The organism is Paenibacillus sp. FSL R7-0652, from assembly GCF_038595045.1.
In the GTDB taxonomy this organism is placed as follows: Bacteria; Bacillota; Bacilli; order Paenibacillales; family Paenibacillaceae; genus Paenibacillus.
The window spans coordinates 4,334,943-4,565,628 of the sequence record NZ_CP152001.1 but is presented as its reverse complement, the minus strand read 5'-3'; the positions used below and the strand labels follow the sequence as shown (position 1 = coordinate 4,565,628).

Sequence of the window (230,686 nt, the reverse complement as noted above, 5' to 3'; positions counted from 1 at the left end):
AGAGGATTTGCACCTGCGATGGTGAGGTGTTGACAGAGGGTTGTCTTTCTGTCATAATTCATGAAGACATACGGGCATATTGAGCCAGAACTCTGTGAGGTTCCTCATATGCACGACATGAATAGCACCTTTAAATCAGTCCCGTGAGACTGGCAAGGTAACGTGAATGATACATCGTTTATTCGCTGCGGCAGATAACACGATGCATCCCGAGAGTAAACTTTCTTCAGCGACGTCTGAAGTTCGGAGACTCCTTGCCAATAAACACGGCAAGGAGTCTTTTTTTGTTCTCCTCGTCACGGGGCCATGGTTTCGAAGGAAAATCCTGAGGAGGCTGAACGCATGAGCACAGAAACACATGTCATTATGGATGAAACGGCGATCCGCCGTGCATTGACAAGGATTGCCCACGAAATACTGGAGAAGAACAAAGGAATCGACGATTGTGTTCTGGTCGGAATTCGCACACGCGGAGTATATCTGGCCGAACGAATCGCCGCGAAGATTGAAGAGATTGAAGGCGCCAAAGTTCCCTGGGGAGAGCTGGATGTCACCCCTTATCGTGATGATCGTTTGGATAACAACCAGATCAATCGCAAGGAACTGTTGATTATGACACCTGAATCCCTATCCATTCACAACAAAAAAGTGATTTTGTTCGATGATGTGCTGTACACCGGGCGAACGATTCGGGCTGCGATGGATGCACTGATGGACTGTGGAAGACCACAGAACATTCAGCTGGCTGTACTTGCAGACCGCGGACACCGGGAACTTCCGATCCGGCCTGATTTTATCGGTAAAAATGTACCGACATCCAAATCAGAAGAGATCGAAGTTGCACTCATGGAAGCGGATGGACAGGATGAAGTCAAAATCATACAGAACCGAGGGGAGCAGGCATGATGATTACACAGTCAGCGTTGAGAGACCGAAGCTTGCTTGGATTAAAAGACATCAGCCGTAACGAGATCGAATCCATTCTGAACCGTGCGGCCCACTGGGAAGGACAGAAGGAAAAACTTGTCCCGATTCTAGAATCCCGCTTTGTTGCCAACATGTTTTTCGAGAACAGCACGCGCACCCGCTTCTCCTTCGAAATGGCAGAGAAACGGCTGGGAGCTCAGGTATTGAACTTCACTGCAGCTGCTTCTAGCGTAGAAAAGGGAGAATCGATCTACGATACGGTACGAACACTTGAATCCATGGGCATTGATGCAGGAGTTATTCGCTTAAAACCGGCTGGTGTCCTGCAGCAGCTGGCTCAGAAGGTGAGTGTACCGCTTGTGAATGCGGGAGATGGCAATAATGAACATCCAACGCAGGCGCTCCTTGATCTCTACACGATGCGAAAGGCGTTTGGTGAACTGAAAGGTCTGCGTGTCTCCATCATCGGAGATATTCTGCACAGCCGGGTAGCGCGCTCCAACTTGTGGGCGCTGCAAAAATTCGGTGCGGATGTACGCTTCTGTGCTCCGCCAACGATGCAGGCGCCTGAACTCGCACAGTATGCACCTTATGTAGGTCTTGAAGAAGCGCTGGACGCTGATGTAGTCATGATGCTCCGGGTTCAACTGGAACGTCATCAGCATGGCCTGATCACTTCAGCTGAGGATTATCGCGAACACTACGGATTGACGGAAGAACGGGCGTCACGCCTGAAGCCAAATACGATTATTATGCACCCTGCCCCTGTAAATCGTAACGTTGAAGTGGACGATGCGGTTGTCGAGAGCAAAGCATCACGAATTTTCCCTCAGATGGCCAACGGTGTTCCGATCCGCATGGCGGTGATGGAACGTGCGGTGAAGCTGTAACAGGGTCTAGCATAGAGTCATAGGCTGACTAGGGCAGTGTTCTTATAGAGCAACGAACAGAGTAGACGATAAATCAATCATCCGGTGGATTCCAATCTCTGGACAGAACCGAAGCGGAGGTCAATTATGGTACAGGTGATAAAGAACGCAAACGTCTTGAGTCAACAAGGGGAACTTGAACGGAAAACCATTCTTATAGAAGAAGGTAAAATTAAAACGATCGCTGGCCCGGAAGATGAAATTGTACGGAACGCCGAGAAGTCAGCGCATAGTATAACGGATGCATCAGGCAAACTGGTCATTCCTGGATTAATCGACATGCACGTACATTTGCGCGAGCCTGGATTCGAACATAAAGAAACGATCGAAACAGGGGCTCGTTCTGCGGTACAAGGTGGTTTTACAACGATTGCCTGCATGCCGAATACAAGACCGGTAACCGACACAGCTGAGGTTGTTGAACTGGTATTGAACAAAGCGAAGGAAGCAGATCTGGTTAAAGTGCTGCCGTATGCAGCGATCACCAAAAACGAACTGGGCCGCGAACTGACCGACTTTGCTGCATTAAAGGCAGCGGGAGCGATCGGTTTCACGGATGACGGTGTAGGTGTACAGAACGCGCAGATGATGAAGGACGCTATGAGCCTTGCAGCCAGCATGGATATGCCGGTGATTGCTCACTGTGAGGATGATTCCCTGGTGGTTGGCGGATATGTCACCGAAGGTGAGTTCTCCAAACGTCATGGCATCAAAGGTATTCCGAACGAATCTGAAGCCATTCACGTAGGTCGGGACATTCTGCTGGCAGAAGCAACGGGAGTACACTACCATGTGTGTCACGTCAGCACAGAACAATCCGTTCGCCTGATACGCCTGGCGAAATCGATCGGTATCAAGGTGACTGCAGAGGTATGTCCGCACCACCTGGTGCTGTCCGATGAAGATATTCCGGGCATGGACGCGAATTGGAAAATGAACCCGCCGCTGCGCTCACCACGTGATGTGCAGGCATGTATTGAAGGATTGCTGGACGGAACGCTCGATATGATCGTAACCGACCATGCCCCGCACAGCGAAGAAGAGAAAGCAAAAGGCATGGAACTGGCGCCATTCGGTATCGTTGGGTTCGAAACAGCCTTCCCGCTGCTGTACACGAAGTTTGTTGAAACAGGGTTGTGGACCTTGGACTTCCTGGTCAAACGCATGACGGCTGATCCAGCCCGTGTATTCCGATTGAATACCGGCAGGCTGGAAGCAGGAGCACCTGCCGATCTGACGATGATTGATCTGAACGAGGAAAAAGCTGTTGACCCGGCGAGGTTCGCAACGAAAGGCAGAAACACACCGTTCACAGGCTGGAAGCTGAAAGGCTGGCCGGTACAAACATGGGTGGATGGCAAAAGCGTGTGGAATAACGCGTTACAGCAATAAAACAGCACCATGCTGACGTAATACATCATTAAATATGTACATCAGTACTCATAACATACAATTTTCCTTGAAATATCAGAGTAACAGTAATTTCTTTTCTTTAAACAAACTCAAGGCAAGTCATGCCGAGAGCCCAACATACAAAACAAACATAGTTAAATGTACTTTTTTGAACTTTGAGCACCACCTTAGCTGCGAAGTGGACAGAAAGGACCCGAAGAAGCGAAGCGCTCGCCTTTATCACCGGATTACACCATTTAAAAAATGGAACCAAAGTAATCCGGGGATAACAGCGATCGCAGGGTTTTCTGTCCACGAAGTCCCACGCTAACGTAACTCCACGTTCAACCCAAGGCCATTTAACTTTGATAAACACAGAGGGAGTGAGATGGGATGCAGGGACAGGCAAGATTATTGTTGGAAGACGGCACGCTGTTCACCGGAAAAGCGTTTGGTGCGGAAGGTGAAACGACAGGAGAGGTCGTTTTTAATACGGGAATTACAGGCTATCAAGAGGTGCTTTCAGACCCTTCGTACTGCGGCCAGATCGTTACGATGACGTATCCGCTGATTGGTAACTACGGAATCACACGGGATGACTTTGAGTCGATCCGTCCATACGTGCACGGTTTCGTGGTAAGACGCCATGAGCCAACGCCGAGCAACTGGCGTGCGGAGTACAGCGTGGATAATCTGCTGAAAGAATACGGCATCGTAGGGATCAGCGAGATTGATACACGGATGCTGACGCGCCGGATTCGTCACCATGGCACAATGAAGGGAATTCTCACAACAGGATCGAAACCTGTCGAAGAACTGCTGGAGATGATGGGAGACACTACGATTGAGCAATTGCGCAACCAGGTGCCAATGACGTCTACAGAGCATGTATACAACAGCCCGGGAACAGCAGAACGTATCGTACTGGTCGACTACGGTGCAAAAACAGGAATTTTGCGTGAACTGAGCAAACGTAACTGTGACGTTGTTGTCGTACCTCATGACGTAACGGCTGACGAGATTCGCCGCCTGAACCCGGATGGCATTCAATTGTCCAACGGCCCTGGGGACCCGAAAGACGTACCACATGCGGTGAACATGATCAGTGAACTGCTCGGCGAATACCCGATCTTCGGTATCTGTCTGGGTCATCAATTGTTCGCTCTGGCAGCTGGTGCAGACACGGAAAAACTCAAGTTCGGACACCGCGGTGGTAATCACCCGGTTAAAGAACTGGAGAGCGGACGCTGTTTCATCACATCCCAGAACCACGGTTACACCGTAAATGAAGAATCTGTGAAAAGTACGGATCTTGAAGTTACACATATCAACAATAATGACAAGACCATCGAAGGTCTGAAACATAAAACGTATCCTGCCTTCTCCGTACAGTATCACCCGGAAGCAGCGCCAGGACCTTATGACAACAGCTACCTGTTTGACCGTTTCATTGAGATGATCCGCGAACACAAGATCACTAACCCGCAAAAGCCGCGTCAAGCCGTATTGGCAGCCGCAGTGAAAGGAGCGCAATAACATGCCGATTAACAAAGATCTCAAAAAAATCCTGGTGATTGGTTCCGGTCCAATCGTCATCGGTCAAGCGGCCGAGTTCGACTATGCCGGTACGCAAGCCTGCCAGGCCCTGAAAGAAGAAGGCGTGGAAGTTGTACTCATTAACAGCAACCCTGCGACAATCATGACAGATACAAATATGGCTGATAAAGTTTACATCGAGCCGATTACGCTTGATTTTGTAACGCAAATTATTCGTCAGGAGCGTCCGGACGGCCTGCTGCCAACGTTGGGTGGTCAAACGGGTCTCAACATGGCTGTAGAACTTGCACGGGCGGGCGTGCTTGAGCGTGAAAACGTAAAATTGCTCGGCACACAGCTTACTTCCATCGAAAAAGCGGAAGACCGTGATCTGTTCCGAGATCTGATGCGTGAACTGGAACAGCCGGTACCTGAGAGTGTCATCGTTACAACGCTGGAAGAATCCCTGCAGTTCGCTGGTGAGATCGGTTATCCGATCATCGTTCGTCCTGCCTACACCCTTGGCGGCACAGGCGGCGGTATCTGCGCGAATGAAGAAGAACTGCGTGAAACCGTAGCAGCCGGGCTTCGTTACAGCCCGATCGGTCAATGTCTGGTAGAGAAAAGCATCGCCGGCATGAAAGAAGTCGAGTACGAGGTTATGCGTGACAAAAACGATAACTGTATCGTGGTCTGCAACATGGAGAACTTTGACCCGGTAGGCGTTCATACAGGTGACAGTATCGTTGTGGCGCCAAGCCAAACGCTGTCTGACCGTGAATACCAAATGCTGCGCTCAGCTTCCTTGAAGATCATCCGTGCCCTGAACATCGAAGGTGGATGCAACGTGCAGTTCGCACTTGATCCGCACAGCTTCCAGTATTACGTCATTGAGGTGAACCCTCGGGTAAGCCGTTCATCAGCACTCGCTTCCAAAGCGACAGGTTATCCGATTGCGAAGATGGCTGCCAAAATCGCAATGGGTTACACACTGGATGAGATTGTTAACCCAGTTACAGGCCAAACCTATGCTTGCTTTGAACCTACCCTTGACTATATCGTTAGCAAAATTCCGCGCTGGCCGTTCGACAAGTTTACATCTGCGAACCGTAAGCTGGGTACACAGATGAAAGCAACAGGCGAAGTGATGGCGATCGGACGCACATTTGAAGAATCCATTCATAAAGCGGTTCGTTCCCTGGAGATCGGTGTACACCGTCTCTACCTTAAAGGTGCAGAAACGCTGGATGAAGAGACGCTGAACGAACGTCTCGTGAAAGCGGACGATGAGCGTATGTTCCTGATCGCAGAAGCATTCCGCAGAGGTTATACCCTGCAGCAGCTGCAGGACCTGACCAAGATTGACTGGTGGTTCCTGGACAAAATCGAAGGCATGATTCAGTTTGAGGATCGTATTCGCGAAGAAGCAGAATTGACTTCCGAAACGCTGTATCAGGCGAAACGCCTTGGTTTTACAGATCGTGCTATCGCAGAACTGCGTGCCGAAGGACAGCCTGGAGGTTCCTTGACTGCCGAATCCGAAGTCAGAGCACGCCGTGAAGAGGAGAATCTGCGCCCGGTATACAAAATGGTAGATACCTGTGCGGCGGAATTTGAGGCAACAACGCCTTACTACTACTCGACATATGAAACAGAGAATGAAGTCATCCCTTCCGACAAGAAAAAAGTCGTGGTGCTGGGTTCCGGTCCAATCCGGATCGGTCAAGGAATCGAGTTTGACTATTCCACAGTACACGCAGTATGGGCGCTGCAAAAAGCTGGTTATGAGGCCGTTATTATCAATAACAACCCGGAGACCGTATCGACGGACTTTAACACCTCTGACCGCCTGTACTTCGAACCGCTGTTCTTCGAGGATGTCATGAACGTTATTGAGCAGGAGCAGCCGGTCGGTGTTATCGTGCAGTTTGGTGGTCAAACAGCAATCAACCTGGCAGCACCGCTGCGCAATGCAGGAGTAACCATCCTCGGAACAGACCTGGAAAGCATCGATGAAGCAGAAGACCGCAAAAAGTTCGAGCGTCTGCTCTCCCGTCTGGAGATTGCACAGCCGAAAGGTAAAACAGTCACTTCCGTAGACGATGCTGTGGAAACGGCTCAATCCCTTGGATACCCTGTACTGGTACGTCCCTCGTATGTTCTGGGCGGCCGTGCGATGGAAATTGTATACTCCGATGCGGAACTGCTGACTTATATGGAACAGGCAGTAAAAATCAATCCGGAGCATCCGGTTCTGATCGACCGTTATATGCTGGGTAAAGAGGTTGAGGTAGATGCGATCTGTGACGGTGAGACGGTACTGGTGCCGGGCATCATGGAGCATATCGAACGTGCAGGGGTGCACTCCGGTGACTCGATCGCGGTATATCCACCGCAGCATCTGTCTGCAGACCTGAAAGAGAAAATTGTAGAGATTACAATCAAAATTGCCAAGGAACTCAAAACGATCGGACTGGTGAACATCCAGTTTGTTATCCACGAGGGTCAGGTTTACGTCATCGAGGTGAACCCGCGTTCTTCCCGGACGGTTCCTTTCTTGAGCAAAGTAACCAATATTCCGATGGCAAACCTCGCTACACAAGCAATCCTGGGCGTAAAACTGAAAGACCTGGGTTATGTGGATGGACTTTGGCCTGAAACGGATCATGTGTCGGTAAAAGTACCTGTGTTCTCCTTTGCGAAGCTGCGCCGCGTGGAGCCTACCCTTGGACCTGAGATGAAATCCACAGGTGAGGTTATGGGACGTGATCCGAACTATGCGAAAGCCCTGTTTAAAGGTCTAATTGGAGCGGGAATGAAAATTCCGGCTACCGGGGCAATCGTTGTTACTGTAGCAGATAAAGATAAAGACGAGGCTGTACCTTTGCTTGAAGGTTTCTATAGACTGGGCTACAAAATCATGGCAACCGGCGGAACGGCAGCTGCGCTTCAAGCGGCGAACATTCCGGTAACCGTTGTGAACAAATTGAGCGAAGGCTCACCTAATATTCTCGATATGATCCGCAGCGGTGAAGCGAACTTTGTGTTCAACACCCTGACTAAGGGTAAAACGCCGCAGCGTGACGGATTCCGTATCCGCCGTGAAGCGGTTGAGAATGGTGTGGTATGTATGACTTCCCTGGATACGATTCGGGCGCTGCTGATCATGCTGCAGACGATCAATTTCTCCTCGGAGGCTATGCCGGCCTTTGTATAATGAATAGTCACTTGATGAAGGACATCAGTCAGCCTGCGGGCTGGCGGGATGTCCTTTATATCGGGCAAAAACCTCTAAAATGAGCACGCGGAAGGGGCGCTGGATTATGAATCACCCGAATTTCAATGAAATGGCTGGACGTCTGATGGTTGCACTCGATTATCCGGGAGCAGAGGAGGCACAGAAACTGGTACGAGCGCTTGAGGGCATTCCTTGTTATCTCAAAGTGGGCATGCAGCTTTTCTATGCGGCAGGCCCGGACTTTATTCGGCAGCTGAAGGCGAAAGGATACTCCGTGTTTCTCGACGTGAAGATGCATGACATTCCAAACACGGTGCGCGGCGGAGCCGAAAGCATTACACGTCTTGGGGTGGACATGTTCAATGTGCACGCCGCGGGCGGATCCAGCATGATGCGTGCAGCACGTGAAGGCGCAGAAGCAGCACTTGCTGCCAACCCTTCGCTGGACAGACCCCAGATTATCGCTGTGACGCAGTTGACCAGCACGAGTGTTGAGACGATGAATAACGAGATCGGCATCCCTGGCGGTGTAGAGGAAGCTGTAGTTCGTTATGCCGGACTGGCCAAGGAGGCCGGGCTTGATGGCGTTGTGGCATCTCCACTGGAAGTGCCTGCGATCCGGGCAGCATGTGGTAGTGATTTTCACACGGTCACTCCAGGCATTCGTCCGGCAGGAAGTGGTCTTGGTGATCAGACACGTGTCCTGACACCCGGTGAAGCCATCAGCAGAGGCAGTCATTACATCGTTGTGGGCAGACCCATAACCGGTGCACAAAACCCGCGTGAAGCGGCAGAGACCATTTTGAAGGAGATGTTGAACGTATGATCGAACTCAGCCAAATTCCAAACCATATTGCTTCCCAGCTGCTAAAAATCAAAGCGGTGGCACTTCGTCCACAGCAGCCATTCACATGGACATCCGGCATCAAATCGCCAATCTATTGTGATAATCGGCTGACGATGTCTTATCCTGAGATCCGTAACGATATTGCCGAAGCGTTTGCCGCGATTATTCGTGACCAGTATCCAGATGCTGAAGTCATTGCAGGTACAGCAACCGCGGGTATTCCACACGCTGCATGGGTGGCTCAAAAGCTGAATCTGCCGATGGCTTATATCCGGGATAAAGCGAAAGGCCACGGCAAGGAGAATCTGATTGAAGGATTAATCAGCGAAGGACAAAAAGTAGTTGTGATTGAGGATTTGATTTCAACCGGAGGAAGTTCGATTAAAGCGGCAGAAGCTGTACGTGCAGCAGGGGCGACACCGCTCGCAGTTCTTGCCATTTTCAGCTATCAGCTGGATAAAGGCGTAAAAGCGTTCGAGGAAGCTGGAATCCCGCTGCAGACCCTGTCGAATTATACGGCGCTGATGGATGTTGCATTGGCTCAAGGTACCATTCAAGAGAGTGATTTTGCACTGCTGCAGTCGTGGCGTGAAGATCCTTCTTCATTTGGTAAATAATATCATTCATAGAATAATAGACTGCCGTTCGGTAAACGGTATCAAAATTGTAATGTTTGCCGTAATGACGGCAAAACGATCGAATTTCCAGAGGCATCCCGTATGTTGGGGTGCTTTTTTGTCATGTTCATCAAAATATTAACTTTTTCACACTGACGTTGTAAAAAGCTTGTAACTTTTAGTGGAGAGCAGTCGTTTATAATTCAGTGTAGGATGGAACAGATTTCTAGTTTTAGGGCGCATGAAGGAAATGCGCGGCATAACAAGAGAGGATGAGCGTGATTGCTGGCATGAAAAAGTTATTTTCAAGGAAAAGAACTGCCAAGAGCCAATCGGGTGATGAACGCGAACAGGAGCAACCTAAGCTGGAGAAAAGGGCTGCATTGGAAGAACCTTCGTACATAACGGAGCCCGAGCCTCTAAGCGCGGAAGCACTCACGCCAGATGAGGTATCTGCTATGGAGGAGTCTGCAGCGGCTGCAGCCATAGAGGAAACACCCCAGAAGACCAAAGTAAAGCCGAGAAAGGAACTGCTGCCTCCGTATGATGGACCCGTGTTGGAAGTACGTAATGTTCATCGCAGCTTTCAGACAGGCAGTCGTATCATTCATGTGCTCAAAGGCATTGATATGGAAGTAAAGCCGCAGCAGCTTGTAATGCTGAAAGGACGGTCTGGATCAGGTAAAACAACACTGCTGAACATGCTGGGCGGACTTGACCAGCCTTCCAGCGGAGAGATTTTATTTTCCGGACAACCTCTTCAGGATTGGGGGGATCAGCGGCGAACCGCTTTGCGGCGCAGGGAGATTGGTTTTATTTTTCAGGCGTATGCACTTATGCCCTTATTGTCTGCATGGGAAAATGTAGAGCTTTCGCTCCGCATGGCGGATGTACCGCGATCGGAATGGAAAGAAAGAGTGGGTCATTGTCTGGATTTAGTTGGACTGACCAAACGGGTGAAGCACCGGCCTTTTGAAATGTCCGGGGGGGAGCAGCAGCGGGTGGCTATTGCCAAAGCCATTGCACACAGACCCCGTTTGCTGCTTGCGGATGAGCCAACGGCCGAGCTGGATTCCAAGATGGGCGCACAGGTTATGGCTGTGTTCCGCAATATCATTGAAGTAGAACAAGTAACGATATGTATGACTACACACGATCCTACAATTTTGGAGGTTGCGGACCATGTTTATGAAATGGCGGACGGCAGATTTCTCAAGTAAAGGTGCCGTTCGAAAGAAGGGGAAACGCGCAGCTTTTATTGTACTTGGTGCAGTACTCGCTGCCGCAATGTCAGGCTGTTCATTACTGCCGTCAGAGTCGGAGGAAGAAGTGCTTCCACCAATAACACCGCCAACGATCTCCAAAAAACCGGAATATGAGGTTCGTACAGAGACGCTGGAGAAAAAGGTGAGCGGCAGCGGCAAGATGATGAGTCAGCGTGAAGAAAAGGTTTATTTTACGTTGGATGGTATGCACATTCAGGAGTTGAATGTGAAAACGGGGGATAAAGTGAAGAAAGGACAGGTTCTCGCTGTCCTTGACGTAACAAGTGTGGAGAAGGAGATTCGCGGCAAACGGCTCCAGATTCGCAAATCGGAAGTACAGATGAAGGAAACGCTGCGCAAGAAGGATGAGATGGACCCGGTGGAGTTTGAAGAAGCGACAATCGCATTCGAAGAACTTCGTCAGGAGCTTGCTGATCTGGAAGAAAAGCTGGGACAATCCACGTTGACGGCTCCATTTGGCGGTACCGTTATTGCGGTTCAAGTGGAGAAGGGCGCAGCGGTCAAAGCGTATGATCCGATTGCGACTATTGCGGATACGTCCAACCTGGTCGTGGCAGCCACATTTGCCAAGGAGGATCTGGAGAAATTTACGTCTGGCATGAAGGCTGAGGTTGACATCAACGGTGCTGGCAAAGTAGCCGGTAAGATCAAAGCAATGCCTACCGCTAATGCTTCAAGTAACAATAGCGGCAATGGCTCAGGTCAGGGTGAAGGTGGCTCACCTCCGCCGAAGGAAACGCTGGATCAATATGTCCTTGTTACCTTGGCGAAGATGCCAAAAAATGTAGAACGCGGTACACCTTTAACGGTTTCGATCGTAACTCAGCGCACCGAGAACGCAATTGTCATTCCTGTATCCGCTCTGCGCTCCATCGGTTCCAGAACCTATGTACAGGTCATCGAGAATGATGGAAGCAAGCGTGAAGTGGACGTTGAGGTTGGACAGCAGACATCAACTGATGTCGAGATTCTGAAAGGTCTGACGGTTGGTCAGAAAGTTGTGGGACGCTAATGGGGCTGCGATTGCTTCGACTGCTGTTCCGCAAAATGTGGAACACACGCTGGATGACCTTCAGCACATTAATCGGTTTAATTGTGGCGGTAGCGTTCACCGTCAGTATTCCAATGTATGCCGATGGTGCGTTGAAACGGGTTGTCGCGCAGACGCTGCAGGATAACAGTGAAGGTTTACCAGCAGGATCGCTGTTGATGAGTTATCAGGCACCCGGGGGTGCAAAGACCGATACTAGAGGACTGGATGAGGTGGATCGCTACATTCGTGAGGATGTTCCTCGCGACATTGGATTTCCATTTCACACGTATGTGAATTCGAGATCCATTCGCAGTGCAGAAGTCAATCCTGAAGATCCAACCAAAGTGGATGCAAGCCGCGTGCGGAGTATGACGCTGGGTACGATGAGCGGGCTGGATGCACAGGTGAACTATTCGGCGGGTGTCAAACCCGGGAATCAGGTCAAAGACGACATCATTGAAGCTGTAATGCTGGAAGAAGGGATGTACCGTAATGACCTGCATGTGGGAGATATTCTGGAATACCCGATATACAGCGGTCTGAATATTACGCTGCGTGTCAAAATAACCGGCTCCTTTAAGGCAGATGATCCGAACAGCCCTTATTGGGTTCAAGGCTTTGACGGTATGATGAATGGACTGTATGTGAATGATTCCGTTTTCAATGATGTATTACTCAAGGAAAAGGGCATTCCGCTTCAGAATTCACGCTGGTATTATGCGTTTGACCTGAAAGAGATTCAAACCAGTCAGCTGTCCGGCATAAGCTCTGTACTGGAGCGGCTGGATATTGATTTGTATCAGCGGCTGAAAGATACCAAAGTTGATATTACCTTCGGTGATCTGCTCAAGCAGTTCCGCAGTCAGAGTCTGCAGCTGCAGACAATGCTGTTTACATTGGCGGCACCGATGATAGCAATGGTTTTTTATTTTATCGCGATGAATGCCAGACAATCCCTGCAAAAGCAGGAAAGCGACATTGCTGTGCTTCGCAGCCGCGGAGCCTCGGCTCGTCAGATCTTTTCGCTCTATCTGCTTGAAGGTATTTTCCTGGGAGCCATCGCATTGGTTGTTGGACCGCTGCTGGGATGGTTTATGGCCAAAAGTATCGGCTCGGCAAGTGGATTCTTATCCTTTGTCGATCGAAAATCCATTCCGATAGGGGTCTCCAAAGAAGCGGTTCTGCTTGGCGTGGCGGCGGTACTTGTTGCCATTATTGCATCTTTGATTCCAGCGATTACGTATGCACGAGCGACGATTGTATCTGCTAAACGGCGTCAGGCGCGTACGGACCGTGCGCCGCTGTGGCAGCGCTGGTTCATTGATGTTGCGCTGCTGGGCCTGGCTGGTTACGGCTATTACCTGTTTTATGAACGACAGATGCTGACGTTTCAGACGGGCATGACAACGGATCAGTTACAAGTGCAGCCGTTTCTGTTCTTTGTACCTGCTCTTGCCATTTTTGCGCTTGGACTGTTCTTTCTGCGTTTGTTCCCGTGGATTCTGAAGCTGATCCAGCTGATTGGCCGCAAGCTGCTGCCTGTTCCGCTGTATCTGACGCTGACGCAGCTGTCACGCTCGTCTTCTTCTTACTATCCGCTTATGATTCTGCTGGTACTGACGCTTGGACTTGGCGTGTATAACTCGGCTGCGGCTCGGACCATTGATTTGAATTCAACGGAGCGTACACTTTATCGTTATGGTTCGGATGTCATTATGCAGACGGTATGGGAAGGAACACCTGAGGTCAAGCCGGGAGGTTCCGGACAGGCCGGCGGATCAGGCGGCGGCCAGCAAGGAGGCAATGCAGGAGGTGCCGGTGGTGGTACAGGTGGAGGAAATGGCGGGGGAGGAGCTCCTGGTGGTAGCGGAGGCGGCGGTCAATCGCAGCCATCCAAAATTATTTACTCCGAGCCGCCGTTTGAAGTGTTCCGCCAATTAAATGGTGTGGAGCATGCTGCGCGTGTACTGCAAACAAAGGGCAACATTATTGTATCTGGTAAATCGGGCGGCCAAGGGATGCTGGTCGGCATTGATAATGTGGACTTCGCCAAAGTAGCCTGGTTCCGTAACGATTTATTCCCTGCACATCCGTACAAGTATCTTGATTTGCTCGGCAAATATGAAGGAGCTGTTCTGATCTCTTCGAAATTTGCCGACAAGTTCAAGCTCAAAACGGGAGACATGGTTTCCCTCGGTATACAGGGTCAGGCGATTGAATTTGTAGTGTTTGGCATTATTCCATACTGGCCTTCCCAATATCCGGATCAGATGCCATTTTTCGTGGCTAATCTGGATTACATCTACGATCAGGTACCTCTAATACCCTATGAGGTTTGGCTCAAAATGAAACCGGATGCCAAGGTCGCTCCATTAATGGAGAAACTTGCGGCAGAAGGTATCGAGTTATCCTCTGTCCGTGATGTGCGAACCGAACTGGTCACCCAGGGGAAACATCCTTCAAGGGGCGGAGTATTCGGCATTCTGAGCCTGGGTTTCCTTGTATCCGTGATTATCTCGTTAATCGGTTATGTGCTGTACTGGTTCTTTAACCTCTCGGGACGTGTAGTACAGTTCGGTGTGCTGCGGGCTATGGGGCTGTCGAGAGCACAGCTCAGCGGCATGCTGCTGCTGGAACAGGTATTTACGGCCGGTCTTTCGATCGTGCTCGGGATTGGTATTGGTCAGGTTTCAAGCAGACTCTTCCTGCCGTTCCTGCAAACGACAGACAATGTATCTGCACAGGTTCCACCGTTCCGCATTGTCTTTGAAGAACAGGATATGCTGCAGCTCTACGGCGTAACCGTAGTGATGCTGTTTATCGGAGCGTCCATGCTGCTCTGGCAGATTCGCAGGCTGCGGGTTCATCAGGCGGTCAAAATGGGAGAGGAGAGGTAAACGTGATCCAATGCGAAGGACTTGTCAAAATTTTTAAATCCAGCGATGTGGAAGTCGTTGCCCTTCAAGGTCTCAACCTGACCGTCAATCAAGGCGAGATGATGGCGATCATCGGCAACAGCGGCAGCGGCAAATCAACACTGCTTAACATTCTGGGCGGCCTGGACCGTCCTACCGCTGGCACGGCTGTTGTGGGTGACTGGGATCTGCTCAAAATGACAGATGCACAGCTGGTCGAATATAAACGGCATACCGTCGGGTTCATCTGGCAGAATAACGGTCGAAACCTGCTGCCTTATCTGACCGCGCTGGAGAATGTGGAGACACCAATGATTCTGGGAGGCAAACGTGATCGTGCCTATGCCATACAGCTGCTGGAATGGGTCGGTCTGAAGGATCGGATGCATAACAAACTGCATCAGCTGTCAGGAGGGGAACAGCAGCGCGTCGCCATTGCGATCTCTCTGTCCAATCGGCCAAAGATTTTACTGGCGGATGAACCGACAGGTTCAGTCGATTCGGAGACTTGTGATACGATCATGAACATTTTTCGCAAAATGAATAAAGAGCTTGGTGTAACGATTGTCATCGTTACCCATGACTTGACGCTTGCCGGCAAGGTAGACCGAATCGTTGCGATTCGGGATGGCCTGACCAGCACCGAATTTGTGAAGCGCAATCCAAATCTGGATGATGATCAGGGACTGTCTGAAGCAGGTGCTCCTGACATTCATGAAGCTTTTGTCATTATTGATCGTGCAGGTCGGCTTCAGGTGCCTAAGGAGTATCTGGAAGCCTTGTCGATCGACAGCCGGGCAACATTGGAGTTTGACGGTGAACGCATAGTCATTACACCGCCAAGATAATTAATGAGGGGGAAACAGGAAATGAAGAACAGGTTGTGGGGAAAACGTATGCTGGCCATCATGGCAACAGCGACACTGGCACTGCCGCTTATTGCGGGATGTACAGCCAGCGAGAATAAAGATAATGAGCAGCGTGTGCTGCGGGTAGCTACACCCTGGGGAGGACAGGATGACAGCTACTTCCGTCAGCAGTTCACAGATGCTTTTGAGCTTACGCATGGCAACGTTACGATTGAAATCGTACCCGCTGTAGATCAAGGCAGCATGTATGGTTATGGAAATTCAGAGGAGCAGCAGGAAGTACCGGATACGCTGGAGAGCTTAAAGAAAATTATGACTGGCGACAACCCGGTTGACGTCATTGTAGCGGATACATCCACGATCAAATCGTTAATTCAGGAGAACATGGTTAAACAGCTCGATCCGTTGATGCAGGAAGACAAGTTTGACACGAGCGACATCGTACCAAGTGTACTTGAAGGAATCAAGGATTTGGGAGATCAGAACATTTATGCGCTGACACCAACTTTCTCTTCTTCTGCTTTGTTCTACAACAAGGGGATGTTTGAAAAAGCGGGTGTTGAACCGCCAACGGACAACATGACATGGGACGATATCTTTAATCTGGCAACTCGCCTTACTAAAGGAGAAGGTAAAGATCACGTCTTCGGATTATCATTCAGCACGCATAACGGCGGCTCACCGTATTACTCTATGCAGCAGTACTACAACTCGCTGCAGTTGAAGGTTTTTGATGATAAGGCAGAAAAAATGACCGTGGATTCTCCGCAATGGGAAAAAGTGTGGAGTACGGTCAGCAAACTGGCGATTGATAAGGTCATCCCGAAAGGGGATGAGCCGCAGGATCAGGATCAAAATTCCAACGGACGTTACAATCCGATGCAGGGCGACTTGTTCCTAAGCGGCAAGACGGCGATGGCCATCGGAGATTACTATTACATCAATCAGCTAATTGATGCAAATAAAAACGCAGATAAAATGAAAGATTTTACGAAAGTAGATTGGGATGTAGTTACTCCGCCAGTTCATCCAGAGGCTCCTGAGATTGGGGGCAACATCTATCTGAGCAGTTTGATGGCAATCAACAGTTCAGCTCAGAACCCGGATGATGCATGGGAATTAATCAAGTATATGAACAGCGAGGATTGGGCGAAGATTAAAGCACGCAGCAGCTATGAACTGGTGTCCCGGAAAAGCTATATTAAACCTAAAGACGGTTTGGACTACAACGTTCAGGCATTCTATACATTAAAACCGGTACCGCCAACCAATACAAATCTTGATAAAATGTATCAGAAGATGCCTGGTCTGTGGCAGGTATCTGATAAAGGGATGGAATACTTTAATCAGGTGCTCGAAAATAAAAAGACACCGAAAGAAGCTTTAGGTGAATGGGCAGCCAAAGGGAACGAGATGTTAGCAAAGTTGAAAAAAGACCCTAAGACTACATTCCAACAATAAGTTAAAATTTGATCGGCATCAGCACACTCGTCATCTTCAAATTTGACCTCATCGTTACAGAAGAAATGGCCGCTGGAGATTTTTATGATCTCGGGCGGCTATTTTTACGAAATTGGGGTATTCTACAATTAACAGCAGGATATGAAGCCATTGGAAAGGACGAGCACGATGATGAAATGGGTGTATTTCGGCAAGCTGTATACGACTAAATTTCAGGCAGGATGCCTGGCAAAAAGGCTGGAACAGGATGGCTGGATTTATGGACACAATGAGCCTGAAGAAGTCGAAGTATATCGTTCGCGGAAAGGTCGTTACGGCGTACGATTTATTCCCTGAGATTACCCCTTGACTTATTATGTATTAATAGTGTATATTAATTAAGTCGCTGTTTATTATTTTTAACGACGCGGGGTGGAGCAGCCCGGTAGCTCGTCGGGCTCATAACCCGAAGGCCGCAGGTTCAAATCCTGCCCCCGCAATATAGCTTTACCGGGTGATTACAGCGATCATCTGCACTGTTATATATTATTTGTCTAGGGCCCTTAGCTCAGTTGGTTAGAGCGGTCGGCTCATAACCGATTGGTCACAGGTTCGAGTCCTGTAGGGCCCATATTTTAGAACCCTTGCGATGCAAGGGTTTTTTTCTGTTTTCATAGACAATCAAGGCTGGATTATGGATAGAGTTAGAAGCTTACCTGGCCCAACAATTGCGGACATTTGACTTTTTTTCAACAAGGGTGTGTATGTCCATGCCAGAAGATGAGTCTCGCATATACTATCTCAATCCCATATATAGGAGGTAGATTTCATGACTCAATTAATTGATGCAAGAACCTCGCAAAATGCGAGTTTGGCTAACTCCATAGCCATTCCGATTCTCGTCATCAACACGCCTCAATTGTTTGGACAGATTGGTTTGGTGACAACAGCAGGGATCGGAGCAAACCCGCGGGTTCAATTTAAAGGAACGGTGACTCTGCAGCTTCCTTTGGCGCTTGTCGGTGTAACGATCACCGTTGTACGGGGAACCGCAGCAACAGATCCAGTCATTTACTCTGCAACATCCACATTTAATTTGAGCGTTCTGGCACCACAAGTCATTACATTCTCTGCCGATGATTATAATCCGCCAATTACACCACAATTAACGTATACGGCCTTTATCAGCACGAACTTGCTCGGTACTGTTCGTGTAGGCCCAGAGAACTTTGATGGTGTATTGTACTCTGACTAAAATAATATATGCTCATTGAGATAGAAGGCCAACTCCTCAGCTATGCTGTTGATGAACAGGGCTTCATTTACTCCTGCCTGCTTCGCTGTGAAGCAGGTTTTTTATTATGAATAGTAAAAGAAGCAGCGGATGCAGTCATTTATTTTTGGGAAGTATGATAGACAATAGAGCAGAGATAAAATAAACAGGCATGAAGAAAGAAAAAGAGAAAATGGGCAGTATGATATAATAGTTTGTTACATAGGATAGGATGGATTTGGTCCTGTATTTATAGATAGAAAGTGGGTTTGATGCAAGCAATGACGGACAAAGAAAGCCGGTCGTTCCGGTTCAGCGAAGCGCCGCTCTGGGATTGGCAGAGGGCTTATTACGAACAGATGGGTCCCCAAGCCTGGGGGGATCGCCAGGTGCCTCAGTATATCACGAGCAATCCGGTGATTGCGACAGCGTATGCAGAGATGATTTTTGGCTTTCTGCAGGATTTGTCGGCTAAAGGCGAGCAGCGGGAGCCTGTAACTATTGTTGAACTTGGTGCTGGTGCTGGCAGATTAGCCCATCAGGTGCTCTGCAAGCTGTGTGCGTTGAACGAATTTGCAGGCACGGAGCTGCCGCCTTTTCGTTATGTGATGACAGATTTGGCTGAAGAGAATGTTACGGGATGGAAGGAACATCCATCGATGCAGCCATTTATCGAGCAGGGGATACTGGATTTTGCACGTTTTGACGCGATGAAGGATACGGAATTGAAGCTGGTTTTGACTAAAACGACGATTAAACCAGGAGATTTGCAGCAGCCGATGCTGCTCATTGCCAACTATTTTTTCGACAGCATCCCGCAGGATTTGATTTACATTGGGGAGGGACAGGTGTTTGAATGTGATCTGCTTGTTGAACTTCCGAAGTATGCAGCTGAGCAGAAACCTGCCGAGCTGCTGGAAAGTATGACACTGCAGTATACATATCGCTCTGTACCCGAATACAGTGCCGAGAACTATCCCTACTCTGAACTGATCGCGCTGTATCAAACGAATTTGGAGGATTCACATATTCTGCTCCCAAACGCTGGCTTGGATTGCCTCGAACGGCTGAGCAGGCTATCCCGGTCAGGATATGTACTGATTACTGCGGATAAAGGGGATCACCGACTGGATTACTGGAAATATGCAGAGCCGCCTGAATTTGCACTTCACGGCAGTTTCTCGCTGTCTGCCAATTATCATGCGATAAAATATGTGTTGGAACAGCAGGGGGCAGCTGCACATTTTACAGCACACCACTATAAAGACCTGAACGTTGGCATGATCTTAATGCTGAACAAACCAAAAAGCTATGTGAATACAAGGCTCGCCTATCATCGCTTTGTTGAGCGGTTCGGACCGGATGATTTCTTTAGTCTAAGAGAATGGGTGGACCATAAAGTGGACCAGATGGAGTTGAAGCAGCTGCTGGCTTTCTGGAGGTTGGGCGGGTACGATGCCGAATTTCTAATCCACGCTTCACTTCGATTCAAAAATCTTTTACCTGATGCAGGCGATGAGGAATTGTTTGATCTTCAATCGGGGATCAGACAGATGTGGTGCTCTAATTATATGATGGAATATCGGGAACAGACGGCTTTCGTTTCAGGGCAGCTGTTATTAGAGATGTTTATGTATGAAGAGGCCAAGGCTTTTCTGGAAGAAACACTGACTGCTCATCCGGACACACAGCAGATCGCGGTCCTGTATGATCTTGCTGTGTGCTGTTATGAGCTGGAACAGGAACAGGAAGCCCTTGTTTATGCTCGCCGTGTACTTGAATTGGACCCGATGCACGAGGAAGCTGCAGCGCTTTTGGCAGGGGCGGAGTAGTGTATGTTTAATCACCAGCTTGTTCAATCTATTCCATAAAAATGAAACCTTCTTTAGGACTTTAACGTATAATAAAGGGAATTCAATTCATTCAATTGTGAGGAATGACTAGGGAAAGGAGAGAGTTAAAATGAAAAAAGGTCTTTCGGTTGTGCTTTACCCGCTGTTTTGGATTCTGGGAGCTCTTTCTATACTTGGTGGAAATGGAAACAGTATCGGGAACATGGTCCTGTTCGGTAAAGATATTGCCACAGATCAAAGTTATGATGGACAAGCAATCTATGATCAGATTGAACGTAGAAATGGATGAGTACATAATAAGGCAATGAGCTGCAGGCTGGGCCATCTTTTCTTCTTTCTTTACCTGAGGATTGGGCAGCTGAACTTGCCGATTCGCCCGGTCACTTGCGAAAAACACGCATATGTTATGGCATACCTTGAAATTCAAAGGAGGCCAATCAAATGAGTCAAGTTGGATACGGTTGTGGCAATGTTGGTGGATTTGGCGGAGCGTGGACTTCGACCAGCGCAATCCTTGTTCTCTTCATTCTGCTCGTCATCATCACAAAATCTTTCTGGCTGTAATGTAACGGTTAGACGTGCAGGCATCAGCTCCACCAGAACTTTGGTGGGGTTTTTCTTTGTTCTGATGGGAATATGACATCCATAATATTTGACAAGTGAAAACAATGTGCTTAAAATCACATATGGAGACTACTAACAGAGATTGAAGGGATAGCAATGCCGTTTATACGATTCAAAGGATTCACGGGCCCCGAGCTGGAGGAGGTTGTACCTCAAATTACGGAACAAATGGCCTTGATCACTCATATTCCGCAGGAAAGAATGAAAGCAGAGCGTCATGACGTACAAGCCCTGACACCTTCCCCGGCGTCTATAGAGATTCTGATGTTTCAACGTGACCAAGAGATACATGATCGCATCGCCTCATCCATGCAGTGTATTTTGGAGAAGGCCAAACTGCCGGATGTACACATTTTTTTCAATATATTATCGCCGAACTTGTACTACAAAAAAGGCAAGCCGTTGACGGACTACAGGCTGGATTAAAAATATTTGTGATGTATTAAAAATCAAGCATATCAAGGAAATCAATCAAGATTAAAAGCTGCTTCCAAAGAGAAGCAGCCTGAGACGAGCAAAATATCTATGCGCGTCTTTTTTTTATTTTATGGAAGGGCCGGCTGGTACCCTGTTTGATCGAATAGCTGGAATAGCTGTGTATCAGATGATGAACAGTCAAGATCATAGCCAATGCGGCCAGAGATAGACATGCGGCTGCCCAAAGTGACTGTATGGGTCCAAGATATTGAATCGTGATTCCCGTCATGACCAGGCCGATGGCGGATACGGTATATTTTGAAAAAGAAAGCAGACTGTTTGCTTTCACTAAATCTTCGCGTTCAACCATTTTCGGCCGGAGTTCCTCCAGGAACAGTGATTCCCAGTGCGATGCTGCGGAGAGTGCGACTGCGCCTGCAAACACAAGCACCATATGTAATGTCAGGTGAGGCAGGGAGAGAGCGATCCCGATGAGGAGTAGGGTCTTGATCAAAGGAATCCCAATAATTAGTCTGGACAATGCAGCGCGTTTCATTAGAAACGGGAACGCAAACTTGGCCGCTGCAAATGACCCTGCGTATAAGCAAAGAAACAGCAGTGTACCTGGAATGAATCCAGTTTGTTTGTATACAAGATAGGTCATGGTTGTGATTGAGACCACTTGTATAAGTGAGAGCAGTGTTCTGGCAGCCCAGAATGGATAAAATGCGATGTTCATACCAGATTGTCCTTTCTGAAACGATACGTCTGTATCCTCTATCTTACGGTGCACGCTGCAGTAACACCACAAACAAAGTTATCATTTTCCCGTCAGTACATGCCAAAAAGCCAGCTGAATAGGGCCAGCTGGCTTTTTATTTTTCAGCTTTTATCATTTGATGATTATGCCATGGCAAGAGTAAAAGCTATGAGCAGCATCAACAAACTGGACATTCGAACCATAGTCATGTAAGATTTGCTGGGTTCTGTCTCTCCGTTCACGATCCAGCCATAACGAAGAAACCAGCCAAATTTGGGAAAACACAGATTGATCATACATAACACCATAAATATAAAAAAGAGGGTTTTCATCATCGATCTTCCTTCCTCGTCAACCATTAACGGTCCTGCCTTCAAGGTTTAAGTCTGGAGTAAGTTAGATACTCAGCATTATGACGATGATGATCCAAAGTTTCATACTTTATCTGAATAACAGGCAGGTAATTGTGAATGGATAAGGATTAATATGATTAAGAACTATTACCCAAGAACTACATGGGTTGAATAACTGTGGTACAATAAAACAGATTGTTTTATATCAGCACATACCATCTGGAGTTAAGGATGTGAGATGGAGGAGGCAGACATGAGTCTATATAATCAACTCCCGATGCAATGGGAATTTATCATCTCGAAATTAAAATCCTCCCTTACGGTAGTTGACGCTACCTCGCCTGAGTTTCCGCTCATGTATGTAAACGAACATTTTACCAGGTTGACCGAATATACACATGAAGAGTCGATCGGCCGAAATTGTCGATTCCTACAGGGAGCGGATACAGATCCCGAAACCGTTTCACAAATTCGGGAAGCATTAAGCAAACAACAATCGATTAAGGTTGATATTCTAAACTATACCAAAAGCGGTCGGAAGTTCTGGAACGAACTGAATATCGATCCCATTTTTGATGAATCAGGAGCTTGCTTGTATTTTGTGGGCATTCAGTATGATATCTCTGAACGAAAATTTGCGGAACAGCAGCTGAAGACGGCTGCATCTATGGCTGAGAAAACGAGCAGAGGGCAGCTTGAATTCATTGGCAAGTTAAATCATGAGCTTCGTACACCTCTGAACGGCATTATGGGCATGATTGAACTGGCAGGAATGGGTGATATTACCGAGGAGCAAAAAGAATATCTGGAACTCGCACGTCATTCAGGAGAGGCGCTGCTGAATATCGTAAATAACAGTCTGGATATGGCAAAGCTGGGTCGAGGCAAAATGGGAGTGGAACACATTGAGTTTCAGCCATTAAAGATGATTCAGCAAATTGTAAAAACGCATGAGCCAGCAGCGATGAATAAACAAATTCGTTTATTGTGTCATGCTGATCTAAATATTCCTGAAGTGCTTTGGGGAGACCCGCTCAGACTGCGACAGGTGCTGGATAATTTACTGAGCAATGCGATCAAGTTTACGCAGCGGGGACAAGTGAAGCTTCAAGTGGATGTCAAACAGCATTCACAAGAGCAGACGGTATTGAGCTTTTCGGTACGAGACACCGGTATCGGTATTGCCTCTCATCAGATCGACCAGCTGTTTGATGCCTTTACTCAATCGGATATTTCACATGCGAGAAGGTTTGGCGGAAGTGGACTTGGGTTGACGATCTGTAAAGAGCTGCTGGAGTTAATGGACGGCAGCATTACAGTGGAGAGTGTCGAAGGCAAAGGAACGGAGTTCCATGTAACGGTGCCTTTTCTTAGCGGACATAGCATTTCCAATGCAGGGTAAGAACACAGAGGAAGCAGCCAGAAGGATCTGGCTGCTTTTTTATGTGGGAATTTATTGTTTTGCGAACTGGCGTTCTGTTATAATGCTAGTGTTACATGGGGGAGGTACATCATGAGTAAGAGACGCAGTAGAAGAGGAAGCAGAGGGAATCGACCATTTAAAGGAAAGCTTCTGGCGGTAGTAGGTATGATACTTGCTGCACTTTATGCATGGTCAGGTGGAGAATGGCCGCTGGACATCCCGTCTCCGTTCAAAACAACCGACAGGAATGCAGATCATACGATTACATTTCCGGCAGATCGGTATCCAGAGACAGCTGGTCATATCAGAAAAGCGATCAAAGATGGGCATTCCGATGTCTGTACCATTGATCGAAAAGGCGCTGAAGGGAACAGGGAGCTGTCACTGAGAGGGGTACCTGTCAAAAAGGGTAAGGATCGCGATGAGTGGCCTATGGCCATGTGTGCAGAGGGCGGGAAGGGGGCGGACATCCAGTACATTACGCCTAAAGATAATCGCGGAGCAGGTTCATGGGTAGGCAATCAACTAAGTACATATCCAGATGGTACACGAGTCAGATTTGTCGTGAAGTAGTACTGGTGATGCAGATGGAGAGTGTTTGCTCGAAAAAAAATTTAACGAATAAGAAAAACCAGACGCTGCTGACGTCTGGTTTTTTTGGATATAGTACTTGACGAAAGAAATCAAATTTCTCGCATCAGGTTATTTTAAGAATAGTTGGATTTCTGTTCTTTATTCGTTCAAGAGAGTTCGTCATGATTGTGATCTGAAGTATGAAGTAACTGGTGTATATAAATACCTATACGAGCTTATACGAGCTGCATTGTATCTAGATGGTGCGAGCGAAGAGTTAACAGGCGAGTGACATGTTCGACTTCGTCAAATGGAATCCACACATTTCCCTGTACAGTGCGTAAAGAAAGAATGGAGCTGTCAGCCGAACGCTCCGGGAAGCCGGTTACGGTCTGTCCGCTTGTGTTATGAACTATAATCTGTTGATTACGCTTAATGGCAATTTCTACCTCTTTTTTCATAAGTCATTGCTCCTGATTATAAGATGCTTACCCATATGTCTAAGTTTTCAATGGTTAATTTGTCTTCTTTATTTAGTCTATCAGAACTAGGTATAGATTTCCAGTAGGGAAATAATTAAGCTTCTATAGGTGAATTGACTTAGCGAATGGAATTGCCGTTACTGAACGTTAGCTGCAGGGTTATATTAGGATATGAGGGTATGAGAAAGGGGAGGGAAATAGAATGACGAAACTGTTTGTTGGGCTTGCCCGCACGGAACACGAGGCTATTATCATGTTGAATGCGTTAAAAAAGGAAGGCATTAAAGATAAACATTTGGGGGCTGTAGCCAAAGAACAGCTGGACCTGGATATGATCAGCGAGAAGACCGGGCTGCCCAAGCCGCTGAAAGGTGCTGGAACGGATGGAGCATTTGGTGCACTGAAGGGGATATTGGCCGGACTAGGAAAACGAATGGATCAGACGGCATCCATCGGAAAAGCAGTGCGAAGGCTAGCTGGCAATGAGATTGGCAGTGAGACGGATGATCTGGTCTTAACGTTGACCGAAGCAGGCATTACGGAGCAGGATGCGCGCTGCTATGAGGACTGGCTGCTGCAGGGGCATATTCTGGTCATTGTGGAATGCAGCGAGGAGCAGGCGGAGCGTGTGAAATCGATTTTGCTTTTTTAGTTTAATTTAAGGCTGATTTTAGGTTCCTTTAATGTTGGGGAGGTATTCTTATCTCACACCTCCCTTAATATAGATGGCTTACCGGAAGTCCGGGACCGCAACTCGGACTTTCTAGGCACTGTGAGCTGATGCTTGCAGTGCCTGTTTCATTTTTTAGAAAAAGGGTTGCATTATTGGTTTATCCATGGTAAGATATTTCTTGTCGCCAAGAAAGTTATACATACGCCGGGGTGGCGGAATTGGCAGACGCACAGGACTTAAAATCCTGCGGTAGGTGACTACCGTACCGGTTCGATCCCGGTCCTCGGCATATTGAAGAAAAAGGAAACTCCTTGTTACACAAGGGGTTTCCTTTTTTTTATGTCTGAAAATGAAAAAATGGATTCACAGCAATGGAGTATCTTCTTTATTTTGAGGACGGATTGTGGGGCGAAAAAGCTAACGTTTAACAGGGAGTTCATGTCGCGCGCACGAATGGGTTCTCTCATTCCGATAGGTCTTGATGGGGTCGATTATTCTGATTATAAAATGAGCATGTCAGTTAGGTTGGTGCCTAAAAAATGGAGTTTAAAGGAAAAATATTGAAAGGTACCTTGCAATAAACAGTAGCAGGTGGTAATATTTGTATTAACAGCTACTGTTTATTGCTCAGTACTAAATAAAGCGTGGTGAAAAATAATGAATGTTCAATTCAAGAAGGGTGTGTTGGAGCTTTGTGTTCTTGTTTTAACATCAAAGAAAGACCGTTATGGATATGAGTTAGTAGAACAGATATCGCAAAAATTTGAAATAGCGGAGGGAACTATATATCCCTTATTACGAAGGCTGGCATCGGAAGGATTATTTTCAACCTATTTATCCGAATCAGATGAGGGGCCTCCCCGGAAGTACTATAAGATTACCCATGAGGGAAGGAAAGTCATGAACAAAATGGTCAACGAATGGAATGCATTTGCCGTAGGCGTACAGGAAATGATTGGGGGCGAATCGGATTGAATAAAGAAGCCTATCTCAATGAATTGGCACAGAATCTAAAGACGCTTCCTCCTGAGGAATTGACTGATATTATGGTTGAATTTAGGGAACATTTTGAGTTTGCTCAATTAAGCGGACGGTCTGAAGCAGAGGTGATTTCCAAGCTCGGGAATCCCCGACTGGTTGCTCGTGAAGTGCTTACCCAGTCACACATTGAAAAGGCGGATAAATCCCCTACCCTCATTAGCGTAACTAGAGCGGTTATGGCAACGGTGAGCTTAGGATTGTTCAACTTAATTATCGTGATGCTGCCCTTTGCTGCCTCCTTACTACTCATTGCCGGGATATTCGGCTTTGCCATTTTTCTGATTATTTCGCCGATCTGGTTAATGATTCAGAATCCGTCGCTCATGGCTTTCTTCAATGATATTTTTCTTATGCTTGCCTTGGTTGGTGGAGGACTTTTGATCCTCACTGGAGCGATAAAGTTTACCCGGATTTATTACAATCTGGTTATCAGGTATCTGAAATATAATTTGAAAGTTATAAAAAAGGATGTGACCCACATTGAAAAATAGATTCCGTAACGTAATCAGGCTTGCTCTTCTGCTGATTGTCATCGGCGCGATTGGAAATGTAGTGCTGTATATGCTGGGAAAGTCGCCATTTAATTTAGGTGATCTTTCTACTGAACAAAATGTTAGGATGGACCAGACAACGAACCTGCTTATCCGTACAGAAACGGGGACGGTAGATGTAGTACCAATTAAGGGGAATGAAATCAAGGCCGTTTTGGAGGGAAAGACGACAAAGCAGTCGCTGAAGGATTACCAGCTGCAAATCTCTCAGGATCAGGGACAAACCAGAATTGAAGTTACTCAGGAAAGCAAATTCCGTTTTTTTGATATCTATACGAACCTTAAGCTAACGATAGGAATTCCTGAAACCCAATTAAACCAGCTGCAGGTTGTGACCGACACAGGAAATATTTCAGTAGACTCCGTCATAGCGAGCGAATATCAGATCATAAGCGACACGGGTTCTATAAAGATGGATATAAAAGAAGGGGTAATCAAAGCGGAAACAAATACTGGAGCCATTACTGCTTCGCTTGATCACATCATTCAAGATATTCATGCTAAATCCGATACGGGAGATATTATCATCCAAACAGCCGAAGCTCCCCAAGCACTCCGCACCAAATTTGCTGCAGACTCTGGGACCATTAAGGTGACACTGCCGAATTATCAGGATGGTTATATCGGTGAGGGAGGACCATTGGTAGAACTGATCTCGGACACCGGTGATCTTGAGATTGAACAGTATTCAGCAAAATAAATGAATGAAAAAATAAAGTTAACTTTGGGAGGCGCTCTTAATGATAACAGAGAATCGCAGAAAAGAAACGTTAATCAAAACTGTTGATTTGTGCAAAACCTACTCCTCGGGAAATGAACAGTTTCTCGCAGCTAAAAGTATTAATCTCGAAGTATACAAAGGTGACTTTACAGTTATTATGGGCAGTTCGGGCTCAGGGAAATCAACGTTATTGTACCTCCTGAGCGGTCTAGATGGAATCACTTCCGGAGAGGTGATTTTCAAGGGACAACGAATTGACGAATATTCGGAAAAAGAAATTACGGATTTCAGGTCCAATAAAATTGGCTATGTATATCAATCGATCAATTTGATTCCTGATTTCTCCCTGATTGAGAATGTTGCTTTTCCGGGATATGTGGCTGGTCGCAGCAAAAAGGATGTGAATAAACAAGCATTAGATCTGTTGAACAGGATAGGGATTGGGGCTCAAGCCGAACGTCTGCCATCCCAGGTATCTGGAGGGCAACAGCAGAGAGCAGCCATTGCCAGAGCTTTAATTAATTCTCCCGAAGTAATTTTTGCGGATGAGCCGACGGGGGCATTAAGTCAGGAACAGGGTGCAGTAATTTTGGATCTCTTGACCGAGATGAACCAGAATGCTCAATCGATCGTGATGGTGACGCATGATATAAAAGCTGCCTGCAGGGCAGACCGGTTAGTTTTGGTCAAAGACGGAACCATCGAAGGGATTTTGGAACTTGGTAAATATTCACCGGATGAAATGAAAGCAAGAGAAAACCAAATATTCATGTTTATGACAAAAAAGGAGGGGTAGTGATGTATGCTGCATGGAAACTATGTTGGACCAACCTGAAGCATAAAAAAGTGCAAAACAGCTTCATTGCAATTATCATCATGCTGGCGGCCCTGCTCCTTTCAACGGCCGTGTCGGTTCTTAACAACACAAACCATATGTATGAAAGTATGCATGTTAAGTCCCATGGTGCTCACCAAATATTGCAGATGGAGAACGGCATCCATGATCCGAACCAGGTACACAATTGGTGGGAGGAGCAGAAAGGTGTAGTGGTTTCGGATCTGATGCGGTACCGTTATCTGTCCAGTATGTCTTATGCTGGAAAAGAGATCCCTAATGTTGATTTATTCATGATGGATGCGCCAAGCGGACCGTTTCCCGTCGACCGGCTGCAGTTTGTGGAAGGGCAAGAAAAAGCTTCACCGGAAGCAGGAACCGCCTGGATTCCTACCTCTCTGGCTTATCCCAATGATATTCATGTTGGAGATCCAATTGAATTCAAGACGGATGAAGGGGTCATTCGGTTAAACGTTGCGGCCGTGGTCGTGGATATTTCATACTGTTCGCCATTTGCTACGAGCGGGAGAATTTGGCTGAATCATCAGGATTACAATACAAATATGACCACATTACCGGGCGACGACAAGTATATGACCGGATTGCGGTTTGATGATTACAGCCAGAATAGGGCCTACTGGGAAAGATTTGAACAGTTTCTCGGTACCCCTTATCTGGAATCGGTTAAAGACTTCGAGAGCTTGTCTTCGTATTATATGATTGCGAACCAGGTTATCAGTTTCGTTATGATATTTCTTGCAGTCGTCATGATCTGTGTTGCCCTCTACACCTTAGGGTTCACGATTTCCGATGCGATTCTTTCCAGCTACAGAACGATCGGAATTATCAAATCTGTCGGATTATCCTCCAGCAAAGTAATTATGGCTTATGTAGGACAGTATACGCTCTTGGCGCTCGTCTCGGTCATTCCGGGGATTCTGGTCAGCAATATGCTTTCTGGTACAATTGTTGCCAAATCTATGGCTTATCTCAATACAGGATCATCAAGTATAAATGGGCTGTTTTCAGCAGCGGGGATATGGACTGGTGCGGCAGTCGTAATGGTTATCTTTCTCTCTGCCCTGCTTTTTTCGAATAAGGCACGCCGTGTCGAGCCAGCACAAGCCGTTCGTTATGGTATGTCGGAGAAAGAGTATTCGCAAAAATCAGGGGGAAAGGCAGCTTGGAAACGGAAGCTTCTGCAGATAGGTTCTCTTCCGACTTCCATGATTATCGGGTTAAGAAGCGTCACGAAGAATATTCGGGGTTCGCTGCTGATTGTTCTAATGTCCGCTTTGTCCACCGCTGTACTTGTTTTTGGTTTCCTGTTTGTATACAGCATTTCTTCCATACACGGAACCATTGCCAAATGGGGATATGATTCGGCTGATCTGTCCGTAAGAATTGATAATCCAGCCCAATTAACCTTTGAACAGCTTAAAGAAAAAGTCCTTTCGGATCCGAGGGTTAAGAATTATTCGCGTTATGGAGATGCAAATGCAGTATTACCAGTGCCTCAAAAGCATGGGGCTAATGAACAAGATACAAAGGGGATATTACTGACGGTGGCTGATGGGAACTATGATGAAATAGGCTATCAAAATGTGGAAGGTCATAACCCTGCTTCTGACAATGAAATATCGGTCGGTGTGAACGTTGCGAGAACTTTGGGTATCAAGTCTGGCGACTCACTGGACATCTACATTGAAGGTGAAAAACATACTCTGACAGTCACCGGGATTTACCAGGCCATTGCGAACATGTCCAATACGGGGCGAATTACTGCTGATGTCATCAGAAAAAGCAATCCAGACTATGGAAGTGCGATGAACACTACATTTGTTAATCTGAATGCAGGAACTTCAGTCGATCAATTCGTGAAAGAATTGAATCAGCAATATGGAAGTGTGCTCGGGATCGCAAGTCAGGCTTCGTTGGTTGATGAAGTATTCTCCCAGGCTGTCACGATCATCGTACTGCCAATGTCGGTCATGGCCCTTTTGTTTATCGTCATTACGTTTGTTATCATCTACAGTATATGCCGGATTAACATGAAAAAAGAGAGCCGTACCTACGGGATTTACAAGTCAATCGGTATGACATCCCGTCAAATCCGTCTTTCGGAAACAACGGGTATCCTGGTTGTATCGGGAATCGGTGCTTTGGTCGGCATTCCGTTAGGTCTATTAGGACTTCCCCCGCTGCTTAACTTTATTTTAGCCGATTATGGGATTGTTGAAGTTCCCTTGATTATGAACGGTGGAGGAATAGCCTTGATGATACCTCTAAGTATTGTTGCCGCTGGTTTAGGTTGTTGGGCAGCATCCAAATCTATTCAAACGACATCACCTCGTCTTTTAACCATGGATTAATAGAAAAGGGTGTCACAAAAAGCCTTGAAATGGCTGCTTGTGACACCCTTCGCTGTTAAGGTAAGAGATACATATAACTGAGATAAGATAGCTCCGTCTTCCTCCAACAGCAGAATATCTCCTTATGGACCTCCTCTTTTTTAAGCTAAATACTCACTTGACATGGAAATAAATTGTATTGTATTGTATTTTTATGCTTAAATTACAACTATATCCTAAATTTTTGAGCAATATTTAAAAAACACCCCTTCTTCTATCAACCACAAAACGACAATTTTCTTCAAAACCTCCCAACATAGAATATTTTTCACACTGCTTTAATCGTGTTTAAAACAAAATACTACGAATCGAGGTCTGCTTATGCCAACGACGGCATTTTTGTTTCCGGGTCAGGGATCACAATATGTCGGTATGGGAAGAAAGCTGTACGATGAATTTACTCTAGCAAAGCATTACTTCGAAGAAGCGAACGACACGCTGGGTTTCAATCTTACTGAATTATGTTTTGAAGGCAGCCATTCACAGCTTATGCAGACGATGAATACACAACCGGCCATATTAGCTGTAAGCGTTATTGCCTTTGAAATCGGCAGGAGAGAGCTGGGGTGGGAACCTGATTTTATGGCCGGACACAGCCTTGGCGAATACTCCGCACTCGTATGCAGCGGTGTTTTATCTTTTCGGGACGGGCTTGAGATCGTAAGGAAGCGGGGATTGTTAATGCAAGCTGCACATTCTTCCGACAGTGGAGCAATGGTCGCTGTGACACATGCTGCTTCTGATCAGCTGGAGGAATTTTGTCGACAAGCCAGTAACGAGAGCTCACAAGTTGTGATCGCTTGTTATAACTCCTTGAACCAACATGTACTTGCTGGTCATCGAGCAGCTGTTCAGTTGGTCGTCGAGCGGCTGCAGGTTCAATTTCCGGATGTAAGCATTAAATATTTAAATGTTAGCGCCCCCTTTCATAGTCCGTTGATGCAGTCGGCAGCGGAGAAATTAGCCGTTGAATTACAGAAGCTGGAGACCAGGGACGCAAGATGGCCAATCATCTCGAACGTAATGGCAAGACCGTACGGAAGGCAAGAACTGCTCCCGCTTCTTTATCGCCAAATGATCCAGCCCGTGCGGTGGCTGGAAACGATGCATTATCTGAACAGTCAAGGAATCCGTCGAACAGTGGAAGTCGGGCCGCGCCAAGTATTGACACGCCTAATGAAGGAAACCTATCCTGCTGTTCAGACATGGCAATTCGATCATCCTAAGCAATTGGAGGAGCTGCGGACATATTTTGACGGAAGCGACAATGATCGTGAAGCAATCATCGTCAGCATTCGACAATCCTTAACAGCTGCCATTATTGCGCGAAATCGGAATCATGATGCCATGGCTTACAGTGCCGGCGTAATCCTGCCTATCGAACAAATCAGGGATTTGATCGAAAAGTTAGCTGAAAATAATTCTTTGGATTTTACGCAAACGTTAATTCGGATTAAAGGTCTGCTTCAGTCAGTGCTGTTCACCAAACAATTACCGCTTGAAGAACAGATGATAATTATGGACAAGTTACCAGCAAATTTTTAGAAGGCTGCACGAACAATTTCATCATTTTCTGGGGGGAAGAACGTGTACACAAAGCAATTTGCAAGTCTGGTGGATGTAATGAAAGAAAGAGGAAGCACGGCGGAACGAAGGATCATTTTTATAGAAGGGGATGACCGAGAAAACCAGCTTACATATAAGGGGCTCTATGAAGAAGCTTGCGGATTTTTGGGCTATCTCCAAAAGCAGGGAGTCGAAGCAGGGCAGGAGGTTGTGTTCCAAATCGACAATAATCGTCACTTTATTATCGCTTTTTGGGGCTGCATCCTTGGCGGTATCATTCCTGTCCCGGTCAGTACCGGCAACAATGACGAACATAAGAGCAAAGTATTTCGGATTTGGAATATATTAAATCGTCCTTACCTGCTTGCAAACTCAAAAATTTTGCGAGATTTAGAAAACTTTTCAGTGAAGAGCGGACAGCTAGAATTATTCGATAAGCTTCGCGGCAGGGTATCTATTCTTGATGATCATTCGGTATTCTCAAAGGAATTCTCTCCCCAGATTTACAGTCCACATCCCGGAGATATTGCGTTTATTCAATTTTCATCAGGTTCGACGGGAGATCCGAAAGGGGTTATACTGACCCATCGCAATCTGATCTATAACGTTAACGGTATTTTAAATAGAACAAAAACCACCTCTGAAGATTCCTATTTGCAGTGGATGCCTCTGACTCATGATATGGGACTGATATGCAACCACTTGGCACCTCTGATAGCCAACTCGGATCAATACATTATTCCAACATCTTTATTTATAAGACAGCCGATACTCTGGCTCAAAAAAGCAAGCGAACATCGGGTTACTATCATCTCCTCTCCGAATTTCGGCTATAAATACTTAATGCAGTTTTTCAAACCGGAAAAAGCTGAGAATTGGGATTTGTCGAATATCCGCATGATTTATAACGGAGCAGAGCCAATTTCAACGGAGCTGTGTTATGAATTTCTGGACACTTTCGCTCCTTACGGTCTGAAACGGACTGCGATGTATACTGTTTATGGACTTGCTGAGGCTTCTGTAGGCGTTGCCATACCTTTGATCGAAGATGAATTTGTGACTGTATATGTTGACCGCCGTCATCTTAACGTCGGGGAACAGGTTATTGAAGTTAATCAAGAATTGCCCTATGCGCTTTCCTTTGTTGAAGTTGGTTGTGCGATCGACTACTGCCAGCTGCGGATCTGTAAGGAAGACGGCACAGAATCCATGGACGGTGCGATAGGCCATATACATATCAGGGGGGATAACGTCACAAGAGGATACTATAATAACCCCGAAGCAACCCGTGAATTATTGACTCCGGACGGCTGGGTCAGAACCGGGGATTTGGGATTCCTCCGCAGTGGTCAATTAGTGGTCACTGGGCGGGCCAAGGATATTATTTTTGTGAACGGGCAGAACGTATACCCTCATGATCTGGAGCGGATCGCCGAGGAAGTAGAAGGTGTGGAGCTTGGCCGGATAGCCGCATGTGGGATTTACAATGCAGAGAAGAAAAAGGAAGAAATTATTCTATTTGTCGTTTCCAAAAGAAAATTAGAAAAGTTTCATCCGATTGCGTTAAAGCTTAAACGGCTTTTGAACGAACGGGGAGGCTGGGAAATTGCGGATGTGGTGCCAACCAAGCGCATGCCTAAAACGACCAGCGGAAAGATACAGCGATATGTGCTTGCCCAGCAATATCAGAATGGCGAGTTTACCGAGGTTTTGCAGGAATTAAAGAGTATGCATTCAGCAGAAAAAAAGGAAATGGCGGGCAAGCAGGAAGAATCACTTCGGCCTAGGAGTTCGCAATTGGAAATCGAGCGTGATATCCAGCGTATCTGTCGTGAAGTACTCGGGAAAGACGAGGTGGGTGTTCGGGACAGTTACTTTGATATGGGAGTAAACTCCCTCCATATGGCGCAGATGGCTGAACGGATTGAGACAATGTTTTCAGTTAAGCTGGCCGTTGCAGATTTGTTTGCCTATCCGACGATTCATGACTTGGCTGCTTTCCTGAAGTCAGAACCAACGTTATCCCATCAACAAGAAAGGAATGGAATTGGTTCATCGAAACAGGATAAGGATATTGCCATTATCGGGATGTCACTTCAGCTGCCGGGTGCGGAAGACGTTCAGGAGTACTGGGGAAATTTGATGGAAGGCAGCCATTATATTGGAGAACTGCAGGGTGATCGGCGGGAAGATGCTAAAGATTATTTATCCGTGATGGGGCTGGATGCACAGGAACCCGATTTTAGACCTGGCGGATATCTAGAGGAAATTGATAAATTCGATTATACATTTTTCAAAATCACCCCTAACGAAGCGAAGTTAATGGACCCGAATCAAAGGTTATTTACGCAGCAGGCCTGGAAAACGCTGGAGGATGCTGGATATGCCGGGGACAAGCTGCGCGGCCGGAAGGTGGGCGTGTACGCCGGTTATTCAAAAGTTGGGTATGATTACGAACGTCTAATTTCCAAAGCACAGCCGGATCAAATATCAAATTATATCGTCGGAAACTTGCCTTCCGTCTTGGCCAGCCGCATTGCTTATTTTCTTGATTTTAAAGGCCCGGCGGTAACCGTAGACACGGCATGCTCCTCTTCCTTGGTCGCTGTTCATATGGCATGTCAGGCGATCCGCTCTGGCGAATGCGAGATGGCGCTTGCCGGTGGAGTCAGAACTTCTATACTACCCTTGTCATTAGGGCTGGATATGGAATCCGTGGACGGATATACCCGTGCTTTTGATGCGGCTTCGAATGGAACGGGTGTGAGCGAAGGCGTGGCATCCGTGTTGTTAAAACCTTTGACTCAAGCGCTCCGTGACGGAGACCAGGTATATGCTGTCATTAAGGGCAGTGCAGTGAATCAGGACGGAACGACAGTGGGCATTACAGCGCCTAACCCTGTCTCCCAGAGCGAAGTGATCCGTGCAGCCTGGGAGGATGCGGGCGTGGACCCGGCAGCCCTTACGTTTATTGAAGCTCACGGAACGGGGACAAAACTGGGAGATCCAGTCGAGTTTTCAGCTTTGGAGAAAGCGTTTGCCGGATATACAGATAAAAAGCAGTTTTGTGCACTGGGTTCCGTGAAGGCCAATATTGGACACACGTTTGAAGCATCCGGCATTGCGGGTCTGATTAAATCAGTGCTGATGCTTAAATACAGGAAAAATCCACCACTGCTTCATTTCAGAGAGCCTAACAAAAATATAAATATAGAGAATTCTCCTTTTTATATTAATTCCGAGCCCGCTGCATTTGATGCTTCGGAGCAGCCGCTTCGCTGCGGAGTCAGCTCCTTCGGATTTAGCGGGACGAACTGCCATGTGGTTATGGAAGAATTCGTTGATCCAAGAGCGGAAGGATCAGAAGAAGAGAATGGACAATCCCATTTGTTCACCTTGTCTGCCAAAAACGAAAGCGCTCTTCAAGAGCTGATTCTGAGGTATGTGCAGCACTTGAACTTATATCCGAGCCAGACTTTATCGGATATTTGCGGCACGGCAAGTACGGGGAGGGCTCATCTTGAGAACCGCATCGCATTCGTCTGCCGCTCACGCGAAGAATTAACCCGTAAACTGACAGGCCTTGCTGAGAACAAAGGACATCCGGGAATATTTCGAGGCGTATATCGGATCGTTTCCGAATCAAACCAGAAATTAGGGCGCGGAGAAATCACTGAGGAAGAATTGTCACGCATCAATGAAGAAGCCGCCGGAATGATTTTGGAGCTCGTTTCCGCGACGCCAGAGAGCCGGGGGCGGCAGCTTGAACGGTTATGCGAGCTGTACGTTCAGGGCGCACGTATCGAGTGGGACAAGTTCTATTCCGCGAGAAAGGTTCCTTTACCGCTGTATCCTTTTGACCGTAAGCGATGCTGGATTGAAATCGAACGAAGCGATGGGCTTAAGGAGGATGAAACTGCGATTTCTAAACAAACCGAATTAATGACGGCGACCGCTGGAACTTTTGATTTGTCAGCTGATGTAGAGAAAACAGTGAAGAAAATGATCAGTGATGCCTCAGGGTTGGATGTGACTGAGATAGACAGCTCTGCCCACTTCCTTGAAATGGGACTGGATTCCATTATGCTTGTCCGAATTCGCAAGGAAATTGAAGATGTTTACCTGCTGGATATTGCGATTGAAAGGTTTTTTGATTCGATCACGAATGTTCACACGTTAACCCAATATATTATCGAAAATGCTAATTTGAAATCGGCTGTGGCTTCGGTCAATAAGGAAGTACGGAATCGGGAGCACGAGTCGCATAAGAGAGTGATACTGCAGGAAGCGGAAGATCAGAAGCTTCAGGCAGCAGCGGCTGTTTCTATGGAGATGAAGGACGAGATTTCTCCTCCGGTTACAGGAGGCTCGGCAGTGGAGCGAATTTTAACCCAGCAGATGGAGCTGATGACCCTTCAGCAGCAGCATGTCAATGATATTCTGGGCAAGCAGTTGGAGCTTTTAAGCGGCAGCGGGGTTAAAAGGAGTGGAAGTGAGGGGGGCGGACGGAATTTTGACGTTTTGCCTGGTGGATACAAGCAGGCGGAAAAAGACAAGACAAGACCGGACAGCCAGAGCACGAATCTGTCAAGTTATGGATCCTCCTCTGATTCCTTCGCCGTTCCCGAATCGGCTGCAGTGATCCAGACCCACCCTGTTGTACGTGCTGAACCAACCGGCAGCGGTGCTCAGGAGCCTAAGCCATTTATTCCCTATCAGCCGATGGTGATTGGTGAAGATGGGGACTTTACAGAGCAGCAGCAGGAATATCTGAATACGTTTATCGCAGATTATACAAGACGTACAAAAGGGTCCAAATCCTATGCGCAGCGTACGCGTTATGTCCATGCAAACAACCGTAATGTACCGGGATTCCGCTCCTATTGGAAAGAAGCCATCTATCCGATCGCAGCCGAACGCTCTTCCGGTTCGAGAATGTGGGACGTAGACGGCAACGAATATATCGATTTGACAATGGGCTTTGGAGTTAATCTGCTCGGACATAATCCGGAATTTCTCGTTACAGAGATGAAAGAACAATCTTCTTCTTCGCTGCCACCGTTAGGCCCGATGTCGGATCTCGCGGGTGATGTGGCTGAACGAATTAGCCGAATTACGGGTATGGAACGCGTGGCCTTCTACAATTCAGGAACGGAGGCTGTCATGGTTGCACTGCGTACGGTGAGAGCTGCGACCGGACGCTCGAAGGTTGTCATTTTTTCCGGATCCTATCATGGTACATTCGACGGAGTGTTGGGGGTATCCCATCCGGAAGCCGATGCTTCCGCTTACCCGATGGCACCAGGGATCGAGGCCAACTTTGTGCGCGACGTTATCATGCTGAACTACAATAAACCTGAATCGTTGGAACTCATCCGCAAGTACGGCCATGAGTTGGCGGCGGTGCTCGTCGAGCCCGTGCAGAGCCGCCGTCCGGACCTGCAGCCGCGCAAATTTTTGCAGCAGCTCCGAGAAATCACCTCTGATTCGGGGACTGCGCTTATTTTCGACGAAGTGATCACTGGGTTCCGGATCGGTCTGGAAGGGGCTCAAGCCTGGTTTGGCGTGAAAGCCGATTTGGCAGTGTATGGGAAGGTAGTTGGTGGTGGCCTGCCAATCGGGATTGTGGCTGGAAAAGGCGATTTCATGGACCCAATCGACGGTGGGGAGTGGAATTTTGGAGATGTCTCCTACCCAGCAAAGGCTGATCGTAAAACCTTTGTCGGAGGCACGTTCTGCACTCATCCGCTTACCATGCGCGTGGCTCTAAAAACGATCGACTATTTGGAGTCGCAGGGCCCTGCCTTGTATGAGGAGTTAAATAGTAAAACGGATTATCTTGTGCACGCATTGAACACGTTCTTCAAAGAGCGGAAAGTTCCGATTTATATGGTGAATTTCGGATCTTTATTCCGTTTCGTTTCCTTCGGAGATATCGAGCTGTTCTTCTATCATTTGAACTACAGAGGGCTTTATGTGTGGGAGGGCCGTAATTGCTTCATGTCAACGGCCCATACCTATGAAGATATTGACATGATCATACGCATCGTAAAAGAGACCGTGAGTGATTTACAGCGCGGCGGCTTTCTGCCGGGAGACCCTCCTCCGGACGATGACGGCGGGAGAATAAAGCGGGTCAAGCTGTCCAATGAGCAGAAACAGCTTTGGATTTCTTCCACCGCGGGCGGACCAGCTTCCGCTTCGTTGAATGAGTCCGTACTGCTGCGAATGAAGGGATCTTTGAATATAAATGCGTTACGACAGGCGGTCGATATACTGATCCGCAGGCACGAGGCACTGCGAACGGTCATAGACAGCAGTGGTGAGTACCAAGAGATTTTGCAAGAGGTGCAGGCACCGCTGAAGGTACAGGATATGCGCGGTGATTTGGCTGATAGCAGTAAGGATAATCTGGACCGCTGGCTGGCAGCAGATGCTTCTGAAGCAATCAGTCTGCATACCGGACAGCCGCTATTTCGAATTACCGTGCTGCAGATGGCTGATGAAGAATACATGTTGGCATTGGCCTTCCATCATATCGTCGTTGACGGCTGGTCCATCGCTATATTTGCTGGAGAACTGGAAGAGGCTTATTCGGCGGTCTGCGAAAAGCGTGTGCCGCAGCTGCCGCAGTCGGTCCAATTTGCTGAATATTTACAATGGCAGGAACAAAAACTTCATCAACCTGATGCCAGCGAAGCTGCGGCATTCTGGTCAGCCCAATGCAGCGAGCCAGTTCCAACCTTACAGCTGCCCTCTCCGCATGGATACATTAGAAAAAAGAAGTTTAATGGCGGCAGGCTTACAGCAGTACTGGACAGGGAAGAGACCACGAAGTTAAGAGCGCTCAGCATTCGCAGTAAGAACAGCATGTTCATTACCATGCTGGCTGCTTACGGTTTGTTTTTGTATCGGCTCACCTTGCAAAGAAAAATGGTCGTCAGCATTCCAACGGCTGGACAATCCCACATGGGGGAGACCCACCTGATGGGGAATTGTGTCAATTTGCTTCCTATATATATGGAGCTGAACGGCAGTGAAACCATTGCTGACCACTTAGGTGCCGTAAAGGAAATATTGCAGCGGGTGGACCGACATCAAAGTTATTCGCTCGCCAGTCTGATGGAGCACATGCCTGAAGTGCATATACCGAATTTGAATATGATGTTTAATATGGACCGGCCTGTTCGTCAGCTCAACTTCAGTGGATTGGAAACCGAACTTGTTCCTTACCCTGTTCGTCATTTGCATTATGATTTGTTTCTTAATGTAACGGAAATTAATCAAGAGCTGCGGCTGGATTTCGATTTCAGTACCGATTTATTCGACCTGGAAGTTATGAAGATTTGGGCGGAAGGTTACCGTCATCTATTACTTTCTATGACGCAGGATTCTTCTGTGAGTGTATCGCAGTTGTCGGTTAGTACTGAAGATCATGCTCGTATGCTGACGAAGTTCGGGAACAAGCATGAAGGTAAGTATATTCTTGATTCGCAGCGGAATCCGGTCCCGATGGGGGCCATCGGCGAACTGTATACCTTGGATTTGAAGAACGATGTAATGATGTCCTCAGGGAAGCTGGCGATGATTGTTCCTTCCGGGGCGATGATCATGTGTGGTAACGCTGATCGCTGGGCGGAAATCCGGGGATATCGGATCAACTTGACACAACTTGAATCCGAGCTGATGCAGCTGGAAAGCCTACAGCAGGCTCAAGTGGCTGTTCGGCTAGTATCATGTCATAACGCTTCTCCAAGGCTTGCGGCTTATTTGGCATCTCAGATGCCGATCGATGTTTCGCGTATTCGAGTGGAGATGGCCGAACGGTTGGCCGAGTATGCGATTCCTGCTGATATAGCGGTAATGGAATCGTTCCAGCGATTGGAAGACGGGTCCATTGACGAAAATGCACTATCCAGTCTGGATATATTCTCTCAGGATCAGGAGCCGTTAAATGAAACCGAGTCCAGCATTGCTGCAATCTGGAATGAACTTTTAGGTACGGAGTATGTTGGTCCTAACGATCACTTCTTTAACATTGGCGGCAACTCTTTGAAAGCGACAGTCATGCTTTCGCGAATATATCGGGAGTTCGGTATGCAAATTCCGATCGGCGAGTGGTTCCAGCATCCTACGGTCCGCCAGTTATCCAGTTTATTGAACGGGCATGCGGAGGAATCATACAATCTGATTCCGGTACAGCCGCAGCAGGAGTATTATGGCATTTCCGCATCCCAGAAGCGGATTTATATATTGGAGCAGTTTGAAGCGAACAGTCTTATTCATAACATCCCCGGGCAGATCCATCTTGCAGGTGAGCTGGATCCGGACCGGTTAACTGCTGCTCTTGAGCAAATTGTCGACAGACATCGAGTGTTTCGAACGTCTTTTGAAATTCGGGGTCAGGAAATTGTGCAGAGAATCGGTGATGCGGTTGTACTGCATGTTCCGTACTCGGAACTGTCTTCTGAGGAAACAGCAGATGACCGGTTCAGAAATTTCGTGAAGCCGTTCGATTTGACCCAAGCACCACTTTTTAGGGCAGAGCTTGTCAAACTGTCGAATGACGAATCTTTGCTGTTTGTAGATATGCATCATTTAATTTCGGATGGTTATTCTATGGCCGTATTTATGAGAGAACTGGTGGAATTGTACCAAGGACATGCGCTGCCAGAGCTCAGGGTGCAGTACACGGACTTCGCTGTCTGGCAGCATCAAACGTTTAACGAACAACGCATGAGAGAACAGGAAGCTTACTGGCTGCATGAATTTGCAGGAGAGCTGCCTTCGCTGAATATGCCGTTGGATTATCCTCGGCCTGGACAACGGAGTGTGGAGGGGGAGCGGCTGACGTTTTGCTTGGATGAAGCATTGACGAAGCGGCTTCGCCGGTTGGCTTCGGATACGGGCACTACATTATACATGGTTATGCTTACCGCTTATAAAGTACTGCTTCATAAATATACTTCTCAGGATGATCTTATTGTTGGCACTCCGGTTTCGGGGCGTATTCATCCCGACATTGAGCCGCTGATTGGTGTGTTTATCAACACTGTTGCGATCCGCAGTTATCCGGCCAAAGACAAGACGTTTGCCGAATATTTGGATGAAGTTCGGCACAGCAGCATCGGAGCATTCGAAAACCAAAGTTATCCGTTTGAAATGCTGGTAGAAAAGCTGAATATTCGGAGAGACTCCAGCCGAAATCCGTTGTTTGACGTTATGTTTATATTTCAAAATATGGAACTCGAGGGTGTGTCCGCAGCGGGAGTGACTTTTAAGCCGGAGGAGAAAAATCCCGGTGTGTCCCCCTACGATCTGACCCTTAGCGCTGAGGACTGGAATGAGGAATCGATAACCTTAAATCTGGATTACAGCAAAAAGTTGTTTAAGCATGAAAAGGCAGAGCGGATGCTCATGCATTATGTGAATATTTTGAATGGCGCAGCGGATCAATCTGCATTGACTCTATCGGAGATTGATATTTTATCGGCGGGGGAGCGTCAGCAGCTGCTGGCTGCATTTAATGCAGGTGAGCTTCTTTATGACAAGCAGTTGACCATTGATCAGCTGATCCGGCGGCAGGCGAAACTTACTCCTGATGAGGTTGCAGTGATTTGGGAGGATAAGTCTTACACCTATAGTGAACTGGATGCCAAATCGGACTTGCTGGCAGCTGCGCTTCGGCGTAAAGGAGTACTGCCTGGGACAATTGCTGGAGTAATGGTCACCCGTTCGATTCATTTGATCGCAGCTTTGCTCGGCGTATTGAAAACAGGTGCCGCGTATCTGCCGATTGATCCGGAATATCCGGTACAGCGGATTGAGTATATGCTGGACGACAGTGGTGCACAAATTTTGCTGACCGATCAAGAAATGAACATTCAGGCTGAATCCAATGTCACAGTGATCGATATACAGGATGAAAGCCTGTATAAGGGGATCACACCGGAAGATATTCCTTCTTCACCCGTTCATACAGCCGATCACATGGCTTACGTTATCTATACCTCGGGCTCTACCGGAAATCCCAAGGGAGTCATGATATCGCACCGTGCAGTTCATAACTTTATTGAGGCAGCGACCAAGGAGATCGCATTCTCTCCCGGCAAGAGCATACTGTGCCTGACGACGGTTTCATTCGATATTTTTGTACTCGAAACGTGGGTGCCGTTAACCAAAGGGCTCACTGTCGTCATCGCAGGAGAGTCGGACCAGCGAGACCCTTTAGCGCTTAACCGTTTGATCACGAAACATCATGTGAAGATGCTCCAAATGACGCCGTCCCGTTTGAAAATGCTTCTGGGTGATGATCCTGACATGACATTTCTGAACAGCGTGACCGATATTATGCTCGGCGGAGAACCTCTCCCGATATATTTTTTACACCGACTTCAGGAGATTTCGGGTTTAAACATATTTAATATGTACGGTCCGACAGAGACGACGGTATGGTCCTGTATCAGTGACTTAACTAAGAAGGAAATAGTGGATATCGGTACACCGATTGGCAATACACAGATTTATTTACTGGATGCCAGCGATATGTTGGTCCCGATCGGACTGCCCGGGGAGCTGTGCATCGGTGGAGATGGTCTGGCTGAAGGTTACTGGCAGCGCGACGATTTGACGAATCAGAAGTTTGTCGACAATCCGCAAGTCCCGGGACAAAGAATGTACCGGACTGGGGATTTGGCTAAATGGCGGGAAGATGGATGTCTCGAATATATAGGCAGAATGGACTTTCAGGTTAAAATCCGTGGTTACCGGATCGAGCTTGAAGAAATTGAGGCCGCGATGATTCGTCAGCTCCCGGTAAAGGAATCCGTCGTGGTGGCTAAACAGGACAACCAAGGAAATTCATACCTCTGCGCTTATTATGTTCCGCAAGAGGGAAGCGAACCGGGATCGATCCGGGAAAGCCTGCTAAAGTCGCTTCCTGAATATATGGTACCGTCCTACTTTATACCGCTAGAGCAGATGCCTTTGACACTTAACGGGAAAATCGACAAAACAGCAATGCCTGAGCTGGAAGTGAGTGCACTTCCTATGGAGTCTTATACACCTCCAGAAAATGAAACCGAAGGTCGACTGGTTCGGATATGGGAAGAAGAACTGGGCCTTGAGCAGGTCGGTACTCATGATAATTTCTTTGAACGAGGCGGTCACTCCCTGAAAGCGACCATTATGATTTCCAGAATTAATAAAGAATGGGGTGTAGGAGTATCTGTAGGGGAATTTTTTAATCATCCTACGGTACAAGGATTAGCCAGGTTGATTCAGCAAGGGAACCGTCGTGCATTCGAAGAAATTCCCGTTGCGGAAACTCGCAGTCATTACGCATTGTCGGCGGCACAAAGACGACTTTTCATTCTTGAACAATTGAATGGGGGCAGCACGGCATATAACATGACGGCAGCTTTTGAGATTGAGGGAGATCTGGATATCTGGAAGCTGGAAAACAGTTTCCGTACCATGATGCAGCGACATGAGGCGTTCCGCACCTCCTTCCAGACGGTCAACGGGGAGCCGGTGCAGATCATTCATCCTGAAGTTGAATTTGCCATCGAACTTGTCGAAAGTCTGGAAGATGGTAATTTAGATTGGCTTTCCGAGAGGTTCATTCTGCCTTTTGATCTGAGCAAAGCTCCATTATTCAGGGCATATCTTGCGAAAAGAGATGCAAACGATTATGTGCTGCTGATTGACATGCATCATATCATTTCGGACGGTTCTTCTATTGAAGTATTCATAGAAGAATTCAATACGCTGTACAGCGGCGGTGAGCTTCCAGAGCTTCGAATTCAATATAAAGACTATGCCGCTTGGTATAACGGGCAGCTGCATAAAGGAGTGTTCGAGGAAGACAAGCAATACTGGCTCAAGCAATTTGCCGTAGAGCCGCCAGTATTGAGTATGCCGACCGACTTTCCGCGGCCCCAGTACCAAAGTAATGAGGGAGCAAAACTTGAAACTTCTCTCGGTTCGGAACTGACAGCCGAGCTGCAGCAGTTAGCGCTCGAAACAGGGACAACTCTATATATGATCTTACTTGCCGGGTACAGCATTCTTTTATCCAAGTACGCGGGGCAGGAGGACATCATTGTAGGGTCGGCGTCAGCCGGAAGAGATCATGCTGATCTGCGCAAGGTGATGGGCGTGTTCATCAATACATTGGCGATTCGAACCAGGCCGGCGGGCCGGAAGAGCTTCCGAGAGTATTTAATGGAAGTCAAAGACGTATGCCTGAACGCTTACGAACATCAGCAGTTCCCGTTTGAGAGCTTGGTGGAAGCATTGTCAATTCCGAGAGACTTGAGCCGAAGCCCGTTGTTCGACGTGATGCTGACGATGCAGAATGCAGACGAAGACGATTTTCAAGTGAAAGGTTTGGCGGTCAAGCCGTATGCGCTGCAGCAGCAATCATCCAAGTTTGATATCTCCCTGCTGGTCAAAGTGACCAAGGATAATATTCTTCTGGAATTCGTCTATAGTAAGGCTTTGTTTACTGCGGATACAATGGAACGTTTTGCCCAGTTATTGGTCCATGTGCTTCATACATGTTCGAACAGGCCGGAGCTCGAGCTGTCCAAGCTCTCCCTACTGTCGGGTGAAGAGAAGACAGACAGTTCATATAGGAAGATGCTCCAGGATACAGAAGATACGGCGAAACCTACTTTTGACACGATGATTGAATGGTTCGAGTCGACTGCAAAACGGATGCCGAATCAGACGGCCCTTGTCTGCGGAGAGGATCGATGGAGCTTTTCCGAACTCAATACGAAAGCCAATCGGTTGGCAAAAATGCTGCTGGAGAACGGTTTTGAAGAAGGCAGCCGCATTGCCGGGATTGTGATGGAGAACCGACCGGAAACGATAGCTGCCGTGCTTGCTGTTTTCAAAGCGGGAGGTGCATACCTGCCGATTGATCCAGAGTTCCCTCAGGAACGAATGAAGTTCATGTTGGCGGATTGCGGCGCGCAGTTCCTGCTGACCTATGCTTCCGATCTGTTTGCCGCTGAGACTGCAGATCAGTTATTCCTACTAGATCATCTCAAAACGACTGAGGGTCTGGAGAAAAATCTGTATATTCCGGTGAAAGAAGACGATTTGGCCTATTTGATCTATACCTCCGGGACAACGGGGACACCCAAAGGCGTTATGATTGAGCATCGAAATTTGGTCAATTATGTGCACTGGTTCGCGACGAGTCAGCGAATAGACGAGACAGGCAAAACAATGCTGCTCTCTTCACCTGGTTTTGATTTGTGCTACACCGCGCTGTATCCGGCGTTAGCGTGCGGATGCGAGCTGCACCTGCTCGATCGACACGATTATGTAGATCCGGCTTTTGTGTTGGACTACATGTCAGTGAATGGCATTACATTTATTAAAGCGACACCATCTTTGTTTCACATTTTGGCAAATCATGAGCGATTTGATACGGAAGGGCTGCTGGACTCGCTGGAACTGATCGTTCTTGGAGGCGAGAAAATAAGGATACCGGACGTTAAGCGATATTTCGATCGATATCCTCATACCAGATTCGTGAACCACTACGGCCCTACCGAAGCTGCAATTGGATGTATTGCCCATCCATTCGACCGGCATACGTTCCAGGAATTCAGCAGCCAGCCTGTGATCGGGAAGCCGATCTTTCACACTGAAGCACAAATTATGGATGCTTATGGAAACCTGCTGCCGGATGGGATACCAGGTGAGTTGGTAATCGCCGGGCGTGGGGTAGGACGCGGATATTTGGGACAACCAGAACTTACGAACCAAAAGTTCATTTCCCATCCCCTGCATCCTGAGCACCGTCTGTATAAAACGGGAGACCGGGCTAAGCGATTGCCGAATGGAAGCATCGAGTTCATCGGCAGAGCCGACCATCAAACCAAGATTCGTGGTTACCGGGTAGAGCTTACTGAAATCGAGTTCCAGCTTGCAGCTCATCCGGATGTGCAGGATGCCGTAGTCACTGTGAAGGAGGACGACAACGGCAGCAAATACGTTTGTACTTATCTGGTTGCTGCTCAAATACTGACCGCGCAGGATATGCGGGACTATCTAGGAGCCAGACTGCCGGTATATATGCTGCCTTCTGCTTATGTATTCCTTGACCACGTACCGCTTAACGAGAACGGTAAAGTGAACTTCAGAGCGCTTCCTGATCCGGTTATGGAAGTCAAGCCTTCTGGAGAAGATTCGACTCCAACAAACGAACTTGAGGAAGTGATGGTGCGTGTATGGGAGGAGACGCTTGGCGTACGAGGTATAGGCACGGATCATAACTTCTTTGAATGCGGCGGTGATTCCATCAAGGCACTGCAGGTTTCTTCACGATTAACTGCGTACAGCCTGCGTATGGAAATGAGGGATCTGTTCAAACATCCGACAATTCGGGAGTTGAGCAGATACGTACAGACGATGACCGTCAAAACAAGTCAGGAGCCGGTTACAGGGGAAGTGGGTCTGACTCCGATCCAATATCGGCTGTTCGAGCAAAAATGGGAGCATGTCCATCATTACAATCATTCAGTCATGCTGCACAGGCCGGAAGGCTTCATTCCCGAGTTGGTCAACGAGGCCTTTGACCGTCTGGTGGAGCACCACGACGCACTGCGGATGAGGTTTGGTGTGATGGATCACAGGATCGTCCAGTTCAATCATGGATTGGATGAACAAGCGTATTACAAGCTGAGTGTGATCGATCTCAAAGGGACTGCAGCTGCAGACACGAAAGCCGAGATTGAGCGGCAATCAGCCAAACTGCAGATGGAATTGAACATTGAGCAGGGACCGCTTATCCGACTGGCAATCTACCATACAACTACCGGTGATTATTTGCTGTTCATCATTCATCATCTGATCGTTGACGGGGTGTCCTGGCGTTTCATTCTGGAGGATTTCTCCACTGCCTACATGCAGTTGCTTGAACAGTCGGAGGTGAAGCTCCCGGACAAAACGGATTCGTTCAAAGTATGGTCGGAGAAACTCAGAGAGTATTCCGCAAGCTCATCACTATTGAAAGAAAAAGGTTACTGGAGTGCCGTTGAGCAGGCTGCTGTTACCGAGCTTCCCGTCGATCATTCGATTTCTTTGAATCAGGTAGGAGATCATGCGGTTCAGAAGCTGACATTGGATACCAGTCTTACCCGCAGTCTATTAACTGATGCTCATCATGCCTACAGTACTGATATACAAGACCTTCTTCTTGCGGCGCTAAGCCGCACGCTGAAAGAGTGGACAGGTTCCGGTAACATACTGATCCATCTGGAAGGGCATGGCCGGGAGGATGTGATAAAAGAAGTGAATGTGTCGAGAACGGTAGGATGGTTCACATCTCTGTTTCCGTTCGTGCTCGGAGCTGAAGAGACGGACGATCCTGCCGAATTAATCAAAAGAACCAAAGATAATTTGCGTAGAGTACCCGGTAAGGGACTGGGCTATGAATTGATGAAATATTTGACCTTCCGTGACCCGTCTCACGAGCTTCAATTGAATTACCGGCTCAAACCGGAGCTTGTCTTTAATTATCTTGGGCAGTTTGACCAAGGTACAGCACGGACGGAGGCATTCTACATGTCTGACATTTCAACCGGACCTGAGGTCGGGCCGCAAGTTCAAAAGGGATATAAGCTGGAGCTGAATTCCATGGTTAGCAATGGTCAATTTAGTATGGAAATCAAATATAACAAATATCAATATCTTCAGGAAACGATGCAGCGGCTTGCGAAGCGGTTCGGAGAACATCTTGAACAAGTTGTTCAGCACTGCTGCCGTAAAGAGGTTAAAGAAATGACGCCGACCGACTACCAGTACAACAAACTTTCGCAAAAACAATTGGATGTCATATCTCGTAAGCTGAAGAAGAAGCTGTAGTGCTGCCGTAGGTGGAAGCTGCCGGATTGGTGGCAATCCGGCAGCCAATGTAGATGGGGAGAGTGTGACATTGAGCAATCATGAAATTGATAAAATTTATCCGCTTACGCCGACTCAAGAAGGAATTTTGTTCCATTCCTTATTAGAACCCGATTCTGAAGCGTACTTTGAGCAGGTTTCCTTCACCATTCAAGGGATACTGTCTATTCCAACAATGCAGCGTAGTTTTACAACATTGGTAGAACGTTATGATGTATTAAGAACGGTATTCATATATACGGAAGTGGAGCAGCCTCTGCAGATTGTCTTGAACCAATGCGAGCCGGAAATGAGCTTTGAAGATATTTCGACCTATCCTAAGGAAGAACAGCCGAGACACATTGAGCTGGTGAAAGCACGGGACCTGGAGCGCAAATTCGATTTAGAGACAGGCCCACTCTTCCGAATGACGGTGTTTAAACTGGATCAGGACATCTATCAAGTCGTTTGGAGATTTCATCATATCATTATGGACGGCTGGTGTATGGGAATCCTTGCCCAAGATTTGTTCCAGATTTATGAGGCTTTGGATAGTAATTCTCCGCTGCGGCTGGCCCCGGTTTATCCCTATAGCGACTATATAAGATGGCTCGGGGAGCAGGACCAGCAGGATGCACTCCATTACTGGAGCCAATACCTCGAAGGTTATGAGCTGCGTGCAGTGGTCCCATCTCTGGCGGGAGGGGAAGATCGGAGAGGATTCGATCATCGAAAATTCCATTTTAAATGGGATGAAGATACGACCCTCCGCTTGAAAAAGCTGGCTGTCCAACACCAAGTGACATTAAGTACGGTCTTCCACGCCATCTGGGGTGTGTTACTGCAGCGTTATAACGATAGCGAGGATGTTGTATTTGGTTCTGTCGTATCAGGCAGGCCTCCTGAATTGCCGGGAATCGAGAGCATGGTGGGGCTCTTTATTAATACAGTTCCCTTACGAATCAGAACCGATAAGCACACATCATTTCAAGAGCTGCTTGCCCAAGTGAATGAATCCATGCTGGAAGCGAACCGATATAACTATGTTTCCTTGGCGGATATTCAGTCCAAAACAGTACTTAAAAATCAACTGATCGACCATATTCTCGTATTTGAGAATTATCCGCTGGAAACAACGGGCGGCGATAAAGGCAGCCTGTCCATCATCGACAGTAATATGGTGGAACACACCAATTACAATTTGGACGTGACCGTGTTTCCGGAGAAGGAACTTGAAGTGCTGTTCACCTATAACGGATTTCTCTATGACGAGCGATTCCTGCACAGCCTGGAAGGGCATTTGAAGAGAATTGTGAACATGGTATTGGACAATGATGGGGTATGTTTGCAGGATATCGAGATTATCTCCGAACAGGAAAAAACGGTCATTTTGACCGAATTCAACAACACCGAAAAGGAATTCAGGCTGGATAAGCCTGCGCATGAACTATTTGAAGAGCAGGCAGGGTTTCATCCGGAAAAAACGGCGCTTTGCTATCAGGATGAATGCCTGACTTATGATCAGTTGAACCGAAAAGCGAATCGCCTGGCACGCTTGTTCAGACAGCTCGGACTTGAAAAGGGAGATTTTGCAGCGGTAATGCTGGACCGTTCACCGCTTATGGTGGCGAGCATACTCGCCATTTGGAAACTTGGAGCGGCATATATACCTGTCGATCCTCATTATCCACAGGAGAGGAAGGCCGGAATCATAGCCGATTCGAATGCGAGAATCGTTATTACACTATCCGGATACGTGGAGGATGAGCTGAAAGCACGTTATCCGGGGCGATTCGCGGAGATGGATAACCTTGTCCTTCCTGAGGGTGAAGAGGCCGAAAGCAATATCTGCATCCCGGCAGCAATGACTGACTTGGCTTATACACTCTTTACTTCGGGTTCGACGGGAAAACCGAAAGGCGTCTTGATTGAGCACCTGGGTATGCTGAACCACATTTGGGCTGAGGCGCATGATCTTCATTTATCTGATGAGATTGTGTTCGCACAGACGGCAAACCACTGTTTTGACATTTCGGTATGGCAGTTATTCGGTGCATTGGTGCTGGGCGGGACTACGGTGATCTACCCAGATGATCTGATCCTTGCACCCGAGCGTTTCATCCATCAGGTCATCCGAGATCGGGTAACACTTCTCGAAGTGGTACCTTCGTACTTGAGTGTACTTTTGGATATCGTTCAGGCACGTTCTCTTCGCTTCGAATCTCTAAAGCATCTGATGATTACAGGAGAAGCTGTCACTCCTTCGCTGGCTGCACGCTGGTTTGAACTGTGCCCGGGAATCAAAATGGTCAACGCGTATGGGCCAGCTGAGGCATCCGATGATATTTGCCAATATGTTATGAATGGTGCACCTGAGAACAAGGGATATGTCCCGATCGGCAAACCGTTGTCCAATATTCGAATGTACATTGTTAACAAACAAATGCAGCTGTGTCCGATTGGAATCGTTGGTGAAATTTGCGTGGCTGGAATTGCGGTAGGAAAAGGTTATCTTAATAATCCGGAGCAGACTGCAAAAGGGTTCATGGAGGATCCCTTTACTTCGCGCTCAGGCGTTCGATTATATAAAACTGGCGATCTGGGTAGATGGCTTCCTGATGGTAATGTCGAGTTCATCGGCCGCAAGGATCAACAGATCAAAATCAGGGGATTCCGAATCGAACTTGGAGAGATCGAACACCGGTTAAGCGAGCATGAACAAATTCAGGAAGCAGCAGTGCTTGTCAAGGGTGAAGTCGAGAAATACTTATGTGCGTATTATACCGCTTATATCGATCTGAAGGCTTCTGAATTGAAGGAGTATTTAACTGCCTGTTTGCCGGATTATATGGTTCCTGCAATTTTTGTGCAGCTGGAGGATATGCCGCATAATGCCAACGGGAAAATTAACCGAGGTGGTTTACCCGAACCGATCACCGACCGTAATGAGGGCGAATATGCGCCTGCACGTAACGATACGGAGAGGGCATTGGTTTCCATTTGGACAGAGATTCTGGAAATAAAGAAGGTAAGCATTGAAGATAATTTCTTCAGTTTAGGCGGACATTCACTAAAAGCAACGATCCTTGTTTCCCGTATTCAAGGTGAACTTGGCGTTGACATAACCGTGAGAGACATTTTCGAGTATCCGACTGCTGCTCTTTTGGCGGAGCGAATCCAGGAATTGAACGGCGCTGTGTACGAAGTGGAGTCCATTTCATCGGCACCTGCTGATGACGCCTATCCGGTGAGTCCGGCGCAAAGAAGAATATACGTGTTACATACGCTGGAGGAGTCCGAATCAACGGCATATAACATGCCGTTTGCCTACCAAGTTAAAGGTGATTTTGACGCTGTGCGCTTACAAGATTTGATCAATCGGTTGATTGACCGCCATGAAGTATTTCGAACGTCGTTTCGGTTTGCTGACGGGGACCTGGTTCAGATCATTCATCCCGAAGCAGTCTGTATGCTTGAAGAGGTAGAAATGACCGATGCGGGCAAGGAGCAAATCGATGAACAAATCAAGTCGTTTATACGCCCGTTTTCTATGGAAGAAGCACCGCTATGGCGAGTTCAATGGCTTCGTACCGGACAAGCTGAGGGGGTGCTGCTGATTGATATGCACCACATCATTTCCGATGGTTTGTCGGGAGCCATTCTTCTAAATGAACTGGAGCGGATGTATAACGACAACGACCTGCTTCCGCTTGACATCCAATATAAGGATTATGCCTTCTGGTTGAATGAACGGCTCGGCGGAGAAAAAATGAAACGCCATGAATCATATTGGCTGGAGCAATTCCGTGGAGAACTGCCTCTATTAAACCTGCCGCTGGATTACCGAAGACCAGCCGTGCAGCGTTTTAACGGCAGAACGCTGCATCTAGCGCTGTCTCCGGAGCTTGCCGGGTCCCTGCAGAAGCTGGCTCAGGATACGGGCGTAACTCTGTTTTCCGTGATGTTAGGTGCTTACTGTACCCTGTTATCAAAGTATAGCGGTCAGGAGGAAATTATTGTCGGAACGCCGGCGGCCGGGCGTAATCACCCGGATGTACAGAACATGCTCGGGATGTTTATCAACACAGTGGCGCTTCGGAGTTTTCCGAAAAATCAGAAGACATTTCGCGAGTTAGTCAGAGAAGTAATGGATCACACGTTATCAGCAATCCAACATCAAGACTTCCCTTTCGAGCGTCTAGTCGAGCTCCTTGATCTAAATCGAGACACAAGCCGAAACCCGCTTTTTGACACCATGTTCAATTTGACGGATCGCGAGAAGCCGGAAGTTTCTTTAGGCGATCTGCGACTCACTCCATATGAATTGAAGAACGACATCTCCAAGTTCGACTTGATGCTGGACGTTTACGCAGATCATACGGAGATTTCTCTTGATTTACAGTACAACACCGATTTGTTTTCAGAATTGACTGCACAACAAATGGGTCGTCACTACCTGCAGCTCCTCCACAACCTTGTAACGGCGCCGGATATACAGCTGGCTAACGTCGAGCTGCTCGGTTTGGAAGAGCGCAGGGAAATAATGAGCTGGGGCCAAGGACAAAAGGCAGACTACGATTTCAATCGGAGTGTTTCCCAACGCTTTGAGCGTTTCGCAAATGAACAGCCGGATTCACCAGCAGTGAAATTCGCTGGAAGGGTATGGAGTTATGCTGAACTCAATGCTCAAGCCAACCGGATTGGCCGCTGCCTTGAAAAGCGCTTGGGTGGTCTGCCGGAGGAAGCAATTACTGCTGTAATGCTGGAGCGTTCCCCCGATTTCATCCAAAGTGTGCTTGGAATCTGGAAGGCGGGAGGCGCCTATGTTCCGATCGATCCCGAGTATGGAGTAAAGCGCATAACAGGTATTTTGGAAGATTCCGGTGCAGGAGTTCTTATTACCCGCTCGGAGTATATCCGGGATGGGATGGAAGAGCAGTATGAAGGAGTAATCCTTTGTCTTGATCAGGTGCTGGAGGAAATAGAGACAGAAAGTCCGGTGAATATCGGGAAACTGCAGCGTCCGGACAGTCTGGCATATGTATTGTTTACCTCCGGCTCGACCGGGAAACCCAAAGGCGTAATGATTGAGCATCGGGGGTTATTGAATCACATTCTTGCTGAAGCGGATGCTCTGACGCTGGATCACAGCTTGGTCTTTGCCCAAAACGCCAATATCTGTTTCGATATTTCGGTATGGCAGTGCTTCGGCGCTCTTGCATTGGGCGGGACGACTGCGATATATCCACAAGATGTAGTGCTTGAAACAGAACGGTTCTTGGAGGCAGTTACCTCTGATCAAGTGACACTTTTGGAAGTGGTGCCATCTTATTTGACAGTCATGCTGGATGTGCTGGAACAGAAAGGGATGAAACTGGACTTTCTAAGTCATTTGATGCTTACGGGAGAAACGATAAAACCGGATTTGGCCCGGAGATGGCTGAACCTGTATCCCGGCATTCCAATTGTCAATGCTTACGGCCCTGCGGAAGCTGCTGATGATATCAGCCAGCTTGTGATCTGCGACCTGCCTAAAGATACGGATTTCGTTCCGATCGGTAAACCGCTGGCAAATTTAAATTTGTATGTATTGGATAATCAGATGAACCTTTGTCCGCCTGGGATTTACGGAGAAATTTGCGTATCCGGTGCAGGTGTAGGGCGCGGGTATATCCATGATTCGCAAAGAACGGACCAGTCCTTCGGTAAAGATCCATTTGCTCCATCTATCCCGGAATTGACTGAAGGTCTTAGGATGTATAAGACAGGTGACTTGGGACGCTGGCGGCATGACGGAAATCTGGAGTTTCTCGGACGTAAGGATTTTCAAGTCAAAATAAGAGGTTACCGCATTGAGCTGGAGGAAATCGAAGTTTGCATTATGCAGTCTTCGCATATCAAACAGGCAGTTGTCTTGGCTAGAGAAGACGATGACGGAAGCAAATATTTGTGTGCGTACCTGGTTCTTGAGCCGGTTGTGCAGGGCAGCAAAGAGATGTGTCTCTTGGAGTTAAAAGATGAATTGGCAGCAGCACTGCCCAGCTATATGATCCCGGCGTACTTTATCATACTTGCAGAAATGCCGCTCTTGATCAGCGGCAAAATCGACCGAAATGTACTGCCTGCTCCCGACCGCAGCGCTGCACCGGATGAGAATTATGCGGAGCCCCGTAATGAAGTGGAACAAATGCTGGTGACGATCTGGGAAGAGGTTCTCAGCGTCCGCAAGATCGGGATTGATCATAATTTCTTTGAGATGGGCGGGGACTCGATTCGAGCCATTCAAATTTCCTCAAAGCTGAGCAATCAAGGCTATAAGTTGAAAATGAAGGATCTGTTCCAAAATCCAGAGATTCGGAAGCTGTCCAAATATGTTCAGGCGGATTACCGCGAGATTGATCAGGGGCCAGTCGAGGGTTCGGTGAAGCTTACCCCTATTCAGAAGTGGTTCTTTGAATGTGGATTCTCACCAGCAAATCATTGGAACCAGGCTGTCGTTCTTCATAAGCGGGAAGGATTCAATGAGGACCTGTTAAGAGAGGTCTTCACCGGGTTGATCCGCCATCATGATGCGTTAAGAATGGTTTTTAAATACGATGAAGGATTATGGACGCAGTATAACAGGGGAGACAATCGGGAGGAGCACTCATGGTTCGAACTGGTCATCAAGACAGTGGCCGACGGGCATGATGGCCAGCTGGAGATGTCCCGAATGATTGATGAACTGCATGGCAGTCTGGATTTGGCAAAAGGACCTTTGGTCAAGGCGGGATTGTTCAAGACAAGCCAGGGGGATCATTTGGCAATCATCATTCACCATTTAATCATTGACGGGATTTCCTGGCGGATTTTATTCGAAGATTTGACACTTGCGTATCATCAAGCAGAGCGTGGTAATCCTATTGCGCTTCCATCCAAGACGGATTCCTTCCAAACGTGGGCCGATCGATTAACGGAGTATGCAAACAGTGAGATGCTGCAAAAAGAAAAGTCCTACTGGCAGCAGCTCGAATCGCAGCACATTAAAGCCCTGCCTAAATCCGGTCTTTTTGAAGGAACGCCAAGAGTCTCGGATAATATGGAGTATTCGTTCAAGCTGGCTGCAGCCGAAACCGGACAGCTTCTCGGTAAAGTGCATAAGGCCTACAACACCGAAATCAACGATATTCTTCTTGCTGCATTGGGACGGGCCGTAAGGGAATGGACCAGCGAGGACAATGTTTTGATCTGCCTTGAAGGCCATGGCAGGGAAGACATCATCAAAAATGTGAATATCGGCAGAACAGTCGGATGGTTTACCTCCATCTATCCAGTTGTATTAAATATCCCGGGTTCGGCTGATATATCCTACCATATCAAATCGGTCAAAGAGAACTTACGGCGCATTCCAAACAAGGGTATTGGCTACGGCATCCTGAAATATCTTGGCGCGAAACGGCAGGAGGAAGAGCAGCAGTTCCGACTGGAGCCTGAAATCAAGTTTAACTACCTGGGGCAGTTCGATAACGATGTGAACACAGAGCTGTTTGGTGCTTCTGACGTGCCGTACGGCCAAACGGTCAGCCCCGAAGCCGAAAGAGAAGTCGCTTTAAATATTACGGGTCTTGTGGAAGATGGCTGTCTGACGATGTCCATTGAATATAATCTTGCAGAATATACGGGAGCTGAGATCGGCCTGCTGGGAAGCCGTTTTAAGGCTCATTTGATGGATATAATCAAGCACTGTATGGAAAAAGAGACTCAGGAGCTGACGCCTTCCGATGTGGGGGGAGACGATCTGTCCATTGAAGAGCTGGAAGCCATTATGGATTTTTATAACCAATAAAAATGAATTTAGGGAGAGATGGTCTTGACCGATAAGCTGACTATTGCGGGGGTATACAACTTAACACCGATGCAAGAAGGAATGCTGTTTCATTCCTATTTGAACCCGGCTTCCGGCGCATACTTCGAACAGTTCTCCTGCACCGTCTCGGGAAGGCTCGATGCCTTGATATTGGAAAAAAGTTTTAATGTTCTGATCGACAAATATGATGTACTCAGGCTTAATTTCATCCATGAGAACACGAAAAGTCCAAAGCAGGTTGTATTCAAAAAGCGCTTCATGCCTGTGTTCTATAAGGACTTATCGTCGTTTGACGTAAAAGAGCAGGAGCAGCATATCCGCAGTTACATCCAAGATGACCAGAAGAAGGGGTTCGACTTGGCCAAAGACGTACTGCTTCGTGCGGCCGTGCTGCAGACCGGTGAATTCAGTTATAAGCTGATTTGGAGCTATCATCATATTATTCTGGACGGTTGGTGTTTAAAAACAATCGTTCAGGAATTGTTTGACGTCTACAAATCACTCAGCCAAGGGACGTTCTCATCGGCGGAAGAGGCACCGCCTTTCTCACGGTACATCCAGTGGCTTGACAGGCAGAATCGCGAAGAAGCCCGAAGTTACTGGGCAGGATACTTGGAAGGTTACGAATCCGATATTGAACTGCCGTCCTTTGGTATGAACACCCAGGTGGGCCGAAATGGCCAAGACCGCAGGGAGGCACAGCAAGAAGAGCGGGCTGTTCAAGTGGATCGCACCTACAAAATAAGCCAGGAAACAACACATAGGCTGGAGCAGCTGGCCAAAAGTCATCAAGTGACTTTAAACACGGTGCTTCAGTCGGCCTGGGGCTTGCTAATGGGGCGTTATAACGGAACCGAGGATGTGATTTTCGGTTCCGTCACCTCCGGCCGACCGGCTGAAGTGGAGGAGATCGAGAACATGGTCGGACTGTTCATCAATACGGTTCCGATCCGCATCACCTTCCAAGGCGGGATGCCGTTCTCTGCATTAATCCAGGAGGTCCAACAGGCCTCCTTAGAAACACAAAGTTATGACTTTTATCCGCTGGCTGAGATTCAATCCCTGACTTCCAAGAAGCAGCAGCTGATCTCTCATATCTATGCTTTTCAAAATTACCCGGTGAGTGCAGATCCTCTGGATGAAGAGGAAGCAGCGTTTGTAATTACCGAGCTTGAAGATTTTGAACAGACGCATTATGACTTTAACCTGATTCTTATGCCGAACGACGGGCTCGAAGTCAAATTCAAGTATAACTCGGCCCGGTATGCTCAGGTCGCAATGGACCGTTTGTTCGGACATTTCGAGCAGGTACTCGATCAGATCAGCGGCAATGCGGACATCCTGATTCAGCAAATTTCAGTCATGACAGACGACGAGAAGCAGCAAATCCTGCATCAATTTAACACCGTCGGTGAATATCCAAGGGATCACACGATCGTGCAGCTGTTCGAGCGTCAGGCTGAAAAGAACCCGGGAAATATCGCTATCGTGAATAAGGAACACAAACTAACTTATGCGGAATTGAATGCGCGGGCTGATCATCTGGCATCCCGGCTGAGAAGAAAAGGCATCGTTCCAGACAGCGTCGTGGGCTTGATCGGCGACCGTTCCCTGGAGACGGTTGTGGGGATGCTGGGTATTTTGAAGGCGGGTGGCGCCTATCTGCCTATTGATCCGGAGTACCCGGAAGAACGCATTGCCTTTATGTTAAGGGATAGTGAAACGAGATGGATCGTTACGCCAGAGTGTTATGCGGATAAGTATATGGACGGAGTCGAATCTATTATTCTGGATCGGGAAGGGTATGATTGTTCTCCTGCTCTGATGGATAACCATGCAGCTGACAGGGAGAAGATTATTACGCCCGCAAATCTGGCCTATGTCATGTACACCTCCGGTTCGACGGGGCGTCCTAAAGGGGTGATGATCGAACATCATAATGTGGTACAGCTCGTGCAAAACAACAGCTATGTCCCTTTTGAACCCGGCGATCGCATTCTGCAAACCGGAGCACCTGTTTTTGACGCCTGCACCTTTGAGATTTGGGGGGCTCTTCTGAATGGTCTGGAGCTGTATATCATCGATAAAAACTCCATTCTGGATGCACAGCTGTTAGGAGAAGCGATTCGTGAATACCGCATTACAACGATGTGGCTTACGTCTCCCTTGTTCAATCAGCTGTCTCAAATAGACCCGACTTTATTCCGTCCTCTTCGCTTTCTAATCGTCGGCGGGGATACGCTTTCTCCCAAGCATATTAAGCTGGTATCGGAACAATGCCATCATACAACCATCATTAACGGGTACGGGCCGACTGAAAATACGACGTTTTCCTGCTGCTATACGATCCGTTCGTTCGAGGAAAAAAGAATTCCAATCGGTGGACCGATTGCCCATTCTACGGCTTACATCGTCGATGCATACGGGCATCTGTGCCCTGTCGGTGTTCCGGGAGAACTGTGGGTCGGTGGCGATGGGGTCGGGAGAGGATACATAAACAATCTATCCCTGACTTCGGAGAAGTTTATTGCGAGTCCTTTTATCGAGGGAGAACGAATTTATCGTACGGGGGATCTGGTCACCTGGCTCCCGGACGGAAGCATCGATTTCATAGGTCGGTTGGATAATCAGGTTAAAATACGCGGTTTCCGTATTGAAACCGGGGAAATAGAAAGCCGGATTCAAATGCATGACAGCGTGAAGGAAGCTGTAGTCACAGTAATAGATAAGGGTGACGGTCTGAAATCGTTGTGTGCTTATGTGGTCGGTGCGGAACATCTCGATGCGTCGGGTATGAAACGGTATCTTTTGAATGATCTGCCGGATTATATGGTACCTGTTCATTGGATATTTATGGACCAGCTGCCGCTTACTCCGAATGGCAAAGTCCATCTTCAGGCATTGCCTGAGCCCGAAGAGACAAATGCTCTTGGGGACGAAACGTTTACTGCGCCTCGGAATGAAACGGAACAAAAGCTGGCGGACATTTGGAGCGCTGTTCTCGCCATTCCTTCCATCGGGGTGAATGATCATTTCTTTGAGCTTGGCGGTCATTCACTGACGGCATTAAAGTTAGTCACAGAAATGAAAAAGCAATTTCAGATCCAGCTCCCTTTGAGCGAGATATTCCAGAAGCCGATACTGGCAGAGATGGCGGCGAGGATCAACAGGAACGAAGAGGCGGAATTTGTTGGAATCGAGCCTGCTCCCCAAGCCGAGTTCTATCCGGTGTCCTCCGCGCAAAAGCGCCTGTATGTTTTGAATAGTATGGCAGGAATTACAACAGCGTATAATATGCCGTTTGTCCTGCAAATCGAGGGTAAGCTTGATGCTGAACGTTTGGAACAATCTTTCCAATTGTTGATTTCCCGGCATGAGTCTTTACGTACTTCTTTTGTGTCTCTGCATGGGGAACCCGTTCAGAAGGTGCATGAGAACGTATCCTTTGCCATAGCGGAATTGGAGTCTCATCCTGAAGAGGATATAGAAAAAATCGTTGACCGGTTCGTCGTACCGTTTGATCTCGCGAGTGCTCCCTTACTGCGGGCAGGACGATCCACCATAGGGGAAGAAAGCTGCCTTCTGATCATTGATATCCATCATATCGCTGCCGACGGCGCTTCGATTGGAATCATCGTTCAGGAATTCTGCAAGCTGTACAACAGTCTGGGTAAAAAAGCAGATGCAAAACTTCATGCAGGGCAGCCGGCTCAGCGTGTTCAATATAAAGATTTTGCCGTTTGGCAGCGCAACCAGTCCGGTTCCAAGGAGAAGCAGCAGCAGGAGAATTACTGGCTTGATCAGTTTGCCGAAGAGCCGCCCGTGCTTAACTGGTTGACCGATTATCCACGACCACAGATTCAGAGTTTTGAAGGAGCCTTTTTCTCCGTAAATCTCGATAAAGAGCTGACGCTGAGGCTGAAGCAGCTGGCCAACGAAACGGGAGCCACCTTGTATATGGTTATGATGGCTGCCTACAGCATACTGCTGTCCAAATATGCCTCCCAAGATGATATTGTAATCGGATCTCCGACGATGGGCAGATCTCATGCGGACGTGCTCCAAACGGTGGGTATGTTCGTCAATACGCTTGCTTTGCGTGTGAAACCGGGAGGAACAAAAACATTCGATCAATTCCTGAGTGAAGTAAAACAAACGACGCTTCAGGCTTTCGAGCACCAGGACTATCCATATGAGGAGCTTATCGAGAAGCTCGGACTCAGACGTGATCTAAGCCGCAACCCGCTGTTTGACACGGTATTCACGCTTCAAAACCTCGGTATTGAAGAGTTGGCTTTAGATGGGCTTACCGTACGTTCCCGTTCATGGGATGGACGGATGTCGAAGTTTGATTTGACATTGACGGTAACGGAAAATGAACGAGGAATGTCCATTGAAGCAGAGTATGCTTCCAAATTGTTCAAAGCCGGGACGATCGAGCGACTGATGACGCACTACATTGAGGTTTTGAGATCAGCATCTGCCAGCAGGCATATCAAGCTGGAAGATATTGAACTGCTTCCGCTGAAGGAACGGACCCTCATCCTGGAACAATTCAATGGTCCCCAAAAGGACTTTGCAAGCAGCCGAACTGCTTATGAGTGTTTTGCAGAACAGGCCAAGCGAACGCCGGATCGTACTGCTGTTGTTTTTAAAGATCGGCAGGTGACTTACCGCGAACTGGAGGAACAAACGAGCAGACTTGCTTACGTTCTGGTGGAAAAGGGCGTAAAACCCGGGGACATCACGGCAATCATGGTCGACCATTCGGTCGAAATGATTGCGGCAGTGCTTGCAGTATTACAAACAGGCGCGGCGTATCTCCCCATCGACCACGAGTACCCTGCGGATCGTATTACTTACATTCTGGAGGACAGCAAGGCTGGACTGCTGCTGACAAAAAACGAACTGGTACAATCGAAAGAGTTGAGCGTTCCCTGGATCGATATAGAAGAAGCCCTAGTGTCGAACCGTAAGATTCATATGCAGGAGTCGTTCCCCACACCTAAAGGTTCGCCCACCGACTTGGCCTATGTGATCTATACGTCAGGCTCTACGGGGAAACCCAAAGGGGTGATGATCGAACACCGCTCCCTGCTCAATATGACAGGATGGTATCAATCGTACTACGGGCTGACGCCAGAGGACAAAAATACCAAATATGCCGGATTCGGCTTTGACGCCTCCGTATGGGAGATATTCCCGTCGCTTTTGTCTGGCGGTGAGCTTCATATTATTCCGGAAGAGATTCGATATGATGTGCGGCGATTGGCGGATTACTATAACGAACAGGGCATCACTGTCAGCTTTCTGCCAACGGCCGTCTGTGAGCAGTTCACCCAGTTCAGGAACGATTCACTGCGTGTGCTGCTTACCGGAGGAGATAAGCTCAAGTCTTATCATCCCGGATCTTATGAGCTTGTAAATAATTACGGGCCGACAGAAAACACCATTGTGACGGCAACTTTCAAAGTGGACGGCGAATACGATAACATCCCGATCGGCTCCCCGATTGACAACGTAAGGGTGTATATCCTTGATAAAAAAGACAAGCTTCTGCCGATCGGCATTCCTGGTGAACTATGCATTGCCGGAGACAGTTTGGCACGGGGATATATGAATAGAGACGATTTGACAGCGGAGAAGTTTACCGCTGATCCGTTTCACACCGGGGAAAGAATGTACAGAACCGGTGATCTGGCTAGATGGCTGCCTGACGGAAACCTGGAGTATTTGGGACGGATGGACGAGCAGGTCAAAATTCGCGGTTACCGCATCGAGCTTGGAGAAGTGGAGAATGTTCTGCTCAAACAGGAGGGCATTGCAGAGGCTATCGCAGCTGTGGTTCAAAATCCGAAGCAGGAAACAGAATTGTGCGCTTATATTACGACAACCCAAGAGCTTTCCATCCGCGAGCTTCGTGGACGTCTGGGGCGGGAACTGCCGGAATATATGGTCCCTGTTCACTATGTGGAACTGAACAAAATTCCGCTAACCTCCAACGGAAAGGTGGATCGCCGTGCACTTCCGCAGCCGGACTTTGCATCTGCGGCGGATAATTATGTGCCACCGCGCGGCGCATCGGAACGAAAGCTGGCCGAAATATGGTCGGGAATTCTTGGAACGGCCTCCATCGGAGCCTACAGCCATTTCTTTGAACTGGGCGGGCATTCACTCAAAGCGGCAGCGCTGGCGGCCCACATCAAGGAAGCTTTCCAGATTGACTTTCCGTTAAGCAGTGTTTTTCAACATCCTGTGCTGGAACAGATGGCTGCGGCAGTTGACGCTTTGGAGCAAACAAGTTATTCCCCAATCACAAAGGTGGCGGAGAAGGAACATTATCCGGTGTCGTCGGCACAGAAGCGCTTGTTGATTCTCAACGAGCTTGTAGGGGCGGGAACAGCTTATAATATGCCTTTTGTTTTACAGCTAACGGGGCAGCTGGACCGTGCACGGCTGCAGCAGGCATTCAATACCCTCATTCGCAGGCATGAAGCATTCAGAACCTCGTTTCGATTTGTAGAAGGGGAGCTGATGCAGATGGTGCATCACGACGTATCTTTCTCTGTTCAGGAGCTTGAGGCACCGGAAAATCCAGACCATATGGCGGAAATGATAGAGCGGTTCGTTGAACCCTTCTCCTTACAAAAGGCACCGCTTATGCGTGTAGGTCTGGCTAACATGGGAGAGGACAGGCATATTTTGATCATCGATATCCATCATATCGTTTCGGATGGAGGATCGATCCGCCTTCTTGTTGAGGAACTGAACTTGCTGTATAGCGGTCAGGAGCTGGATGATAGCCCATCACGTATTGAATATAAGGATTACGCGGCATGGCAAACGGAGATGTTTCAATCGGAAAGCTACGCGAAACAGGAACAGTATTGGCTGGAGCGTTTGGCAGGAGAGCTGCCCACTTTGAACCTTCCGGCAGATTATCCACGGCCGCAAATTCAGAGTTTCGAAGGAGACGCTTTGTCTATTGCAATCGATGGTAAATTAAGCTCACGAATTGTTGGGGCTGCTGCCCAGACCGGAACTACGTTATACATGTTCCTGTTGGCCGCATATAACATTCTTTTGTCCAAATACGCAAACCAAGAAGATATTATTGTCGGCACACCGACCTCCGGTCGACTGCAAAAGGAATTGGATGGTGTCATGGGTATGTTTGTCAATACCTTAGCAGTTCGAAATCAGCCGGAAGGAAGTAAACGATTCATTGACTTTTTGGGGGAAGTTAAAGAGCATTCGCTGCAGGCATTCGAGCACCAGATGGTTCAATATGAAGATCTGCTCGAAAGGTTGAATGTACGGCGGGATGCCAGTCGAAACCCGCTGTTTGATACGATGTTTGCTGTGGATAACGTCGGCGTTGGGGAATTACGGCTTGGTGAACTTCTAATAGAGCCGTATGACTTCGATAACGGTACTTCCAAATTCGATCTGATGGTTACGGCAGCAGAAGAGGAGGCACACATTCGCCTTGATGTAGAATATGCTCGTAAGCTCTTCCTTAAAGATACGGTGGAGCGGATGATGGCGCATTACGTTCAGATTCTGGAGAACGTGACCAGAGATGTGGAGATCCGGCTCTCCGAGATCGATATGCTGACGGAAGAAGAACGGCATCAGATCATCACGGATTTTAACAATACGAAAACCGATTACCCCCGGCAAACCATTCACGAACTGTTCGAGGAACAGGCAGCTGAGCATACAGAAAGCATCGCGTTGGCATGTGAGGGTATCGAACTGACCTATGGCCAACTGAATGCCAAAGCAAATCAGCTTGCGGCGCTGCTGCGGGAGAAGGGCGTAGGGCCTGATTCAGTCGCTGCCATTATGGGTGACCGTACGCTGGAAATGATTATCGGGATGCTTGCCATTCTCAAAGCGGGAGGCGCTTATCTTCCCATTGATCCTGACTATCCGCGCGACCGGGTGGAATATTTCTTCCAAAACAGCGGAGCCAAATGGCTGCTTGCTCGAAGCTGTTATGCTGATCGAGCAGCCTGCGGCGCAGAAGTCATCTCGATGGATCATCGTCAGCTCTCTGACGAAAGTGCCCCGAACCTGCTGCATAAGACGGGTACCGACAATCTCGCCTATGTCATGTATACATCGGGATCAACCGGACTTCCTAAAGGTGTTATGGTAGAACATCTGGGTGTCTCCAGATTGGTGAAGAATACTAACTATGTTCGCTTCAGTCCGGAAGACCGGGTCCTGCAAACGGCAGCACCCGTATTCGATGTCAGTGTATTTGATATATGGGGGGCGCTGCTGAACGGAGCAAGGCTGCACCTGGTTGACAAACTTACGCTGCTGGACCCAGTCCTCTTTGAATCTGCACTTCAGCAGCATGACATTACGACTTTATGGTTAACGTCGCCGTTATTTACACAGTTTGCTCAACACAAGCCAAGCATGTTCCGCAGTGTAAACTATTTAATTGTCGGTGGAGATGTTCTCTCCCCGAAACATATTCAGCAGGTAAGAGAGCAATCCGGTCCGTTAACCGTTGTAAACGGGTATGGACCTACAGAGAATACAACCTTCTCCTGCTGCTTTGTTATTGATAAGGCGTACGTAAATAGCGTTCCGATTGGGCCGCCTATCAGCAGCTCTACCGCCTATATTGTCGATAGGTACGGGAATTTGAACCCTGTCGGTGTTCCCGGCGAGCTTTGGGTAGGGGGAGACGGCGTGGCTAGGGGATATATAAACAATGAAGAATTGTCGGCGCAGAAATTTTTCTCCAACCCGTTTGTTCCCGGGGATCGGGTCTACCGGACCGGGGATGCTGCCAAATGGCTTCCAGACGGCTCTATCGAGTTTATCGGCAGAATGGACAACCAGGTGAAAATTCGGGGATTCCGGATCGAAACAGGTGAGGTTGAGAATGTACTGCTCAGTCATCCTTCCGTGAAAGAAGCTGTCATTCTGGTCAAACAGGTAGGAGGATCACAGGATAAAATCCTCTGCGGATATGTTGTGGCAGAGGTTGAATTGACCATACAATCGTTAAAGGAATTTATGGCACAGCACCTTCCTGACTACATGATTCCGACCGTAATTTTATTTATGGCTCAGCTTCCGCTCAACGTGAATGGTAAAGTGGACCGAAAAGCGCTTCCCGAGCCGGATTATGATGTAACCGAGACGGAATATACTCCGCCAAGGAATGAGATGGAAGCTGCAGTTGTGCAGATCTGGTCGGAAGTGCTTGGACTGGAGCGGGTTAGCGTCCACAACAATTTCTTTGAAATCGGAGGACATTCCTTAAAGGCCATGCAGGTTGTTTCAAAGCTGGGTAATCTCGGCTTTGAACTGAGTATAAATCAGGTGTTCGCCCATCAGACTCCTGCCGAGCTGGCGGCATCTATGGTACGTTCCGTAATGGTAGAAACGGAGCACCGTTTGACGGATATTCCTGCGGCGGAGCAGTGGCTCGGGGAACGCCTGGATCGCACCTGCAGCTGGGAAAATTATTCCGTTGATGGTGAAGAATTCATGGTTCTCTACATTTCAGGGATGGATGAGGGACTGAAGCGGAGAGCAGAGAATTTGATTGCTGCACACCTGGACGAGCGGATTCAACCGCACTTCATTGAAGATGCTTCGAGGGCGCTGGCATCGGCATCAGAACGGATCCTAAGCAGGCAGGAACTGAACGACCGTTTGGGTTTGCGGCAAATGAATGGTACAGACTGGATAGAGTCTATCATGGATTCAATCTCACAGAAGCAGAAAGAGTACGCCCAAGGCATTACAAATCAGGCAGTAGTCAAGGAGTATGACATATCGCCTTCGCAGACGTATCATTTCAAACATAAAGATGTGTCTGGTACGATGGTTAAATTCAGAAAAGGGATTCAGCCGGAGTTGTTGGGCCGAGCCCTGCAGCGAGTTGTATCCGCCGAGGAAGTCATGCGCAGTGTACTCCTCGAAGATACTGAAACGGAAACCGTACGTTGGCGATTGCATGAAAGTCCGGAGCAGCTTGATCTACCTATGCTGGATATTTCCAGTTTTGAATCGGAGTCGCAAAAAGATATGCTGCGGGCACTTATGAAAAAATTCTTCATCAGGCCATATACGAACAGCGATCCATTAATGTACAGGGTGCTGCTGGTCAAGCAAAATGTAAAGGAATACGTGCTGCTGCTCCCATTCTCACATACGATTTTCGATTACATGAGTAATGAAATTCTGCGTAATCGAGTAATCCGTGAATATGAATCCCTATGCCAAGGGAACGTTCAGGAAACGAGAAAAAGCCGGACCTTTACGGATTTCGCCGATCAGATTCGCAGAGGACCGGAAGGAATGTCGGCGGCAAGATTTAATGAGCTTTACAATATTTCGTCGTTTGCAGACGCTGCTGGAGAAATTGCTGTCAGTATGTATCAGCGCAGCGAACTGGACCCGGCAAAGATTATGGTGCTGCACCACAGTGTTCCGTTTGAAATGGATTTATCGGAAACGCTGGATGAAGAGCTGAAATGGAAGACTGCTTTGGGGATCTGCGCTGCATTTTTCGGAACGTACTTCGGTAAACCGCGAATTCCGTTATGGATGACACATTTTGGCAGACAGTATCAGGATCAGTCCTACTTCGATATAGTCGGTGAATGCATAGATTATATTCCCCTGTTGTTGGACTGCGAAGAAGGAATGGAGAGGCAAACCGAACAAATCAAAGAGATGCTGAAATCCGCCTCTGAGCATAACATCCATTTTGCGAATCTGTTGTACAACGAGTCGATTGATCCGTCCTTTGCGGATGCGGCGCAGCGGTTGGCCGCAGCCCATCAGGAGATGCCAATCAATTTCAACTATTTGGGTGAACTCGGCACGGAAACGGATTTGGACTATCTGGAAGAAGATGGCGTGAATTGTGATGAACCAAACCGGATCTTGTGCATGGCATGGCATCAAGAGAATCAGATTCACCTGACGCTGGTTATTCCTGCGGAAGAGAATCCCGATACTCTTCGCAGCATGCTTAATGAAGCTGCACGGAAGCATATGAAGGGTGTAAAAATATGAGAGACTCAACCAACATCATCGTTTTTAGTCTAAGCAGATTAATCACCGAACTGGGAACATCCATTTTTCGTTTTGCACTCAGTCTGTATGTTCTGGATCTTACCGGTTCATCAAGTATGTTCGCTTTAGTGTTGAGCTTTACCTATATTCCGGGTATATTCGTCAATATTATCGCTGGTGTGTTTGTAGACCGCAGTCGCAGTAAAAAAAGGATTATGATCGTCTGTGATTTCCTGTGCGGTATTTCAGTTCTCACGCTTATGTTCTTGTTTCAGTCGTTTCACGACAGTATCTGGCTGTTCGTTGTTTACTCGATGATCTTGAGCGCGCTTCAAGCGCTCTTTACTCTGACGGTAAACTCATCCGTTCCCAACATTGTCTCCCCGGAAAGAGTTCCGACGGTCAATTCCAGTACGCAGAGTATCGCCGCCCTAATCGGTATACTGGGACCGGTGATCGGTGCAGCGGCGTACAGCAAATTTGGGCTGGAGCATATCTTTTTGATTGAGGGAGCCGCGTTTATTCTCTCCGGGTTTTTGAATTTGTTATTGAAATTCACCCCGCGCAAAGAGGAGATCGGGGAATCAAAGCCTTATTTTGAAAGTGTAAAAGAGGTTTACAAATACATTCGCGGCCGGGCTGCGATTAAGTATCTGCTGCTGATTTTTGTTTTTATTAACTTTGTGATTGCTCCAGCAGTTTCTCTTATCCTGCCCTTTATCGTGTATCAAGCGCTTGATATGACGCCGCAGCAGTTATCATTTATTGAAGCAGCGCTGGCGGCAGGCGTAATTATAGGGGCCGTTATTGTGTCAATACCGGTCATCAACCGGTTTATTACCAACAAAATCTTCATTCTAATCCAGATTCAGGCGCTGATGATTGTCCTGTGGATGTTCCCACAGTGGCCTATCTTTGAAGCAAGCACCAAGGTTGTACTTATGGTAGGTTTCATGATTGTCTTGATGTTTACCGGGATACTCAACACAATGGGCAATATTCCAATGCTTTCTTATGTTCAGCTCTATATACCCGAGCGGATAAGGGCCAGCGTTTTGGGGGTGGTGAACACTGTAATAACGATCGCTGTACCTATAGGAATGGGAGTATACGGTGCACTTCTGGAAGTCGTAGACTGGTACTATATCACACTGGTTTCCGGTGTGGGTTTACTTGCGGTCGGCATCCTGGCTTATCGTAACCGTGATCTCAGAGAGTTCTTTACTCAAGGCATGGAGCCTGAACCTGAACCTCTAAAAGTGGCCGAAGTACACGAAGCCTGACACATTCTATAGAAACAGCAGCATCGGAACCGTCAAGCCTGAACTGGGGATGCAGTCAAAAGCGAAAGACAAGTTTACTTTTTTGTTTTCAAAGCATGTCTCTCGGTCCCGGGTATTTTATAAAAGAGATCATATCGGACTTGGTTAAACAAGACGGATATGATCTTTTTTATATGTCTTTTGTTTTTTGGCTGCTGCCGGGCACCTCACTTACTCTTCCACATCGCTTAGTTCATAAACACAAATCCTGCATAATACATATCAGAAAGTGGGTTCGCCTGGTCATTTTATGAAGAGAGGCCACAATGGTGTATACTATCGATAGGCATATTTTACCTTCACCTTGCTGACGGATAATTCGAGTGAGATATTACATGAAATGAAGAGAACAGAAAAAAGCCGGAGAAGCGGAACGTTCGCTTTTATCCCAGGATTTCTCCTCCACAAGCAAAAATCAAAAATTGGGGGATAACATGGATCGGAAGCTTGTTCTGTCATCGGAGTGCTGGTGTAATTTTCACATTTGAGCGAGAATCCAGTCACAACCAATACAACAATCTATGGACGGAGGACTCAAGTTTATGTTGAAACAGCTTAAGCCATACAAGGTGTTACAGGAGCGCAGAATCGAGGAATTGAAATCGGATGCGTACCTGCTGGAACACCAAAAATCCGGTGCCCACATCGTACTGCTGTCCAATAGCGATGATAACAAGGTGTTCAGCATTGGTTTCCGCACACCTCCCGAAGATGATACAGGTGTAGCCCATATTCTGGAACATTCCGTGCTCTGCGGGTCCAAAAAGTTCCCGGCCAAAGATTCCTTTGTGGAGCTATTGAAGGGATCTCTGAATACGTTCCTGAATGCGATGACTTATCCTGACAAAACAATCTATCCCATTGCCAGCCGCAATGATCATGATTTCCATAATTTGATGGATGTGTATCTGGATGCGGTATTAAATACGAACATTTATGAGAATGAAAAAATATTTCTGCAGGAGGGCTGGAATTACAATCTGACTTCTGCAGAAGACGAATTGACGTACAATGGCGTTGTGTACAACGAAATGAAAGGGGCTTTTTCCTCGCCAGAACGCATGGTGAGACGCGAAGTGCTGAACTCCCTTTTCCCGGATACGACGTACTCTTGTGAATCTGGCGGGTTCCCGGAAGCGATTCTGGATTTGACCTATGAAGGACTGCTCGATTTCCACAAACGCTACTATCATCCGTCCAACAGCTATATCTACCTCTACGGCGATATGGATATGGAAGAAAAGCTGCAGTGGCTGGATGAGCATTATCTGAGCGGCTATGATCGTATCGAGATTGACTCCGAAATTAAGCTGCAGCCGGCTTTCCCGGAACGTGTAGATGCAGTGAAGTCTTATGCTGCAGGAAGCACAGAATCCGAAGTGGATAACAGCTTTTTGACGTACAACGCGGTTATCGGCACAAGTCTGGACAAGGAACTGAACATCTCGTTTCAGATTTTGTTATATGCTCTGCTTAACGCGCCGGGTGCTGTGCTGAAGCAGGCACTACTGGACAAAGGCATCGCGAAGGATGTTTACGGCTCCTATGACGACAGTCTGTATCAACCCGTGTTCACGGTGGGATTGAAGAAGAGCAATCTGTCCAGCAAAGAGGAGTTCCTCGGAACAATTAAGGAAGTGCTGGAGCGTGTTGTGCAGGAAGGATTTGATCCGAAAGCACTGCTTGCTGGCATTAATTCGTATGAGTTCAATCATCGGGAAGCGGATTTCGGCCGTATGCCGAAAGGGCTGATCTACGGATTCTCCTCCTTGCAAAGCTGGTTGTATGATAAAGAGGCACCGTTCACCCACTTGGAGGCTAATGATGTATTTGCGGCGCTCCGTACCAAAATGAAGGACGGTTATTTTGAGCAGCTGGTGGACAAATATCTCTTACAAAATACGCATACATCATTTGTGGCGCTGACTCCCGACAAAGGGTTGAATGCCCGCAAAGAAGAGGCGCTGAAGGCTCGTCTCAAATCGGTGCAGGTCGGACTTAGTCCAGAAGAGGTACAAGAGATGATTAAACGTACCGAAGCACTGGCCGAGTACCAAAACACCCCTTCGACCAAGGAGCAGCAGCAGGTGATCCCGACGTTATCGATTGAGGATATTGATACAAAAGCATCCAAGCTTCACCAAACGCTGAACAGCGTAGATGGCACAACGATTCTGCATCATAATTTGTATACGAATGGCATTGGTTATCTGAGACTGCTGTTTGATATCAAGGAAGTGCCCCGCCGTCTGCTGCCTTATACAGGATTGTTGAAAAATGTATTGGGATACGTTGATACCCAAAACTACTCGTTTAACGAGTTGTCGAATGAGATTCATATTCACTCGGGGGGGATTAACAGCGGACTTGGCACCTACGTCAATGCACATCAGCATCATGATTTTAAGGCGACGTATGAATTTAATGCCAAAGTGCTGTATGACAAACTTGGATTTGCTTTTGATATGATCAAGGAGATTGTATTTACGTCCCGTTTTGACAATACCAAGCGGCTTTTCGAGATTATTTCTCAGGTCAAAGGCGGTCTGCAGCGCAATTTGATCAACAGCGGTCATTCTGCAGGGATTGCCAGATCGTCCGCGAAACATTCCGCCGCTGCAGATTTCCGGGAGCTGGTTAGCGGGATTGCGTACTATCAGTGGCTTGAGGATTTACAGGCGAACTTTGATTCGAAAAAAGAACAGCTGTCCTCCAGCCTGCAGGAACTGATGGGTTACATTTTCAGACCCGAGAATCTGCTTGTGAGCTATACTGCGGATGATCAAGGTTACGAAGGTCTGGAAGAGCGGGTGTCCGACCTGAAAGCCAAGCTGTTCACACAAGAAGTGGCGAAGGAAGCTTTCGCGTTTACGCCTGCAGCCCATAACGAAGGGTTCCGTTCTCCATCCGAGGTTCAATATGTAGTGCAGACCGGGAACTTTATTGAAAAAGGGTACGCCTTTACGGGCTCCCTGCGTGTATTACAGGGGATTTTGTCCCTGGATTACCTGTGGAACAATATTCGCGCCAAAGGCGGGGCTTACGGCTGTATGTCTGGGTTTAGACGAAACGGGGATAGTTATCTGGCTTCCTATCGGGATCCGAATCTGGATAAAACCTATAAGGTGTACGAGGGGATTCCACAATATTTGAATGATTTCCGTGCTGATGAACGGGAGATGACACGTTATATCATCGGTGCAATTCAGGATCTGGATACACCACGAACCCCATATAGTGAAGGAGCGTTCTCCCTGGAATGTTATCTGTCCCAAGTGACAGAGGCCGATCTGCAAAAGGAACGTGATGAGGTGCTTGGTACGAAGGAGAGCGATATCATCGGTTTTGCCGGGCTTGTGTCTGCGATTCTGGAACAGCAGCATCGGTGTGTTATTGGAAATGAGCATAAGATCGAAGAGCAAAAGCAGCAGTTTGACGAAACACTTGATCTGATTAAACACTAAGTCATGCTGCTGCTGTGGAATGATTCATTGAGAAGGTTCCAGAAGCAAACGATACAATGCTGTAAAAAAGGCAAAGACACCTGCATGGGCTGGTATACAGCCTCGGCAGGTGTCTTTTTTGTACGCGCGATACTTAAAATGAAGTCTGATATTTTAATAGGCGGAAGCTGTTTAAAGTACAGCGGACAGCAAAACATGGCATGGCAAAGTAGAACATATGCTGCCCCGGTTGGGGTTACTGCTCAGGTTACCGCAAGCATGTTATAAATCTTTAATGTGCGCAGATCCTCTTTGGAGATTTTGAGCTCATTAAAAAGCTCCGGCGTTTCCGGCAGGGGTGTGCGGGAGAAGAGCATTTTCAGCGCAATCGGCATGAATGGCCGGAACGAGACACCTGCCATCAACCCCCATTTTTTCTCCGATTCCTGAAAAGATGCCAAAATATTAATATACAGATTCTCCAGCGGCGTGGCCTGATTTTTCAGAATCAGCGTTGTCAGCGTATCGTAATGCTCCGTATGGCCCCAGTACATATTTTCACATTCCTGATAATTTTCAAAATCCTTCACATTCATATACATCACGGTACGATAACGGTTAGCATCCGACTGAGCCATCATGTCAATAACGCAGCGAATGAGACTGTTGTTCCGGCCGTCATAAAAGTATGAATAGAAGCGGGTGGAGTTTTTGAAAAAGCTCGACTGAACGGTATTCATCAGCGGAGACGCATGTCTCGGTTCCTTATAAAGCAGCTGCTCGACCTGGATATTCAGCGCATCCGCAATCTGGTGCAGTGTCACAAGATCCAGGGTGATATCACCGCTCTCATATTTGGAAAGGGTACCTTTGCTTTTGAAAATCTGGTCCGCCAGCTGCTGCACGGTGAGTCCACGCCATTTGCGGAAGTTTCTTATTTTTTTGCCCACTTCCTGATTGATGTTGTTCATTGGGGTGCTCCTTATCGGGTGGAAGTATCCTAAGTGTTTCCTGAGAATAGATGAATAAGCTGAAAGTCATTCTTAAATGCCAAGGCTTATCAGAAATATATCACTTTTTCAACAAAAAGCCTATTCTGAGGAAACATGAACGTTTATTTGTTTCTTCTGAGTAGATTATCTTGTGTTTGATGCAGTTCCGGTGGTATGGAACAATAGGTTCAGAAGCTATGCACTGATGATGCTAAAACGAGAAGACAGAGGAGCTAATCCCCATGACCAAGATAAGCAGGATCAATGCACCGTATGATTTTGATGAACTGATTGACCGTACGGGAACCAATGCGATGAATACGGATGGTTTCCGCCAATATATTTTTAACGCACCGAGTGAGATGAAATTTCCGTTCAAGGATGACGAGTTTATCCGCATGTGGATTGCCGATATGGATTTTGCCACCCCGCCCGAAATTTTAGATGCTGTAAAAGAACGTCTGGATCGTCGGATTATGGGGTACTCCCAAGTTTTTGATCCGGCTTATTACGAAGCGGTGGCCAGCTGGATGGAACGACATTATGACTGGTCTTTTCCCAAGGAGCATCTAGAAACGTCTAATGGCATTATTCCTGCGCTGTATGAACTCGTGGAATATATTTGCGAGAAGAACGATAAGGTGCTGATCCTGACCCCTTCCTATGGATTTTTCAAATCAGCAGCAGATCATAATCAACTTGAACTGGTCTGCTCGGACATGTTAAATGAACAGGGACAATACACGATTGATTTTGACGATTTTGAAGCAAAGGCGAAAGATGAGAAGGTTCGTGTATGCATTTTCTGCAACCCGCATAACCCGTCTGGACGCATCTGGAGTACCGAGGAACTGAAACGGGTAGGCGAAATTTGTCTGAGCAATGATGTCTGGATCATCTCCGATGAGATTCATTGTGATCTGCTGCGCACAGGCAAAAGGCATACCCCTCTAGCCAAACTGTTCCCGGATACCGACCGGATTATTACCTGTATGTCTCCCAGCAAGACGTTTAATATGGCGGGTCTGATGTTCTCCAATGTCATTATTCCGAACAAAGCACTGAGGGACATCTGGCAGGCGCGTCATTACGGCTTCAAAAACCCGCTCAGCATCGCAGCCACCCAAGCGGCTTATGAACATGGTGATGAATGGCTGAAACAGCTGAAGAGTTACCTGGATGACAACTTTATGGTTGTTGACCAATATGTGAAGCAGCATCTGCCTCTTGCGGTGTTTCATATCCCTGACGCTACGTATTTGGCCTGGATTGATATTACGGCTTATGCCCCGAAGGATGTCAGCCTGCCTTTGTTCTTTGCGCAGCAGGCAGGCGTACTGCTGGAGGATGGGAGAATGTTTGTAGCGAACGGTGAAGGATACATTCGTTTGAATCTGGCTTGTCCGCGTTCTGTGCTGGAAGAGGGATTGCGCAGAATCGTCCGCGTGCTGGTGGGGCAGAAGCAGGCAGATGAGATGCCTGTGTTCGTCTAATACCCCCTCCCAATTGATTCTGAATGGCTGGAGAGTATCCTGAGAAAGCTGAGAGGAACATATTCGGAGAGACCTGTGAGAATTCTATATAGAACGATCAGAGAGAAATAACATATACTGGTGATCAGAATGTATCCAAGGGGCGAAGCAGCGTGAAAGCTGTTTCGTCCTTTTTTTGCGTTCTTTTCCGGCATAGCACACTTCTGGTCTGTCGACCGTGGTTATGTTAAAATGATGGATAGTCTATGAGTTGCTGGACATGTGACTCTTGCAGGGAAGAGCCCATCCAAACGGGCTGTACGGATATATTCATCAGGGGAAAGGAGCCATACATGATGTTTGGAAATGATTGGGATGAGGTGTTGAAGGAGGAGACGGAAGCCGAGTATTTTGACAAAATTCGTTACGCACTCGCTGCCGAGTACAAAACACAGACGGTCTATCCGCCCAAGGAAGATTTGTTCTCGGCTCTGAAGCTGACTCCGTATCATCGGGTGAAAGCGGTCATTATTGGTCAAGATCCTTATCACGGGGCAGGACAGGCCCATGGATTAAGCTTCTCGGTCAGACCCGGAGTGCGCGTTCCGCCTTCACTGAAAAATATATACAAGGAACTTCAGGCTGATTTGGGTGTACCTGTTCCCAAACATGGTTCACTTATTCATTGGGCGGAGCAGGGTGTGCTGCTGCTCAATGCGGTTCTCACCGTTCGGGAGGGTCAGCCTAATTCTCATCACGGGTTAGGTTGGCAGACGTTCACGGATGCCGTCATTCGTGAGCTGAATGAACGTACAGAGCCTATGGTGTACATGCTGTGGGGAAGTCATGCTCAGAAGAAGGGGGCTTTTATCAACCGAGACAAACACCTGGTTCTGGAATCGACACATCCGAGCCCTCTGGCTGCCCATCGCGGCTTTCTTGGCAGCCGGCCGTTCTCCAAAGCCAACGAATTTCTCGTCTCCCAAGGTATTAAACCGATCGATTGGACAATACCTGAAAACTAGATAGAGTGGAGGCGAGCACATTGCGACATTGGATTGGACGAAAAGTGGCAGTATACCGGGCAGCAGGAATCCGCGAGCCTCTGAAGGGAACGCTGGTAGAGTGGGACGAAGAAGCGGAATGTGTTCGAATCGGACCGAAACGGATCAAGGTATCGTTTGACAATATAGCAATGATCAAACCTCTTCCTGAAGAAAGTTTGCCTCTGAAGAAGGCGCGTTCTGAAGTACACAAGATCGGATATGTTATGAAAAAGGCAATCCAGTTTGAAAATGCGATCTATTTCAAGTCGCAGATTATGATCTGGCGGCGCGCCAAAATCGTGGCGTTATCTACGACGATTGTAAGACATGATGAAGATCAGGTCGAACTTGAAGATGGACGCCTGCTTCGCAAAGACAAGCATATGTTTGTTGTGCGTTCACGGCGCGGTATACGATAATGCAGCGAAAATTTAATATGTATTTCATACAGCGATCATACAGTATTAATGTTTCGACTTTATAGTAGGTACTAACAACCCCTTCTAATTGATTGTGTATGGATTTGGGAGCCCGGCCGGCTGCAAACGGCCGGGTATTTTTTTGCCTTTTTAGCGGTAGAGACATGAATAAGTATAGACCAGCTGTGAAATATATGATTTTTGAGTTCCTAAAACAATGTGCATACGTTCTGTTAACGTGCTGTAACATACCAATGACATTTGTGATGTATACTAGGGAGATAGATAAGTTGAACTCAAGAAGGAGTGGAACGACTTGAAACGGATATGTGTATTTGCAGGATCTAACCCGGGAAATCATCCCGATTATATTGAGCACGCTGCCCGGCTGGGTCAACAGATTGCAGGCAGCGGTTATGAACTCGTCTATGGCGGCTCTTGCATGGGGTTGATGGGTGCAGTAGCGGATGCGGCTCTTGCAGCAGGCGGAGAAGTCATCGGTGTTATGCCTACGGGCTTATTTCGGGGTGAGGTCGTTCACGGAGGGCTTACCAAACTGATTGAAGTGGGCACGATGCATGAACGAAAAGCCGAAATGGCCCGGTTATCCGATGGATTCGTCGCACTTCCGGGAGGCATGGGCACATTTGAAGAATTGTTCGAGGTGCTGTGCTGGGCCCAGATCGGCATTCATCGCAAGCCTGTAGGACTCTTGAATGTTAACGGGTATTACGAACCGCTCATGAAAATGGTTGAGCATAGTGTACATGAAGGCTTCTCTAACACATCACACCTCAGTTTGTGGAGCCTGGAGTCCGAGCCTGCCGAGCTGCTTGCTCAAATGGCGGCTTATATTCCTAAGGATTTGACTCAGAAATGGTCCGAGTTAAGCGAAAAGTAAAGGCGTATACAACGGTCAACCGTGACGGGGACCGTTTCAAGCGAGATCCTGCGTGAGAAAACTTCTTCATCTGCCCAAGCAAATTATACATGCGGACATAGTCTATAGTGTACTTTGAAGAAGAGGGGAGTGTCACTCATGAGCGAACTCAAAGGAACAGGTTACGGCTACTGCGGAGGTTTCGGCGGCGGAGCGTGGACATCAACAGGCGCAATCCTGGTATTGTTTATCCTGCTCGTTATCATCTCCCGCACTTTCGTACTGTAATTTAAGACCATTCCATGACGGATGCTTGAGCCCCCGGGCAGCGTCCAGAGAAAAATGGCCTTTCCAAAGAGACGCCGGCGGCTGTCGGCGTTTCCGGGGAACGGTTTTTTCTGCTTGTACAAAAAAAGACCTCCATCTCATTGGAGTGAGATAGAGCCGTATAGCGGGAACTATACAATAATTTCTGCAGTATCGCTCGGTAAAATAAGTGTCTGCCAGGCAATGTATAGTCCAATGGCTGCAGCAATCAGTGCAAGAATAGCCGCAACAAGGGCCAGCTGATCAAGTCTTTTCTGATGAGGATCAACGACGGTGGACTGATTACTCGTTCTGTCAGGTATAGAGAGTCCTCGAACAGAAGCTCGCGGAATGGCTTGTCGGGGTCCGGGAGGTTTTGGCGGGCTGAATTTCGGTCCTGGTTCTGATCTGTTTTGTTTCCTTATACGTGATTTCAATGGGCAACCTCCTTACAGCGGAGTGCGATGGTCTACGACTGATATTATATTATGTAAATTCTCAGATTGAGTTCGCAAAATGAGTGAATCCCCAGCCGTTTAAATGCCGCACCAAGCACTCAAATAAAAGCCGCTGCATAATTAAATGTTCTCTTAATACATGTATAACAAACGGCGTATATAGTGAGGTTTATAGAATCCACTTTGAACGCAGGAGGGGCTGTATTGAACAAGGTTGAAATTATCGCTCACCGAGGTGCATCGGCTGTATGCCCAGAGAACACGATGCATGCTTTTGAGCGGGCTCTGGAGCTTGGTGCAACAGGAATAGAGACGGATGTACAGATGTCTGCGGATGGCCGATTAGTGCTGATCCATGATGAGACGTTACAGCGTACGGCGGGAACGACGGGCTGGGTCAAAGACTGCACTTATGATATGCTGCGTACTCTGGATGCAGGCTCGTGGTTTCATCCCGATTTTGCGGGAGAGTCCATTCCATCACTTGAGATGTTATTCAACCTGGTGCAGGGCAGGAGAGTGCTGCTTAATCTCGAATTGAAGAATGGAATCGTGCCGTATAAAGGCATGGAAGAGAAGGTCATTCAGGTGATTCGGGAGTGGGACATGGAGCAGCAGGTCGTACTTTCCAGCTTTAACCATGCATCGCTCGTCAAATGTAAACGTATTGCCCCGGATATTCGTACAGCGCTTTTATATATGGAGAAGCTGTACCGTCCTCATGATTATGCAGCCAAACTGGAGGCTTCAGGTCTTCATCCTTACAAAATGGCCGCTTCAGAGGAGGAAGTAGCCGCTGCACTTGCGCAGGGCATAGTCACATACCCTTTTACTGTAAATGATCCGGACGAGATGAAGAGGATGATCGAAATGGGAGTGCAGGGCATCATCACCGATCTGCCGGATGTACTCGTTTCATTGATGACTGTGCGGACTCGCTAAGCCAAGCATCGGAATTAGATTAGTATTATACACTTATAAAGTGGGGGCCAATCATGAGCATGAAAGCTCTGTATGGCCTTTTTTCATGCATAATAATGTGAAAATATTCATATCTGCAAGAAAGTTGTCCTTTTTGTCCATTGCCAGACGGGGGGGATTCCCTTACAATGTTCTATGGGAATGAGAATCAATATCAATAAGAAGCGGTAATTTTGGAGAGGTGATTGTTATGTACATAAGGTTGACAGGATTCACTCATAACGCGGGTGGACAAGTATGAGCTCGAACAGTTCATCCACGCATTCGAATACGGAGTCACCCACAGCCAAGATCCACACACGCCCGTGGACAGCCACTCTCATTCTGACAGGTGGTATTCTGCTGCTGGCTCTGGGTATGGCGCTGTCCATTTCATTTGGTGCTGCGGACATTCAGCTCGGCGTGGTCTGGCAGGCTGTATTTAACTTTAACCCTGACTTGACGCCCCATCAGATTATATGGGAGATCCGGCTGCCGCGTATCCTTGGTGGAGCCATGGTAGGTGCCTGCTTCGCTGTGGCGGGGGCTATTATGCAGGGCATGACCCGGAATCCGCTGGCTGATTCGGGACTGCTTGGATTGAATGCAGGTGCCGGATTTGCGCTGGCTATCTGTTTCGCCTTTTTCCCGGGTTTGTCGTATATGTACATCATCATGTATTCATTCCTTGGAGCGGGACTTGGCGTGCTGCTTGTGTACGGTTTCGGTGCGGCGTCCAGATCAGGTCTGACACCGCTGCGGCTTGTATTAGCCGGGGCCGCAGTATCGGCAATGCTGTCTGCACTCAGTGAGGGGATCGCGCTGTACTTCAGAATTGGACAAGATCTTGCGTTCTGGACTGCCGGCGGGGTAGCCGGAACGAAGTGGTCTCAACTTGAAGTGATGTTTCCCTGGGTTCTTGCGGCACTCATCGTTGGTTTAATCATCTCGCGCTCGATTACGCTGCTCAGCCTCGGTGAGGACATCGCAGTAGGGCTGGGACAGCGTACAGGTCTGATTAAGCTGATTGGTCTGATCGTAGTACTTATTCTGGCGGGCACCGCTGTATCCGTAGTGGGGGCAGTCGGCTTTGTCGGTCTGATCATTCCCCATCTTACAAGAAAGCTGGTCGGGGTTGATTATCGCTGGATTATCCCGTGTTCTGCTGTCATGGGCAGTCTGCTGCTTGTATTCTCGGATTTGGCTGCACGTATGATTAATCCGCCTTACGAGACGCCAATTGGCGCACTGGTTGCCCTGATCGGAGTGCCATTCTTCCTGTATCTGGCGCGGAAAGAAAGGAGGACGCTATAACATGGGTTCCTCAACAATGGTTAGTACAGAGCGTAAAAAGAAAACAAAAGGCATCGTTGTTCTTAGTGTGCTCGCGCTTTTGATTATCATCGTTTTTATTGTCAGTATGAATACCGGATTTACGAAGCTTTCGCCGCTGGAGGTGCTGCGCACGCTCTTTGGGGGCGGCACAGCGAAGCAGCATTTAATCCTGTTTGAATTCCGTCTGCCCCGCATTGTCATTTCCGTCCTGATCGGAGCGGGATTGGCATTGTCCGGCTGTATTCTGCAGGGGGTATCACGCAATGCGCTTGCCGACCCGGGGATACTTGGTATTAATGCAGGAGCAGGACTTATGGTGATGCTGTTTGTTTCCTTTTTCCCAACGACGACCGCAGCTCCGATTTTTCTGCTTCCGGTTCTTGCTCTGATTGGAGCGGGTTTTGCGGCATTTCTGATCTATGTACTTTCTTACAAAAAGGGTGAAGGCATCCTGCCTACCCGAATGCTGCTCACAGGCATCGGGATTGCGGCCGGGATCAGTTCAGCTATGATCGTATTAACGCTTCGGCTTAGTCCGGAGAAATATCAGTTTGTAGCCACTTGGCTTGCAGGCAGCATCTGGGGCTCCAACTGGAAGTTTGTAAGTGCTCTGCTGCCGTTTATGGTGGTGCTTGTACCACTCGTGCTGATGAAGGCACGTGTACTTAACGTGTTAAACCTCGGTGATCAGACCGCAAGCGGGCTCGGTGCTCCCGTAGAGCGTGAGCGTTTGATTCTGCTTGCCGCCGCCGTAGGTCTTGCGGGATCATGTGTCTCTGTCAGCGGTGGTATTGGTTTTGTTGGATTGATCGGACCTCACCTGGCACGCCGTCTGGTTGGTCCCAAACATCAACTTTTGCTGCCTGCGTCTGCACTGGTCGGGTCTTTACTCGTTCTAATTGCCGATACGCTGGGCCGTGTCATCCTGCAGCCTTCGGAGATTCCGGCCGGGATTCTGGTTGCTGTTCTCGGTGCACCATACTTCCTGTATCTCTTAAGCAGGACGAAATAAAAGGTAATCACCATATTGACGGAGGATTGCCGTAAGGGGGAACTTGGTTCATGCTTCGTCGTTTTTTTGCCTATTACAGGCCTTATAAAAAACTGTTCATTCTGGATTTCACCTGTGCAATTCTGGTCGCGCTGCTTGAACTTGCGTTTCCGCTGGCCGTGAACCGGGTAGTGGATGATCTGCTGCCAGGCGGACGCTGGGACTGGATTTTGTGGGCGTGTCTGGCACTGCTGGGCATTTACCTGCTGAATTCATTCCTGAATTATGTTGTCACCTATTGGGGACATAAGCTCGGGATTAATATCGAGACGGATATGCGTAAAAATCTGTTCAATCATGTGCAGAAGTTATCTTTCCGATATTTTGACAATACAAAGACCGGACATCTGGTATCCCGGATGACAAATGATTTGATGGATATTGGGGAGATTGCCCATCATGGACCGGAGGATGTATTTATTGCGGTGATGACGCTTGTGGGTGCCTTCAGCATCATGATGAGCATCAATGGTAAGCTGGCCATTCTGACGTTTATCATTGTGCCGCTCATTATCTATCTCTCCTTGTATTTCGGAAACAAAATGTCCAAAGCATTCAGCCGAATGTTTGGCGATATTGCAGATTTCAATGCTCGTGTGGAAAATAATATCACAGGTATTCGCGTGGTACAGGCTTTTGCCAATGAAGAGTATGAAAAAGCACAATTCGCCGTAAACAATGGTCGATTCCGTCAAACCAAGCTGGTTGCGTACAAAATTATGGCGTGGAACTCTTCGATCAGTTATGTGCTGATGAAGCTGGTATCTCTATTTGTACTTGTATGCGGCACATGGTTTGTTATTAATGGCAGTATGTCATACGGTCAATTTATCGCGTTTATTATGCTGTCGAATGTGTTCCTGACACCCATTCAGAAGATTAACTCGGTTATTGAAACCTATCCCAAAGGGATTGCAGGTTTCAAACGCTACACAGATCTGCTCGATATGGAGCCGGATGTCAAGGACCGTGCTGATGCTGTATCGGTATCCCATCTGCGCGGGGACATTCGGTATGAGCAGGTGACTTTCGGTTATTCGGACCAGGAGCCTGTGCTTAAAGGTGTCGATCTGAGTGTGCAGGCCGGTGAAACGGTAGCTCTGGTTGGCCCGTCAGGAGCAGGGAAAACGACGCTCTGCAGTCTGCTGCCGCGATTCTATGATGTGCTGGAAGGGCGCATTACCATTGATGGCCAAGACATTCAGCACATGACGCTGGACTCCTTACGCAGCCAGATCGGAATCGTGCAGCAGGACGTATTCCTCTTTGATGGTACGATTCGCGAAAATATTGCGTACGGCCGGCTGGATGCTTCGGAAGAAGAAATATGGATGGCCGCCCGCCGTGCCCAGATGGAATCTTTGATTCTGTCCATGCCAGAAGGATTGGATACCCTTATTGGTGAGCGTGGAGTGAAGCTCTCGGGTGGACAGAAGCAGCGGTTATCCATTGCACGAATGTTCCTGAAAAACCCGCCGATTCTGATTCTGGATGAAGCGACCTCGGCACTTGATACCGAGACGGAAGCTGCGATCCAGCAGTCCCTCGCAGAGCTGTCCGAAGGCCGGACGACGCTTGTTATTGCCCACAGACTGGCTACGATCAAAAATGCAGACCGCATTGTCGTTGTTGCTGAACAGGGTATTACCGAGCAGGGGCGTCATGAGGAACTGCTTGCTTCAGGTGGTGTTTACAGCCGTCTGCATTACGCGCAGTTTGGTGCGTAGGAGAGAGAGCGGCTTGCCAGGCCAAAATCAAGCTGAACTGCTGCGGAGTTTGATGGGTTGGCGTGATAAGGAACGTATTTAATCAGGATCGTTCTTATCGAACATGAGGTATGTGTGTCAGTGCTTAATTATTTACGTATGTATGGCTGTGTATGTATGCATGTATGTAACAAGAGATATGTATGCAGCGAAGTTAAGATGTAACACGTTTGGGAGTGCGAAGCATACTGGAGTAAGAACAGCTGTATTACCATCGCCTATGACTTGGAAGGAGTCGGGGCGGTGGTCTTTTTTTATTTTGGAGGGAGGAGAATGCAGGTTGACGAGGGTGAAATTGCATCAACATTGAAAATGGGTAATAATGGGCAGGGTGTGCTCTGAATTGTATGATAGGTTCATGATGAGCGGCGCTGTGCATATCTTCTGGAGAATGTTTGAAGTTAGGAGGTAGACCATATGTCGGATCTCGTTAAAATTGTACTCACGTGTTTCATTTTTATTTTGATTTTGTGGTTGTTATTTGTGGGGATACGTAAACGCACAGGATATAACCAAAGCCTGGACACCCGAACGTTGATTGGCTGGTTTATGGGACTTTTCATCATCGGCGCTGTGCCGCTTGCTTTTGCGTTGTATACCCATATCACCGATGAACGTCTGGATGCCAATATTGGATTAGGGTTGGCGATGCTGTTTGCCTGGGCGTACTGTGCGATGCTGCTGTGTGGAGTTTTAGGAGTTTGGGGAAGGTATCTGTGGCTCAGGAATAAAGAGAAATGATATGGACAGACAAGGCACGGATAGGTAAGAATGGGCGAAATGATTGTGCCTGTACCAGGGAAGAAGAGGGGCCTAAAGGAGTTTGAGCAGATGATTAATAATAAGTATTCTTTAATTGATGATGAGACCGGCTTAACCATCGGAAGATGCCTGGATCTGAAGGGGCTGACTGGAAGCTGTATTGAGAAAATAGATGGCGAAGATTTTCATAAAATCACGTTCGTAGATTTTGGATATGATGAAGAGTTTGCAGCGTACTGCAAGCATCGTAAAACATATATTAACAACGTATATCTGACTATTCTTAACGATGAAGAAAATCCAATTGGATCTTATTATTTTGTTCTTAAAGAGTCTTATGCTTATGATCCATTTTCGGATTTCGATGAAGTGCTGCAGCAGCTTGAATTCGTTGGAAATTTGGTTGAAGTGGCGGCAGAAGAGAGTCTTTTGGTTTGGGATATGCGCAGAACACCTCTTGCTAAAAAGAATGAGTGGATAGGATTGTCCTGCGAACAACGCCTGGCATGGTTAGAAGCTGCCCGATTATTTTCCAGTACCAAACCAATTACAGAAGATCAACAGCAAGGCCATTATTATATCGATGCAGCCCATGTAACCGATCCTGCTTCTTTTTTCTGTGCACTAGGTGAGGCTGTAAACGGGCCGGGCGGGTACTTTGGTTACAGTTTGGATAGTCTGGAGGACTGTCTTTGCGGTAGATTTGGAGCAAGAGAGCCGTTCGTCATTCATTTATTTAATGTAGATGATAAAATGAAAGCACAGGACAGCTTCTTTTATCAAATAAAAGAAATACTTACTGAGAGGAACGTAACGATTAGCTGTAGTTCATTTGATAAAACGGGTTCATATTAGCGGACTTGGCTTGCTGAATGAGCATTACTTCATAATTGATGGATAGTTTCGAGGTGCAGGCGGAGTAGAGAATTTAGAGAAAATACTTATACATTTTCAAAAATGGGCAGATTCCTTAGGGGAAATAACACATGAATATCATAACGATGTTACCCAAAGATAAACATGACTTTGAAGCTGTAGAGAAGCTTTCCAAATGCAGTAAGGATGAGCTGAGAGATGTCTTACCTGAGCTTATGAAGTGGTTACAGGATGGGAACTGGCCGATTTCTCAGCCGGTGGAAGACATACTGTTGAGGTTTGGAGACGAATTGATTCCGCATGTTCGAGATGTATTCCAAACGAGAGATCCGCAGTGGGAGTATTTCATGCTGACAGGCCTTATCTCCCGATTACCTTTAGAATGTTTATATATGCTAAAGCCTGACTTAGAAAGAATAATTGACCAGCCTACGTATAGCGAGGTGCTTGAGGAGATGGATGAAGCCATCATACTTTTGCTCAACAAGATAAAGTAGTGTGTATGCTCTAACATGCTTATTGGAGCCATGAGTCGACCAATCTCATAACAAAGCCCTCAGATCTTCGCTGCATTGAAGCAGCTGGGAGTGAGGGCTTTACTTCTACTTAAGACAAACTGCATTTTAACAGGAGGAAACCTTTCAAACAAATACTAAACATTAATTCCTTAATCCGCAATATTACCTGCCATTTTCAGACGGCGCGCAATCTCCTTGAAATCCTCGTGTGAGATGCCTGGTGCGAATTCTTCCTCCACCGCCGGAGCTTCTGGAATCGGGAAGCCTTGAGGGATGCCCTGAATCACTTCCAGAGGTTGTCCATCTTCGGGGTGTGTGCCCTTCCAGATCTGGTCAATGGCATTGAAGTCGTTGTCGCTGTAAGTGTACAGTTTGGTGTGAACGCCTTTTTCTTCATATTTATGAGCCTCGTTGAAGGCTTTGTTGTCCAGTGACGGAATCGGAATCAACTTGGTCACATTGACACCTGTCGCAATCTCGATTGCTTTGGCATACGCCACGACGTGCACGCCGCCGCGTACGAGCAGGAAACCGACAACTTCGCGCGCTGCGGGATGGTCCGTCATTTCGTACACTTTCATCTTGTGCGTACGGGCGCCGCATTCGAGGAAGAAATTATGCAGCAGATCCTCCACCAGATTGCCGCTGTTGAAGACATTGGCACCTGTCCATGGATTACCCATAGAGTCAAAAGGCATCGCGCCTTGGGCACCTGCCAGGAAATGATACGACAGCCTTGCATCCTTCACGGAACCCAGCGGCGTCTGATCGGGTTCTTTATATTCGGTTGATCCTCTGAGACAGTGGTTTATACCATGTGACACCAGTTCAACATGTCCTAATTCTTCAGCCGTAATACTCATGACGAGGTCGTAGAAAGGCTTGAGCTTTTCTTTGGAACGAAAATTAAAGGATTGATAGAGGTAGTTGTTCAGGGTGGACATTTCTCCAAATTTACCACCAAGCAGTTCCTGTATGGCTGCCGCTGCATTGGGATCAGGCTTTTCGACGTTGGGGATCTCAATCAGAATTTCATCCAGACGTTTGAACATACAAATATAACCTCCTCGAATATGGGGTGCAAATGAGTTCAGGTAGTGTGCCTACAGCTTGGTCAGTCAAAGCCCATTACACGATATATGGTTTTCCTAAACAGATAAACTAAGAAATGGGTCTAAAGGGTTATGTGCTAATTCGTCAAGAATGCTTGCCGAATGTGGTGAATAATTCACCGTTTGGTATTCCCATTTTCACAATGATTATGTACAATCAGACAAGTTGTGCAAAGTGTCGTACTGATCTTGGTCATGGATTCGAAGCAGAAAGGGAGAAATACATATGAGATTTAGATGGTTACTTACAGCATGTTTATTGATTTTTTTAATGATATTGTTAACTTACACAAACAGTGCACATGTGCTGGCAAGCGGTGTAGGGAATGACGTCCAGGTGGATGAACAGACAAGGGGAATACTTATGGAAAAGTATGGTTTGGAGCCTACTGAAGAATCACAGGCACAGCAGCATTTTCTTTCCGGGGATTGGGGAATGAGCTTTAGTCATACTTCCGAGGTTGGAGCACTGGATAAGCTGATGCTTGCTGTCCCCTTTTCGCTGTGGCCCGCTGTCTGGATTTTTCGAATGTGGGTGTAAAATGCAGACCAAAGGGGCACGATATCAGCAACACATTGGTCCCAAGGAGTGAGATGCATGAGAGCGCTTATGGTTACGATACTAACGCTGATGCTTGGGTTGTCAGGCATTACAGCTGCAGCAGCAGCCTCCACATCCAGCAGCATACCGGATTATGCGAAGTGGGGGATCATAGCGGTGAAAGAAACCCAAACCAAGTACAATGTCGACATTCTAGACTACAAACATATTGGCCGCTCCTCGCTAAGCGCCAATCAGTCGAGAGAGCAGTTCAAGCTGTGGGTTCGTGCCAAAGATGGCAAGCAGTTTGACGTATATGTTAATGTTGATTTTAATCCGAATACGCAGCAGTTAAAAAAAGTGCAATTTGCTGAATCAGATCGTCACTGATCAGATCAGGCTGTACCCCAAACTAAACTCTCCAAATTAAAGCAGAACCAGACTCCTGTTCCTTTAGGACCAAGTCTGGTTTTTTATTTTGAAAAATTCCTTTTTTTGTTATTGAATAAAGAACTTACGTTCGCATATAATAATGAATACAAACAAACGTTCTTACTGGAGGGATGATCATGCTTGGAAAATATGTTGGCCAGATGGTGGAGCTTGTATATATGGATCGTGCAGGACAGATTACGCAGCGGCAGATTCGAGTTAATAGTGTGCGCGGCGGAACGATTCGGGCATCCGATGGCAAAGAAGGGGCACCACGGACGTTTCTGGAGCAAAATATTCTGGCATGGCGTCCTGTCACCGAAGGGAATCGGAAGGGAGTAATCAAGTATGCTGAACGACTTTGAACGCAAAATTTTACGCATCATCGTGAACTATGCAGGGCAGCGGCGGCGAATCCCGCGAATGGATGAGTTGGAGAACAAAACGGGCCGCAGTCGCGTCCAGATTCGGGAATCCCTGCTCGAACTTGAACGGAAAGGTCACATAGCTTGGGATAACCCGTCTGCGATGGAAAGCATACAGATTCTGCAGGCTTGGGAGCAGGAAGCGCAAATGGTTCGAAAACCGCAGCCTGGAGGGAGTGCGGTGAAATATTTTACCGATTATTAATCAGTCATCCGAGAGCCAAGGTTAAGCACAGCACAGTCAGACATAAAACAGAGCAAAAAACGCCAACCCGGTTGGATTGGCGCTGTATGTTCAGTCATTCTTTTAGAAAGTCGGAAGCTGGTCCAGATTGTTGGTGGGGTCCCCGTCGGCATCGCCGCGAATATACATTTCTCCATCCTTACCTTTGAATACATTCACACCCGCAATCGCTCCGGCTTTCACTTCGTTCAGGGCCTGCTGATAATCCAGTACACGTCCGTTGGATGTCTGGAAGGCGGTCAAATCACCGTCACCATTTTTCTGCACTGCTGTGAACGTTTCACGTGTTGTTTGATCCATCATGTCACACTCTCCTTCTATGACCAAATGGGAATGGGTTACCCTGTTAGCCTGTCCGAAATAGAGAGAAGTATTCATCCCATGCAGTGTTTTCCGGAGATTAATTGAACCGCTATTGAACTGGACTCCGAGAATGATTAGAGTGTTTTTCGCATACGAACGTGCAGAATACCCGCATCATAAAAAGGTTCTTCCGAAATCACTTCATAGCCGAGTTTATCATAAAATTTCTGAGCCTGACACTGGGCATCCAGCAGTGAATAGGTTAGCCCCAGCTCGCGAGCAAGCTCCTCCATTGCTAATAGAAGCACACGTCCATAACCAAATGACCGGTAGGATTCGAGTACAGCGATCCGCTGCATTTTGGCCGTGTCTTTGCTGTAATAGATCAGACGCCCTGTGGCAGCAGCCTGGCCATCCGTATGAAGCAGCACATGATGTACATCGGGGCTGATCACGTCATATTGATCAATCTCAAGTTCAGCAGGTACCTGCTGCTCCACTACAAATACCTGACGGCGAATTTCAAGTGCCTGCTTCAATTCTTCTTCTGTCGTAACATAACTGATTTCAGCTGCCAAATTCAATTCCTTCTTTCTGCTCCATGCGCGGCAAGTTCAGACTGCATTATACAAAAAAATGCTTTTCCTGTATAGTTAAGTTTGGTACATACTGGGACTTTGGAGGAGGAGAGAGTGATGGGAATGGCAGGTATTATGACGATTACACTTCTGATGTCGGCGGGCATGATCGCTTTGTTGTATGTTGTGACCAAAAAAGCTTATTCTCGCAAATGGGATGAAGATGAATGATGTTGCGGACAGCGCCTTATTCTCCTGCTGCATCCAGCTTTCACGGTAAGATCTCGGTATTCCCCTGTGGGGAATAAACATCATGGACAACTGATTTGGAATATACATCCATCCACACGGGCAGCGATTCGCTCTGTTCATTCGGCTGCTGCAGCTGCTGGAACTGCACCGTATGTTCATCCCGCTGTAATGTACAGCCGGTCATCGTAAGGAGAACAAGAGCGCATGTGACCAGCCAATTCATTGTGCGGAAGAGAGAATGTTTACTCTGAAACTGCTCGCGCTGGTAAAGATGATATCGAACGGCGTATTTCACAGGAATTCACCTCGTTTCCCAAAATGGTAATGTTTCCATTATTCTGCTCCAATCCAGCCAATTTATAACCAAATTAATGATTGACAATGAACGCGTTTACTTGGTATAATACTATTACTTCATTGAAGTTTGATGTATAGATGGGGTGACATATTGAATCATTAATCTTAACTGTATTATAATGTAATTAATGAAGGGCGATAGCTCAGCGGGAGAGCATTATCTTGACAGGGTAAGGGTCGTGGGTTCGATCCCCACTCGTCCTATATATAACAATATTACTTAGCTTAGACAGCCCTTCACGGCTGTTTTTTGTTATGTCCGATTAATTGAAGAAGATGACAACTAAACATGGTTTGAACCGGAGGGCTGCCTGCAAAAATATGTGGGTAGTCTTTATTATATCTTATTGATTTAATGCTATAATCTAGATATTAACTAATTGTGAAAGTAGTAGTAGGGAGTTCAGATTTATATAACAGAAAAAAGATATGGTGGTGAAATAATTGGTACAAATTAAACGAGTTGCAGCTCTATATCGAGTATCTACAAAAGGACAATTGGACGGAAATGACATACCCATGCAGCGGCGATCTTGTAGAGCAATGATTGAAAAGCAGCAGGGGTGGAAGTTGGTAAAAGAATATACTGAAAGAGGTGTCTCAGGGTTCAAAGTATCTGCTTTGAACCGAGATGTAATTCAAAGGACTAAAGAGGACGCAGAAAATGGATTGTTCGATGTATTGCTAGTATTTATGTTTGATAGATTAGGCAGAAAAGATGATGAGACTCCCTTCTTAGTTGAGTGGTTTGTAAACAAAGGAATCGAGATGTGGTCTGTAATAGAAGGACAGCAAAAAATTGAAGTACATACAGACAGGATGATCAACTTTCTTAGATTCTGGCAGTCGAGCGGAGAAAGCAGAAAAACTTCGGATCGGGTGAACGAAAAACATAAGCAAATGGTGGAAGAGGGTATATTTCGAGGTGGTGGTATACCATATGGGTATAGAGGTGTTGATTCCGGTAATTTTAATAAAAAGGGTAAGGTGCTGCTTAAATTAGTAAAACACGAAGAAGAGTCTTTGGTGGTACAGAGAATGTTCCGACTGGTACTAGAAGAAGGATACGGACAATTAAGGATAGCTAAATTGTTGAACGAAGAGAACATACCCACAAGAAAGGCTAAACAGTGGGGGGCGGCTACTGTGAATGTCATACTTAAAAATCCTATATATAAAGGAATTATGAGATACAGGAAAGGATTGGGAGACGATACATTTTCTAAGCCCATTCCTGAATTAATTATAATATCCGAAAAGGATTGGAATTCAGCTCAAGATATTAGAGAAAAAAAGAATCCTAAAAATAAGAAAATGAACGATAATTCTGTTCCCATAAGCACAAAAGGCAGTTTACTTCTAACTGGGATAGCGAGATGCGGGTGTTGTAATTCAAGGCTAACTTCAACAACATTTGTTAATAAATATAAGGCTGCAAATGGAGAAATACTTAGATACAATCAAAATAAAAGTTATCGATGTACCGGAAAATTACAAGGGAAAACCGATTGTATTGGTCAAGCTACTTTCTCGTCTAAGAAAGTTGAGCAGCAAGTAATGAAGCAAGTAAATAGTTACTTGAATCAACTCGAAACTATAGATTTCAGTTCAAAAATAGATCTAATCAAAGAGAAAATATCAAATGAGGAAGAGACAAAAATTAAGAACCTGCAGTCTATACTTGAAGAAAATTATAATGAGCTATCGGTTCTAAACGCCGAAGTCACTAAATCAATTATGGGCAAAAGTGCCTTCAAACCAAAGATTCTTAATGATCTCATTGAGAAGACAGAATTGGAGATTATGCAAAATACCAATGAAATGAATGAAACTGAAGGAATACTTTCTTCTAAAAAGATTGAACTGTCTGAAATGGAAACATTAAAAGAGTATATTCCGGTTTGGCATGATGTTTTTGATGAAGCCTCAATGGAAAAAAAGAAAATGATGTTAAGTACATTGATTGATGTTGTTTACGTTAGTAAAGAGAAAATCTCAGTAGAGATCAAAGCTAGGCTTAAAGAGTTCTTAGGACTTTTATCTAGTGAAAGTAAATATGCTGAGAGTTAACAGAGTAGTGTGGTTCGTGCCCACTGCAGATCAATACGAGAAGTCCTGCGCAGCAGGGCTTCTTTTCTTTTTTTAACAAAATTTAAACTTCACCTACACTTCAACGTAAGGTTAAGCCTCTATTGTTATATGTGAAGAACATACAGCAGAAGGAGAGAGACAACATGCACCTTTCAAAAATCAAATCCACGAACTTTATTCAAAAAGCGATGCTGAGCACACTGGTGATGACACTTGCGGCATCCCCACTAATCTATGCTGCGCATGCGGAGGCGTCACAAGGGTCCATGGCGGCCGCTGGTGCGGAGCAGGTACAAGCAAATTACGGCACGCAGCAGGCTGTATCTCAATATCAATCACCGATCCAGTATCTGATTCAGGCGCGTCTGGATGAGAAAGAGATGAATATACAGGCAAGCCAGACCGTGACTTATCGGAATACAAGCAAAGATACGCTTAAGGAGTTAGTGATGCATACCTATGCGGATGCCAATCGATCTAAAGCGACCCAGACACAAATGTATATCGGTCAGAATGAGCATATAGCCAAAGAAAATCCGGATAAAAAAGCATCAGACTTTCTGGGCGGGATAGATATTTTGGAAGTGAAGCAGCAGGAAAATCAAAAACCAGCGGATAAGCTTCTTTTTAGCAACCGAAATCAGGCATTAAGCGTGCAGTTAAAAACGCCTCTGCAGCCGGGTGAATCGATCACCCTGCAGGTGGACTTTCTGCTCGATATTCCGTATGGGATGCAGCGGCTCTCTTACTATAAGGATCAGATTAATGCGGCACACTGGTTTCCGGTCATGTCTGTATATGACGAAAACAGCCATCAGTGGAACAAGACAACGTACAGCACTTCCTTTGAGAGTGATTACTATACCTCGTCTGATTTCGATGTTGAGCTGAATGTGCCCGATTCATATAAGGTCGTCATGCCGGGAGAGATCACTTCCAAAGACAGTGCCGAACGCGGACGGAAAGTGGTCACAGCGCGCGCCGCGAACACCAGAGAATTTGCTTTTTTTGCTGGTCCGAATTTAAAGTCAGCACGTGAGACGCGAGATGGGTTAACTGTAGAATATTTTTATTCCGGCGATGACCCTGTCAAGAAAGCTGCAGTGGACAAGTACGTCGATTATGCATTTAAAGTCATCGCGTTTTATAGTGAGAAATATGGTAAATATCCTTATCCCGATTTTCGGATTATCGAAACGTATGTGGATGGTTTTGGCGTTGAATATTCAAGATTAATACAGATGCCGCAGCGTCCTGCAGAAGTACTGCCTGAAGATGATACGACGTTTGTGCATGAAATTGCACATCAGTGGTTCCATGCTTTAATTGGGAACAATTCAGAAACGGAATCCTTTCTGGATGAAGGTTTTGCCGATTTCTCCACGGTGTATTTTTTAGAAAAGCAGGGCAATAAGCTGGGAGGTTTCAGATCGATTCAGCTCGATCCGTCACCTATTGATATACCCATTGCTTCAACAAATGAGCAGGCAGGAGAAATGGCTGATTATATTTTCTACCAAAAGGGACGTCAGGCGATCTACCAATTATACCGCTCCGTTGGTGAACAGCAGTTTGATGCGTTTATGAAAGAGTACTTTAACCGTTTTATCTACCAAAACGCTTCGATTAATGGATTGCTTGATACCATAGGGGATGTGCTGGGTAAAGAACAGCGTCGGGAAATGGAAAAAGCGTTGATTCAACCTGGATTTGAACTCAAGCAGGAATATCAAATGTCCAAAGATGAGATGGCAGCCTATATGCACGACGCATATCAGCCGCAATACGAGTCTCTTATGAATAATATTCCAAACATGCCTTATGAAGTGATGGTTCGTCTAATGGACAAGTCTTTCCGAGGGGAACCGTTAACCATTGTACTTGGTGATCAGGTGAGCAAAGCAGCTGCAAAACAGCAGGAACAAGCAACCAGCCAATTAACTCAGATTTTTGATGTATTTGGCATAAAATATGATATCGTTCGTGACCGCAAGCAGTTGAAGCAGAAGCTAAAACGTGAGATTGGCGACAGCAACCTGATTCTTATTGGTAATGCGAAGTCTAATGGCATTGTGCAGGCTCTGAAACAAAGCATGAATGACCGGGCAGGTAAAATTGGTTTGGACTGGAAAAACGCCATGAACGCATCTGGCCATTCGGGAGCCTATGTCATTAAACATCCATATAATCAGAATCGGCTCCTGATTCATTATTATTGGAATGACGACCACCTCGGGGATAAGGCTGCAGCATCTTTTATGGAAAAAAATCAGGAATCCCTTACAATTTCCCAAAATCTTTACCAATATTACGAGCTGGATCGTAACGGTAAGTTGAAAACTAGCAAAAAAGTCGAATGATGCATTTTACAATAAATTAGAAGCATAAAAAAAGATATGTTTATGGAGAGCCGCTATAAGAGGCGGCTCTTTTTGCCTGTTCAGTTCCATTTAAGGTTTCTCCCTTAAACTTCTCCGTAGCAGAATTAAAAAAGAGATGTAAGGTGGGAAAACGGATGATGAACAACAAATGGAGAAACGTCATGGCAGGAACGGTGATTGTCTCGATACTGTTATCAGCTTGCAGCAGCGAAGCGGAGACAACGACGATAACACAACAAACGGCTGTAAATACAGAAAAACAAACGAGTGAAAGTAATGCCCAAACTACGTCTTATGCACAGAACTTTGATAAAACGGAAGTGATGTCTTTTTCCATTGATGTGGATGAGGATGCCTGGCAAAAAATGCTGGACACAGCGGCAGAGGAGAATTATATCAAAGCCAATGTAACGATTAACGGAACAACGATTCAAAATGTAGGCATTCGAGCCAAAGGAAACTCGAGTTTGAGACAAGTGGCAGGAGACGATACAACGGATCGGTATAGTTTCAAAATCAAGTTTGACGAATACGTCAAAGGTCAGACCTGGAATGGACTCGACAAAATGGTTGTAAATAATATGATCTCGGATGCCAGTTACATGAAAGAATATCTTAGCTACGACATCATGAGTTATATTGGCGTTGACGCACCGCTGTTTGCTTTTGCCAATATCAACGTAAACGGAAAGACATGGGGCTTATACCTTGCTGTTGAAGATATAGATAGCGGGTATCTGGACCGTGCGAAGAATGGTGAAGGCGAAATCTATAAACCCAATAACGATGGCAATATGGGAGCGGGCGGAATGGGGAATCCAATGGGTAACCCGCCAGCAGAAGGTGACGCTGCAGGGATGGGAGATTTTCTGCCCCTTGAAGGCATGGAACCACCAAGTGATGCAGGTGCAGCAATTGGCAAGGACACTACCGATTCACAGCCCGCAAGAGGTCGTGGAGAAGGTAATCGCGGACCGGGTGGAGGCGGCAGAATGAAGGGTGACACGAACGGCGTATCCTTAGTTTATACGGATGATAAAGTTTCCAGTTATTCTGGCATTTTTGATAATGCAAAGACCAAAACAACGGAAGAAGATGAACAACGTGTCATTGAGGCACTTAAAAACTTGAATGCAGGCTCTAATCTTGAGAAAGTTGTGGATGTGGATGCTGTGCTGAAATATTTTGCAGCGCATATCGTGGTTGTGAATATGGATAGCTATACTTCCAATATGGGTCATAACTATTATTTGTATGAGAATAATGGACAGCTCAGTATGCTGCCATGGGACTATAATATGGCTTTTGGTGGATTCATGGCAGGTTCAGCATCCGATGTAGTTAATCTTGCTATAGATACACCACTGTCCGGTGTGACGATGGAAGAACGTCCTATATTAAGTAAACTGCTGGAGGTACCTGAGTACAAAGCGAAGTACCATAAATATTTGCAGGAAATTATAGACGGTTATTTCGCAGACGGGCAATTTGAGCAAAAGGTACAGACGCTGAACCATCTGATTACCGATTATGTTAAAAATGATCCTACGGCATTTGTTACGTACGATAAGTATAAAGCGGCTGTGGCCGAATTGACCAAATTAGGCACGCTGCGTGCGGAAAGTATACAGGGACAACTTGACGGAACGATTCCTGCTGCTGCGGAGGAACAAAAATCGAGTCCGAATACCCTTATCGATGCTTCTTCTGTCGACCTAACAAAGCTGGGAGATGATCTTAATAAAGGAAAAGGGATGAATGGCGGTGGCCCATGGCAGGGCTTCGAGCCCAATTCAGGCAACCAAGAAACTAAAAAAGCGGAGCAATCGGATACAACCCAATAGGTTCTGCGATCTCTGCTATGTAATGTGAAAGCTTGTTCATTAGATGATACCAAGAGACGCGTTTCAAAGGCGTCTCTTTTTTATATTATAAAAAAACTATTTACAACTCAAATTAAATTGTGTACAATCAATTTGTGAACAAGTTAAATGAAATGATGTTTAGCCAATATAACAAATATGAAATCGAAAGAGGAGAGATTGAATATGAAAACTTTATATGAAACAACAGTCATTAATACAGGTGGACGTCAAGGGATCGTACAATCGCCGGATAATGTATTTATGATGGATGTTGCTGCACCGCCTGAGCTTGGTGGACAAGTAACTACGGCTACGAACCCGGAGCAGCTGTTTGCGGCAGGATACAGCGCATGTTTTAACTCTGCATTGGAGTTCCAATTGAAGAAACATAACGTAACCATTGAACGCAGTACGGTATCTGCAACTGTAGCACTGGTAGCAGACCCGGCAGATGGTGGTGTGAAGCTGGATGTTGAGCTTGAAGTGAAAATTTTGGGTCTGGATGAGGAAACTGCAGAGAAATTTGTGAAGCTTGCTCATGATTACTGCCCTTACTCCAAAGCGATCAAAGGAAATGTTAACGTTAAAGTAGAACGTGCGTAAGTAAATCAGGACTCGAGCTTACTATTCTCAATAATGGAATATGATTAGACTAAACCTCCGAGTAATCGGAGGTTTTTCCTTTATGAATGAAGTTGGGAAAAATATAATTCGGCTCCGAAATATATTGAATGTACGGTGAAAATTTAATAAATGTAAAAATGTTGAAACTTTAGCAAATGGGTCTGCGTATATGGATATAAGAAAGTTCACAATTAACGAAGCTAACCCATTATCGCAGTCGCTGAAAGAGAGGTGCAGCATGGATTTTAGAGAATTTGACAGGCCGACGGATGGATCGGAATCATATACACATCAGCAGCGTCATGAAGAACGTTCACAGCAGCTGATCTCTGGCGTAGGGAAAAGCATTTGGTGGGAGATTAGCAACTGGCTAATTCTCGGAGGTATGCTGCTGTTAATCTTTTTATTATTTAAATACGTTTTTTAGAATTGAACATGCAAATATGATTAGTTCAGCGTATCCAAAATAGGCACACAATTGGGCGTTCCCCCATATGATGCAGTATTCAGTAAGCATTAAGGGAAATGGGGAATCCGGGATGGCAAAGGCAAAGGGAAAGAAGGCTCCCGCGTTAAAAAGTGATAAGTTGCGTGTATCCATAAAGCTGGTTACATCCGATGTATGTGAACGCTGTAAGACTCCCTGCTCACGAGGCACGGAATATGCCTCACGAATGAGAGAAGGCGGGGCAGTCGGCAAAGGGGTTCCCTGTATTCTAACCCGTCATGTATCCTCTTGAGACTTCGTCTAATAGCGTATATATAATAAGTGGCATACTAGGGTATCCTGACAGCGGGATAGCCTTTTTTTACGTTTCCCAAAGCGTGGTAAATATTTTGGATAAAAAATGAAAAATGATGAAAAACAGCGCAACTTTGTAGCCGCGTTCGCAGTATAAATGTACAAACAAGCAAACAGCAGGGGAGGGAATATTGACGGAATGAAATGGAAAAGAGTACTGCTGTGTGTCATGGTATTCTCCTTGCTGGGCGGGTCTTTGTTATTTGCGGACGCTGTGAACGAGAAGATTCGCGTGCTCATTAACGGCAAGGAAGCATCTGACGGAGGTTATTTGATTAATGGAACGACATATGTACCTGTTCGGGAGGCAGGAGGGCTTGCTCGGTGGGATAACAGCAGCAAGCGGGTAACGGTAATTAAGCCTAATGTACATATTTTTCTCTTTAAAGGAGACACTGTGTTTGGGAATGTTAATGTGGGCAAATTGAAATTCAATGTGTTCTCACAAGTAGACAGCCTGACTGCAGATGTGGCCGCCGTGAAAGTCACGATCACGGACCCGAGCGGTCAGGTGAAAGATATTCAGGCTCAGGATCTGACGACACAGAAGGATAACTTCTGGTTCCGCACGTATGATTTCACATATGATTTTAGTCGTGCAGGCAAGTACCAGATCGGTTTTCATATTAAAGAAAATGCAAACAGCAGCTATGTTCTGGTGGCCGAAAAAATCATTACAGCCCTGAACAATTAATGGCGCAGTAACGCTGTGCGTTAAATTGACCTGGCTCTGCGAACATGTTACGATATGCAGGGTTACACATTTTCTATTGATGAAGCGAGGTATTACAATGAGCGATCACAAACACGAGCATGGAGATAACTGCGGATGCGGTCAAGACCATGATCACGATCATGAGCATGAAGAGATCCTTCTCACGCTGACCGACGAGAACGGTCAAGACGTGGAAATGGTTTTGGTAGAGACGTTTGACGTGCAGGATCATGTTTATGCACTCCTGCTGGAACGCAACAATCCTGAAGCTGACGGCATCATCCTGCGTATGGAAGAAGAAGACGAGGAAATGGTGCTCTACAATATTGAAGACGAATCAGAGTGGAACCGTGTTGAAGCGGCTTACAACGAACTGGTTGCTTCTCAAGAATAGTCGATCTTTTGCAGTATAACATGAAGGCTCCTTGATTTCAGGGGGTCTTTTGTTTTTTATTCATCCCGTATAACAGGATTACAATGCAATCAAACAAAAGGACCAGGAGCTTCATCCAGCCCGGTCCTTTTGCGAATCATTTGTTTTTCGTTTTTCTAGAAAATGGCGTCAGCTTCCACAATAACTTTAACGTTAGTTACGCTGCGGTCCTCCGGCCCTTTAACCGGCAATCCAACCTCAACATGGTCAATAATATAGTCGATGTTTTCCTGTGTAATAACTTCGCCCGGAAGCAGGATCGGAATACCTGGCGGGTACACATAGATGAATTCCGATATAATACGTCCAGCGGATTCCTTAAACGGAATGACCTCGGTATCTCCATAAAAGGCATCACGTGGTGTCAGCATAAGCTGAGGAATATCTGGAACCTTAACAACCAGTTCATGTGCCGGATTGACCTGATAATACGTACGGGAAAGATCCTGCAGTGCATTCAGCAAGATATTCACGCTGTCATCAGTATCACCTGGCGTGATGAGGCACAGAATATTGTACATGTCGCTAAGTTCAACTTCGATCTTATAATGCTCACGCAGCCAGTTTTCGGTCTCATAACCTGTGATTCCGAGATGACGCACATGAACTGTAACTTTGGTCGGGTCGTAATTAAAGGTTGCTTCTGTACCCAACAGTTCTTTACCGAAGCAGTACAATCCATCGATGTCATTAATCGTACGGCGTGCAAACTCCGCAAGCTCAATGGCCTTTTGTGCAATTTCGTGACCATGGAGGGCGAGATTGCGTCTCGACGTATCCAGCGATGCAAGCAGTACGTATGAGGTAGATGTTGATGTAAGCAGACTCAAAATGGTCTGTACACGTTGTGGATTGACAAAGCCGTTTTTGGTGTTCAGATTCAGAACGGAGCTCTGAGTCATTGAACCGCCAAGTTTATGCACACTCGTAGCCGCCATATCGGCTCCAGCAGCCATAGCTGACAGCGGCAGATCCTCATGGAAATGGATAAGCACACCGTGTGCCTCGTCCACCAGTACAGGCACCTGGTAGCTGTGAGCCAAGTCTACGATGGCTTTAAGGTCTGTACATACACCATAATAGGTTGGATTAATGACAAGCAGAGCTTTTGCATCCGGGTGGCGTTCAAGCGCACGGCGAATGGACTGAATGGTTACACCATGATCTATGCCGAGATTGGCATCTTGTGCAGGAGAGACGAATACGGGCTTGGCTCCTGAGAAAATGATAGCAGACAAAACGGACTTATGCACGTTGCGCGGCACAATGATTTTGTCCCCAGGACTGCATACCGATAGAATCATCGTCATGATCGCACTGCTTGTACCCTGTACACTGAAGTAGGTATAATCGGCTCCAAAGGCATCCGCGGCCAGCATCTGTGCTTCCTGAATGACACCTGTGGGTTGATGCAGGTCATCGAGTGGTGCGATATTGATCAAATCTATGGAGAAGGCGTTATCGCCAATAAATTCACGGAATTCGGTATCCGCTCCCAATCCTTTTTTATGTCCCGGAATATGAAACTGTACCGGATTGAGTGCCGCATGATTTTTCAAAGCGGTAAACAGCGGCGTACGGTGGTGATTCATCAGTGCTGTCACAACCCTTCCTAAGTAAAATGGTAAACAAAGATGAGTATAGCAAAATAAGAACCGAATGCAAGCAGTAGAAACGACATTTTTTTGAATTGGTGAGATTTGGTCGTCATCCCCCCGGTTACACTAAGTGTAGAGGACGAGCAAATGAACCTTGAAAGGGGAAAAAGAATGCAAACCGACATCAAACCAGCCAAAATCCTGAGATCGCCTTTTTTTATTGCGATGTGGCTGACACTTTTTCTGGTGGAGATTATCAAAGGGGCGCTGCTGGTCGCTGTTCTCCCCGTATATATGGATAATATTCTGGGGCTGTCCGCAGGCGTCATCGGTGTGGCTTTTGCCCTGCAGTATCTGGGAGATAATCTGTTCAGAGCACCTTCAGGCTGGGCGGCAGAACGCATCGGCTTTCGCGCTACGATGGTAACGGCTCTGATCTGTACGTTAATTGCCGTTATTATGATTCTTTTTCTCAAAAGTGCCCTCGGGCTGTCCATGGCATGTCTGATTCTTGGCATTGGTACATCACCGCTGTGGCCCTGTGCGATGACGGGAGTCACAGCAATGTCAGGCCCGCAAAATAAAAATGGTACAGCGATGGGTGCCCTGGAGATGGCGGCTTTGGGAGGAACAGGGCTTGGTCCTGTCGGTATGAATTGGCTGCTGGAACGTACCGGTCATGATTACCGTACGATCTTTCTTATCCTGATGGGCTGTGCTGTTTTGGTCATTCTTGTCGCCATGATACTGCCAGGACGTGTCGTTGTTCAGGGAGGCCAGACAGGAGAAGCGGGAGATGCTGCAGAAGGTCGAACGTCCGCGAAACAGAAGTATCCAGCCAAACCGAATCTGCTCACCCCCTTTATACGCCTGCAGCAGAGCGTGAAGCGAACCTTACACCGGGTGCGAAGCACGCTTAATGTGAATCCGCTTGTGTATCCGGCGCTCTTCATGCAGTCATTCGTGATCGGCTTGCTTAGTCCTGTTATTACGCTGTACACTCGAACAGATCTAGGTATCTCACCGAACCTGTACAGCCTGCTGCTCATTGCAGGGGGAGGTATTACTGTCATTGCACTGCTTCCTGTAGGTAAAATGGTGGACCGATTTGGTACGAAACCGTTTTTGAACATCGGATTTTTGATGGCGGCTGCGAGTCTGTTTGCCTTCTCGGCATTAACATCCGTTCCGGTTGTTTTTGGCATCGTCATGCTTGTCGGTATCAGTTATGCCATGATACTTCCAGCCTGGAACGCGTTTGTTGCGACACTGATTCCTGAAGGGGAACGCGGGGCAATCTGGGGCTTTTTTCTAACGCTGCAGGGATCAGGTATGGTTGTTGGCCCCATCGTATCAGGACTTTTATGGGACCATATCAGTCATCCTGCGCCGTTTGCTGCCAGCGCTGTTGTGATGGCAGGACTTTTCGTGGTGCACTTTGTCTTGGCACGAAAGCCGTTCCGTACCGCCCCCACAGGGTAAGCGTGCTTCACATCGAATAAGGGAGGGTCTTAAACCGGATCATCTGATCATGGACTTAAGGACCTCCCTTTTTGGTTTGCATGGATGTCTGTGAACTGTCATTTAGTGCAAATCATATTTTATTTATATTGCCATACAGTAATGATCATAATTTCGACACGTTTGTCATTTGAGAAAATGACATTTTATACAGCAGCAGCGTTTGAAAGGTGGAACGAACAGCAGAAAAAGAAATTCCCACAATCCGATGAATATCCAGGGGCCTGCCCCTGTGCACCTGCGGAAAGCTGCAATTTGGATTCGCATTCCGTGAAAAATAGTCAAATAACCAAGTACCCTTACATAAAATGAAGTATAAAATAGGGTAAGCCGATGTAACAAAAGCGCTTGAAACATGAGGCCGGAGCAAATCCGGTACAGATGGAGGGAGTGCCGTGAACAAAAGTTATGAAGTTGAATATTGCAATCTGGAGCTGCGGTTCAACCGTCGGCATATCCAAAATCTAATTAAAGACCTAATTCGTGAGGGGTATTCACTATATTGGAGCGAGGACGAATCCTTCTTTATCCTGTCAGTCCGCACCGGACGCAAGCTGGTAAAGCTCCGTTTTCAACAGACGCGCAGCGGGAATTACAAAATGACAGGAGATTACCTGATCAAGGACGCCAAGCTCGCGGAGTGGCTGGAGAAGCTGATTGGCGATACACGCGGGCATGCTGTGGTAAAAAGATTCAAGGATCAGCAGATGACGGTGGAGAATATTTTATTTGGTGAAGTCATTCGTCTGGTGGAAGTGTCGGGATTCAAGCAGCGGGTCATATTTCAAAAGGAACCAGCGCCAACGGCGGAAGAGATGGAGGAAATGTTCCTCTCGCGCGAAGGAGAAGAGCGGCTTATGCTGCTGCGCATGGAAGTGGACGATGAACTGGAACGCCTGCATCATGCCATACAATTGAATAATGTAGAGAAAGCCGATACCTGCCGTGAAGCACTGCGGCGATTGTCCGGTCATCTGTTGATGCTGGAAGGGTGAGGCAGAAGGTGTTTGACCCTTATCATTCAAAAGGGCTGTTCCCAAAAGTCTTAAACGGCTAGGGGCAGCCCTTTGATATGTAGAGAAAGGGTGGTTTGAACATTGCAATCGTCAGAGCGTTTAGCCTTCCGTTCGTCTAAGGACGCCGAGGATCGATAATGGAATCGTCGGAACCCTCCACATAAGCATCGAATTCTTCAATCCCTTGTTCCAGAATGAGATCGGCTTCATGTGCAGTGATTGGAATGACCCACAACAGGGGAACCGTCTCATGGCCCGTGTATATCTGTTCAAGAGCTTCGTTTTCTCCCCTCAATTCATCGATTAAGAGGGCATCTGCATTCCATTCTACAGGTGCTAATGCACTTGATTTCATCACACGGGGGGTGACGGAATTCGGTACATTTTCGATATGATGTGTGATCAAATCTGCAAGGTAGCTGTTGACCCGATCTGCCGTTACACCGCCTAGATCCGATTGCAGCGCAAGCATCCACTCTGCAGCGACTGATTCCCCTGAAGGCCGGATGGCTTGAGACAAGCCTACAGTAACAAAGCGAGAGATACCGGACTGCATCGCTTCAGGAAAAAAGTAAATTTCCACATGAATGTTTCGATCTGCTTTGGAAAGTACCATTCTGCTCTCAGGCATGCCCCATTCATTCATATAGGTTCCGAGAAGAAATGTTCTTCGGATATCCAGTGATAACCGTTTTTCGTTTGAAAGCTGTTCATAGGTCATTTGCAAGCCCCTCCTGATCATGATTTGCTCCTCTTCCTAATAATAACGTATTTTATGAAAATACGATGAACACATTTGCAGAACGAGGCGTTTTCTCGCTGCAGGAAGGGTATGCGGGGTTCACTTTCATACATAAAACCGTTAAAATGAGTGTATTGTTGAGATTTTTTTTCAATAAAATTAATTGGAGCAAAGGATGGAGGACCAGATGACAAAACAACAAATCGGCGTAATCGGCCTGGCAGTCATGGGTAAAAATTTGGCCTTTAATATTGAAAGCAGAGGATTTTCAGTATCGGTATTTAACCGTTCGCCTGAGAAAACACATGACCTGCTGAAAGAAGCCGAAGGCAGAAACCTGACAGGTACATTCTCCATTGAAGAATTCGTAGCCTCCCTGGAATCCCCGCGCAAGATTCTGATCATGGTGCAGGCAGGTAAAGCCACAGATGCAACGATCGAGCAGCTTCTGCCTCACCTGGATGAAGGCGACATCATCATCGACGGCGGAAATGCATACTTCCCTGATACGGTTCGCCGCAGCAAAGAGCTGGAGGACAAAGGCATTCGCTTTATCGGTACAGGCGTATCCGGCGGCGAAGAAGGCGCACTGAAAGGCCCTTCCATTATGCCTGGCGGACAAGAAAGTGCTTATAAACTGGTAGAACCGATTCTCACGGCGATTTCGGCCAAAGTCGGTGACGACCCATGCTGTACATATATCGGACCAGACGGTGCCGGACACTACGTGAAAATGGTACATAACGGCATTGAATACGGTGACATGCAGTTAATCGGAGAAGCGTATCATTTGCTGAAATCGGTACTGAACGTATCGGTAGAGGAGCTGCATGAAATCTTCACAGAGTGGAACCAGGGAGAACTTGACAGCTATCTGATCGAAATTACAGCGGATATCTTCTCCAAATACGATCCGGAAACAGGCAAACCGATGGTGGATGTCATTCTGGATGCAGCTGGACAAAAAGGAACAGGCAAATGGACAAGCCAAAGCGCGCTGGATCTCGGCGTACCTTTGTCCATGATTACGGAATCCGTATTCTCCCGTTTCTTGTCTGCGATGAAAGACGAGCGGATCGCTGCAAGCAAAATCCTGAACGGACCTAAAGCAGAAACATTCTCCGGTGACAAAAAAGCATTTATCGAGAGCGTGCGCAAAGCGCTGTTCGCAAGTAAAATCGTATCTTATGCGCAGGGTTTCGCACAGATGCGTGCTGCATCTGACGAATACGGCTGGGATCTGAAATACGGTAACATCGCCATGATCTTCCGCGGTGGCTGTATCATCCGTTCGCAGTTCCTGCAAAACATCAAGGAAGCTTACGACAAAGACGCAGCTCTGAAAAACCTGCTGCTTGATCCATACTTCCAAAACATTGTGGAATCCTATCAGGATGCATGGCGTGAAGTGGTGGCCGCTGCGGTAAAACAAGGCATTCCGGTGCCTGGCTTCTCCAGCGCATTGTCCTACTACGACAGCTACCGCACAGAGCGTTTGCCAGCAAACCTGCTGCAGGCGCAGCGTGACTACTTCGGTGCACACACGTTCAAACGTGTGGACAAAGAAGGAAGCTTCCACCACAACTGGATGGAGTAAACTTCTACGAATGAACAGAGGGACTTGGCAGTGCCGGGAGGATGCGGCACTTCAAGTCCCTCTTTCATTTTGAGATAACAACCGCCCAATGAGCCCGCATATGCAGGATAGATGCTTCGATGGAAAGCTCGCTGCAGACATGGCCTTCCCCCGTTCGCAGGGCTGTGTTATGATAGGACAAAAGTGCTCATGAAATGCTTGAATTAAAGGAGTGTACACCCTTGAGCAAGTCTAAAAATATTATTCTCATCGGCATGATGGGGACTGGGAAGTCAACCGTCGCTGACATGCTGTCACGCGAACTGGGATACACGTTAATTGACGTAGATGCCGCGGTTGAACAGGAGGAAGGTTGTACGATTCCGGAATTATTTTCCAGTAAAGGCGAGACATATTTCCGTGATGCGGAGAGCCGGATGCTGTGTTCGATGCTGGAGAATGATTCACAGGTCATTGCAACTGGAGGCGGCGTTGTGCTTCGCATGGAGAATTGTGAAGCGATGGCAGCGAATGGCTGGGTTGTTGCGCTAACGGCAGATCCCGAGGTTATTGTGGAACGGGTGAGCGGCTGTGATAACCGACCCCTGCTTGCAGGCAATGCGGAGGAACGGATTCGGACAATTATGGAAGAACGCAAAGATGCATATCGGTTTGCACATTACACAGTGGATACAACCGCGCTGTCTGCGGCTGAAGTGACTCATTTAATTTTAGCGCATTACCGCGTCTAAGCTTGTGATTAGCGAAGTTAAATAGATGAAGGCAGGAAGTGAAAACATATCAAAAACGGGCCAGATGGCCCGCTTTGAAATGTAAGGGTGTTAGGGTGATCATGTAAAGTGTAACGCTTTGAAAGGATCGCCGCCTTTTACATTAACCCTGTTTTCAGTTTTCCTGCTGCCACTGCAGCATACCGCCGACCATATTCGTACAGCCGTCGTATCCAAGCTGCTGCAGATATTCACAAGCTCGTTCACTGCGGTAACCGCTGCGGCAAATCAGAATGATTTCGCCTGATTTGTCAATCTCGGATAAACGATCTGGAATCTGTCCCAGCGGAATGTGTTTGGCACCATCGATCATGCCCTGCGCGACTTCTTCGTCTTCGCGGACGTCTATCATCTGCAGCTTCTCCCCTGCCTGTAAACGGCGGCGAAGCTCGGATGTTTGAATTTCAGCTATTTGTGTCATATTCAGGTCCTCTTTTCTATATGGACTTAACGCCTATAATGATACCCAAGCGATACAGGGGATGTCAATTTGGCCTTAACAACCTCACTAATACGATCAACGAAGGAGAGTATCATTCATGGACGTTATTGTTAACCCTACCCCTAATCTGAGCGGAGAAATTGGAGCTTTGTCTTCCAAAAACTATACGACTCGTTACCTGCTTGCTGCTGCGCTGGCGGAGGGAACCAGTACCATTCATTTTCCGGCTCACAGTGAGGACAGTGATGCGATGCGCAGATGCATTCGTGATCTGGGCGCTGTGCTGGAGGAGGATGACAGCAAAATTGTAATCCAAGGTTTTGGCAGCCGTCCTCGGGATGTGCGCGAATTAAACGTTGGCAATGCTGGCGCCGTACTTCGATTCCTGATGGGCGTTACTGCGCTTTGCCCGGATGTTACGTTCGTGAATACGTACCCCGATTCTCTCGGTAAACGACCGCATGACGATCTGATTGATGCACTTGGCCAAATGGGCGTACAGGTAGAGCATCAGCAGGGGCGCCTGCCGATCACGATTAAGGGCGGCCAAGCCAAAGGCGGGCATATCCGTGTGTCGGGCTCGGTAAGCTCTCAATATTTGAGCGCACTGCTGTTTGTGACCCCTATGCTTGCTGAAGACAGCACAATCGAGGTGCTCAACGATCTGAAATCAAAAGTAGTCATCGGACAGACTCTTGAGGTGCTTGAACAAGCGGGTATTGTCATTCACGCAAGTGACGACTACATGTCATTCCGTGTACCTGGCGGACAAGCTTACAAACCCACAACGTACACCGTTCAAGGGGATTACCCAGGTTCGGCTGCTGTACTTGCTGCCGCAGCGGTCACACAGTCTGATGTGAAAATTCTCCGATTGATGGAGCAGAGCAAACAGGGGGAGCGTGCCATCGTTGACGTACTTCGTATGATGGAAGTGCCGCTCACTCATGAGAATGATGTTGTTCACGTCCGGGGAAACGGCAGATTAAAGGCAGTTGAATTCGACGGAGATGCGGCTACTGACGCTGTATTGGCCATGGTAGCAGCGGCTGTATTTGCGGAAGGCACGTCACGGTTTTATAATGTAGAGAACCTGCGCTACAAGGAATGTGACCGGATAACGGATTATTTGAATGAACTGCGGAAGGCAGGAGCGAACGTCGAGGAACGTCAGGCCGAGATTATCGTACACGGGCGTCCGGAAGGTGTTGAGGGCGGCGTTGAGATTAATGCTCACTATGACCATCGTGTCATTATGGCGCTTACTGTCGTGGGTCTGCGTGCCAAACAACCGCTTCGTATCCGGGATGCACACCATGTAGCGAAGTCATATCCGCAATATTTTGATCATTTGCAGGCGCTTGGCGCCTCGGTTCAGTGGGTAAAAGAGTAAATTAACACGTTAAGCAGAAAAGGATGGTGCTTGAACATGGAATTTAACAACCCTACTCGCGAAGAAATTGGACACATTTTGCGCAATGCAGGCAGCATTGCTGTTGTTGGCTTATCAGACAAATCAGATCGTACCTCGTATATGGTTGCTGAGGCGATGCAGAGCAGGGGCTACCGCATTATCCCTGTTAATCCGCAGGCACAGGGGGAGATTCTTGGCGAGAAGGTGTATGCCTCACTCGCAGATATCCCGGAGCCGGTTGACATTGTTAATGTGTTTCGGCGTGAAGAGTTCTGTGCCGAAGTTGCTCGTGAAGCTGCAGCGATCAAGGCGAATGTGCTATGGCTCCAGCTGGGCATTCACAACGATGAGGCTGTTCAGATTGCCGCTGAGAACGGTATGACGGCGGTAACCAATCGCTGTATCAAAGTAGAAGATTCCATCGTTCTACGCGGCGCTGGGCGCGGCTAAAAGGCCGTGCTGTCGTCATGAATTTGTTTATGGCATCGCATATTCAACTTAGGATTAATGAGCATCCCGTGACTTTTCAAAATCACGGGATTTTTCATGTTCAGCGTAGTAAAATGAGGTTGAAAATATAAGGAGGATGGAATACAGATGAGAAGGTGTTTTAAAAAAGCAGTCATGCTGCTGCTTGTTGTTGTATGTGCAGCAGCTTTACGACTAGAGGCCCCCGTTTATGCAGCGAATGAAGCGATTCATGCAACGGATGTGTGGACAAGTCAATCACTTTTCGCTGCACCTGCCAAGAAGCCAGAAGTGAAATGGGGATTGGATTTTAAAAATTATGTACGACACTTGGTTGTGGATTCTAAAGGCACGCTCTATGTGATTTCACATCATTTTGGTCATCCGTTATTGACGGCCGTCACACCACAAGGCAAAGTGAAGTGGGCTAAACGATTAGAACATATTAATAGCATATCAGACATGTATTTGTACAATGACAGTTCTCTGGTTATTCTTGGTAATGATATTCCCGAACGAGGTAGGAGTTCAGAGGATTTTGGAACGACGAGTATATCGAACTACACATTAAACGGAGAACAGATCTGGGAGAAAAGATACAAGGATTACACAGCTAATTATAACGTGGATGTTAGTAAGGATGGAGTTATTATTTTTACGGCTTCTTATGTACAAGTTATACATAACAATAAGCCTATAAGTCAGGGAGAAGATATTAAAGAAGAGAAAAGATTGATCGGCGTTAATATGGACGGCAGTGAGAAGTTTAACAGTCTTCTTGGAACAGAGATCAATTTAAGTCCTTTTTTTGTTGTCTCTGACCCAATCTTTGTTAAGGATCGGATTTTTTTGACCTTGTCCTCCTTAAGCAGTATCAGAGAGAAAGGCAGAGTGAAATCAGGTGAATTGATTCAATACAACCTAGAGGGTAAAAAAATATCAGGTACCCGGTATACAGGGGAGAATCTTCAGAGTCCGATTTATGATAATCATCAGATTTATGTGGTGGGAAACGATGACCTTCATATTTTTGATGCTCAGGGTAAGCTGAAGAAAACCGTTAAGGGAGGTTTCCAAAGTACAAGTAACTCACTTGCCCCTTCAATCAGCAAGCAAGGTGACGTCATATTTGGAACAAATATTTATCATGCCCTGAGCAAGAAAGTAACCAGTTTTAACAAAGAGAATCAAACCTATTTTACCAGTGAACCCATTATTGATCGTAACGGCAATCTAATCTATCATTACAAAAACTATGCTAAAAATATAAACGTTCTGGTTTCCATGAAACTAGCCACATCCAAAATCAATTGGAAAATAAATATTAATCATAATTTAGGCGACCAGTGGCTAATTTCAAGGGATGGAACAATATATGTAACTGGAACTAAACTGCTGGCTATCCGATAAAAATGTAACCTTGTATTCAAAGTGGAAAGGGGATTTTCTTCCCCTTTTTTACTTTACAAAACGCGGTGTAAAGCTTACCATCTAGGATAGAAAGGAGAGGTCGCCATGAATTGGCTCGGATCCTTGCAGCAGCTCGGAAGAGCAGTTATGCTGCCTACAATGGTCCTTCCCGCTGCAGCTATTTTGCTCAGTGTGGGCAGTCTGCCCTGGAACGCTTGGGGATTGGATATCGTTGGTGAAGTGTCTACCGTGGCCGGACACGGTATTTTTTATTTTTTGCCGTATTTGTTCGCAGTCGGCGTGGCGCTCGGACTCTCCAACCAGGCCGGGCAAGCAGGACTTGCAGCACTGGCTGGTATTGTCATCTATGATCAGGTTACCCGGAATTTCGGAGATGGTACGGTGCAGCCTGCTTCACTGATTGGAATTATACTCGGTGCATTAGCCGGTTTAACGCATAATCGGTTTAAAAGCATTAAACTGCCTGAAATCCTTCAGTTTTTCGGGGGCTCAAGGTTTGTTTTGTTAATTGTCGGGCTCTGTTCTGCCCTTTTTTCCTGTTTTATGTTATGGATAGCTCCCATGCTGCAGCTGGGACTGAACGCGATTGCGACATGGGAATACAGCCTAGGCGGTTTCGGGTTGTTTATCTATGGCGTGTTATACCGGGTACTGGTTGCCTTCGGACTTCACCATCTGCTCAATAATGTTTTCTGGTTCCAGTTGGGAACCTACGAAACGCCTGGCGGCAGCATCGTGCAGGGTGATTTGCCGCGATTTTTTGCAGGCGATCCGACTGCCGGATTTTTTATGGCTGGACTGTTCCCCATTATGATGTTTGCTATCCCTGCCATTGCCTTTGCGATTATTCAGGAGGCCAGGGAAGACCTGAAACCAAAGATCAGGAAAACGTTCCTGACCTCTGCGCTTGTCTGCTTCTTAACTGGCGTGTCCGAGCAGATTGAGTTTGCTTTTCTCTTCGCGGCGCCATATCTGTTTATTGTACATGCAGTGATGTCCGGGGTGGCCATGTGGCTCAGTTACTGGCTGGATATAAGGCACGGCTTTTCCTACTCGGCTGGCGTCATAGATTACATACTCAATTTTCATCTGTCTGAGAATGCTTGGAAGCTGATTCCGATTGGCATACTATATGGGCTGGTCTATTATTTCCTGTTCCGCTGGGCGATTCGCACGTTCAAGATACCAACACCGGGACGGGAAGAAGGATCGATGCTGGAAGATTGGGTTGGCAATATCCCGTACCAGGCTCCATTGGTGTTGGAAGCATTGGGCGGGAAAAGCAACATTGTGCAGGTTGAGGCATGTATTACACGCCTGCGCCTGACGGTTCACGATGATCGGCTGATTGATACAGGCGCAATGAAAAACCTGGGATCAGCCGGGTTGATCAAACTTGGCGGCGGAAACGTACAGGTGGTATTCGGTACTTATTCCGAGCTCATTCGGGAAGAAATTGCGAAACTGCTTGAACGTGATCTGCAGCAAGTGCTGTTTGCCGCACCCGTGCAGGGTAAGATGCTGCCGATTGAAGAGGTGCCGGATCAGATTTTTGCGGCCAAACTGGTTGGAGACGGCGTTGCTTTTGTACCGGAGCGGGGAGAACTGGTGTCGCCTGTCTTTGGAACGATTATGCATCTGTATCCAACCATGCACGCCCTGGGTATTTCCACACGGGAGGGGCTGGAGGTCCTGCTGCATATCGGGATCGACACTTCACAGCTGAAGGGACATTTTGAAGCATTTGTGCAGGAAGGGGACACGGTAGAACCTGGACAACTGCTCATCAAATTTGATCTGGCTGTACTGCGTGAACAGGCGGCATCACTCACGACTCCAATGGTTATTACGAACCCGGATCGTGTGAAATCATGGAGTTTTGCTCCATTCAAGCAAGTGAAGAAAGGTCAGGCATCCGTCATGTCCGTGGTGCTCTATGACAGGAACGTTGGAGGGGTAGAATGAAGATACAAGGCATCAATGGAGCTGCAGGCATCGCCATCGGCAAAGCATTTGTCCTGCCCAGCTGGGAATGGGACCTGCCCGATCAGAAGATGGATTCGGTGGATCTCGCCCAGGAATTCGAACGGCTGTACGAGGGGATACGGACATCGAAGGATGAGATTGAATATATCAAAAACGAGTTCAAGGAAGTTGTGGGTCCAGAGGAATCCAGCATCTTTGATGCTCATCTGGCCATCCTCGAAGATCCGGTTTTCATGAACGAAATTCGCGGTATTATCGAACGTCAGTACAAAGCGGCAGAGGTTGCGGTAAAAGAAGCGATAGACCATTTTGTCACCATGTTTGACCTGCTGGAGGACGAATATATGAAGGAACGGGCGATCGATATCAAGGATGTCGGCAACCGCCTGCTTAAACATCTGCTGGGTGCCCCGGAGATTACGCTGCCTTCAGATACGCAGCCTTATATTCTCGTTGCCAAAGAACTTTCGCCATCGCAGCTGGCCCATCTCAATCCAAGCTATGTTCTGGGGATTGTAACCCTGATTGGCGGTAAGACGTCTCACTCGGCTATTATGGCGCGTGCACTCGGCATTCCTCTCGTTTCTGGACTTGAAGCGAGTCTTGGCATGCCGGTAGAGACGGGAGACATGCTGGTAGTGGATGGCGATAACGGTCTGGTATTTACGGAGCCGGACCGCAAAACCATTGAACGATACACTATGCTGCGCAGTAAGGAGCTGAAGAAAAAAGAACAGCTGCAGGTCCTTGCCACCGTGGATGCAGTGACCAAAGATGGGGCAGTGCTGCAGCTCGCTTCCAACATCAGTTCCGTGAAGGAACTGGATTTGGCGTTGAAGCACGGAGCCAAAGGAGTAGGCTTGTTCCGAACCGAATTCCTCTATATGGACCGTGCTGCATTCCCCGGAGAACAGGAGCAGTATGAGGTATACCGGCTGGTGGCAGAGAAAACAGCAGGGCAGTCCGTTGTCATTCGTACTCTTGATATTGGGGGCGACAAACAGCTTGATTATTTCGAATTGCCTGAGGAAGACAATCCGTTTCTGGGGTATCGTGCCATTCGAATCAGTCTAGACCGCAAAGATCTGTTCAAAACACAGCTGACTGCCATCCTGCGCGCAAGCGCGGCAGGTAATGTGAAAATTATGTATCCGATGATTTCATCGGTCGAAGAGCTTCAGCAGGCTAATGAGGTCCTTCGGGAAGCGATGGCTGATCTCGATGAGCGCGGCTTGGCCTATGATCGCAATATTCAGGTAGGCATCATGATTGAGGTTCCTGCAGCTGTTATGATTGCAGACCTGCTTGCGGAAGAAGCTGACTTTTTCAGTATCGGGACGAATGATCTGGTCCAATATGTACTGGCTGTAGACCGTATGAATGAACAGATTGCCCATATGTATCATCCGTATCATCCGGCGGTGCTGCGGATGCTGCGGACGACTGTAGACGCTGCACATACGGCAGGCATTGACGTCAGTGTCTGTGGCGAGATGGCGGGGGACGAGCGTTCCATCCCATTATGGCTTGAACTGGGAATTCGTCACCTAAGCATGTCGCCCCAATCACTGCTGCGTGTGAAGCATCGGGTCTTGAATACAACTGCTGCGGAAGCTAAAGAGGAGGCACGTAAATGCTTTGCTCTGAGAACGAGCAGCGATATCGAGGAGCGTTTGCAAATATTCAACGATGCAAGCGGTAGTCCTGACGATCACAGCGGCTCCAATGCATCTTGAATGATATGAAGTTTTAACAGACGTATAATCCCTTTAAATTAATATATTCACTTTTGTACCACTTTTTACAAAAGATATCAAAAACCGCCATGCATTGGATTGCATGGCGGTTCTTTTTATTGATCTTGAGTTTTCGATCTTTGTATTCATGGCGTGCAGTTTTTATTTGGAAGCTCTCACAGCAAGTGCATCACAGAATGCTTTGCCGTAAGGGGGAAGGTCCGGTGGACGACGAGCGGAGATGATATGTCCGTCAACAACGACAGGTTCATCTTTCCATACTGCGCCTGCATTTTCCATGTCATCCCGAATACCAGGCGTAGAAGTTACGGTAACCCCGTCCAGGATTTTGGCAGAGATGAGCACCCACCCTGCATGGCAGATTTGTCCGATCGGTTTGCGGTCGGCATGCATTTCTTTGACCAGTTCGAGTACCTTGGGGTAACGCCGTAATTTGTCAGGAGCCCAGCCGCCAGGGACCAGGATTCCATCATAGTCGGAGCTGTTCAGCTCTTCAAAACTGTATTCGGCTGCAGCGGGAACACCATATTTGCCGATGTAGGTTTTACCTTTTTGCTCACCGGCAAGATGCACTTCGGCACCCTCTTCACGAACACGGTGTACCGGATACCACAGCTCCAGATCCTCAAATTCTTCATCGACCAATGCAATGATTTTTTGCCCAGTTAATCTCATAATTCAGATCTCCTCCTGCAGTGATTTGTCATCTTGTGTCTTATATTGTAACAGATTCGCTGTGCTGCTTCATACAAGCGCATTTGCCAACTGAATGGAACGTTTTCAAACCAATCGTAACCAGCATTCGACAGCCTTGATCTGGGGACAGTGGTAATTTGTGCAACCTTTAGTTTACAGCAGGATTTAAGCCGAAATAGGTCGAATGGTACATACATAGAGAAGAGATCGAATGAGGTGATGGTTGTGCGCAAGTCGTGCAGATGTGGACATGTAATGGAATTGGAATTAAGAACGGTGGTTTACGCCAAAAAAGTAGAAATACGAAACGTACCCGTCTTTGCGTGTGCGGACTGTATATCCTACGAAGTGCTGCAGCCGGTCAAAACGGATTTGACGGAATGTATCAGCAAACTTGGAGATCAGCCTGTGAAGCAGGACGTTTCTTTTGGAGAGCAGAATGAGCTGGCCGATTTGTTTCATGAGCAGCTGCTTGCCTGGCCGGATGCATCGGATCAGGAGATGGAGTATCGAATGAAAGAGGCCGTGGAAGAGCGGATTAATCTGCTGCTGGACATTATGGGCTGTGCACACAAAACAGGTGACAAGGCGTGGGCTGAAGATACGGAGCGCAGACTTGGCCAGTTATCCGGTTTTGTATGGCATGCGCATTTCTCAAATGCCGTCTAGTTTTGACGTGCGAAATGCTTGTTTTCATGAAAATTGGATTTTTCGCTCACTTTTTGTTAAGATATCGAAGAGTGAAAACGCTCAACACGGCGTTATGGCTGATTAAAGGGGGATGTATAACGAATGGCTGACATGACTAAAATGACAAGTATTGAACAGCTAAACTCCGCAGTGCAGGCGACGGAGGATCAACCCTTACTTCTATTCAAGCACAGCACCCGCTGTCCAATCAGTGCGCATGCTTATCAGGAGATGAATGATTATCTGCATAACTCTCCTAATGAAAGCGTGAAATACGGTATTATCTATGTGGTGGAAGATCGCCCGGTATCTAACGAAGCCGCCGAGAGGCTGGGTGTTAAGCATGAATCTCCCCAAGTCATATTAATCAAAAATGGCACACCGGTATGGCATACTTCTCATTCGGAGATTACCAGCAGGAGGCTTGCTGACACTTTAAGTGAGGCTTAGAGCCTATTTTAATTGATTAATGCTATAATTTGTCGTAATATAAATCTTAATGAAAATGGAATGAAAATTTACTGGTAATGGAGCGAAGTACTGTGACGGTAACCATTTATGATGTGGCACGTGAAGCCGGAGTGTCTATGGCAACGGTATCACGGGTAGTCAATAACAACCCTAATGTCAAACCGCAGACGCGGAAAAAAGTATACGAAGCAATTGAACGGCTCGGATATCGTCCTAATGCGGTAGCCCGGGGTCTGGCGAGCAAAAAAACAACGACGGTCGGAGTCGTTATACCGGACATTTCGAACTCGACCTTTGCGGAGATTGCCCGCGGAATCGAAGATATCGCGAATATGTATCATTACAATATTATTTTGTGTAATGCCGACAAGAAGAAGGAAAAAGAAATTCGCGTAATCAACACACTGCTCGAGAAACAAGTCGACGGATTGCTCTTCATGGGCGGAACCGTAACGGATGAACATATTCAGGCGTTCCAGTCTGCAGCAGTGCCAATCGTATTGTGTGCTACGAGTGATGAGAAAGGCACGTTCCCTTCCGTTGATATTGATCATGAAGCGGCCGCATTTGATGCAGTCAATACGCTGATCCGTCACGGTCACAAGGAAATTGCAATGATTAGTGGTACGCTGCAGGACCCAGCTAACGGTTTTGCCCGTTTCCAAGGTTACAAGAAGGCTCTGGAAGCAGCGGGGATCGAGTACCAGGAGGATCTGGTACGCATCGGTAACTACCGTTATGAGTCTGGTGTAGAAGCTATGAAATATTTCCTTGGATTGAAGAAAAAGCCGACGGCTATCTTTGCTGCAACGGATGAAATGGCAATTGGTGCGATTCACAGCATTCAGGATGACGGCCTGAAAGTACCGGATGATTTCTCTATCATTAGTGTGGATAACATCCGTATGGCTTCCATGGTACGTCCGCAGTTAACGACGGTTGCTCAGCCAATGTACGATCTTGGCGCGGTTGCGATGCGTTTGCTGACCAAATTGATGAAGAAAGAAAATGTGGAGAATCCGAGAGTGATTCTGCCTCATGAAACGATTCTTCGTCTGTCTGTAAGTCACGCCGGTTAAGCTGCGGCATTAAGCAGTAGAAAGGGAGAAGGAATTCTCTCTACATAACGTTTAGTTGTGCAGAAGCTCCGGAAACGGAGCTTTTGTGCTGAAAACTGCTTTTGGGCAGGATATGACTTGTTCTCATATCAAGAGGATCGGAAACAGGGAGGATACAGCAATGCGTGAAACGATAGGTATTATAGGCGCTATGGATGAAGAAGTAGAGCTTTTGCTCCAGGGCATGAAGCAGCAGGAGACGGTGAAACAGACCGGCATTACCTATGCTGCTGGTGAATGGCTTGGCAAGCAGATCGTTGTATGCAAGTCAGGCGTAGGGAAAGTAAATGCGGCGGTAACTACCCAGATTCTGATTGATCGCTTTCAAGTGGATCATGTCATCTTCACAGGTGTTGCCGGAGCCGTTCATCCAGAGCTGAACATTGGGGATATGGTGATTTCTTCGGTATGCGTGCAGCATGACATGGACGTCACGCCGCTGGGATTCGCACGTGGAGTGATTCCGTATCAGGAGACCTCGGCATTTCCGGCTGAGCCTTCGCTAATTAAGCTGGCCGAAGAGGCGTGTAAAGCCCAGGGAGCGCATTACCGGATAGGCAAGGTGCTGTCAGGAGATCAGTTTATTGCCAGCAAAGAGACCGTAAATATGCTCTTTACAGAGATGGATGGAGCTTGTGCCGAGATGGAGGGGGCAGCCGTTGCTCAGGTATGTTATATGAACCGTGTACCTTTCGTTGTGCTGCGCAGCATGTCTGACAAAGCTGATGGTTCCGCACATGTAAACTTTGCCGAGTTTACAGTACAGTCCTCTCAGCGTTCCCACCGCATTGTTGCGCATATGCTCGAACATATGTGATCTTCGACACCTAGACAAAGCTGTAAGGCCATATAAGCCTCATAGGCCAAAACACAAACAAACCGCCTTACAGATCGCTTTCCATTACGCTGGAGAACGGTCTGCAGGACGGTTTTTGTATGTATTCGTTCCACATCATTCTTTTAATACATAAATCGATGGCGGAAGCGCACGCGGTCAAACTGTTCTTCCGAGGTCATAGGAACCTTACTTCCAATGCGAACCATTAGGCAGTTTGCAGGGTGAGAGCAGATCTCGGGATCATCTGTAGCATACCAGGTCATATCAATGTTTTGCATCAGCCGCTCCATCATTTTTCGGTAATCCCATACCGTCAGTCCGCTTCCCTTCAGGTCCCAGTGCCAGTAATATTCTGTCGTGAAAATAATATAGTTTTCCATATATTTGTCTTCCATGGCCGTAAGCAGCATTTCACGTCCAACCCCGAGGGAGCGATAGTCATCTGCGACTTCAATGGCTCCAAGCTCAATAAGGTCCGTCATATTGCCTTCAGACCAGCGTTCGCATTCATCAGCATAATGAAAAGTAACATATCCGATGATTATTTCATTTTCATGTGCAATGATAATTCGCCCCTCTGGTAATCCGGCAATCTCGGCAAGGGCTTCCTGCTGATCGGCCGGGCGCCGAAAGGCATCCAGATCTGAATGGAAAGCCATGCTCGTAATCTGTTCTGCAGGCACAGGACCCTCAACGGTAATTCGGCGGCCGGACTTGAGAATGGAACGTATATGATGCTCCTTGATATGCTCCATGGTTCATACCCCTCTCTCCCCCTACTTATAACAAAAAACCAAAAAAATGAAAAGCCATAGACGATGTTTGATTAAATTTGATATAATTGCGTTGACAAAAATTGTTCACAATTCAATGCCATTTTACGTGCATCGGTTGGTAAAGGCAGTACATGATGAGAATTTCTCTCTCTACTAATGTAAGCGCTAACTGGAAGTTCAGTCAACACAAAGGCAATACGAATGAACCCTGAAGGGAATCGAATGTCGAGTTGAAGGAGGCTGGCAAGCATGAGTCAAGCACATAATGAGATGCTGCAAACGGTGGTGTCTGAATCGAATCTGGGCGATTACACGGAAGCCAGAAGCCGGTTCGATTGGGAAACGGTAGAAAGGCACTTTACGTGGCACGCCAGCGGAAAAGTGAATATGGCACATGAGGCGATTGATCGCCATGTTCTGGAAGGAAGAGGCGGGAAGACGGCACTGCTGTACAGCGATGCTTCCCGAGAGGAAGCTTATACCTTCGCTGATCTGAGCGAGCAGTCCAGTCGTTTCGGGAATGTACTGCGTAAGTACGGCATAGCCAAAGGAGATCGTGTCTTCATTTTTATGCCGCGGAGTCCGGAGCTCTATTTCAGTCTGCTCGGTATTTTGAAGGTGGGCGCTGTAGCGGGGCCTTTATTCGAGGCTTTCATGGAAACGGCAGTGAAGGATCGGCTGGAGGACAGCGGTGCTGCTGCACTTGTGACCACGCCGGAGCTGCTCGGACGGATCAAACGTGCCGAACTGCCTGAGTTGAAACATATCTTTGTCGTTGGTGGCGGCCCACAGACAGAAGCAGGACTGATTGATTTTGATGCGGAGATGGCTGCGGCTTCGGATGATATAGAGGTAGAATGGCTGACGCGTGAAGACGGATTGCTGATTCATTACACTTCAGGTTCTACTGGGAAACCAAAGGGAGTATATCACGTTCAGAACGCGATGATTCAGCATTATTATACAGGTAAGGTTGTACTAGACCTGCGCGAAAACGATGTGTACTGGTGCACCGCCGATCCAGGCTGGGTAACAGGTACCTCCTATGGTATTTTCGCTCCTTGGTTGAACGGCGTAACGAATGTGATCCGTGGGGGGCGTTTCAGTCCACAGGATTGGTACAGTACCATTGAGAAAAACAAGGTAAGTGTATGGTACAGTGCTCCCACGGCATTCCGTATGCTGATGGGGGCAGGAGACGAGACGATTGCCCAGCATGATTTGAGCAGTTTGCGCCATGTCATGTCGGTAGGGGAACCGCTGAATCCGGAGGTCGTACGTTGGGGTTGGAAGGCGTACGGGCAGCGAATTCATGATACGTGGTGGATGACCGAGACGGGAGCACAATTGATCTGCAACTACCCAGGCATGCCGATTAAGCCGGGTTCGATGGGGCGCCCCCTGCCGGGGATCGAAGCGGCAATTATCGATGATCGTGGACAGGAGCTGCCGCCATACAGCATGGGCAATCTGGCCATTCGTACACCTTGGCCATCAATGATGGCCAAGATCTGGAACAATCCAGCCAAATATGAAGAATATTTCAGACTTACAGGCTGGTATGTATCCGGGGATTCGGCGTACATGGATGAGGACGGATACTTCTGGTTCCAGGGACGCATTGATGATGTCATTAACTCCTCTGGCGAGCGGATTGGTCCGTTTGAAGTGGAGAGCAAACTGGTAGAGCATCCAGCGGTTGCTGAGGCTGGTGTCATCGGCAAACCGGATGTAACACGTGGCGAGATCATTAAGGCGTTTGTCGCACTCCGTGAGGGGTATGAGGCCACACCTGAATTGAAGGAAGAGATCTATCGATTTGTAAAAGAAGGCTTGTCGGCTCACGCGGCACCGCGTGAGATTGAATTTAAGGAGAAGCTGCCAAAGACACGTTCAGGCAAGATCATGCGCCGTGTATTGAAGGCATGGGAGCTTGATCTGCCGACGGGTGACTTGTCTACAATTGAGGACTAATCAAGCAAGATAGTACTGATTGGGGAATTCCAAGATTCATTTTAAAGACCAGCCACCGGATATACACACACCAAAACACAAGAAAAGCCGCATGCCAGTGTAATCACTGAACATGCGGCTTTTGATCATGTTATGATATGCGTTTGCCATGGAATTATGGCTGATAGTTTATGGCTGCTGAAGCCTCGGATTCCCCAACACTATTGCTGGCAGATACTTTAAACCATCCGCTGGTGGAAGAGGGAACACCGTAATCCATACTTGTGCCTGACGTGGTTCCAATCTTGGTAAACGGTCCTGAACTTGTCTCGCTGAAGAAGACAGCATAACTCTGTACCTTATCTGCTTCCGGATTCGATGCCCACTGAATCCGAAGCCCTTGGGAGAGAGCAGAGACATTGACTTGACCTGGTGTTCCAGGAGCTGCCGTTGGTGCATTGTCAATCGCTGCTTCTCCTGGAGTAACGACTGTACCAGGAACTTCAATCGGCTCTTCCTCTTCCGTTTTAGGTGGGTTAACACCTGCGCTGCTTACGATTGCACTTGGTGCAGATTCTTTGCCGGCAACGTCCACGGCAGTGACATAAAAGGCAAAGTTACCGCTTGTTGTTGCATAGGCTGAGAATGATCTGGACTCACCCGTAAGCACAACCTGGCCCTGATTCTGGAATCCGGCACCGCCTACGGAACGATAGAGACGATACCCGACGACATCATTTTCAGGTGTACCATTAAATGTGATCACCGCGCGCTCTCCTGAAATAGAGATACGAACATTGCTAGGGGCATCAGGCGCTTTGCCATTATCCCTACGAGGATCAATTTCAGTCGGCAGGTCAGCACCGGCGTCTTCCGGCAGGTAATAAGCAAGTGATTCGTGACGACTCATCCGTTTGAATGCATTTTGCAATTCTTTAATGAGATCAGAGATCGGCTTTTTACGCTTAACGACCGTTTTTTCTTTCAGCATATCCCCAGGTGTTTCATCCCGCGGAATGTAGTTTACACCATTGTACGTAATATATTTTGTTTTAGCGACGGCATCATCACGTTCCTTCGGAATAAATTTGCTGTTGAAAATATCGGTGACAAATTTATCGGTCAGAGATGTTGGCAGCTTGCCGCTGTATGCAGATACTGTCCGGGTTTCGATCCCGGAAGGTTTTTTGAATGAGTTTGTGACAAACAAATCTTTTTGTGTTTCCACCACTTCATTCATAATTTTGGCCCAAAGCTGCTGGGCGCGTTTACGCTGTGATTTGTTATCCAGTGTATTAATAGGCTGCTTATAACCAACCCACACACCGAGTGTAACGTCCGGCGTATATCCTTCAAACCAGACATCGGCGTAGTTTTGGGTCGAACCTGTTTTACCAACAATCGGAACACTGGATCGGTATTTGTAGTTGTCTCGAACTTTATCGGCTGTACCTTCAGTTATTACGGTACGCAGCATGTCGGTCATAAGATAGGCCGTCTGCTCCGAGAAAGCCTGCACAGGCTCCGTGTCGTGTTTATATACAATATTGCCTTTGGAGTCAACTATTTTGCTGATCATGTAGGAGTCATTATATACGCCTTTATTGGCGATTGCACCGTAGGCGCTTGTCAGTTCTTCGACGGTTACACCATATTGGAGTCCGCCGAGTACACCGGTCTGTGCCTGATAATCCTGCTTCTGGATCGTTGTAATTCCGAGCTTTTTAGCAAAAGTCCAAGCTTTTTCAATGCCAACTTCTTCATTGAAAAGTTTCAATGCCGGTATATTCAGGGAATAATTCAATGCCCGGCGAGCCGTTACCAAGCCCTGGTAGCGGTTGTTCGCATTTTTGGCGATATGATATCCACTGGGTCCGTTTTTCAGGATAATTGGTGCATCGTCTATGATGGAGGCTGGTTGAATAAGGCCTTCATCCAAAGCTGGCAGATAGGCGGCAATCGGCTTCATCGTTGAGCCTGGTTGACGGACCATCTGGGTTGCGTAGTTCATCTGTTCATCCTGGAAGCTGCGTCCTTCAATCATCCCGAGAATAGCTCCGGTTTTGTGGTTGATCAGCATTGCTGCTGTCTGCTCTTTTCCTTTGACAGGATCATCGGCAGAGAAGTTGCTGTTATCTTCGGCAATTGTACGCATCGTTTTGTAAATGTTTTTGTTAATCGTTGTATAGATGCGATATCCGCCTGTACGCAGCTGTGACTGAGCTTCCTCCAGCAGTGCACTGTTTTCCTTCTGTAACGCTGCTGCGTCTGTACTTTTGCCTTTTTCTTTTGTTTTGTCCTCGCTCAGCTGCTGCATAATAATCTGTGCAGCTTGGCGCTCCGTTTCCATCATAAGGTATGGATAAGTGTTATAAGCTTTAACGGTTTTTGGAGCAAGGGAGCTTTTGATATCAAAGGCCAAAGCTTTGTTGTACTCAGACTGCGTAATCTTGCCAAGTTCAAGCATACGGCGAAGCACGAGATGCTGACGGTTGATGGCGCGATCAAAATTGTCCTCTACAAAGTCGCCTTTACCGTTAAAGGCGGAATAGGAAGAGGGCAGCTGCGGTAAACCAGCCAGATAGGCCGCTTGGGCAGTATTGATTTTTTCAAGATCATTGATATTAAACAGTCCCTTAGCGGCTGCTTTGATTCCATATACGTTATAACCGCTGGAACCATTACCGAAAGGTACCTTGTTCAGATACGCTGTCATGATCTCGTCTTTCGTCAGAAAACGTTCCAGGCGAAGGGACAACAGAATTTCCTTCACTTTACGGTCTTCCGTACGATCCAGATTTAGAAATACACGTCTTGCGAGCTGCTGTGTGAGCGTACTGCCGCCCGTTTGTACCGATTCTTTCAGTACTTTCTGTTTCACGGCGCGCAGTGTCCCGCTCATGTCTACACCTTTATGTTCGTAAAAATGATTGTCTTCAATCGAAACAACGGCATCAATAACCTTTTTTGGAATCTGGTCAAAGGTGACCGGACGCCGATCTTCTTCCGTACGAAGCTGCCCAATCGGACTGCCGTCGGAAAAGTAAGCAAAGCCTGTGATGGAGTTTTCGCTGACTTTTTGTTCAATCAGGGCCCTTGAACGGACAGGTTCGTCTTTTACGATAGAACTGACGTAACCCATCAAAGCGCCGCCGACGAACAATATGCCCATAAATCCAAGCACAACCATCCACTTAACGAAACTGCCCAATTTGCGGACAAAGCTGCGTTTGCGTACAGGCTGTTCTTCAGGCTTTTTCTTAGTAACATCACCCATTCAGTGTCTTCCTCCTTTTAACAGCACTTATTATAGCATAAAAAGACCCGTTTGCATGCCTGAGAAATACAAGTAATGGTCGAAATTTGCCAATCTGGCATGGATTATGCTATATAGCATGTGATATCGGAGGACATTTCATGAGTTCGTCATCAGGTTCTGAACTGCTGGATCAGCTCCAGCAGTTCCTGTGTGAGATGTGCCAGAGAGGCGGAGGCGGCAGTGATCTCCTCCATGGAAGCAAGCTGCTTCTCGGAAGCGGACGCTACCTCGCCTGCATGTAATGCCGTTTCATGTCCAATCGTCTTAAGCTGCTCCAGCGATGAATCGACCTGCTGCGAATCGTCTGATATCTGCTTGGCTATGGCGGAGACCTGCTCGATCTGTCCATTTACATCAGCAATCTGTGAGGAGATGGATATGAAAAGTTCACCACTTTCATTCATCACATCAGCGATGTGAGTGACTTCACTGCTTCCTCTTTCCATATGTTCAACGATCGCGTGGACCTCCTGCTGCACCGATTGGATCAGTGCGGCGATGTCGGAAGCGGATTGTCTGGACTGCTCGGCCAAATTGCGAATTTCGGCTGCTACGACGCCGAATCCGAGGCCGTGTTCACCCGCTCGTGAAGCTTCTATAGAAGCGTTGAGAGCGAGAAGGTTGGTTTGGCGGCTTACTTCGGTAATTATGCCTGTAATACGGCCAATCTCTTCCGAGCGCTGCTGGAAGTGCTCCAGTGCGGTCATGGATGACTGCACTGATGAACTGGCACGCTCCACCATAGCCATGGCTGTCTGTATTTTGTCTGTTCCCGATGAGGTTCGTTCCGTTACGGATCTGGATGCATGGCTCACCTCGGCAGCGGCTTCAGCTATTCTTCCGATCCCTTCGGATATCTCATTCATTGAACGGGAGGAATGCTGCAGCTCCTGAACCTGTTTCTCGGCTTTGTTAGCAACTTCCAGCCCCGTTAGGGCCATCTGTTCTGCCGCTTTACTTGTATCTTCTGCACCGGCGGTTAACTGCTGCGAAGTCGAACCGACCGACAAAGCATGCTCGGATATAACTGAAATCGTATGCCGCAGCGTATTCATCATGTCATTCATATGGACGGCCATGACACCAAATTCGTCTTTGGATTTCACAGGTAATTTCTGTGTCAGATCCCCCTCGGCGAGCTGGCCAACAGCGGCATTAACTCTGTTCAGCTGTTTCACGATAGAGAGGATTGTATAAGTAACCACACCTGCCAGCAGGAGCACGGCCAGGATTGCAATAAGTACGGACCATTTAAGGCTCTCATAGAAAGGCTGCAGAATCACGCTTTTGGGCAGGGCAGAGACCAGATGCCAGCTTGAATCGAGCCCCCGCATTGTCGCGGGTTCAGCGATAAATAAATCCGGCTTACTGCTGTCAACAGCAGCATAGAATCCCGACTCTCCCGTGAGGATTCGCTGAATTAGCCCTTGAGTATCGGCAGAGATCTGAGCGTTTTCCTTCGCTAGTTCGGGCTTGGAGCCGTGAGCCGCAATATGCCCGCCGCTAGTAATCAACATGGCGTAACCTTGATCCGGGTTAAGGGATGCGATATTTTCCTGGAAACGTTCGATCGTAAAATCGGCTCCTACGATGCCGAGGAATGTATTATTTTCATCAAGCAAAGGAAGAACGATAGAGATGAGCAGTGTTTCTTTACCAGCAACCTTATATGTGGTGGGTTCGGACCAATACATGGTTTTGGTTGCTTTTGGCTGTTGATAGTATTTGCTTGTCTCGCTGGTTCCCTCATAAGTGGTGAGTGGTTCGAAATGCAGGCTGCTGCCGTCTCGGATGACATAAGGGACAAAGCGACCGGTAGCATCGTCATACTTCTCTTTATTGACATGTTCGGTGTCCCTGCCATCAAAGGCATCTGGTTCCCATCCAGTATAGAAGCCGAAAACCTTTTCATCCTTTTTCAAGTATTCCTCCAATAGACGCACCACATCCTGACGACTCAGTGATCCGCTCTTCGAAGCATCGAGCAGGGTTGTACTTAAGCTGTCCAACGTGTTTTTTACCTGATTCATGTCTGTCATAAATTCGCTCGCAGCTGCATTTGCAGATCGTCCTGCAACGGTTTCGCCATACTGCAGGCTTTTGTCGTAGATGGCTTTGGTGTTAAAGGTAATTAATGCGCCGATGGAGAAGAGCAGTACCAATCCGAGCAGTAATCCCAGCTTTACGCCAAGCCTGGTGTTTCGTAAAAATTGCATATACACACCCCCTATGATGTCGTTCTAGTTATGTTCAATTGCTTCGTACGTTCGTCTTGCCTCCAAAAGGGGACTAACCATATTATCGTTATGTAGGGGCCGAGAATGAAGATTTTAGGAGGAAAAGTGTAAACCAAAAAAAGCTGCCGGGAAAATCCCGGACAGCTTTTTTTGGTTGTGATCCAACGATTAACGGTTGTAGAACTCGACGATTTGTTTTTCGTCGATGTCTTGGGACAATTCAGCGCGCTCAGGCAAGCGGATGAATTTACCTTCTACAGCAGCTTCATTGTATTCAACGTATGCTGGAAGATGCGAACGGTTTTCCAAAGCTTCCTTAACGGAAGACAGACCGCGGCTTCTTTCACGCAAGCCGATTACATCGCCAGTGCTTACTTGGTAAGAAGCGATGTCGACTTTTTTGCCGTTTACAGTTACGTGACCGTGTGCTACCAATTGACGCGCTCCAGCGCGGGAGTTAGCAAAGCCAAGACGGTAAACGAGGTTGTCAAGGCGGCACTCAAGCAAGAACATGAAGTTCTCACCGGCAATACCTTGCATTTTTTGCGCTTTGGAGAACAATGTGCGGAATTGTTTTTCACCCAAACCGTACATGTGGCGCAATTTTTGTTTTTCTTGCAACTGCATACCGTAGTTGCTCATTTTTCTGCGTTGGTTAGCTCCGTGCTGACCTGGAGGGAAAGGACGTTTCAATTCTTTGCCTGTTCCGCTCAGGGAAATGCCGAGGCGACGGCTTAATTTAAATTTAGGACCAGTGTAACGTGCCATGTTTAAAGTAGCTCCTTTTTAGTTAAAGTTCATATAGGGCTCTGTTTGCGCTCCAATTTGTTGATGCGGGCTTGGCCTCGCATAGAACGATCAGGAAAGTTCAGCCGCTGTCCTGAAAGCAACAAAAAGAATGAGGGTGACACAACCGGTAATGCCCAAATTTAAAGACCGTTTAGTAGTCTTCATCAACAATTTATTCTACATCCCCGGAGACTTAAAGTCAAGTAATACATGAAGTCAGAAAAACGTCTAAATTTGTCGATAGGTCATTGGGCCTAAAATAATGGGACAATTTTCTGAAATATGGATGCAAAAAAGCTTCAAACAGAGTAAAATAGATGGTATCTTAACTTTAAACAATCTTGTCTATCAAGGATTTACTAATGTTTTGCAGATTTGCGATAATCGATGCAGATTAATGCATCCTGCCGGGATGCAAAAACGGTGCAAAGGAGCGCCTGACATGTTGGAACATCTAAGAAGTTTACCTGCCAGCCTGAAATCGCGAAGTGCGGGCGATTCCACATCGTTTACTGTGCTTCCATCTCATGATGACCACGCGTTGTGGATGCAAAAAATGGATATCACACCTTTCGATTTCTCATATTTAAGCAGTTTATTGGAACAAGCGTATAAGGATTGGATAAACCAGAATGATACTGCATCGGACAGGCCGTATGCTGTTTACAGCGTATGGAACACCGAAGGTGAGTGTGTGGGGGGAGACCCAGTTCATGGTATGGATTCAGATATCAATGTACGTTCGATGGTTGTGGAATGTACCGAGAAGGGACACACCTTGTCCCAAAGCGGCAGCAGCAGGCAGGGAAGTTATCTGCTGATTGCCGAGCCTCTTTTTTCAAGAATAAATAAAGACATGTTCGCCGTATTTACTGCATTAGTTTTTGAGGATGGCCGATCCGAAACGTCAGAAGCTGTAGTTCGATCTGAGGCACTGCATTATCGCACCTGCTTTTACCGAAGATTTGAATACATATTTATGACGGACCTGCTGCATGCGCATGAACAAACAGCGAGGGAAGAACACCGGAGATCCATTCTTTTTCAGATTGTACAGCGCATGCATGACAAGATGGATGTCGGAGCCATATTGGATGAGGTATTTGTCAGTATGGATTATCTTTATCCATCCACACACATTATGCTGTATATGTCTCAGGATCAGAGGAACTTTAATCCCCGGATTAAACCGCTCCATGTGCATGAACGTGGAGAAGATATCTGTGTGCGGTCTTTCATGGAAGGAAAGCTGATCGTTTCCCGGTCTGAGGAGCTGGACAGACGCATTATCGAAGTCGGTTTGCCGCTGAAGGGCAAACAGGGGATCTATGGCGTTTTTCATATCGAAATGAATGAGGAATTGATGGAGGATTCCGATCTGCAGCTGATTGCGATGATGGCGGATACCGCGGGGACCGCCTTCGAAAATGCGAAGCTCCATGAACAATCGCATAAGCTGATTCAGGAACTTCGTGTAATCAATGATCTGACACAGCGTCTGAATAAAAGCCTGCAGTTGATGGAAATCTATCAATTTTCCGGGCAGGAGCTTAAGAACATATTTCTTGCAGACTTTTTCTGTATCCTGCAGTTAAATGACACAACAAGCCGGTTTGAGGTGATGTCCACCAATATAAAAAACTTAGGGGATAGAACGTATCCAGTCGACTCCGGGATTGCGGGTTATGTCTATCAGACCGAAGAGCCGTTGATTATATCTGACTATACACAGTTTGATAAAGTGACATCCAGTTTCATGGAACTGACCAGCGCGATGTCTTTAATCGCATCTCCAGTCAGAGTGGATGGACATGTGAAGAGTGTCATTTTGCTTGCCCATGTGCGAGAGCATTTCTTCTCCTATGAGAACTACAGGCTGCTGCAGATGTTGTCCATTCACATTGGCCTTGCGCTGACTAATGCCACCCTGCATGCTGAAGTGCGGCGTTTGGCTAACCTGGATATGCTGACAGGACTATACGTAAGGCATTACCTGGATAACATTATTCATGAACGTCAAGCCCATGATTACTGCGGTTCGTTAGTTGTTGTCGACATTGATCAGTTTAAACAGGTGAATGATACGTTTGGTCACCAGACAGGGGATCAGGTACTCAAGCAGGTGAGCGATATTGTCACAAGTTCGGTTCGGGCCGAGGATATCTGTGCAAGATGGGGCGGGGAAGAGCTTGCGATCTACATGCCCCAGATTGGCATTCAGCAGGCTCTTGTATATGCGGAACGGATTCGAATGCGAGTGGAGGCGGAGACTCGGCCGTCCGTAACGGTATCCAGCGGGATCGCCGAGTGGAACTGGATGGATGAAAAAGTCAGTGTGGAGTCCCTGTTCTACCGTGCAGACATGGCGCTGTACAGTGCAAAGAACGGTGGACGTAATCGAATTGTTATTGAGGAACAGGAAGTTACACGTTAAGAGAGAATCATTCCGGCTGCGGAGTGGCTTCTCTCTTTTTGTTTTGAAGAGCAGCTCTGTACGAAAGCAAGGAAGGTTCTGTCAAGTCGTAAAGTATGAAGTATAAGTGCATATTGTCAGGGCAATCTATGGAGAAAATGACTGAAAGGTGGAATGGATATGCTGAACCGCCAGTCCAAGCTTGTTTTATGGCTGACATTGGGCCTTATCTTGACGGCTGTTCCGGGCTGCGGGATGCTCCAGCAGGACCGTACGCCGGAAGAAGTGTTCTCTCTGGCATTATCGGGCATAGCCGGCAAGGAAACTTTAACGTTCGAAGGACAGGCAGGATTACGACGGGAGAACAGCGGAATGTTTGAAAATCAGTTCAAGTTTGAAGGCAGGCTGGAAGATCATGACCGGCTGACGCTGCAGACCCGATTACCAGGTGCGGTGACCGCAGCGGGTTCTGGAGTACATCTCAATGCGGTCAATAATAACGGGCAGCCCAGCGGCTTCAGTGCCTCTTTTGCGCGGAAAAAAGGACAGTGGACGGCTTTGACGGCGCAGCATGAGCCTTTGCGTGGATCCTTATCCCGGTTTAATCCTATTGCACAATTAGAGAAGATCGACAGTATGAAGAAGACGATTCAATCCGAATATGGCTCGGGTCGTCACACCCGCATCCTGCGCATCGAACTTGCGCCAGAGGCCGCCAAAGCTTGGGCCGCCAGCCAGCTGACCGACGAGATGAACGCCATCCGGGCTGAATATATGCATAAGGCAGATCAAGTAAAAGGTGCAGACAGGAAAAAGCTGGAACAGGAACTGGAGAAGGTGTGGCAGCAGGGAGAGGATACGATGCAGCAGTTGATCCAAAAGGCTGACGTACAGACAGTGTATCATCTGACGGTCGATCGCAAAACCAGTCTGCCAACACGTCTTTCCTCCGAAAGCCAGGTGAAATACACGGATAACGGCAGCAGAAGGAATGTGGAAGCTTTGGTAACCGATGTGAACTTTAAATCATATCAATAAACAAAACCTGTGACTGCCTGCTGACGGGATGCCTGGTGCGTGCTACAATAGTAACGTAATTTACCGTTGTTCAATTCCATTGAATGGCAGATGACAGGAGGATTTATCATAATGAAAGACCCTAGAATTCAGAAGCTTGCTGCGAACCTGGTAGGTTATTCTGTTGATGTACAGCCCGGCGAAAACGTATTGGTTGAGATGATTGGATCAGAGCGTGATTTGATTAATGCCATTATTGAAGAAGTGGGCAAAAAAGGCGGTAACGTTTTTGTACAGCTGACGGATCGAACCGTTCAGCGCGCAATGCTGCGAAATGCTACGGAAGACATGATGAAAACGTGGGCAGAGATTGATTTGAACCGTATGAAACAAATGCATTGTTACATCGGTATTCGTGCTGGAGAGAACGTGAACGATCTGTCCGATGTGCCGGAAGAAAAAATGAAGCTTTACAACTCCCTGTACTCCCACCCGGTACATAGCGAACAGCGTGTCAAACACACGAAATGGGTTGTGCTTCGTTATCCTAACGCAAGTATGGCCCAGCTCGCGAATACAAGCACGGAAGCTTTTGAAGACTTTTACTTTGACGTATGCAACCTGGACTATGCCAAAATGGACAAAGCGCAGGATTCGCTTGCTGACCTGATGAAACGTACCGACAAAGTACGCATCACAGGACCGGGAACCGATCTGAGCTTCTCTATTAAAGATGTCGGTGCAGAGAAGTGTTCCGGGCAGAAAAACATTCCGGACGGTGAAGTATACAGCGCGCCTGTTCGCGATTCCGTGAACGGTACGATCAGCTATAACACACCAACGCTGTATAACGGAATTACGTTTGAGAATATTAAATTCACATTCAAAGACGGCAAAATTGTGGAAGCTTCCAGCAATGACACGAAACGTCTGAACGAAATTCTGGACTCAGACGAAGGTGCACGCCATATTGGTGAGTTCGCGATTGGCTTCAATCCGCACATTCTGCACCCGATGAAAGACATTTTGTTTGATGAAAAAATTGCAGGCAGTCTGCATTTTACGCCAGGTCAGGCATATGAAGAAACCGATAACGGAAATCGTTCATCGATTCACTGGGATCTTGTATTGATTCAGCGTCCGGATTACGGCGGTGGCGAGATTTATTTCGATGATGTGCTCATTCGCAAAGACGGCATCTTTGTCATTCCTGAGCTGGAATGTCTGAATCCCGACCAGTTGATGTAGGCGCTGTATTTTGCAGTTGCTAGGAAAACGGATTCACGGTATCATGTAGTGGTAATTAATAGATGATACCAAAAGTGAAAAGACGGAGGGATTCCTATGTCGAGTAATAACGCGGCTGTAGTGGAAATTGCTCAAACAGCAGGCAAGTTTACTTCTTCAATCGTGCTTCATTCAGAGAACAAGTATATCGATGTAAAAAGTATTCTGGGTTTGTTTACAACGCTGATCAGCACGCACAGTTATGAACTGCATGTTCATGGACCGGATGCGGATGAAGCGAAGGCAGCAATGTCGGAAGTATTTGCAAAGCACGGCCTGAATGTGAACATCGCATCTGAATAACAGCATTTAAGAAACACCTCTGCCGCTGGCAGGGGTGTTTTTAAATAGCAGCAGCGCAGCCCTTTGGGCAAAGGCACTTGGAAATAAAAGAAAAGGCTGTAATAGAGCTCACAGTTCGGATGGATATTTTGGTCAGGTTCTTGTATTAGGTCTTCATTTCGTCTAATATTAGAGGTAGAACGTCTTTACGCGATTTTTGGGACATAGGGGGGAAATGATGCATGACTTCATCTGATCTGCAGGACCAGCTGAACCTGAAAGCAATCAGTCTTCTTCAAGAAGATGCAGATAAAATACAGAAGCTTATTGAAGTACAGATGGAGAATCTGGCTACCCGCTACTGCCCTCTCTATGAGGAAGTATTGGATACACAGATGTATGGGTTCTCCAAAGAAGTTGATTTTGCTGTTCGTGCAGGTCTCCTTCCAGAAGGTACAGGTAAGCAGATGGTTAGCGCGCTTGAGCGGAATTTAGCGATTTTATATGAAGCCTTGAACAAAAAGAATGAGCAATAGCCTGCAATCGCGCGGGTCAGAATAGAAGGCATGCAAATTCGTTGCATGCTTTTTTTGTATGTGAAAATGCTGTGCAGCCGCACGGGTGTAAGTCTAAATCCAAGAGAAAACACTCGGAATAAGCAGGGTCTTTGCTGCGCTGTAACCAAGTAAAGACAGCCGCAGGTAATGGAGTCACCGCGGCTGTCCGATATTCGCTGAAACATGTAAACATAAGCAGCTTGCTGTTATACAAGGAAGAAAGAAACACCCAGAATGATATAAACGACAAGCAGGAGCAGACCTTCATACCAGTTGGTGGAGCCGTCCTGTGTGATCGACTTGGCTATAAATACGGATACGCCGATGGCGACAAGTTCAATCGTGGTAAACACGATATCCATCGTACGGCCAGTAAAATAACTGACAAAGATCAGCACGGGAGCTACAAAAAGTGCAATCTGCAAACTGCTGCCAACGGCGATTTCCACCGCGGCTCCGATTTTATTTTTCATGGCAAGCATGATCGCTGCGCTGTGTTCGGCTGCATTTCCGATGATTGCCACCAGGAATGCACCAACAAACAGCTCGCTTAGTCCGAATTCGGAAGTAAATACTTCGAGTGTGCCGACAAGCCATTCACTGACAAAAGCAACCATGACTGTTGCAATAACGAGATAAAGGATGGACTTTTTCTTCGACCACGCAGGAGCGTGCTCATGAGGAAGTTCCTCGTCTTTATCATCCGTTACGTCAGCAAGGTAGCTCTTATGTGTGACCATCGAGAATAGCAGCCACGCGATATAAGCCAGAATAAGCAGTCCGGCCACGATTAGACTAAGCGTATTGGTGTCCCGCTGCGTAATGGAATGAGTGTTGAGGAATACGGCAGGCACGAACAAGGCAATGATGGCTACAATCATGAGGGAGCCGTTCAGCCCCGCCAGTGAGACGTTATAGTTCTGAATTTTATACTTCAGTCCCCCGGCAAAGATGCTGAGTCCCAGCACGAGCAGCAGGTTCCCGATAATCGAACCGGTCAGGCTGGCTTTAACCATGTCGAACAAACCCTCTTTGACGAGGAAAATGGCGATAATTAATTCGGCCGCGTTGCCGAAGGTGGCATTCAGAAATCCACCCAGCCGCTGACCGGCATAGTGGGCTACATTTTCGGTAGCTTTGCCTAGAAATCCAGCCACAAAAATAACCGAAATGGCAGATATGACGAACTGCAGAATCGAATCCCATTTCAAGTAGTGGGCGATGGCACTGAGCGCAAAAAAAGCAATCAGCAAAAAGGATGAAATCCGGTTTCTCACACAAAAACACCTCGGTTATTCACTTATTTTGTTTTGAAAATCATGTTATGTACCTATGCGATTAATTTCATATATCAATATAACCAAAAGGTGGCAGGTTGTAAACGCATCTTTTACAGTTAAATTTGCTTTTTAGGGTGGAAACGATTTAAAATACGAGTAACGAAGTGAAGGAGGATGTGGCATGGCAGAACAACTTCAAATGGAGAGCGGAAACATCCGGATTGCCGATGACGTGGTTGCGAAAATTGCCGGAATGGCTGCAATGGAAACGCCTGGAATCGCTGCAATGTCTGGAGGTTTGTCAGAAGGCTGGGCGAAGCGTCTCAGTGGTAAAAACGTGCAGAAGGGCGTAGGCGTGGAAGTCGGCCAGCTGGAAGCAGCCATTGATCTGCGCATCATCGTCCTGTACGAAACCCCGATTCATGAAGTCTCTCGGATGCTTCAACAGAATGTAAGAGAAGCGGTAGAGACGATGACCGGATTACGTGTAGTTGAAGTGAATGTAAAGGTCGAAGGTGTGTCTTTCAAAGGCGACGATCTGTAAAATCTTCAGCTTCCGCAAATGGGATTGAGGATGGAACAGAGCGGATCTCTCCTCATACAGAAGAAAGCGAAAAAAGACTATGCATCCGCTTGATGCATAGTCTTTTTTGTAATTTGTATCATTCGCTGAGTGCGAAGCGTGTCATCTGAGCCCAATCGCTGTCCATTCAAAACCGTAAATATTCCGAGCGTAGTCCATATTCTAGCGAACACGCCGGATCGAATCACGGGAACGCAGCGCTGGAGATGTGCGCGTCTGTACCGTCACGGATTTGGTCTTTTCTTCCTTGATGGCTTCCAGGTTGTTGGTACGTGAAATGCTGAGCACAATGCCCATCGCAACCATCATAACAAAGAGCGAAGTCCCCCCATAACTGATAAACGGAAGGGTAACACCCGTTACCGGTATTGTTTGGGTGACACCCCCGATATTGATGAAGGCCTGAATCGCAATAAGTCCCATAATACCTATGCCCACCAGCGTTCCGAATGGATCAGGACAGCGCAGTGACACGATAATCCCCCGCCAGATAAAATACAGATAAACGAGCAGGAACAGTGAACTTCCAATGAAACCGAGTTCTTCTCCAATGACGGAGAAAATAAAGTCATTATAGGCGTTTGGCAAATAATGCAGCTTCATGGTGCCTTGTCCAATACCCGAACCTGTAAAGCCGCCATCACCAATGGCTACAAGAGAGCGGTATAAGTTAAGACTTCCCCCATTGATGTCAGACATCGGATTCAGGAAAGCTTGAATTCGGCCGATTTTGTAGTTCTGCTGCGCTGTTACGGTTGTGGCGGGATCCAGCGCAGGAGGATCTGGTGACATGGAAGAAAAGAGGGCATTCGCTCCAAAGGCAAGTGCACCACCCAGTACAACCAGAAGAACAGAACCCAGGATATGCTTCATGCTGGCTCCGCCAGCATAAATGACAAGACCGCAGGTAGATACCAGAATAAAGCAGGTACCAAAGTCAGGCTGCAGCATGATTAATCCTGCAATAAATCCAACGATAATCAATACGGGAAAATATCCTGTTCTGAAGTCGCGGAACCGTTCGCCTTTTTTGGTGATTAAAGCAGCCAAATAAAGAATGATAGCAATTTTGGCAAATTCTGCGGGCTGCAGACTGAATCCAAACACTCGAATCCAACTTCTTGCACCATTTAACATGGCACCCGTTACCAATACAAGTAAGAGCAGTGCTGTGGTGAACAGGAAAAAGGGTGCATAGAGCTTTTTGTACTTGTTAAAACGGATATTCATGGCAAAAAACATGCCAACCAGACCGATCATCGCCCACATAAGTTGTTTTTTCGTGAAGTAAAGGGCATCGTTGTTAAAACTTTTGCTTGCAATTGCGATGCTGGAACTGGAGCTGAATACCATTACCAGTCCAAAGCCCACCAACAGTAAAGTGAGGATTAGCAGTTGAAAATCCGGCGTGCCTCTCTTCGTTCGCGTCTGGGCCTTTTGTTGTTTCATGATATGGCCCGCCTAAGCTTCGAGCAGTTCTTTAAGCTGCTGCAGTTTTTGGGTGGCCAGCTTCACGACTGGCTGTGGAACGGAAGAGTCATAATCAAGTCCATGCGGGAAGGTGGCCTTGCCAAGATAGACCGCTTCGACGGCCAGAACCGTGTCGGGTTTTTCCAGCTTGCCTTCTACCGCGCGCGTATTAATGCGTACAAAGTATTCTGAGTTAGTTTGTTCATCTTCGATTTTGTAGTCATATGTAGCACGGTAGTATTCCCACTGCCACCGGACAAATCCGACTTTCTCGGCGCTCTCATCCAGGTATGCCAAGTCGCTCTTCAAGCCATCCAAGCCTGTATTCTCAAAAATCATAAGCGTTTGATCCTCCTCATAAGCTTCCGAGTATAATTCTCGTGTATTTCTCTAGTTCATGATAGTATGTTTCCCCTTCCCGTGCAAGCTTTCTAAAGGCCTTTCGTATCGGTTTTCATGCAATTCTGCTACAATATACAGCAATAGGTTTGAAGAGGAAGGTTTGGGACGGTTTTGAAGTCCTGTTGACGAACGAAAGGATGGGGTTACATGACAAATAATATATGGTGGGAAGATCTGCAGATCCACATGGTGGAATGGCGGCGTCACCTTCATCGCAATCCTGAGGTTTCCTTTCATGAGGAGAAAACATCCTCTTTTGTGGCTGATATGCTGGAGAGCTTTGGCATTGAGGTCAAACGACATGTAGGCGGTCACGGGGTGATCGGAATTCTCCGCGGGGACAAGCCTGGACCTGTTGTGATGCTGCGGGCCGATATGGATGCACTGCCGATCCAGGACGAGAAAGATGTTGAATACGCCTCGCAGCAGGCCGGGGCGATGCATGCTTGCGGTCACGATGGGCATATCTCGATGCTGTTGGGAACCGCGCTCTATTTCAGCAGGCATAAACATGAAGTGCGGGGTGAAATCCGCTTTTTGTTCCAGCCGGCGGAAGAACTGCTTCCGGGCGGTGCCGTGCAGGTCATTGCTGACGGCGCACTGGAAGGTGTAGATGTCATCTATGGCATACATCTATGGACGCCGATCCCTGCCGGCTTCGTTGCAAGCACAGCAGGCCCGATGATGGCGGCGGCAGACGATTTTTATATCGATATCAAAGGAAAAGGCGGTCACGGCGGTATGCCGCAAGCTACAATTGATAGTGTCGTTGCCGGCTCCGCACTGGTGATGCAGCTTCAGACAATCGTCAGCCGCTCGGTTGATCCACTGCGCCCGGCTGTACTGACCATTGGTACAATGCAGGCGGGATCTGCACAAAATGTGATTGCCGAACAATGCAAATTGAGCGGTACAGTACGCACATTCGATGAAGAGACGCGAAATGCAATGAAGGAACGAGTACTTGCTATGGTGTCGCAGACCGGTGCCGCATATGGGGCAGAGACTCAGGTGAAGTATATTATGGGATATCCACCTGTTGTTAATGATGAGCATGAGACTGCACGGTTTTTCCGTGAGGCTGGAGCCGCGTTCGGGGCGGATCGGGTTCAGAATTCTCCCATGCTGATGCCTGCAGAAGATTTTGCTTATTACCTGCAGAAGATTCCTGGGTGCTTCATGTTTGTCGGTGCAGGCAATCCGGAGAAAAATGCGGTATATCCGCACCATCACCCGATGTTTGATTTTGACGAAGACGTTATGCAGACGGGCGTAAAACTGTTTGCTGCTATGGCTAAGGGTTACGCAGCCGAATGTTAAATATTGTAGTTGGGCATCCTGATCATACCGAGGTATGGACAGGGTGCTCTTTTTGTTTCTTAAATGAAAAAAGATCAGCAGATGGCGAGGAAGGTGGAAAAATGGACAGATTGAATGAACATGGTGCCTGTATTGTACAGCGGGATTTTACTGTGCTTCTCGAAACGGGGCATTCGGGCTTCGAAGCAGCACGGGCACAGCTCTGCATGTACGCAGAACTTGTGAAGACACCCGCATCGTTTCATACCTATCGTATTACACCTTTATCCTTATGGAATGCGGCGGCATTAGGCTGGAATTCGGAACAGGTGACTGCCAGTCTGGAGCAGATGTCGCGCTGGAAGGTGCCCTCAGCGCTCACGCAGGACGTGCATCGGATAATGCAGCAGTATGGCAAATTAAAACTGCATGCAGAGCCGGATCATGAACGCATGTGTCTGATAAGTGAAGATCAGCAGCTGCTTGATGATTTGAGCAGCATACGTTCCATTGCTGCTTTCCGCATGCAGCGAATCAACCCGGGTGAACTTCTGCTATCAGGCGAACAGCGTGGTTTATTAAAACAGGAACTGACACGGCTGGGTTATCCGGTGTTAGATTATGCAGGTTATCGGAAGGGGACTGAACTTTTATTTGGCTGGAAGTCAGGCCGAGTTCTTCCTGAATCAGCCAATAGACTCGAGGCGAAGGAGCAGGCTGCATTTGCACTGCGCCCTTATCAGCAAAAGGCGGTGGATGCGTTCGCTGGCGGTGAAGGGATCGGCGGAAGCGGTCTGCTGGTGCTCCCCTGCGGAGCAGGCAAGACGATTATTGGCATAGCTGTTTTGGAACAGCTGCAGTGCGAGTGTCTTATTTTAACGTCCAATACTACATCTGTGCGGCAGTGGATACAGGAGATTCAGGATAAAACGACGATAACTGCGGAACAGATCGGAGAGTATTCGGGTCAGAAAAAACAGGTGAAACCGGTGACGGTGGCGACGTATCAAATTTTGACTCACCGGAAAGCGAAAGATGCGGCGTTCACCCATATTCATCTGCTGCAGGAGCGAAAGTGGGGGCTTATCATCTATGATGAAGTACATCTGCTGCCAGCACCGGTATTCCGGGCCACTGCGGATATTCAAGCAACACGACGACTGGGTTTGACCGCTACCCTTATTCGTGAGGATGGCTGTGAACAGGATGTGTTCTCACTGATCGGGCCCAAGTTATATGATATGCCTTGGAAAGAACTGGAGCAGCAAGGCTGGATTGCCGAGGTGAAGTGCCAGGAAGTGAGAATCCCCTTTTCGCCTGAATGGAGATCAACTTATGTGCAGGCTGAGGGCAAACATCAGTTTCGTCTGGCAGCCGAGAATCCGGCAAAATTAGACGTTGTGAAGCGGCTGTTGAAACGTCATCAAAATGTGCCGACGCTTGTCATCGGACAATATCTCGATCAGCTGGAGACGATTGCCCGGGAAATTGACGCGCCGCTGATCTCCGGATCGATGCCGCAGCAGGAGCGAATCAAGTGGTTTTCTGCCTTTAGAAAGGGAGAGATTCGGACCATTGTCGTATCCAAAGTCGCCAATTTTGCTGTAGATTTGCCGGATGCTGCAGTAGCGCTCGAACTGTCCGGCAGCTTTGGTTCAAGACAGGAAGAAGCCCAGCGGCTCGGGAGGATTTTACGCCCGAAAGCAGGTGAAAATAAGGCTTATTTCTATGCACTTGTATCTGAAAACAGCAAAGAACAGGACTTTGCGCTGAATCGGCAGTTGTTTTTGGTAGAGCAGGGGTATGAATATGGCATTGTACAGGAATCGGACATGTTTCATTAACACTACTGCAGAAGGGGAGGAACTTGTGTTGTCTGATCAGGGGTTCGAGATGGAGCAGGAAATACAATCGACAATGGTACGCGAAAAGGAAGCGTGGTCTGCACTTGGCTCAGCAGAGCAGCGGGTACTTGGTGCTCTTTTTCACCAACATGCAGGTCAGACCTTCTCTTCTCTTCTCCCTTCTGAAGCGTGGGCTCGGGAAGGGTTGAGCGGAGCAGAAGCCAAGCTTGCTTTTGCTGTGCTCTGCCGCAAAGGTTGGATCTGCTCTATGCACAAAAGCTGGGGGGAACGTTCGTATTATATTCCAACATGTCACCTGGCCGCGTTAACGCTTGTCTATGCAGACCGTGTGGGTCTGCATATTGCACCGATGACCGGATCGGTTAAAAAGGTTATTAAAGAAGGGAAACCGCATATCGCAGCTGAGCTGCTTCATCTGCTTGCATGGGTTCTAAGAGAAGGATTACCTGTGACAGGAAAAGGCACAATACATAAGAGAAACGTACAAAAGTTAAGCACATTAACCGTATTGTCCTGCGATGATTTTAAACATATAGAGATTTCATATGAACATGATGACCTATATCCGGTACATGTAATGATGATGCTGGATCTGCTGCTTTGTCTCCAACTGGTGCAGAAGACAGGCAAGGGGTTTGAAATTAATGAAGAGCCGTTGCGGCAGTGGTTGAAGCTGCCTTGGTCTGCGATGCATCGTGAAATTTTTCGAATCTGTATGGACCGATATGGAGCGCAAGATGCAGAAGGGCAGCATTTCCGTTATCAATTGGCACTACTTGGGCCTGGTCTGGATGAATGGTGTGTCATATTGAATGAGGAAGAGAATTTCGGGATCAAAGGCTGGGTATATGCTTTGGCTGGCTGGGGATTCGGTGAGATTGGCGAGAGTACAGCCGGGGAACTGGTGTTCCGCTGGCTGATGAATCCAGTGGATCTTTTACATGATACAGTGTGTTGGATGATTGAGCCTGATCGGAAGCAGGAAAAGGACGAGAAACGATCCGGTGGAATTTATGTGCAGCCTGATTTAGAAATTATGGTGCCGCCTGACGTATCTGCCGCGGTCTGTTGGTGGCTGGAATGCTGCAGTGAACGGATTACACGCGACCAGCTGTCCATCTATCGATTGTCTAAAGAACGGATTGTGAAGGCACACGCTGGAGGCTTTACATACGAAGCCATCGCTGATTTTTTACAGAGACATGCGGTGAACGGAGTGCCAAAACATGTACTTGCTGCGTTGAAGGATTGGACACAAGCATGTCAGGAAATAGAGGGCAGCAGCACACACCTGACATTGTCTTTGGAAGGCGTGAGAGGGCAGTCAGAGGATCAGGGCAAAGGCAGTTTAGGGGCTGCGGAGTGCACGGAAAGCCCGGAAGGGTTACTGCGGCTGCACGTTATGCCAGGGGCGATGGTGAATCCGTCTGATGCAGCACTGGATCTGCTTCAGGATGTGAATGGAAAAGCGGCATGGGATAAAAGAAAAGCTGATGTACCCGAGACATGGCACAGAGACTGGAGAAAGTATCACATGTCTACAGCACGTCAAATTGCAGTACAAGCTGTGGAATGGCAGGTGAAGTTGGGAATTCGAGAGGGGGATGAGACGTTGGTTCTGATCCCGCATCAAGTGCAGGGACATGAGCGCTGGACGCTGGAGGCATGGTGTATTGTGAATTCCGACGAAACGGCTGTGCAGACCGAATGGCGAACATTAATTCCTGATCGTTGGGATTCAATGCGCCTTATCCTGCCAGATGATGTCTAAACCTAATCGTATAAATAAAAAAATGATTTAAAACCGAATTTTCAAAGTTTCCCTTTTTGCAATTACAGGAAAAACTCTTCTTAACCATCCGTGGATATGCTATTATGAAGTAGTCTACGTAAGTAGAACTTTATATATAGATAGGATGAATAATTCATGAGCGTAGCGGAAATAAACACGGTCGATATGGCCCAAGTGTTAACGGGCGCATATGAACTGGGCGACATGATTAACCAATCTGCCGAAGTATCGGATTATTTATATTGGAAGCAGCAAGTCGAGACGAGTCCCGAGATTCAGGCAGGGATTCGGAAGTTAAATGCCAAGAAAGAGCTGTTTGAAGAAACGCAGCGCTTTGGTCACTTTCATCCAGACTATCACGCAGCCAAAGATCAGGTAAAAGAACTGGAAAAGGAACTGGAATCCTTTGAAGCGGTGGTTCGGTTCAAACAGGCTGAGAAGACACTCGACGAGATGCTGTTTCAAATGTCAGAAACCATTGCTTTTGCTGTTTCCTCCACCATTAAAGTGCCTAGTAATGACCCAAATCCCAAAGGCGGCTGCGGAAGCGGCGGCAAATGCGGGTGCAGTTAATAGCTGTCAGATGATTGTATTTCAGATTTTGTACAGACCGGGCCTTTCGAGGGCCGGTCTCCATTTATAGAAGGGCGGGGAACGATGGTGTTTGCGGAAAGAACAGGATTCATTATTTGGGTTAGTGATTTGAAAGCGGCCCGCAATCTCGAAAAATACGGTACCGTGCATTATATCTCCCGCCGTATGCATTATGTTGTGATGTATGTTAATGCAGAACGAGCCGACGATACGATGAAAAATGTAAAGCGGCTTTCCTATGTGCGCAAAATTGAGCGCTCCTATCGGAACGAGATTAAAACCGAGTATGCCAGCAAAACGATGGACAAAACAAGTTTCTACGGTATATAACCCGAAATACAGGAGGGGCCCGGCGGGTCGCTCTTTTCTTAAAATGAGGCTGAACGGACTTTTGCGAATAAAGTTAAACTTATGCCTTGAGGTTACGGGACTAATGTTGTAATATATTTGGTAATAAATAGATAGAAAGTCCTATATGGTGGAGAGTGATTCCCATGCGTGATAAGGTGATGCAACGTTGGAGCACCTACGAGCCGTTTTTTGTGGCTCTCGGAGACAAGAAAGTGGCTGACATCGTCATTACCCATCATGCAAAGATGCGGTATGCAGACCGTATTGAGCCTGCACGTAGTGATGATGACCATATTGCGGCCTGGTTATGGGAGTGTCTGAAGCAGGACCGGGTAACACCATATTACCGCAATGAACAGGACGTTTACTTAATTGATGATGATCTGGTTGTGGTTGCCGAGTTTTCCGAGCTTGAAGGAGAATATGATATTACAGGCAATCCGCTGCACAAAATGATTGTAGTAACATTTTTGGGACGTATGTCAGAAACGATTGAACTGAGAGATTTGAAGTCATATTATTCATGGCTCAGGCACTCCAGAAGAATGACACTGGTCAAAAATAGCCGCAAGCATAGATAACAAAGCAGGGTCGAGATTGCAATCATAGATGTTATGAAAGATTTTATTCGAAGATTTATTGTACTTACGCATGCAGACAAGCTGCATGCTTTTTTTTGTTGCCGGTCTGGAAATCGGATACAATATAGAAAGCGTAATTGAAGAGGGGCGAACATATGAATTTTCATCAGCTGCACATTTTTTATACGGTTGCGGAGAAGGGGAGTTTTTCCGCAGCTGCACTGGCATTACATATGACTCAACCGGCTGTGACGATGCAGATTCAATCATTGGAGGATTATTTTGGAACCAAGCTGCTGCATCGTTCCACTAAAAAAATAGAGCTGTCAGAGGCGGGGCGGACGCTGCTCCCCCATGCCAAACGAAGTGTAGAGCTGGTTAGACAGACAGATGAGGCGATGTCTGCCTTCACACAGAAGCTGCAGGGGAGACTGCAGCTTGGCGCAAGTCTAACCATTGGGGAATATGTGCTGCCTCGTATGCTGGGGCCTTTTGCACGGCAGTATCCGGATATTTCAATTGTAATGAAAGTCATGAATACCACACAGATCATGGATGAAATTCTGAAGCATCAGTTGAACTTTGGGTTAATTGAAGCGCCTGTAAACCACCCGGATATGATCGTTGAACCAGTGATGCAGGATGAATTAAAGCTGATTGTGCCAGCGGGACATGATCTGGCCGGGCGCGGCAAAGTGAATCTGGAAGAGGTAATGAATTACCCGTTTGTGCTGCGGGAGGAAGGATCGGGCACCCGCCAGGTGATGGAAGGACAGCTGAAGAAGAAAAAAATTGATCCAAGTGATATGAATGTGGTTATGGAGCTTGGAAGTACAGGTGCAGTCAAGTCGGCTGTAGAGGCTGGCGTGGGCATTACGATGCTGTCTCCTTCTTCAGTACAGCATGAACTGGCTCTCGGACTGGTTCACATTGTGGACATTCGCGGGCTTGAATTCAAACGGCAGTTTTATGCGATCCACCTGAAGTCGTCTCTGCTGCCGTTATCAGCTGTTGCCTTTTTGGGATATTTGCGTCAACAGGAACATGAGCCCGGCGAACAGGTTTAAGTATATTACGAGCTTTGGATACATGAATACAAGTAGGGATTATAAAATCAGAAGTGCCCGATCTAAAAAGTCGGTATTTCATTTGGAAAGGAACGATTACCGATGAATCAGCATCAAGGACGATGTGATCTTCATACGCACAGTCAGGCTTCAGATGGCATGCAGTCGCCAGCGGATAATGTGAAGCTTGCCAAGCGGAAAGGGCTATCTGCGGTTGCCCTGACAGACCATGATACCGTAGCCGGTGCAGCCGAAGCACAGCGGGCGGGGGAAGCATTCGATATTACAGTTGTAGCAGGGGTTGAGATCAGTACTCGGGCAGGTGATAAAGATATTCATGTGCTGGGTTATTACATCAATACTGAGGATGAACTGTTTCTGCAGCGGCTGCGCGGATTAAGAGAAGCGCGAGAAGACCGTAATCATCTGATCATTGGCAGGCTGCAGGAGCTTGGGCTCGATATAAGCTGGCAGGATGTGCTGGATGAGCTGGGGCGGCCGCTGGAGCCGGATGAGAGTATTGGAAGACCCCATATGGCTGATGTGTTGGTGAAGAAGGGATACGCTGTCGATATGCGGGATGCATTTGATCGTTATCTTGCTGAAGGCAGGCCTGGTTTTGTATCTGTGCCCCGAGTCACACCGAAAGATGCCTGTGAGTGGATTAGAGCAGCGGGCGGTGCTGCTGTGATTGCGCATCCAGGCCTCTATCAAGATGATGAATTGGTACGTGCAATCATTGCAGACTGTCTTCCGGATGGGATTGAAGTATTTCATTCAGACCATGGCCCGCAGGAGGAACGCAGGTATAGCGAGATGGCGAGAGAATATGATCTTATTGAGACAGGCGGCTCAGATTATCATGGAGAACGGCAGGGCGTTGTTTTCCATGGAGATCTCGGGAGCAGGACAGTATCGGTGGATGTGCTTGACCAACTGCAGGCGGCAGTACAGAGCAGGCGGTAGAACGCAGATTGTAAAACGATCCGGCGTGTTTAATGTCAGTCTATGCTTGAATCGAATATCCATTTTTTAACCCAAAAAATCCCCTCAGCATTTGATGGCAGGGGATTTTTTGGGTTAATGCTGCATCTCGCCCTAATGAGATAGGCTGCTTATCCATTTTTAATCGTGGATGGCAGGCTCTTGATCAATTCATCATTGGGTGTAACAAACAGCGTTTTTTGATGATCGTAGATGACAAAGCCGGGCTTCGCACCGCTTGGTTTGCGTACGTGACGAATGTAGGTGTAGTCAACAGGTACGCTGCTTGATTCTTTTGCCTGACTGAAATAAGCTGCCAGCTGTGCGGCTTCTTCCAGCGTAGCTTCACCAAAATCCGTGCTGCGAATGACAACATGAGAGCCCGGAATGTCTTTGGTATGCAGCCATGTATCGTTAGCAGAGGCGAGACGGTTAGTGACATACTCGTTCTGCAGATTGTTTTTGCCGACCAGAATGTCAATGCCTTCCGAAGAAGTGAATTGATGCACGGTTGGACGATCATTTTTCTTTTTCTTCTTGCCTTTTTTGTTCCGGTCACGCAGGTAACCCTGCTGTACAAGTTCGTCCCGAATTTCCTCGATATCATTCATAGATGCGATGGACAGCTGCTGCAGCAGGTTGTCGAGGTAGGCAATTTCATCCTTCGTTTTACCAAGCTGCTCGTGAATGACAGCGAGACTGTTTTTGTATTTGTTATATCGTTTGAAATACCGCTGTGCATTATCGGATGGCGTGAGCAGTGGATCAAGCTGGATGGTAATGCTTGCCTGATCTTCATCGTAGAAGTTAACCAGTTCCACACTTTTGTCACCCTTGTTCACCAAGTGCAGGGAAGCGAATAACAGCTCACCCCATAGTCTGTACTTGTCCGCGTCGTCCGCTTCCAGCAGGTCTTTATTGAGGTTGTCGAGCTTTTTAATGTTCTTACTGCGTTCATTCTGCAGAAAACGAAGCAGATCGCTGACTCTTTGTTTGACCGTATCCCGCTCAGCTTTGTCTCCGTAATAATCCTCCATACATTTGCTCATCGTATCGTACATTTTTTCCTGATCCTGAATACTCTGCAGACGGATGGCAGAAAAGATCATTTTACCTTTGACGTTCAGTCCCGTCACAGGGGCGTACTGATGCTCTTTTACAGGCCTAACCACTGACTCAAAAGCAGTCCACAGCTCTTGCGTATCGAACCGTTCTGAGTCAGAAGCTGTTCGCGCTGCGATCTCTCCTGCAATCAGCGGACTTATCCCGCTAAATGCATTGACAAGCCACCGTGAGGCATCTGCTCTTGTCTCTGGAGCTGTTGCTGCTGCTGCATCTGTTTCAGGTCTGTTTTCTTCTGTATCCACAGCGCCTGAATACAGCTGTTCAAACTCATCTTTGGTCACTTCCAGCGGATTGCTCTTATGCTGCTCAGGAGGTGAAGTATATGAGAAACCCGGCATGATTACGCGGTAGCTGCTGATGGATGGTGTGACATGATGGATTCCGTCCAGAATGGTGTCCGTCGCAGGATCAAGCAAAATGATATTACTGTGACGTCCCATAAGCTCAATGATGATGCGTTTAGCCGAAACGTCGCCAAGCTCGTCCCGCTGACGTACATCGATATGAATGATTCGCTCCATACCGATCTGACGGATACTCTCAATGATAGCTCCTTCGCAGTGCTTGCGCATCAGCATGCAAAACATCGGTGCCTCTGTCGGATTCAAAAATGTCTTCTCCGTAAAATGTACACGCGGATACGTTGGGCTTGCCGAGACAAGCAGTTTGCTGTTGCCGCGCTGGGCACGAAGAGTAAGCACCACATCATGACCATTGGGCTGATGGATCTTGCTGATACGACCGCCGGTGCAGCCCTGCAATTCATGTACGATGGCTCGGGTAACGATGCCGTCAAGTGCCATATTATCCACTTCCTCTCTATCGAGCATCTGCTTTACTATGCAGCATGCTTCATCTATAACGGTTTTCAGGCAGCCGCAGCATATGTAACAGCAATCTAATAAACAAGTGGCTGTCTGCAGTTTTAATGGCATGCTGTCTGCCAGGCGAAGAACGTTTATTCATACCGTGACTGAAGAACGTTTATCCATACCGCGACTAACGCGGCGTTTTACAGCAGGCAGATTCATCAATCGACATGCGAAGCTGCGCTGTCATCTTCGCAGACTTTTATTTTAGCTTATTCTGCCCATCAGGGAAAGGATTCACCTTCCGGGTGCTATTCATTGACCTGTCCGAATACATATAGAGCAGGTAGTTTGTCCGGCACAGTGTACAGCCTGCCCTACAGCATGCCGGGGAGTGATGAGAGCTTGCATTGCAGATGAAATAAGACTGGGAGGGAATTTTGGAGCATGGAACATACCAAGTGGCACCAACTAAGCGACGAAGAGCTTCGTGAAACTCTTGGCGTGAACCCGCTGGAAGGGTTGACGGACGAAGCTGCAGTTGAGAAACGTAAAGTCAGTGGTTCGAATGAACTGAGTGAGGGAAAGCGGATCTCGCCGATCACACTGCTGCTGAATCAGTTTAAGGACTTCATGGTGCTGGTCCTCATGGGAGCAACGCTTGTATCCGGTCTGCTTGGAGAGTATCTGGATGCGGTAACGATCGTGGCCATAATTGTGCTGAACGCCATTCTGGGATTTGTACAGGAGTTCCGGGCAGAACGCTCTCTCCGTGCACTTAAACAGCTGTCAGCTCCTGCCGCGAAAGTGCTCAGATCCGGGCAGGAGGTACATCTTGCGGCCAAGCAATTAGTACCCGGAGATATCATCATGGTAGAAAGTGGTGACCGCATACCTGCCGATGTACGCTGGCTGGAAACAAACAGCCTCGATGTAGAGGAGTCGGCACTCACGGGGGAATCTGTGCCTGTCAGCAAACACTGCAGACCCATCGCCAGTGAAGATGTGCCGCTGGGGGATCAGAAAAACATCGGTTTTATGGGAACGATGGTCACGAGGGGTACAGCCAAGGGGATTGTCATCCGGACAGGTATGGATACAGAGATGGGGAAAATCGCTGACCTCATCCAGAATACAGAGGAGCAGGAGACTCCGCTGCAGCACAGACTGGAGCAGTTAGGCAAAATTCTGATCTTTGTTGCACTCGGACTAACGGTGATGGTGGTCGTCGCAGGAATCCTGCATGGACAACCCGCAGTAGGTATGTTCCTGGCAGGTGTCAGTCTGGCTGTGGCAGCCATCCCGGAGGGCTTACCGGCTATCGTTACGATTGCACTGGCGCTGGGTGTACAGCGAATGATCAAACGTAAAGCCATTGTGCGCAAGCTGCCATCGGTGGAAACACTGGGCTGCGCCTCGGTGATCTGTTCTGATAAAACAGGCACATTGACGCAGAACAAGATGACAGTGACTCATGTGTGGCTTGAAGGACGAAGCATCAAAGTGACCGGAGACGGTTACGCACCAGAAGGTCATATGCTGGAAAATGATCAAATCATTGAATTGAAGAGCGACCAGTCACTCCGAAGAATGCTGCAGATCAGTGCGCTGTGTAACAATGCCAGTATTGTGGAGACGGTCCTCCATGATCAAGGCGAAAAGAAAAAGGGTAAGGAGCCCAAAAAGGACAGCAAAAAAGGACGGAAAAAAGGTCAGCAGGAGGAAGATCAGGTTAGTGCCAGTCAGGTGATGTGGGAATTAAAAGGTGATCCCACAGAGGGGGCTCTGGTGGCGATGTCTGCCAAAATGGGACTTACTCCGACCGGACTCAAGGAATTATACGATCGGGAGCAGGAATTTCCGTTTGATTCGGAACGTAAACGTATGTCGGTTATGGTTAAACATCAGGGCGGCCGTATGATCTACACAAAAGGTGCACCGGATGTACTGATCGAACACTGCAGCTATATTTTATGGGAAGGCAAAGTGGTTCCGTTTACCGGCACACTGCGTCAGAGAGTGATGGCTGCTAATGAAAGCATGGCAGGTAACGCTCTGCGTGTGCTCGGTATGGCCTATCGTGAAGTCAAGCCCAAAGAACATGTCGCAGACGAACATGCTGCAGAGAGCCAGCTTGTATTTGTTGGACTTGCAGGAATGATTGATCCCCCTCGCCGTGAAGTACGTGACGCCATTGCCACTTGCCGCAAGGCGGGGATACGTACGGTCATGATCACGGGGGATCATGGAACGACAGCAGAAGCAATCGCTCACCAGCTTGGGATTTTACCACGCGGAGGGGCCTCGTTAAGCGGACAGCAGCTGGCGGGGATGACGGACGAACAACTGGATAAACAGGTGAACGACATTTATGTATTTTCCAGGGTATCGCCTGAGCACAAGCTTCGTATCGTCAAATCACTGCAGCGCAAAGGGCATGTTGTGGCTATGACAGGTGACGGGGTAAACGATGCGCCTGCTATCAAGGCTGCAGATATCGGAATCGCGATGGGCATCACGGGAACGGATGTGACCAAGGAGGCTTCCTCCCTTATTTTGAGTGATGATAACTTCTCGACTATTGTCGCGGCCATTGAAGAGGGGCGCAACATTTATGAGAACATTCGCAAGTTTATCCGGTATTTGCTGGCCTCCAATGTAGGCGAGATTCTGACCATGTTTTTCGCGATGATGATGGGTCTGCCGCTTCCGCTCGTGCCGATTCAGATTCTGTGGGTCAACCTCGTAACGGATGGTTTGCCAGCGATGGCGCTCGGGGTAGATCAGCCGGAAAAAGATCTGATGGAGCACAAGCCGCGCGGCGCGAAAGAAAACATTTTTGCCCGCAGACTGGGTTGGAAAATTATCAGCCGCGGTGTGTTAATCGGATTGTGTACGCTTGGTGCTTTCTGGCTCACACTTCAGGCTGCACCGGATCATCCGGGGCAGTTGATCAAAGCGCAGTCCGTTGCTTTTGCAACTTTGGTTCTTGCCCAGTTGATTCACGTATTTGACTGCCGCAGTTCGCGTTCCATCTTCCACCGAAATCCGCTGCAGAATAAATATTTGGTTCTTGCCGTCATCTCATCGGTTGTGCTGATGCTGGTGGTGATGTATGTGGAGCCGCTGCAGCCTATCTTCAAAACGGTGCCTCTCGGTCTGCGAGAGTGGGCAATCTGTATCGTAGCTGCAGGCATTCCAACGTTCCTGATGGGGGCGGGAAGTGTCTGGGGCGGACGCCGCAACCGCCGCCGTATGGGCGGTCCTGGACGCTTCGTACCGAAAAGTACAAAGTTTTCAGCATAAAATCAATAGCATTTAATGACCTGTTTCGGTATGCTATCCTCAAAATGGTTCAAAGCGCGAGCTTGGATCTTTTGCAGGATAGCTTTTTTATATGCTTGGTATGCATGATATGAAGATTAGCTATAAATAAACTATAAAGCTTTGGCAGCAGTCTGCCAAAAGGAGTGGGCACGGTTATGGAATTTACGAAAATGCATGGACTTGGCAACGATTTTATTATTGTATTTGGGGAAAAGGTGCTTCCGGCAGACGCGGCTGATCTTGCGGTCAAATGGTGCAATCGATTCTTCGGCATCGGAGCGGACGGCCTGGTATATATACTGCCTTCGGAGAAGGCGGACTTTCAGATGCGCATCATGAATTCAGACGGTTCGGAAGCGGAGCAGTGCGGTAATGCCATTCGCTGCGTGTCCAAGTACGTATACGACCATGGGCATGTTGACCGCGAGCAGATTACGATTGAAACGATCGGAGCAGGTGTTCAGCCTGTAACTCTCAATATTCGGGATGGCAAAGTGGAGACGGTTCGGGTAGATATGGGCGAGCCGATTCTGGACGGGCTTCAGGTGCCTACGACAGTGGATGCGAATCCGGTAATCGATCATAACATTGAAGCAAACGGGCATGGCTTCAAATTCACGGCCGTATCCATGGGTAACCCCCACGCGGTCATCTACGTAGATGATGCGGTGAACTTTGATCTGACCACTTGGGGACCGCTGCTTGAGGTGCATCCCATGTTCCCCAAAAAAATCAATGTTGAATTCGCAACGGTACGTGACCGCGGATATGTCGATATGCGTGTATGGGAACGCGGGGCAGGGCCGACACTGGCCTGCGGAACAGGGGCTTGTGCAACTTTGGTGTCCTCCGTACTGAATGGTCACACGGATCGTACAGCAGTGATCAGTCTTAAAGGCGGTGATCTTCACATTGAGTGGAGCGAGGCGGATAATCACGTATATATGACGGGACCCGCAGAAGTTGTTTTCAAAGGAAAGACTGCATAAATACGAGTAGACGGTATACCGAAGAGGCCTGCGGGCCTCTTTTTTTTATCAGATGTGGACTAGCTGTCCAGCTATAAAGGACGAATTTACGGTTTGGATGGCAAAAATGTCTACTGGAGCCGGACATACAGCAAATACCTGTGTTTTTCTTCGTTTTTTAACGTTTTTTGTGTTACATTAGTATGAAATGATCATAGTCAAGCGGGGGGAAATGGGATGAAGGCAGATTTACGCACCGTGATGAAGCAGCGTGTCCTTGTTGGTGATGGGGCTATGGGGACATTTCTATATCAGATGGGGTTTCCCGTCGGGATCTCCTATGAAGAGTTGAACTTGATTTCACCTGAAGTTGTGGCTGACGTACATCGCCGTTATCGTGATGCAGGGACAGATATATTCGAGACCAATACGTACTCGGCGAATTTTGACAAGCTGTCCAAGTTCGGACTGGAATCCAAAGTGGAGGACGTGAACCGCGCAGGTGTCCGTATCGCCAAAGAAGTAGCAGGTGCAGAAGGGTATGTACTTGGTGCTGTGGGTTCTATACGCGGCGGCAAGCGCACGAACGTATCTACCAGTGAATTGAAACGGTTCTATCAACAGCAGATATATGCCCTGCTGGATGAAGGCGTGGACGGTATACTGCTCGAAACCTTCTATGACATCGAAGAGATGGATATTGCTCTTCTGCAGGCCCGCAAACTGAGTGACCTGCCTGTGATTGGGCAGTTCGCTGTTGAGGATGTGGGCCATACGCTGGATGGTTACACGATGCCTGAAGCATTCCGTATTATGCGCGAACAGGGGGCAGACGTTATCGGTTTTAACTGCCGATCCGGTCCGAACGGTATTATGCGTGCAATGGAGACGGTATCCGGACGCATCGGAGTTCCGATGTCTGTATTTCCGAATGCGGGTGCGGCGGATTACGTAGATGGCCAGTTCCGTTATGGAGCGACACCTGAATATTTCGGTCAAACGGCAGTACAGTTTGCAGATCTTGGAGCGCGCATCATTGGCGGCTGCTGCGGAACAACGCCTGATCATATCACTGCAATCAAACAAGCGCTCGAAGCATACGTGCCGTCGCTGATTGCAGAACCCGATCCGGCAGAGACCCTGCCGCGCATCGTGCTTCATGAGAATGTGGATGAACGCGCAGGGCGCGGAGGCCAGCCAACCATTGTTGATCTGGTCAAACAGCGTCACACCGTTATCGTCGAACTTGATCCCCCGCGTGATCTGGACGTTGCCAAATTTATGAAGGGTGCCGAAACATTGAAAGCTGCAGGAGCTGATGCTCTTACGCTTGCAGACAACTCTCTTGCTGTAACACGCATGAGCAATATGGCACTTGGACATCTGGTACAGGATCGGACAGGTCTTCGTGCACTTGTGCATATCGCCTGCCGTGACCGTAATCTGATTGGAACCCAATCCCACATGATGGGCTTTGATGCACTTGGGATCAACCATGTGCTTGCTGTAACAGGCGACCCTGCAAGGTTCGGGGACCTGCCTGGTTCCAGCTCGGTGTACGACCTGACATCATTTGAAATTATACGGATGATCAAACAGCTGAATGACGGTGTTGCTTTTTCAGGTAAACCGTTAAAACAGAAGGCCGGGTTCGTTATAGGAGCTGCTTTCAACCCCAATGTAAAACATCTGGACAAAGCGGTACAGCGGCTTGAGAAGAAAATAGCCTCCGGGGCAGACTATATTATGACGCAGCCGATCTATGATCCGGAATTAATCGTTGCGATGCGTGAGGCAACCAAGCATCTGGACATTCCTATTTTTGTCGGTATTATGCCGCTAGCAAGCGGCCGAAACGCAGAATACCTGCATAACGAGGTTCCAGGTATTCAGCTCTCGGATGAAGTACGCTCCCGGATGGCAGGATTGGAAGGCGAAGAAGGCCGCGCCATGGGGGTAACCATTGCGAAAGAGCTGCTTGATGTGGCCGCAAAGCACTTTAAGGGCATCTATCTGATGACTCCGTTTATGTTCTATGGCATGACTGCCGAACTGACCCGATATGTCTGGGAGAAATCGGAGCATCAATGTCCTACTTGTTTCAACCCTAATAATCAATTACAATAGTAAAACGGATGTGATGCCGATGTCATTCAGTATGACCGGATACGGTCAATCCGCCTTTCAATATGGCGGCTACAAGGTACAATTGGAGATCAAATCAGTCAATCATCGTTATTGCGAGGTCATGATGCGCCTGCCGAGAGAATGGACGTATTATGAGGATGGTTTGAGAAAAATCGTACAGGGCCGCTTGAAGCGTGGGCGGATTGATGTTTATGTAATGAAAGAAAAAGAGGAAGACCAGGCTCTCCCCGCTGTTCTGAATGAACAGGCGGTCAGGGCCTATCTGCAGGCTGCAGAGCAGCTCGAGACTCAATTCGGAATGCAGGGCAAGCCGAGTATTGTGGATATGCTGGGGCTGCCGGATGTCATGGTTCAGCCGGATGGGACAAGTTCTGTTCCGGAAGAACAAAAGGACGAATGGGAGCAGGTGCTGCAGGCCGGATTGAATGAGGCTTTGTCCAGTCTGGAGCAGATGCGCGCTCGCGAGGGTCTTCATCTGGCCAGTGATCTGGAACGGCGGATTACCCGCTTGGAGTCACTGCACACCGAGATGCTTGAACTTGCACCAAGTGTGGTGAGCGATTACCGCAATAAGCTGAGACAGCGTCTTACGGAACTGCAGGAAGATGGCTCTTTCCCTTTTGATGAGCATAAATTGGGTATGGAAATCGCAGTCTTTGCCGATCGTTCCAACATTGAAGAGGAGCTTACGCGTTTACTCAGTCACTTTGGACAATGCAGAGAATTGCTGAAGAGTGAGGACCCTGTAGGCCGTAAGTTGGATTTCCTGATTCAGGAGATGAATCGGGAGGTTAATACGATTGGATCAAAAGCCAACCACTTGGCTCTGGTGAACCGTGTTGTCGAGATGAAGGCGGAACTGGAGAAGATTCGTGAGCAAGCAGCGAACATCGAATGAACGGCCAAATTTCGGCAGAAGAGTCGCATGTATAGGGGGAAGAACCTGATTATGGCAATCAAACTCATTAACATTGGATTCGGTAACATCGTATCGGCGAACCGGATTATATCCATCGTGAGTCCGGAATCGGCGCCGATCAAGAGAATTATACAAGAGGCCAGAGATCGTCACATGCTGATCGATGCAACCTATGGACGACGTACACGTGCCGTAATTATTACGGATAGTGATCACGTTATCCTGTCTGCTGTTCAGCCTGAAACGGTCGCCCATCGTCTTTCTTCGAAAGATGATGATAACGACGAATAAAATGGAGTGTAATATGTCTAAGGGATTACTGATAGTGTTGTCCGGCCCGTCCGGGGTCGGGAAGGGTACAGTATGCAGCGCACTGCGCAAACGGGTGCCGAATTTAACGTATTCGGTATCAGCAACCACTCGTCAGCCGCGTCTAGGTGAAGAGCATGGGGTGAACTATTTCTTCCACTCGCATGATGAGTTTCTGAAGATGATTGCCGAAGATCAGCTGCTGGAACATGCAGAATATGTTGGCAATTATTACGGTACTCCGCGTGATTTTGTGGAGAAAACCATTAATGAAGGCCGCGATATTATTCTCGAGATTGAGGTTCAGGGTGCACTTAAAGTGAAGGAGAAATTCCCTGAAGGAATTTTTGTTTTCCTGCTCCCGCCTTCTTTGGACGAGCTGAAAGATCGCATTCAAGGTCGCGGCACGGAAAGCCAGGCCACGATTGATCACCGTATGTCCGTTGCAGTCGATGAGATTAATCTGCTGGAGCAGTATGATTATGCTGTGGTGAATGATGAAATTGATTTGGCCTGCAAGCGAATAGAAAGTATCATTATCGCCGAACATTGTAAGATCAATAAATAATCCTTTTTGCCGCCGCGTACAGCGATATTCATGGGGCTGTTGTCATATCATGTTAAGGTTAAGGCTCAGCCTGGACTTTCTGGAACATGGAGGACACGCAGTATCAGGGTCCTGTCCGGCGGCAGCTTGTGATTATACTAAAGCAAAGAGGTGTTTTGTTAATATGCTGTATCCTTCAATTGATGAAATGATGAACAAAGTTGACAGCAAGTATTCCCTGGTTGTTGCTGCATCCCGCCGGGCTAGACAGCTTCGCGAAGGTGAGAAATCCGAGCTGCGAAACGCGAAATCCCATAAACAGGTTGGCGTTGCACTGGAAGAAATCTACGGAGATCATCTGGTAGTAATCAAAGGACAGGACGAAGAAGAAGAGTAAGCCCCTCGGGCTGCTCTTCAACTGCATAGGCGGAAGCCCGAATTATTTTGACAACCGCGAGGTTGTTATTTTTTTACGAATAAGCCTTAATCAGATTCTATCATTACTACGTGTACAGACGTCTTAACATTATCGGGGGATATAAATATGTTGAACGGTAAAAAAATCGTGCTTGGCGTAACAGGGGGCATAGCGGCTTACAAAGCAGCGACATTATGCAGCAAGCTGGTGCAAAAGGGAGCGGATGTACATGTTATTATGACCGCTTCGGCAGCACAGTTTATTACCGAATTAACGCTGCAGACCTTGACCCGAAATGCAGTATATACGGACACATTTGATGAACGTGAGCCGGCTGTAGTTTCTCATATCCATCTCGCCGATCTAGCTGATCTGGTGCTGGTCGCTCCGGCGACAGCAAATGTGATTGCCAAGATGGCACACGGAATGGCAGACGATATGCTTACAACCACACTGCTTGCAACCACTGCGCCAGTGATGATTGCGCCTGCGATGAATGTGCATATGTACGATCATCCAGCGGTGCAGCACAATATGAATCTGCTGGCCGAACGGGGCACATTAATGATTGAACCGGGCGAAGGACTTCTGGCCTGCGGGTATGTAGGCAAGGGACGACTGGAAGAACCGGAGACGATTGTAGATGTAGTGGAGCGTTTCTTTGCGCAGGGTGAGCTGGAGGGGCAAGTGCAGGATCAGGTGCAGCGTCAGCGGCATAACCAAGTGCAGGTAGAAGAAGCTCAGGCATCACTGCTAAAAGGCAAAAAGGTCGTCGTTACCGCTGGTGGTACGGTGGAACGCATTGATCCGGTTCGTTATATTACAAATGATTCTTCCGGAAAAATGGGGTTTGCGATTGCTGCCGCTGCGCGTGAACTGGGAGCAGATGTGAAGCTTGTTCTGGGTAATACACAGGCACAGCCGCCAACGGATGTAGAGATGATTCCGATTCAGTCTGCACAGGATATGTACGAAGCGGTAGCCAGAGAATGGGACACTGCGGATATCGTCATTAAAGCAGCCGCCGTGGCTGATTATCGCCCGAAGGAAGTTTATACGGAGAAAATCAAGAAAAAAGGCGACACCCTTTCGCTCGAACTTGTGAAAAATATAGATATTTTGGAGACGCTGGGGAAAAGGAAGACCCATCAGTATTTGATCGGTTTTGCTGCCGAGACCCAGTCGCTCGAAATGTATGCACGTGAGAAACTGGAACGGAAAAATTGTGATCTGATCGTAGCCAATGATGTTACCCGTTCGGGGGCAGGATTTGGAACAGATACCAACGCGGTGCACATCTATGACCGTGAAGGGTTGGTAGAGGAGCTTGAACTGATGTCCAAGAAAGAGGTGGCACATCGTTTACTCCGAATTGCGGCGGAGCGCATTGCCGGGAGGAATTAGAAGATGGAGATTGCCAAGGTCATTGTCGATGTGCCTGTGAAGCAGACCGACCGGCCTTTTGATTATCTGGTTCCCGACTCCATGAAAGAATGGATTGAGGTGGGGAGCAGGGTAGGTGTACCTTTTGGACATCGGACCGTGCAGGGATTTGTTGTTGATCTGGTTCCCCGTACAGGAGAAGAATCATTTAAACTGAAGCCTATTCAGGAGCTGCTCGACATTGTGCCGCCGCTCTCCAAGGACTTGGTGGAGCTGGCAGCATGGATGAGTGATCGATATGCGAGCAACCGGATTCTGTCTCTGCAGGTGATGGTGCCGACGGCATTAAAAGGAAAAGCCGAGCGGTATATTTCGCTGGGAGAAGCGCTGGATGGACAGACTGCCGGAGGTTCTTCCAATGAGGAAGTTCTGTTTGTATGGGGAGAAGAATCCACAACGGAGAAGGTACAGCAGGATATTATCCGTTTTGTCAAAAGCCGGGGACAGGTGCCCCTGCAGCAGTTAAGCCGCAAATATCCGAATCATGCAGCCTTGATCAAAAAGCTGCTGCTGAGCGGTGTGCTTCTGGAAAGTCAGGCAATTAAGGACAAGCTGAATAAAAAAACGATGAAATCCGTGAATCTGGCTGTGGATATTCATGCTGCGGAAGAAGCGCTTGCCTCATTCCCGGCCAAGGCGCAGCGTCAGAAAGAGATTCTTTCTTTTTTGCTGGAGATGAAGGATTTGCTGCCCATGCCTTTGAAGGAAGTTTTGTCTACTCTGCAAGTTTCGGCCGCAGCCATTAAGGGGCTTGAGGAAAAAGGGTTGGTTATGACAGAGGACGTGGAAGTTTTCCGTGATCCGTATCAAGGCAGACGTTTTAAACCGACAGAGCCGCTGGAATTGACTGAGGAGCAAAAAGGAGTTTACAGCAGCATTAATGGGCGTTTGCAGGAACAGCGTCATGGTGTTTTTTTACTGCACGGTGTCACCGGAAGCGGCAAAACAGAAGTCTATCTGCAGACGATTCAGCAGTGCATTAACCAGGATAGACAAGCAATCGTGCTTGTGCCAGAGATTGCCCTAACCCCTCAGATGGTGGAGCGTTTCAAAGGACGCTTTGGCGATCAGGTCGCAGTCATGCACAGTCGTCTGTCTGGCGGTGAACGTTATGACGAATGGCGTAAAATCCGGGAGGGACAGGTGAAGGTAGCGATTGGCGCCCGTTCTGCCGTATTTGCTCCATTCAGTCGGCTGGGGCTGATTATTATGGACGAGGAGCATGAGACTTCATATAAACAGGAAGAGACACCTAAATACCATGCGCGTGACGTAGCTGTCAAAAGAGCGCAGCAGCATCAGGCTGTAGTAGTTTTGGGTTCGGCTACCCCTTCGCTGGAAAGTTATTATGCTGCGCGCTCGCAGAGCAGTGATGATTTTGCCCCTCTTTTGCTGGAAATGCCTACAAGGGCGCTTGGCAACAATCTGCCGACGGTACGTATAGTCGATATGCGTGAAGAATTGAAAGATGGCAATCGTTCCATGTTCAGCAGAGCGCTGCACAAAGGGATCGAGGAACGGATCGAGCGGGGGGAACAGACGGTACTGCTGCTTAATCGCCGCGGGTATTCAACCTTTGTGATGTGCCGCAGCTGCGGATATGTAGCGGGTTGTCCTGAGTGCGACATCTCTTTAACGTATCACCAGCGCTCCAACAATTTACGCTGTCATTATTGTGGATATGCGGAAGCGGCTCCCGAAACCTGCCCGGATTGCGGCAGTGAACATATTCGGTATTTTGGGACAGGAACCCAGCGGGTTGAGGAAGAACTGGCCAAGCTTTTTCCGGGCATTCGGGTGATTCGGATGGATGTGGATACGACGACGGAAAAAGGCTCTCATGAAAAGCTGCTAAAACAGTTTCGGGAGAAAAAAGCAGATGTACTGCTGGGGACCCAGATGGTTGCCAAAGGACTGGATTTTCCTGACGTGACTCTGGTAGGGGTCATCACTGCGGATTCAGCATTAAATCTGCCGGATTTCCGTGCCGCGGAGAAGACGTTCCAACTGCTCACACAAGTGGCAGGGCGGGCGGGACGGCATCAATTGCCGGGTGAGGTCTTTGTACAATCGTATACGCCGGAGCACTACTCGATTGGACATGCAAGCCAGCATGACTACGTATCCTTCGTACGGGAGGAGCTGCTTCACCGCAGAAATCTGCAGTATCCGCCATACTGCCGCCTGATTCTGGTGACATTCTCCCATGAACAGCTTCCTGTACTGATTCGATTAGCTGAGAACTATACCCGGCTGCTGAAAGAGAAAGCGAACGCTGCCGGATGGCTGGGCAGTCTGGATCGTTTCAGTAATGAAGCCTTTGATGTGCTTGGCCCCGTAGCTTCGCCTATTCCACGGATCAAGAATAGATACCGATTCCAATGTATGATAAAATGGCGTGGGGATGTGGACGCCATCGGTCTGGCTCTGGCAGTGGCCCGGCACATGGACGATGATGTTCAGGCCCAGAAGCTGCTTATTAGTCTTGATGTAGACCCGCAGATGTTAATGTAGACATTTCACAGTTCTTTTCATAATAACGTGGATGTGAACAAGCGGTATAAACATAGATTAAAACCAACATACGAAATTAAAGATGATTCGTGAAACTATGATAAGGATTAGGAAGGTGCTTACAACATGTCGATTCGTATTATCGTTAAAGAACCAGATGAGGTGCTTCACAAAAGAGCCAAAGAAGTAACCAAGGTTACACCCAATGTACAGAAACTGCTTGATGATATGGCAGACACGATGTATGACGCCGAAGGCGTAGGTCTGGCCGCTCCGCAAGTGGGCATCCTGAAGCGTTTGATTGTCATTGATGCCGGGGATGAGCAGGGGCTGATCAAAATGATCAATCCGGAGATTATCTCCAGTGAAGGAGAGCAGTTTGGCCCCGAAGGATGCCTGAGTATCCCTGGAATTAACGGTGATGTTCGCCGCTTTGAGACGGTTACGGTTAAAGGCCTGGACCGGGAAGGCAAAGAGCTTATTATTACTGGCAGCGGCCTGCTGTCCCGTGCGTTCCAACACGAAATTGACCATTTAGACGGTGTACTCTTTACAGATATCGCCGAAAAAGTATATGAAATTGCGCCTGAGCAGACTGGACCGCGTCGAAATTAAGGAGTGATTGATTTGAACATTGTTTTTATGGGAACACCTGAATTTGCCGTTCCTTCGCTGGATATGCTGATGGCAGAGGGATATCATGTGGTGGGTGTAGTGACCCAGCCTGATAAACCGCAGGGACGTAAAAAAGTGCTTACACCTACACCGGTCAAGGCCGCAGCTGAACGCCACGGTCTGCCGGTGTTTCAGCCTGTCAAGCTTCGTGATCCGGAAGCGACAGCTCGCCTTGCGGAATGGAAGCCTGATCTGATTGTGACTGCAGCCTTTGGACAGATTCTTCCGAAGGCAGTGCTGGATATGCCGATTCGTGGATGCGTGAATGTACACGGATCTCTTCTGCCCAAATATCGCGGAGGCGCACCGATCCAGCGTTCCATTATCAATGGAGAATCGGTGACAGGCGTTACATTAATGTATATGGCTGAAGGATTGGATACCGGAGATATGATCTCACGAGTGGAAGTGCCGATTACAGATGAAGATACCTCGGGAACGATGTTTGCCAAACTGAGCGAAGCCGGTTCCAAGCTGCTTCAAGCGGAGATGCCCCGTCTGATTGCAGGAGAAACGAAAGCCGTTCCTCAGAATGAAGCGGAGGCTACCTATGCTCGTAATCTGACTCGTGAAGACGAGAAGATCGACTGGAATCGTACATCCCGTGAATTGTTTAACCAGATTCGCGGGTTGGTGCCTTTCTCAGGCGCATTTACGATGTGGGATGAACAGGTGTTTAAAGTTTGGGCGGCGGCTAATCCCGATCAGACTGCAGATGAAGCCTCTTCTGCTTCGAATGCTGGACAAGCCGAGCCGGGGACCGTGCTGCAGCTGAATAAATCAGGCATAGAAGTAAAGACAGGTGATGGCTCTCTATGGCTGACCGAAGTGCAGCCTGCTGGCAAAAAAGTGATGCAGGCCGCTGACTTTGCACGTGGTGGAACCTTGAAGCCTGGAATGGTGCTGCGATGAGTACTCCAAAATCAGGACATTCTTCAGGTAAAGAATATCAAGCAGCGGCCAGCCGAGCAGGCGGTAACCATGCGAATCGTCGTCATTCCAGTAAGGGTTCTTCTGACAATCAAGGGGGGCGTGCAGGAAACAGGCCTGCATCGACTTCTTCTGCGAAGGGGAGCCAGGCTCACACTCGTGTGCAGAAACCAAAAACTTCAGCCCGGGCACTTGCTGTCAAGGTACTTAGTGCGGTTGAGCAGGATGGAGCGTACAGTAATCTGGAATTAAACCGTCGTCTCAAAGAGGCAGAGCTGAGTTCTGCGGATGCCGGACTGGCTACAGAACTGGTATACGGAACGATTGCAAGACGGAATACGCTGGACTATTATTTGGAGCGTTTTGTTGCAAAGGGAATGGCAAAATTACAGTCATGGGTGCGAAGCCTGCTTCGGATCAGCGCGTATCAGCTGATCTACCTGGATCGAATTCCGGAACATGCCGTCGTCAGCGAAGCCGTGAACCTGGCGAAGAAGCTTGGTCATCAGGGAATCTCCGGTATGGTTAACGGCGTGCTGCGGAATATGATTCGCAATAAAGAACAGCTGCATATTCCCTCGGATCTACCAGCTCCAGAACGGATCTCGCTGGAGCATTCCCATCCGCTCTGGATGGTGGAGCGGTGGATCGCTCAATATGGAGAAGAGACGACAGAAGCCATTTGCCGGGCGAATAACGAACCCCCGGCAGTGAGTGTGCGTGTGAACACCACGATGACTACACGTGACAAGCTGATGGAGGAGATGGCAGATGCCGGGGCTGTTGTGGACGTTTCCCGTCTCAGCCCGGATGGTATTCTGGTACGAAGCGGCGGTAACATGGCTCTCACGTCCTGGTATCGGGACGGCCTGTTCTCTGTACAGGACGAAAGTTCTATGTTGGTTGCCGAAGCTGTAGCGCCTGAAGAGGGACACCACGTACTGGACTGCTGCGCGGCTCCAGGCGGCAAGACGGCTCACATGGCAGAAAAAATGCGAGACCGCGGTCATATCACGGCTAATGATGTCCATGCACATAAACGGGAACTTATTCTGGAACAGGCTGAACGTCTTGGACTCAGCTGCATTGATGCGGTAACCGGGGATGCGCTTGATTTGAACAAGCGATATGCCGAGTCTTCTTTTGACCGGATTTTGCTGGATGCACCGTGTTCGGGACTAGGCGTAATTCGCCGCAAGCCGGATGTGAAATGGACCAAGTCCGCTTCGGATATTGAAGAGATTTCCAGCCTGCAGCGTGAGCTTTTGGACCGTGCTGCACCGCTGCTCAAACCCGGGGGTATTCTCGTATACAGCACATGTACCATTGAAGCGTCGGAGAACGAAGAGATGGTTGCGGACTTTTTGAACCGTCATCCGGAATATCGGGCCATCGGAACGCCTTTCTGGTCGCAGCCCGAAGCCGCGAACTGGAAACCCGTGAATGGCGGTGTTCAGATCCTGCCGCAGTACGCGCACAGTGACGGTTTTTACATCGCAAGGTTGACAAGAGTGGCTGATTAACCGTTTAATACAGCACTGAAGGAAGGCCGCCGAGGGAAACCCCGGCGGATTTCTTTGTGAGAGGACATTCGCTAATTTCTAGTCGGCAAATGGATGTCAAGGTGCGATGGCAGCAGCGAGGTGTTATAATGCATGAAGAACGGGTTTGAAGGGTATACATGGATGTAAAGTGGCGTTTGTGATAGAATAGGACGAATGCAGTAAAACGATGGAAAGCCATTGAAAAACAAATGAAAAGAATAAAGGAATAGGTGTTGACAACAAAATGAAACCTTTTATATACGATTTTTCCCTCGAGCAGCTGCAGCAGTGGGCTGTAGAGAACGGGGAACCCGCGTTTCGCGGCGGCCAGATTTTTGACTGGATTTATGTGAAACGTGTGAATGATTTTAGTGAAATGACCAATCTTTCCAAAGCTTTACGCGAGAAGCTGGCAGACCAGTTCGAATTCGTAACGCTGAAGGAAATTACCAAGTTTGAATCGAAGGATGGAACGGTGAAATTCCTCTTTGGTCTGCATGACGATCATGCGATTGAGACGGTTATTATGAAGCATAACTACGGAAACAGCATCTGTGTAACAACACAGGTTGGCTGCCGGATCGGCTGCACGTTCTGTGCGTCCACGCTGGGCGGTCTCAAACGCAACCTGACAGCCGGAGAAATCGTTGCCCAGGTCGTACAGGCTCAGAAAATTCTGGATGAACGCGGTGAGCGGGTCAGCAGCATCGTGATCATGGGTTCGGGTGAACCATTTGAAAACTATGAAGCAACGATGACGTTCCTGCGGATTATGATCCATGAAAAAGGACTGAACATCGGGCAGCGTCATATCACCGTGTCCACGAGTGGAATTGTGCCCAACATCTATAAGTTTGCAGATGAAGACACGCAGATTAATCTTGCCATTTCGATCCACGCGCCTAATGACGCTCTTCGTTCGAAATTGATGCCTGTAAACCGCCGCTTCCCGTTTGATGATGTGATGGAATCTCTTCGCTATTACCTGGCGAAGACAGGCCGGAGAATTACGTTTGAATACGCATTGATTGGCGGCGTTAACGACCAGCCTGAGCATGCAGCGGAACTGGCAGGTGTGCTTAAAAACATGTTGTGCCATGTCAACCTGATCCCGGTTAACCATGTGCCTGAACGCAAATATGTGAGAACATCAAGAAGTGACATTTTTAATTTCCAGAGAATTCTCTCGGAAGAGGGAGTGAATGTTACGATTCGCCGTGAACAGGGACATGACATTGCTGCCGCTTGCGGCCAGCTTCGTGCAAAGCATATGGAGTTGAGGTGAGAGCGTTTTGATCAAAACAGTTCATGTGAGCCATATCGGACGAGTACGTTCGGTAAATGAAGATTCAGCCTGGATTCGTAATCTCGATACAGGATATATTCTGGGAATCGTCGCGGATGGCATGGGCGGACACCTTGCTGGTGATACAGCAAGCCGCCTTGCGGTGGAGACGCTGGTTCAGGATCTGGCGACACTTGAGCCAGGTTTGTCCCATGCTTCTCTGTCCGCAGCTCTGAGCGATGCGATTCTTCATGCGAATGAAGTCATATTCCGCACGGCGTCCACGGACGACAAGTATCATAACATGGGAACGACCGTAGTCGCAGCCTTGTTGAATGATGCGGAAGGTGTGATTGGACATATCGGGGACAGCCGTGCCTACAAAATTGCGGGCAGGGAAGTATTCCAGCTGACCGAGGACCATACACTGGTGAACGAATTGTATAAAAATGGTCAGATCAGCAAAGAGGATGTTACTCATCATCCACGCCGCAACGTGCTTACCCGTGCGCTTGGCACGGATGCCGAGGTGAAGGTTGATATGGATACAGTGAAATTGGAAGAAGGCGAAGTGCTGCTTCTCTGCAGTGACGGACTTAGCAACCTGGTCAGCAATGAGCAGATTATTCAGGTCGCGGGCAACCTTGAACTTGCACTGGAAGACCGTGCTGACCGATTGCTGCAGCTGGCACTGCTTGCTGGAGGAGACGATAACATAACGGTGGCTTTATTTGAGCCCCAGCAGCAGGATACCGTACAAACGGAAACGGGGTGTGAGTCATGATCGGGCACCAGCTAGGCGGACGCTATGAAGTCATTGAGCGTGTCGGTGGCGGCGGCATGGCTCTAGTGTACAAAGCCCAGGATCTGCTCTTGAACCGCAATGTAGCGATTAAAGTACTCAGACAGCAGTTTGTGCATGATGAAGAGTTTATTCGCCGCTTCCGCAGAGAGGCACAATCGGCGGCATCGCTCTCTCATCCCAACGTAGTCAGCATTTACGATGTGGGTCAGGAAGATGACGTTCATTATATTGTCATGGAGTACGTTGAAGGCAAGAATCTAAATGAAATTATTAAAGAACGTGCGCCTTTGCAGGTCGACGAAGCGGTACACATTGCTTCCCAGATCGCGGATGCTCTGGATCACGCGCATCATAATCAGATTATTCACCGGGATATTAAACCGCATAACATATTAATTGGACGGAATGGACGCGTAAAAGTAACAGATTTCGGGATTGCGCGGGCAGTTACCTCTACAACGATTACGCAGACAGGCTCGGTTGTAGGCTCAGTGCATTATTTCTCGCCAGAGCATGCTAAAGGTATTGTGACTGGGGAGAAGTCGGACTTATATTCTCTTGGAATTGTACTTTATCAAATGCTCACCGGGCAGCTTCCTTTTTTAGGGGAGAGTCCGATTAGTGTAGCTCTGAAACATCTGCAGGAAGAGTTTGATGAACCGCGCAAATTCAACCCGCTCATTCCGCAAAGTGTTGAAAATGTCATTCTGAAATCCATGCGCAAAAATCCGCAGGAGCGCTATCAATCGGCCAAAGAGATGCAGCATGATCTGGAAACCTGCCTCATGCCGGAGCGCCGCAATGAGTCCAAGGTTGATTTTCCGGATGAGGATGATATTGATCAGACACGGGTCATGCCGGCCATCAAACCGGAGCCGCGTGGAATGACATCCACCGGAACGGTGCCTGTGATGGAGATAGATAAAGAAGTGAACTCGGGTAAACCGAAGAATAAAAACTGGAAGAAACCGGTGCTGATCATTTCATTGACTGTTCTTATTCTGATCGCTATGGTTGCGGTGGTGTGGTATGTAAAAGATATGCTCGTCGTGCCTGAGGTAAAGGTCCCTAATGTGATCAGCCAGACGGAAGAAAAAGCCCGTCAAATGTTGGAGGAGCAGGGTTTGGTTGTGAGCGGCGAGGTCATCCGGGAATACAAGGAAAACGTTGAACCCGGCATCGTCTTTGATCAAAGCAGAGATGAAGGCGATGTGGTCAAAAAAGGCACTGAAGTGCAGCTCAGCGTTGGTGCGAAAAAAGAATTGAAGAAGATGATTGACGTTAAAAGTGACTCATATACCGAAGCTGTCAAAAAACTGACTGCACTCGGTCTTAAGGAAGACCAGATCAAACGCAAGGATGATTTCTCCAATGAAGTGCCTTCAGGTTCAGTCATTTCCCAGACGCCTGGTGTGAACGAAGAGTTTGATCCGGAAGCTGTTGAAATTGAGTTAACCGTCAGCAAGGGTACTGAAACGGTCAAAATGCCTGATTTGAAAAATCATACGCGCAGTGAAGCAGAACAAATGCTGAAAGAAAAAGGTCTTGTGCTCGGACAGGTGCAGGAAGAATCCAGTTATACGGTGGACCAAGGTAAAGTCACCCAGCAGTGGCCTGTGGAAGCAGGAGCGGACGTGAACCCTGGCGACAAAATTACGATCTTTATCAGCACAGGATATCCACCTGAAGCACTCCAGTATCCTTTTAACATCAATGTATCACCGAAAGAAGCAGGCAAAAACAGCAAAATCCGTATCACCTTTGAAGATGCACGCGGTAAGAATCAGGAGTGGGGTACACGAACCATCAATTCCGCTCAAGTCCTGACCATCCCGCTTGTGCTTGCTCCAAATGAAAATGGTGCGGTATCCGTCTACCGGGATGGCAAATTCCTGGATACGTACGTCGTATCTTACAGTGAAGCGAAGAACGGTACGGTCAATGTTCCTTCTATTGATCCTGAACAAAACACGCAAGCACCACCAGAGAATAATCCTGATCCCGGGAATAGTGACAATGGCAGTGTGGACAATGGCAATGAAAATGGCGGAGAAGACCAGCCTGAGTCCACTCCGGCTGACGGCGAAGGGGACAATCAGGAAGGTGACACTTCGGCAATGAAGACAGATAAAGGACCGGGCAAGCATAAAGAGGATAAGAAAAAAGGAGTTGTCAACGCATCAGGCCGTCCATAAGGACGGCTTATGCTGACGTAGGGAATGAATGTAACTGATCTGAAGGAGGGCGACGGAGCTGTGCCAGAAGGTATCATCGTTAAAGCATTAAGTGGTTACTACTATGTCATGCCGGTGGAAGACAACGGGGTTCCTTCGGTTGAAGGTTCCGCCGTTCAATGCAGGGCCAGAGGCATATTTCGCAAAAGAGGCACTTCTCCGCTTGTTGGTGACCGTGTAAGTTATATGCTGACGGAGAACGGAGAAGGAACAGTAGACGAGATTCACAAGCGTGATACAGAGTTGATTCGTCCTCCAGTGGCCAATGTAAGCCTGGCTGTTTTGCTGTTCTCGGTGAAAGAGCCGGACATGAATCTGAACTTGCTGGACAAGTTTCTCGTGCATATTGAGCAGGCCGGACTCGATGCACTTATCGTGCTGACAAAACAGGATCTTATTGATCCTGAAGCCGAAGATCGGAACGTTGTCGCCGAAGTTAAGGCAATGTACGAGCAGATCGGCTATGAGGTCATCTCGACCAGCTCACTTACCGGAGAAGGCAGCGAGCTGCTTAGAGAACGTCTCGCTGGCAAAATCAGTGTATTTTCGGGCCAGTCTGGCGTCGGAAAGTCATCGATGCTGAATGCACTGATGCCAGGGCTCACGCTGGAAACCAGTGCCATCAGCATGCGTCTTGGGCGCGGTAAACATACAACCAGACATGTGGAGCTCATTCCGCTGGATAATGGTGGATTTGTGGCAGATACACCGGGGTTCAGCCAGCTCGACTTCCTGGAGATTGGTGTGGAGGAATTGTCGACTTGTTTCCGGGAGTTTGCCCAGTTTGCTGACCAGTGCAAGTTCCGCGGCTGTACGCATACGCATGAACCAGGCTGCCGGGTGCTCGCGGCAAAGGAGGAAGGACTGATCTCCGAAAGCCGATATCAGCACTATGAGCAGTTTCTGACTGAAATGAAAGAGAAGAAGCGGAGGTATTAATATGATTAAAATTGCCCCATCCATATTATCAGCAGACTTTGCCAAATTGGGGGCAGAAGTTGCCGAAGCGCAAGCAGCGGGCGGAGACTGGATTCATGTTGACGTCATGGACGGTCACTTCGTTCCTAATATTACGCTCGGCCCTGCGATTGTAAAGGCTATTGCGCCTCACACAACGCTGCCGCTGGATGTTCATCTGATGATCGAAAATCCGGAGCGGTACGTAGAAGAGTTCGCCAAAGCAGGCGCAGCAGTGATTACAGTTCATGCCGAGGCTTGCGTGCATCTGCATCGTGTCATTCATCTGATTAAAGAGCAGGGAATCATGGCAGGAGTAGCGCTCAATCCGGGAACGCCGGCAAGTGCGATTCAGGAAGTGCTGGATGATGTAGACATGGTTCTGGTCATGACGGTGAATCCAGGTTTCGGTGGACAAGCGTTTATCTCCGGCACGATGAACAAAATCAAACAAATTCGTACATGGCTTAATGAGAGAGGACGTCATGACGTACATATCGAGGTAGACGGCGGAATTGCTGCCGATACGGCGCCATTAGTGGTGGAAGCAGGGGCTGACGTGTTGGTGGCTGGCAGTGCCGTATTCGGACGGGAAGACCGATCTGCCGCGATTGCCGAGATTCGCAGCAGTTACGAGGGTTAATTCATGACTCTCAGAGAGACGCTGTGGACGATGGCGGGGAGTCTTGTCACAGGCCTGGTACTAGCATTATTTGCAGTTCTCCAGGCTCCATTCAATGCACTCACGTCATTAATCGGGGTTGGGGTCGTTATTATGTACTTCCGCAAGTTCGACCGAAAGGGACTTCGGATTACTTTTGTCATTTTCAGCATACTGTATTATCTCATGAGTGTTTTCATGATTGCGGTCTATCAGTATCTTCCCCAAACGCAAATAGGCTGATCTTCGGGCTTGTCATTGTGGAATAGGGACAGCAGGTTCCGCATAAATATGGTTACATGAGCAGGTTTCTCATGTAGCCTTTTTTGTCGTGTTTGGGTGAAAAAGGCCTGAAGCATAGGATACGGCGGACGCATGAGCATGATGGGGAGGGTGAAGTATGAAATTTTACACATTCAAACTGCCGAAGTTTTTGGGAGGGTTTGTAAAGGCGATCCTGAATACGTTTCAAAAGAACTGATTTGATCAGCAGCACCGTTAAACGAATACCGCCGCTTTGGCTCAAAGCTCATCTGGAGAACCGGATCTGCATGACGTGCCATGCGGCGGCCATTCCTGTGTACGGTAGACGTAATGTACTTGGAAAGTTGGAAAGGATATCAAACGGTTCGTTTATTGGAACAAGCTGATTATAACAGATCCTGATTGATCATAACTGATCTGAGCGTAGAGGAAGGCTGTGCTTTTTTGAATACCAAAAAAGCACCTGCAAGGAACAAGGTGCTTTTTGCTTACCCGATTTATAGCAGCTTTGCGTGATTATACGCGAGTCACTTTACCGGCTTTCAGTGCACGGGTGCTTACGTATACACGTTTTGGTTTGCCGTTAACGAGAATACGAACCTTCTGAACGTTTACGCCCCAAGAACGACGGTTACGGTTGTTAGCGTGGGATACGTGGTTACCGGTGCCCGGTTTCTTACCTGTCACATAACATTTGCGAGACATAGATTACACCTCCTATCCTAAAATAACCAGTGCCTTCGGAGAGACGAACGTCATTCCATCAGGACTTAATTGTTCTTTCCTGATCCTAAAGATCAGGCTTCAGTAGCTAATGGTGTTGTTCAAGCCGGCTTGGCCGGATCATTTCCATTACTTAACCTGCATAAAACAATACTTAAATATAATATCATAATCAAAAAAGCTTCGTCAACTGATCCAAAAACTTTATTTATTTCTCTTGTCTAATATAGTACAATGTTGAATAGTCCATAGTACAGCCATGAACAGGCTGTTGCCGCGGGAGCCGGAGAAAAAACCGTACGTAGAGGTTGGAGGTTTGCTTTTTTGGCAGCGCTGTGAGATGCGGCATTCCATCATTGGCACCAGTCTCCATGCGGCATTCATGTCGGCTTCTGATACCGGTGCATATCCCTATGCCCGCATAACGGGCTGCAGAGAATGGCAGGATATTGGTAGCCCGGCCGCCCAGACCGTTCATCCGGCTGACATGCTGTATTGTGTGCCTGGGCCGGACAAGGTATGGACGAAGAATAACGCAGCCGCGTTAGCGCATGAACGACCAAAATGATTCTTGGTGCAAGGTGTTCGTGTATCAAGCTAGGAAGGGGAATTCTCACTTGAGTATACGTTCTTTAAATGGAACAGATTTCACCGCGATGGTTATTGCCGGAGCGGAACAACTAGGGCAGCACGCAGAACATGTCAATTCCCTGAATGTTTTCCCTGTGCCGGATGGCGATACGGGAACAAACATGAATTTGACGATGACTGCAGGTGTTGCAGAGATTAAAAGAAAGAGCTCGGCATCCATTGGAGAAGCTGCCGGAATATTATCCAAAGGTCTGCTTATGGGCGCGCGCGGAAACTCTGGGGTTATTTTATCCCAACTGTTCCGTGGGTTCAGTCGTTCAGCAGCTCCTTTTGAAGAATTGAATACGATTCAATTCGCAGCCGCCCTGCAAAATGGAGTTGACGCAGCTTACAAAGCGGTTGTGAAACCCGTGGAGGGAACCATTCTTACCGTAGCCAAAGAAGCGGCCAAACATGCCAGCTACTATGCAAGACGAACGAATGATATAACTGAATTAATGAACGAAGTTTTGTTAAAAGCAAAAGAAGCCCTGGCGATGACTCCAGAGATGCTGCCTGTACTGAAACAGGTTGGTGTTGTGGACTCGGGTGGTCAGGGACTTGTATATATTTATGAAGGTTTTATGGAAGTGCTGCTGAAAACGGAGGGTGGTTCACGACCTTCACTGCAGAAAGAAACGGTTTCGTCACCAGCGGTACCGTTGAAAACGCCTGCATCTGAACCGGCTGCAGCGAAGACGGCACAGGTCATTGCTCCTGAAATGCCTCTGTCAGCTCAAGCCAGATTGGAAACCGAAGATATTGAATTCCTGTACGATATGGAGTTCTTCATCAACCGTGAGCTTGGAGAGAATGCTGGAACCGCATTTGACGATGAGATGTTCCGAAAAGCGCTGTCGGTAAATGGTGACTCCATCATTATTATTGCTGATGATGAAGTGATCAAAGTGCACGTGCATTCCAAGACACCTGGTGATGTATTAAATCTGGCATTGAAGTACGGTGAGATCACACAGATTCATATTTTGAATATGCGTGAACAGCATCGTGATTTGTTAACCGCGGGCATGGATATCGCTGCATCACCCGAGCTCTTTGCTGAGATTCCGCAGGAGAAAACAAGCACGCTTGAAGAAGCAGTGCTCCCCGCAGACGAGATGGCACCTTATGGCTTTATCGCGGTTTCTTCCGGCGATGGTATTGCGGAAATTTTCAGAAGTCTGGGTGTAGATGTAGTGATGTCGGGTGGACAGACAATGAACCCGAGTACAGAGGACTTTGTGAAAGCCGTCCATTCGATCACGGCGGAGCAGATATTTATTTTGCCGAATAACTCCAACATTGTGCTGGCTGCTGAACAGGCTCGGGAATTGCTGGAGGATGAGCGTCGTATTACGGTGATCCCAAGCAAAACGATTCCACAAGGTATGGCCGCGGCGTTTGCTTTCCAAGAGGACGAGTCCCTAGAAACGAATCGTGATCAGATGTTAGAGGCGATCAGCCGTGTGCAGTCTGGTCAGGTGACTCATGCCGTTCGGGACACCCAGTATGATGAACTGGATATCAAGGCGGGCCATTATATCGGTATCCATAACTCCAAGATTGTAGCAGCGGATGAAAGTATGCTTCATGCCTGCGAAGGTCTGCTCGGACAGATGATGAAGAGCGGGGATGAAGTGGTTACTATCCTAGAAGGAGAAGAGGCTGACGCTGAGATTACGGCAGCTCTTGCAGCATGGGTAGAAGAGCAATATCCTGATGCGGAAGTTGAGGTACATCAGGGAGGACAACCGGTTTATTATTATCTGTTCTCTGTAGAGTCCTAATAGAGGTAGTTCTAAAAGTCTCGGACTTTCCCTATACTGTCTCAATGACTTTTTGAACATGCACTAATAGTACTTTATCGAAGAGGAGGAGAGCCCGTGAGCCACAAGGTTGCGATTGTAACGGACAGTACAGCCGATATTCCTGAGGAATTGATTAAAATGTACGGTATACATGTCGTTCCCCTGCGTCTGTTATTCGGGGAAGAAACGTATGCTGACGGGATTGAACTGACTTCGGAGCAGTTCTATGACAAGTTAAGGCAGAGTTCTGTGCTGCCTACGACTTCACAGCCTTCACCTACCGATTTCATGAACGTGTACCAGACACTGCTGGATGAGAATCCGGACAGGCCTATTGTATCCATACACCTGTCTTCCGGCATGAGTGGTACATATCAGTCGGCTGTGCTTGGCAAGTCACTTTTGGAACGTGATTCAGATCTTACCGTGATTGATTCAAAGTCGGCTTCATACGGGTATGGGTTAATGGTGGTACACGCTGCCGAGCTTGCCGAACAAGGCAAGTCCCCAGCTGAGATTGCAGCTGCTGTTGAGGCAATGCAGCAATCGCGCAAGCTGTTTTTTCTGGTGGATACCCTGGAGTATTTGCAGAAAGGTGGACGGATTGGCAGAGCCTCGGCTATTTTGGGAACGCTGCTTAACATCAAGCCGATCCTGTCTATTGATGAAGAAGGCGTAATCTACGCTGTAGAGAAAGTCAGAGGTCATAAAAAGGCAATGGCCCGTATTATTGAGCTGTTCCAGAAGGATCTGGCCGGAAAGCGAGTCAATCTGGCGGTAGGCCATACAGCAGATCCTGCGTCAGCGGCAGCTTGTGCAGAGCAGTTAAAGGGTCATTTCACACTGAACGAAGTGATCTACACCAATATCGGAGCCGTCATCGGAAGTCATGTGGGACCCGGTGTCATTGCAATCTTTATGTGGCCTGTTCCGGAATGAGGGATTAGACATGAATTTGGAAGAAATATCAGTGAAGCAAATTAACGGCGTGAGTGCTCTCAAAGAGGGAGAGCTTCACGCCTTTGGCATCTCTAGTGTAAAAGATTTGTTAGAGTATTATCCGTTTCGTTATGAAGATTATCGTCTGCGTTCGCTCAGTGAGGTTAAGGACGGAGACAAGATTACGGTACAGGGACAGGTAATGGGTGTTCCGGTACTGCAGCGCTATGGCAAAAAGTCACGTCTGACCTGCAAAATCATGACCGAAGAGTGGATGATCACGGCAACGTGGTTTAACCGTCATTTTCTCAAAGACCAGCTTACACCCAATCGGCAAATTGTACTGACTGGCAAATGGGAACAAAAGCGCATGCAGCTTACGGTGTCGGATTCGGAATTCCCTGATAAAGGAGATGGACGTTCAGGTACATTACAACCTGTCTATTCCGTCACGGGTAAGATCACGCAGCAGTGGATGCGCAAAACGATTAACCAGGGATTGATTCAATACGGTGAGATGATCCCCGAAATCTTACCGCAAGCGCTGATTAAAAAATATAATCTGGTGCCGCGCAAGCAGGCTATCGCCGGTATACATCGTCCTCAGGACAATCAGGAGGGTCAGCGGGCCAGACAGCGGATGGTCTATGAGGAGTTGTTTTTATTCCAGCTCAAAATGCAGGCATTCCGTGCGTTGAACCGGAATCGCATGGACGGCATGGTACATACCACCGACAATACGACGATTCGAGAATTCGTGCGCAGTCTGCCGTTTGAGTTGACCGATGCGCAGAAGAAGGTTGAGCTTGAAATTCTGCATGATATGCGTTCCCCGTATGCGATGAATCGACTGCTGCAGGGGGACGTAGGTTCAGGTAAAACGGTGATTGCAGCGATTGCACTGTATACATCCGTTCGCTCCGGTTTTCAGGGGGCACTGATGGTGCCGACCGAAATTCTGGCAGAGCAGCATATGCGCTCGCTTCAGAAGCTGTTTGAACCATTTGGCGTGACGGTAGGACTGTTGACCGGTAGTGTGAACGGGCGCAAACGCAAGGATTTGATCGCCTCATTGCAGATGGGCATGATCGATATTGTTGTGGGTACACACGCCCTGATCCAGGAGGATGTTTTTTTCCGGGAGCTGGGCCTTGTGGTTACGGACGAGCAGCATCGCTTCGGGGTAAATCAGCGCAGCGTTTTGAGACGCAAAGGGTATAATCCTGACGTGTTAACGATGACCGCTACGCCGATTCCTCGAACACTTGCGATTACGGCTTTTGGTGATATTGAGGTGTCGACGATATCGGAGCGGCCGAAGGGACGAATTCCGATCTCCACGTATTGGGTGAAGCATGACATGATGGAGCGGGTACTTGGTTTTATCTCCAGAGAGGTAGACCAAGGCCGCCAGGCTTATCTGATCTGTCCGCTCATCGAAGAATCAGAGAAGCTTGATGTGCAGAATGCCATAGACCTGCATGTGCAGATGCAGCAGAATTTCCCGAAATATGAAGTGGGGCTGCTCCATGGACGCATGTCGGCGGCGGAAAAAGAAGAAATGATGCGTGAATTCTACAACAATGACATTCAGCTGTTGGTATCCACGACGGTCGTGGAAGTTGGTGTGGATGTGCCTAATGCTACATTAATGGTTATAATGGACGCGGATCGTTTTGGCTTGTCCCAGCTGCATCAACTTCGCGGTCGGGTCGGTCGTGGTGCGCATGCATCCTATTGTGTGCTGATCGCTGATCCCAAAACGGAAGTTGGTCAGGAACGAATGAAGGTCATGACTGAAACCGAGGATGGATTCGAGGTGTCTCGCCGTGATCTGGATCTGCGGGGTCCGGGCGATTTCTTTGGCACCAAGCAGAGCGGACTGCCTGAGTTCCGTCTTGCCGATATGGTAGCGGATTTCGCCGTACTGGAACAAGCCAGGGATGATGTGTCCGCGCTGATTGCGAATGCTGCGTTCTGGACATCTGTTGATTATGTGCCGCTGCGTGAATATCTCCAGCAGGAGCAGGTGTTCAAGGGCGATCTGATTGATTAAGAAAGCTTAATTTTGAATGTGCTGCGTTTGTGTAAAGGCATGTTTTGTAAAAAGTGACAAGTGAACAAGCCCTCCCGACATATGAATAAGAAGTGAGTTCATTTTTTTGGGAGGTGCTGTACGTTTTGGGTTACCAACAATATGGAATCAGTCCGCAGCTGGTGGAGCGGATCAAACTAAAGATGAAAAATCCTGCAGTCAAAGAGCGCATTAAAAAGCTGATTGACGGTGTGACCAAGGCTGATTTACAGGATAAGGCGAAGGTGCGCAGGTTGATCAAGTCGTCAGCAGTCATTATGAATGAAAATTTCTCACCTGCACAGGAAGAGCAGTTTGTTGCTTTTGTCATCGCACAAAAGATTGATCCAAACAATACGTTCCATTTAATTAAGCTGTGGGGCATGTTTAGGTAAAGTTAAATGTAATGATTCATGTAAAGAAAGATGGGTGTTTACATGTGGGTACTCCGAGAATAGAATACCCTTCTGATCGCTGTTATCCCTGGATCTTTTGTGAATTACCCTCTTATAAGGGTAAAATCCGGTGATAAAGGCGAAGCGTATGCTTCCGATGCAGCTTTCTTTCAGAAAGCTTTTAGCTCCGCTTCTTCAGATTGTTTCTGCTCTCTCCGTTATAGTGTAAACTGAATTTTTTGAAAGGCCGCATTACATTCAAGTGGAATGGTCATGTAAAGAATAATGTAAAGAAGGGTGTTTCATCAGTCATGTATGACTTGATGAGATGCCTTTTTTTGATTTTTACAGCATACCCTTTGTTAATCTCCAAGGGAGAAGGGAGAAATTAACTAGGTCACCAATACAGAGAGGCTGAGTCCCAGGGCTTGTTTTCCTAACGATCTCCAGAGACGCTATTTTGGTGATATCACACATTTTTATTTTCTAACGATCTCAGGGAAACCTATTTTAGAAATTAGATGTGAAAATGGGCATTTTTCTTCTGCTTCCAGTGAAATAAGCTCTCTGGAGATCGTTATAATTCAAGACAGCACTATATCGCTCAGATAAGCTCATCTGAGATCGTTAGATTTTTTTCAGAGCTATGCGTTTATTGGATATTTCGTAAGATGGCTTGCCTATGTGACGTCGTTTTTTGATTTTCACAGGATATTCTTTGCTTTCCTTCGAGGGGAGGGGTAAACTGTTGCATACGAGTAGTGTAGGTATATTGCCGCAGTGCGGAAATCAGCATATGCGGTTACCTGGCTCTGTTACTTTTTCAGATAGATGTGGAGGAAGTTCGATTGGAAATGTTTACGATGCTGCTGGGGCTGTTTGAGCGAGCGGCGCTGCTGATTATATTTTTATTTTTTCTGTCGCGGGTGCCGCGGTTTAGGCAGATTTTGCAAAAGGGTAAATTAAGATGGCAGGAGTATGCGGCCTTGACCCTGCTGTTTTGTGCGTTTGCCATTTTTGGTACATATACCGGTATTAACGTCGAAGGTTCACTGGTCAATGTACGGATTATTGCGATTTTGTCAGGCGGAATCCTGTTCGGATCACCTGTAGGTATTATTACCGGCTTCGTGTCCGGGGTGCACCGTTATTTGATTGATATGGACGGCATTACGGCCATTCCGTGCCTCATTACAAGTATTCTTGCGGGCCTCGTGTCGGGGTACATTCACAAATACACTCCTAAATCCAAGCGCTGGATTATTGGCATTGGTGCAGGCATGATCATCGAAGCGCTCACGATGCTGCTGATTCTGCTCTATTCTTATCCCGACCCGCTTGGAGCGGACATTGTCTCCAAGATTGCACTGCCGATGATTCTGGGTGAGATGAATATTGGTCTGATTGTGCTTTTGGTGCAGAGCGTGGAGGGGGAAAAGGAGCTGATTGCGGGTCGTCAGGCCAAGCTGGCTTTGGAGATTGCGAATAAAACACTGCCTTACTTCCGCTCGATTGATGAGGATTCCCTGCGTAAAGTATGTAAAATCATTCAAGAAGATATTCAGGCGGATGCGGTAGCGATTACCGATACCCGTAATGTACTGGCTTATGTTGGCTTCGGGGAGGAACGGTATCATATTGGCAATGAAATAATTAGTGAAATGACCAAGAGGACGATATCCAGCGGAGAAATTATGATTAGTAATGATGTGACGGATGAGAAAACCCCGGATATTCACTCACTGTTGATTATTCCGCTTAAGGAGCGGGGCGATGTGACGGGTGCACTCAAGATCTATTACCGCAAAGCTTACAAAATTACGTATCCGCTGCAGACAATGGCGGTAGGACTCTCTCAGATTATTTCCACTCAGATGGAGGTATCCCGGGTAGAGGAAATTAAGGCTGCGGCGAACAAAGCGGAGCTGCGCGCACTGCAGACAACCATTCATCCTCATTTTCTGTTTAATGCGCTAAACGCTATCGCTTCGTCTATTCGAACCAAGCCGGATCGCGCACGCGAATTGATCGTTAACCTTTCCGGTTATATGCGCTACAATCTCGAACTGTCGGACGAATTAATTGATATTCATAAAGAGCTGGAGCAGGTCCGCAACTATGTCGAGATTGAGAAAGCTCGCTTTGGCAGCAGACTCACCGTCATATATGAGATTGATGAAGTGGCAGTGCATATTCCCAGCCTGGTCATCCAGCCGCTTGTGGAAAATGCGATTATACATGGCATTCTGAAAGTGAAAGGTCCCGGGATCGTCCGGATTCGGGTGCAGGATCATCCTGATGTTGTGCGTATCAGCGTGAGTGACACGGGTGCAGGTATAAGCGCCGATATTATCGAGAATGTCTACCACGACCGCATGCCTGGAAACCAGATTGGACTGTACAACGTGCATCGGCGCGTGAAACTGATATACGGGAAAGGTTTAACGATTACAAGACTGGAGCAAGGAACGGATATTTTATTTGATGTACCCAAAGGAGATGTCATAACAAGGTGATGATGAAGCGATGAGAGCGTTAATTGTAGAAGATGAAATTCCGGCAAGTGAAGAACTGAGTTATCTGATCCAGGAGCACAGCCAGATTGAGGTTGTAGATTGTCTGGAAGATGGCCTGGATGTACTTAAATTTTTGCAGGAGCAGGAAGTGGATGTGCTTTTTCTCGATATTAACATTCCTTCGCTGGACGGTATGATGCTCGCGCATCATATCGGCAAGTTTGCGCGCAAGCCCTACATTGTATTTACAACCGCTTATAAGGAGCACGCGGCTGAGGCTTTTGAGCTGGAAGCATTTGATTATATTCTGAAGCCCTATGACGAGAAACGAATCGCGGCCATGCTGCACAAGCTGGAGCTGACCTTCAAGAGGGACCGTGAGCAAAGTGAGAACATTTATGGCGAAATACGGGAGGAGGACCAGATATACCGGCGTGCAGAGAGGCATGAATCAGGGAATGGGCTTGGAGTTGAACCCGGATATGCACCAAACCAAGCTCAGGCTCGTTCCGGCACACTGCAGGCACAGGATGGACTGGATCAGCGAGCGGTATCCGTCCATTCTCCAGCCCAGGCGGACAACCTGATGGGCACACGAATCAATCTGCTGCGTAATGACAACATTATTGTTACCGATACGGCAGACATCTACTATGCAGAGGCTCAGGAGAAGGTGACCAAGGTGTATACCAAAAATGGAGAATTCACGATGCCTGTCAGCATATCGGATTTCCACAGCCGTCTGCCGCAGGATGCTTTCTTCCGGTGCCATCGTTCCTATCTCGTTAATCTCTCCCAAATTCGTGAAATTGTACCCTGGTTTAACAATACGTATCTCCTTCGTCTGCGTGATCTGGAAGCCGAAGTGCCCGTCAGTCGCGGCAAAGTCAAAGAGTTCAGGCAGCTCATGCGCATATAACGGCATTTCATTCCGCATTTGATGCAACTCATGCTCAAAACAGCTCTATGAATCCCCTTTCATGTATGATGGTCTTGTGAACGTACAAGAGAATGTTCAACAGGTTATAGACATCGACAAAGGGGAGATTACGATGAAAGCAGCTGTTTTATCCGCTTCATCAGCATCTAATTCAACAACGACATCATCTATAAAAGTGAACCGCTGGCTTATTGTACTCGGTACGATTATTGTACAAATGGGGCTTGGCACAATCTACACCTGGAGTTTATTCAATCAACCGCTGTCTGATCGTTTCGGATGGGACGTCAGCTCGGTCGCAATAACTTTTTCGATTACGAGTTTTGCTTTGGCGATTGCCACTTTGTTTGCAGGACGATTGCAGGAACGCTGGGGTCTCCGACGTTTAATTCGTGTGGCTGGGGTTGTGCTCGGTCTGGGACTGATGTTGAGTTCCCAAGTCAGTTCGTTAACGCTGCTGTATCTGCTTGCCGGTTTTGTGGTCGGGTTTGCGGACGGCACAGCGTATATTACATCTCTGTCCAACTTGATCAAATGGTTCCCTGAACGTAAGGGACTGATCTCGGGGATTTCAGTGGGAGCCTTCGGTACAGGGAGCTTGTTGTTCAAATATGTGAACTCCGCCCTGATTGGTGCGGTTGGTCCAGCGCAGGCCTTTATGTACTGGGGGATGATCGTTCTTGTCCTGGTTACTGCAGGATCATTCCTGATCCGTGAAGCAGTGGTTCGTGAACAGTCTCCGGCAAAAGTCAAAGACGGTTCCGGTGAGAAACCAGCAGAAGTCCGTCATGAATATACAGTTAAAGAAATGCTTCGTACGAAAGAAGCGTATATGCTCTTCGTTATTTTCTTCACGGCTTGCATGAGCGGTCTGTATCTGATCGGTATTGTCAAAGACATTGGTGTGCAGCTTGCAGGTCTTAACGTGACCACGGCGGCTAATGCGGTTGCGATGGTGGCTATTTTCAACACGGCGGGCCGTATTATTCTGGGTGCTTTGTCGGATAAAGTAGGCCGAATGAAAGTCATCGCCGGAGCCCTGCTCGTTACAGCTGTAGCGGTCATGACACTCAGTCTGGTGCCGCTGAACTTTGGAATCTTCTTCGCTTGTGTGGCAGCGATTGCCTTCTGCTTTGGTGGTAACATCACCGTGTTCCCAGCCATTGTGGCCGATTATTTCGGTTTGAAAAATCAAAGCAAAAACTATGGTGTAATCTACCAGGGATTTGGATTGGGTGCTCTCGCCGGATCATTCATCAGCGCGCTGCTGGGCGGATTCCATCTCACCTTTATCGTGATTGCGGTCCTCTGTGCGGTATCGCTCCTGATGGCACTGATGATCACTCCTCCGGGTGCAGGTCGCCGGGCTGGCTCTTCTCAGACCAAACCAATGCATCTGAATCCGTCTTCACGGGCGAGCTGAACAGCGGTTTTTATCGTAAATGCTGCCATGTGCTCCTCCACGATGCTTACACTTGGAGAGAGAAAGAAACCCTGGCATGAGTGTATAACTGAATCATTTTTCTTCATACTATAAAATAGTTGACAGGCAAGCGGTCTCCAGGCGAGACCGTTTTTGCTTTTTTTTGTGTACCAGCTTAGAGCAGCACTTCAATCTCTTCTTCTGTGTGAATGGCCCTACTCAGTCCTACTCAGTCCTACTCAGGCATATGCGGCTGCAAATACTTATGTAAAGGCGCTGATGTGCATTGTATGTTCAGCTTCTGTTATACTCTAGGTGAATCGGAGACGATGCTGTACTCTGACGACAGCTGTATTGGATGGATGAATGATCTGCGTCACGACCACATACCATTGATGTATTCCAAGGAGGCCTATTCATGAACTTTGTAAAATACACCGAACCAGACTTTGAGCACTATTATGCACTTGTTTCGAATGCGGAAGTCATGAAGCAGATTACAGAGCGCGCGATCCCTGAAGAAGAAGCCAAAACACAGTTTGATGCCATGCTGGATTTCAACCTTCGTTCCCTGTGCGGACATTATCGGGTCACTTCGCAAGAAGGTGCGGGTACAGCTTATGCCAAACTGATTCCAGATGAAGATAATCCGGGCCGGGCTGAGATTGGTTATATGATCCTGCCAGAATATTGGGGCAAAGGTCAGGGGACATCCATTGCTTCCCGACTGATTATCCAGGCTCAGGCCGCCGGCATTGAGGTCCTTTATGCTGTTATTGATCCATCTAATGCGGCCTCCCGGCAGATTTTGCTTAGACAGAACTTCGAATCCACGTGGACGGGAGACTATGATGGGCTGCCCGGTGAGATTCTGGAGCTGAATTTGCGTGTGAAGCGCTAAAAGCTGTGGAAACTGTGGAAGGAACGAATCGAATGGCAGCATGACTTTACGGATCAATGTGTAACTTTCCGGATGAGAGGGTAATGCACAAGAAAGGTATCAAACATCCTGTATGAGATACGAACGCTGTTTTTTCGCTGCAGCGCTGGTTCCTCGTGCAGGATGCTTCTATAGATCTAAGTAGAGGAGATGACATATGAGTGAATCAACGATGGATCGATTGAATGCTCTGCTGCCGGAATGGCTGGAGACCAGCCGCCTGCATACAGGACAGGGCAAGGTCGCTTCTTATATTCCGGAGCTGGTCAAAGCATCGCAGGATGAACTAGGTATACATATTATGGATGCAGAAGGAAACTATGTGTCCGCCGGCGATTGCGGTGTTCCTTTTACGATGCAGAGTATCTCCAAAGTGTTCACACTGATTCTGGCCCTGATGGATCATGGGGAAGAAGCCGTCTTCTTTAATGTAGGAAAAGAACCCACAGGCGATGATTATGACTCCATGATCAAGCTTGAACTGGTTGAACCGGGTATCCCGTTTAACCCCCTCATTAATGCGGGAGCAATAACCGTATCCTCCCTCGTTGGCGGTGACTGTAAGGAAGAGAAGTCTCGCCGTATTCTCGAATTTTTCCGCAAGCTGTCTCACAATGAACAGCTGGGCTACAACGAAGAGGTTTTTCGCTCCGAATCCGAAAGCGGTCACCTGAACCGCTCACTCGCTTATTTTCTCAAACATAACGGTGTAATCAAGGATGAAGTGGAAGATGTACTTGCAGTTTATTTTCGCCACTGCTCTATTGAAGTGACCTGTGCGGACTTGGCCCGCATGGCACTTGTTCTCGCTTACGACGGGACCGACCCGATTACGGGGAACGAACTTATTCCCCGCCGCTATGTGCAGATTGCCAAAACCTTTATGACCACTTGCGGGATGTACAATGCTTCTGGTGAATTTGCCATCGAGGTGGGACTTCCTGCCAAAAGCGGTGTTTCCGGCGGCATTTTGACGTTAGTCCCGGGACAATTTGGTATTGGCGTGGTCGGACCGGCACTCAATCGCAAAGGCAACAGCATTGCAGGTGTGCATCTGCTGGAGCGTCTATCCAAAGAGTTTGACTGGAGTTTCTTCTGATTTGAGGACCGGCGATCCCCAGATTTGTTGGATTTCTTTCTTCTAATGAAAATAAATAAGCGAACCAAACAATTACCCTTACACGCAGTGGACGAATCAGATTACGGGCATTTTGCTTCTTTCGAACGAAGCAGGGCACGAAAATCGCTTTGTCCGCTGCTTTTTTGTTTCCATATAGATTGTAGGGATTCAGTCCTGCACAGCTTGAACCCGCTGCGTCTATCATGGAGTTTTCGCAATATCTGTATGTGAAGAAATGCTCATTTTGCTGCATGACTCACGCATTTATTCACTTCATTCATCCATCCATTCACCTGCTGGTGCTGCACCCGTGATCAGATTCATCGGAAGATCCCGAACTCCGTCTGCTGTCAGCAGCCTGAGTGTACGGGAAGGCAGGTCCAGTCTGAGCACACGTCCGGTATAAGCAGTGTCGTCATGTTCGTGGAACAGCGTGATGGTAACTCGGTCACCGAGCACCATGGAGCTGCTCAGCAAACGGGATATTTCTTCCGCAGCCTGAGCATCGAGAGATGGACGGGCGCGGGGAGCGAGCTGCTCCTGATGAAGAATATAAGCTTCCCGATGTTCGGGGAGCATCATACGTGAGGACTCGAAGAGTCCGTTTTGCTGCAATTTTTTACTCATTTATAGTGACCTCCAATTTTGTGAGAACGGTCTTGAGCCTGCGCGGATGAACATAACGAGGATGCACGCATGATGGCCGTGTCTCCGAACTTGCGTTTGATATCATCCGTAGCTCGTTCCAATTCTCTTTTACGTTCGCGGTCGTCAAACCAGGACAGCTGTACTTCCGAATCGGGTACAAGTCCGCTCAATGACACATGGATGCGGCGAATGGGTAATCCGTCCCAATGGCGCAGAAACAGAGCCGCTGCCGCATCATACACTTCATCCGTAATGTTGGTGGGTTCATTCACCTTCATCTGACGGGAGAAACCGGTCGGCCTATCGTAATCCTGCCCGCGGCACCCCACGGAGACGACATGCCCCATGAGTGATTTGTCACGGGAACGCCGGCTGACCAGCTCCGCCAGCTCCAGGAGTATCTATAGAACTATGAGCATAATGTAATATGAGCATTAATAAATAGATTTATAAGGATCACATATAACGATTATCTTCTTATAGCAACAATAACGGCTTAACATAATAGAGAGAATATGGTAATCTACAATAGGTATAATAGTAATTTGTGAGAAAAATTAGGAATTCTGAATCAGAAGGAGTTCAAATGAATCATAAAAATTCAATTGTGCCCTATTTAAGAAAGATTGATGATTTGCGTTTTGCTGTAGAAAGTGTAGGAATTGAGTTATGGAAAAGACATCGAGATATTAAACCAGTCATAAATAAACATGCTGTAATCGTTTTGAAAAATAAAAATAATGGGAGACTAAGTGTCCATCCATTTACAGAGTTTATTTTTCATTATTGGAAATATAGAGCTTACAATTCTCAAAGGCTTCATGCAAATTACCTGTGTTCCTTTTTAAATTACATCCTTATTGATTGTCGAAAAAAATATAGACTTTCTTCTTTAGAAGAACTTCGTTTTTCTCATGGTACTGCTTTCTTAAACGAATTAACGAGAAAAGAGAAGTCTAGAATGACGCTTAGAAAAGCGGAAAGAACCTTGACTTTATTTTATGAGTTCTTAGCGAAGAAAAAACTGTTATTACATATTGATGATAATGTATTTGTAAAGAAAGCTTTATATGGGAAACCAAATCAAAATTATACGGTTTCACCGTTTAAGGGGGTAATTTTACCAAGGTTCAAACGAGACCATTTATCACACGATTTACCGGAACAGTACGTATTACCTTTTATCGAACTTGCTGTGAAAATTGCTAATCCAATTGCTTTAGGAGTTTACATGCAGTGTTTTGGAGGGATTAGACAAGGAGAGCTTGTAAACATCAAAAAATCCGATGTAACTTCTATAGGATCTTATGGCGAATTTGGATTAATAGTTGACCTTCAACAAAATTACATGAGAACAGACATTAAAGATAATGCTGGGTCAAGTGGTGTCAAGAAACCAAGAAGCCAAAGTCTTTATCCAATTCAAGATTGGCTGAAGCAATTGTATCAATTTCATATTGGAAATTATAAAGCTGTAGATGGATCTGATGCGTTGTTTGTAAACCGGGATGGTAAGGCCATGTCAGGACAAAGTTATAGGGCTTACTTCACTAAATTGAAAAAAGAATTTTTGAAGCAACTTAGAGAATCATCAAACCCAGATGACATGATTTATGGAGTCAAACTGGAGGAATATAAATGGTCAACTCATATAGGTAGAGGCATATTCACAAACCTTCTAGCGGAAGTTGCTGAAAATCCATATGATATCGCATTGCCAAGAGGAGATTCCAATCTTGCATCATCACTTGTTTATTTAGGAAACACAGAACGAATGAAAAAAAAATTGGAGAGCCGAATGGAGAACCTGTACAAAGATTATTTACCAAATTTAAAGAAAAATTAAGAAATTTGGAGAGGGAAAATGACTTATTTAAATCTTAGTGAGGTCATGGAGATTATAGGGAAGAGCTATAAGACTGTAAATACCTTAGTTAAAAACAATGCTTTTCCTGGGGCAATAAAACGTGGTCGTTCGTGGCAAATTCCTTTGTTATCTGTAGAAAATTACAAGTTGTCTTTAAATAAAATTCCAGATGGTTATTTAACGCTTGAAGAAATTGCTGAACGACTTGAACTTACAAGATTATGGGTTAGTAGACTTGCAGTAAGAGGAATTTTCAATGGTGCAAAAAAACATAGGGGTACTTGGATAGTTCCCTCCGATTCATTAGTCCAATATGTAAACAGACTCGCTTCACCCGAAGGTTTTCTTTCTATTCCAGAAGCAGCTGATTATTTATCTGTAAGCTATTCATGGATTGTAAAGTTGATATTAAAAAATGTTTTATCTGAAATCGAAGTCATAAATGGCGTTCGTTATATTAGAAAGGAATGCGCTGAAAATTATCTGAAATCAATTTTACCACCTGAGGGATATATGACCATTTCTCAAGCTGCAGAGTATCTTTCCGTAAGTAAAGAGGTTGCTACAGCATTGGCACAAAACGGGGGTTTCTTAGGTGCCAAAAAACAGAAGATTGCTTATCATCAAGCGGGTTGGATTATTCCTATCGAGGCGTTAATTCAATTTAATGAGTTGAAACGTAATCATGTATATGCCTCTGATATCGCTAAAGAACTGGGGGTTTCAGTAAAGTGGATTTCTAAACAAATTCGAGAAGGAGTGATACCAAAAGGAAAAAAAAATCGTACAGATTGGATAGTTCCTATAGAGGAATCCATTAAATTTATTAATAGTAAACGTAAAATAATACAAGAAATGAAAGAACTATCTTCACCGATCAAACTTTTTGAGTATAAGGTGTCTAAAATGGAATTGCCCGATAAGCTACGGGAAACTGTGAATCTCTATCGTGAGTTTGTAATATTAAAAATAAATAGTAGCCAAGCAAGCAAAAAAACAATCCATAATAGGGCTTTAGAATATGCCAAAACATTAGAGCGACTACTTAAGCTACTGGAAACCGAAGTGTTCTTATTAGATGTAGATCAGTTAGAAGATATTCTGCAAAATCCTGCGATGAAGATTTATGATTTAAGTACTCTTATTTACTTTTTGGAGTATTGTACAGGTAAAGGGCTCTGTTCATTTTCAAAAAAATATGCAGTGACTGCTCTGTCTGGAGAGCAAACAGAAGTGTATAGTCCAGAACAGTTTTTAGGTTATTATAATTATGTTAAAAATATTGATCTCCATGTACATCAAGCTATTCAGAGTAGGGATTATGCTGTGACATGGTTATATGTATTAATGCATGTAATTGATGCCTGGAGACCATCAGATATTGTTAAACTTCCAAATGTTACATTGGAGCTTTGTAGTATCACTACCTTCGATCAAATCAAGGTAAAGATGTCTATGGGTCAGGCACAGAAAATCATTAACCATCTTTATAAACGAATGGAGAGAATGTATATTAGCAAAACCGGCGCTCTTGGACATTTTTTAGTGAATCAGGACATGGTTATTCCGACAGCTACTGTTCTAGTAATCTCCGAAATCCATCGCAGAAATGCGAAAGATCAGCAGTTAATGAGGATTGGTCAAAGAAGGTTTATTCAATTTGAAAAGCACCCTCATTTTAGTTCATTTTTCAGTGAGCGTATGGATCTTTTAGATTTTAAAAGTAGAAAAATGAATAGAACGCTCCTAACATACTTCTTCTACAGCGTCGTTGAAAAAAATGAAAGTGCAAATATCGCTTATGAATTGGCTCAAAAACTTAGGGGGCATGTGGATTTAGATGTAACTGCAACCTACATTCAATCAATGAACAAAGATGGTTCTATACAACAAGTCAGTCTAAACTTGTTTAATCGGGGGCACTTTGGTTGGTTATATCAACATCTCATTACCCTTTCAATGCCAGAAGGAACTGTGCTAGATCTAGAGCAAGGCACCACATTAATTGAACAAATACGTAGTGAATTTAGTCCATTTCAAATGGAACAAATGGGTCATTTCTTAGCACAACAGCAGAATCATAAAAACTCTTTGGCTCTACGATTATCAAATCTAACGGAAAAAGAACTAAGCACTTTATTGCTGAAAATATATAAAGGAGAGATGCCTGCTAAGCTCCAACATGTGCAATGCGTAACCTATCCTAAATGTCAAAATCCAACGGCTACGACGTGCTTACATTGTGAAAACTCTATTCCGAAAGTTTACATTCTTATCTCTATTAATCATGAGCTTGAGCGATTAATCTCCTCTATTCAAAGTAGTAACTATCCAGCCATTCGTATTCGAGATAGTAAATTCTTGTTTCAAATTCTTGATCTCTTAAGTCAGGCGGTTCAACAATTTGGTAAGACATATGTTCAATCTTTTATTGATCTTGATAAGGTGAAGCAAAAAATACGTGTTATTCAAAATCAAATCAGTGAGGAATCCTATGAATAAAATATATACTCCATTACAGAGAAGGAAAATTATAGAGGAGTTAACGGAAAAACATATTTTAGAATCTATTGAATATATTAACTTTAATTTCAAGGAAATATATATTTACAAAGAAATGTTTCAAGAAATGAAGCACAATGGGATAGTGTCAGCAGGTGAGTTTGAGGAATATTTATGGAAATTTGAAGGAGAAGAACACGATTATTATTTAAAGTTTGATTGCGAAATTTATGGTGAAATTAATATGGTTCTAAAATGCTTCTCTTTACAAAAATTATTTAATGGTATTTTGATTGCAACGGTTCAGAAGAATGTGAGAACAATAAAAGAGGCTATGCGAATTACTAAAGGATTTCGAAAGAACAAACTTCTACATTTAGAAGATAAATTAAATCAATTCGGAGAAACTAAGAAGTTTAACATGGCCATCTCCATTAAAGAATTCCTTGTTTTTTACAATCTTCCTCATTCAGATGTTTATATTGAATTGTGTACAAGATTTAATACGAAAGTCTTCAATGTACGTGGTTTACCTAATTATCATGATATTCTAATTTTCGATTCTGTATTGAATGAACTTTTCAAAACTAATAGTTCATCCGAGAAAAAAATGCAGTATTATCCGCTTCTATTGTGGTGGAGGATTACCCGCATTATTCCTATGCGTCCAACCGAGTTTTATTCATTGCGAAGGGATTGCACAATGATAGACAATGAAGGTAGGTATTGGATGGTTTTACCACGAAAAAAGAATACATCGTTTCGTGTTAACAGCATTGAGATTACAGATACGATTCAAATAAATCAAGAAGTTTTTGATCTAATTGAGGAGTACAAAGAACTAACATCAGCTTATGCAAGTGAATCGCCCTATTTAAATTCTTATCAGGCGTATAGGAAGTTTGTTATAAAGAATACAAAGGGAAAAGAGCGGCTGAGAATAAAAAATGCTCAATTCAGCAATATAATAGATCGATTTTATGATGATTTCATTAAACCTAAATACGGCGATTTAGAAAAAATAAAGCCTGGGGACACCAGACATTTCGCCTTCTGCAATATGATGTTGCAAGGATTTAATATGTTAACCATTGCTCGTATGGGAGGACATCGCCAGGTAGAAACTCAATTACACTACCATAAGCATTTGGATCATTTCGCACAGTCTTTTGTCCATTATAATGCGCAAATGCACCGTTTAAAACGGAACAATGTACAGAGGCCGAATTGGAATGCTGGAACTCAGGCTGTTCTTGCCAAGAGTAAAATTTACCAAGTTAGTGATTTTCAAGAAATACATCGGGTTGAACATGGGTATTGTACGGATCACCCTACCCGATGTCAAGTGGGGGATTGTCGCTATTGCAAATTTTATTATTTTTCACCAGAAGTTGAGCAAAAGGGCTTAGCTTGGTTGAAGGATTGCTCAGATGTGTTGGAAAGGAGGTTAAATGAACAATTAGATCTTATACGATATGTTACAAAATCTATGCATTATGATTTTGAAATGTTAATCTATCAGCAAACGGGCCAAGAAAAGTTATCCGCATCTTCTAACGAACTGAGAAGATTGATGGATCAGAAGGCCGTGGTTGATTCTTATCTTCTGGAGGATGAATTGTGAAAAAGGGTGCACCACCAAAATATACGGATAAGCAATTAAGGGACAGCTTGCTAGAATTTATTACAAAAAATCCAGGGAAGAAAATCAATCCATCGATTTTGGAAAGAGAAACTGGAATAAATCGATTCATTTGGACAAGAAGAATGTCAGAACAGATAGCAAAGCTCAACCAAACTGACTTACCGGAGTCTACAACAATCGAAACGGGGTTACCATTACCCAATATCGTTAAACTTGTCGAGAACCATTGGAACAACAAGACGGGTCTCATTAACGCATTATCTCATTTTAATGAGATGTTAAATGCTCTGTATCAAAAGGCGAAGGCTCACGATTCCATTCAAAAGCAAAGTCAAGACTTAGCTTCGAATCTTTCTTTAAAAGAAGAGCAGATTAAAAGGCTTGAAAATGAAATAAAATTATTAAAGAAACAATACCTTGAAATTGCTGTTAAAAGCACATATAAATCGTTCCAAGAAGAAGAAGGACTTGAAAAAGTTATTTCTATTACAAAGAACAAAAGAACTGAAGCACGCGCTTTAAATACAGATATTGTAAAAATGTATCCCGAATTATTTAATGATTAATATTGAATAGTGTTTCAACTTATAACTTGGAGGATTTAAGGAATGAGTAAAATTATGTGGTATTTTTCTATCATAATTAAGTTTAGTTTGTTCCAGCGTCTTAAAAAGAAATTTCTAATGAGAACTACAGTTTGGAACATGATTCACATGAAAGGATGAGCGTAAATGGTCATTGATTGCTCGTATTGTGATGTTACAGTTGATGCATTGGAAAAGGGGGAAGTGTTCAGTCATGCTGAAGAAGTTCCTGAAGAAAAAATTCTCTTACTAGCGTGCCCAAGATGTGGAGAGGCGATTGTGGCTCGGCAGCGCTTGGTATATTTCAACAATAACATGGATTGGGGGAGATCAGTTAGAGTATGGCCTTCTCCGCAAAGAAAACTTTACTGAAAATTTACCTGCTTTAGTGTCTATTTCACTGGATGAGTCTGAAAAGTGCTTTATAGGAAAAGCTTATTTGGCTTGTGTTGTAATGTGTGGGAGAGTACTAGAAGCGATTTGCAAAGATAAGCAGGTAACGGGTAGAAATCTTGCCGATGGATTGAAGGAATTATTAGATACTCAGATTATTGACAACAGAATATTCGAATGGGGAGAAGCCTTACGTATACATAGAAACATGGGGGCTCATGCCACGGAGGTAGAGATAACGAAAGAAGATGCTCGAGATTTGCTCGACTTCTCAATAGCTATCTGCGACTACATCTATGTCTTGACTAGTAAATTTGAAGAATTTCAAGCTCGCAGGCAAAATAACAGTATATAATTTATCAAAATAGATAAAATATTTTCATAACTGCCACTGAACGCATCAATTCATTAAGTTTAAGCCTTCTTGATTGAGAAGCTGAGTTGTAGAGGGATAAGAACACACCATCTAATTGAAGTCGCTATTTTAGCGGCTTTTTATGTTATCGGACAGAACGCAGTGGAAACCACTTAGTGATCTTTTTCAGAGGGGATATCGCAATTGCTTATCAGCTCATCGTAGCTAAGAAAAAAAGTCCCCACGAACACGTTCGCAAACTCAACATCAAAAGACGAAGAAGCCTCCGGTCCGGTTCGGAGGCTTCTTTGCGCCGTGAAAGTCCGACTTGGAGCACAATTCAGTTGAAGGCAAGGGAGTATTGGATTTGGTGCGTAGGTAGGAAGAAACCCGGATATACCTCTCATCAGATGGGAAGGTATACGGTTTAATACGCGTGGGACATAATTATGTATTAAATTTTTGGAGGGAACTTCTTGGAACTGCTGTATGCATGTAAGACAAAAGAGATCTGCTTTGGAAACTCTCGCATGCTATAGTAACGGTGAAACAATTTCACACGAAGTTATGAGAGTTTTTGCTTCCGATGTCCTTGAAATGCACATTACAATCTCTGAAGAAATGGCAGGATTAGAAGATGTATACGATGCACTGTTCTATGTCAAACATGTGGATGGGAAAGGGAACACATCTGAACTTCAGTCTGATCAGGAGGATTTCTCAATAGATAATATACTTGTCTATTTTCCACCAGTTTTACAGACCTGTGTCAGGAATCCAGGTTTTTTTCGAATTCATTGGATGTTAAGCATAAAAGTTTATCAATCTCTCGGCCATTTAAACCCTAATTGGAATCTCAGTCAAGTATTGCTCTGACATCATAGTATGACGATTATTAATTTCGTAAACTTCGAAAGACTCTCCTAAAAGGGAAAAATCATTCTCTTCGGCATACTTAACAACTTCCATAACTCTTTCATAACTTTGTTCATAGCTACCACGACAATGGAGTGATAAATAATCCCCAGCAGGAAGAAAAGAATCAAATTCTAAGGTATCAGCAAACTTGGAATCAAAAATAAAAAAGACAGAATGGAAGACACCTTAAATTCCAAGGTTCACCTCGTTTAAATTTCGATATTAGTCTTGCAAAATACATTAATCAGATCGATGGGGAGATACTCAAAGTTCAGCCACTTCCAATACAAGCGTTCAAATGCACCTTATGTAACACGACATACAACATTAATGGAAACCAGTTTGTTTCTCGTAGTACATATTCAAATTGGCAGCAAGTCTGGTGGCATCAATGCCCTCATTGTTTTTTCAACTTATGAGACTGATGAAGAATTTAATATTGACTAGTATCAGGAATACGACCGCTGTTCATGAGGCGGTAGTTTTGGTACCACCAAGACTACGATTGACCGATTAAAATACAATACTTGCATTTACATTTTTACAGAATGAAAACTCTGGTTCAGATGGGAGTTCAAATGATGGAGAAGCTGGCATGACTTAGTATGATTTGAATCCATGACTTCTTCGTATGCCTAATATAAATATTTACCTCTTGCATAAAGAACATATGTTCTGTTTATAATATATACAAATATACGTTCTTAAATGTACAGGAGTGATTTCAGTGTTAACTAAGCAACGAACCATTATGCTCATCGATATGCAGTCGTTTTATGCTTCAGTCGAAAAGGCAAAAATGCCTCAATACAAAAATAGACCACTCGCCGTCGCAGGCGATCCAGCAAGACGTTCTGGAATTATTCTTGCCGCTTGTCCATTAGCCAAAGCTAAGGGTGTATCAACCGCGGAACCACTCTGGCAGTCCCTTCAGAAGTGCCCTGAACTGATCCTTGTGAGACCACACATGCAATTATACATCGAAGTCTCCACTCAAATCATGTCCATTATTGAGGAGTTCACCGATCTCGTTGAACCGTACAGTATAGACGAATTATTCGCTGATTTTACTGGGTCTATGCATCTATTTGGTAATGATCCAATCGATTTAGCCAAGCAAATTCAAGCCAAAATCTATAATGAAACAGGCGTATACGCGAGAGCTGGCATTGGTGAAAACAAAATCATAAGTAAATTGTGCTGCGATATGATTGCTAAAAAAGCAGAGGGTGGCATTTTCCACTTAAAGAAAGAGGAATTGCACCTCCACATTGGAGATAAGCCCATTCGCGATATGTGGGGGATTGGCTCAAGAATGGAAAAACATCTGTGGAAGATGGGCATCCGAACCATTAGAGACCTGGCGAGTACGCCTCTTTCCAAATTAAGAAGTAAGTGGGGTGTTAATGGAGAAGTCATCTGGCGAGTTGCAAATGGACTCGACAATTCGCCGGTAACCGTCAACACGCACAGTACACAAAAAGATATCGCAAACGGAATGACCCTGCATAGAGATTTCACAGAGGCTTGTGAGGTCGAAGTGGTTATTCTCGATATCTGCACAGAAGTATGCAGAAGAGCCCGCAAAAAGGGACTGATGGGTAGTGTCGTATCCGTAAGTGTGTCTGGAGCGGATTTTGACCACCCCACTGGTTTTCACAGGCAGATTAAACTGTCTGATCCTACAAATATAACCGTTGATATATGCAAGATAGCCAAACGCATATTCCATCAACACTGGGATGGGCAACCTGTACGCCGTGTAGGCGTATCCCTGTCTCAATTATCCAATGCGGATACATATCAACTATCGTTTTTTGATGATCAAGAGCAGAAACGAGCCATTGATCAGGTGATGGACGACATTAAGGATCGATTTGGCGACATTGCCATCCTACGAGCGAGCTCCATTACGGCTGCTGGCCAAGCGATAGATCGAGCATCTAAAATTGGGGGTCATTATAAATGAGCAAAAAACTGGAGGCCAATGGATTATGGGAATCGAGCCGAATGATGCTTCCTCAACATAAAGAACGGATTATACAGCATCGTACTCAAGTTCATTATCAAACGAAACCGCTGATCCATGAAGATGAGTGGGATATTATTGCTCAACATATAGATATGTCGCTCACTTATACATTGCAAGCCACCTTTGAAGTGTTTCATGAGTGGGGCAATCGGTATATACACGGGATCGTCACTTCAGTCAGTACCTTTGGAAAGAAAATCAAAATTGAAATGGAGAATGGATTTGAATGGGTTGATTTTGATCAATTGGTCACTGTAAAACTTGAAGAAGGAGGCGTATAAAGTGCAACAGACTTCTGAGGAACTTTCACTCGTGAAGAGGGTGGTAGAGCTCCCTTATCTTTTAGATGCTCTGGAGGTAGATAAGCATAAAATATACGCTTCAAACTTCAAAATGAAATCTGTGTATGTTGACTACTTGGACGGTACTCAAAAGAAAATTGCTGTAGAGATGTACAAATCAAAACAAAGTTTAAAGCAACATCATATTAAAATCATAGATGAAAAGAGATCTGAGCTGAGTTTAACGGTAGATTATTCGGTAAGGGGTTACCTTCATAAAATGACACTATTGTGGAGCAAAGTGAAAGTGGATGTAACCCTAATGCTTACTGAACATATGAGCGTTGATATTACTGAATTGCCCACATGAAATGATAAAATACAAAGGAAATGATAATGAACACTAGGAAAAAGCTTGATACATCAGGCTTATTCTTTATTCTTTTTCTTTGTTAATGATAAAGAGCGAGTTAAATTTCCTGAATTGTTGATAAGCAGCAATATATGATAAGTACATCTTATGCAGATTTAACTAACGGTCGGAAGTTGCAGCTGGTGATATGTGCAGACAGATGATTGATTTCGTCTTTGAGAAACTGACTAGCTGATACTAATCAAGAAGTAAAAACAAAAAAAGCCTATTTTTGTTTTTACTTCTTTAAATTATTTCATGGGAACGATGTGTGTGTGATTATTTAGGGTCGGGATCTCTAGATCATTGTAAAAGAAACTATAACTACGTTTGCTTTGAAGATTACGTAGTAGTTCGTAGCTCAAACCCCATTTATTGATTATTAAAAATTCATTTTTGGCATCTTGACTAAAATTTTCCCAAAGCTTTGCACTTATAAAGTAATTTTCGCAATACATTGGGATAATGTTATTAACAAATATAGTTAGATGTTCTTCGTCTAACAATGCCAACTGAGCCTTGAGCGGTTGGAAATAATGAGACTCTGATTTAAGCCAGCTAATAAGAATAAACGTTTAACCATTTTCGGAGCAGACGGTCAGCATTATCTTTTTAGGTTCTTCTTTGTGAGAAAGCTGCTCTCCAAAAATATCAAAAGGTAAAGTGAAACAGGAAGATATAGCAACGTCTGCTTTTTTGTGAAGTGTGAATTTAACAGTTTCTAATTTTTTAAAATCAGATGTAAGTAGCATTTGATCAAATAAATCTTTATACACTTGAAAGGACTTTCTTATGTACTTTTTCTCCATGACTTTCTGGTAAAACAAAGGAGTTTTTACCACTAAGGGTTTTTTCCTAGCTGCAATAACATTCATATAATACATTTCCTGGGAAGTGAAAAGTCCTTGAGATAATGCTCTGTAGGCAAATAAAAAAAACTGCTCAGGGGTTGAGAAAATTTCATTCTTTCTCTCAATATTAAAAAAAACATCTCGATCATGTTTTGAACAGAATCCATGAAATGTGGATGCATCCTTACTAATCCCTTATCTTCTAGATTAATATATGCAACTTTAGTTTTTAAGTTCATATCTACTTGGAATACATGTCCATTTGAAGATAATTTATCTAAGAATCTATTTTCTTGTATTGAGTGTGATGAAATTGCTCTTTCTTCACAACCCGGATATAGACATATATAATTATGATTTTTTTTCGCATTTGTTAATACTTTTTCCATTTCGCGATATTCATAAGTTTGAAATGTAATTACTTTCTCATCGGTCTTCTTTACATTCCCACAGCAAAACTTAAATTTCTTCCCTGATTCACAGAAACATTCTTCATACGGTTTAAACATGCAGACTCCTCCTGAATTATATTTTCGAGCAGAGATATGCTAATCTTACAAATTTAAAATAGTAAACGAACCAAGTGGGTATTCAAAGTAACGCACTGTAGCAATTATATATGAATTTAGAATATCAATAAATCATAGTAAATGATCAACGAGAAAAATATAAACCGAATTTTTAGGGAAACGTAAGATGGGGTAAAGATCATGTTTCACATCCCATTTGAGACTATGCTTTCTTCCATTAAGCTAAATGAGCATGGACCGAATCATACATAATGGATGAAGAGTGCTGTGAACGATTCATGTACGCGTCAAACGGAGCTATGCACTCTATCATATTTATTGCTTCGTGAAGCTGCTAAAAACGCGCTGTCTCGAGATGCAGAATGTATTAAGCTGGTTGATTTGGCAAGAGCCTATGAACGTATCAGCCACATTAATGATGGTAAGGATCTAAATCCATTCGCGATGAGAGACGTCCACTTGCTCAGACAGCATGCTGAATAAAACAAGCGCCATTGGCGCTTGTTTTACATATGAAATATAAGAGTATATTACTATTTATAAAAGTTCTTTTAACTCGGTTCGAATGCCTAATAATATAAAAAGTTTATATTTCGTAAATTCCAAGAAAAAGGATAACTTCATTTTACGATGGGCACGTTTGATCTCTCGGTTAGTAGGTAAATGTACTAATTCTCTCCTGTGTGCAGCTTCCGTAAAAAATGGTTCAAACGTATGATAGGCAAAAGATTTTTGAGATAGTTCCTTATTGTTTAATGTCTTACCTTCTGCGTACATATCACGTAACCAATCAATTGAAATACTTTTTTCAATATGCTCTTTAACAATGAGGTCCAATTCATCTTCTGTACACAAGTAGTCTTCAGCTAACTCTGTAATAGCATCTTGGACAAGTTCAAGCATTTTCTTTGCATCGTCTTGGGCAAATTGATCCAACAGTAGTTTAGTACCTTGTGCGCCTAATGCTCCTCCTGCAATACCGCCAGCTATCAAACCTACTGTTGCTCCTATGCCGGCTCCTATGGCTGAACCTGGGCCAGGTGCGAAAAAACTTCCTATTACTGCACCTAATTTAGCTCCTCCGAGAGTTCCTCCGTAACCACCTGCTAAACCTGCTCCTGCACTAGCAACATTAACAGTTGCGTTTTTTGAGAACTGTGTCCAAGAGATTCTTTTGCTTATAGATGCACGATACAAATCAGGTACTGTAAATGCTGCTGTTGTAATCGCAGTGGTCAAAATATTTGTTCGTAACGATTTGGTTAAAGCAGATTTTGCAGCAGCACCAACAACTTCCTTTCCTAAGATAGCTGATGCTAATTTATGGACGATGTCCTTCCCGATTTTTGTTTTATACAATGAATTAACAATTTGTTTGGACATTGATGTTGTGAAGACCGTAAAACTCCTACCCATACCTGTTCTTAAAAACTGTCTAGTAAAAATACCAAGACTTAAAGTCAATCCACCTGTACGTAGTGAACCCAAAAGTGAAATTTTGAGTGCTGTTTTGTTATTTTGACCATTCCACCTGTTGCATGCATATTGGATGATAAAACTAATCCCTACAGTCTTTGTTGTCACAATACTTTGTGATTTAAGGTCAAACCACAAAGAATCTATGTTTCCTGCTTTAGCAATATTTCTTGCTTGTTTATATGTAACGCTACCCTGTCTGAGTAACTTTTTAGCTTGTTTGGGATCGGTTACATGGGGTACTTTGCCCTCTTTTATCTTTTCTTCAAAACGTGCTAACGCTTCCTCGTATTGATCTTTGGGTACCTCAAGTATTTGTTTTTTGTATCTATACAACCCGGTTTGACTATCGAAAGCAGCATCAACTGATGATTTTCCAGAACTATAATATTTAGTTTGAATTTGCTCACCATTGCTTATTCGATCGGCCCCATTTTTAGCATTATTGGTTCCCACCGTCTCTACTTTTTTAGCTTTCATCCGATCAGAAAGAACGTTTGCATCTTCAGCGGCAAATCCTCCTCCGCCTTTGTCATTTCTATATTTGGTATATTGTGCCCCTTCTATAGAACTAGACGTCTCAAAATTTCCGTAGGATTGATCTCCTACTTTATTTTTCTTTTTAGGGCTAATTTTATTAAACATTAACCTATGCCACGTCCTTTTGTTTATTTAACGATAGTGTAGCATGAGTAACCAAATCATTACAGTCAAAAACGTTGTAGTTTAGTATAGTCAGATTAACTTTTTAATAATTGTTAGTTCGACAACAGGATTCGACAACATACGATAGTGAAAATTAGTATATTTGATCTAGTTGGAAAAATACAAGAAACAAAAGTGACAGTATTGGATTAGAGATAAGAGGTGAGATTCCTGAATTTGCAAAAAAACGACGATACCAAAACAAAACTTGGAGATATATTTCATTACTTGATTGTGCTTGAACATTGCCTAGATTTAAAGCCTGGGGAGATTATTCATGTCGAAAGGTTTGGAGATATTGCTATAAGTTCTGAATCTAATTCTGCGAACATGGAGATTAAACATCACCAAGATGAGCATAATTTATCGAGCAGAAATTCAGATTTTTGGAAATCGTTAAAAAACTGGGTAATTAATCATCAAAATATGGATAAGTTTAAAAGGCTTATTCTCGTTTCTACATCTATGACCAGCGAGGATTCCATATTTCATCAATGGAATGAGTTAAATGAAGAGCAAAGGTTCAAAATAATTAAGGATGAAGGCGATGAGCAAAAGAAGAAAGAAGAAAGCTTTAGAAAGTTCTATAATGAAATTTTTTCAGTCGAAAATACGGTTATCCTGAAAACTTTGGCTAAACTTGAGCTGCAACTTAATGAAAAAGATATAACAAAAAGGAAAGATAAAATAAAGCAACATCCTTCATTTAGCTTAATCAAGAGCGGAGATGAAGATTCATTTATATATGAGTTATTAGGCTCCATTCTAATGAGACCTGTTGAAAACAATGGGAAGTGGGAGATATCACACGATGAGTACAAAACACACGCCACTTCCATTCGTGATAAACAGGCTAGTGGTTCACGTCCCCTTCCAGGAACGTATTCTAATGAAGCACCTAGTAATGTAAGTAGCTATATGGATAAAGATTTCGTTAAAGAGATTTTGGATATTGAATGCGAGGATGAAGTTGAAGAAGCAATTGTGAACTACTGGAGAATGAATCAAACTTATATAGATCACTTTAATGATGATCCAATATATTTGAACGATGTTATTGAATACAAAAGTGATTTGAACAAACGTCTACAGCGCATGAGGAAGTCATTGAGAAGGCGTTGCAAGTTGGACAATTACACTGCAGTGTCACAAGATTTCTTCGATGAGGTCATGTTACTAGAAGCTATGCCATTTGGGACAATTAATCCTAATCGTGACTTCTTTCAGCAAGGCATTGTTCACTCTATCGTTGATGAAGGGAAATTGATATGGAATCTGAAAAAATAAAAGATAATAACCTACATTCAATTCAAACGTTATCCCTAAATCCTTTCTTTTTAAGCTTGTTATTACAACATTTTTTGAACGGATATAAAGGGAAGAAAGCAGAGTACCATCTACTTTATTTAGTCTTTCCTATTATCTTTTATAAACCTTCTCGAGAGTTTCTTTTTAGTGCGACTAAGAAAAGTTCTATATTTTCGATGTATTTAAAAGATGTAAATCAACGAGTTCTGTTAGGTGGAATTCAAGAAAGATATTCTTTTTTTAAAGAACTTACTGATGAAGCTATTATTGTTGCAGTAAATGAGGGCAAAATTTCTATTAGTAAAGAGGTCTCATTACTAAGCAAGGTTAATTATGAAAAGATAAAAGTTGCTGACATAAGATATTACATGAGAGCAGCGCACTATTTAGGCGTCATTTTTGCTAGAACAAATTATGTTGATATTTTTAGAAAGTTAGGGGTGAGGACCCTTTGAATTCGTATATAAAGGCAATTTGTGTCCTAAGTAAAGAGGGCGAACGAAAAGAAGTGGAGTTCACTTCGGGTTTAAACATAATCACAGGTGAGTCAAAAAGCGGAAAGAGTGCGCTTTTAGAAATTATAGATTATTGTATGGGGAGTTCGCGAAGTTATATTCCAAAGGGTATCATTACAAATTTCACAGAATTTTTCGTTACTGTATTTCGGATAGGAACTTTGAACCTTATTGTAGGTAGAAAAAGTTTTGAGGATAATGGTCGAAAGCAGATGTACGTAATTAGAACCAAAACGTTTGATATTAATGATATTAAACTTGAGCTTTTCACTGAAGAAACAATGATTACTGTTGACCAAGCGAAAAAAGAACTTGAAGCCGCATTTGGAATGGAAATTACGGACATGTCAGATAACACTAATAAAAAAGAAGGGCGCCCCTCCGTCCGAAATATGACATCTTATTTATTTCAGCACCAGAATTTAATTGCGAACAAATTTGCTTTGTTCTATCGATTTGATGACTATTACAAAAAAGAAGATGTTATTAAGCAATTTCCTATTTTTGCTGGTTGGGTTGATCAAGAATACTATTCACTATTAATTCAATTAGATGAATTAGAGAAAAACAAGAAACGCAATGAACGTGATAAGATGAGTTATAACAATGCTGTAGAAAGATTGCGAGGTAGACTGATTAAGAGTTTTATAAGTTACTACGCTTTATTAGGTAAAGAACTAGATGAAAACACACCTATTCATATACTGCTTCAATTAAGAAAGAAATTACCTGATTTCACTAGAGAAAGTTACTTATCTGAAGAAATGGAAGTTCGTTATTTTGCATTGAAAGAGCGTTTGGAATTAAAAAGACGTGAAAAGCATGATTTGGATTTGACTGTGAAAAATTTAGAGTTGAGTCGGAATTATGGTGACAGCTATCAAGAAAACTTAAAGAGATTAGATGAGAGAGGGGAATACTCAAAGCCTGAAATTGGCGAATATGTTTGTCCTCTTTGTGGTAAGCCTCATGAAAAATTAAACGAAAAAATGAATGACTTAAATAAATCAAAAAAATGGCTTCAAAATGAAATTCAAGGTGTAGGAGAACAGAATCTTTCGTTTTTTGCCGAACTTAATCATTTGAATCATAATAAAAGATCTCTAACTGATGAGATTAAGGATTTGACTCGGGAAATTGAGAGGACAGAAGGTATTTTTAAAGGTCTTAAGGACAATAAACGCTTGGATGAACAAATCATCTATTATAAAGCTAAAATTGACTCTGATTGTGAAATTGTGGAAAGTCAGCGAAGCACTTTAGCTCAATTAGCAGAATCTGACTATGATTCAGATATTTCATTTATTAAAAATAAGATAAAAGCCTATAATGTGAAATTCTATGAAGCCGAGGCAATGACGTTTATCAATGGTAATATTAATCGAATCATTGAGAAACTTGATTTTGAAGAAGAGTACCGACCTACGAAAATAAAATTCGAACTCGATACCTTCAATTTATATCATGAGGACAAAATTAATAAAACAAATGTTTATCTTAGCGAAATGGGTAGCGGTGCGAATTGGCTTTCGTGTCATTTAAGTTTATTTTTATCGTTACTACATTATTTTGCAGTTCAAAAAACTTCTATACTACCTTCATTTTTGTTTATTGACCAACCTAGTCAAGTGTATTTTCCTCCGTTAAAAACGGATTATATCAATTTCACGGAAACGCAACAAATGTTGAATTCAAAAGATAAAGAAGTAGTCACAGTGGAGAACATGTATATTGCAATATTGGATGAAATAGAATTAATTAATGAAGCTGCGGGCTTCCGTCCTCAGATTATTATCACAGATCATGTTGATCATATGGATCTTGGTAAGTATGATTTTAATGATTATGTTCGCAGACGCTGGAGAGATTCAAAATTCATTTGAGTTAAATAAAGCGCCTTTTGGTGCTTTATTTTCTTGTGTGAAATAAGGAGATGTTAATATCAAAAAGATTATCATAAGTCGAAAAGGTTTTGATGCATCTTCAGGCGGCAAACCAAGTTTTGTTTACAATGATCGGCTATACTCCATACCTATACCGAGAGTTGAGTCAAACATTTTTTATCGTGACATTCAATTTAGCTCCAATGAATCTTTATTAGATGTAATGAAGGGAGTTGGAATTAAACAATTTACAGAATGTCACCTAGATCCTGATTTGAATTATTGGGCTAGAACAGGACGAATGGAGAATTGGAAAGCAGCATTTGGACAAGCTGGAAGTTCAGAAAGCCGGCTTCAAAACGAGGATGTTGGGCAAGGTGATTTGTTTTTATTTTTTGGATGGTTTAGACCTATTATTAAGATGAATGGAAAATATAGTTATATAAAGGTTGCTAGGGATCAACATATTATTTACGGGTTTTTAAAAATTGAGGAAGTATTCGATATGAATGATCCAACGACCAAAATCCCAAATTATCTCTCTCAGCATCCTCATGTTGTTCAACGTGCGGAATATGCACATACGAAAAACAGGATCTACGTTGGTCAAGGGGGCACTTTTTATTTTAACCAGAGTCTAGTGTTGACTAGAGAAGGTGAAAGTAAACAGAAATGGCAGCTCCCAAGTTTTTTCGGGAGGGAGCCTTTTAAAGCAAAAGTTGATTTAGGACTACTACCTGATGGAAACTTGAGTATAAATTTCACGGGTAGAACACAACAGGAACTATTAGTATCTTCTAACCCAGATGTAATTAAATGGGCTGAGGATATTATCTTAGAAAATCGCATTCAGATTGATGTTGAGTGACCTACACATTATTTCAGCAATTTTCAGTTTCATTGAGAAATATAAAAATGGAGCTGCTGTAAATCATCTCAGCATAAAGGGATTTCCCCCTTCGTGGCTAAAGAAGTTGTTTACTAAATTCTTTTTACAATACAAACGGCATAATGCTTTCGAAACTAAGTGAGAATTTACAAGAACATGGAGTTGAATTCAATGAAGTTAATGCACTTGATTTGTATGAACTTCTTTGCTCGAGACAGAATAACAGCAGTTTGAAGAGTTTGTAAAACTGATTTGCAGTTTTATCAATTTATTCAAATCGAGTGGGTATTCCAACACTGATCTCGATCGTTTAAAGCATGAAAACCGTATATCCGAAAATAACTTCGTAAACGGACCGAGTTGTTTTTCGAAATTGTTCGTCCTATTTATGAATTTTACCAAGCATCTATAGCTAAAGACCGAAAAATTGATTTTAACGATATGATTAACGAGGCGACCAGAATTGCTCGCTTGCCGGAATCAAATTTCAATTATAGATATATCATCATTGACGAATACCAGGATATTTCGAAAAGTAGATTTGGACTTGTGAAGGCGATAAAAGATAAAACTGGTGCAAAGGTTATGTGCGTAGGAGATGACTGACAGTCCATTTATCGACTCGCAGGTAGTGATCTAGATTTGTTTACACGATTCGGAGAATATTTTGGTGTTCATGAAACCATGAAAATTGAACGGACCTACAGAAACTCGCAAGAACTCATAGACATTGCTAGTCAGTTCGTGATGTGAAATAAGAAGCAATTGACTAAAAAACTTAAATCCGGAAAATCAAGCCCGCAGCCAATTCAGATACATTCATTCTCAGATAACATGGGAGATGTAGTTGAAGCGATCATTGAAAGTATAGTCCAAAAATACGGAGTCAATAGTACTATCATATTGCTAGGAAGAAACAATATGGACATCAAACAACTGGATGGTCATCGCGGCTTTAACGTAGATGTAAATAAGCACCTAATAAAATCCGAGAAATATCCATCTCTTAAGCTTAGTTTTATGTCTGCACATAAATCTAAAGGATTAGAAGCCCAGAATGTGATTGTAATTAATGGTCGAAATGCTGTATTGGGTTTTCCAAATCGTATGTCAGATGATCCTGTCCTACAATGGGTATTGACAGCACCTGACACTTTAGCATTTGCTGAAGAACGACGATTGTTTTATGTTGCACTGACTCGTACAGAAAACGAACTATTTATTGTTGCACCAGAACGCGAAAAATCCGTTTTTGTGAATGAATTAATTAAGGATTACATGGTACCTCTTGTGTTATCCGGAAGTCAGACATAAATTGCTTCTAATCCAAAGTGTTTGACTTGTAATACAGGCACCCTTGTAGAGCGAAAGGGACAGGGTGGGAAGATATTTTGGGATGTAGTAATTACCCAGGATGTCGTCGTACATATAACGATATAAGGATTATCAAGAATCAAGTGCATTGTGGAACATGTAAGGGATATATGATGGTGCGGAGGAATAGAAACGGGGTGCAATTTTACGGATGTACAAACTTTCCACATTGCCGTACGACACGGAGTAGGTAATTTCCCTAGATGCTTGCTGGAATCATAATAAGGTGATTGAGATGAATCGAAAAGAAGAGAAGGAAATGCTTGATGTAGAAGTAGCGGAATTAGAACGGTTAATTCGATCAGAAAATTGGATAAGAGCGGGCGAGCCAGAAGATGATATATTTGAAGAACCGGAAGAAGACGAAGATGAGGCACGTTATAGACGCCTAAATCGACAGGCGGATGAGAAAAAAGAAAGAATTAGAGAAATTGAACTAGAAGAAGACAATGAGGCTAAGGTTACCAACTTTGCAGTGGATTTAAAACCAGAAGTCGCTGTGATCGATAAGGAAAGCGATGTCGATTTATTAGAAAGGACTCCGAAAGCAAAAGCTCTTGCGCGTTTAATTGCGAACAAACAAACTGTAGCACCATTAGCCATCGGAATCTATGGAAAGTGGGGACGTGGAAAATCAACATTTGTTGGACTAATTGAAGAAAGTTTAGAGGCAATTAACAACGAAGTGAAAGAAAAACAATCTAAAGCGGCAGAAAAGTATAAAAAATCTCATATAATTAAATGTAATCCGACTGAATATGATGACCATAAAATGATCTGGTATTCTATTCTAAAAGAAGTTTATATAAAATATGAGGCGGAGACAAAATTCATTGGAAGAATTAGATTTACCTATAGAAGTCTATTTCCATCAATGAAAAATAATATATTCTTATATTTATTAGGCGCTATTCTAATAGTATCATTTATGGGAGTCTATTTTCTGGAGTTTGATAAATATGATTCTTTGATTGAAAATATAAAAAACAGTAAGTGGTATATCAATATAATTACAGCTGGGTTATTTATAACCACAGCTACTCAACTAATCGTTCCATTGATAAAAAAAATCATGTTTATAATAAAACCACTATCCAATAAAGTATTGAAGCAAATTTTAATACCTGATTTTAAAACTAAATTGGGGACACGAGAGGAAGTAAAGCAATCCCTTGATAAGCTCATAAAGATTTGGTTGAAAAAGGATGAGAATATCATTCTAGTGGTTGATGAGTTGGATCGATGTTCTGAGAAAACAATAGTTGAATTTTTCTCAGCTCTTCAATTATTTGTGTCATCTGATTCAATTATTAAAGTTATTTCTATGAATGAAGAATTAGTTTCGCTAGCATTGGCAAATAACAATCTATTTTTTCTAAAAGACGGAGCTACGCGAGATGATAAACTTGCATACGGTTATGAATATCTACAAAAATATATATCGATTCCTATACGTTTAAAACGTCATAACGACTACAAATATTTCTTGGAAAATTTGCTAGGACAGCATCTAAGCTTCTTTAGCGAAGAAGAGAAAAATATTATTGTGGAGCTTATCAATGTAATTGCAAAAGCTAAGGACATCACTCCTAGGGAAATCAAGCAAATCTTGAACTTGTTAGTATTGTCAAAAGAAACCGTCATAACTCATTTTGAGGTAATTAAATACAAAGTAACTTTTGTTGATTATATTAAATGGTTTTTTGTTTATTACTTTAATCCTACAGAAGCAGAATTTATTATTAAAGTACTAAACACTAAAATATATTACAATTCGTATAAATACATGAAATTTGGACAAGCATATTCTGAAATAATGGTGAATATAAAAGGAGCATCTAATAGAAAGATAAAGCATTTGAATAATTATTTAGAGGATATTAAAATAGAAGTTCTTATTGCTGCAGATAAGCTTATAGAAAAAAGTTTAATTCGCTAAAAACAGGCATGACTTTAATATAGTCATGCCTGTTTTATTTAATTTATCTAACAGAAAACTATTCAGCATAATTCGACAAAATATTTGTCATTGATAGCGTATAGTAATAATTACCTATAGAAGATATGGAGGAGAAGAAAATGAGGTCACCATACATCTCAAAAGTAAAGATTAAAAACTTCAGGAATTTTGTTGAAGAAGAAGTGTCTTTAAATCATAAACAAGTGATTATTGGCGAAAACAATGTCGGCAAGACAAATTTTATTAGAGCACTGCAACTAATTTTAGATCCTCAATTATCAGACGAAGACAGAACTTTACAAGAATCAGATTTTAATGAACGATGTATCGACCCAATGAAATCAGGAGAACAGATCGAAATTGTTATTGAGATAAGGGGATACGAGCATAACAGGAACATTTTAGCTGTTCTTAGTGACGCGACAGTGTCGACTACTCCTCACACTTTAAGGTTAACTTACAGGTATTACCCAATACCACGAGCTGATGGTAGCAATTCTTATGAGTATAAAATTTTCCAAGGTAGCGATGAAAATCAATATTTTTCTCATCAGCAAAGAAAGTTTCTAAATCTAAAAGTAATTAAAGCGCTACGAGATGTAGAAAGTGAAATGAAAAGTACCAGACATTCTCCGGTTCTTCAATTATTACGACAATATGAAATTGAGAAGGACGAACTCGACGTAATTGCAACTGCCATGAAACAAAATAGTGACCTTTTGTTATCATTAGATGAAGTAGATGATTTAGAAAAACGTATTAATAACCGTTTTGATGAAATTATCAAAATAGAAAAGGGATCTGAAATCAAGTTTGAAACCCTTGATGTAAATACACAGCGATTAATTAATAGTATCAAAACAATGGTGGGACAAGAAAGATACAGACGTCCAATTAGCGAAAGTAGTCTTGGACTTAATAATATTTTATATATCACATTAATGCTTTTATTTATCGAAGATAAAACTGTTCCAAGGTTTATAAAGGGAAGCTTGTATGACGAACTTTTAACGAAGGAACGTAGTCAAATTATAGCGTCTTGCTATGAAGTAAACGACAAAGGTAAGTATGTATTAAAAGAGGGAATTCAAGCAAATGTCATGCGTGCTCTTTATAATTTTATGGACTTGCATAATCCTCCTTTAAAAGGTTTTACATTTTTAGCTATTGAAGAACCCGAAGCTCACTTACATCCAACACTCCAGCGTGTACTATATCAGGATGTAATGGGGGGCTCATCATCAATTTTGTTAACAACACATTCAACACATATTACTTCAGTTGCGCCGATTGAATCAATTGTTCATTTGTTAAAAAGTGAGGATGGTACAAAGATCAAAGCAACGTCTGATTTGCAGATGTCGCCACAGGAAAAAAGGGATATAGAAAGATATGTTGATGTTAAGCGGGGAGAATTATATTTTGGTAAAGGGATTATTTTGGTCGAAGGGATAGCTGAGGAATACTTAATTCCAAGATTTGCTGAATTGATGCAGCTTTCATTGGATTCAAAAGGAGTCATTGTATGTAACATTAACTCCACTAATTTTAAACCATATATCAAATTTTTAGATGCTCTTGGAATTCCATTTGTAATTATTACAGATGGGGACTACTATATCTTGACACTTGACAGCGAGGGTAAAGATATTCGGAAATATCATTTATTAAAGGAAGCCACCCACTTAAGCTATGGTTTTTTAGGTTATGAATTAGCATTTGAAACGTTAATTGATTTGCAGAAAATCGCAGAAAGAGAGATTCCTGAAACAACTGAATTGCAAAATAAAAAACTGAATGAGTTTGGAATTTATGCTGGTGAATATACATTGGAAGTTGAAATAATGAAAGCATGCGGTGAGGATAACGATTTAAAAACAATAATTTCTGATGTCTACGACGGACTGACACTCGGTGGAGAAAAACAAAAAAGTAATTTTAAGAATGAGTTAACTCAAAAAGATTTTTGGAAGTGTCTTTCGAAAATTGAGGCAAAAGGCATCGGGAAAGGAAGATTCTCGCAACAATTTGCAGATGTAACCAAAGAGGGACATGTGCCCGAGTATGTAAGAGAAGCGATCAGAAGTATTATTACTAAAGCAGAGGTTAATGAAGGCTGATGACGACATTCTATCAACAAAAGATTGAAGAAATGATGCGAGATGAACAGCAAGTAGAGGCATATGATTCTGACACCAACACTGTTGTAATCGCTGGACCAGGTAGCGGAAAAACAACTGTATTGACACTTAAAATCATGAGAGTATTACAAGAAATTAAAGAGCCAAGAGGACTTGCATGTATCACTTACAGTCGTGCAACAACTTCCGAGCTAGAGGAAAGATTAAGGAAATTGGACTTCAATCAATCACGACAAAATGTATTTGTTGGTACGGTTCACTCTTTTTGTATTGCAGAAATAATTAGCCCTTTTTCTCGTTTGTATCCTGATTACGAAATACCTGAGACGTTCGATATTATTTCAGAAGAGGATAGAAAAGTGCTTTTTTATGAAATCAAAAATCATTTAGGGTACGGTGAAATAGAAACAACAATTGAAGAAATGGATAAGGAAAGAAATTTGAATATTGAAGGTCTAAGCGAAGTCGAGATTGAACCTTTTGAAATCGCTCTACATATCGCACGAGAGTATGAAAGTGCGCTCAAAAGGGTAGGTAAGATCGACTTTATAAATATAGTTAATTTTGCAACAACTTTGATCCAAAAAGAGGAATATGTGAGAAGGTGTCTAGAAGCGAAATTCCCTTGGATATTTGTAGACGAATATCAAGACTTGGGTAAGCCTTTGCATGAAATGATACTGTCGCTCTTCAATAGAACAAGTATTAATTTCTTTGTTGTTGGAGATCCGGATCAATCCATTTATGGATTTACTGGTGCTATGCCAGAATATCTTAATGAATTAGCAAACAAGTCGCAATTCAAAGAAGTACGATTATTGTCAAATTATCGTAGTACTCAAGAAATTGTAGATGCAACAGAATTTGTGTTAGGTAAGCAGCTAGGAAGAGAAGCGAAGTCGAAAATTGAAAAGCAAACAGAATTTCATTTTGTTGTGTGTAATTCAGAATTTATTGAGCAATTTAATGAAGTTGTTAGAAACATTATTCCGAATTGTGTATCACAAGGTATCCCTTATGATGAAATTGCTGTGCTTGTTCCTAATAATCCTACTGCAAAAGCACTCAGTGAATTTTTTAAATCTAATAACATTCCGTACTATCTCAATAAACAAGACTATGAGAGAACTGAGTTGGTGGTTTGGTTAGAAAAATGCGCTATGTGGACTTCCGACCACGAGAAACAATCGTTTAGTTCATTATTTGATTTTTGGATCCGGCTGTTACAAAATCATAGTTTGATTCTAGATGTAAAAGAAAAAGCATTGGCTAGAATAAACTTTTTGGAGATATTAGAATGTAGCTCTGTACACGCAGGTACATTGTCTGATTGGTTGCGATACATTATTGATAATTTTAGATTGTACGATTTGTTAGAAAACTATAAAGTGAATTGTAATGAGAAGGAAAACCTAGAGAAAATTTACGTTCTAGCTTCCACTGGGGATTTTGTAGGTTTTGACATAACTCGATTTGGGCAATTGGGTAAGCCAGATAATCAAGTTACGATCTCAACAAGACATAGCTCAAAAGGTTTAGAATTTGAAGTAGTTATTTTATTGGGAATGGAGGAAGATCATTTTCCAAACTATTATGCTAAAAAGGATCCCAAAAAGTTAAGTGAAGAATATCGTGTGTTTTTTGTTTGTATTAGTAGAGCAAGAAGAGTTTGTTATCTACTTAGAAGCGACCATCATACCAAAAAAACGAGACTTGGGGATAGGAGATTTCAATATGACCCATCGAGGTTTTGGTTAATGCTACATTCATATCACGTACAGAGTTAATTTTACTTTGTTTCTAATTATAGACGTTTTGAAATCAATTTGTTTAGAAAAAATTGATGAAGAATCGTTATACAGTGGTGGGGCTCATAGTAATGAGATAGCAGCAACGTACAACTTTGATCTGAAGACTTGGAAACAATTATTTTTAAATAATGTCTCTGAGAACAATCAATAAAAGTACAATCTAATGAAACGAATAAGTCCAGTTACTCTTTTTATAAAGATGGAGTTGTAGTAGTTTTTAATCCTTATGAAGTAGAGCCGTATGCCGCCGGTTTCATTGAAGTGAAAATACCATTTAAGAAAATCAATGCGGTCTCCCAAGTTCCTTTATTCAATTCAAACAAAGCTACTCTCGACACGTTAAGCCAAGGGATCATACCAGGCTTCCAAGGAGTTCGTTTGGGACAAAGCAAGGAAGAAGTTACTCATGTTCTGAATACGACTATGGGGCTGTTTTGGATCTTGAAAGGGATAGATTATGCATTCTTTAACTTTGACGATGAAAGTACAGACTCTCTAAGGAATGTTTATCTTGGAACAAAAGCTTTTCCGATGAAAACGTTCATGGATATTGAACAAATCTTAGGGAAAACGGAGAGGCATGAAAGTTCAAATTATGATGGGGATATATTAATATCCTATGAACCCGGGACGGTCTATATTGAGTTCACTTCATGTTTAACATGACGAAACCGAGTCAATAAATGTAATCATGATATCAAAACGATAAAATAAGAGCAAGGAGTGTTAACTCTTTGCTCTTATAAAAATTTGTGAACTATACAACTAATGAGGTGGAAAATGATTAAAAATGAACTGAGATATAAGGGGAAAATATTCAACTATGATGATAAATCTAAGATTATTTCCAATATAACTTTGAACGTAATCTTATTGAGATTAGTGTACACTTTGCTTATTACCTTTATGACTTCTATTACTTGTATATTTATTTTTGCCGCTTTTAGAAATTCTACATGGGCTTCAGCGTCTCTTGGTATAACATTTGCTTCGTTAACTTTGGCTATTATTGCGGCATTTTTACTAGAACGAGATGTTTTATCTAAAGAACTCAATGATAAATTGTATATATATTTTGATTTATTAAAAGATTTTATAGAAGAAGGTAAGAGTCTATCAAAAATTGAAATGATAAAAAGAAAATTGACAAGGTACTTAGGAACTTTAGAAAATAACGTTAATAATGTCTTTATATTTAAAAGCTCTGAATTAGAACCAGTATTGATTCAAAATATTAAACAATTTCTTGATGATGATCTTATGTACCTTTTAAAAAATAAGAAAAAAGATATTATTCTAGAATTAATGGTCAATATCAAAGATACATATCTAAACGCAGAAGGGCTGGTACTGACAAGAAATACGGAACTAGTACATGAAAATGAACATAGTATGAGAATGGAATTGTTAAAGGATGCATTAGAGAGATGTAAGATTGAAAAACAAAGTCTTATAACTGAAACGGATCAAGGAATATTTATAGGCTTGTCTGCAAAGTTAATTAAATTTGCAACAAGTATCTATACTTTAATGATAGTTGTAGTTATTTCAATTATTTCAATTGTTTACATGAATTTCACTAAAGAGTACACCATATTGTCTGCAAACTTATCTGCATTAGGCGTTTTTTTGCCAATTATAATCTCTATTATACAGTCCAGAAAAAAATGAATTTAGATGAGCGTCAGTTATCTTACTTAATGAGTGCTATTACAGGTTAATGAAACGTCGGGGGTGAACATATGCAATTCGAGATTAGTGAAGATATGAAAAAGAAAATTTCAGACTGGGATTCGTGCATACCTGTTGATGTAACAGGGGCGAAGTTTGCGTATACGTTTATTCCAACTGGCATTGGCCTTATAATTCAAGTGAAATGCGATGTTTGTGAAAGAACATTAAGATTATCGGATGATCTGTAAAATCTCAAATCAAAAGGAGCACCTCCTTAATCTCTGTGCATGAGAGATTGGGAAGGTGCTTTTTGTTGTTTTTTATGATGAAATTATAGTTCTTTCAATACAATTGCATCTTTGATTAAACGATGGAGTACTTCGAGTTCTTTAGTAGATAGGGATAGCAGTGTTGTATCTATTTTCTCCAGAATATCTGTTTTTAATTTATCTTTCGACCTATGCTTATCTTCCTCAATTAACTGTGAAGGTGCGATGTTAAGAGCATTAGCTATTTTATTTAAGGTCTCTATCGTGATATTAACTTCTCCACGTTCGATTCTTCCCAAGTACGAATAATCTATTTGAAGCAGCTCTCCTAATTCTTCCTGGGTTAATTTCCTTGATTTTCGATATAAACGAATTTTTTTACCTACTCTTAGAAATATGTTGGACATTCAGGCCACCTCTATTTAAGAGTAGGTAACTTGTGGCCTGGAATGAAGAATATTTAACTACTTAATTCCATTTGTAAATAGGTGTTATATACCCTAAAATGAAATTAGCATATGACAATAAGGAGATTAACATCTATGACACAACAACATGTAATTGAAAATGTGCTGCAATCTAAAATGCGTGGTAAAGTTACTTACCTAGGTAATGTAACTGCCACATCGGTATTACAACTGACCTACGTAAAACCTTTTGATCATCCTTCTGGAAAGGGATATCAACGACCCGTGGATAGTAAGAGATGTAATGACTTTGCTTTATATCTCTCGAAGGGAGAGGATGCACTCTTTGCTCCGATCATGTTAAATGCAGAATCTCACTGGGAGTTCAGCGCATATGATAAAGCCAGGCCACATTTAGGTCGATTAATTTGCAAAGGCAAGGCATCGATAATGGATGGTCAGCATAGAGTGGGTGGAATTAAACGCTATACACAGGATACGAACTCTGAAATCAACGTTCCCTTCTTAGCGTACCACTACCTAGATGAAGACGAAGAGATTCATCTATTTGACATTATCAATACAATGGCGAAGGGGATAGGAACCTCACTAAGTAAGTACCTTCATCGAAATACAGATGAATTTAGTTGGATTGCAACACAACTTATAACCCGTGGAGACAGTCCTTTCCACTTCATAGGGACATTGACGGGGAAGCGTAGCTCCGGTCGTCATGTTACTCTTCAGAATTTATATAAAGTTATTGAAGTGCTTACAAAGCCAGAAGAGGTTGCTAGCCTAAACAAAGAAACAAAATTAGCCCTAAGTCTCATGTATTTTAATTCTGTTAAAGAACAATTCAATACGGAGTGGCTTAACTATAAAGAATATCGTTTAACACATATCGTATGTCTTAATGCTTTGGCAATTGTGGGGGCGAAGATTCTTAGTGAATCAATGAATCGACAAAAGGGCAAATCCGATTACTCTTTCATCGAAAAAAGTGTAAAGAAAATGAAAAACATAGAATGGTCTGCAGAAGGTCCACTGAAATATTTAAAAGGTATTAGTGGTTCTAAAATGCTAGCTCAAGATTTAATTTCGGAGGTTATTTTTAATAGATAAATGAGTAGTTTTGTATCAAATATCGTTTAAGAGCATAACAGAGTGAGTCTTTGTTAAATTGTCTTTTTCAATTGACGACTAAATTGTGAAAAAAACACTCTGAAAAAGCAGGAGATATCTTGTTGACCTTTATCCGAATTTCGTTTCAATCTGAATTTCTTAATTGCTATTGTTTTTTGTTCTATACTACTAAAATTATAATCATAAATTTTGGAGCCGGGCAGAGGTGAAAATAACCAGTATTCGGATGGTTATTTTCAATTTCATATTATGTAAATTGCAAGAAACATACAAAAATAATGATTGTGTATTAAATTCATAGTAAGATATACCCTATAATGGGGATTATCAATTTCTAAAGATTGTAGTTTTTTCTGATGATAGTACAAAATGTATTATCGTCAGAACTCGTCTACAGAGGATTTGAGATTTTGATACTCGAAAGCTACACAAGTATATACTACTCTAAAGTTAAGGAATAACGAGGAGATATATGAGAATTAACCCATAAAAAGATAAATTATTTACCCATAAGTTTGCCGGAAATTCCTTAATATCCAATGATTTTCAACTTTTTCGAAACACAATTTGAAGCATAAGTTTGCCACGAGTCCCGTAATGGAGTGAAAATGAGCCTACATCATTTGATGTAGGCTCATTAAAGTGGAAGAGGTTCGATTTTCAAGAAGTTTTCTATTTGGGAAATTTATTGTGGTTGAAACCGAATGTATTTTGAGGCTTAACCCATAAAAGGCCAGTTGTTTGCTTTCTAGGCTGGAAAACAGCTCACAAATCTTTCTCAGTGGAACTGTCACACTTGGTTTGAGAATCTGTCTCGTCAATAAAGTTATGTGCTGAAGAATTACAACAAAATACTTTTTGGTAGCGAGATGCTTGATCACCATGATTATATGAGATTGTTTGATTTATCAAATGTTTTTTATTCAGCTGGATCAGAGGGGTTAAAAGAACACCTAAAAGAACTAGCGCAAAGCAGTGAATTGTTTATCTAAATTCATGGCAATCTGCAATGTATAATGCATTATCTGAAAGTGACTAGTTTTGCAATAACAGTTTTCAATTATTAATGTAATAAATTTAGTCTTAAACAGACTTAGGGTGCAATGTTATGGGGAAGAAGGATAAGTCTTATACTCTTATTTGAGCTAGTATCAATCCAAATAACTGCTTGGTTTATTAAGGCATTGAAAGAACTGAATTCGTAAAGAAATAATAACAGTCTAGTATTATCCCCTCATTGCAGACAGTGAAAAAAGAGGACATGTTACAATGAACTCTAGCACTGGATACATTAGGGGATTTTCGTTGTTTATCCAGCAAAGAATGTCAAAACTTTAATCGGTATAGTGAAAAAACGAGAAAAAGTCTGTTCCTCTTTGAATGGCATAAGGTTTTACTAAAACCAGATCATAAGAAATATGGGGTAAAGAGATCATAAAGCCAAAATGGATATCTTTGAGTGACCCGATTGAGTAGACATTGAAAAAAGACCCTAGGCTATAAACTGCTTCCGGAACTCTACCGGAGGCAGTTTATTTAGTTTTCGTTGTGGTCGATGTTGGTTGTGAAAATGGGATATATGTTTCAATTCGCTTTTGTGCCTCGTCCATATTTCGTATTTAACTGCTTGCATAAAAAAATGCACCCCTTAGAATTTCATCGGATAAACCAGGGGTTTAATCCAATGTCTATTCTAAGGGGTGCACTTCAGGTCAATAATGGTTTGTTTGAAAGTGAATGGTTTACCAACAATGGAGAGGGGCTAACCCCTGACGATTACAATCTTCGAATCTCTTCTACTGCAGCAATTAACCAGCCTGAATCGGCACAAGTAGTAATCGGTAAACAGACGAAAATTTAGCTGGTGAGTACGTTCTATCCGAAGAAACCTTGGAAAAAATGATCGGGTATACATATGCTTTTTATGTTGGTGGCTCCAATTCAGCGAGCGAGGACGAAGCAATGTGGGAGGAGGTTAACGATTATTTGGCCACTGGGCAATACGCCCTTGTAAAGGATCTCATCGATCAGATTCAAAATCCAAGTCATGACCTGCAGATGATGTTTCATTATGCTATGTATCATATTATTTATGACCAAGCTGAAGAGGAAGAAAAGGCAGTAGAGTCTTTGTACAGAATAGCGTAGGGTTATACGGGCCGAAATGAGGACTTAGTCAATTATTACAAATACATGGACCAATTCTATGAAGAAGAAGCCCCTTTTAGCTTTAATGACTATGTAAAGCTGTACAGAAAGAATAGAATTACTCCAAATTCTTTTTCGTATTACAAACCAGAGGTAGTAGAAAAAAGTAGCGTCCAGTGTACAGATGCAGTATACAAGTATATAATGCAAGAATTTGATACCATAACTAGTTACGGTGAGAATTATGTTCCTGAAGTTCACGATCCCATTGTACTTGAGAGAGAGAGTAAGCGTTTTGGGATATCTGTAAGCGAAGTGGATGAAATTTTTATAGATAAAGCGATGAAATTACCCTGAATGTTGAGGAGAAGGAATATGGTTCCATTGAAAGTCGCTAATTTAGCGTTTTTTTTGTTATGGCTTTAGCCAGTTGAGTGCGTGAAACGCGCGAAACAAAAAAACACCCGCATAGCGGGTGGAGGGATCGAGGGCTTGACCACCAAGTCCATTCGATAAAATTGAGATGTTCAGGCTGGGTGAAAGGAATGGTCTTAAATGGCAAGCAAGAGCTATAACCTAGCTCACACAAAGTGATGTGCAAATACCAAATTGTATTCACCCCGAAATATAGACGGAAAGAGATTTATAATCAAGTGAGAAGAGACTTAATTGAATTTTCAACCGTTTATGTAAGTACAAGGGAGTAGAAATTATAAAGGCCACACTGAACCTGAAAAGATTTGTGGTCAGGCTAGCGTCTTTAGGCGCAGTTTGGCAACGAGGGAGGGGATACCCCCAAGAGCAAACCACCCGTTGGACAGGTGATCATGATTGAACTAGCGGGCAATCACGTTAATGAGAAGTTGTGTAACTGATATTATCTTTAATTGTGGTTGAAGCGTTTCTTATTTTATTGCTGTAATTCTCCTACTATTATTTATCACTATTCAAACACCTAAAGGTTTAACACCAAAGGATTGTTGTATCTTGATGTCATATTACATTATAATGAACTACATCTGTTGCATTGTGATACTTTACATATTTTTGCCGAGTATTTCTGATTACATTCTCTTATAAAGGATAGTTGGACTGTGAAAAAAGATAATTTGCTCAAAGGAACCTTAATTCTTGCGCTATCAGCTTTAATTGCTCGATTTTTGGGGATATTCCAAAAAATACCTTTGGATTACATTGTTGGTGATGATGGTAATATTTATTTTGGGGTTGCGAACTCTGTCTATATGTATCTATTGATCATAGCTACGGCTGGATTTCCTAGTGCAATAAGTAAAATGATCTCTGAGAGACATGCTCTCAATAAAATTAGCGAAGCTCAAAAAATTTATAGAGCAGCAATGATTTTTGGAATAACTTCAGGATTAATTTTATCAGTAACTCTTTATATGCTTGCTCCTTACTATGCTACATATGTTACTCAAACTCCTGGCGCATACTTATCCATACGGGCAATTGCACCTGCATTATTATTCTTCCCTTTAATAGCTATAATGAGAGGGTACTTCCAGGGTAGACGAGTAATGATGCCAGTTGGATTATCTCAAATAATTGAACAAATTTTGCGTGTAGTTCTTGGTCTTCTAATAGCATTACTGGTCTTTTCGTTAGGATGGGGAGATGGGTGGGTATCTGCTGCCGCAACTTTTGGAAGTGTACTAGGAGCTTTAGGTGCACTCACCGTATTATTACTGAGCAAGAATAAAATAAAAGATAACGAAGAGGTATTATCAAATAAAAGTGATGATGGTTCAGTAAAATCTTTTAAATCGATATATAAGGAAATATTCTCACTATCCATTCCTGTTGTTATAACTTCAATGACAGTACAATTTTTTTATCTTGTAGATTCATCATTTTTTATGCGGTTTACTGATTTATATTATGATAATTTCTCAACTGCAAAAAATGCTATGAGTGCGTTGATTTTTAATGCACAGTCTATTGCTGGAATTCCTCCTATTATAGCGATTGCATTAAGTCAGTCTATCATTCCAATATTATCAGCAGCTAGTACATTGGGGGATAAAAAGGAAGTCAACAAGCAGGCCACCCTTGTCTTTCAGGTCTTCCTATTCATTGGAATGCCTGCATCATTTATAATGGGTTCTTTATCGTATTCCATAAATGGATTATTATTCAGTAGTTCTGACGGTGGTGGAATTGTAGGTGCTCTAACGTTTACTTCGTTTATTCAAATAGGGTTGATGATAAGTAATTCAATTTTACTAGGGATCGGCCAACCACGCCCTGCAATGATGCATACACTGGTTGGATTTGCAGTGAAAATTATTTCTAGTTTCCTGTTGGGATCGTTTTTGGGAGCTTATGGACTTGTGATGGCATCGTTACTTTCTTTTCTAGTTGTCACAACTTTAAATATCAGAGTTATATCTAAATCAATTCAAATAACCAACATGAGTAAAAACTGGATCCATTATGTAGGGGTAGTGTGCTTTATTACTCTATTAGCTTTTACTACTGATACCTTGGTAAGATTTTTCTTTAATGCCGTGTTCCACTCAAAATTGTTGTATTTATTTAGCTTGACTATATCTAGCGTTGTTTCGCTAGTAGTTTACATTATCTTAGTTAAAAAAATAAAACTCTTCAATGATGCAAGTTTATCTTCACTCCCTGCTCCAATGAGAAAACTGGTTGCATTTATTGGGCTAAAAGAGAAAGGCTAAGATAGCACTTCCTCAAGAGAACTTAAAGTGACTAAAAGTTATCTTCATAATGTTAGCAACTAAAGAGATTGGAATAATCATTCGGATCCTAATCAAAGTCGACTGACAACATAAAAAGAGAAATTATTCTAAGCGGCGATTTTTATCCAGAGTTTCATTGGAGAGAGAGCCGCTTTTTGTTGTTGAAACGATGTTAGAAAGCTTGGTATGTCACCAACCTTTTGCCTTCAAGTAGTTTGGCATAGTTTTGGGTAGTAGTGTACTGAAACACTGTTCTAAATGGAAAAAATCAGAGCTTTTTTCAGCTTCTTCACTGTGTCTGCCACGCGAGTTTTGCATCTTATATTGAGAAAACTCCAAAACAGAATCTTATTGTTATAATACAATTCAAAAGAAATATAAACTTATTATCAATTAGCACATGTTTAATTTTGATTACTTCTGCAGTAGGATCAGCACAGTCGGTAATTCCAGTTTTTAAGATCGGGAATACTAATCGGTTTTTGGCCTGAAAACGGATGTCAATATCTATTTATGAAATATCATGAAACTCTATTGTCAGGAAATATATCCTTCTGTGATTTACAACTGATCCATTTTTCCAAAAAACGCCCCGTTTGCATTAATAACCGAAACATTTATATTAGTTATTACTTGATTGATCTCCGGGTTTTATACTCTAACATATTAGATAATCCTCGAAGAACTCACTGTCTTGGCTTCTCATACCTACTTGAACAAGGCTTCACTCTTAAATCCCACACTTCTCAATGATCTAACTTTATCTTCAACCTTGTTTTACCTGCAAACGACAAAAACTTTTTTAGTTGCTACGCCATAGCGTTTAAGGATAATTTCTCTAGTTTTTAGTGCAGAGTCCATTTTCCCATGCTCTGTTTTCTTTCACTGTGTACCTTAAGGTTAAATAATACGTTTAATTTATTAAATTAATATTAAAAATACATATCAGTATTAACGTATGATGTGACTATACAGAAGTTGTCGACTGGAAAAATATATGATATCGTTATTAGAAAATAAAGGATAAGAGGTGTTTAGATATTAAACTGTTTTGTATTCCCTATGCTGGCGGTTCTTCCAATATATATTATAAATGGAAAAATATTTTAAATCCAGACATTCAAGTTATCCCTATAGAGTTGTCAGGGAGAGCTAGTAGATTTAACGAAACATTATATAGATCAATGGATCAAGCAGTGTTGGATGTCGAACAAGAAATAAAAAAAAGAATTACATGCGATGAATATGCAATATATGGTCATAGTATGGGCGCCCTAATTACTTATGAATTAATTAAAAGGTCTGAAACCATTCTTCCTAAACATGTATTTATTTCTGGATTAGCAGCACCTCATCTTCGGAAAAGACGCGAAAATATTTATTTGCTTTCTGATGAGAATTTTATAAACGAAATAATTAATCTCAATGGGACCCCAGATGGATTCTTTGATAATGTTGAATTTAGAGAAATTTTCATACCAATTCTGAAAGCGGATTTTAGAATAATAAGCGATTTATGCTATAAAGCTCCACCGAAGAAAAAAATAAGTCAAAACATAAGTGTTTTGTATGGAAGTGATGAAGATATTGACTATGAAAGCATATTAGCATGGGGTGACTATAGCTTAGGCACCTGTGATTTCCATGAAATCCCTGGAAATCATTTTTTTCTGAATACAAGCTATACCGTGGTCTGTCAAACAGTCAAGGATAAAATTCAACCTTACTTATAATGTCGTCTAAATCAAATTACTGGATTGGTAGTTATAAGTTGATTACTTCTATAACTACTTTATGAAAGTTTACTATACTAAATGAAAACCGAATTTGCATCGAGTCGTACAGACGATCTGTGTTTTGAATCGTAGCTTCAATGCTTTAATTTAAAATTTCTATTTTTAATTGGGAGGGCACACTTAATGAATAACGTGATGACATTAACTGAAAAGATAATTTCTTTAAAACAAGAAAATAATAGTGGGATTATTTTTTCAGATAGTTCAACTCAAGAATGTTTTATTTCGTATGCAAATTTATTTAATCTTTCGAGAAGTTTACTTTCAGACATGCAAAAAACTGATTTAGAGATTGGTGATGAGATAGTTTTTCAAATTTCGGATAATAAGAAATTTATTGTAACATTTTGGGCATGTATATTAGGAGGTTATATCCCAGTTCCAGTTGCAATAGGAGATAATACAGATCACAAAGAAAAATTAATAAAAATTTTGAAACAAATGCGTCGACCAAAATTGGTTACAGACATTGATATTGAAAAAAAAATTTCCGGAATAATTGGTAATATTGATGAAGAGTTTTGGCAAGCTCTTATTCATAATAGTTTGACAATATCTCACCTGAATCTTTCCTTTATTGACCCTGATCCAACAGGTGTTATTTTTAAACCTTCTTCCTCCGACACTGCCCTTGTTCAGTTTTCCTCAGGATCAACGGGTCAACCTAAAGGAGTTGTTCTTACTCACAATAATCTAATCACCAATATAGAAGATATGATCGAAGCATCAGGTGTTAACGAATCGGATAGTTCTTTGAGTTGGATGCCGTTAACTCATGATATGGGATTGATTGCTTTTCACTTGGCCTCTCTTTATGCGGGCATTAATCAGTACTTGATGCCCACTAATTCTTTTGTGCGCTCACCAATTAATTGGTTTAAACTTGTAAGTAAGTACCGCATTACTCAACTTTTTTCTCCCAACTTTGGATTAAGGCATTGTTTGAATTTTTACAACGCAGAGCAGCATGCTGGTCTCGATCTATCTAGTATAAGAATTATCGTAAATGGTGCTGAGCCTATTTCCGCAGAGCTTTGTAATGAGTTTTATGATGTTTTCAGTTCTTTGAAGTTAAAAAGACGTACGATTTTACCTGTCTATGGTCTTGCTGAAGGAACAGTAGCAATAACTATGCAGCCACTAAGTCAAGAGTTCAGCATATGGAATATAAATCGTCGTTCTATAAAAATTGGAGAAAAAGTTTCACTCTCTGATGAATTAACCTCTGAAACGATATCCTTTGTTGATTTGGGCTACCCGCTTAGAAGAGCTAAAGTAAGAATTACAAACTTAGAGGGGGTTCCACTTGATGATGATAGAGTCGGTATAGTTGAAATACATGGTAATAATGTAACCAGTGGTTACTACAACAATCCAGATGAGACAAAAAAAATTTTCTTAAATGATAATTGGCTTAACACTGGAGATTTAGGATTTGTACATAAGGGTAGGCTAGTCATTACTGGGCGGTATAAAGATACAATTATAAAAAATGGTCAAAATTACTTTGCCCAAGACATTGAAGCAGTAATAGAGAAGGCTATTAATATTCCATTAAACAAAGTCATTGCTTCTAGATTACATGATATTAAAACTAGAGAAGACAAACTTGTGATTTTTGTCGTCTACAGAAAAAAAATGAACGAATTTATTGAAATGATTCCTCGTATTCGTTCAACCATATTAGATAAGTTTGGTTTTGCACCAACTTATATTATACCAATAAGGCAAGCGCCTAAAACTACTAGCGGAAAGTTACAGAGATTTCTACTTTCACAATATCTAGAAGAAAATAAGTATGAGAAAATTATCAATGATATAGAACTACTTTATAAGGATAAAGAAAATGTCAATACCTTATCAAAAGTTGAGAGTGTATTGTTTGATTTTTGGAGTGAAACTCTGAATTCGAAGGATTTTAGTATTAGAACTAATTTTTTTGAGACAGGTGGCCATTCGCTTAATGCAACAATATTAATGCATCAGATAAATAAGTATTTTAAATTAAATTTAACTTTACGGGAGATGTTCCAGTATCCAACAATCGAAGAACTAGCAGTGCGGATTGAGCAGGCTGAGCAAGGAGCGTATGCCCTGATTGAACCGGTGGAAGAACGAAAGTACTACCCGGTGTCAGCCTCACAAAAACGTCAGTATGTTCTACACCAACTTGGGGGAGCTCAAACGGTATACAATATGCCCGTTAGCCTCGTTCTGAAGGGAGCATGCGACCTTGCTCAGCTGGAAAGGATCTTCCGGACCTTGGTAGGACGGCATGAAAGTTTGCGGACTTCCTTTGGGATGGTGGACGGAGAGATTGTACAGTACGTTCATCCCGAAGTGGACTTTGCCATGGCCTATGAAGAAGCGGAGGAGAGCGCAGCCGATACCGTGGCAGCAGAGTTTGTGCGTCCCTTTGATTTAGAACAGGCGCCGTTATTCCGGGCGAAATTGGTGAAGCTGGGCGAAGAACATCACCTTTTGCTGCTGGATATGCCGCATATTGTCTCGGATGGAGTATCCATGGGGATTTTGGCGGATGAGTTTGCACGTTTGTATGCGGGTGAAGCGTTGTCCGAGCTACGGGTTCAGTACAAGGATTATGCCGTCTGGCAACATGCGCGTACAGCATCGGAGGAGATGAACCGGCAGCAAGCCTACTGGACGGAGACCTTGTCGGGTGAGCTTCCCGTGTTAGCATTGTCGACCGATCGTGCGCGGCCGGCGGTCCAGAGTTATGAAGGCAGTCGAATGAGCTTCCAGGTGAGCGAAGAGATCACGGAGGGACTGAAAAAACTGGCCCTGGAAACGGGAAGCACCCTGTATATGGTGCTGCTCGCGGCCTATAATACGTTGCTGCATCGATATACGGGCCAAGAGGATATCGTAGTAGGGACGCCGATTGCGGGAAGGTCGCATGCGGATCTGGAACCGGTAGTGGGGATGTTTGTGAATACCCTGGCGATGCGGAATCAGCCTCGGGGAGAAAAGAGTTTCACGGAATTTTTGGCTGAGGTGAAAGAAACGACGCTAGGCGCGTATGGCAATCAGGACTACCCGTTTGATCGATTGGTGGAAGAAGTGGCACCACGCCGGGATATGAGTCGAAACCCACTGTTTGATACCATGTTTGTGTTGCAGAATATGGAGCAGCGGACCATTGAACTGGAGGATCTGGAGATTCAGGTCAACCCGGGGCAAGGACACGTATCGAAGATGGATATCACGGTCACCGCCTGGGAGACAAAAGGAAGTCTTCAGTGTGAAATTGAGTACGCAACCCAACTATATGATCGTGAGACGATCGAGCGGATGTCGGGACACTGGCAACAGTTACTGAGAAGCCTCATTGAGGCCCCGCATCTTCAGCTGAGCGAGGTAGAGGTAGTAACGGAATCGGAGAAAGCACAGATCGCCGGTTTCAATGCGACGGAAGCAGCCTATCCGAAAGAAAAAATGATCCATCAGTTGTTTGAAGAACAAGTTGAGCGGACACCTGAGAATATAGCGGTGGTGTATGAAGGCGAAGAGCTAACTTACCGGGAGCTGAATGAACGTGCGAATCAATTGGCGCGGAATTTACGCGCACGGGGAGTAGGCCCAGAAAGTATCGTGGGACTAATGGTGGAACGATCGCTTGAAATGATCGTTGGAATTATGGGAGTCCTGAAGGCCGGCGGAGCCTACTTACCGCTGGATCCGACGTACCCGCAGGAACGGATCACGTATATGCTTGAAGATAGTGGAACTGCTCTTATCTTGACCCAAAGACACGTGGCCGACCGGGTAGCGTTCCAAGGAGCCATGCTTTATCTGGAGGATCAAGAGATATACAGCGGTCCAGGAGACAATTTAGCGGGAGTGAGTTCACCTCAAAACCTGGCGTATGTGATATACACCTCCGGGACGACCGGAAGGCCTAAAGGAGTGCTCATTGAAAATCGTTCAGTCGTTAACAGGTTGAATTGGATGCAAAAAGAATTTCCTTTATTGACGACAGATATTTTATTACAAAAGACCCCATTTAGTTTTGATGTTTCTGTATGGGAACTTTTTTGGGGAACCCTTGTAGGGGCGAAAACTGTTTACCTGCCGTCTGGAATGGAAAAAAGTCCCGAAGCCACGGCAGATGCAATCGCTACATGGAACATCACCGTCGTACACTTTGTACCTTCGGTGTTTAGGACATTTATGCAATCTATCGAGCATAAAAACGTAGCGGATACTTTTCAAGTGAGAATGTTTTTTGTAAGCGGGGAGGTTTTGTCCCCACATCTTGTATCTCAGTTCAACACCTTGTTACAAACGGGTAGCTCTTCTTTAATCAATCTATATGGACCAACTGAAGCAACGGTAGATGTATCTTTTTTCGAGTGTTCAAAAGAAGTTAAGTCTACTGTTCCGATTGGACAGCCAATCGACAATCATAAATTGTATATACTAGATTCTATGCAGAACTTACGGCCTTTAGGTGTTACCGGGGAGCTGTACATCTCCGGGGATGGATTGGCAAGAGGCTACCTGAATCAGCCGGAACTCACTGCCGAGCGATTTGTACCAAATCCGTTTGAACCAGGGGAACGAATGTACCGGACAGGCGATCTGGCCCGCTGGTTACCCGATGGTAATGTGGAGTACCTGGGACGGATCGACGACCAGGTGAAGATTCGGGGGTACCGGATTGAGCTGGGAGAAATTGAAACTCAGCTGGCTAAACATGAACACGTGATAGAAGCAGCCGTGGTCGCGCGGGAAGATCTTCAGGGTCAGTCCTATTTATGTGGATACGTGGTAGCGAACGGAGATTTGACGGTGGCATCATTGCGTCAATATCTTGGCCAAGGATTGCCCGACTATATGATTCCAGCCCATTTTGTGCAGCTGGATCAACTACCTCTGACGCCGAATGGCAAACTGGATCGCAAGGCATTGCCAGAACCAAACGGCACCATGGAATCGGGACGGGTATATGTGGCTCCGCGTAATGAGACCGAAGAGCAGTTGGCTGCACTATGGAAATCCGTGCTGGGCGTTGAAAAAATCGGAGTGCAGGACAGCTTCTTTGAGTTGGGCGGTCACTCGCTGAATGCCATGATTGTGGTATCGAGAGTGAATCGAGAATTTGCGGTGGACATTCCGTTACGGGAGATGTTCCAGTATCCAACAATCGAAGAACTGGCAGTGCGGATTGAGCAGGCTGAGCAAGGAGCGTATGCCCTGATTGAACCGGTGGTAGAACGGAAGTACTACCCGGTGTCAGCCTCACAAAAACGTCAATATGTTCTACATCAACTTGGGGGAGCTCAAACGGTATACAATATGCCCGTTAGCCTCGTTCTGAAGGGAGCATGCGACCTTGCTCAGCTGGAAAGGATCTTCCGGACCTTGGTAGGACGGCATGAAAGTTTGCGGACTTCCTTTGGGATGGTGGACGGAGAGATTGTACAGTACGTTCATCCCGAAGTGGACTTTGCTATGGCCTATGAAGAAGCGGAGGAGAGCGCAGCCGATACCGTGGCAGCAGAGTTTGTGCGTCCCTTTGATTTAGAACAGGCGCCGTTATTCCGGGCGAAATTGGTGAAGCTGGGCGAAGAACATCACCTTTTGCTGCTGGATATGCCGCATATTGTCTCGGATGGAGTATCCATGGGGATTTTGGCGGATGAGTTTGCACGTTTGTATGCGGGTGAAGCGTTGTCCGAGCTACGGGTTCAGTACAAGGATTATGCCGTCTGGCAACATGCGCGTACAGCATCGGAGGAGATGAACCGGCAGCAAGCCTACTGGACGGAGACCTTGTCGGGTGAGCTTCCCGTGTTAGCATTGTCGACCGATCGTGCGCGGCCGGCGGTCCAGAGTTATGAAGGCAGTCGAATGAGCTTCCAGGTGAGCGAAGAGATCACGGAGGGACTGAAAAAACTGGCCCTGGAAACGGGAAGCACCCTGTATATGGTGCTGCTCGCGGCCTATAATACGTTGCTGCATCGATATACGGGCCAAGAGGATATCGTAGTAGGGACGCCGATTGCGGGAAGGTCGCATGCGGATCTGGAACCGGTAGTGGGGATGTTTGTGAATACCCTGGCGATGCGGAATCAGCCTCGGGGAGAAAAGAGTTTCACGGAATTTTTGGCTGAGGTGAAAGAAACGACGCTAGGCGCGTATGGCAATCAGGACTACCCGTTTGATCGATTGGTGGAAGAAGTGGCACCACGCCGGGATATGAGTCGAAACCCACTGTTTGATACCATGTTTGTGTTGCAGAATATGGAGCAGCGGACCATTGAACTGGAGGATCTGGAGATTCAGGTCAACCCGGGGCAAGGACACGTATCGAAGATGGATATCACGGTCACCGCCTGGGAGACAGAAGGAAGTCTTCAGTGTGAAATTGAGTACGCAACCCAACTATATGATCGTGAGACAATCAAGCGGATGTCGGGACACTGGCAACAGTTACTGAGAAGCCTCATTGAGGCCCCGCATCTTCAGCTGAGCGAGGTAGAGGTAGTAACGGAATCGGAGAAAGCACAGATCGCCGGTTTCAATGCGACGGAAGCAGCCTATCCGAAAGAAAAAACGATCCATCAGTTGTTTGAAGAACAAGTTGAGCGGACACCTGAGAATATAGCGGTGGTGTATGAAGGCGAAGAGCTAACTTACCGGGAGCTGAATGAACGTGCGAATCAATTGGCGCATCATCTTTCAACACTGGGGGTATGTACAGGTGATTCGGTAGGTATCTGTCTTGAGCGTTCTGTGGAATTGATTATTAGTGAATTAGCAATAATTAAATCTGGAGCTATGTTTATCCCACTCGACCCAGAATTACCTAAGGGACGCCTCAGTCATATGATAGAACAAAGTAAGATACAAATTGTGGTGACAAAGGTATTTTGGAAGAGAAGTGTGTTCCAGGGAGAAGTAACTACTATATGTCTTGACTCCCAAAGCGTAATTAAGATCTTGGAACAAGAGAATAGAGCTAATCCTGTCAATTGTATTAATGTGAATGAGAGAATTTACACTATCTTCACCTCAGGTTCTACAGGAGTTCCTAAAGGAGCGAGTGTATATCACAATAGTTTTGTTAATTTGGTGAACTGGTATGTTAATGAGTTTAAAATAGTTAATAGTGACATATTTTTAATCGTAACCTCCCCAGCATTTGATGCTACACAGAAAAACATTTTTGCTCCTCTGATAAAGGGGGGGACGATAGTTCTCTTACCAGCTGGCCCGTTCGACTCCTTCACTGTTGTTGATTTAGTTGAAAAATACAAAGTTTCAGTTATTAACTGTACACCAACTATGCTTTATTCAATTGTTGGTAATGCCTCAAAAAATCAACTGACCTCCCTAAACTGGTTGTTTATCGGGGGGGAGCCATTAAAGGTAGATGGTTTAAAGAGAACACTGGAACTCACAAACAAAACACAAATAGTAAACATTTATGGGCCAACAGAGTGTACAGATATTGTGTTGTACCAACGTATTAGAGAAAATTCTCTGTTGGAAGATAAATCTGTCCCAATCGGAAAGCCCATATATAATACAAGAATTTATATTGTTGATAAATCCAATGGCCTTGCACCATTAGGTATTGAAGGTGAAATTTGCATCGCAGGTAGTAGCCTTGGCGCAGGATACATTAACAATGAGGATCAAACTCTCACTCGTTTTGTACCAAATCCGTTTGAACCGGGAGAACGAATGTACCGGACAGGCGATCTGGCCCGCTGGTTACCCGATGGTAATGTGGAGTACCTGGGACGGATCGACGACCAGGTGAAGATTCGGGGGTACCGGATTGAGCTGGGAGAAATTGAAACTCAGCTGGCTAAACATGAACACGTGATAGAAGCAGCCGTGGTCGCGCGGGAAGATCTTCAGGGTCAGTCCTATTTATGTGGATACGTGGTAGCGAACGGAGATTTGACGGTGGCATCATTGCGTCAATATCTTGGCCAAGGATTGCCTGACTATATGATTCCAGCCCATTTTGTGCAGCTGGATCAACTACCTCTGACGCCGAATGGCAAACTGGATCGCAAGGCATTGCCAGAACCAAACGGCACCATGGAATCGGGACGGGTATATGTGGCTCCGCGTAGTGAGACCGAAGAGCAGTTGGCTGCACTATGGAAATCCGTGCTGGGCGTTGAAAAAATCGGAGTGCAGGACAGCTTCTTTGAGTTGGGCGGTCACTCGCTGAATGCCATGATTGTGGTATCGAGAGTGAATCGAGAATTTGCGGTGGACATTCCGTTACGGGAGATGTTCCAGTATCCAACAATCGAAGAACTAGCAGTGCGGATTGAGCAGGCTGAGCAAGGAGCGTATGCCCTGATTGAACCGGTGGTAGAACGGAAGTACTACCCGGTGTCAGCCTCACAAAAACGTCAGTATGTTCTACATCAACTTGGGGGAGCTCAAACGGTATACAATATGCCCGTTAGCCTCGTTCTGAAGGGAGCATGCGACCTTGCTCAGCTGGAAAGGATCTTCCGGACCTTGGTAGGACGGCATGAAAGTTTGCGGACTTCCTTTGGGATGGTGGACGGAGAGATTGTACAGTACGTTCATCCCGAAGTGGACTTTGCTATGGCCTATGAAGAAGCGGAGGAGAGCGCAGCCGATACCGTGGCAGCAGAGTTTGTGCGTCCCTTTGATTTAGAACAGGCGCCGTTATTCCGGGCGAAATTGGTGAAGCTGGGCGAAGAACATCACCTTTTGCTGCTGGATATGCCGCATATTGTCTCGGATGGAGTATCCATGGGGATTTTGGCGGATGAGTTTGCGCGTTTGTATGCGGGTGAAGCGTTGTCCGAGCTACGGGTTCAGTACAAGGATTATGCCGTCTGGCAACATGCGCGTACAGCATCGGAGGAGATGAACCGGCAGCAAGCCTACTGGACGGAGACCTTGTCGGGTGAGCTTCCCGTGTTAGCATTGTCGACCGATCGTGCGCGGCCGGCGGTCCAGAGTTATGAAGGCAGTCGAATGAGCTTCCAGGTGAGCGAAGAGATCACGGAGGGACTGAAAAAACTGGCCCTGGAAACGGGAAGCACCCTGTATATGGTGCTGCTCGCGGCCTATAATACGTTGCTGCATCGATATACGGGCCAAGAGGATATCGTAGTAGGGACGCCGATTGCGGGAAGGTCGCATGCGGATCTGGAACCGGTAGTGGGGATGTTTGTGAATACCCTGGCGATGCGGAATCAGCCTCGGGGAGAAAAGAGTTTCACGGAATTTTTGGCTGAGGTGAAAGAAACGACGCTAGGCGCGTATGGCAATCAGGACTACCCGTTTGATCGATTGGTGGAAGAAGTGGCACCACGCCGGGATATGAGTCGAAACCCACTGTTTGATACCATGTTTGTGTTGCAGAATATGGAGCAGCGGACCATTGAACTGGAGGATCTGGAGATTCAGGTCAACCCGGGGCAAGGACACGTATCGAAGATGGATATCACGGTCACCGCCTGGGAGACAAAAGGAAGTCTTCAGTGTGAAATTGAGTACGCAACCCAACTATATGATCGTGAGACGATCAAGCGGATGTCGGGACACTGGCAACAGTTACTGAGAAGCCTCATTGAGGCCCCGCATCTTCAGCTGAGCGAGGTAGAGGTAGTAACGGAATCGGAGAAAGCACAGATCGCCGGTTTCAATGCGACGGAAGCAGCCTATCCGAAAGAAAAAATGATCCATCAGTTGTTTGAAGAACAAGTTGAGCGGACACCTGAGAATATAGCGGTGGTGTATGAAGGCGAAGAGCTAACTTACCGGGAGCTGAATGAACGTGCGAATCAATTGGCGCGGAATTTACGCGCACGGGGAGTAGGCCCAGAAAGTATCGTGGGACTAATGGTGGAACGATCGCTTGAAATGATCGTTGGAATTATGGGAGTCCTGAAGGCCGGCGGAGCCTACTTACCGCTGGATCCGACGTACCCGCAGGAACGGATCACGTATATGCTTGAAGATAGTGGAACTGCTCTTATCTTGACCCAAAGACACGTGGCCGACCGGGTAGCGTTCCAAGGAGCCATGCTTTATCTGGAGGATCAAGAGATATACAGCGGTCCAGGAGACAATTTAGCGGGAGTGAGTTCACCTCAAAACCTGGCGTATGTGATTTACACATCAGGTTCGACAGGGAAGCCAAAGGGAGTGCTTATCGAACAACGGAACTTGGTGAATTATGTTTGGTGGGCAAAAGGAATTTATTGCGAAAATAACCAAATGAACTTCCCTCTATATTCGACGATCTCATTTGATGCAACAGTTACTTCATTATTTACACCATTACTAATAGGTTCTAAATTAATTGTGTTTGGAAATAGTAATGGCGCAACCTTACTTCAAGATGTTTTGAGGAATGACGAGGTAGAAATATTGAAATTGACCCCTTCACACATGAGATTAATACTCAATGAACAAATTAAATCTCAGACTCTTAAAAAATTAATAATTGGTGGGGAGTTACTAGAACAAACTTTGGTAAATACAGTCGTTCAGAATGGATTTGAAATTGAAATCTTTAATTCCTATGGCCCGACTGAGGCTACAGTGAATTGTATGAGCTATACTTGCAATACTTCTGGGAACATTTTCAAATCAGTACCTATTGGTTCACCTGGAGATAATACAAGAATTTATATACTAGATTCTTCTCAGAACCTACAGCCTCTAGGTGTTGCCGGGGAGCTGTACATCTCCGGGGATGGATTGGCGAGAGGCTACCTAAATCAGCCGGAACTCACTGCCGAGCGATTTGTACCAAATCCGTTTGAACCAGGGGAACGAATGTACCGGACAGGCGATCTGGCCCGCTGGTTACCCGATGGTAATGTGGAGTACCTGGGACGGATCGACGACCAGGTGAAGATTCGGGGGTACCGGATTGAGCTGGGAGAAATTGAAACTCAGCTGGCTAAACATGAACACGTGATAGAAGCAGCCGTGGTCGCGCGGGAAGATCTTCAGGGTCAGTCCTATTTATGTGGATACGTGGTAGCGAACGGAGATTTGACGGTGGCATCATTGCGTCAATATCTTGGCCAAGGATTGCCCGACTATATGATTCCAGCCCATTTTGTGCAGCTGGATCAACTACCTCTGACGCCGAATGGCAAACTGGATCGCAAGGCATTGCCAGAACCAAACGGCACCATGGAATCGGGACGGGTATATGTGGCTCCGCGTAGTGAGACCGAAGAGCAGTTGGCTGCACTATGGAAATCCGTGCTGGGCGTTGAAAAAATCGGAGTGCAGGACAGCTTCTTTGAGTTGGGCGGTCACTCGCTGAATGCCATGATTGTGGTATCGAGAGTGAATCGAGAATTTGCGGTGGACATTCCGTTACGGGAGATGTTCCAGTATCCAACAATCGAAGAACTAGCAGTGCGGATTGAGCAGGCTGAGCAAGGAGCGTATGCCCTGATTGAACCGGTGGAAGAACGGAAGTACTACCCGGTGTCAGCCTCACAAAAACGTCAGTATGTTCTACACCAACTTGGGGGAGCTCAAACGGTATACAATATGCCCGTTAGCCTCGTTCTGAAGGGAGCATGCGACCTTGCTCAGCTGGAAAGGATCTTCCGGACCTTGGTAGGACGGCATGAAAGTTTGCGGACTTCCTTTGGGATGGTGGACGGAGAGATTGTACAGTACGTTCATCCCGAAGTGGACTTTGCCATGGCCTATGAAGAAGCGGAGGAGAGCGCAGCCGATACCGTGGCAGCAGAGTTTGTGCGTCCCTTTGATTTAGAACAGGCGCCGTTATTCCGGGCGAAATTGGTGAAGCTGGGCGAAGAACATCACCTTTTGCTGCTGGATATGCCGCATATTGTCTCGGATGGAGTATCCATGGGGATTTTGGCGGATGAGTTTGCGCGTTTGTATGCGGGTGAAGCGTTGTCCGAGCTACGGGTTCAGTACAAGGATTATGCCGTCTGGCAACATGCGCGTACAGCATCGGAGGAGATGAACCGGCAGCAAGCCTACTGGACGGAGACCTTGTCGGGTGAGCTTCCCGTGTTAGCATTGTCGACCGATCGTGCGCGGCCGGCGGTCCAGAGTTATGAAGGCAGTCGAATGAGCTTCCAGGTGAGCGAAGAGATCACGGAGGGACTGAAAAAACTGGCCCTGGAAACGGGAAGCACCCTGTATATGGTGCTGCTCGCGGCCTATAATACGTTGCTGCATCGATATACGGGCCAAGAGGATATCGTAGTAGGGACGCCGATTGCGGGAAGGTCGCATGCGGATCTGGAACCGGTAGTGGGGATGTTTGTGAATACCCTGGCGATGCGGAATCAGCCTCGGGGAGAAAAGAGTTTCACGGAATTTTTGGCTGAGGTGAAAGAAACGACGCTAGGCGCGTATGGCAATCAGGACTACCCGTTTGATCGATTGGTGGAAGAAGTGGCA

Annotated in this window: 165 protein-coding genes, 4 tRNA genes and 1 pseudogene (1 of these 170 running past the window's edge); 142 read left to right on the top strand and 28 right to left on the bottom strand. The window is 45.6% G+C overall.

Annotated features, from left to right (window positions below):
- The first annotated feature begins 342 nt into the window (after positions 1–342).
- The 20 genes from pyrR to MKY97_RS19875 all read left to right on the top strand — a co-directional run bounded on the left by pyrR (position 343) and on the right by MKY97_RS19875 (position 21,205).
- Positions 343–906 (top strand): bifunctional pyr operon transcriptional regulator/uracil phosphoribosyltransferase PyrR, encoded by a 564-nt coding sequence (gene pyrR, locus MKY97_RS19970; protein ID WP_342552031.1) that lies wholly within the window; start codon positions 343–345, stop codon positions 904–906.
- Positions 903–1,817, top strand: a complete 915-nt coding sequence (locus MKY97_RS19965; protein WP_342552030.1) for an aspartate carbamoyltransferase catalytic subunit — start codon at positions 903–905, stop codon at positions 1,815–1,817. The genes pyrR and MKY97_RS19965 overlap by 4 nt, the downstream gene beginning before the upstream one ends.
- Before the next feature lie 126 nt (positions 1,818–1,943).
- Positions 1,944–3,248: a dihydroorotase gene (locus MKY97_RS19960; protein ID WP_342552029.1), complete on the top strand. Its 1,305-nt coding sequence runs from the start codon at positions 1,944–1,946 to the stop codon at positions 3,246–3,248.
- A 393-nt stretch (positions 3,249–3,641) separates the two neighbouring features.
- Complete coding sequence (gene carA / locus MKY97_RS19955; RefSeq protein WP_342552028.1) at positions 3,642–4,784, top strand: glutamine-hydrolyzing carbamoyl-phosphate synthase small subunit; 1,143 nt, start codon at positions 3,642–3,644, stop codon at positions 4,782–4,784.
- A 1-nt stretch (position 4,785) separates the two neighbouring features.
- Positions 4,786–8,001 (top strand): carbamoyl-phosphate synthase large subunit, encoded by a 3,216-nt coding sequence (gene carB / locus MKY97_RS19950; RefSeq protein ID WP_342552027.1) that lies wholly within the window; start codon positions 4,786–4,788, stop codon positions 7,999–8,001.
- 106 nt (positions 8,002–8,107) lie between these two features.
- A complete protein-coding gene (gene pyrF, locus MKY97_RS19945) occupies positions 8,108–8,848 on the top strand; it encodes an orotidine-5'-phosphate decarboxylase (RefSeq protein WP_342552026.1) in 741 nt (246 codons plus the stop codon).
- On the top strand, positions 8,845–9,486 hold the full coding sequence (pyrE, locus tag MKY97_RS19940; RefSeq protein ID WP_123062502.1) for an orotate phosphoribosyltransferase: 642 nt from the start codon (positions 8,845–8,847) through the stop codon (positions 9,484–9,486). The genes pyrF and pyrE overlap by 4 nt, the downstream gene beginning before the upstream one ends.
- 290 nt (positions 9,487–9,776) lie before the next feature.
- Positions 9,777–10,706: an ABC transporter ATP-binding protein gene (locus MKY97_RS19935; RefSeq protein WP_342552025.1), complete on the top strand. Its 930-nt coding sequence runs from the start codon at positions 9,777–9,779 to the stop codon at positions 10,704–10,706.
- Positions 10,669–11,784, top strand: coding sequence for an efflux RND transporter periplasmic adaptor subunit (locus MKY97_RS19930; protein WP_342552024.1), 1,116 nt, complete (start codon positions 10,669–10,671; stop codon positions 11,782–11,784). Before MKY97_RS19935 ends, MKY97_RS19930 begins: the two co-directional genes overlap by 38 nt.
- A complete protein-coding gene (locus MKY97_RS19925) occupies positions 11,784–14,702 on the top strand; it encodes an FtsX-like permease family protein (protein WP_342552023.1) in 2,919 nt (972 codons plus the stop codon). The genes MKY97_RS19930 and MKY97_RS19925 overlap by 1 nt, the downstream gene beginning before the upstream one ends.
- Before the next feature lie 2 nt (positions 14,703–14,704).
- Complete coding sequence (locus MKY97_RS19920; RefSeq protein WP_342552022.1) at positions 14,705–15,568, top strand: ABC transporter ATP-binding protein; 864 nt, start codon at positions 14,705–14,707, stop codon at positions 15,566–15,568.
- Between the two features lie 21 nt (positions 15,569–15,589).
- On the top strand, positions 15,590–17,050 hold the full coding sequence (locus tag MKY97_RS19915) for an extracellular solute-binding protein (RefSeq protein WP_342552021.1): 1,461 nt from the start codon (positions 15,590–15,592) through the stop codon (positions 17,048–17,050).
- A gap of 168 nt (positions 17,051–17,218) precedes the next feature.
- Complete coding sequence (locus MKY97_RS19910) at positions 17,219–17,386, top strand: hypothetical protein (RefSeq protein ID WP_342556491.1); 168 nt, start codon at positions 17,219–17,221, stop codon at positions 17,384–17,386.
- A 69-nt stretch (positions 17,387–17,455) separates the two neighbouring features.
- Positions 17,456–17,529, top strand: a tRNA-Met gene (locus tag MKY97_RS19905).
- A 57-nt stretch (positions 17,530–17,586) separates the two neighbouring features.
- Positions 17,587–17,660: transfer RNA gene (locus MKY97_RS19900), tRNA-Ile, on the top strand.
- A gap of 198 nt (positions 17,661–17,858) precedes the next feature.
- A complete protein-coding gene (locus MKY97_RS19895) occupies positions 17,859–18,284 on the top strand; it encodes a hypothetical protein (RefSeq protein ID WP_342552020.1) in 426 nt (141 codons plus the stop codon).
- A gap of 299 nt (positions 18,285–18,583) precedes the next feature.
- Positions 18,584–20,134: an SAM-dependent methyltransferase gene (locus tag MKY97_RS19890; protein WP_342556397.1), complete on the top strand. Its 1,551-nt coding sequence runs from the start codon at positions 18,584–18,586 to the stop codon at positions 20,132–20,134.
- A gap of 130 nt (positions 20,135–20,264) precedes the next feature.
- Positions 20,265–20,444, top strand: a complete 180-nt coding sequence (locus MKY97_RS19885) for a hypothetical protein (protein WP_342552019.1) — start codon at positions 20,265–20,267, stop codon at positions 20,442–20,444.
- A gap of 152 nt (positions 20,445–20,596) precedes the next feature.
- Complete coding sequence (locus MKY97_RS19880) at positions 20,597–20,719, top strand: YjcZ family sporulation protein (protein ID WP_342552018.1); 123 nt, start codon at positions 20,597–20,599, stop codon at positions 20,717–20,719.
- Positions 20,720–20,875: 156 nt separating this feature from the next.
- The gene (locus tag MKY97_RS19875; protein WP_342552017.1) at positions 20,876–21,205 is read left to right on the top strand and encodes a DUF1904 family protein; all 330 of its coding nucleotides are present in this window, start codon (positions 20,876–20,878) and stop codon (positions 21,203–21,205) included.
- A 97-nt stretch (positions 21,206–21,302) separates the two neighbouring features.
- Here the strand turns inward: MKY97_RS19875 and MKY97_RS19870 are convergent, their stop codons facing one another.
- Positions 21,303–21,935, bottom strand: coding sequence for a hypothetical protein (locus MKY97_RS19870; protein WP_342552016.1), 633 nt, complete (start codon positions 21,933–21,935; stop codon positions 21,303–21,305).
- Positions 21,936–22,099: 164 nt separating this feature from the next.
- A complete protein-coding gene (locus MKY97_RS19865) occupies positions 22,100–22,291 on the bottom strand; it encodes a DUF6199 family natural product biosynthesis protein (RefSeq protein ID WP_342552015.1) in 192 nt (63 codons plus the stop codon).
- Positions 22,292–22,562: 271 nt separating this feature from the next.
- Between MKY97_RS19865 and MKY97_RS19860 the strand changes: the two genes are divergently transcribed.
- Positions 22,563–23,711: an ATP-binding protein gene (locus MKY97_RS19860; protein ID WP_342552014.1), complete on the top strand. Its 1,149-nt coding sequence runs from the start codon at positions 22,563–22,565 to the stop codon at positions 23,709–23,711.
- A gap of 111 nt (positions 23,712–23,822) precedes the next feature.
- Entirely contained in the window at positions 23,823–24,305 is a 483-nt protein-coding gene (locus MKY97_RS19855; protein ID WP_342552013.1) for a NucA/NucB deoxyribonuclease domain-containing protein, read from the top strand.
- Positions 24,306–24,541: 236 nt separating this feature from the next.
- Here MKY97_RS19855 and MKY97_RS19850 read toward each other — a convergent pair whose 3' ends face one another.
- Positions 24,542–24,766 carry a hypothetical protein gene (locus MKY97_RS19850; RefSeq protein WP_342552012.1) on the bottom strand — a complete coding sequence of 75 codons (225 nt, stop codon included), beginning with the start codon at positions 24,764–24,766 and terminating at the stop codon, positions 24,542–24,544.
- A 223-nt stretch (positions 24,767–24,989) separates the two neighbouring features.
- Here MKY97_RS19850 and MKY97_RS19845 point away from each other — a divergent pair, with 223 nt between their 5' ends.
- From MKY97_RS19845 to MKY97_RS19780, 14 genes are all read left to right on the top strand, one after another.
- Positions 24,990–25,439: a general stress protein gene (locus MKY97_RS19845; RefSeq protein ID WP_342552011.1), complete on the top strand. Its 450-nt coding sequence runs from the start codon at positions 24,990–24,992 to the stop codon at positions 25,437–25,439.
- Between the two features lie 224 nt (positions 25,440–25,663).
- Positions 25,664–25,749: transfer RNA gene (locus tag MKY97_RS19840), tRNA-Leu, on the top strand.
- A 50-nt stretch (positions 25,750–25,799) separates the two neighbouring features.
- Positions 25,800–26,024: a hypothetical protein gene (locus MKY97_RS19835; RefSeq protein WP_342552010.1), complete on the top strand. Its 225-nt coding sequence runs from the start codon at positions 25,800–25,802 to the stop codon at positions 26,022–26,024.
- Between the two features lie 93 nt (positions 26,025–26,117).
- Complete coding sequence (locus MKY97_RS19830; protein WP_342552009.1) at positions 26,118–26,435, top strand: PadR family transcriptional regulator; 318 nt, start codon at positions 26,118–26,120, stop codon at positions 26,433–26,435.
- Positions 26,432–26,992: a DUF1700 domain-containing protein gene (locus MKY97_RS19825; protein ID WP_342552008.1), complete on the top strand. Its 561-nt coding sequence runs from the start codon at positions 26,432–26,434 to the stop codon at positions 26,990–26,992. The genes MKY97_RS19830 and MKY97_RS19825 overlap by 4 nt, the downstream gene beginning before the upstream one ends.
- A complete protein-coding gene (locus MKY97_RS19820; RefSeq protein ID WP_342552007.1) occupies positions 26,982–27,752 on the top strand; it encodes a DUF4097 family beta strand repeat-containing protein in 771 nt (256 codons plus the stop codon). The genes MKY97_RS19825 and MKY97_RS19820 overlap by 11 nt, the downstream gene beginning before the upstream one ends.
- A gap of 40 nt (positions 27,753–27,792) precedes the next feature.
- Complete coding sequence (locus MKY97_RS19815) at positions 27,793–28,569, top strand: ABC transporter ATP-binding protein (RefSeq protein ID WP_342552006.1); 777 nt, start codon at positions 27,793–27,795, stop codon at positions 28,567–28,569.
- A gap of 2 nt (positions 28,570–28,571) precedes the next feature.
- Positions 28,572–30,980: an FtsX-like permease family protein gene (locus MKY97_RS19810; protein ID WP_342552005.1), complete on the top strand. Its 2,409-nt coding sequence runs from the start codon at positions 28,572–28,574 to the stop codon at positions 30,978–30,980.
- A gap of 360 nt (positions 30,981–31,340) precedes the next feature.
- Complete coding sequence (fabD, locus tag MKY97_RS19805; protein ID WP_342552004.1) at positions 31,341–32,564, top strand: ACP S-malonyltransferase; 1,224 nt, start codon at positions 31,341–31,343, stop codon at positions 32,562–32,564.
- A gap of 42 nt (positions 32,565–32,606) precedes the next feature.
- A complete protein-coding gene (locus MKY97_RS19800) occupies positions 32,607–48,470 on the top strand; it encodes an amino acid adenylation domain-containing protein (protein WP_342552003.1) in 15,864 nt (5,287 codons plus the stop codon).
- 70 nt (positions 48,471–48,540) lie between these two features.
- Complete coding sequence (locus tag MKY97_RS19795) at positions 48,541–56,313, top strand: amino acid adenylation domain-containing protein (RefSeq protein ID WP_342552002.1); 7,773 nt, start codon at positions 48,541–48,543, stop codon at positions 56,311–56,313.
- A 24-nt stretch (positions 56,314–56,337) separates the two neighbouring features.
- Positions 56,338–67,392 (top strand): amino acid adenylation domain-containing protein, encoded by an 11,055-nt coding sequence (locus MKY97_RS19790; RefSeq protein WP_342552001.1) that lies wholly within the window; start codon positions 56,338–56,340, stop codon positions 67,390–67,392.
- Positions 67,389–68,675: an MFS transporter gene (locus MKY97_RS19785; protein WP_342552000.1), complete on the top strand. Its 1,287-nt coding sequence runs from the start codon at positions 67,389–67,391 to the stop codon at positions 68,673–68,675. The genes MKY97_RS19790 and MKY97_RS19785 overlap by 4 nt, the downstream gene beginning before the upstream one ends.
- A gap of 581 nt (positions 68,676–69,256) precedes the next feature.
- On the top strand, positions 69,257–72,178 hold the full coding sequence (locus MKY97_RS19780) for an insulinase family protein (protein ID WP_342551999.1): 2,922 nt from the start codon (positions 69,257–69,259) through the stop codon (positions 72,176–72,178).
- A gap of 242 nt (positions 72,179–72,420) precedes the next feature.
- Here MKY97_RS19780 and MKY97_RS19775 read toward each other — a convergent pair whose 3' ends face one another.
- A complete protein-coding gene (locus MKY97_RS19775) occupies positions 72,421–73,128 on the bottom strand; it encodes a helix-turn-helix transcriptional regulator (protein WP_342551998.1) in 708 nt (235 codons plus the stop codon).
- Between the two features lie 263 nt (positions 73,129–73,391).
- Between MKY97_RS19775 and MKY97_RS19770 the strand changes: the two genes are divergently transcribed.
- The 5 genes from MKY97_RS19770 (at position 73,392) to MKY97_RS19750 (ending at position 77,254) form a co-directional block, all read left to right on the top strand.
- Positions 73,392–74,642 carry a MalY/PatB family protein gene (locus MKY97_RS19770; protein WP_342551997.1) on the top strand — a complete coding sequence of 417 codons (1,251 nt, stop codon included), beginning with the start codon at positions 73,392–73,394 and terminating at the stop codon, positions 74,640–74,642.
- Between the two features lie 335 nt (positions 74,643–74,977).
- Positions 74,978–75,646: a uracil-DNA glycosylase gene (ung, locus tag MKY97_RS19765; RefSeq protein ID WP_342556396.1), complete on the top strand. Its 669-nt coding sequence runs from the start codon at positions 74,978–74,980 to the stop codon at positions 75,644–75,646.
- Between the two features lie 20 nt (positions 75,647–75,666).
- Complete coding sequence (locus tag MKY97_RS19760; protein WP_342551996.1) at positions 75,667–76,086, top strand: hypothetical protein; 420 nt, start codon at positions 75,667–75,669, stop codon at positions 76,084–76,086.
- 316 nt (positions 76,087–76,402) lie between these two features.
- Complete coding sequence (locus MKY97_RS19755; RefSeq protein WP_342551995.1) at positions 76,403–76,987, top strand: TIGR00730 family Rossman fold protein; 585 nt, start codon at positions 76,403–76,405, stop codon at positions 76,985–76,987.
- Positions 76,988–77,125: 138 nt separating this feature from the next.
- Positions 77,126–77,254, top strand: coding sequence for a hypothetical protein (locus tag MKY97_RS19750; protein ID WP_272037590.1), 129 nt, complete (start codon positions 77,126–77,128; stop codon positions 77,252–77,254).
- 170 nt (positions 77,255–77,424) lie between these two features.
- On the opposite strand, the gene MKY97_RS19745 is transcribed toward MKY97_RS19750, so the two are convergent.
- On the bottom strand, positions 77,425–77,709 hold the full coding sequence (locus MKY97_RS19745; protein WP_342551994.1) for a hypothetical protein: 285 nt from the start codon (positions 77,707–77,709) through the stop codon (positions 77,425–77,427).
- 225 nt (positions 77,710–77,934) lie between these two features.
- Here MKY97_RS19745 and MKY97_RS19740 point away from each other — a divergent pair, with 225 nt between their 5' ends.
- From MKY97_RS19740 to MKY97_RS19710, 7 genes are all read left to right on the top strand, one after another.
- Positions 77,935–78,672: a glycerophosphodiester phosphodiesterase gene (locus MKY97_RS19740; protein ID WP_342551993.1), complete on the top strand. Its 738-nt coding sequence runs from the start codon at positions 77,935–77,937 to the stop codon at positions 78,670–78,672.
- 276 nt (positions 78,673–78,948) lie between these two features.
- The gene (locus MKY97_RS19735; protein WP_342551992.1) at positions 78,949–80,004 is read left to right on the top strand and encodes an iron ABC transporter permease; all 1,056 of its coding nucleotides are present in this window, start codon (positions 78,949–78,951) and stop codon (positions 80,002–80,004) included.
- A 1-nt stretch (position 80,005) separates the two neighbouring features.
- Positions 80,006–81,037: an iron ABC transporter permease gene (locus MKY97_RS19730; RefSeq protein ID WP_342551991.1), complete on the top strand. Its 1,032-nt coding sequence runs from the start codon at positions 80,006–80,008 to the stop codon at positions 81,035–81,037.
- Positions 81,038–81,087: 50 nt separating this feature from the next.
- Positions 81,088–82,803, top strand: a complete 1,716-nt coding sequence (locus MKY97_RS19725) for an ABC transporter ATP-binding protein (RefSeq protein ID WP_342551990.1) — start codon at positions 81,088–81,090, stop codon at positions 82,801–82,803.
- Positions 82,804–83,259: 456 nt separating this feature from the next.
- On the top strand, positions 83,260–83,583 hold the full coding sequence (locus MKY97_RS19720; protein WP_342551989.1) for a hypothetical protein: 324 nt from the start codon (positions 83,260–83,262) through the stop codon (positions 83,581–83,583).
- Between the two features lie 30 nt (positions 83,584–83,613).
- Complete coding sequence (locus MKY97_RS19715; protein WP_342551988.1) at positions 83,614–84,459, top strand: barstar family protein; 846 nt, start codon at positions 83,614–83,616, stop codon at positions 84,457–84,459.
- Positions 84,460–84,590: 131 nt separating this feature from the next.
- Positions 84,591–84,977 carry a DUF5071 domain-containing protein gene (locus MKY97_RS19710; RefSeq protein WP_342551987.1) on the top strand — a complete coding sequence of 129 codons (387 nt, stop codon included), beginning with the start codon at positions 84,591–84,593 and terminating at the stop codon, positions 84,975–84,977.
- A 170-nt stretch (positions 84,978–85,147) separates the two neighbouring features.
- Here MKY97_RS19710 and MKY97_RS19705 read toward each other — a convergent pair whose 3' ends face one another.
- Positions 85,148–86,050, bottom strand: a complete 903-nt coding sequence (locus MKY97_RS19705; RefSeq protein WP_342551986.1) for a manganese catalase family protein — start codon at positions 86,048–86,050, stop codon at positions 85,148–85,150.
- A gap of 286 nt (positions 86,051–86,336) precedes the next feature.
- On the opposite strand from MKY97_RS19705, the gene MKY97_RS19700 reads away from it, so the two are divergent.
- The 4 genes from MKY97_RS19700 (at position 86,337) to MKY97_RS19685 (ending at position 87,713) form a co-directional block, all read left to right on the top strand.
- Entirely contained in the window at positions 86,337–86,651 is a 315-nt protein-coding gene (locus MKY97_RS19700) for a hypothetical protein (RefSeq protein WP_342551985.1), read from the top strand.
- Between the two features lie 57 nt (positions 86,652–86,708).
- Positions 86,709–87,041: a DUF3889 domain-containing protein gene (locus tag MKY97_RS19695; protein WP_342551984.1), complete on the top strand. Its 333-nt coding sequence runs from the start codon at positions 86,709–86,711 to the stop codon at positions 87,039–87,041.
- A 179-nt stretch (positions 87,042–87,220) separates the two neighbouring features.
- Positions 87,221–87,448, top strand: a complete 228-nt coding sequence (locus MKY97_RS19690) for a hypothetical protein (protein ID WP_342551983.1) — start codon at positions 87,221–87,223, stop codon at positions 87,446–87,448.
- Positions 87,432–87,713, top strand: coding sequence for a hypothetical protein (locus tag MKY97_RS19685; protein ID WP_342551982.1), 282 nt, complete (start codon positions 87,432–87,434; stop codon positions 87,711–87,713). Before MKY97_RS19690 ends, MKY97_RS19685 begins: the two co-directional genes overlap by 17 nt.
- Before the next feature lie 102 nt (positions 87,714–87,815).
- Here MKY97_RS19685 and MKY97_RS19680 read toward each other — a convergent pair whose 3' ends face one another.
- From MKY97_RS19680 to MKY97_RS19670, 3 genes are all read right to left on the bottom strand, one after another.
- Entirely contained in the window at positions 87,816–88,052 is a 237-nt protein-coding gene (locus tag MKY97_RS19680; RefSeq protein ID WP_342556395.1) for a DUF3892 domain-containing protein, read from the bottom strand.
- 137 nt (positions 88,053–88,189) lie between these two features.
- Entirely contained in the window at positions 88,190–88,633 is a 444-nt protein-coding gene (locus tag MKY97_RS19675) for a GNAT family N-acetyltransferase (RefSeq protein ID WP_342551981.1), read from the bottom strand.
- A 271-nt stretch (positions 88,634–88,904) separates the two neighbouring features.
- On the bottom strand, positions 88,905–89,180 hold the full coding sequence (locus MKY97_RS19670; protein WP_342551980.1) for a hypothetical protein: 276 nt from the start codon (positions 89,178–89,180) through the stop codon (positions 88,905–88,907).
- A gap of 194 nt (positions 89,181–89,374) precedes the next feature.
- On the opposite strand from MKY97_RS19670, the gene MKY97_RS19665 reads away from it, so the two are divergent.
- The 8 genes from MKY97_RS19665 to MKY97_RS19630 all read left to right on the top strand — a co-directional run bounded on the left by MKY97_RS19665 (position 89,375) and on the right by MKY97_RS19630 (position 98,114).
- A tRNA-Val gene (locus MKY97_RS19665) sits at positions 89,375–89,446 on the top strand.
- Between the two features lie 240 nt (positions 89,447–89,686).
- Positions 89,687–91,312, top strand: coding sequence for a recombinase family protein (locus tag MKY97_RS19660; RefSeq protein ID WP_342551979.1), 1,626 nt, complete (start codon positions 89,687–89,689; stop codon positions 91,310–91,312).
- Positions 91,313–91,476: 164 nt separating this feature from the next.
- Positions 91,477–93,693, top strand: a complete 2,217-nt coding sequence (locus MKY97_RS19655) for a M1 family metallopeptidase (protein WP_342551978.1) — start codon at positions 91,477–91,479, stop codon at positions 93,691–93,693.
- Between the two features lie 155 nt (positions 93,694–93,848).
- Positions 93,849–95,558, top strand: coding sequence for a CotH kinase family protein (locus MKY97_RS19650; RefSeq protein ID WP_342551977.1), 1,710 nt, complete (start codon positions 93,849–93,851; stop codon positions 95,556–95,558).
- Between the two features lie 204 nt (positions 95,559–95,762).
- Positions 95,763–96,182 (top strand): organic hydroperoxide resistance protein, encoded by a 420-nt coding sequence (locus tag MKY97_RS19645; RefSeq protein WP_184190451.1) that lies wholly within the window; start codon positions 95,763–95,765, stop codon positions 96,180–96,182.
- A 259-nt stretch (positions 96,183–96,441) separates the two neighbouring features.
- Positions 96,442–96,630, top strand: a complete 189-nt coding sequence (locus MKY97_RS19640; protein ID WP_342551976.1) for a hypothetical protein — start codon at positions 96,442–96,444, stop codon at positions 96,628–96,630.
- Between the two features lie 514 nt (positions 96,631–97,144).
- Complete coding sequence (locus MKY97_RS19635; RefSeq protein WP_342551975.1) at positions 97,145–97,699, top strand: copper amine oxidase; 555 nt, start codon at positions 97,145–97,147, stop codon at positions 97,697–97,699.
- Positions 97,700–97,796: 97 nt separating this feature from the next.
- Positions 97,797–98,114: a DUF1292 domain-containing protein gene (locus MKY97_RS19630; protein ID WP_342551974.1), complete on the top strand. Its 318-nt coding sequence runs from the start codon at positions 97,797–97,799 to the stop codon at positions 98,112–98,114.
- Positions 98,115–98,269: 155 nt separating this feature from the next.
- Here the strand turns inward: MKY97_RS19630 and MKY97_RS19625 are convergent, their stop codons facing one another.
- On the bottom strand, positions 98,270–99,745 hold the full coding sequence (locus MKY97_RS19625; protein WP_342556394.1) for an aminotransferase class I/II-fold pyridoxal phosphate-dependent enzyme: 1,476 nt from the start codon (positions 99,743–99,745) through the stop codon (positions 98,270–98,272).
- A 177-nt stretch (positions 99,746–99,922) separates the two neighbouring features.
- Here MKY97_RS19625 and MKY97_RS19620 point away from each other — a divergent pair, with 177 nt between their 5' ends.
- Positions 99,923–101,233: an MFS transporter gene (locus MKY97_RS19620; RefSeq protein ID WP_342551973.1), complete on the top strand. Its 1,311-nt coding sequence runs from the start codon at positions 99,923–99,925 to the stop codon at positions 101,231–101,233.
- 434 nt (positions 101,234–101,667) lie between these two features.
- Positions 101,668–102,267: a hypothetical protein gene (locus MKY97_RS19615; RefSeq protein ID WP_342551972.1), complete on the top strand. Its 600-nt coding sequence runs from the start codon at positions 101,668–101,670 to the stop codon at positions 102,265–102,267.
- Between the two features lie 136 nt (positions 102,268–102,403).
- Here the strand turns inward: MKY97_RS19615 and MKY97_RS19610 are convergent, their stop codons facing one another.
- Positions 102,404–103,009 (bottom strand): suppressor of fused domain protein, encoded by a 606-nt coding sequence (locus tag MKY97_RS19610; protein ID WP_342551971.1) that lies wholly within the window; start codon positions 103,007–103,009, stop codon positions 102,404–102,406.
- Between the two features lie 208 nt (positions 103,010–103,217).
- Between MKY97_RS19610 and gndA the strand changes: the two genes are divergently transcribed.
- Together gndA and MKY97_RS19600 are read left to right on the top strand one after the other, a co-directional pair.
- Positions 103,218–104,627 (top strand): NADP-dependent phosphogluconate dehydrogenase, encoded by a 1,410-nt coding sequence (gndA, locus tag MKY97_RS19605; protein ID WP_342551970.1) that lies wholly within the window; start codon positions 103,218–103,220, stop codon positions 104,625–104,627.
- Between the two features lie 221 nt (positions 104,628–104,848).
- A complete protein-coding gene (locus MKY97_RS19600) occupies positions 104,849–105,358 on the top strand; it encodes a shikimate kinase (protein ID WP_342551969.1) in 510 nt (169 codons plus the stop codon).
- 154 nt (positions 105,359–105,512) lie between these two features.
- On the opposite strand, the gene MKY97_RS19595 is transcribed toward MKY97_RS19600, so the two are convergent.
- On the bottom strand, positions 105,513–105,818 hold the full coding sequence (locus MKY97_RS19595) for a rhodanese-like domain-containing protein (protein ID WP_342551968.1): 306 nt from the start codon (positions 105,816–105,818) through the stop codon (positions 105,513–105,515).
- A 118-nt stretch (positions 105,819–105,936) separates the two neighbouring features.
- On the opposite strand from MKY97_RS19595, the gene aroA reads away from it, so the two are divergent.
- From aroA to ptsP, 5 genes are all read left to right on the top strand, one after another.
- Positions 105,937–107,232 (top strand): 3-phosphoshikimate 1-carboxyvinyltransferase, encoded by a 1,296-nt coding sequence (aroA, locus tag MKY97_RS19590; RefSeq protein ID WP_342551967.1) that lies wholly within the window; start codon positions 105,937–105,939, stop codon positions 107,230–107,232.
- Between the two features lie 36 nt (positions 107,233–107,268).
- Entirely contained in the window at positions 107,269–107,703 is a 435-nt protein-coding gene (locus MKY97_RS19585; RefSeq protein ID WP_342551966.1) for a CoA-binding protein, read from the top strand.
- A 147-nt stretch (positions 107,704–107,850) separates the two neighbouring features.
- Complete coding sequence (locus MKY97_RS19580; protein WP_342551965.1) at positions 107,851–109,131, top strand: hypothetical protein; 1,281 nt, start codon at positions 107,851–107,853, stop codon at positions 109,129–109,131.
- Between the two features lie 105 nt (positions 109,132–109,236).
- Entirely contained in the window at positions 109,237–111,117 is a 1,881-nt protein-coding gene (locus MKY97_RS19575) for a glucose PTS transporter subunit IIA (protein ID WP_342551964.1), read from the top strand.
- Positions 111,114–112,874 carry a phosphoenolpyruvate--protein phosphotransferase gene (gene ptsP, locus MKY97_RS19570; protein WP_342551963.1) on the top strand — a complete coding sequence of 587 codons (1,761 nt, stop codon included), beginning with the start codon at positions 111,114–111,116 and terminating at the stop codon, positions 112,872–112,874. Before MKY97_RS19575 ends, ptsP begins: the two co-directional genes overlap by 4 nt.
- A gap of 162 nt (positions 112,875–113,036) precedes the next feature.
- Here ptsP and MKY97_RS19565 read toward each other — a convergent pair whose 3' ends face one another.
- The gene (locus MKY97_RS19565; RefSeq protein WP_342551962.1) at positions 113,037–113,570 is read right to left on the bottom strand and encodes a type 1 glutamine amidotransferase domain-containing protein; all 534 of its coding nucleotides are present in this window, start codon (positions 113,568–113,570) and stop codon (positions 113,037–113,039) included.
- 276 nt (positions 113,571–113,846) lie between these two features.
- Between MKY97_RS19565 and MKY97_RS19560 the strand changes: the two genes are divergently transcribed.
- The 4 genes from MKY97_RS19560 to MKY97_RS19545 all read left to right on the top strand — a co-directional run bounded on the left by MKY97_RS19560 (position 113,847) and on the right by MKY97_RS19545 (position 116,687).
- On the top strand, positions 113,847–114,260 hold the full coding sequence (locus MKY97_RS19560) for a hypothetical protein (RefSeq protein WP_342551961.1): 414 nt from the start codon (positions 113,847–113,849) through the stop codon (positions 114,258–114,260).
- A 123-nt stretch (positions 114,261–114,383) separates the two neighbouring features.
- Positions 114,384–114,731 carry a bacillithiol system redox-active protein YtxJ gene (gene ytxJ, locus MKY97_RS19555; RefSeq protein WP_342551960.1) on the top strand — a complete coding sequence of 116 codons (348 nt, stop codon included), beginning with the start codon at positions 114,384–114,386 and terminating at the stop codon, positions 114,729–114,731.
- A gap of 92 nt (positions 114,732–114,823) precedes the next feature.
- Positions 114,824–115,831, top strand: a complete 1,008-nt coding sequence (gene ccpA / locus MKY97_RS19550) for a catabolite control protein A (RefSeq protein ID WP_090923671.1) — start codon at positions 114,824–114,826, stop codon at positions 115,829–115,831.
- Between the two features lie 160 nt (positions 115,832–115,991).
- Positions 115,992–116,687, top strand: coding sequence for a 5'-methylthioadenosine/adenosylhomocysteine nucleosidase (locus MKY97_RS19545; protein ID WP_342551959.1), 696 nt, complete (start codon positions 115,992–115,994; stop codon positions 116,685–116,687).
- Between the two features lie 143 nt (positions 116,688–116,830).
- Here MKY97_RS19545 and MKY97_RS19540 read toward each other — a convergent pair whose 3' ends face one another.
- The gene (locus tag MKY97_RS19540; RefSeq protein WP_342551958.1) at positions 116,831–117,463 is read right to left on the bottom strand and encodes a GNAT family N-acetyltransferase; all 633 of its coding nucleotides are present in this window, start codon (positions 117,461–117,463) and stop codon (positions 116,831–116,833) included.
- Between the two features lie 270 nt (positions 117,464–117,733).
- On the opposite strand from MKY97_RS19540, the gene acsA reads away from it, so the two are divergent.
- On the top strand, positions 117,734–119,458 hold the full coding sequence (gene acsA / locus MKY97_RS19535) for an acetate--CoA ligase (RefSeq protein WP_342551957.1): 1,725 nt from the start codon (positions 117,734–117,736) through the stop codon (positions 119,456–119,458).
- 154 nt (positions 119,459–119,612) lie between these two features.
- On the opposite strand, the gene MKY97_RS19530 is transcribed toward acsA, so the two are convergent.
- From MKY97_RS19530 to rpsD, 3 genes are all read right to left on the bottom strand, one after another.
- Complete coding sequence (locus MKY97_RS19530) at positions 119,613–122,714, bottom strand: transglycosylase domain-containing protein (RefSeq protein ID WP_342551956.1); 3,102 nt, start codon at positions 122,712–122,714, stop codon at positions 119,613–119,615.
- Positions 122,715–122,866: 152 nt separating this feature from the next.
- A complete protein-coding gene (locus MKY97_RS19525; protein ID WP_342551955.1) occupies positions 122,867–124,972 on the bottom strand; it encodes a methyl-accepting chemotaxis protein in 2,106 nt (701 codons plus the stop codon).
- 189 nt (positions 124,973–125,161) lie between these two features.
- Positions 125,162–125,761 (bottom strand): 30S ribosomal protein S4, encoded by a 600-nt coding sequence (gene rpsD / locus MKY97_RS19520; RefSeq protein ID WP_342551954.1) that lies wholly within the window; start codon positions 125,759–125,761, stop codon positions 125,162–125,164.
- Positions 125,762–126,224: 463 nt separating this feature from the next.
- On the opposite strand from rpsD, the gene MKY97_RS19515 reads away from it, so the two are divergent.
- The 5 genes from MKY97_RS19515 to MKY97_RS19495 all read left to right on the top strand — a co-directional run bounded on the left by MKY97_RS19515 (position 126,225) and on the right by MKY97_RS19495 (position 131,317).
- Positions 126,225–128,216 (top strand): sensor domain-containing diguanylate cyclase, encoded by a 1,992-nt coding sequence (locus MKY97_RS19515; RefSeq protein ID WP_342551953.1) that lies wholly within the window; start codon positions 126,225–126,227, stop codon positions 128,214–128,216.
- Positions 128,217–128,375: 159 nt separating this feature from the next.
- Positions 128,376–129,233, top strand: a complete 858-nt coding sequence (locus tag MKY97_RS19510; RefSeq protein ID WP_342551952.1) for a hypothetical protein — start codon at positions 128,376–128,378, stop codon at positions 129,231–129,233.
- Positions 129,234–129,344: 111 nt separating this feature from the next.
- Positions 129,345–130,460 (top strand): aminopeptidase, encoded by a 1,116-nt coding sequence (locus tag MKY97_RS19505; protein WP_342551951.1) that lies wholly within the window; start codon positions 129,345–129,347, stop codon positions 130,458–130,460.
- A gap of 96 nt (positions 130,461–130,556) precedes the next feature.
- Complete coding sequence (locus tag MKY97_RS19500; protein WP_090923662.1) at positions 130,557–130,802, top strand: HPr family phosphocarrier protein; 246 nt, start codon at positions 130,557–130,559, stop codon at positions 130,800–130,802.
- Positions 130,803–131,023: 221 nt separating this feature from the next.
- Positions 131,024–131,317: a YlaN family protein gene (locus MKY97_RS19495; RefSeq protein WP_111271074.1), complete on the top strand. Its 294-nt coding sequence runs from the start codon at positions 131,024–131,026 to the stop codon at positions 131,315–131,317.
- Between the two features lie 227 nt (positions 131,318–131,544).
- On the opposite strand, the gene cax is transcribed toward MKY97_RS19495, so the two are convergent.
- Positions 131,545–132,615, bottom strand: a complete 1,071-nt coding sequence (cax, locus tag MKY97_RS19490; RefSeq protein WP_342551950.1) for a calcium/proton exchanger — start codon at positions 132,613–132,615, stop codon at positions 131,545–131,547.
- Between the two features lie 184 nt (positions 132,616–132,799).
- Here cax and MKY97_RS19485 point away from each other — a divergent pair, with 184 nt between their 5' ends.
- Entirely contained in the window at positions 132,800–133,162 is a 363-nt protein-coding gene (locus tag MKY97_RS19485) for an Asp23/Gls24 family envelope stress response protein (RefSeq protein WP_090923659.1), read from the top strand.
- A gap of 201 nt (positions 133,163–133,363) precedes the next feature.
- Here the strand turns inward: MKY97_RS19485 and ftsW are convergent, their stop codons facing one another.
- Both ftsW and MKY97_RS19475 read right to left on the bottom strand, forming a co-directional pair.
- Positions 133,364–134,650 (bottom strand): putative lipid II flippase FtsW, encoded by a 1,287-nt coding sequence (gene ftsW / locus MKY97_RS19480; RefSeq protein ID WP_342551949.1) that lies wholly within the window; start codon positions 134,648–134,650, stop codon positions 133,364–133,366.
- A gap of 12 nt (positions 134,651–134,662) precedes the next feature.
- Entirely contained in the window at positions 134,663–135,010 is a 348-nt protein-coding gene (locus tag MKY97_RS19475; protein ID WP_090923657.1) for a YugN family protein, read from the bottom strand.
- Between the two features lie 210 nt (positions 135,011–135,220).
- Here MKY97_RS19475 and MKY97_RS19470 point away from each other — a divergent pair, with 210 nt between their 5' ends.
- From MKY97_RS19470 to MKY97_RS19435, 8 genes are all read left to right on the top strand, one after another.
- Positions 135,221–136,393 (top strand): M20 family metallopeptidase, encoded by a 1,173-nt coding sequence (locus MKY97_RS19470; protein ID WP_342551948.1) that lies wholly within the window; start codon positions 135,221–135,223, stop codon positions 136,391–136,393.
- A gap of 101 nt (positions 136,394–136,494) precedes the next feature.
- Positions 136,495–138,216 (top strand): DNA repair helicase XPB, encoded by a 1,722-nt coding sequence (locus MKY97_RS19465; protein ID WP_342551947.1) that lies wholly within the window; start codon positions 136,495–136,497, stop codon positions 138,214–138,216.
- Positions 138,217–138,244: 28 nt separating this feature from the next.
- Positions 138,245–140,008, top strand: coding sequence for a helicase-associated domain-containing protein (locus MKY97_RS19460; RefSeq protein ID WP_342551946.1), 1,764 nt, complete (start codon positions 138,245–138,247; stop codon positions 140,006–140,008).
- A 156-nt stretch (positions 140,009–140,164) separates the two neighbouring features.
- Complete coding sequence (locus MKY97_RS19455) at positions 140,165–140,602, top strand: YlbF family regulator (protein ID WP_342551945.1); 438 nt, start codon at positions 140,165–140,167, stop codon at positions 140,600–140,602.
- Between the two features lie 87 nt (positions 140,603–140,689).
- A complete protein-coding gene (locus tag MKY97_RS19450) occupies positions 140,690–140,953 on the top strand; it encodes a YlbG family protein (RefSeq protein ID WP_026080981.1) in 264 nt (87 codons plus the stop codon).
- A gap of 164 nt (positions 140,954–141,117) precedes the next feature.
- Positions 141,118–141,555 (top strand): hypothetical protein, encoded by a 438-nt coding sequence (locus MKY97_RS19445; protein ID WP_090923653.1) that lies wholly within the window; start codon positions 141,118–141,120, stop codon positions 141,553–141,555.
- Positions 141,556–141,710: 155 nt separating this feature from the next.
- The gene (locus MKY97_RS19440) at positions 141,711–142,622 is read left to right on the top strand and encodes a selenium metabolism-associated LysR family transcriptional regulator (RefSeq protein ID WP_342551944.1); all 912 of its coding nucleotides are present in this window, start codon (positions 141,711–141,713) and stop codon (positions 142,620–142,622) included.
- A gap of 102 nt (positions 142,623–142,724) precedes the next feature.
- On the top strand, positions 142,725–143,588 hold the full coding sequence (locus tag MKY97_RS19435) for a PHP domain-containing protein (protein WP_342551943.1): 864 nt from the start codon (positions 142,725–142,727) through the stop codon (positions 143,586–143,588).
- 149 nt (positions 143,589–143,737) lie between these two features.
- On the opposite strand, the gene MKY97_RS19430 is transcribed toward MKY97_RS19435, so the two are convergent.
- Positions 143,738–145,534, bottom strand: a complete 1,797-nt coding sequence (locus MKY97_RS19430) for an NFACT RNA binding domain-containing protein (protein WP_342551942.1) — start codon at positions 145,532–145,534, stop codon at positions 143,738–143,740.
- Positions 145,535–145,987: 453 nt separating this feature from the next.
- Between MKY97_RS19430 and MKY97_RS19425 the strand changes: the two genes are divergently transcribed.
- From MKY97_RS19425 to spoVM, 19 genes are all read left to right on the top strand, one after another.
- Entirely contained in the window at positions 145,988–148,846 is a 2,859-nt protein-coding gene (locus MKY97_RS19425; protein WP_342551941.1) for a cation-translocating P-type ATPase, read from the top strand.
- A 176-nt stretch (positions 148,847–149,022) separates the two neighbouring features.
- On the top strand, positions 149,023–149,856 hold the full coding sequence (gene dapF / locus MKY97_RS19420; RefSeq protein ID WP_342551940.1) for a diaminopimelate epimerase: 834 nt from the start codon (positions 149,023–149,025) through the stop codon (positions 149,854–149,856).
- Positions 149,857–150,072: 216 nt separating this feature from the next.
- Entirely contained in the window at positions 150,073–151,962 is a 1,890-nt protein-coding gene (locus MKY97_RS19415; protein ID WP_342551939.1) for a bifunctional homocysteine S-methyltransferase/methylenetetrahydrofolate reductase, read from the top strand.
- Positions 151,963–151,981: 19 nt separating this feature from the next.
- A complete protein-coding gene (locus MKY97_RS19410; RefSeq protein ID WP_342551938.1) occupies positions 151,982–152,881 on the top strand; it encodes a YicC/YloC family endoribonuclease in 900 nt (299 codons plus the stop codon).
- Between the two features lie 51 nt (positions 152,882–152,932).
- Positions 152,933–153,193: a DUF370 domain-containing protein gene (locus MKY97_RS19405; protein WP_006209218.1), complete on the top strand. Its 261-nt coding sequence runs from the start codon at positions 152,933–152,935 to the stop codon at positions 153,191–153,193.
- Positions 153,194–153,206: 13 nt separating this feature from the next.
- The gene (gene gmk, locus MKY97_RS19400) at positions 153,207–153,779 is read left to right on the top strand and encodes a guanylate kinase (RefSeq protein WP_342551937.1); all 573 of its coding nucleotides are present in this window, start codon (positions 153,207–153,209) and stop codon (positions 153,777–153,779) included.
- A gap of 163 nt (positions 153,780–153,942) precedes the next feature.
- Positions 153,943–154,155, top strand: coding sequence for a DNA-directed RNA polymerase subunit omega (gene rpoZ / locus MKY97_RS19395; RefSeq protein ID WP_272037527.1), 213 nt, complete (start codon positions 153,943–153,945; stop codon positions 154,153–154,155).
- A gap of 147 nt (positions 154,156–154,302) precedes the next feature.
- Positions 154,303–155,580: a bifunctional phosphopantothenoylcysteine decarboxylase/phosphopantothenate--cysteine ligase CoaBC gene (coaBC, locus tag MKY97_RS19390; protein WP_342551936.1), complete on the top strand. Its 1,278-nt coding sequence runs from the start codon at positions 154,303–154,305 to the stop codon at positions 155,578–155,580.
- A gap of 3 nt (positions 155,581–155,583) precedes the next feature.
- A complete protein-coding gene (gene priA / locus MKY97_RS19385; protein ID WP_342551935.1) occupies positions 155,584–158,133 on the top strand; it encodes a primosomal protein N' in 2,550 nt (849 codons plus the stop codon).
- A 126-nt stretch (positions 158,134–158,259) separates the two neighbouring features.
- Complete coding sequence (gene def, locus MKY97_RS19380) at positions 158,260–158,748, top strand: peptide deformylase (protein WP_342551934.1); 489 nt, start codon at positions 158,260–158,262, stop codon at positions 158,746–158,748.
- Between the two features lie 12 nt (positions 158,749–158,760).
- Positions 158,761–159,720, top strand: coding sequence for a methionyl-tRNA formyltransferase (fmt, locus tag MKY97_RS19375; protein WP_342551933.1), 960 nt, complete (start codon positions 158,761–158,763; stop codon positions 159,718–159,720).
- Positions 159,717–161,261 (top strand): 16S rRNA (cytosine(967)-C(5))-methyltransferase RsmB, encoded by a 1,545-nt coding sequence (rsmB, locus tag MKY97_RS19370; RefSeq protein ID WP_342551932.1) that lies wholly within the window; start codon positions 159,717–159,719, stop codon positions 161,259–161,261. The genes fmt and rsmB overlap by 4 nt, the downstream gene beginning before the upstream one ends.
- Before the next feature lie 265 nt (positions 161,262–161,526).
- The gene (gene rlmN, locus MKY97_RS19365) at positions 161,527–162,567 is read left to right on the top strand and encodes a 23S rRNA (adenine(2503)-C(2))-methyltransferase RlmN (protein ID WP_342551931.1); all 1,041 of its coding nucleotides are present in this window, start codon (positions 161,527–161,529) and stop codon (positions 162,565–162,567) included.
- Between the two features lie 7 nt (positions 162,568–162,574).
- Positions 162,575–163,351, top strand: coding sequence for a Stp1/IreP family PP2C-type Ser/Thr phosphatase (locus tag MKY97_RS19360; protein ID WP_342551930.1), 777 nt, complete (start codon positions 162,575–162,577; stop codon positions 163,349–163,351).
- A complete protein-coding gene (gene pknB / locus MKY97_RS19355; protein ID WP_342551929.1) occupies positions 163,348–165,567 on the top strand; it encodes a Stk1 family PASTA domain-containing Ser/Thr kinase in 2,220 nt (739 codons plus the stop codon). The genes MKY97_RS19360 and pknB overlap by 4 nt, the downstream gene beginning before the upstream one ends.
- 60 nt (positions 165,568–165,627) lie before the next feature.
- Positions 165,628–166,545, top strand: coding sequence for a ribosome small subunit-dependent GTPase A (rsgA, locus tag MKY97_RS19350; RefSeq protein WP_342551928.1), 918 nt, complete (start codon positions 165,628–165,630; stop codon positions 166,543–166,545).
- A gap of 1 nt (position 166,546) precedes the next feature.
- Positions 166,547–167,206 (top strand): ribulose-phosphate 3-epimerase, encoded by a 660-nt coding sequence (gene rpe, locus MKY97_RS19345; RefSeq protein WP_342551927.1) that lies wholly within the window; start codon positions 166,547–166,549, stop codon positions 167,204–167,206.
- A 3-nt stretch (positions 167,207–167,209) separates the two neighbouring features.
- Complete coding sequence (locus tag MKY97_RS19340; protein WP_342551926.1) at positions 167,210–167,467, top strand: hypothetical protein; 258 nt, start codon at positions 167,210–167,212, stop codon at positions 167,465–167,467.
- Between the two features lie 157 nt (positions 167,468–167,624).
- The gene (gene spoVM / locus MKY97_RS19335) at positions 167,625–167,705 is read left to right on the top strand and encodes a stage V sporulation protein SpoVM (protein WP_019424875.1); all 81 of its coding nucleotides are present in this window, start codon (positions 167,625–167,627) and stop codon (positions 167,703–167,705) included.
- A gap of 299 nt (positions 167,706–168,004) precedes the next feature.
- Here the strand turns inward: spoVM and rpmB are convergent, their stop codons facing one another.
- The gene (rpmB, locus tag MKY97_RS19330) at positions 168,005–168,193 is read right to left on the bottom strand and encodes a 50S ribosomal protein L28 (protein ID WP_024631107.1); all 189 of its coding nucleotides are present in this window, start codon (positions 168,191–168,193) and stop codon (positions 168,005–168,007) included.
- A 277-nt stretch (positions 168,194–168,470) separates the two neighbouring features.
- On the opposite strand from rpmB, the gene MKY97_RS19325 reads away from it, so the two are divergent.
- From MKY97_RS19325 to glsA, 10 genes are all read left to right on the top strand, one after another.
- Entirely contained in the window at positions 168,471–168,779 is a 309-nt protein-coding gene (locus tag MKY97_RS19325; protein WP_342551925.1) for a hypothetical protein, read from the top strand.
- Positions 168,780–168,828: 49 nt separating this feature from the next.
- Entirely contained in the window at positions 168,829–170,628 is a 1,800-nt protein-coding gene (locus MKY97_RS19320; protein ID WP_342551924.1) for a DAK2 domain-containing protein, read from the top strand.
- A gap of 96 nt (positions 170,629–170,724) precedes the next feature.
- Positions 170,725–171,588: a DegV family protein gene (locus MKY97_RS19315; protein ID WP_342551923.1), complete on the top strand. Its 864-nt coding sequence runs from the start codon at positions 170,725–170,727 to the stop codon at positions 171,586–171,588.
- A gap of 10 nt (positions 171,589–171,598) precedes the next feature.
- The gene (recG, locus tag MKY97_RS19310; RefSeq protein WP_342551922.1) at positions 171,599–173,644 is read left to right on the top strand and encodes an ATP-dependent DNA helicase RecG; all 2,046 of its coding nucleotides are present in this window, start codon (positions 171,599–171,601) and stop codon (positions 173,642–173,644) included.
- Between the two features lie 125 nt (positions 173,645–173,769).
- Positions 173,770–174,057 (top strand): stage VI sporulation protein F, encoded by a 288-nt coding sequence (locus MKY97_RS19305; RefSeq protein ID WP_342551921.1) that lies wholly within the window; start codon positions 173,770–173,772, stop codon positions 174,055–174,057.
- Positions 174,058–174,911: 854 nt separating this feature from the next.
- The gene (locus MKY97_RS19300) at positions 174,912–176,573 is read left to right on the top strand and encodes a sensor histidine kinase (protein WP_342556393.1); all 1,662 of its coding nucleotides are present in this window, start codon (positions 174,912–174,914) and stop codon (positions 176,571–176,573) included.
- 10 nt (positions 176,574–176,583) lie between these two features.
- Complete coding sequence (locus tag MKY97_RS19295; RefSeq protein WP_342551920.1) at positions 176,584–177,492, top strand: LytTR family DNA-binding domain-containing protein; 909 nt, start codon at positions 176,584–176,586, stop codon at positions 177,490–177,492.
- 133 nt (positions 177,493–177,625) lie between these two features.
- Positions 177,626–178,936, top strand: coding sequence for an OFA family MFS transporter (locus tag MKY97_RS19290; RefSeq protein ID WP_342551919.1), 1,311 nt, complete (start codon positions 177,626–177,628; stop codon positions 178,934–178,936).
- 418 nt (positions 178,937–179,354) lie between these two features.
- Complete coding sequence (locus MKY97_RS19285) at positions 179,355–179,837, top strand: GNAT family N-acetyltransferase (protein ID WP_342551918.1); 483 nt, start codon at positions 179,355–179,357, stop codon at positions 179,835–179,837.
- A 196-nt stretch (positions 179,838–180,033) separates the two neighbouring features.
- Positions 180,034–180,975 (top strand): glutaminase A, encoded by a 942-nt coding sequence (glsA, locus tag MKY97_RS19280; protein ID WP_342551917.1) that lies wholly within the window; start codon positions 180,034–180,036, stop codon positions 180,973–180,975.
- A gap of 294 nt (positions 180,976–181,269) precedes the next feature.
- Here glsA and MKY97_RS19275 read toward each other — a convergent pair whose 3' ends face one another.
- Together MKY97_RS19275 and MKY97_RS19270 are read right to left on the bottom strand one after the other, a co-directional pair.
- Entirely contained in the window at positions 181,270–181,623 is a 354-nt protein-coding gene (locus tag MKY97_RS19275; protein ID WP_342551916.1) for a YolD-like family protein, read from the bottom strand.
- Positions 181,620–182,033: a hypothetical protein gene (locus tag MKY97_RS19270; protein WP_342556392.1), complete on the bottom strand. Its 414-nt coding sequence runs from the start codon at positions 182,031–182,033 to the stop codon at positions 181,620–181,622. The genes MKY97_RS19275 and MKY97_RS19270 overlap by 4 nt, the downstream gene beginning before the upstream one ends.
- 197 nt (positions 182,034–182,230) lie before the next feature.
- On the opposite strand from MKY97_RS19270, the gene MKY97_RS19265 reads away from it, so the two are divergent.
- The 8 genes from MKY97_RS19265 to MKY97_RS19230 all read left to right on the top strand — a co-directional run bounded on the left by MKY97_RS19265 (position 182,231) and on the right by MKY97_RS19230 (position 192,591).
- The gene (locus tag MKY97_RS19265; RefSeq protein WP_342551915.1) at positions 182,231–183,490 is read left to right on the top strand and encodes a hypothetical protein; all 1,260 of its coding nucleotides are present in this window, start codon (positions 182,231–182,233) and stop codon (positions 183,488–183,490) included.
- An 18-nt stretch (positions 183,491–183,508) separates the two neighbouring features.
- Positions 183,509–186,013 carry a helix-turn-helix domain-containing protein gene (locus MKY97_RS19260; protein ID WP_342551914.1) on the top strand — a complete coding sequence of 835 codons (2,505 nt, stop codon included), beginning with the start codon at positions 183,509–183,511 and terminating at the stop codon, positions 186,011–186,013.
- A complete protein-coding gene (locus MKY97_RS19255) occupies positions 186,006–187,637 on the top strand; it encodes a tyrosine-type recombinase/integrase (RefSeq protein ID WP_342551913.1) in 1,632 nt (543 codons plus the stop codon). The genes MKY97_RS19260 and MKY97_RS19255 overlap by 8 nt, the downstream gene beginning before the upstream one ends.
- A complete protein-coding gene (locus MKY97_RS19250) occupies positions 187,634–188,224 on the top strand; it encodes a hypothetical protein (protein WP_342551912.1) in 591 nt (196 codons plus the stop codon). Before MKY97_RS19255 ends, MKY97_RS19250 begins: the two co-directional genes overlap by 4 nt.
- Positions 188,225–188,519: 295 nt before the next feature.
- Positions 188,520–188,990: a DUF4145 domain-containing protein gene (locus tag MKY97_RS19245; RefSeq protein WP_342551911.1), complete on the top strand. Its 471-nt coding sequence runs from the start codon at positions 188,520–188,522 to the stop codon at positions 188,988–188,990.
- A gap of 1,669 nt (positions 188,991–190,659) precedes the next feature.
- A complete protein-coding gene (locus tag MKY97_RS19240) occupies positions 190,660–191,877 on the top strand; it encodes a DNA polymerase IV (protein WP_342556391.1) in 1,218 nt (405 codons plus the stop codon).
- Positions 191,874–192,221 (top strand): YolD-like family protein, encoded by a 348-nt coding sequence (locus tag MKY97_RS19235; RefSeq protein WP_342551910.1) that lies wholly within the window; start codon positions 191,874–191,876, stop codon positions 192,219–192,221. The genes MKY97_RS19240 and MKY97_RS19235 overlap by 4 nt, the downstream gene beginning before the upstream one ends.
- 1 nt (position 192,222) lies before the next feature.
- Positions 192,223–192,591 (top strand): hypothetical protein, encoded by a 369-nt coding sequence (locus MKY97_RS19230; protein WP_342551909.1) that lies wholly within the window; start codon positions 192,223–192,225, stop codon positions 192,589–192,591.
- Positions 192,592–193,208: 617 nt separating this feature from the next.
- Here MKY97_RS19230 and MKY97_RS19225 read toward each other — a convergent pair.
- The 3 genes from MKY97_RS19225 to MKY97_RS19215 all read right to left on the bottom strand — a co-directional run bounded on the left by MKY97_RS19225 (position 193,209) and on the right by MKY97_RS19215 (position 196,135).
- On the bottom strand, positions 193,209–193,508 hold the full coding sequence (locus MKY97_RS19225) for a hypothetical protein (RefSeq protein WP_342551908.1): 300 nt from the start codon (positions 193,506–193,508) through the stop codon (positions 193,209–193,211).
- Positions 193,505–193,993, bottom strand: coding sequence for a hypothetical protein (locus MKY97_RS19220; RefSeq protein WP_342551907.1), 489 nt, complete (start codon positions 193,991–193,993; stop codon positions 193,505–193,507). The genes MKY97_RS19225 and MKY97_RS19220 overlap by 4 nt, the downstream gene beginning before the upstream one ends.
- 558 nt (positions 193,994–194,551) lie before the next feature.
- Positions 194,552–196,135: a hypothetical protein gene (locus MKY97_RS19215; RefSeq protein ID WP_342551906.1), complete on the bottom strand. Its 1,584-nt coding sequence runs from the start codon at positions 196,133–196,135 to the stop codon at positions 194,552–194,554.
- 237 nt (positions 196,136–196,372) lie between these two features.
- Between MKY97_RS19215 and MKY97_RS19210 the strand changes: the two genes are divergently transcribed.
- The 10 genes from MKY97_RS19210 to MKY97_RS19165 all read left to right on the top strand — a co-directional run bounded on the left by MKY97_RS19210 (position 196,373) and on the right by MKY97_RS19165 (position 209,998).
- Positions 196,373–197,482 carry a hypothetical protein gene (locus MKY97_RS19210; RefSeq protein WP_342551905.1) on the top strand — a complete coding sequence of 370 codons (1,110 nt, stop codon included), beginning with the start codon at positions 196,373–196,375 and terminating at the stop codon, positions 197,480–197,482.
- Positions 197,464–197,958 (top strand): three component ABC system middle component, encoded by a 495-nt coding sequence (locus tag MKY97_RS19205; protein ID WP_342551904.1) that lies wholly within the window; start codon positions 197,464–197,466, stop codon positions 197,956–197,958. Before MKY97_RS19210 ends, MKY97_RS19205 begins: the two co-directional genes overlap by 19 nt.
- Entirely contained in the window at positions 197,955–199,901 is a 1,947-nt protein-coding gene (locus MKY97_RS19200; protein WP_342551903.1) for a DUF3732 domain-containing protein, read from the top strand. Before MKY97_RS19205 ends, MKY97_RS19200 begins: the two co-directional genes overlap by 4 nt.
- A 58-nt stretch (positions 199,902–199,959) precedes the next feature.
- Positions 199,960–200,769: a hypothetical protein gene (locus MKY97_RS19195; protein WP_342556390.1), complete on the top strand. Its 810-nt coding sequence runs from the start codon at positions 199,960–199,962 to the stop codon at positions 200,767–200,769.
- Between the two features lie 942 nt (positions 200,770–201,711).
- A complete protein-coding gene (locus MKY97_RS19190; protein ID WP_342551902.1) occupies positions 201,712–202,104 on the top strand; it encodes a 3'-5' exonuclease in 393 nt (130 codons plus the stop codon).
- A gap of 295 nt (positions 202,105–202,399) precedes the next feature.
- Entirely contained in the window at positions 202,400–204,103 is a 1,704-nt protein-coding gene (locus MKY97_RS19185) for a P-loop NTPase fold protein (RefSeq protein WP_342551901.1), read from the top strand.
- A 140-nt stretch (positions 204,104–204,243) separates the two neighbouring features.
- Entirely contained in the window at positions 204,244–206,244 is a 2,001-nt protein-coding gene (locus tag MKY97_RS19180) for an AAA family ATPase (protein ID WP_342551900.1), read from the top strand.
- Positions 206,244–208,052: an ATP-dependent helicase gene (locus tag MKY97_RS19175; RefSeq protein ID WP_342551899.1), complete on the top strand. Its 1,809-nt coding sequence runs from the start codon at positions 206,244–206,246 to the stop codon at positions 208,050–208,052. Before MKY97_RS19180 ends, MKY97_RS19175 begins: the two co-directional genes overlap by 1 nt.
- A gap of 804 nt (positions 208,053–208,856) precedes the next feature.
- Positions 208,857–209,747, top strand: a complete 891-nt coding sequence (locus tag MKY97_RS19170; RefSeq protein ID WP_342551898.1) for a hypothetical protein — start codon at positions 208,857–208,859, stop codon at positions 209,745–209,747.
- 71 nt (positions 209,748–209,818) lie between these two features.
- Complete coding sequence (locus tag MKY97_RS19165) at positions 209,819–209,998, top strand: hypothetical protein (RefSeq protein ID WP_342551897.1); 180 nt, start codon at positions 209,819–209,821, stop codon at positions 209,996–209,998.
- Positions 209,999–210,081: 83 nt separating this feature from the next.
- Here MKY97_RS19165 and MKY97_RS19160 read toward each other — a convergent pair whose 3' ends face one another.
- Positions 210,082–210,426: a helix-turn-helix transcriptional regulator gene (locus tag MKY97_RS19160; protein ID WP_342551896.1), complete on the bottom strand. Its 345-nt coding sequence runs from the start codon at positions 210,424–210,426 to the stop codon at positions 210,082–210,084.
- Positions 210,427–210,561: 135 nt separating this feature from the next.
- Between MKY97_RS19160 and MKY97_RS19155 the strand changes: the two genes are divergently transcribed.
- The 7 genes and pseudogenes from MKY97_RS19155 to MKY97_RS19125 form a co-directional block, all read left to right on the top strand.
- Positions 210,562–211,551, top strand: a complete 990-nt coding sequence (locus MKY97_RS19155; protein ID WP_342551895.1) for a DGQHR domain-containing protein — start codon at positions 210,562–210,564, stop codon at positions 211,549–211,551.
- Between the two features lie 1,705 nt (positions 211,552–213,256).
- Entirely contained in the window at positions 213,257–213,433 is a 177-nt protein-coding gene (locus MKY97_RS19150) for a hypothetical protein (RefSeq protein ID WP_342551894.1), read from the top strand.
- A 125-nt stretch (positions 213,434–213,558) separates the two neighbouring features.
- The gene (locus MKY97_RS19145; RefSeq protein ID WP_342551893.1) at positions 213,559–213,720 is read left to right on the top strand and encodes a hypothetical protein; all 162 of its coding nucleotides are present in this window, start codon (positions 213,559–213,561) and stop codon (positions 213,718–213,720) included.
- 593 nt (positions 213,721–214,313) lie between these two features.
- Positions 214,314–214,390 (top strand): annotated as a pseudogene (locus MKY97_RS19140) (IS200/IS605 family transposase); the annotation flags it as partial.
- A 424-nt stretch (positions 214,391–214,814) separates the two neighbouring features.
- A complete protein-coding gene (locus MKY97_RS19135) occupies positions 214,815–216,428 on the top strand; it encodes a polysaccharide biosynthesis protein (protein WP_342551892.1) in 1,614 nt (537 codons plus the stop codon).
- Between the two features lie 1,037 nt (positions 216,429–217,465).
- The gene (locus tag MKY97_RS19130) at positions 217,466–218,182 is read left to right on the top strand and encodes a thioesterase domain-containing protein (protein ID WP_342556389.1); all 717 of its coding nucleotides are present in this window, start codon (positions 217,466–217,468) and stop codon (positions 218,180–218,182) included.
- A gap of 186 nt (positions 218,183–218,368) precedes the next feature.
- A protein-coding gene (locus tag MKY97_RS19125; protein WP_342551891.1) for a non-ribosomal peptide synthase/polyketide synthase crosses the window boundary here: on the top strand, positions 218,369–230,686 show its 5' portion. Its footprint extends 3,531 nt past the window's final position; the window shows 12,318 of its 15,849 coding nt (coding positions 1–12,318); it begins with the start codon at positions 218,369–218,371; the stop codon falls past the right edge of the window.

Excerpts from the sequence above, each read along its gene's own strand:
- pyrR (WP_342552031.1), top strand. The coding sequence starts at position 343 with ATGAGCACAGAAACACATGTCATTATGGATGAAACGGCGATCCGCCGT.
- MKY97_RS19965 (WP_342552030.1), top strand. The coding sequence starts at position 903 with ATGATGATTACACAGTCAGCGTTGAGAGACCGAAGCTTGCTTGGATTA.
- MKY97_RS19960 (WP_342552029.1), top strand. The coding sequence starts at position 1,944 with ATGGTACAGGTGATAAAGAACGCAAACGTCTTGAGTCAACAAGGGGAA.
- carA (WP_342552028.1), top strand. The coding sequence starts at position 3,642 with ATGCAGGGACAGGCAAGATTATTGTTGGAAGACGGCACGCTGTTCACC.
- carB (WP_342552027.1), top strand. The coding sequence starts at position 4,786 with ATGCCGATTAACAAAGATCTCAAAAAAATCCTGGTGATTGGTTCCGGT.
- pyrF (WP_342552026.1), top strand. The coding sequence starts at position 8,108 with ATGAATCACCCGAATTTCAATGAAATGGCTGGACGTCTGATGGTTGCA.
- pyrE (WP_123062502.1), top strand. The coding sequence starts at position 8,845 with ATGATCGAACTCAGCCAAATTCCAAACCATATTGCTTCCCAGCTGCTA.
- MKY97_RS19935 (WP_342552025.1), top strand. The coding sequence starts at position 9,777 with ATGAAAAAGTTATTTTCAAGGAAAAGAACTGCCAAGAGCCAATCGGGT.
- MKY97_RS19930 (WP_342552024.1), top strand. The coding sequence starts at position 10,669 with ATGTTTATGAAATGGCGGACGGCAGATTTCTCAAGTAAAGGTGCCGTT.
- MKY97_RS19925 (WP_342552023.1), top strand. The coding sequence starts at position 11,784 with ATGGGGCTGCGATTGCTTCGACTGCTGTTCCGCAAAATGTGGAACACA.
- MKY97_RS19915 (WP_342552021.1), top strand. The coding sequence starts at position 15,590 with ATGAAGAACAGGTTGTGGGGAAAACGTATGCTGGCCATCATGGCAACA.
- MKY97_RS19910 (WP_342556491.1), top strand. The coding sequence starts at position 17,219 with ATGATGAAATGGGTGTATTTCGGCAAGCTGTATACGACTAAATTTCAG.
- MKY97_RS19895 (WP_342552020.1), top strand. The coding sequence starts at position 17,859 with ATGACTCAATTAATTGATGCAAGAACCTCGCAAAATGCGAGTTTGGCT.
- MKY97_RS19890 (WP_342556397.1), top strand. The coding sequence starts at position 18,584 with ATGACGGACAAAGAAAGCCGGTCGTTCCGGTTCAGCGAAGCGCCGCTC.
- MKY97_RS19885 (WP_342552019.1), top strand. The coding sequence starts at position 20,265 with ATGAAAAAAGGTCTTTCGGTTGTGCTTTACCCGCTGTTTTGGATTCTG.
- MKY97_RS19880 (WP_342552018.1), top strand. The coding sequence starts at position 20,597 with ATGAGTCAAGTTGGATACGGTTGTGGCAATGTTGGTGGATTTGGCGGA.
- MKY97_RS19875 (WP_342552017.1), top strand. The coding sequence starts at position 20,876 with ATGCCGTTTATACGATTCAAAGGATTCACGGGCCCCGAGCTGGAGGAG.
- MKY97_RS19870 (WP_342552016.1), bottom strand. The coding sequence starts at position 21,935 with ATGAACATCGCATTTTATCCATTCTGGGCTGCCAGAACACTGCTCTCA.
- MKY97_RS19865 (WP_342552015.1), bottom strand. The coding sequence starts at position 22,291 with ATGATGAAAACCCTCTTTTTTATATTTATGGTGTTATGTATGATCAAT.
- MKY97_RS19860 (WP_342552014.1), top strand. The coding sequence starts at position 22,563 with ATGAGTCTATATAATCAACTCCCGATGCAATGGGAATTTATCATCTCG.
- MKY97_RS19855 (WP_342552013.1), top strand. The coding sequence starts at position 23,823 with ATGAGTAAGAGACGCAGTAGAAGAGGAAGCAGAGGGAATCGACCATTT.
- MKY97_RS19850 (WP_342552012.1), bottom strand. The coding sequence starts at position 24,766 with ATGAAAAAAGAGGTAGAAATTGCCATTAAGCGTAATCAACAGATTATA.
- MKY97_RS19845 (WP_342552011.1), top strand. The coding sequence starts at position 24,990 with ATGACGAAACTGTTTGTTGGGCTTGCCCGCACGGAACACGAGGCTATT.
- MKY97_RS19835 (WP_342552010.1), top strand. The coding sequence starts at position 25,800 with ATGTCTGAAAATGAAAAAATGGATTCACAGCAATGGAGTATCTTCTTT.
- MKY97_RS19830 (WP_342552009.1), top strand. The coding sequence starts at position 26,118 with ATGAATGTTCAATTCAAGAAGGGTGTGTTGGAGCTTTGTGTTCTTGTT.
- MKY97_RS19815 (WP_342552006.1), top strand. The coding sequence starts at position 27,793 with ATGATAACAGAGAATCGCAGAAAAGAAACGTTAATCAAAACTGTTGAT.
- MKY97_RS19810 (WP_342552005.1), top strand. The coding sequence starts at position 28,572 with ATGTATGCTGCATGGAAACTATGTTGGACCAACCTGAAGCATAAAAAA.
- fabD (WP_342552004.1), top strand. The coding sequence starts at position 31,341 with ATGCCAACGACGGCATTTTTGTTTCCGGGTCAGGGATCACAATATGTC.
- MKY97_RS19785 (WP_342552000.1), top strand. The coding sequence starts at position 67,389 with ATGAGAGACTCAACCAACATCATCGTTTTTAGTCTAAGCAGATTAATC.
- MKY97_RS19780 (WP_342551999.1), top strand. The coding sequence starts at position 69,257 with ATGTTGAAACAGCTTAAGCCATACAAGGTGTTACAGGAGCGCAGAATC.
- MKY97_RS19775 (WP_342551998.1), bottom strand. The coding sequence starts at position 73,128 with ATGAACAACATCAATCAGGAAGTGGGCAAAAAAATAAGAAACTTCCGC.
- MKY97_RS19770 (WP_342551997.1), top strand. The coding sequence starts at position 73,392 with ATGACCAAGATAAGCAGGATCAATGCACCGTATGATTTTGATGAACTG.
- ung (WP_342556396.1), top strand. The coding sequence starts at position 74,978 with ATGTTTGGAAATGATTGGGATGAGGTGTTGAAGGAGGAGACGGAAGCC.
- MKY97_RS19750 (WP_272037590.1), top strand. The coding sequence starts at position 77,126 with ATGAGCGAACTCAAAGGAACAGGTTACGGCTACTGCGGAGGTTTCGGC.
- MKY97_RS19735 (WP_342551992.1), top strand. The coding sequence starts at position 78,949 with ATGAGCTCGAACAGTTCATCCACGCATTCGAATACGGAGTCACCCACA.
- MKY97_RS19730 (WP_342551991.1), top strand. The coding sequence starts at position 80,006 with ATGGGTTCCTCAACAATGGTTAGTACAGAGCGTAAAAAGAAAACAAAA.
- MKY97_RS19725 (WP_342551990.1), top strand. The coding sequence starts at position 81,088 with ATGCTTCGTCGTTTTTTTGCCTATTACAGGCCTTATAAAAAACTGTTC.
- MKY97_RS19720 (WP_342551989.1), top strand. The coding sequence starts at position 83,260 with ATGTCGGATCTCGTTAAAATTGTACTCACGTGTTTCATTTTTATTTTG.
- MKY97_RS19715 (WP_342551988.1), top strand. The coding sequence starts at position 83,614 with ATGGGCGAAATGATTGTGCCTGTACCAGGGAAGAAGAGGGGCCTAAAG.
- MKY97_RS19710 (WP_342551987.1), top strand. The coding sequence starts at position 84,591 with ATGAATATCATAACGATGTTACCCAAAGATAAACATGACTTTGAAGCT.
- MKY97_RS19705 (WP_342551986.1), bottom strand. The coding sequence starts at position 86,050 with ATGTTCAAACGTCTGGATGAAATTCTGATTGAGATCCCCAACGTCGAA.
- MKY97_RS19700 (WP_342551985.1), top strand. The coding sequence starts at position 86,337 with ATGAGATTTAGATGGTTACTTACAGCATGTTTATTGATTTTTTTAATG.
- MKY97_RS19695 (WP_342551984.1), top strand. The coding sequence starts at position 86,709 with ATGAGAGCGCTTATGGTTACGATACTAACGCTGATGCTTGGGTTGTCA.
- MKY97_RS19690 (WP_342551983.1), top strand. The coding sequence starts at position 87,221 with ATGCTTGGAAAATATGTTGGCCAGATGGTGGAGCTTGTATATATGGAT.
- MKY97_RS19685 (WP_342551982.1), top strand. The coding sequence starts at position 87,432 with ATGCTGAACGACTTTGAACGCAAAATTTTACGCATCATCGTGAACTAT.
- MKY97_RS19680 (WP_342556395.1), bottom strand. The coding sequence starts at position 88,052 with ATGGATCAAACAACACGTGAAACGTTCACAGCAGTGCAGAAAAATGGT.
- MKY97_RS19655 (WP_342551978.1), top strand. The coding sequence starts at position 91,477 with ATGCACCTTTCAAAAATCAAATCCACGAACTTTATTCAAAAAGCGATG.
- MKY97_RS19650 (WP_342551977.1), top strand. The coding sequence starts at position 93,849 with ATGATGAACAACAAATGGAGAAACGTCATGGCAGGAACGGTGATTGTC.
- MKY97_RS19645 (WP_184190451.1), top strand. The coding sequence starts at position 95,763 with ATGAAAACTTTATATGAAACAACAGTCATTAATACAGGTGGACGTCAA.
- MKY97_RS19640 (WP_342551976.1), top strand. The coding sequence starts at position 96,442 with ATGGATTTTAGAGAATTTGACAGGCCGACGGATGGATCGGAATCATAT.
- MKY97_RS19635 (WP_342551975.1), top strand. The coding sequence starts at position 97,145 with ATGAAATGGAAAAGAGTACTGCTGTGTGTCATGGTATTCTCCTTGCTG.
- MKY97_RS19630 (WP_342551974.1), top strand. The coding sequence starts at position 97,797 with ATGAGCGATCACAAACACGAGCATGGAGATAACTGCGGATGCGGTCAA.
- MKY97_RS19625 (WP_342556394.1), bottom strand. The coding sequence starts at position 99,745 with ATGAATCACCACCGTACGCCGCTGTTTACCGCTTTGAAAAATCATGCG.
- MKY97_RS19620 (WP_342551973.1), top strand. The coding sequence starts at position 99,923 with ATGCAAACCGACATCAAACCAGCCAAAATCCTGAGATCGCCTTTTTTT.
- MKY97_RS19610 (WP_342551971.1), bottom strand. The coding sequence starts at position 103,009 with ATGACCTATGAACAGCTTTCAAACGAAAAACGGTTATCACTGGATATC.
- gndA (WP_342551970.1), top strand. The coding sequence starts at position 103,218 with ATGACAAAACAACAAATCGGCGTAATCGGCCTGGCAGTCATGGGTAAA.
- MKY97_RS19595 (WP_342551968.1), bottom strand. The coding sequence starts at position 105,818 with ATGACACAAATAGCTGAAATTCAAACATCCGAGCTTCGCCGCCGTTTA.
- aroA (WP_342551967.1), top strand. The coding sequence starts at position 105,937 with ATGGACGTTATTGTTAACCCTACCCCTAATCTGAGCGGAGAAATTGGA.
- MKY97_RS19585 (WP_342551966.1), top strand. The coding sequence starts at position 107,269 with ATGGAATTTAACAACCCTACTCGCGAAGAAATTGGACACATTTTGCGC.
- MKY97_RS19580 (WP_342551965.1), top strand. The coding sequence starts at position 107,851 with ATGAGAAGGTGTTTTAAAAAAGCAGTCATGCTGCTGCTTGTTGTTGTA.
- MKY97_RS19575 (WP_342551964.1), top strand. The coding sequence starts at position 109,237 with ATGAATTGGCTCGGATCCTTGCAGCAGCTCGGAAGAGCAGTTATGCTG.
- ptsP (WP_342551963.1), top strand. The coding sequence starts at position 111,114 with ATGAAGATACAAGGCATCAATGGAGCTGCAGGCATCGCCATCGGCAAA.
- MKY97_RS19565 (WP_342551962.1), bottom strand. The coding sequence starts at position 113,570 with ATGAGATTAACTGGGCAAAAAATCATTGCATTGGTCGATGAAGAATTT.
- MKY97_RS19560 (WP_342551961.1), top strand. The coding sequence starts at position 113,847 with ATGGAATTGGAATTAAGAACGGTGGTTTACGCCAAAAAAGTAGAAATA.
- ytxJ (WP_342551960.1), top strand. The coding sequence starts at position 114,384 with ATGGCTGACATGACTAAAATGACAAGTATTGAACAGCTAAACTCCGCA.
- MKY97_RS19545 (WP_342551959.1), top strand. The coding sequence starts at position 115,992 with ATGCGTGAAACGATAGGTATTATAGGCGCTATGGATGAAGAAGTAGAG.
- MKY97_RS19540 (WP_342551958.1), bottom strand. The coding sequence starts at position 117,463 with ATGGAGCATATCAAGGAGCATCATATACGTTCCATTCTCAAGTCCGGC.
- acsA (WP_342551957.1), top strand. The coding sequence starts at position 117,734 with ATGAGTCAAGCACATAATGAGATGCTGCAAACGGTGGTGTCTGAATCG.
- MKY97_RS19530 (WP_342551956.1), bottom strand. The coding sequence starts at position 122,714 with ATGGGTGATGTTACTAAGAAAAAGCCTGAAGAACAGCCTGTACGCAAA.
- MKY97_RS19525 (WP_342551955.1), bottom strand. The coding sequence starts at position 124,972 with ATGCAATTTTTACGAAACACCAGGCTTGGCGTAAAGCTGGGATTACTG.
- rpsD (WP_342551954.1), bottom strand. The coding sequence starts at position 125,761 with ATGGCACGTTACACTGGTCCTAAATTTAAATTAAGCCGTCGCCTCGGC.
- MKY97_RS19515 (WP_342551953.1), top strand. The coding sequence starts at position 126,225 with ATGTTGGAACATCTAAGAAGTTTACCTGCCAGCCTGAAATCGCGAAGT.
- MKY97_RS19510 (WP_342551952.1), top strand. The coding sequence starts at position 128,376 with ATGCTGAACCGCCAGTCCAAGCTTGTTTTATGGCTGACATTGGGCCTT.
- MKY97_RS19505 (WP_342551951.1), top strand. The coding sequence starts at position 129,345 with ATGAAAGACCCTAGAATTCAGAAGCTTGCTGCGAACCTGGTAGGTTAT.
- MKY97_RS19500 (WP_090923662.1), top strand. The coding sequence starts at position 130,557 with ATGTCGAGTAATAACGCGGCTGTAGTGGAAATTGCTCAAACAGCAGGC.
- MKY97_RS19495 (WP_111271074.1), top strand. The coding sequence starts at position 131,024 with ATGACTTCATCTGATCTGCAGGACCAGCTGAACCTGAAAGCAATCAGT.
- MKY97_RS19485 (WP_090923659.1), top strand. The coding sequence starts at position 132,800 with ATGGCAGAACAACTTCAAATGGAGAGCGGAAACATCCGGATTGCCGAT.
- ftsW (WP_342551949.1), bottom strand. The coding sequence starts at position 134,650 with ATGAAACAACAAAAGGCCCAGACGCGAACGAAGAGAGGCACGCCGGAT.
- MKY97_RS19475 (WP_090923657.1), bottom strand. The coding sequence starts at position 135,010 with ATGATTTTTGAGAATACAGGCTTGGATGGCTTGAAGAGCGACTTGGCA.
- MKY97_RS19470 (WP_342551948.1), top strand. The coding sequence starts at position 135,221 with ATGACAAATAATATATGGTGGGAAGATCTGCAGATCCACATGGTGGAA.
- MKY97_RS19465 (WP_342551947.1), top strand. The coding sequence starts at position 136,495 with ATGGACAGATTGAATGAACATGGTGCCTGTATTGTACAGCGGGATTTT.
- MKY97_RS19455 (WP_342551945.1), top strand. The coding sequence starts at position 140,165 with ATGAGCGTAGCGGAAATAAACACGGTCGATATGGCCCAAGTGTTAACG.
- MKY97_RS19445 (WP_090923653.1), top strand. The coding sequence starts at position 141,118 with ATGCGTGATAAGGTGATGCAACGTTGGAGCACCTACGAGCCGTTTTTT.
- MKY97_RS19440 (WP_342551944.1), top strand. The coding sequence starts at position 141,711 with ATGAATTTTCATCAGCTGCACATTTTTTATACGGTTGCGGAGAAGGGG.
- MKY97_RS19435 (WP_342551943.1), top strand. The coding sequence starts at position 142,725 with ATGAATCAGCATCAAGGACGATGTGATCTTCATACGCACAGTCAGGCT.
- MKY97_RS19430 (WP_342551942.1), bottom strand. The coding sequence starts at position 145,534 with ATGGCACTTGACGGCATCGTTACCCGAGCCATCGTACATGAATTGCAG.
- MKY97_RS19425 (WP_342551941.1), top strand. The coding sequence starts at position 145,988 with ATGGAACATACCAAGTGGCACCAACTAAGCGACGAAGAGCTTCGTGAA.
- dapF (WP_342551940.1), top strand. The coding sequence starts at position 149,023 with ATGGAATTTACGAAAATGCATGGACTTGGCAACGATTTTATTATTGTA.
- MKY97_RS19415 (WP_342551939.1), top strand. The coding sequence starts at position 150,073 with ATGAAGGCAGATTTACGCACCGTGATGAAGCAGCGTGTCCTTGTTGGT.
- MKY97_RS19410 (WP_342551938.1), top strand. The coding sequence starts at position 151,982 with ATGTCATTCAGTATGACCGGATACGGTCAATCCGCCTTTCAATATGGC.
- MKY97_RS19405 (WP_006209218.1), top strand. The coding sequence starts at position 152,933 with ATGGCAATCAAACTCATTAACATTGGATTCGGTAACATCGTATCGGCG.
- gmk (WP_342551937.1), top strand. The coding sequence starts at position 153,207 with ATGTCTAAGGGATTACTGATAGTGTTGTCCGGCCCGTCCGGGGTCGGG.
- rpoZ (WP_272037527.1), top strand. The coding sequence starts at position 153,943 with ATGCTGTATCCTTCAATTGATGAAATGATGAACAAAGTTGACAGCAAG.
- coaBC (WP_342551936.1), top strand. The coding sequence starts at position 154,303 with ATGTTGAACGGTAAAAAAATCGTGCTTGGCGTAACAGGGGGCATAGCG.
- priA (WP_342551935.1), top strand. The coding sequence starts at position 155,584 with ATGGAGATTGCCAAGGTCATTGTCGATGTGCCTGTGAAGCAGACCGAC.
- def (WP_342551934.1), top strand. The coding sequence starts at position 158,260 with ATGTCGATTCGTATTATCGTTAAAGAACCAGATGAGGTGCTTCACAAA.
- rsmB (WP_342551932.1), top strand. The coding sequence starts at position 159,717 with ATGAGTACTCCAAAATCAGGACATTCTTCAGGTAAAGAATATCAAGCA.
- rlmN (WP_342551931.1), top strand. The coding sequence starts at position 161,527 with ATGAAACCTTTTATATACGATTTTTCCCTCGAGCAGCTGCAGCAGTGG.
- pknB (WP_342551929.1), top strand. The coding sequence starts at position 163,348 with ATGATCGGGCACCAGCTAGGCGGACGCTATGAAGTCATTGAGCGTGTC.
- rpe (WP_342551927.1), top strand. The coding sequence starts at position 166,547 with ATGATTAAAATTGCCCCATCCATATTATCAGCAGACTTTGCCAAATTG.
- MKY97_RS19340 (WP_342551926.1), top strand. The coding sequence starts at position 167,210 with ATGACTCTCAGAGAGACGCTGTGGACGATGGCGGGGAGTCTTGTCACA.
- spoVM (WP_019424875.1), top strand. The coding sequence starts at position 167,625 with ATGAAATTTTACACATTCAAACTGCCGAAGTTTTTGGGAGGGTTTGTA.
- rpmB (WP_024631107.1), bottom strand. The coding sequence starts at position 168,193 with ATGTCTCGCAAATGTTATGTGACAGGTAAGAAACCGGGCACCGGTAAC.
- MKY97_RS19325 (WP_342551925.1), top strand. The coding sequence starts at position 168,471 with ATGAACAGGCTGTTGCCGCGGGAGCCGGAGAAAAAACCGTACGTAGAG.
- recG (WP_342551922.1), top strand. The coding sequence starts at position 171,599 with ATGAATTTGGAAGAAATATCAGTGAAGCAAATTAACGGCGTGAGTGCT.
- MKY97_RS19300 (WP_342556393.1), top strand. The coding sequence starts at position 174,912 with ATGTTTACGATGCTGCTGGGGCTGTTTGAGCGAGCGGCGCTGCTGATT.
- MKY97_RS19295 (WP_342551920.1), top strand. The coding sequence starts at position 176,584 with ATGAGAGCGTTAATTGTAGAAGATGAAATTCCGGCAAGTGAAGAACTG.
- MKY97_RS19290 (WP_342551919.1), top strand. The coding sequence starts at position 177,626 with ATGAAAGCAGCTGTTTTATCCGCTTCATCAGCATCTAATTCAACAACG.
- MKY97_RS19285 (WP_342551918.1), top strand. The coding sequence starts at position 179,355 with ATGAACTTTGTAAAATACACCGAACCAGACTTTGAGCACTATTATGCA.
- glsA (WP_342551917.1), top strand. The coding sequence starts at position 180,034 with ATGAGTGAATCAACGATGGATCGATTGAATGCTCTGCTGCCGGAATGG.
- MKY97_RS19275 (WP_342551916.1), bottom strand. The coding sequence starts at position 181,623 with ATGAGTAAAAAATTGCAGCAAAACGGACTCTTCGAGTCCTCACGTATG.
- MKY97_RS19265 (WP_342551915.1), top strand. The coding sequence starts at position 182,231 with ATGAATCATAAAAATTCAATTGTGCCCTATTTAAGAAAGATTGATGAT.
- MKY97_RS19260 (WP_342551914.1), top strand. The coding sequence starts at position 183,509 with ATGACTTATTTAAATCTTAGTGAGGTCATGGAGATTATAGGGAAGAGC.
- MKY97_RS19255 (WP_342551913.1), top strand. The coding sequence starts at position 186,006 with ATGAATAAAATATATACTCCATTACAGAGAAGGAAAATTATAGAGGAG.
- MKY97_RS19240 (WP_342556391.1), top strand. The coding sequence starts at position 190,660 with ATGCTCATCGATATGCAGTCGTTTTATGCTTCAGTCGAAAAGGCAAAA.
- MKY97_RS19235 (WP_342551910.1), top strand. The coding sequence starts at position 191,874 with ATGAGCAAAAAACTGGAGGCCAATGGATTATGGGAATCGAGCCGAATG.
- MKY97_RS19225 (WP_342551908.1), bottom strand. The coding sequence starts at position 193,508 with ATGAATGTTATTGCAGCTAGGAAAAAACCCTTAGTGGTAAAAACTCCT.
- MKY97_RS19220 (WP_342551907.1), bottom strand. The coding sequence starts at position 193,993 with ATGTTTAAACCGTATGAAGAATGTTTCTGTGAATCAGGGAAGAAATTT.
- MKY97_RS19215 (WP_342551906.1), bottom strand. The coding sequence starts at position 196,135 with ATGTTTAATAAAATTAGCCCTAAAAAGAAAAATAAAGTAGGAGATCAA.
- MKY97_RS19205 (WP_342551904.1), top strand. The coding sequence starts at position 197,464 with ATGGAATCTGAAAAAATAAAAGATAATAACCTACATTCAATTCAAACG.
- MKY97_RS19190 (WP_342551902.1), top strand. The coding sequence starts at position 201,712 with ATGGACATCAAACAACTGGATGGTCATCGCGGCTTTAACGTAGATGTA.
- MKY97_RS19185 (WP_342551901.1), top strand. The coding sequence starts at position 202,400 with ATGAATCGAAAAGAAGAGAAGGAAATGCTTGATGTAGAAGTAGCGGAA.
- MKY97_RS19180 (WP_342551900.1), top strand. The coding sequence starts at position 204,244 with ATGAGGTCACCATACATCTCAAAAGTAAAGATTAAAAACTTCAGGAAT.
- MKY97_RS19175 (WP_342551899.1), top strand. The coding sequence starts at position 206,244 with ATGACGACATTCTATCAACAAAAGATTGAAGAAATGATGCGAGATGAA.
- MKY97_RS19170 (WP_342551898.1), top strand. The coding sequence starts at position 208,857 with ATGATTAAAAATGAACTGAGATATAAGGGGAAAATATTCAACTATGAT.
- MKY97_RS19165 (WP_342551897.1), top strand. The coding sequence starts at position 209,819 with ATGCAATTCGAGATTAGTGAAGATATGAAAAAGAAAATTTCAGACTGG.
- MKY97_RS19160 (WP_342551896.1), bottom strand. The coding sequence starts at position 210,426 with ATGTCCAACATATTTCTAAGAGTAGGTAAAAAAATTCGTTTATATCGA.
- MKY97_RS19155 (WP_342551895.1), top strand. The coding sequence starts at position 210,562 with ATGACACAACAACATGTAATTGAAAATGTGCTGCAATCTAAAATGCGT.
- MKY97_RS19150 (WP_342551894.1), top strand. The coding sequence starts at position 213,257 with ATGTCTATTCTAAGGGGTGCACTTCAGGTCAATAATGGTTTGTTTGAA.